A 230,686-nucleotide genomic window follows, 5' to 3' on the forward strand; every position below is an offset into this window, starting at 1 on the left:
ATCGGCTGGGCGGCGGTGGTTTGGTAGACGCCGTGCTCGTCAATCAAAGCTTTATCGATATGCACCGCCACCACTTCACCCAATACCAGCCAGCTTTCCAATTGCATACCCTCAGCGTCCAGCAGCCGGATGATTTGCGATAACCGGCATTCAAAATTCACCGGGCTTTCCGCCACCCTATGGGCGGCGACCCGAGTGCCTCGTACCGGCGTCAGCCCGGAAAAACCGAATTCATCCTCGCCGGCGGCCAGCGAGGCCGAACTTTCATTCATGGCCTGCGCCAGCGGGCGGGTCGCCAGGTTCCAGACAAATTCGCCGGTGGCGTTGATATTGGCCACGCTGTCTTTCCACCCCACGCTGCAAAAGCCGATGATGGGCGGATGATAGTTGAAACAGTTAAAAAAACTGTACGGCGCCAGGTTACGCTGCCCCTGGGGATTAACCGAGGCTATCCAGCCGATGGGGCGGGGGGCGATAATGGAATTGAGCGGATCGTGCGCCAGACCGTGTCCCTGGCTGGGTTCGTAATAATGATACTCTGGTTGATTCATCTTTACTCCAGGTGTGCTGCTTGTTAAGCGTTAGGGGCGGGGGGCGGCAGGCCATCATTGGCCGCTTCATGGACATTATTCCGCGTCGCGGCGGCGGAAATGATTTGCACCGCCTGATAGGGCGGCCGTATACCCGCTGCTTCAAAATGGTTTTTCACCAGACCGTCCAGAGTAAATCTCACCGTCCATTGTTTCAATGCTTGGGTGGTAAAAGATACCCGGACGGTAAAGGACTGATTGGTTAAACCCACCACACCGCCGAAATTGGGCTCGCCGATAACCATGGGACGAATATCCTCTTTGCTCATCAATTCAGTCACCGCGTCCCGCAGCGCCTGGTTGACGCGATCGATATCTTCATCGCGATTGACATCATAATTGGCCACGAATGAGCCGATGCCGCGCACAAAATTGGCGAAAGTGGTAATGGATGAAAAAGGAATGATGAAATAGGCGCCGGTATCCTGGCGTACGCCCACCGAACGGATGGTCATTCTTTCCACCACCCCGGTAATATCGCCGATGGTCACCAGATCGCCGGTATTCATGCCGTTTTCAAATTGGATAAACACACCGGTGATAACATCCTTCACCAGCGTCTGGGCGCCGAAGCTGATGGCCAGGCCCAGGGCGCCGGCGCCCGCCAGCAGCGGAGCGATATTCACGCCGATTTCGGAAAGGATGATCATGATGGTAATGGTGCTGATGATAACCGACAGGGCATTGCGAAACAGCGTCAACAACGTGCGGGTCCGGGCGCTGGGCTGGGGCCGGCCGTGGGCATCGGTGGCCAGCCGGTTTTCGATAATGCTGGCCAGCAAGGTCCAGCCGAGGGCTGAAAAAATCAGAATTATAAAAATCCGCAGCAGCGCGTCCACGATGCGGGCGCCAAAGTTGCCGGTAAGCCAGTTGCGCAGGTTGAACAAATGCCAGGCGTCCAGCAATAGCAGCATCACGGCAAATACCACCAGCACCCGGCAAATTTTCAGCGCGCTGGAGACATAAACGTTAAGACGCTGCTGCAGCTGCGGATAGTTGCGCCGGGCATCCGGCGAGAGGGTGATATGCCGCGAAATCCAGCGGGTCAATAATCCGGAGATCAGCGCCCCCACGCTGATGATCATCAGGCTTTTCACCGTGGCGGTAACCATGAATTTCAGACTATTGCCAGGGTCGAACTGGGTCAGTAAAAACAGCATGACAAAATACGCCACCGCCAGCCAATGCCAAATCAGGCTGAAGGCACGGATAAACACGCTGAAGAAAGCCAGCGAGCGGTTGGCAAACTGCTCCAGTTCCTTTTGAATATTGCGTTTATTGCGCACGATCAGCCAGAGTACATAGGCGGTGGTGGCGAGCATAATGATAAAATTCACCAGCGCCGCCGTTTGGGTATTGATTTGATTGGCAATGATCGGCACGATGACCATGGCGCTGTAGCCGATAAAGCCGCTCACCAGACTCAGCCGATGATTCCAATAACGGGCGCTTTTATCGGACATCGGCAAGCGCCGCAATTCGGGATAGCGCGGACAAAAAATCATTCGCAGCAAGGTCTTGAACAGCTCCATCACCGCAAAGGCATTGAGGAACAGACTTAACTGCCGGGCAATGGTCCGGCTGTCCGCGTTCAGATACTCCGTCAGAAACTGCCCGAGCATAACCGCCGCCAACAAAATGATCATTTCCACGGCAAACGCGCCGAATACCGCCGATATGCGTTTTACGCCGCTTTTATATTTATCATTGGCAGTATGACCCCACCGGCCCAGCCGGTGCAGCAGCGGGGTAACGAGCCACCGGCAGAAAAAATAAAAGGCGAAGGTGGCGACGGACAACAGAGCGAACCGGCTCAAGGCCAGCATAAACACCGCCCGGTTAAACGTATGCTGTGGCGCCGAGGTGATATTTTTGCTTAAGGTGTTCAGCTTCGCCGCCATGGCGTGGCTGTAAAAGCGCGTAATGTCGGTTACGCTGTCCAATAGCGTCGGGGTGTCCTTTTCTTCATCAGCGGGGGCCAGTAAGGGGGCGGCCTGGCTGGGCTGGCCTTGGGCGGCGGCACGCAGCTGTTTGATAAGCTCCGTTCGGGCGGCGTCGTTATTAAGGATATCCGCCAGGGCGGCGTAAGCAGCTTTTTCATCCGCCGGACTCGGCGGGTTGCCGTTGGCGGAGGGCGCGGCGGCGGTCGGTGCCGCTGGTGTCGCCGGAGCGGCGCCGGCGGTGAGTTTTGAAAGGTAGGGCAAAGAGGCCGCGTGAAGCGAAGGCATAACCAGTAAACAACCTAACAGCAGCAGCGCGCCCGCTTTCCGCCAATACGTTATGCGGCATGATAATGCCGACACGCGGGTAAAAACCGGCATGGGTTTCCCTCCTGGGCAAGCGACTTCAAATAACACCAATCGGCGTTCCGCAAAAAAGAGCTAAGTGTTTATTATAGCGATGCCCGGTGGCTGAACGGCTACTATATCGACCAAAATGTTTGAATGAGGAAAATCTGCTGACAGGATTTAACGCAGTTGACTGTCTTTACTGCCCCGGCGGTTATAGCCGGCGTGGGAAGACATCTTTTTATCCCGTTCCGCCTGACACGACAGGCAGAGCTGGACGCCGGGAAGGGCGAGACGTCTGGCTTCAGGTATGGGTTCGCCGCACTCTTGGCAGATGGCGGCGCTATTTCCCCGTGAGAGTGAATGGCGCGCTCGTTTTACCGCATCTTCAATGGTTGAGTCGATTTGGTCCTGTACCGCGCCGTCCGGCGCCCAGCCGCTTGCCATGGATCTGCCCCCCTTAATGCGTTTTTAGAAATGTCTGCATAACAAAAAGGCCGGCAACCTGCGTTGTCAGCCTTTGCGTTTATCTGCAAAACCAGCCGGCGAATGCAGCCGGGTCGGGTTTATTCAATATTGGATTCGATAAACCACAGGAATTTATCAAGATCCCGTGACGCAGCGGTAAAGATATCCGCCGTGTCATCATCATCGGCTTCGGTTATTGCTTTACGTGTATCGTTGGCCACGATGGCATAACGTTCCGCCAGGGCCTTCAGATGATCCTGCACGCTGTGGATATTGGTGGGATAGCTAATCAACGGCGTTTTGTCGTTGGTAACCTGAACCGTACCCAGAGCCACGCCGCCTAACTGGACGACACGTTCGGCAATGGTGTCCTGATGATCAAGGATAGCGGTACGGAAACCATCAAGCATTTCATGTACGGCTATGAAGTTGGAACCGCGCATGTTCCAGTGAGCTTGCTTGGTAATCAGCGCCAAATCAACAAATTCCACTACCAGGCGATTAAGCAAAGCAATAGTCGAGACTTTCAAATCTTCTTCAATGTTGTTACGAGTATAAATTAATTCGGAAGATTTCGTTTTAACCAGTTTAGCGGTACTCATCATCAATCATCCTCTAATATTGATCGTTATTAATTCGTTCAGGCTTAAAAGTATAGCATCATTTGCAGGGTTTGCTCCCTATCGCTCATATTGCTGATACCTGTCATCCTACCCCTGCCGGCCGCCATGAGCGCACCGGCCAAGTTCCACCGGCGTTAACATAATCTTTGCGCGCTCCCGTGCCTGCCGGAGCATCCAAATACAAATGGTTTTCATTTAAAATTAACGCCTTCTTCATATATTATAGTACAACAAAATTTGATAAACGGCATTGGCCAAGGAACGGTCACGGTCAAAAAAACCAGGCAGCGGGCTCGGTGCGAATTAATTCCGGGCATAAAGCCCTTGGCAAAATGTACCAAAAGGTACTAAAATAATTCCGCCGGGTGCGGTATCCTCTATTCTTGGCAATGTTTCCCCGGCAATGTTTCTCCATGGAGGAATGCATTTTACGTTCCATATTTTCGAATTTTCCTCATCAAATAATAAACGAAGCGGTAAAATACGAATCATCCTGAAATTTGCGACATGATATGTGAACAGAAAATTGAGGAAATATCGTTTTGATGGGCTATTTTTATTCATCCGCTTCGGAATTATCTCAATATCTTGTAAGTATACGTAAAGGTGGGTTTTGGCCCCGGAGAGGAAAACATAAGAAAAAGAATAGGATAGATGCAACAGAAAACTTATGTTACACGATACGTTCACTTGGACAACAATTATTAAGCAGAGTTTCGTGCTATTTTTGTTATATTTTCGTGGTTAGGACGTAAATTTCACATTTGAGGTGGGTATGAAAAAAATTGCATGTCTTTCAGCGTTAGCTTGTGTTTTGGCCGTAACAGCAGGTTCAGCGGTCGCAGGCGACAGTACCGTAACAGCAGGTTACGCGCAGGGTGATGCCCAGGGCATCGTCAACAAAGCCAGCGGTTTCAACTTGAAGTACCGCTACGAATGGGATAACACCAATCCCTGGAGCGCCATCGGCTCCTTTACTTATCTCGAAAAAAACCAGCTCAATGACGGCAACTACCAGAAAGGCCAATACTATGGCTTTACCGCCGGTCCGGCATTCCGTATCAACGATTGGGCCAGCATCTACGGTGTTGTAGGTATCGGCGCCGGCAAGTTTACCAATAATGCCACTGCAGTCCGTGATACCCATAGCAACGATGACGTGGGTGTTTCCTACGGCGCGGGTCTTCAGTTCAACCCGATGGATAACGTTGCTATAGACGTATCTTACGAACAAAGCCGTATCCGCAGTGTCGATGTCGGCACCTGGATCGCCGGTGTTGGTTATCGCTTCTAATAGCGATTACTCTGCGACATGAATTAACATGTTGGAGAATCGCTCATCGGCATGGTTGATAAGTCAGCCATGCCCTTATTCTTCAGGGTCTTCAGCCTTGATATGCTATTCAATCACCCGCCAGCGGTTACTCATTGTTGCCTGTAGCTGCATTTTTAGCTACATTCTGTAAATACATCCTGCCGAAACAATCTGCAATATGCAGACCATTACCTTAGCGGGTTACACCGACATATACAAACCTCGACATGACTTTATCGATGAATTTTTCATGACATGCCGTCACAGCGCTATAATTCCCCTCCGACGCATCGCCAAGATACATTGCCTTCCTTTAATCATTAAAAGGCTCGACCTTTTCCACTCCTGCAGCACCCGGCAGTGCTGGATAGGGGATTTAATGTTGATAAACAGGCCGAAATAAACGATGTCAAAAATTATCTGTCGCTAAAATGAAAATGGGTCTGTGAAAGATGGACGTCTTTTAATAAATAAACCTTATAAAAAATTATTTGCGCTCCACGGTTGGCTGTAAGGATATTTAATATCAACGTCAATTCCGCCATGAACGCGACGACTTCAGGCCGCCCAAATGATGCGTTTTTCTGCACGATGATAAAGATTCGTCATCCCGCAAGCGGCCCGGAAACGGATAGCGCGGGTATCTTTTGTGCTGTCATGGTATGCGGACATGGGAAGGAGTGTGCAGACAGGGGGCGCAATTCGGCAGCGGATTGTGGCATAATGTGCCCAGTGTCACATTTTAATGAAGAGTATCTCTTTTGCTAATCAGTAATAACATCACCATGCAATTCGGCAGCAAGCCGCTGTTTGAAAATATTTCTGTCAAGTTCGGCGGCGGCAACCGCTATGGCTTGATTGGGGCCAACGGCTGCGGGAAATCCACCCTGATGAAAATCCTCGGCGGAGATTTAGTCCCCAGTTCAGGCCATATCGCCCTCGATCCTAATGAACGGCTGGGCAAATTGCGCCAGGACCAGTTCGCCTTCGAGAACTTTACGGTGCTCGATACCGTCATCATGGGGCATGCCGAACTGTGGGCGGTGAAGGAAGAGCGCGACGGTATCTACGCCCTGGCGGAGATGACCGAGCAGCAGGGATACAGGGTCGCCGATCTGGAAGTGCTGTACGGCGAGATGGACGGTTACACCGCTGAGGCACGCGCCGGTGAACTGCTGCTGGGGGCGGGCATACCGCTGGAACAGCACTACGGTCCCATGAGTGAAGTGGCGCCCGGCTGGAAACTGCGGGTCTTGCTGGCGCAGGCCCTGTTTGCCAATCCGGACATCCTGCTGCTGGATGAGCCCACCAATAACCTGGATATCAATACCATCCGCTGGCTGGAGCAGGTCCTGAACGATCGCAACAGCACCATGGTTATCATTTCCCATGACCGGCATTTTCTGAATATGGTCTGTACCCATATGGCGGATTTGGATTATGGCGAGCTGCGGATTTATCCAGGCAATTACGACGATTATATGACCGCCTCCACCCAGGCCAGGGAACAGTTGGTGGCCGGCAATGCCAAGAAAAAGGCGCAGATTGCCGAATTGCAGTCTTTCGTCAGCCGTTTTAGCGCCAACGCGTCTAAATCCCGTCAGGCTACCTCCCGCGCTCGGCAAATCGAAAAAATTACGCTTGATGAAGTAAAGGTTTCCAGCCGCCAGAATCCGTTCATTCGTTTTGAGCAGGATAAAAAATTGTTCCGTAACGCGCTGACCATACAGCAGCTTACCCAGGGCTATGAAGGCCAGCCGCCGCTCATCAAGGATATGAACCTGATGCTGGAAGTGGGGAAAAGGTAGCGGTGCTTGGTGCCAACGGTATCGGTAAAACCACCTTGCTGAAGACCCTGGTGGGGAGCTGGCGCCGTCGGTGGGCGAAATCAAATGGTCGGAAAACGCCAAGCTTGGTTATTATGCCCAGGACCATGCCAGCGAGTTTACGGAAAATATCACGGTGTTCGACTGGATGAGCCTGTGGAAACAGCCGAGCGATGACGAGCAGGCGGTGCGCAGCATTCTTGGCCGGCTGCTGTTTAGCCAGGATGATATCAATAAACCGGTCGGGGTGTTATCCGGCGGGGAAAAGGGCCGTATGATGTTCGGTAAGCTCATGATGCAAAAGCCGAATATCTTGCTGATGGACGAGCCCACCAATCATCTCGATATGGAATCCATTGAATCGCTGAATATGGCTTTGGAACTGTACCAGGGTACACTGATTTTCGTTTCCCATGACCGTGAGTTCGTCAGTTCGCTGGCCACCCGTATTCTGGAGCTGACGCCGGACGGCCTGGCGGACTTTACCGGCAACTACGAGGATTATCTGCGCAGCCAGGGAGTGAACTAGCTAGCGGCCCGGCTATGCAATGGCCTCCCTTTAACACGCTCGGTTTAGGCTTCCGCGTTGGCGGGCCTAGCGTGCCATGTGGCGCTCGGGCGGGCGGTAAAACCACGCCCGCTTCGACCACATTGGCGCGCTCTCCCTTTAACATGCTCGGTTTAGGCTTCCGTGTTGTCGGGCCTAGCGTGCCATGTGGCGCTCGGGCGGGCGGTAAAACCACGCCCGCTTCGACCACATTGGCGCGCTCTCCCTTTAACATGCTCGGTTTAGGCTTCCGTGTTGTCGGGCCTAGCGTGCCATGTGGCGCTCGGGCGGGCGGTAAAACCACGCCCGCTTCGACCACATTGGCGCGCTCTCCCTTTAACATGCTCGGTTTAGGCTTCCGTGTTGTCGGGCCTAGCGTGCCATGTGGCGCTCGGGCGGGCGGTAAAACCACGCCCGCTTCGACCACATTGGCGCGCTCTCCCTTTAACACGCTCGGTTTAGGCTTCCGCGTTGTCGGGCCTAGCGTGCCATGTGGCGCTCGGGCGGGCGGTAAAACCACGCCCGCTTCGACCACATTGGCGCGCTCTCCCTTTAACATGCTCGGTTTAGGCTTCCGTGTTGTCGGGCCTAGCGTGCCATGTGGCGCTCGGGCGGGCGGTAAAACCACGCCCGCTTCGACCACATTGGCGCGCTCTCCCTTTAACACGCTCGGTTTAGGCTTCCGTGTTGTCGGGCCTAGCGTGCCATGTGGCGCTCGGGCGGGCGGTAAAACCACGCCCGCTTCGACCACATTGGCGCGCTCTCCCTTTAACACGCTCGGTTTAGGCTTCCGTGTTGTCGGGCCTAGCGTGCCATGTGGCGCTCGGGCGGGCGGTAAAACCACGCCCGCTTCGACCACATTGGCGCGCTCTCCCTTTAACGCGCCCGGTTTAAGCTTCCGCGTTACCGCAGATCTCGCAGTGGGGATCGCGATGCAGCGCCATTTCCCGGAACTGCATGGTCATGGCGTCGTACAGCAGCAGTTTGCCGCCGGAGGGTTTGCCGAAGGCGGTTAATGCCTTGATGGTCTCCATGGCCTGCAGCGAACCAATCACACCCACCAGGGGCGACATGACGCCTGATTCGGCGCAGGTTAGGGTTTCGCCGCCGAACAGGCGGCTCAGGCAACGGTAGCAGGGCTCATCGGCCTGATAGGTAAAGACGCTGACCTGCCCCTCCATACGAATGGCCGCGCCGGAAATCAGCGGTTTGCGCCGGCTGAAACAGAGCTGGTTCAACTGCTCCCTGGTGGCGACATTATCGCTGCAATCTACCACCGCATCGCTGCCGTCGATTAACGGGCCGAGGGCGTCATCATCCAATATGGCGTCATAGGCCGCAATGTGGACATGGGGATTGATTTGCGCCAGGGCCTCGGCGGCTGAATTCACTTTCGCCATGCCGATGCGCCGGTGGGTATGCAGAATCTGCCGCTGCAGGTTGGATAACGCCACCTGATCAAAATCCAGCAGTTTGAGGCGGCCGATGCCGGCGGCGGCCAGGTACATCGACGCGGCGCAGCCCAATCCTCCCAGGCCGACGATCAGCGCCCCGGACCCTTTGAGCTTTTCCTGGCCGTCGAAATCAAAGCCGCGCAAGGTGATTTGCCGGTTATAGCGCAGCATTTCCTCATGACTGAGTTCGTTTGCCATGGTTCGTTCCTGTTCTTGCGTGCACTACTTGCCTGCACTACTTGCCGGCACTAGGCCAGCAATAATTGATTGAAAGGCTCGATTTCCACCCATTCCCCGGCCTGCTGCGGCCCCTGCTCGGCGGGCAGCACGATAAAACAGTTGGCGGCGCTGAAAGAACTGAACACATGGGAGCCCTGGTCGCCGGTGCTGCTTACCTCGATCTCGCCCCGATCGTTGCTGTTAAAATAGCCGCGCTGGAAATCCATCCTGCCGGGAGACTTTTTCAACGGCGTCAGCAGCCGGGCACGTAGGCGGGCCGGTAACCGCCAGCCGACCCGGCCGGAAAGCCGGGCGATAACGGGCTGTACCAGCTGATAAAATGTGGCTGCCGCCGAAACCGGGTTGCCCGGCAGTCCGCAGAACCAGGCATGGTCCAGCCGGCCGAAGGCAAAAGGCTTGCCGGGTTTGATGGCCAGGCGCCAGAAATTGATATGGCCTAACTCTTCCAGCACGGTTTTGGTGTAATCAGCTTCCCCCACCGACACGCCGCCGCTGGTAATCAGCAGATCCGCCTGGTTATCCGCCTGGCGGAAGGCGTCGCGCAGGGCATCGGCGTTATCGGCCACGATACCCAAATCGATTACCTCGCAGCCCATTTGCCGCAGCATCAGGCGCACGGTAAACCGATTGGTATCATGAATTTGTCCGGCGGCCAGCGGCGCGCCGATGGGGCGTAATTCATCGCCAGTGGAGAACAGCGCCACTTTGAGCCGGCGCACTACTGCCACGTCGGCAATACCCAGGGAGGCCAGCAGCGGCAGTTCCGCCGCCCCGAGCATCCGGCCGGCCGGCAGCACTTCTTCTCCCCGTCGGATGTCGTCGCCGATACGCCGGATATTCTGTCCCGCCTTGACCGGGGCGGTAAAACGCACGCCATGGTCGGTCACCTCGGCCTGCTCTTGCATGACGACCGCTTGCGCCGCCGCCGGCGTCGGCGCGCCGGTCATGATGCGAACCGTCGTACCCGACGGCCATTCGCCGGTAAACGGGGCGCCGGCAAAGGCTTTACCGGCCACCGGCAACGGCAGTCCGCTTGCCAAATCCGCCAGGCGTACCGCATAACCATCCATGGCGGAGTTATCAAACGGCGGCACGTCGACCGGCGAGATAATCGGCCCGGCGGTCACCCGACCTGCGGCGTCGGTTAATGCCAGAACTTCACTGTCCGTCAGCGGCTGTACCACGGAGAACATTTTTACCAGGGCTTGCTCCAGCGTCAGCAAGGGAGAATGTGACTCGGCCATCTTGACTCCTGTGCCATCGGCCGGAAGAGTTGGCGGCCGGTAGGGGAATTAATCAGCCATTATGGCAGAAAACGCGTTCGGCGAGAATGAAAGCCTGCCGTTCGTTTTGCCGCGTTATGACTAACGAAATGCCGTTATCGCTTATACAATCAACACGGTGCATTTCTCCTTTACACCGGCGAGCAGGGTCAATATAGTCAAAAATGATAACCTAATCGTTATATGCCACACTTATTAAAATAATTTATCCACATAATTTTCAGTGACAGCAACAAGGGATGTCGGCATAGACCGGCGTAGCGATGGTTTTCACATTTAAAGCGCAGGCAAGGTAATTTATCCAGTGACAAGACCAGTGATAGTCATCCATGGCGGTGCCGGTGCTCTTGCGCGCCAAGCCATGAGTGGGGAACGGGAGCGGCAATATCGCGATGCCCTGGGCGTTATCGTCAGGCGCGGGCAGGAGATGCTGGCCCAAGGCGGCAGCGCCGTTGACGCCGTGACCGAAGCGGTGCGCCTGCTGGAAGAATGTCCGTTGTTCAACGCGGGCAAAGGGGCGGTATATACCCACCAGGGCGGGCATGAGCTGGACGCCGCCATCATGGACGGGAGCAACCGTGCCGCCGGCGCCGTCAGCGGCGTGTCTTGCATCCGCAATCCCATCCTGGCCGCCCGCGAGGTAATGGAACACAGTCCTCACGTCATGCTGATTGGCGCCGGCGCGGAATCTTTTGCTTTTGATCGGGGCCTTGAGCAGGTGGCGCCGGACTTCTTTGCTACGCCGGAGCGTTATGCCCAGTGGCAGCAGGCAGTGCAAAATGAAAGCGGTTCAGTGCTGGATCATGATTCGCCGGATCCTATCGATCCGGATCGCAAGCTCGGCACCGTGGGCGCGGTAGCCTGCGATGCATCCGGCCATGTCGCCGCCGCCACCTCCACCGGCGGTATGACCAACAAGCACGCCGGCCGGGTGGGCGACTCGCCGATTATCGGCGCCGGCTGCTATGCTGACGACGCTACCGCCGCGGTCTCCTGCACCGGGACGGGTGAAATCTTTATCCGCGGCGTGGCCGCCTATGATTTGGCGGCGCAGATGGCTTATGGCGGCCGTACGCTGATTGACGCGGCCCAGCGGGTCATTTTCGAAAAAATCCAGCCTATGGGCGGGACCGGCGGTCTTATCGCCGTGGATCGCGCCGGCAACGTAGCGTTGCCTTTTAACGCCGAAGGCATGTACCGGGCCATCGGTTATATCGACAGCGACATCCAGATCGGGATTTATCGCTGATGGCGCAGGACCTGGGGACGAGTCTCCAAGACAAGGCCACTGCCGATGCCGGTTTGGCGCTGGCCGGCCATCAGGTGCTGTCGGTGCGCGATCTCAGCGTGCATTTCAGCCATGAAAACCAGGTCATCGGCGCGGTGCGGGGCATCACTTTTGACGTTGGCCGGGGCGAAACGCTGGCGATTGTGGGGGAATCGGGCTCCGGCAAGTCGGTTACGGCGCTGTCGGTCATGCGGCTGGTGGAACTGGGGGGCGGTCGTATTGACAGCGGAACGCTGCTGTTTCGCCGCCGCAACGGCGAGGTGCTGGATCTGGCGCAGGCCAAGGCCTCCACGCTGCGGACCCTGCGGGGCGCCGACATGGCGATGATTTTTCAAGAACCGATGACCTCGCTGAACCCGGTTTTTCCGGTGGGGGAGCAAATCGCCGAATCCATCCGCCTGCATCAGGGCAAGGATCATCGCAGCGCGCGAGCCGAAGCGCTGCGCATGCTGGATCTGGTGCGCATTCCCAATGCCAGGAACATGCTCGACAGGTTTCCGCACCAGCTATCCGGCGGCATGCGCCAGCGGGTAATGATTGCCATCGCCCTATCATGCAAACCGGCGCTGCTTATCGCCGATGAACCCACCACCGCGCTGGACGTAACCATACAGGCGCAGATTCTGCAATTGATCCGCAGTCTGCAGCGGGAAATGCAGATGGGCGTAATCTTTATTACCCACGATATGGGGGTGGTTGCCGAAATGGCCGATCGGGTTTTGGTTATGTACCGGGGCAGCGATGTGGAATCGGCGTCGGTAAACCAGCTGTTCTCCGCGCCGCGCCACGCCTATACCCGGGCGCTGCTGGCGGCGGTGCCGAAGCTCGGCTCCATGGCCGGCCGCGATTTCCCGGCTAAATTTCCGCTGCTGAAAAGCTCGCCGGGGGCGGCGCCGGATGCTCAAGACGTGGGACCCGGCGAACCGGTCCGGTCCGCAAAATTCGCGCCGCTGCCCTTGCCGCCAGGCAGCCCATCACTGAGTGAAACAGGCCTGAATACTGGTGGCATTGAACACGCGATCGGGGATGAAAGGCCGCAGAATACGGTACCGCCGGGCTCCTCTCCAATCCTGCAGGTGAAGGATCTGGTAGCGGGATTTGATCTGCGCGGCGGCATTTTCAACCGGATCCGGCGGCGGGTGCACGCGGTGGAAAAGGTCAGCTTTTCCCTTTATCCCGGTGAAACCCTGGCTCTGGTGGGGGAATCCGGCTGCGGGAAATCCACCACCGGCCGCGCGTTGCTGCGCCTGGTGGAGAGCCAGAGCGGCGATATCATCTTTAACGGACAATCCATTATTTCAATGCAGGGTAACGCCCTGCAGCATCTGCGCCGGGATATCCAGTTTATCTTCCAGGACCCCTATGCCTCCCTCGATCCGCGGCTGACCGTAGGCTACTCCATCATGGAGCCGCTGCTGGTGCACGGCGTAGCGCAGGGAAAAGCGGCGCAGCAGCGGGTAGCAACCCTGCTGGAGCGGGTCGGCCTGCTGCCGGAACATGCCCAGCGCTATCCCCATGAATTTTCCGGCGGACAGCGCCAGCGCATCTGCATCGCCCGGGCGTTGGCCCTTAATCCCAAGGTGGTGATTGCCGATGAATCGGTTTCCGCCCTGGATGTGTCTATACAGGCGCAAATAATCAATCTGATGCTGGATTTGCAACGGGAATTCGGCATCGCGTTTTTATTTATTTCCCACGATATGGCGGTGGTGGAACGCATCAGCCACCGGGTCGCGGTGATGTACCTGGGACAAATCGTGGAAATTGGTCCGCGACGTGAGGTGTTTGCCCATCCGCAGCATCCCTACACCCGTAAATTGATGTCCGCGGTGCCGGTGCCCGATCCTTCGCGCCGCCGGCCTGAAAGTGCTTTATTGGTAGATGAAATTCCCAGCCCCGTCCGGGACCTGGGCGATGAACCCCTGGTTGCGCCGCTGGTCAAGGTGGGCGTCGGGCATTATGTTGCCCGTCACCCCGTTGGCGGCGCCTACTGACAAGGATCTTCATGGAGAACGAAACGTTATGACACAGCATAAAAACAAATGTCACTGGCTGGTGGCGGCGGCAGTATTGGCAGCCCTTTCTTCAGCGCCGGCATGGGCCGCCAAGGACGCGGTGATAGCGGTGGGATCCAATTTCACCAGCCTAGACCCCTATGACGCCAACGATACGTTGTCCCAGGCGGTGGCCAAATCCTTCTATGAAGGACTGTTCGGCTTCGATAAAGACATGAAGCAGGTGAATGTCCTGGCGGACAGTTATCAGGTCTCTCCCGACGGCCTGACCTATACCATCAAGCTGCGCACGGGCGTTAAATTCCAGGACGGCACCGACTTTAACGCCGCCGCGGTGAAGGCCAACCTGGACCGCGCCAGTAACCCGGATAATCATCTCAAGCGTTACAACCTGTTCAAGATGATTGATAAGACCGAGGCGGTTGATGCCGATACGGTAAAATCACTCTGAAAACGCCGTTCTCGCCATTTATCAATAACCTGTCCCATCCGGCCGCGGCCATGATCTCTCCGGCGGCGCTGCAAAAATACGGCAAGGAGATCGGCTTCCATCCGGTGGGTACCGGTCCCTACGAATTCGTGGTCTGGAACCCCACCGATTTCGTGAAGGTTAAACGTTTCGACGGCTACTGGCAGAAAGGGGAGGCGAAACTGGACAGCATTACCTGGCGGCCGGTGGTGGATAACAACACCCGCGCCGCCATGCTGCAAACCGGTGAAGCTACCTTCGCCTACCCGGTACCCTACGAACAGGCCGCCGTGCTGGCGAAAAACAGCAAGCTGGATCTGGTCTCGGCACCCTCCATCCTGCAGCGCTATATTAGCCTGAACGTGACGCAAAAGCCGTTTGACAACCTCAAGGTGCGCCAGGCCATCAACTATGCCATCAACAAAGATGCCCTGATCAAGGTCGCCTATGCCGGCTACGGCGTGCCGGCGCAAGGGCCGCTGCCGGCGGGGATAGATTATTCGGTGAAATACAAACCCTGGCCCTATGATCCGGCCAAGGCACGGGAACTGCTGAAAGAGGCGGGTTATCCCAACGGCTTCACCACCACCCTCTGGTCGTCCCATAATACCAGTACCTTTCAGAAAGCCCTGCAGTTCACGCAACAGCAGTTGGCCCAGGTGGGCATCAAAACCACGGTAACCGCCATGGATGCAGGCCAGCGCGCCGCCCAAGTGGAATCCAAAGGGGTTAATGAAACCGGCGTGCGCATGCTCTATACCGGCTGGTCGGCCTCCACCGGTGAGGCGGACTGGGCATTGACGCCGCTGTTCGCCACCCAGTCGGCTCCCCCGGCCATCTTTAATACCGCCTTTTACAGTAATCCCCAGGTGGATAAAGATCTGATCGATGCGTTGAAAACCACCGATCGCGGGGAAAAAACCCGTTTGTATAAAGACGCTCAGGATAAAATTTGGGCCGATGCCCCTTGGGTTTTCCTGCTCACTGAAAAGCTGCTTTACGCGCACAGTAAAAATCTCACCGGATTTTATGTGATGCCGGACAGCTCCTTTGATTTCACCCACGCCGACATGAAATAGCCCGCGCGCATGCTGAACTATTTTATCAAGCGTCTGCTGGGACTGGTGCCGACGCTGCTGATCGTGGCGGTGTTGGTGTTCCTGTTCGTCCACCTGCTGCCGGGGGATCCGGCCAGGCTGGTGGCGGGATCCAATGCCGACGCTTCGGTGGTGGCGCTGGTGCGGCAGGATTTGGGGCTGGACAGACCGTTGCCGGAGCAGTTTTTGCGGTTTTTCACCCAGTCATTACGCGGCGATTTCGGCCGGTCGCTGGTGTCGAAACGCCCGGTCAGCGAAGAGATCGCCTCCCGGTTTATGCCCACCTTCTGGCTGACGCTCACCAGCATGGTGTGGGCGGTGATTTTCGGCATGGCGCTGGGCATCGTTTCGGCGGTGTGGCGCAATCGCTGGCCGGATCGGATCGGCATGACATTGGCGGTATCGGGCATCTCATTTCCCGCCTTTGCGCTGGGCATCCTGCTGATGCAGGTATTTTCGGTCTACCTCGGCTGGCTGCCCACCGTGGGGGCTGACAGTCTTAAGCATTATATTCTGCCTTCCATCCCCCTGGGCGCGGCGGTGGCTTCCATTATGGCGCGTTTTACCCGCGCCTCCTTTGTGGAGGTTATGCAGGAAGATTATATGCGCACCGCCCGCGCCAAAGGGGTGGGGGAATTCTGGGTTATCGTTAAGCACGGTTTACGCAACGCCATGATTCCGGTTATCACCATGATGGGTCTGCAGTTTGGTTTCCTGCTGGGGGGGTCCATTGTGGTGGAAGCGGTTTTCAACTGGCCCGGCCTGGGCCGTTTATTGGTGGATTCGGTGGAAATGCGCGACTATCCGGTGATCCAGGCCGAAGTGTTGCTGTTTTCCCTGGAATTTATTTTGATTAATTTACTGGTGGACATGCTATATGCCGCAATCAATCCGTCTATCCGGTACCATTAAGGGCTTGGAATGAAATTCTGGCGACGCGAGGCCGCCCTCGCGGCTATGCCGGTGATGTCTTCCCATCCCGTGCGCACACCCTGGCATGAGTTCTGGCGCCGGTTTAAACAACAGCCGCTGGCGCTGGCGGCGGGGATTTTTGTCGTGCTGCTGGTAGTCGTGGCCCTGCTTGCCCCCTGGCTCACGCCCTACGATGCGGAAAATTATTTTGATTACGACCGGCTGGATCAAGGCCCGACGCTGGTTCACTGGCTGGGGGTGGATTCCCTGGGACGGGATATCTTCAGCCGTATTCTGATGGGCGCACGCATCTCCCTGGCGGCGGGATTCTTTTCGGTATTGCTGGGCATGGTGGTGGGCACCGCCCTCGGCCTGGTGGCCGGTTATTACGAGGGCTGGTACGATCGGCTGATTATGCGCATCTGCGACGTGCTGTTCGCGTTTCCCGGCATTTTGCTGGCCATTGCGGTGGTGGCTATCATGGGCAGCGGCATGACCAATGTGATTATTGCGGTGGCGATTTTTAGTATCCCGGCTTTCGCTCGCCTGGTGCGCGGCAATACGCTGGTATTAAAGCACCAGACCTTTATTGAATCCGCCCGCAGCATCGGCGCCCCGGATCGCACTATTATCCTGCGCCATATCCTGCCCGGCACGCTCTCGTCCATTGTGGTCTATTTCACCATGCGCATCGGCACCTCCATCATCACCGCCGCCAGCCTGTCGTTTCTCGGCCTCGGCGCACAGCCGCCGATGCCGGAGTGGGGCGCCATGCTCAACGAGGCGCGGGCGGATATGGTCACGGCGCCCCATATCGCCATCTTCCCCAGCCTGGCGATCTTCCTGACGGTATTGGCCTTTAATCTGTTGGGGGACGGACTGCGTGATGCGCTGGATCCGAAGCTGAAGAATTGATGGGGAATGTCCGCCCGGCAGGTGCGGATAATTATCCGCTGCCATGGGGCTGCCATCCGCCCAATGAACTGGCGAAACTCTTGGATACGGATTTGGCGAAAGCCAAAGCATCAAAAAGACTTCAATAAAATTAAGTGCAAGAAATGTCAATGAGCACAATGAGGTAATGTACAGCCAAGCCATCAAAACCGACGCCGATGTTTTTAAAGCGCTGATTTTAAGAATCAACAATGATATTGTTCAACAAAAGTAGCCAAAATATACTGAAGAATTGAAAAAACGAGGCGGCGGCCGCAAATTGAAGGGAGTGACTTCGATTTTATTACCCTTAAAACTCCTCAGATTATTTTAGTTGCGTTAATTCATTCTAGAAGTGCCGTTAGACATGCAATACAAATCAGCATTATCTGTATCATAATTGAAATTCTTTTCAATGAGTCTATTGCTATGGCATATGGAACGGCATCGGTCATTTAGCGTGCCATAATACTTTTTATCAGCATTACATGAACTTTTACCGGCTACACCGGACAATCATTCTTGTGCAGAATAATTGTAGCCCTCTTTTCAAGGAAAATGAATTTTCATTTCCAGCGTACCTTTTCAAAAGACACCGTGGAAAGTATTATATCTCTGATAACATCATGAATACGACCATTCTCAATCAGGCCAGATTCTTTTGCTTTATCGCCACTCACACCGAACATTGTGTGGTTACTGTTTTACATTTTTCAACAAGTTCATACATTGCAATTGGGCCGGCGTTTTTAAAAATTGACCCAGAATCATTGTGGTTATTTTATATGTTCCCTCAGGAACTTCTTTGCCGGATTTTAGCTTAATCATTGTCACTTTGCTTGATCCTGGCTCGCTGGATACCAGGCCAAGAGCACTTTGTCCGACCCGCGTTATTTGATTTGTATCTAACGCCGAAGAATTTGAGTTACGCTCTGTTGAATTTGCCGTGTTAGGAGGGGATCTGTCAGCGTTTGCTGTTGATTGAATGCTATACATAATGATTTACCATGATGTGAAAATGGAATATAAACTCTAACATAGAGTGTTATTGTAAACTATCAAAAAAAGCCGATTATAATAATGCTTACGCTGATTGCATTGAGAATTCTTCGTTTATCCTTGTAACTATAAACAATTAATTTGTTAAAATATTATTTACCATCCCAAGCATTAATCATCTGCTCGCGCATGTTCAGCTTGTCCTGGTTGGAGGCCTTCGAGTACGTTTTTGATAAACCGTTTTCCCAGTCGCCATAACTTGGATTGGGCAGCATAATATATTTATGGCCGAAATCGCCCTGGTGGCGATTCACAAAATCCCGGCGCTGGGTGTTTAATTGATGATAAGGTTCGCCGCTTAAGTCATTAAGGTTATCACCGACAAAACCGCGATATCATAGCCCTGTTTTTCCACCCGATTAAAACGCTCCACCTTATTGGTACTGCCGTCGGCCGATTTTAACAACAGCGTTTGCGGTGTGACATCGGCAAAGCCCAAGGCCTTGAGGTTATCCACCGTGGCGCTGTAATCCTTCTGGTCGCGATTGGAGACATAAAAAATTCGCCCGCCGTGCTCATTGACGTAGTGGGAAAACTCCACCGCTCCGGGCAGCGCCTTGGCTTTACGCGCCTGGGTCCAGCGACTCCAGCTGGCGTTGGTAAAGGGCTGGTGGTTTTTTATTTGCCAACCGGCGTAGGCGCTGTTGTCGATCATGGTTTCATCCAGATCCACCACCACGGCTTTTTTTAATCCTGGTTTGGGTCTCGCCTGATTAAAGGCCGTTTCGGCGGCATTGAATGCTTGGTATGACAATGCGCTGTATTCGCCGGATTGCTGCATCCAGTTGACGGCGAATACCGTTTGATCAGCCAGCCGCTGTTGCGCCGTGCCGGCAACGGTTGACGGCTGCCGGAAATGCATCCGCTGGCCGAAAGACTAAGGATAATAATGGCGAGGCCGGATTTTAAAGTATGCATTGCCACTCCTTATCTCACTCCTGCTGCAACGCCCCTCTTTATCCGGGCGGTTATGAGGGCTTTGAACCAGCCTTATTGGAGGACAAATGTGTCCCCCTCGTTGGGGTAGTCATAATGTTAATAATATTTATCATAATCATAAATTAATTAGCAATATGCAATTCATTAATTTTAAAGCAAAAAAATAACTGTCCGTGACGGCTTGGCTCAATTGCCATTCCCCTTATACCGATACAGCGGCAGAGAGCCCTCTATATCCAACCGCTTTGTCAGTTAATGTAAAACTGGCAAACCTTCATCGCGTAACCTCCGGGTCATTTCTAAGCTTAATCAGGAATCCTATGAGGGAGATAATCACATGCGAAGTATATTCGCCTGGCTGCTGTCGGTGGGACTGCTTTTGACGAGCGGGCAGGGAAGGACGGCCGAAACGCGGGTTACATCGATATTGACGGGCCTGGACCACCCCTGGTCGCTGGCTTTTTTGCCCCTGGATGAAGGACTATTGATCACGGAGCGGCCCGGCAGGCTCCGCTATTGGCTGCCCGGACAGCCCTTATCGGCGCCTATCGAAGGGATTCCCTCTGTCTATACCCATGGACAAGGAGGGCTGTTTGACGTATTGCCGGCCCCCGACTTCGCCCAAACGCGGCGTGTTTATCTAAGCTTTGCCGAGCAGGGAAAAAATGATGCCGGAACGGCGGTGGGGGATGGCCGTTTTTCGGAAGACCATCACAGGGTGACGGATTTCAAAGTCATCTTTCGCCAAAAGCCTAAGCTCTCCAGCGGCGAGCATTTCGGCGGTCGTCTGGTTTTTGATCGGGAGGGGTTTCTATTTATCAGCCTGGGGGAAAACAACCGTCGTCCTACCGCGCAGGATCTCACCAAGCATCAGGGCAAAATCGTGCGTTTGACCGGTGAAGGCGACATACCGCCGGACAATCCCTTCGTACATGATGAGAACGCCCGGCCGGAAATATGGTCGCTGGGGCATCGTAATCCCCAAGGGCTGGCGCTTAACCCTTGGACTGGCGTGGTATGGGAAAATGAGCACGGGCCAAAGGGAGGAGATGAAGTGAATATCATCTCCAAAGGGGCCAACTTCGGCTGGCCCATCGCTACCTATGGTATCAATTATTCCGGCTTGAAAATACCCGAAGCGCAGGGCGGGGCAGTGGCTGGAACCGTACAGCCCGTGTGGTATTGGCAAAAATCCCCGGCGGTGAGCGGCATGGCATTTTACGATGCGGACCGTTTCCCTTCCTGGCAGCATTCTTTGTTTATCGGGGCGCTGAAGCAGCAGGCATTGATACGGTTAACGCTGGATGGAGATAAGGTGGCGTCAGAGGAACGTTTGCTGGAGGCGCGGGGCAAACGTATTCGTGACGTGCGGGTCGGTCCGGACGGTTATGTCTATGTGCTGACGGATGAGCGCAAAGGGGAATTGCTTCGGTTGGAACTGGAATAATCTTGTCCCGGACGCCGGGGCGCCCGGTATAATGTCAGGTATGCGGTATCATGACTCGGGCTTGAAAGGCGGGCCTGGCCGAAACGGCGTCGTACCAATGCTGTAAATGCGTGCGCGGCTTGCGACGGATACTCATATTGAACCAATGATAGGCATAGCAGCCGATGGGGATATCGCCGATACCAAAACCGCTGCCGGAAAAATAAGGCTGTTTTTCCAGCGCGGTCTCGGCAATATCAAATAACAGCTCGCAGCGTTTGATGCCGGCAATTGAGAGCTTCTGATCACGAAGGTTCCCCTTTCCCGGGCCGGCATTGCTCAATAATGGCTCCAGTGCCGGCGCCAAACTGGATAGAACCCAATCCATCCATTTTTCGGCGGCGGCGCGTACCGATGCATCCGTCAGCAACCAGGTGCTCTGGCCGTATCGGGCCGCTAAGTAACGTACGATGGTATGGGATTCCCATAATACCAGGTCATTTTCATCGTCCTGCAGGCAAGGCACCAGGCCGTTAGGATTGAGGGAAAGAAAAATAGGATCGTTAACCTTGCCATGTACGCCTCCGGCGGGAATGGCAGTATAGGTAAGATCAAGTTCTGCGGCACACCATAACACTTTTTAACATTTATCGAGTTTTCATGTCCCCAGATCGTCAGCATCGCGCCCTCTCAGTATCAAACGTTATTGACGATAGTTCTTTGTGGTTAATGCCCCGTAAGACGTCCATAAAGGCAGCAACTGCTCGCTTAATCTTATATGTTCCATCGATTTTTGGTTAATTTTAGAATAACCGGTATGCGTTATCCCTCCATATGGTGTTATCGGCTGTTTTATGCATGATGTATGAATATTTACCTGAAAAATTAATTAATATAATAATGATATTTTATATAAAAGCTTCTTACTGGTATTTTGTATTAGAGCTGACCGCTAAGCAAAGAACAAGATAGGCCTTTATGATATTTAAGATTCAATCATCAGATGAAAGGCCGGGATCACATTTTCTTTATCCAGAAAAATCGTTTTCATGACCTTGATGAGAATGGTAAGTACGATATTGTTATTCTTTGGCATCATCCCCATCCGGCCGCAGTAGTGTATTTGATTCGGGAGAATTCCGCGCAAGCGAAGTGCTATTTATCTGATTTATGCCTTTCTTTTACTGCCGCTGCTGGTGAGAGATCTCCGATAGGGAGGACGGCCACGCTCTTTTCAATCATAGGCGGGCCGCCGTCGGGAATTCCGCCGGATATCATCCAACGGCATTTATGATGGCGAAATAGCGTGCTGCGCCGCATCGATACCGTGGTGAGAACCTCATCCGTTCCGTGCCGTTGGTTAACCTGCCGGTTGCGTTATTACCGTTGACGCAGTTTTGCTGGGGAATACCATTGGCCTCATTGCCACTGGGATGATGGCGATCGGCGTCACATCAGGACACAAAAATGCTGAAAATGAGTTCTTGATGCGGCAAAGTTAAGGGGTATTGAATAAACTCAACCAACTGGAACATGATTCCTACATCCTGAAAGCTGTTTATCAGGTTGCTACGCTCAATCCACTACCGTGAGTAACGCGGTAACCATTTTATTTTGAATGGATACTCTGGCCACGTCATGAAGAATTTCGCTCTCCCACATAAATGTCATGGGCTTACCCTCGGCGCCCTGTTGGTGTTCACCGTTCCGGCCGCCCAGGCGGAGACGGCGCCCGGTGTGCCGCAAATCAATGCCAAGGCCTATATCCTGATGGATTACCAAAGCGGCACCGTTTTGGCGGAATCCAATGCCGATCAGCGCCTTGATCCCGCCAGCCTGACCAAGATCATGGCGAGTTATGTCATCGGCCAGGCCATCAAGGCCGGGAAGATTACCCAGCAAGATAAAGTCACCATCGGCAAAGATGCCTGGGCCACCGGCAATCCGGAATTGCGCGGTTCCTCTTTAATGTTTCTAAAGCCCGGCGAACAGGTTTCGGTAGCCGATTTGAACAACGGGGTGGTTATTCAATCCGGTAATGACGCCAGCATCGCCTTGGCGGACTATGTCGCCGGCAGCCAGGATGCGTTTGTCAGCCTGATGAATAAATATGTCGATGCCCTTGGCCTGAAAAATACCCACTTTATGACCGTCCATGGTCTGGATGCCGGAGGACAATACAGCACCGCGCGGGATATGGCCTTGCTGAGCCAGGCGTTGATTCAGGACGCACCGGATGAGTATGCGCTGCATAAGCAGAAAGAATTCACCTACAATAAAATCAAGCAATTGAACCGTAATCGTCTTCTTTGGGACGGTAATCTGAATGTGGACGGTATCAAAACCGGCTATACCGACGGCGCGGGTCACAGTCTGGTGGCCTCGGCCACCGACAGCGGAATGCGGCTGATTTCAGTAGTGCTGGGCGCACCCACCGACAGCGTGCGCTTTCGCGAGAGCGAGAAGCTGCTGACCTGGGGATTCCGCTTTTATGAGACGGCGACGCCGATTACTGCGGCTCATGCCTTTACCCGCCAGCGGGTATGGTTCGGCGATCGCAGCGAAGTGGATCTCGGTGTCGCCAAGGATGCTTCCGTAACGCTGCCCAAGGGTCAGATGAAAGGTTTGAAAGCATCCTTCACGTTAAACTCACCCTATCTGGAAGCGCCGCTGTCGCGCCATCAGGTGGTGGGCACCATCGATTTCCAGTTAGACGGCAAAGTGATTGCGCAACGACCATTGGTGGTGATGGATGAGGTGCAGCGCGGCGGATTTTTCCGTAACATCTGGGATTGGTTCCTGCAAAACTGCACAGCTGGTTTGGGTTTGCCATGCACTGATCAATAAAAACCTCCCCAAGGGGAGGTTTCCGCCGGTTGACAGACGTTTTACAGCAGCTTATAAATAATCGCCGTCAAGGCAACAAATCCTACTCCCCAGACAAAATAATTGCTTGCCGCACCGCGGTAACGGGCCAATGCCGGAACTTTTTGAATAGCATACATCGGCAGCAGGAACAGCAGCATGGCTATGACGGGACCGCCCAGGGTTTCGATAATTCCCAGAATACTGGGATTGTAGGTTGCCGCCAGCCAGGCGGTGATAAGCATAAAACCGCCGGTCAGCCTATTCACCGTGTTCGGATGAACTGTTTTGCCGCACTTATGTATTGATTTGGCAAGCAGTCCGGAAAATCCCTCGCTGGCTCCCAGATAGTGGCCGAGAAAGGACTTGGCTATTGCCACGGATGCCACCAGTGGTGCCAATAACCCGATATAGGGATTATTGAAATGATTGGCCAGGAAAGTGAGTATTGAAATATTTTGCGCTTTGGCGTCGGCCATGTGCGCCGGTGTTAAGCTCAATACACAGCTAAAGACAAAAAATATGACGGTCAACACCATAAGAATATTGCTGAAGAACAATATCCTCGAGCATTTCTGCTCGGCGTGGTCGCCGTATTCGCCGCGTTTTGCCATGGCAAACGCAGAAATAATAGGTGAATGATTAAAGGAAAATACCAGTACGGGTATGGCCAGCCACAGGGTGTTGATTAAGCCGCCCTGGCCCGCGCCGGCGGTTAATAACGGCTGGTGGAATATATCGGCGTTCCAGTGAGGAACCAGGAATACCGCCAGAAACATCAATACCGCCACGAAGGGAAAGACCAGGATGCCCATTACCCTGACGATAATATCTTTGCCTAACCGGACAATGCTCATCAGACCCACGAGTAGAATGAGAGCCAATAATGCGCGTGGCGGAGCGGCAAGATGCAGTTGGTATGTGATGACATTTTCGACGGTATTGGTGATCGCCACGCTATACACCAGTAAAATGGGATAGATGGCAAAGAAATAAAGTAGTGTGATGATATTACCGGCAAGAGAACCAAAGTGTTGCTCAACGACGTCGATAATATTGTTGCATTCCGGCTTACCTGACAGGATGAGGCGGCACAAGCCCCGATGGGCATAAAACGTCATGGGAAAAGCGAGTATCGACATAATAAGTAAAGGTAATAAACCGCCGATGCCCGCATTGATTGGTAGAAACAGTACGCCGGCCCCGATTGCCGTGCCGTAAAGGCCCAGCATCCAGACCGAATCTGATTTGCGCCACTGCATGGCCGTTCTGTGACGGACCACCGTAACAGAAGTAGCTTGCGTTGTATCCATTAATTCTCCGAAAAAGACCAGGTAGTGGGGTTAACGGCTCACTTGAGCCAGTGCATATATCACCCTTCGTCCTATTATGGCGAAAGGATAAAGTTACAAATAAGCAATCATCAAAATCGGATTAAATTTGATATCCCGCCTGTATAATATATCCTTTAAGTCGGATATTCATGCATAAAAGTGTTTTTTGAGCCTGATCGGTTATTTTACGGCAATCACGAAGGCTGCTGTTTACTATTAATCAGAGGGATTTATCTGTATCTATAAGAGAATGTTGTTTTGTGATGGGGATTTAATCTGGTTATTATAAATTCATCATGCTTTATCTTATCACTTTATTCTGTAATTTCGCTGGGTTACCATTCGAGTCTATAAAAAATGATAATGGTATATTATTTAATTAATAATTATTTTCAATAAGCATTGATAAGAACTCGCTATACATAAAAGTCAATGCATCTTATACAGTAAACTATTTCACTATAGGTTCATAATTAGTTAGGTTATTAACTTATTACTTTAGAATAGACATTGGTTCAAATAAAAACCATTTTTGTCTCGGAACAGTATCCTCTTAATGGCATGATATGGTTTATTTTGCCGCCAAACATTTTGACACAGACGTTTCCCGCGCCGCGTATATGCACAAAGCCTTCCGAAAGAAGGCAAACCTGAAAAAACGTGACGGTCATCTGCGGTAAACCGGGGATGGGTGAAAATGTTGCGGACAATAAAAAACCCGAAAGTCTTGAACCTAAGAAGGCGGGACGATCGGGCTCCTCAATTTGGGGACATCAAAGAAAAGCAGTGGCACTAATTCAGACTCTATAAGGCAAAGAAAGTTCTTGATCACGGAAAATTTTTTTGTTCACAAAGTAAACATCTCTTACTCTTTGTCTCAACCAGCCATTATGACGGATAATCTATCCCGTGGCTGCAAGAGGTGTCCTGCCCGCAGAAGCGAAGCCGGAAAAGCGCCGGTATGGCGGGTGCGCAATCCCTTGCCGTTCGTCTCGGCGTGCCGGCAGGCGTGGTGATAGTTGACCATCGTTAATGTAACGGTTTACCGTCGACATCCTCCGGTAGTAAGAAAAACTGAATCTTTCTTTTCTGTGGCCCGTCCGGAGAAACCGGAAATGCATAATCCGCCTTTTAAACTCTATCATGTTCACGAAATGAGTAGGGCGGCGCACTAATTCTTTTATTGAAAAATATCTTTGGAATGACGCGTTTGTAGAAAATAACGGGGTTTTATTTATTCAGTCCGGGAGATTTACTTCCCATATTCACTAACAAAGTGTCTTCGCCTTTTAACATATCCGATACGTTAATATTCACGAATGATAACTATATTGTTACCAGCAACTATTTGATATTAATGAATTTATCCGGTATATTCATTTTTATAAAACAGGGGTCCATTTCATATATCTACAGCGGGTTATTAGCCGTGGCCCCACTAAGGACGTAGCGCCATCCATAAAGATCTCCTCCGCTGCATTTCGCCGGGAAGAACCGATCTTTTTCTGATTATGATTGTTTAGGCTAAATAGCTTTGCAAAATAGTAGATCACTTTGATGGAACTCAGCCCGAATTGAGCGATCTGATCAATCGCCAAATTCAACAAATCACCCACCGGACTGAGCGATGCCGATCATAGCATTTATCCCTGATGAAGAACGATATCTCATGAGAAAAGAGGCCCAACAAACTCGTGATAAAATCATGCTCGCCGACTGATGGCGATGCTCATGTTGCACCAGGGAATGACCGTTACCGAGGTCGCCAAAATACTGTGTGCGGCTCGTTCTTCAATAGGAAGGTGGATAAATTTGTTTACTTTATATGGAGTTAATGGGCTGAAAAGTCTCAAGCCAGGGCGTGAGCCTCGGTGGCCTGTCGCTGATATCTTGCCCATCCTGCCGCTTCTTGTGCAACGTTCACCGCAGGATTTTGGCTGGCTGCGTTCACGCTGGAGTACGGAGCTTCTGGCTTTGGCCGTTAATCGGCTTTTTAACATCTCGCTTCATCCCGCTACTTTATACCGCTACCTGAAACAGGCAGACCTTGTCTGGCGCAGGGCCGCGCCGACACTGAAAATAAAAGACCCTCACTATGAGGAAAAATGGACGATTATCGAGCAAGCTCTGGCGCAAAACTCCTTTGATAATCCAGTGTTTTATCAAGACGAAGTCGATATCGATTTAAACCCGAAAATCGGCTCGGACTGGTGTCTGAAAGGGCAGCAAAAACGCATCGCCACGCCGGGAATGAATCAGAAGCATTACCTGGCGGGCGCGTTGCATGCCGCGACAGGCCAAGTCCATTATGTTAGCGGCAGTAGTAAGAACTCTGAGTTATTTATCCATCTATTAAGGGTATTGAAACGGACTTATCGGCGGGCCAAAACGATAACGTTAGTTGTTGATAACTATGTTATTCATAAGAGCCGGAAGGTAGAAAATTGGCTGGCTAATAATAAGAAGTTCAGAGTACTGTTTTGCCAACCTATTCTCCATGGCTGAACCCAATAGAGCGGCTCTGGTTATCGTTACATGAAACGGTAACGCGTAATCATCAATGCCGATATATGTGGCAACTCCTGAACCGGGTTGCTCAGTTTATGAAAGCCGCATCACCGTTTCCGGGTAACCAGCATGGACTGGCACAAGTGGAGCGGTAATATGAAAAGCTATTTAGGCCGAAGATCATGATTTCTTTTTTTCGTTAAACAAAGGTATTCATGGATTCTCCTACTGGGGATAGGTAGCTGGATAAACGACGGGGAGGAAAATGGCGATGACACGGCTAAGGGTTGGAACCATAAGCAGTGCTGTACTATTTCTTGTGGTTTTTGCCAGTCAAGAGAGCGGGTTCATTGTATTGAATGAAAGACACCAGGGCGCGGCGCTGGGGTTTTTACTGTACTTGCTGCCGGGAATCGTCGGCGGTCTGCTGTCTCGCGGCAGTAAAATCACTTGTCCGCTGCTGGGCGCCTTACTGGTATCGCCGTTATGCCTGCTGCTTTTCAATGTAAGCAACCAGCTGCATTATTCCCTGTGGTACCAGGTGACGTATTTGTTAAGCGCGATTTTCTGGTGTGCCTGCGGCGCGCTGGTGTGTTTTTTTGCCAGCGAAATCTTCAAACGCCATACTCTGCTGTAAGCGGCATACATGGCTTTCAGAATGCTGATATACCCTAAATAATTCGTGTCGCAGGAAAGCCAAGACATTCGCAGCTTGAAATATGAGGGGGTATAAACGTCTTTGGAACCAAAGAGGCGGGGCGCGTGGACAACCAGTACGGGCCGGTTAAGGCCGGCCCGGGGAAGTGTCGTTTATTGCTGATATAAACTGAGGTTTTCTTTAGCGTAGGCTTCAAAATCCGTACAGCCGCCGATATGAACCTGATCGACGAAAATTTGCGGCACGGTTTCCACCGGTTTACCTACGGTTTTCGACAGGTCCGCTTTGGAAATGCCTTCGGCGTGGATATCGACGTAACGGTAAGAGAAGTCATCCCGTTCAACAGTCAGTTTTTCAGCCAACTCTTTAGCGCGCACACAATAAGGGCAGCCCGGACGTCCGAAAATGACAGCAAACATATTCACTCCTTAACGTATAAAATGACAATCGAAACGAATCAATGAAAGTTGTTACGCTTCTTGTTGCCGTTTACTATGCCTGTGACCGGCGTCAAAAAAAAGCAGTAATTACCTTTCAGTTTAATGCCCCGTTCCTATCTAAAATGCCGCGACGCTGTTTTTAGCTCCCAGGCAAAACATTGCTCGACCGAAACCTACCCGCGGATTATTATCAACCGGATTATGACCAGAAAGCAGGGTACTGTGTGAAAATAGCCATTTTATCCCGGGACGGTTCCCTTTTTTCATGCAAGCGGTTACGGGAAGCCGCCGAAGCCGGCCGCCATAGCGTGGATATCATCGATCCGCTCTCCTGCTACATGAATATCAATTGTGCCGCGCCGTCCGTTCACTACCAGGGCAGGCGCCTGGCGCCCTATGATGCCGTGATCCCCCGCATCGGTACCGCCATTACCTTTTACGGAACGGCGGTGCTGCGCCAGTTTGAAATGCTGGGCAGCTATGCCCTTAATAATTCCGCCGCCATTACCAGGGCGAGGGATAAGCTGCATTCACTGCAATTACTGGCGAAAGAAGGCATAGATTTACCGGTGACCGGCTTTGCCGATTCACCCGACGATACCGGAGATTTGATTGAAATGGTCGGCGGCGCCCGCTGGTGGTGAAATTGGTGGAAGGTACTCAGGGGATAGGCGTGGTCCTGGCGGAAACCCCTCAGGCCGCTAAAAGCGTGATCGATGCGTTTCGGGGTCTGAAAGCACAGTTCCTGGTACAGGAGTATGTGCATGAGGCGCAAGGACGCGATATCCGCTGCCTGGTCATCGGCAACCAGGTGGTGGCGGCTATCGAGCGCCAGGCTCAGCCGGGGGACTTCCGCTCCAATTTGCATCGGGGCGGTACGGCCCATAGGGTGGTCATAACCCCGGCAGAACGGGCCATTGCGATAAAAGCGGTTGCTACCCTGGGCCTGGAAATCGCCGGTGTGGATATTCTGCGCGCCGAGCGCGGCCCGCTGGTAATGGAAGTGAATGCGTCGCCGGGGCTGGAGGGGGTGGAAACCGCCACCGGCATCGATATCGCAGGCATGATGATCCGCCATATCGAACAGCATGGACAACGGCGGTTGCTGTCTGCGCCGTCACGTTGATTAGCACTGCCGGTATTTTAGGATTTTGCCCCGTTTGACTGCCGTTAAAAAAGAATTGGGGTCAAATAATGCCCGCTAATCATTCAAAATCAACGTGATGTTATTGCATTACCGGCCACCCGCTTAACCGCCGTAGTTCTCCTTTTGCCGGCGAGAGCGATATTTGATGTAAATTGCTGTGTTTGACCGTAGCGCCTTTGATTAATATTCCGTAAGCTATGCCCCGTTTCGGATTTATTAATTAGGGGTTAGCGTTATGGATTCACTTGTTATTCCGGACCTTGATATCCTTAGACGCTGGTTGGAAAAAATGAGTCTCTCATTTTTCGAGTGTGACTCCTGTCAGGCGTTGCATCTGCCGCATATGCAAAATTTCGATGGAATATTCGATGCCAAGGTCGATCTGATTGACAATGTCATCCTTTTCTCCGCGCTGGCGGAAGTTCGGCCGACGGCGCTGATCGCCCTGGTGGGTGATTTAAGCCAAATCAACGCCAGTTCCCTGACCGTTAAGGCCTTTATCGATATCCAGGATGATAATCTGCCAAAGCTGGTGGCCTGCCAGTCCTTGAGTACCGAGGTCGGCATCACCTTCGGTCAATTCCGCCATTTTATGCAGCAGGCGGAAGAACAGGTCTCCATGCTCATCCTTGAAGCCCGCGCCAACGATTTATTATTCATCGAAGAGGAAGATACGCCCGCCGAGGAGAAGCATACGGCGCCGGTTATCCATTGATACCTAGCTCCTGCTGCTGCGGTAAAACTCAACTCATTGTTTTCCATGGTTTCTGCTGCGTTTTTCCTCAATTCGCCCGATTTGCCTCTCCGGTTAAGCCATAAACACCCTATTTGATAGACAAAAAATGAATAATTAATCGATTAAAGCCATTTTTTTTGCAGAGCTCTGGCGTAGCTTTGTCGCTGCGGTTATGCTTGCGATACTGCTCTGGAATCAGGGAAACGGCATGGTGTTCTTCGTTATCCCCGCGAATCCGATGAATAAAAAATATTCACGGAGATTCCATCAGCCGCTGCACCTTATTGACGCGCTGTGTCTCGGTTGAGATGCATATATACATTTTTGTTGACTGGGATCTGGAGGAAGCAACGGATGTTCACCCAACGTAAGAAATGGCTGTCGGGTTTCGCTGTCGGCTTGTTGATGGCAGCATCCGCCACTGCAATAGCGGCGGAACAAAAAACATTGCATGTGTATAACTGGTCCGATTATATCGCGCCGAATACCGTACCGGATTTCGAGAAGCAGACAGGCATCAAGGTCGTCTATGATGTATTCGATTCCAATGAGGTGCTGGAAGGCAAACTGATGGCCGGCAGTACCGGTTTTGATATTGTCGTCCCTTCCGCCAGCTTCCTTGAGCGTCAATTAACCGCCGGCGTATTCCAGCCGCTGGATAAAAGCAAATTACCGAACTATAAAAACCTGGATCCGGATTTGCTGAAATTGATCAGCCGGAACGATCCCGGCAATAAATACGCCATTCCTTACATGTGGGCCACCACCGGCATTGCCTACAACGTCGACAAGGTGAAAGCCATATTGGGCAATGACGCGCCGCTCAACAGCTGGGATTTGGTGCTCAAGCCGGAAAATCTGGCGAAGCTGAAAAGCTGTGGTGTTTCCTTCCTGGATGCGCCGTCGGAAATTTTCGCCACCGTGCTTAATTATCTGGGCAAGGATCCCAACAGCGGCAACGCCGCCGATTATACCGGCCCGGCGACGGACCTGCTGTTAAAGCTGCGCCCGAGCGTCCGGTATTTCCATTCATCGCAATATATCAATGACCTGGCAAACGGTGATATCTGTGTGGCCATCGGCTGGGCAGGGGATGTGATGCAGGCGTCGAACCGCCCCAAGGAAGCCAAAAACGGCGTGAATATCGTTTACAGTTTCCAAAAAGGGGGAGCGCTGGCTTTTTTTCACGTCCCCCCCATCCCCGCCGATGCCAAAAATGTCGACGAGGCCTATCAATTCCTGAATTACCTGATGGATCCCAAGGTCATCGCGCAGGTGAGCAACCAGATTTTTTATGCCAACGGCAATCTGGCGTCTACACCTTTGGTGGACGAAGCGGTACGTAACAATCCCGGCATTTATCCGCCGCCGGATGTGCGGGCTAAGCTCTTTACCCTCAAGGTACAGCCGCCGGCCATTGATCGCGTGATAACCCGTGCCTGGACTAAAGTGAAAAGCGGCAAATAGTTCCGTGCAGCAACCAAAAAACTAAACCTAACCGACAGGCGGCTTAATCTCCCGCCTGTTATGCTTTTCAGAAACGGCAGGACAAAAACGCCTTGTCTGTTCCTTTTGTTCCGGAGAGCCATGTCAGTGAATGATGCACTACCCCGCCCACAGCCTAAAAGTCTGAAAATGGTTACGCCATTGCTGGAAATCCGCAATCTGTCCAAGGCCTTTGACGGCCAGTTGGCGGTGGATGACGTCAGTTTGACCATTTTCAAAGGGGAGATGTTCGCTTTACTTGGGGCGTCAGGCTGCGGCAAATCCACCCTGCTGCGGATGCTGGCGGGTTTTGAGCAGCCGACCCAGGGACAAATCGTCCTGGACGGCCAGGATCTTTCCCATATGCCGCCCTACCAGCGCCCGATAAATATGATGTTTCAATCCTATGCGCTGTTTCCCCATATGACGGTGGAGCAGAATATTGCTTTCGGGTTGAAACAGGACAAGCTGCCTCGCGGGGAGATTAAACAGCGGGTGGAAGAGATGCTTACCATGGTGCACATGCAGGAATTTATCGGCAGGAAACCCCATCAGCTTTCCGGCGGTCAGCGGCAGCGGGTGGCGCTGGCCCGCAGTCTGGCCAAGCGGCCGAAATTGCTGTTGCTGGATGAACCCATGGGGGCGCTGGATAAAAAGCTGCGGGATCGTATGCAGCTGGAAGTGGTGGATATCCTTGAGCGCGTTGGGGTTACCTGTGTCATGGTGACCCACGATCAGGAGGAAGCCATGACCATGGCGGGACGAATCGCCATCATGAATCGCGGTAAGTTCGTCCAGATTGGCGAGCCGGAAGAAATTTATGAGCATCCCAACAGCTGTTTCAGCGCCGAATTTATCGGCTCGGTGAACATGTTCGACGGATTGCTTAAAGAACGCCGCGACGATTCGCTCATTCTGCAAAGTCCGGCGCTGGTGCATCCGCTGCAGGTGAATACGGACGTGTCGGTAGTGGACGGCGTGCCGGTGCATGTGGCCTTGCGGCCGGAAAAAATCATGCTGTGCGATGAAGTGCCGGCGGATGGGTCCAATTTTGCCGTGGGGGAGGTGGTGAATATCGCCTATCTTGGCGATTTATCCATTTACCATGTGCGGCTGCAAGGCGGCCAGATAATCAGCGCTCAGCTGCAGAATGCCCATCGTTTCCGTAAAGGGACGCCCACCTGGGGCGATGAGGTCCGTCTCTGTTGGGATGCGGACAGTTGTGTCGTGTTGACGGTATAGGCCAAGGGGAAAACATGTCTGTTTCGGTTGAAAAAACGCCGCCCGGATCTGAACCGGGACAGTTGAATACCCCAGGCTACCTGACGCGGCTGCAGATGAAACACGGCCGCAAGGGGGTCATATTTTTGCCCTACCTCTGGCTGCTGCTGCTGTTTATGCTGCCGTTCCTCATTGTTTTCAAAATCAGCCTGGCGGATATGGCCCGTGCGATTCCACCCTATACCGATCTGGTCACCTGGGTGGACGGCAAGCTGGATATTTCGCTGAATCTGGCGAATTTTATGCAGCTGCTGGAGGATCCGCTTTATATCGAGGCGTATTTGCAGTCGCTGCAGGTCGCGGCCATCTCCACCTTTTTCTGCCTGCTGATTGGCTACCCCATGGCCTGGGCGGTGGCGCACAGTAAGCCTTCCACCCGCAATATCCTGCTGCTGCTGGTTATCCTGCCGTCCTGGACCTCGTTTTTGATTCGGGTCTATGCCTGGATGGGAATCTTGAAAAACAACGGCGTGCTGAATAATTTCCTGATGTGGCTCGGGGTTATCCATGAGCCTTTGGTGATCCTCCATACCAACCTGGCCGTTTACATCGGAATCGTTTACGCCTACCTGCCGTTTATGATACTGCCTGTCTACACCGCGTTGACCCGCCTGGATTATTCGCTGGTGGAAGCCTCGCTGGATCTTGGCGCGCGACCGCTCAAGACCTTTTTCCAGGTGATTGTGCCGCTGACCAAGGGCGGGATTATCGCCGGTTCGATGCTGGTATTCATTCCGGCGGTGGGGGAGTATGTCATCCCCGAACTGCTCGGCGGGCCGGACAGCATCATGATCGGCCGAATCCTGTGGCAGGAGTTCTTTAATAACCGCGATTGGCCGGTGGCGTCGGCAGTGGCGGTGGTGATGCTGTTGCTGCTTATCGTGCCGATTATGTGGTTCCATAAGCATCAAAACAAAGCCCTGGGGGAACACGCGTGAATACTCTTCCGGTAGTGCGTTCGCCCTGGCGCATCGTCATTTTGGTCCTGGTCTTTACGTTTTTGTATGCCCCGATGCTGATGCTGGTGATTTATTCGTTTAACAGCTCAAAACTGGTGACTGTCTGGGCCGGCTGGTCAACCCAATGGTACGGGGTTCTGATGCATGACGACGCCATGATAAACGCGGTCACCCTCAGCCTGACCCTTGCGGCGGCCACCGCCACCATGGCGATGATTCTCGGCACGCTGGCGGCGGTGGTGATTGTCCGCTTCGGTCGTTTTCGCGGATCCGATACGTTTGCCTTTATGCTCACCGCGCCCCTGGTGATGCCGGACGTGATAACCGGTCTGTCGCTGCTATTGCTGTTCGTGGCCCTGGGGCACGCCATCGGTTGGCCGGCTGAGCGGGGCATGTTCACCATCTGGCTGGCCCATGTGACCTTTTGCACCGCCTACGTCGCGGTGGTGGTTAACTCCCGGCTGCGGGAACTGGACCAATCCATCGAGGAAGCCGCGCTGGATTTGGGCGCTACGCCGATTAAGGTCTTTTTCATTATTACGCTGCCGATGATTGCCCCGGCGATTATTTCCGGCTGGCTACTGGCATTTACCCTTTCCCTGGATGATTTGGTCATCGCCAGTTTTGTCGCGGGTCCGGGGTCCACCACCTTGCCGATGCTGGTGTTCTCCAGCGTGCGGATGGGGGTGAATCCGGAGATCAATGCCCTGGCCACTATTATTTTGGGGGTGGTGGGCATCATCGGGATGATTGCCTGGTGGCTGATGTCGCGCTCTGAAAAACAGCGCCGGCTGGACCGGCAGCGGGCGGCTCGCGGCTGATTGTCGGCACAGATGCGGCGGCATTCGCAGCGGAATGCCGATATCACTGCTCCGGCAGCGGACGGTCCGTAGCTGATTTTTGTCAAAGCTGCTAGTCTTGTTGCGTGCGCCGCACCTGTGTGGCCTCATCTGCGCGGAGAAAATCCATGTCGGAGATCTTTAGAAACCGTTATTCAGACCGGGCGCGCTGGACCGGCCATGCCCCGGTGGCGGTGGTTACCGCCGCTGTCGCCATTATCGCCACCCGCTGTCTTGGGGTGGTGATGCTGGCCGGCAATCTGGGCCTGGAGGGAATACAAAGCTTCATCAGCACCAGCAGCGGTTCCTGGGATTTGACGCTGTTGTTCCTGGCCGCCCTGGTAATACTTTTTCTGGAATTGCATTGCGGATTCGCCCTGTTGCGGGGGCGGACCCGTGCGCGCTGGTGTTTTCTAGGGTGTCAACTCATTAGCGCCGGCTATCTGTTTGTCGCCACCTGGCACGGTTATTATCCCGAAATGTTCGTGCTGCCCGGCGACGGCGCAGCTGAAATCCTGTATCAGCTTTTAATGCATAAACTACCCGATATGCTGATGCTGAGTCTGCTGTTCGTGCCGAAAACCGGCCAGCGTTTTTTTACCGGCAAACAATGATTTTGTTGCCCCGGCGGTGATACAACGCGCGCCCGTTCCGCTTTCCTGTCTGCCCATGCACTGCGATTTATTTAACGCCGACCGTTGCCGCTCCTGCCAGTGGCTAGAGATGCCTTATCCGCAACAGTTAGCGGAGAAACAGGCGCGTCTTGCCGAACTTTTGTCCCCATTGCCGGTGGAGCAATGGCTGGCGCCGGTGGCTTCGCCAGAGTCGGCCTTCCGTTATAAGGCCAAAATGGTGGTGGGGGGCAGCGTTGAGCGACCCTTGCTGGGCATGCTGCCGCAGGGCAGGGAGCCTGTTGATCTGTGCGATTGCCCGCTGTATCCCGCTGATTTCGCCCCGACGTTCAGCGTGCTGAAAACCTTTATCGGCCGCGCCGGTCTGACGCCCTACAGCGTGGCGCTCAAGCGGGGGGAATTGAAATTCCTGCTGCTCACCGCCAGCAGCCACAGCGGGGACATGATGCTGCGTTTTGTGTTGCGCTCCGAGACGAAACTCGCGGCGCTGCGGGCGGCGCTGCCCTGGCTGCGGGCGCGGTTGCCACAGCTCAAGGTGATTTCAGCGAATATCCAGCCGGTGCATATGGCCATTCTGGAAGGCGACACCGAAATCGTGCTTACCGGGCAAACCGCCCTGGAGGAGCGCCTTAATGACATCCCGCTGTTTATCCGTCCCCGCAGCTTTTTCCAAACCAATCCGGCCATCGCTGCCCGCTTGTACGACACGGCCCGTGAGTGGGTAGCGGCGCTGAATATCATCAGCCTGTGGGATCTGTTTTGCGGAGTAGGGGGCTTTGGGCTGCATTGCGCGACAGCGGAAATGCGCTTGACAGGCATCGAAATCAGCCCTGAGGCCATCGCCAGCGCCCGGCAGTCGGCCAAGGCGCTGGGACTGCGCCGGGTGGATTTCCAGGCGCTGGATTCCACCCGCTTCGCCCTGGGGCATGATACCCCCGATCTGGTGCTGGTGAATCCGCCGCGGCGCGGCATCGGCGTCGAATTATGCGGCTATCTGGACCGCATGGCGCCGCCCTGGATACTCTATTCCAGCTGCCAGGCGCAGAGCCTGGCGAAAGATGTGCTGGCGCTGCCGTCTTACCGGCTTGTCAGCGTGCAGCTATTCGATATGTTCCCGCACACCGCCCATTACGAGACGCTGGTATTGCTTAAACGCCGGGATTAGCTGCGCCGTTCGAAGCGCAGCGCGCGATACTCCACCAGGCGCATCAGCAGCGTCAATATGCCGTTGACGCACAGATAGATAATCCCGGCGGCGCCGAACACCATTACATCATACGTCCTGCCGTACATCAGCTGCCCGTGCCCCATCACATCCATCAGCGTAATGGTATAGGCCAGCGACGTGCTTTTGAAAACCAGCACCACTTCATTGGAATAGGAGGAGAGGGCGCGTTTGATAGCGAACGGCATCAGCAGCCGCAATGACTGGGCTCGGCTCATCCCCAGCGCCGAGCATGACTGCCACTGGCCGGACGGAATGGCGCGCATGGCGCCGGTAAACAGCTGAGTACTGTAGGCCGCGCTGTTCAAGGCCAGGGCGATCATGGCGCACAGCCAAGGCTGGGATACCAGCGACCATAACCAGGGTATGGCGCGTAATGCGGCAAACTGTCCCGGGCCGTAATAAATCAGGAATATCTGCACCAGCAGCGGCGTGCCGGTAAACAAGGTGATATAGATTTTCACCAGCGGCGTCAGCACCGGGAGCTTCAGGCTGACGATCACCGTAAACAGCAGCGCCAGAAACAGGGCTATCAGGATGGCGCACAGCGTCAGCGACAGGCTTACGGGCAATCCTTTCATCAAATCCGGCAGATAGGCCAGCATCACGAAGCCCTCGTTTCAAAACGCGTTGAGCGGCGTTCAATGGCGCGGAGAATGACCTGGCTCAGCAGGGTAATGGCCAGATACACCGCCGCAGCAACCAGATACCAGGTAAACGGCTGCTGGGTAAAATTGACGATACTTTTGGTTTGCAGCATCAAGTCATTGACGCTTATCAGCGAGACCAGTGCGGTGTCCTTCAGCAGCACCAGCCATTGATTTCCCAGGCCCGGCAGCGCATGACGCCACATTTGCGGCAAAATCAGCCGGAAAAAAACGGCGCTGGTTTTCATGCCCAGCGACTGGCCGGACTCCCATTGTCCCTGCGGAATGGCTTTGATAGCGCCGCGCAGGGTTTGAGATGCGTAAGAGGCGTACAGCAGTGCCAGAGCCAGCACGCCGCAGATAAAGGGGCTGACGTTGACATCCGCCGGCAGGCTCAGGGGCAGATGATAGCCGGCCAGATTAAGGGTAAAACCGTCCGACAGCGTCAGCAGCAGCTGCGACGCGCCGAAATAGATAAACAGCACTACCAATATTTCCGGCAGGCCGCGCAGCACCGTGACCACGGCGGTGCCCAGCAGCCCCAGCCATTTCCAGCGCGCGGATTCCCAAGCGGCAAAACACATCGCCAGCACCAGGCCCACAACCAGCGCGCATAACGCCAGCCCCAGGGTAGTCCCTGCGGCGCCGGCGATAGGATAAAGTTCATTCATGAAAGCGGATTACTTCTTGAACCATTTCTGGTAAATGGCCTGGTAAGTCCCATCCTGCCTGACTTTGTTCAGCGCGGTATTGAATTGATCCACCAGGGCGGCGTTATTCTGGCGTACCGCGATACCCAGACCGGTGCCGAAATAGGCTTTATCGGTGATTTTATCCCCCACCGTCGCCAGGGAATTATCTTTCTTAAGCCACTCGTTCACCACCGCGCTGTCGCCGAATACCGCGTCCAAACGACCGTTCTTCAAGTCAAGCACGGCGTTCTGGTAGCTGTCATACGGAACCGCGGTTATTTCCGGGTGTTTATCCTGCAGGAATTTCTGATGGGTGGAGCCGTTTTGCATACCTACGCGTTTGCCCTTAAGGGAAGCCAAATCGGTAAACTTGTCTTTTTGCGCGATAAAAATCGCGGAGTTTTCATAATAGGGCTGGGAAAAAGAGACCTGCTGCAAGCGTTCCGGGGTGATATCCATTCCGGAAATCACCGCATCGAAACGGCGGAATTTCAGGCTGGGAATCAAACTGTCAAACGCCTGATTGGTAAAAGTGCATTGTGCCTGCATTTCCTTGCACAGGGCATTGGCCAGATCGATGTCAAAACCTTGGATGGTATTATTGGCATCGACGAATTCGAACGGAGAGTAAGAGGCCTCGGTGGCGAAACGAATGGTTTCGGCTGCGCCCGCTGAAGCGGTCATTCCGGCCAATACGGCGGCGATAATCAATTTTTTCATTTTTTGTCCAAATATTTAATGCGATAAGTAGTGAGCAAAGGCCTCGGTTTGCGGCCGGGCAAAATGCGTCGCATCCCCCTGTTCCACAATGCGGCCGTTTTCCATATAGACGATGCGACTGGCAGTCTTACGTGCTACCTCGACTTCATGGGTGACGATCACCTGTGTGATGCCGGTCTGGGCCAACTCGCGGATGATACTGACAATTTGCGCGGTGATTTCCGGATCCAGCGCCGCGGTGGGTTCGTCGAACAGTAAAACCTGCGGTTCCATCATCAGGGCGCGGGCGATAGCCACCCGCTGCTGCTGGCCGCCGGATAAATGCAGCGGGAAACGATCGCTGAAATCCGTCAGGCGCAGGCGATCCAGCAGCTTATCGGCCCGTTCATTGGCATGCGCCCGCGACAGGCCGAGCACCCGGCAGGGGGCTTCGATCAAATTCTGCCGCACGGTGAGATGCGGCCAGAGATTATATTGCTGGAAGACCATACCGACATTTTGCCGCAGTTCACGGATGTCCTTCTCGCCGGGCTCATGCCGGAAATCATAATGATTACCGGCAATGGCCAACTCGCCGGCGCGCGGCATCTCCAGCAGATTAAGCACCCGCAGCAACGAACTTTTGCCTGCGCCGCTGGGACCGAGAAGCACCAGCGTTTCCCCGGCCGGGCATTCAAGTGTGATATCAAACAGCGCTTGATAAGCGCCGTAAAAACAGTCGATATGGTTTAGTTGAATACTCATGCGTTGAAACTGAATAGCCATTGAGGCGGCAGATGTTAACGTTGACGGACGATTGATGCAATCCGCCATGATCAAAATTTACATTTAGGTGGGTAATAATATCATGGACAGCACAAAAGGTCTTTGTGCCGGGCAATTTCCCGGTTATATGCTCTGTTGACTCATTGTCCCGCTATGGACCGCTTGCCAGTGCACCACAACGAGGCGCGGGCAGTCTTAATTTTCCAGCGCTGCGCTTCAAATATGCAGAGTCGGGACAGGATGATGGAACGTAAACACGCCGTAAACCCGTCATCCCTGGCGCGGACGGTTTACTCTTCCAGCATCCTGTTCCTCCCTATGAACTCCATGCGCATTTGCTGAATCGAACCCGTGGCCGGCACGGTTGAACAATGGGAAACCACTGGCTTGCAGGTTCCGGGCCCGGATTTTACCGCTTTTCCAGGGTCTGCCGCAGCGTCCCGGCCGGGGCAGGGGACAGCATACCGAGATAGCGCACGTCATCCACAGCCCAGCATTGGCCTTCGCGGATCATCAGCACCTCATCCTGCCACTGGACGGATTGGCTGTTCGCGCCTTGCTGACGCGACATATCCACCCGTAACGGGATGTTCTTGGCATCGGTATTCAAGATGCGCGAAGCGCTGTGGACGCTGGCCGAGGCAGGGCCGGCGGCGTTGCTGCTGAAAATATCCCCGGCGGGTAATTTAGCCGCTTTACCGCTGTCCTGCAGGCTAGCGCTGAGCAACTGATACAGCCCGTCGCTCAGATAAGGCCGGTATTGCGCCAACTGGGCGCTACCGGGTCGGCTCTGCGCGCCTTGCTGTATGCGAAGGTTATAAAATTGCTGCGCGACATCATCCGGTCCGCCTTCGGCGCAAGGGCCGATGCGGGTACCGATATCTTTGTATGCCGGTTCAACCTGGGTACAGGCGCCCAACAGCAACGCCAAGGGGAACAGTACCAACAATCTTTTTTTCATTGTTAACCTTGTTAATAGCAAAGGAAAGAGGGGAAATTACCATTGAGTATAATGAAAAAACAGTCAGTTGTGGCGCAACGGCCACTTTTGTTCATCCCGCCCACCGGTCGAACCTCAAGAATATCCGCGCCGCGGCTTTTAAACCGGTTGCGGACAGAGCGTAACCTGGTGAGAATACCCGCGATTTGATCGGGATTTTTTCAAACGAGGTAGAGGGTGCTTGGACAGCGGAAAACGCCGTGGTAGACCGCGGGCAGCAAGGATCACCTGGGCGTTTCGGCTCATTGTCGTATTATGCCTGTGCTATATCGGCTATTTGCTGGTGGAAAAAGAGAAGGCGGCGCCGCTTTTTTACCATGTAGACAGCTCACAAAAGGCGGCGGGAGCGGATGAGCGTATTCAGTTTCTGGTGCTGCATTATACCGCGGAAGATTTTACCGGTTCCATGAAAACCCTCACCACCGGCCAGGTCAGCGCCCACTACTTGATACCGCTGCATCCTGATAATGCCGCCGGCATTCCTACCGCCCTGCGGCTGGTGGATGAATCGCGCCGGGCCTGGCATGCCGGGGAGAGTTATTGGCGCGGGCGTGAAAATCTTAACGATACTTCCATCGGCATCGAAATCGAAAACGGCGGCTATTACCGCACGCTGACGGGATATGACGCAGCGCCTTATCCCCCTCATCAGATAGCGCTGGTCATCGCCCTGAGCCGGGATATCATTAAACGTTATCATATTTCGCCGTTTAATGTGGTGGGGCACAGCGATATCGCCTGGCGGCGCAAGCAGGATCCCGGCCCGTTATTTCCCTGGCGGCAGTTGGCGGCGGCGGGAGTGGGCATTTGGCCCGATCAGAATCGGGTACATTTCTACCTGGGAAAACGGGATCCTCGCCAGCGGGTGGCGATGCCGGCTATTTTGCAGCGTATGGCCCGCTACGGTTATGACGTGACGCCGGGGATGCCTGTGGCGTTGCAGCAAAAAGCGGTGGCGGCTTTCCAGATGCACTTTCGCCCCACTGATTTCCGCGGCCTGCCGGACGCGGAAACCGAAGCGATACTTGATGCGTTACTGGAAGTAGACGCCCGTGAGGGCGGCGCCCGTTAGTTCGCCATGATGATGCAGGAATTCGCGCCAGATCCGGACCACCTTTTCAAGGTCCTGACGGCTGATATTCAGATGAGTCACCAAACGGGTCACGGTACCCGAGGCGATGTTGATATCATGCCCGAGCATCCATGGGCCAAGCTTAGCGGCCAGTTCCGGCGACTGCCGGATAAACAGCATATTGGTCTGGGCGCCCGGAGCCATGATTTCCACGCCCAGCGCGCCGAGCTGTTGCCCGAGCCACTGGGCATTGTCATGATCCTCCCGCAGACGCTGTACGTTATGCTCCAGCGCATAACGGCCGGCCGCCGCCAGGATGCCGGACTGGCGCATGCCGCCGCCCACCATTTTTCGCCAGCGCTTCGCCTGCCGGATATAGTCTTCGCCGCCGCACAGCAGCGATCCCACCGGCGCACCCAAACCTTTGGATAAACAAATGGTCAGGGTATCGCAATATTGGCTGATATCGGTAAGGGGAACATTCAATGCTACCGCCGCGTTAAAAACCCGTGCGCCGTCAATATGCAGCGACAGCTTGTGGTCACGGCTGAATTGCCAGGCCTGTTGCAGATAAGCCAGGGGAAGGACTTTGCCGTTATGGGTATCTTCCAGACATAACAGTCGGGTGCGGGCAAAATGAAAATCGTCCGGCTTAATGGCGGCGGCCACTTTATCCAGCGGCAGCGTGCCGTCGGCGTCCGCTTCCAGCGGCTGGGGCTGAATGCTGCCCAATACCGCGGCGCCGCCGGCTTCAAAGCGGTAGTTATGCGCATGCTGCCCGACGATATACTCTTCGCCGCGCTGGCAATGGGTCAGCAGCGCCACCAGATTCGCCTGGGTGCCGCTGGGAAAAAACAGCGCCGCCGCTTTACCGCTCAGGCGGGCGCCGTCCGCTTCCAGCGCCGCCACGGTGGGGTCATCCCCATAGACATCGTCGCCAACCTCGGCTTCAGCCATCTGCCTGCGCATTGCATCGCTCGGCAAGGTGACGGTATCACTGCGTAAATCGATCATGCTCACTCCGTTAGATTTTCAAGGCTACCCCGCGTATGGCATTACCGCCCGGAAACGGGACAACCTGAACCCGGGCGGAAGCCGTCAGCCTTAACGCAGCCAGTTGGTTTTTGCCAATTCCACTATTTCGTCGCCGCGCCCGTTGATGATGGCCCGCAGCATATAAAGACTGAATCCTTTTGCCTGTTCAAACTTGATTTGCGGCGGCATCGCCAGCTCTTCTTTCGCGGTAATCACATCCACCACCACCGGTCCGTCGGTGGCAAAGGCTTCTTGCAGCGCAGCGTCAAGGTCGGCGGATTTTTCCACCCGGATGCCCTTGATGCCGGCCGCCTGCGCGATGGCGGCAAAATTCGGGTTTTGCAAATCCGTGCCGTCGGTGAGGTAGCCGCCGGCTTTCATTTCCATAGCGACGAATCCCAGCACGCTATTATTAAAAATAACGATTTTCACCGGCAATTTCAGCTGAATCAGTGATAAAAAGTCGCCCATCAGCATGGCGAACCCGCCGTCTCCGCACAACGCCACTACCTGCCGGCCGGGAAACGCGGACTGCGCGCCCAGCGCCTGCGGCATGGCGTTGGCCATGGAACCGTGATTAAACGAGCCTAACAGGCGGCGGCGTCCGTTCATGGTCAGGTAGCGAGCCGCCCAAACCGTCGGCGTGCCCACATCGCAGGTAAAGATGGCGTCCGGCGCCGCCAGACGGCTGATTTCCTGCGCCACGTACTGGGGATGAATCGCTTTGTTGCCGCTGGGCTTGGCCAGCGTGTCGAGATCGCGCCGGGTTTCGTGATAATGCTGCAGAGCCGCATCGAGATGATTGCGGTTGGTTTTTTCCTTCAGCCGCGGCAGCAAAACCGCCAGCGTGGATTTGATATCGCCCACCAGGGCCATGTTCAGCGGGCAGTGCGCGCCGAGGCTGCCGGATTCGATATCGATTTGGATGATTTTTGCATCGGTAGGATAAAACGCCCGATAAGGAAAACGCGTGCCCAGCAGGACCAGGGTATCGGCGTTCATCATGGCATGGTAACCGGAAGAGAAACCTATCAGGCCGGTCATGCCAACATCGTAGGGATTGTCATACTCCAGGTATTCTTTGCCGCGCAGGGCATGCACTACCGGCGCTTTCAACAGCCCGGCCAACTGCACCACTTCATCGTGAGCCTGGGCGCAGCCGCTGCCGCACAGCAGGGTGATATTCTCCGACTGGTTCAGCAGGGCGGCCAGCTTTTCCAGTTCGCCCACCGGCGGAACCGCCAGCGGCTGCCGGGGGGTATACCAAAGGGGCGTGCCCTCTTCCGGGGCGGCTTTCAAGGCCACATCGCCGGGCAGGACGATAACCGATACCCCGCGGTCAAGCACCGCTTTACGGATGGCGATACCCAGTACCTGGGTAAGTTGTTCGGGATTGGATACTAATTCGCAATAATGGCTGCATTCACGAAATAACTCTTCCGGATGGGTTTCCTGAAAATAGCCGCTGCCGATTTCGCTGGAAGGGATATGCGCGGCAATAGCCAGCACCGGTACCCGGTTGCGGTGGCAGTCGTACAATCCGTTGATCAAATGCAGGTTGCCCGGACCGCAGGAGCCGGCGCATACCGCCAGTTCACCGGTGACATGGGCTTCGGCGCCGGCGGCGAACGCCGCCACTTCTTCATGACGGGTGCCCATCCATTTGATGGTGCCCATGCGGTTCAGACTGTCGCTTAAGCCGTTCAACGAGTCGCCGGTCACGCCCCAGATACGTTTGACGCCGGCTTGCTCGAGGGTTTTGGCAACCAATGATGCCACGGTTTGTTTCATAACGTTCCCCTTGGTCAATGATAAAGCTCATTTGGAGTCAACATTTTCGTGCCGCTAAAGCTTAGTCCTTTTGGCGGCGGAATGGCAGCGGTGGGCAGGTAATGGCTATCGATGCCGGGGCACAGGACGATGGCCCGGCATGGCCGCCGGGAATCGGTATAAGGAAATCTTCAGGCGCTGAACAGGGCGATGAGTATCGGCGCCAGCAGGCTCAGTAAAAAACCGTGGACGATAGCGGCCGGCACTACATCCAGTCCGCCGGTGCGCGTGAGCACCGGCAGGGTGAAATCCATCGACGTGGCGCCGCATAAACCCAATGCCATGCTGCGGCTGCGGCCCATCAAGCCGGGGATTAACATGATGGCCAGCAGTTCACGCGCCAGATCGTTGAAGAAGGCGGCGCTGCCCACTACCGGGCCGAAGGCGTCGGTCATCAGGATCCCCGAGAGGGAATACCAGCCGTAAGCCGAGGCCATTGCCAGACCGGTACGCAGGGGCAGCCCCAATATCATGGCCGCCAGCGCACCGCCGGCCAAGGCGCTTACCGCCACCACCAGCGCCACCGTGGCGCCGCGCCGGTTGAGCAAAATCTGCCGCAGGGTCATGCCGCCGTTACGTAACTGGATTCCCACCAGCAGCAGCAATATTACCAAGGCAAACTCACTGGCTTTGGAGGCCGCATTCAGCCATGTCCATTGTGTCAGGCCGATGGCGAATCCTCCCACCACCACCAGACAGAGTTTCAACGAGTCCAAGGCCATATGCAGCCGCGACGGCGCGGGCACGCCCTGGCGGTGCGCCCCCGGCCAGGGCCGGCGTTTTTCCAGCCACCAGAGGGCGGCGCCGTTGAACGCCATAATGCACAGCGCGCTCACCCCCGCATACCAGGCTATCAGGCGCAGGTTGACGGCAAGATTGTCCAGAAAGGCCAAACTTATGCCCATGAAAAACAGGATGATATACACCATGGCGCTGAGGATGCGATCCACCCGGTGCGCCCAGGCGCGGGATACCCGCGGCAACAGATAGCCCGCCACCAGCGGGATGAGGATTATTAACAGGCCGGAATACATTTGGGCGCCACATCCTTTTGAACGGCGGGGGGAAAATTCCGCCCTAAGCTAAACAAAATGGCGAGCGCTGTAAAGCCGATGCAGGACAGGTTTTCAATTCTTCCTGGCTTCCCCCCATGTCGTGGGGGGAAGCGCTGGCCGAAGGCGGCCGTCACCGCAGCTCAAAATGACCGGAGACCTGGGTCGCCAATTGATCCAGCAGCCCATAGCGGCGACGGTATTCGGCGCGTTTTTTACTGGGCACGGCGGTAAGGCATTTACGCGGAATACCCAGCGGCAGGCTGAAATATCCCTGCGCCTGCGGTTGTGCGTTCATCGACAGCCAGAAATTGTCATAATCCGCATGTAGGAATCGTTTACTTTTATAAAAATAGCGCCATTCCTGATGCATATGTGTTCGGTTGCCCACGGCCAGAATCTGGTTCACGCCCATTTCTCTTCCCAGCAGGATCGCCGTTTCCAGCACCAGTCGTTTGGGAAACAGCCCGTGGCAGGCTTTGGTGGCCGAATGGATCGTTTCATGGGACAGCTGGCGGCGGCCGCCCTGCAAACCGCCGATAAAGAGCGTAGCCCCCCGTTCGGGCGTAATGACGAACGTCATTTCCGCCAGCATGACATTGCCTTCGTCGCAAAACAGCAGGGTTGCCTCGCCCTCTCGGTTCAGCCGGTCAAGAGAGCAGAGGCGCAAATGGAAAATCCGGTCGTTTTTGGCCGTAAGCGTCGCCAGCGTAAAACCGTCCCGGCTCAGATGTCCTTCAAGCAGGGGGCGGGGCAGGCGCGCCTGGATATAGTCGTAATGATGCCCCAGGGCGGCCAGCTGCTTTTCAGCGCTCATATTGGCGGCCAGATAGGGGCGGTGCAGCTTGCAGGGCAGCCCGGGCTGGGAAGCCAGCATTTGTGTCAGCAGGGGGCATTTCGCCAGCTGTTCAAGCCAGGGACCGGAGTAGCTATGGGTGTAAAGATACCGCAGCATAAACTTGTAGCGATAGAAACGGCGTTGCCAGGCAATGCCCGGCACGAGGGTGCCGCGGAACAAGGACAGCGCGAGCTGCCAGCCGGATAATCCGTTGCGGGAGCGTTCCCGGTTGGATACAAGTTGTGACATGGGTATTCTGCCCTGGAAGCAAGAAAATACCTATTTCAGCAAAATCGGGCTAAACCGCGACATAATGGCGGCCTTCCGACGGCATGGGAAAAACAAGCGTTTAAATGCGGTTTATGATGATGGCAAAAATCATAAGCAAGATACTCTTTGTGACAGACATAATTATGCTTGCGTCTTAAAATAAAAATGTTATACCTTGAGTAAGCGGGATAAGCGGCATAGCAGAAAAAATGCCAGCGATACGCACTGGCATTTCATTAATATCATTATGCATTAATCGCGAGGCGTGTTATCAGGCGACAGTCTCGGTTTCAACAGGCACAATCAGACTCGCGTGGTTCCCCTTGGGGCCCTGATGAACATCGAATCTGACCACTTGCCCTGCTTTGAGCGTTCGATAACCGTCCATCTGGATTGTTGAGTAATGCGCAAAGATATCCTCGCCGCCGCTTTCAGGACAGATAAACCCAAAACCTTTGGCGTTATTGAACCATTTAACTTTACCCGTCTCCATGTTTGTACATCCCTCGCAACAGAATCTTATATGTGATGAGGATTGTTGACGTCGTAAGCTTTATCCGTCAAAACCACGACGGCTTACGCAAGTACACTCTAGAGGATAGGAACAATAGGTCAAGTGGATGCGGGGGCAGTTGGCGGATGACATTACCAAACTTTGAAGCAGGTAACGCTATTGACACTTTTTTGACAAAATCGTAATACCATTGCTGCGATCGAAATCCTATTACAGATATAGGTAACGGCAAGGGGCATTAAACAGCATCCGATGTTAAACTTGTAATAATGACGGAGATGGGGCGCTAAGGCTCTACGCCTGCCACAGCTAACTCTCCAGGCTTTAAAGACGTTTTGACGGAAAGACGATGGGTAAGACAAGCGATAGACCGGGTGAACAGCATCTTGCCGAAGAACTGGTGAAAGAGCTGGTAGTACCCCCGTCAATGTATAAAGTGATACTTATCAATGACGATTACACACCGATGGAATTTGTTATTGACGTACTGCAAAAGTTCTTTTCTTATGATGTTGAACGTGCAACGCAACTGATGCTTACGGTTCACTATCAGGGCAAGGCTATCTGCGGGGTCTATACCGCCGAAGTCGCTGAAACCAAAGTCGCCCATGTGAATCGTTATGCCAGGGAAAATGAGCATCCGTTGCTTTGTACGCTGGAAAAGGCCTGAACAGGCAATCTATTTGGGGAGGTGCCAATGCTCAATCAAGAACTGGAACTCAGTTTAAATATGGCTTTCGCCAGAGCGCGTGAGCACCGGCATGAGTTTATGACCGTTGAACATTTATTGCTGGCGTTGCTCAGTAACCCTTCAGCGCGAGAAGCGCTCGAGGCCTGCACGGTCGATCTGGTGGCGCTGCGCCAGGAACTCGAAGCTTTCATAGAACAAACCACGCCGACCTTACCGACCAGCGACGAAGAGCGCGACACGCAGCCTACGCTCAGCTTTCAGCGTGTACTGCAGCGTGCGGTTTTCCATGTTCAGTCCTCAGGACGCAGCGAGGTGTCAGGGGCCAATGTCCTGGTGGCCATCTTCAGCGAACAGGAATCCCAGGCGGCCTACCTGCTGCGTAAGCATGACGTCAGCCGCCTCGATGTGGTGAATTTCATTTCTCACGGTACTCGCAAAGATGAGACGCAGGCACCCGGTCCTGAAAATCCGGTTAATGAAGAGCAGGCAGGCGGGGAGGATCGTATGGAAAACTTCACTACCAATCTCAACCAGCTCGCCCGTGTAGGGGGGATCGATCCCCTGATAGGGCGGGAGCGCGAACTGGAACGCGCTATTCAGGTACTGTGCCGCCGCCGTAAAAACAATCCGCTGCTGGTGGGTGAATCAGGTGTGGGCAAAACCGCCATTGCCGAAGGGCTGGCATGGCGTATCGTGCAGGGGGACGTGCCCGAAGTCATTGCCGATTGCACCATCTATTCATTGGATATCGGTTCATTGCTGGCCGGCACCAAATACCGCGGTGATTTTGAGAAGCGTTTCAAAGGCCTGCTTAAACAGTTGGAGTCGGATCAGAACAGCATCCTGTTCATCGATGAGATCCATACTATTATCGGCGCCGGCGCTGCTTCCGGCGGACAGGTGGATGCGGCGAATCTGATCAAGCCCTTGCTCTCCAGCGGTAAAATCAGGGTGATGGGATCCACTACCTATCAGGAATTCAGCAATATCTTTGAAAAAGATCGCGCCTTGGCGCGTCGTTTCCAGAAAATTGATATCACCGAGCCGTCGGTGGAAGAAACGGTTCAGATCCTTACCGGCCTGAAAACCAAGTACGAGGCCCACCACGACGTGCGTTATACGGCTAAAGCCGTGCGCGCGGCGGTGGAGCTGGCGGTGAAATACATCAACGATCGTCATTTGCCCGATAAGGCCATTGATGTTATCGACGAGGCGGGTGCTCGCAGCCGGCTGATGCCGGTGAGCAAACGCAAAAAGACCGTTAATGTTTCCGATATCGAGTCGGTGGTGGCGCGCATTGCCCGTATTCCCGAGAAGACGGTTTCCGCCAGCGATCGGGATGTGCTGAGAAACCTCGGGGATCGCCTGAAGATGCTGGTGTTCGGCCAGGATAAGGCCATTGAAGCCTTGACCGAAGCCATCAAAATGAGCCGGGCCGGGTTGGGCCAGGATCATAAACCGGTGGGCTCATTCCTGTTCGCCGGTCCTACCGGGGTGGGTAAAACCGAGGTCACGGTGCAGTTGGCCAAAGCGCTGGATATCGAATTGCTGCGCTTCGATATGTCGGAATACATGGAACGGCATACGGTCAGCAGGCTTATCGGCGCGCCTCCGGGATATGTGGGCTACGATCAGGGCGGCCTGTTAACCGATGCGGTGCTCAAGCATCCCCATGCGGTGTTGCTGCTTGATGAAATCGAAAAGGCGCATCCGGATGTGTTCAATTTGCTCCTGCAGGTGATGGACAACGGTACGCTGACCGATAACAACGGGCGCAAAGCGGATTTCCGCAATGTGATCCTGGTGATGACCACCAATGCCGGCGTGCAGGAAACCCAGCGTCAGAGTATCGGTATGATCCAACAGGATAACAGCACCGATGCCTTGGGCGAGATCAAAAAAATCTTTACGCCGGAGTTCCGTAACCGCTTGGATAACGTTATATGGTTCAACCATCTGTCCCCAGAAATCATTCAGCTGGTGGTGGATAAATTCATCGTTGAACTGCAGGCCCAGCTGGATGCCAAGGGCGTTTCGCTGGAAGTCAGCGACGAAGCGCGCGACTGGCTTGCGGCCAAGGGTTATGACAAATCCATGGGTGCGCGGCCGATGGCCCGTGTCATGCAGGAAAACCTGAAGAAACCGCTGGCCAATGAGCTGCTGTTCGGCACTCTGGTGGATGGCGGGTCGGTGAAGGTTGAGCTGGATGCGGATAAAAAACAGCTTAAATATGATTTCCTGAGCGCGCAAAAACGCAAGACGGAAGGCGTGGTTCATTAAGCCGCCGCCGTTCGGCGGGAAAGAAAAAAAAGCGATGCCGGTTGGCATCGTTTTTTTTTGCATAAAAACTGGCCGCTGCAGCATTGAATGCTGCTGGTATAGCCTCCATGGGGCACTCCCTTTAACAGGCCCGGTTCACGCTACCGGTGATAGCGGGCCTAGCGTGCCATGCGGCGCTCCGGCGGGCGGTAAAACCACGCCCGCTTCGGCCACATTGGCGTGCTCTCCCTTTAACAGTCCCGGTTCACGCTACCGGTGATAGCGGGTCCTAGCGTGCCATGCGGCGCTCTAGCGGGCGGTAAAACCACGCCCGCTTCGGCCACATTGGCGCGCTCTCCCTTTAACAGTCCCGGTTCACGCTACCGGCGATAGCGGTCCTAGCGTGCCATGCGGCGCTCCGGCGGGCGGTAAAACCACGCCCGCTTCGGCCACATTGGCGCGCTCTCCCTTTAACAGTCCCGGTTCACGCTACCGGTGATAGCGGGCCTAGCGTGCCATGCGGCGCTCTGGCGGGCGGTAAAACCACGCCCGCTTCGGCCACATTGGCGCGCTCTCCCTTTAACAGTCCCGGTTCACGCTACCGGTGATAGCGGGCCTAGCGTGCCATGCGGCGCTCCGGCGGGCGGTAAAACCACGCCCGCTTCGGCCACATTGGCGCGCTCTCCCTTTAACAGTCCCGGTTCACGCTACCGGTGATAGCGGGCCTAGCGTGCCATGCGGCGCTCTGGCGGGCGGTAAAACCACGCCCGCTTCGGCCACATTGGCGCGCTCTCCCTTTAACAGGCTTGGTTCACGCTTCGGTGATAAGGGCTTGGGTCGCCCTTATTGCTTTGCGGGCACGGGTCATCATACCGGGCCGTTTAAGGGCGCCGGTATGAATGTTATGGTTTATTGCAATTGCTTGGGCGGGATACCGGCGCGCTACTGCGGGCGGATATCAGCGATAAAGAAGCCTATCAGCGGCTACGGAAGACAATGCGGCCTTTGCTCAGGTCGTACGGGGTCAGCTCAACTGTGACTTTGTCGCCCGTCAGGATGCGGATATAATTTTTACGCATTTTACCGGAGATATGTGCGGTTACCACGTGCCCGTTTTCCAATTCCACGCGGAACATGGTGTTAGGCAATGTATCCAGTACCGTGCCTTGCATTTCAATATTGTCTTCTTTGGCCATCGAATCCTCTAGGTTTGAATACCATAGTTTTTAACCGGCAAGATAATGCCGAAAAACCCTCATTATGTAAAGAAGTGATGAAGAACAACGCGTCATTCACCGGAATCCGGTTCACTGTTTAAGGTGACGACAGAGAGGGTTTGTGGTTGCCAGCAATGAGGTGCCAGCGTTAAAGGTTGTAACTGACCCAGCAGGGCGAGATAGTCGCGTCGGGGAATATCCCTCGCGCCTAACGAGGCCGTATGTGAGTTCAATACCTGACAGTCTATCAGTTTTCCGCCCTGTTGACTAAAGAAACGGCAAAAAGTCAGCAGGGCAATCTTCGAGGCGTTATCCCGGCGGCTGAACATGGATTCGCCGCAAAATAACGCTCCCTGAGCCACGCCATACATGCCCCCCACCAGGGTATCGCCGTCCCAGACTTCGATGGAGTGCGCCTGGCCGAGCAAGTGCAGCCGCTGATAGGCGATTTCCACTTCCGGACCGATCCAGGTGCCTTCCTGGCCTCGTTCGGCGCAGGACGCCATGACTTCGCCAAAAGCATGATTAAGAGTGATACGGTAGGGGCAGCGCTTCATGATGCGCCTGAGGCTACGGCTGACATGGAACTCTTCGGGGAACAGCACCGCGCGGGGGTCCGGCGACCACCATAATATGACGTCTCCAGGGGAATACCAGGGGAAAATCCCCTGTTGATAAGCGATGAGCAAACGTTCCGGGGATAAATCGCCGCCAAACGCCAGCAGCCCGTTGGGTTCATGCAGCGCTGATGTCGGGGCGGGAAACTGTAATGAATTGGGAGACAGCCGGTATAATCGCATATTACTTCTCGTCATATTCACCTATGCCGGTCAACAGGGCTACCGGGCAATTGTTTGCTGTGCCGCTGATTCGATTATACCCTTCATCTTTCAAGTTGCCGCCTTGCTGTAACTCGAAAGCTATTCGGTATAGACCTCTTCCGGGCGATGATAATGGTAATAGCGGCCCCTGCTTTCCATTAATTCCCCATGAGTGCCTTGTTCAGTAAAATTACCCTGGTCCATCACATAAATCCTGTCCATCAGCTCCAGGCCCTGCAGCCGGTGCGTGATGATAACCAGCGTTTTTTGCCGTCCCAGTTGCTGCAATAATGCCAGAATATGCCGCTCGGTGGCGGCGTCAAGCCCTTCCGTGGGTTCATCCAGCAGCAGCAGCGGCGCATCGTGGAGCAGCGCGCGGGCAATGCCGAGCCGGCGTTGCTCACCACCGGACAGTTGACGTCCGCCTTCGCCCAGCCAGGCATCCAGGCCCTCGGACCCCAGCAGCTTTTCCAGCCCCATGTGTTCCAGCATGGTCCTAAGCTTTGTGTCGTCCGCCGCGGGGGCGCCCAGCAGCAGGTTATCCCGCAGGGTGGCGCTGAAGACATGCACCCGCTGCGGCACCACCGCCATCATGGATCGCAGGGCCGGTTCGCTCCATTGCGAAAGTCCCTGTCCGTTCAGCCGAATTTCACCGGCCTGCGGATCCCAGGCACGGGTGAACAATTGCAGCAGCGTGGATTTGCCGCTGCCGGTATGGCCCAGTATGGCCACGTGTTCCCCGTGGGCGATGTGCAGCGACAGCCCGTTGAGGGCCGGTTGCTTTTGCCCGGGATAGGTGAAGCGGATATTGTCCGCCGACAGGGCGGCGCTGTCCGCAGCCTGCGGTCCGTCCGCGGGGAAAGTCACCGCCGGCTCGCGGCGGATGATATCGGTAATGCGCACGGCGGAAGCCATCACCTGACCGAGGTGCTGGAAGGCGCCGGCAACCGGGCCGAGGGCTTCAAAGGACGCAAGGGTGGTAAAGACTACCAGCGCAATCCATGCCCCGCCGACGTCGTCGGCCGCCAGCCACAGCAGCAGGGTAACCGCCAGTCCGGTAAGCAGGATAAGCAGGGCCTGGGACAGGGCGGCCAGCCCGGCCTGCCGCTGTTGCCGCCGCTGCCAATGACGTTCTGTTTCATCCAGCTGACGACGGTAGTCCCGGCGGCGCCGTAGACGGTGAGCTCGGCATTGCCTTGCAGCCAGGTGACCAGATGCAGCCGGTACGCCGCGCGCAGGCGGGTTAAGTCCCGGCCGATGGATTTACCTGCGTGATAGAACAGCGGCGGGAACACAACGAGCACCGCCAGCATCATAGCGCCCAGCGTCAACGCCAGCCTGACGTCCAGGGCGCATAAACCGAGGGTGACCACCAGGGAAACCACCAGCGCGCTCAGCAGCGGCGACAGCACACGCAAATACAGGTGATCGAGAGTATCCACGTCCGCCACCAGACGATTGAGCAATTCGGCCTGGCGGAAACCGGCAATCACGCCGGGGGAAAGGGGCAGGATTTTGGTAAAAATATCGATTCGCAGCTGCTGCAGCACGCGGAAGGTGGCGTCATGGCTTACCACCCGCTCCGCCCAGCGTCCCGCCGTGCGGGTGATTGCCGCGCCGCGGACGCCCGCCGCCGGCAGCATGTAATTGAACGTATATAACCCCGCCGTTCCCGCCAGGGCCGAGCCGGCCAGGAACCAGCCCGACAGGCTCAATAAGCCGATGCTGGCCAGCAGGGTGACGATGGCCAGCAGCATCCCCAAGGCAATGCGGCCGCCGTGACGGCGATATAACGCTAAAAAGGGCAGTAATACGCGCATAATCAGCATCCTCCGAGGCGATGGGCCAGCAGGCTGGCAAACGGACCGGGTTGGGCCGCCAACCCGCTGTAGCGCCCCTGCTGAAGGATTTGGCCGTTGCCCATCACCCAGATGGCATCGAACTCGCGGATATCCGCCAACTGATGGGTTACCATAACCGTGGTCTGCCGGCGGGTTGCGCTGTCCAACGCCTGCATCACCAATGCTTCGCTATGGGCATCCAGGCTGGCGGTGGGTTCGTCCAGCAACAGCAGTGCCGGCGTGCGCAACATGGCCCGCGCCAGGGCGACCCGCTGCGCTTGTCCCATTGACAGCTGCGCGGCGTTTTCCCCCACCGCGCTATGGATTCCCCGAGGCAGCAGCGGCAGGAATTCCCGCACATAGGCAGCGTCCACCGCCCGTTCCAGCTCCTCGCCGCTCGCGTCGGGCTTGCCGAGCAGGATATTGTCCCGCACGCTGTCGGCAGGCAAAAAAGGACTTTGGCTTACCCAGCCGATTTGCCTGCGCCAGTGCTGGGGCGATACGTCCCGTAGCTCATGGCCGTTCAGGCGCAATGAGCCCTCATAGGGCAGGAACCCCAACAAGACGTTCAATAGCGAGCTTTTACCGGCGCCGCTCTCCCCGACAATGGCCACCCGCCGGCCGGCCTCGAGGGTGAAATCCAGCGGACCGGCCAGCCGGCTGCCGTCCGGCGCCAGGATAACCAGCTGCTCCGCGGACAAGGTCAGGGAACCAAAGTCCGGCTCCAGTTCACCGCCCCCCTGTGCGCGGGTGTCGGACTGCAAAAAAGTGACCAGTGATTCCGCCGCGCCCACCGCCTGCGCCTTGGCATGATAAAACGTCCCCAGATCCCGCAGCGGCTGAAAAAATTCCGGCGCCAGGATCAGCACCAGGAAACCGGCAAACAGCGTAACGCCGGCGCCGTAGCTGCCGAAGTGCAGTTCCCCCAGGTAGGAGAAACCGAAATAAACCGCCACCACCGCGATGGAGATGGAGGCGAAAAACTCCAGCACGCCGGAGGAGAGGAACGCCAGGCGCAGCACTTCCATGGTGCGCAGGCGAAAATCGTCGCTGGCGCGGCTGATATGAGCCGTTTCCGCCTGCGCCCGGTTGAACAGCCTCAGCGTATCCAGCCCCCGCAGGCGATCAAGGAAATAGCCGCTCAGCCGGGTCAGCGCCACAAAGTTGCGCCGGTTGGCGTCGGCGGCGCCCATACCCACCAGGGCCATAAACAGCGGGATCAACGGCGCGGTGCAAAACAGGATCAGCGCCGCCGTCCAGTTGATGGGGAATAAAACCGCCAAAATCAGCAACGGCACCAGCCCGGCCAGGTACATCTGCGGCAGGTAGCGGGCGTAGTAATCCTGCATATCCTCGATCTGCTCCAGCAGCAGGCTGCTCCAGCTCCCGGCGGGTTTACCCTGTATCCAGGCCGGCCCCAGCAGCTCCAGGCGATCGAGCACCTGGCGGCGTATTTCCCGCCGCAGGATGCGGCCGGCGATAAAACCGGCGCGCTCCCGCAGCAGACCGATGACCGCCCGCAGGACAAACAGGGCGGCCAGGGCGAAAAATTCGTTGAGCAGGCCGGCGCGCGGCTGATGGTCCACGATCAGCGCCTGCAGAAGACGGGCCAGCACCCAGGCCTGGGCGACGATAACCACCCCGCTGAACAGGCCCAGCAGCAGCGAGAGGCGGAGCCAGCGCTTCACCAGCGCACTTTGCGATTTGAGCCAACGGACCAGCACGTATTGTCGGGTTTTATTCATTGGAAAACGATTTCAGCCGCTGTGGTATGCATTTAAGGCAAAAATCCCGCGTAGGGACGCGAAAGGCCGGGGCGGCTTTAGGCTACCCCGGCGAGACGACATATTACCCGGTTGGCGGTAAGGAGAAAATAAGAAGCGGCAATTTAGAGATGGATAGACCCGCATGCTCTCCCGCCACAGCGTTGGCGTTGGCGTTGGCGGGAGGTTGCCGTTAACGATCGTTGACCGCCGCCAGACCGTCCAGGTAGCGCTCGGCGTCCAGGGCCGCCATACAGCCGGTGCCGGCGGAGGTGATGGCCTGGCGGTAGATATGATCCATCACATCGCCGGCGGCGAACACGCCCGGGATGCTGGTCTGGGTTGCGTTGCCGTGAATACCCGACTGCACGCGGATATAGCCGTTCTCCAGCGCCAGCTGGTCACCGAAAATCGCGGTATTGGGGCTATGGCCGATGGCGATGAATACCCCCGCCACCTCAAGGGCGTCGCTATCGCCGCGAACAACGTGCTTGAGGCGCACGCCGGTCACGCCGCTCTCGTCTCCCAGCACTTCCTCCAGCGTCCGGTCGGGATGCAGAACGATATTGCCGTTTTTAACTTTCTCCATCAGCCGGTCGATGAGGATTTTTTCAGAACGGAACGTATCGCGGCGATGAATCAGGTGCACTTCGGCGGCAATATTCGACAGATACAGCGCCTCCTCCACCGCAGTATTCCCGCCGCCCACCACCGCCACTTTCTGGTTGCGATAGAAAAAGCCGTCGCAGGTGGCGCAGGCCGACACGCCTTTGCCCTTGAACGCCTCTTCAGAGGGCAGGCCCAGATAGCGCGCGGAGGCGCCGGTGGCGATAATCAACGCGTCGCAGGTATAAACGCCGTTATCGCCCGTCAGGCGAAACGGCCGCTCTTTAAGTTCCACCTGGCTGATATGGTCGAAGATGATTTCGGTGTTGAATTTGGCTGCGTGGGCGTACATGCGTTCCATCAGCAAGGGACCGGTCAGTCCTTCCGGATCCCCCGGCCAGTTTTCCACCTCGGTGGTGGTGGTCAATTGGCCGCCTTGCTCCATACCGGTGATAAGAACTGGGTTGAGGTTGGCCCGCGCGGCATAAACCGCAGCGGTATAACCCGCCGGGCCCGATCCCAGGATAAGTAATTTACTGTGTTTCACCGTTGACATGGTTTCCTCATTTTAGCCGCACTGATTTAGCTATCCGATTGTAAGAAAATTACCAGATTAAGAAAAGAATGCAAAAGCCATTAGCGATTATTATCATTGTTATGTCCTATCTCTACGGCGTTTTAATGCTCCATCAGGGCATGATCGGGTAAATAAAGCTTTTTACCCCTGCCAAGGGCCCTAGACCCGATTTTATCGGCATGTTGTTCTGATTTTTGTTGTTTTACTTTGACAATCCGCTGTGCTTTTGCGAAAACATCAGGTAAGAAGAAATTATTCGGTTGGTGTCGATTCGGTTAATCGCCATTCGGATGGTCGGCGGAGCCGCCGATAGGCCGCATGTTCAGCCGGTAAATTTCTTCCAGGCAGAATTCTCTTCTGCCGCTGTCGCGGTTTGGACAGACAGCGTGCGCGGCAGTGGAAATGGCAGACCTTAGAATAAAACAAACAGCAGGTCTTTAAAGCAAACCCTGAAACATTGAAGTCGGCAGGGGTATGGCAAGTGCAGGGAAGGAATGAAGAGAGACAATAATAATGGTAGACAATAAAAAACGCCCGGGAAAAGATCTCGACCGTATCGACCGCAACATCCTTAACGAACTGCAAAAGGATGGACGGATCTCGAACGTCGAACTTTCGAAACGGGTAGGACTATCACCGACCCCTTGTCTGGAACGGGTGCGTCGTCTCGAGCGTCAGGGTTTCATTCAGGGTTATACCGCTTTGCTTAATCCGCATTATCTGGATGCGTCTTTACTGGTTTTCGTTGAGATAACCCTTAATCGGGGCGCGCCCGATGTGTTTGAGCAATTCAATACCGCTGTACAAAAGCTGGAAGAAATTCAGGAATGCCATCTGGTGTCGGGGGATTTTGACTACCTGCTGAAAACGCGGGTGCCGGATATGTCGGCGTATCGCAAGCTGCTGGGTGAAACATTGCTGCGGTTGCCGGGGGTTAACGATACCCGGACCTATGTGGTGATGGAAGAAGTGAAACAAAGCAACAGATTGGTCATCAAAACGCGTTAAGAAACACCACAGGTGCAAAAGACTGCTTTTAAGGTTACACTCCTGTGGATTCATACAGTCTCGGCGCCGGCCAGCACGTCGGCGCTGTTGTTATACCGGTTGAGAAACCTGGAGAGCCTTTCTTGAGCCAGGAATATACAGAAGATAAAGACGTTACGTTAAAAAAAATGAGCAGCGGCCGCAGGTTACTCGAGGCCGTCCTCATAGTCATGGCTATTTTTGCCCTCTATTTGATGATTTCCCTGGTCAGCTTCGATCCGTCCGATCCCAGTTGGTCGCAAACGGCCTGGCATGGGCCTATCCATAATCTGGGGGGCGGCGTTGGGGCGTGGTTTGCCGATACGCTGTTTTTCACCTTCGGCGTGCTGGCGTACGCGCTGCCGCCGATTATGCTGATCTTCTGCTGGAACTCTTTCCGTCAGCGGGAGGTGCAGGACTATGTGGATTATTTTGCCTTGGCGCTGCGCCTTATCGGCACCCTGGCGCTGATACTGACCTCCTGCGGCCTGGCCGCGCTCAATGTGGACGATCTCTATTATTTCGCTTCTGGCGGGGTGATTGGCAGCCTGCTGGACAACGCCATGTCACCCTGGTTCAACGGTATCGGCGCCACGCTGACGCTGCTATGCGTCTGGGCCGCGGGGTTGACCTTGTTCACCGGCTGGTCCTGGCTGACGATCGCTGAAAAAATTGGCGGCGTGCTGCTGGGCAGCCTGACTTTTATGTCTAATCGTTCCCGCCGCGAGGAAGAGTATTACGATGAGGACTATGAGGACGAGGACGAGGATGAGGCGGGGGATAATCCCGCTACGGCATCGAGCAACCGGCCTGCGGAGGGTGAAGACGGCAGCGATCCGCTGTTCTCCCCGCGCGCCGTGACGGATGCCGGCAGCGCGGCGGCGGTGGCCATGCCGGCCGCCGGTGCGGATATCGCTGCGCCGGCGAACGCCGCGCTTGTAGCCCCTGATGTCTCTTTCGCCGCCGCACCGCTGGCGGGGCAGGCTGCTATTGCGCCAGGCGACCGGACGAGCGCCGCGCTTCAGACACCGGAGGCTATTGCTCCCGCCGCGCCGTCAACCGCAGCCCCCGTGACGGCGGCGCAAGAGGCCGTACCGCAATACCGCTTTGAGCTTCCGGGCGGCCAGTCCGTTCCTCCCACAGCGCAAAGTGATTTCGCCGATGACGACGACGGTCCCCGGATGGGCAACTGGCTGGCCGCCAGCCAGGATAGCGCCCATACCCCCTATGATTTCAGCGTGGGGCAGCAAAGCAGCGGACAATTGCCTGGCGAGGGCGCCGTGCCGGTGGATCACAGCGCCGCCTCGCTGACCTTTATGCCCGCCTTCAGCGCCATCAGCGATGGCAACCCGCAGGTCAAGCAAGGCATCGGCCCCGAGCTGCCGCGCCCGAACCCGGTGCGGATCCCGACGCGGCGCGAACTGGCGTCATACGGCATCAAATTGCCGTCGCAGCGGGCCGCGGACCACACCCATGGCCTGGCGCAAAGCGACGCGGCCAAATCCCATCCGGCGCTATCCGACGATGAACAGGCCCACCAGCAGGTGGAACTGCACCAGGCGTTCATGGCGCAGCAGGCCCAGCGCTACGGCAGTGACGGCGCCGAGGCGGACGAAGAGGCGGAATGGGAACAGCAGCGTCTGGCCGCCGAATTCAAACGCCAGCAGGATCAGCGCTACGCCGAGGAAAACGACGCACAATCGCCGGACCGGCCGGTGGCGGCCTCGCCGTTATCGCCCAAGGCGGATATCGATCTACAGCGTCATGGGGACTTCAATTTTTCACCCGTGGCGGATTCAACGGACGATGCTCAGGCTGCGCCGCTGTTCACCCTGCCGCCCCGTTATGCGGATCAACACGCGGCGGCACACCCCGACGAAGACGAGAACCTCCCGGCCCTCTATGCGGCTGATGACGACGAGATAGCGCCGGCGGGACACGGGCATACCGGCACGGCGGTTACCCCCCCGCCAGCGGGCACGCTCTTAGCCGCAACTGCCCCTCCGGCAATGGATAGCCTGATCCACCCGTTCCTGATGCGTAATGAACAGCCGGTGCAAAAGCCCACCACGCCGCTGCCGACGCTGGATTTGCTGACCTCGCCGCCGCTGGAGGATGAACCGGTGGATATGTTCGCCCTGGAGCAGACCGCGCGGCTGGTGGAAGCCAGGCTGGCTGATTATCGGGTGAAGGCCGACGTGGTGGGCATTTCCCCCGGGCCGGTGATTACCCGTTTTGAGTTGGATCTGGCGCCGGGGGTAAAAGCGGCGCGGATATCCAATTTGTCGCGGGATCTGGCGCGCTCGCTGTCCGCGGTGGCGGTGCGCGTGGTGGAAGTGATTCCCGGCAAGCCTTACGTCGGTCTCGAACTGCCGAATAAGCGTCGCCAGACGGTGTATCTGCGTGAAGTGCTGGACTGTGACAAGTTCCGCGAAACGGTGTCCCCGCTGGCCATCGTGCTGGGCAAGGACATTGCCGGCCAGCCGGTGATTGCCGATTTGGCGAAAATGCCGCATTTGCTGGTGGCGGGCACCACCGGCTCGGGTAAATCGGTGGGGGTCAACGCCATGATCCTCAGCATGCTGTTTAAAGCGACGCCGGAAGAAGTGCGCTTTATCATGATCGACCCGAAAATGCTGGAACTGTCGGTGTATGAAGGTATTCCGCACCTGCTGACGGAAGTGGTCACCGACATGAAGGACGCCGCCAACGCGCTGAGATGGTGCGTTGGTGAAATGGAGCGCCGCTACAAGCTGATGTCGGCGCTGGGGGTGCGTAACCTGGCCGGGTACAACGAGCGTATCGAGCAGGCGGCGGCTATGGGCCGGCCGGTGCCGGATCCGTTCTGGAAGCCCGGCGACGGCATGGCGATGTCGCCGCCCATGCTGGAAAAGCTGCCCTATATCGTGGTGCTGGTGGATGAGTTCGCCGACCTGATGATGGCGGTGGGCAAAAAAGTGGAAGAGCTGATTGCCCGCCTGGCGCAAAAGGCCCGGGCCGCCGGTATCCATTTGGTATTGGCTACCCAGCGCCCCTCGGTGGACGTTATTACCGGCTTGATAAAAGCCAATATCCCTACCCGCATCGCATTCACCGTGTCGAGTAAGATAGATTCGCGCACCATTCTCGACCAGTCCGGCGCGGAGTCCCTGCTGGGCATGGGGGATATGCTTTATATGGCCCCCAATTCATCCATACCGGTCCGCGTCCATGGCGCGTTCGTGCGCGACCAGGAAGTGCACGCGGTGGTCAGCGACTGGAAAGCGCGCGGCCGTCCGCAGTATATCGACAGCATTACCAGCGCGGGCGAAGAGGGTGAGGCCGGCGCCGGCGGCCTGGACGGCGATGAAGAGCTGGATCCGCTGTTCGATCAGGCGGTGCAGTTTGTATTGGATAAACGCCGGGCTTCGATTTCCGGCGTGCAGCGCCAGTTCCGCATCGGCTACAACCGCGCCGCCCGGATTATCGAGCAAATGGAGCTGCAGGGTATCGTCAGTTCGCCGGGGCATAACGGCAACCGCGAGGTCCTGGCGCAGCAGTCAGGGGAATAACGGTAACTGCTGTCTGCGGCCCCTGTGCAAAGATGCGTAAAACGGTGACGATTTCAGAGTATTATCCTATGCCTTATCATCGTTTCTCCGATAGAGTGAGTCGTAACAGGCGGGAGGGGCCGAGAAAGCCCTTGCCACGCCTTTCTTTTTTCAAGGGATATCTATAATGAAAATACGGTTGTTTGCCGCCTGTCTGTTGAGCGCCATGGTTTCGCTGCCGGCGTTGGCCGACGATGCCCAGACATTGCAAAGCCGCCTGAACCAGGTCAACAGCTTCCATGCCAGCTTTAACCAAACCGTCACCAGCGCCGAAGGCGGTTCGGTACAGCAAGGGGAAGGCGAACTGTGGGTCAAGCGGCCCAATTTGTTTAACTGGCATATGACCTCGCCGGCTGAAAGCGTACTGATTTCCGACGGCAAAACCTTATGGTTCTATAATCCGTTTGTCGAACAGGTCACCGCCACCTGGCTGAAAAACAGCACCGGGAATACTCCGTTTATGCTGATAACCCGCAACAGCCCGGATGACTGGCGTCAATACAACGTCAAACAGCGGGGCGATATGTTTGAGCTGACGCCCAAATCCGCTGCCGGAAATTTGAAGCAGTTTACTATCAATGTAAATACCGGCGGCACCATTAACGGTTTCACCGCCGTCGAGCAGGACGGGCAGCGCAGCGCCTATCAACTGAAAAGCCAGATAAACGGCCAGATAGACGCCGCTAAATTCCGCTTCACACCGCCCAAAGGCGTGACGGTGGACGATCAACGTCAATGAGGTGAGCATGAGCAATCTGTCCCTTGATTTTTCCCGCAACGAGTTCCAGCCGCTGGCCGCGCGCATGCGTCCCGCCACCCTGGAAGAGTATGTCGGTCAGCAGCACCTGCTGGCGCCCGGCAAGCCGTTGCCGAGAGCTATCAAGAACGGACAATTGCACTCCATGATCCTGTGGGGACCGCCGGGCACCGGTAAAACCACGCTGGCGGAACTCATCGGCCGCTACGGTAACGCGGACGTGGAGCGTGTCTCTGCGGTCACTTCCGGCATCAAGGAAATCCGCGAGGCCATCGAGCGCGCGCGCCTCAACCGGGACGCCGGACGCCGCACCATCCTGTTCGTGGACGAAGTGCATCGTTTCAATAAAAGCCAGCAGGATGCCTTCCTGCCCCATGTGGAAGAAGGCACCATCACTTTTATCGGCGCCACCACCGAAAATCCCTCGTTTGAATTGAACTCCGCGCTGTTATCACGCGCCAAGGTCTATCTGCTCAAGGCCCTCACCGCCGAAGATATCGAGACGGTACTGTCCCAGGCCATGACGGATCCCGAGCGGGGCTACGGCGGCCAGAATATCGTTTTGCCGGACGAAACCAGGCACATGCTGGCGGAGTGGGTGAATGGCGATGCCCGGCGGGCATTGAACAGCCTGGAAATGATGGTCGATATGGCCGAACCCGATGCCCTGGGCAACCGGATTTTAACTCCGGCGCTGCTCAAGGAGATTTCCGGCGAACGAAGCGCCCGCTTTGATAACAAAGGCGATCGCTATTACGATCTGATCTCCGCGCTGCATAAGTCCGTACGCGGTTCGGCTCCCGATGCGGCGCTTTACTGGTACGCGCGCATTATCACCGCCGGCGGCGATCCGCTTTACGTGGCGCGCCGCCTGCTGGCCATCGCTTCCGAAGATGTGGGCAACGCCGATCCCCGCGGCATGCAGGTGGCTCTTGCCGCCTGGGATTGCTTCACCCGGGTCGGCCCGGCGGAGGGCGAGCGTGCCATTGCCCAGGCCATCGTTTACCTGGCCTGCGCGCCGAAGAGCAATGCGGTATACACCGCCTTCAAGGCCGCCATGCAGGATGCTCGGGAAAACACCGATTTCGACGTGCCGGCGCATTTGCGCAACGCCCCCACCAAGCTGATGAAAGAGATGGGACTGGGGGCGGAGTATCGCTACGCCCATGACGAACCTAACGCCTACGCCGCCGGTGAGAACTATTTCCCGCCGGAAATGGCCGCCACGCGCTACTACCATCCCAGCACCCGCGGACTGGAGGCGAAGATTGCTGAAAAGCTTGCCTGGCTTGACGCGCAGGATCAAAATAGCCCAATAAAACGCTACCGATAAACAGCCTGTTGCGGTAAGGTGAGCGGGAATAAATGGGTTGCCGCGACAGCCCGAAAAGGCCGCGGGAAGTCTTAAACATCAATCTGATATAAATTTGACAACTCTCACTTTGACGGCTGTCAATTTAACAACAACAAGCACAGGACTAGCATGCTCGATCCTAATCTACTGCGTAATGAGCTGGACGCGGTTGCCGAGAAACTGGCTCGCAGAAGTTTCAAGCTGGATGTCGATACTCTGCGTAAATATGAAGAACGCCGTAAGGTGTTGCAGGTAGAAACCGAAACGCTGCAGGCCGAACGCAATTCCCGATCCAAATCGATCGGCGCGGCGAAAGCCCGTGGAGAAGATATCGAGCCTTTGCGTCAGGAGGTGAATCTTCTGGGTGAGCGCCTGGATGCCGCCAAGGCCGAACTGGATATATTGCAAAATAGTATCCGCGACATGGCGTTGTCCATACCCAACATTCCCGATGACGTGGTGCCCTTCGGCAAAGACGAAAATGATAACCAGGAAATCAGCCGCTGGGGCGAACCCAAGCAGTATGATTTTCCGGTGCGCGATCACGTGGCCTTGGGTGAAATGTCCGACGGGCTTGATTTTGCCGCCGCGGTGAAACTGACCGGCACGCGTTTTGTGGTCATGAAAGGGCAGATTGCCCATCTGCACCGGGCGTTGTCGCAGTTCATGCTGGACCTGCACACTGAGCAGCATGGCTATCTTGAAACCTACGTGCCCTATCTGGTGAACCATGCTTCACTGTACGGTACCAGCCAACTGCCGAAATTCGCCGAAGATTTGTTCCATACCCAGCCCCTCAGTGAAGAAGCCGAGACCAGCGCCTATGCGTTGATTCCCACGGCGGAAGTTCCCCTGACCAATCTGGTGCGGGACGAAATTCTCGACGAAGACGTTCTGCCGCTCAAGATGACCGCCCACACCCCGTGTTTTCGCTCCGAGGCGGGTTCCTACGGTCGCGACACCCGCGGTCTCATCCGCATGCACCAGTTCGACAAGGTTGAAATGGTGCAGGTGGTGAAACCCGAAAACTCCATGCAGGCGCTGGAAGAACTCACCGCCCATGCGGAGAAGGTCCTGCAGTTGCTGAACCTGCCGTACCGTAAAATATTGCTTTGTACCGGCGATATGGGCTTCGCATCCTGCAAAACCTACGACCTGGAAGTGTGGCTGCCGGCGCAGAATACCTACCGGGAAATTTCCTCCTGTTCCAATATCGGCGATTTCCAGGCCCGCCGCATGCAGGCCCGCTATCGCAGCAAAGAGGATAAAAAACCGCGTTTGGTACACACCCTCAACGGCTCCGGCCTGGCGGTGGGACGTACGCTGGTGGCGGTCATGGAAAACTACCAGATGGCGGACGGCCGGATCGAAATACCGGCGGTGCTGGTGCCCTATATGAAAGGATTGACCCATATCGGTTGATGCAGGCTAACGGCCATCGTGAACGATGGCCGTGATTAAGCTCTTACAGCCTATCCCCTGCCTGTTTCGACCGCCGTCGCTCTCTTTGTCCCCCGATATCCCGCGGTGCCGCAAGCACCATCCTTGCCGCTATTTATTCCTTTGCGACATGGCGCGCGGTTGCCGGAATAAAACGGCTATTGCAAAAAATGCTGACGCGAATTTAGCCGCATTGACTTTTAATACCGTAGTGGCATGATGCGCACAATTTCTGCATTTTGAGTCCGGTTTCCATCCTATGTCCGTCTATTCCCGCCCGGTGGTGATGTTGCTTACCGGGCTGTTGTCGTTGACCGTTTCCATCGCCGTGCTCAATACGCTGGTGCCCCTATGGCTGTCCCATGAGTCGCTGCCTACCTGGCAAATCGGGCTGGTGGGGTCGTCCTATTTCACCGGTAATCTGGTGGGAACCCTATTGGCCGGCACGCTGATTAAACGGGTCGGCTTTAACCGCAGCTATCACTTCTCCTGCGTACTCTTTGCCGTTGCCACCCTCGGGCTGGGCTTAACCATCGATTTCGGCAGCTGGCTGCTCTGCCGGTTTGTGGCCGGCGTCGCCTGTGCGCTGGTTTGGGTGGTGGTGGAAAGCGCCCTGATGCGCCGGGGTACGATACGCACCCGCGGACAACTGCTGGCCGCTTATATGATGGTCTATTACATGGGCACGGTCATCGGCCAACTGCTGCTGAGCGGCGTATCCACCGCCTTGATGTCGGTATTGCTCTGGGTAACCGCCCTGATGATCGTGGCGGTGCTGCCGCTGCTGTTCAACCGCATAGACGGACAGGGCACCGAGTCCCCCCGTGCCCCGGTCTGGCCGATGCTGCTGCGCCGCAATGCCCGCCTGGGCATCAATGGCTGCATCATCTCGGGCGTGGTGCTCGGTTCGCTTTACGGCCTGATGCCGCTCTATCTGTCACACCAGGGACTGAGCGACGGCAAGGTGGGATACTGGATGGCGCTGCTGGTGAGCGCCGGTATCGTCGGACAATGGCCGGTAGGTCGCCTGGCGGACCGTTTCGGGCGCTTGATGATATTGCGGGTGCAGGTATTTATGGTCATTATCGGCAGCTTGTCTATGCTGAGCGACGCCGCCATGGTTCCCGCGCTGTTCCTGCTAGGCTGCTCGGGATTCACCCTTTATCCGGTGGCCATGTCATGGGCCTGTGAAAAGGTGCCCACCCATGAACTGGTGGCAATGAACCAAGCCCTGCTGCTCAGCTACACCATCGGCAGCCTGGCTGGCCCGAGCATGACCGCCATACTGATGCAGCGCTATTCGGATCAGTGGCTGTTTGTTATCATCTCCGGGGTAGCCCTGATTTATCTGGTGATGCTGCTGCGCAAAGCGGACAGGCACCATACGCCGGTCACCACCGCCTGATAAAGTGACAAACGGCCTTGGCGTGCAGGCCCGCAATCGCTGAAGCTTAAACCAAGCGTGTTAAAGGGAGAGCGCGCCGATGTGGTCGAAGCGGGCGTGGTGTTCCCGCCCGCCCGATTAGGCGCTGGCGCTATGCCGCCGGCAATTCACTGCGATTAAGCACCGCGCAATCCTCAGCGTTCTGACGTTCAAAACGCAAGCAGCGCGTATGATAGCGGGCGACACTGTTACGATGGGCCACGCTAACCAGCGTCACGTCCGGCAAGGTTTCCGTCAGTAGCCGGTACATCAGCTGCTCATTCTCATCGTCCAGCGCGCTGGTGGCCTCATCCAGAAACAGAATATCCGGCTTGATCAACAGCGCCCTGGCAAATGCCAGCCTTTGCTGCTCGCCGGGAGACAACCAATGGCTCCAGTTCAATTCTTTATCCAGCATAGGCCGCAAATGGGCCAGCTGGCATTCATCCAGCATCGACAGCATCTGCTCCCGGCTGAAATGATCCGGCGCTTCCGGATAACACAGCGCCCCCAGCAAACTGCCGATGGGAATATAGCTGCGCTGGGGCAAAAACAGCACTTTCATACCGCTGTGCAAACCAATACCCCCTGAACCATAAGGCCATATACCGGCAATGGCGCGCAGCAGCGTAGACTTACCGCAGCCGGACGGACCCACTATCAACACCTTCTCACCCGGCGCAATGGACTGCGTCGCCCCGTGGAACAGCGCCCGCCCGGTGGGAATGGTGAGCGTCAAATCCGTCAATGCCAACGCCGCCCCCGCGGTTGGCTGACGCACTATGTCGGTGTTCTGGCTGCTGTGGCGTTCCACCGCAGCGTTGAACCCCGCCAGCCGGTTAATGCAGGCCTTCCAGCTAGCCAACTGGTTAAAGGCGTCGATAAACCAGGACAACGCCCCTTGAATCTCGCCAAACGCCGAGGAAATTTGCATCAGAGTACCGAGCTGGATGGCGCCGGAGAAATAACGCGGCGCCGCCACCAGAATCGGGAAGATAATGGCAAACTGACCGTAAAAATTACTGGCCACGTTCAGCCGCCGGCTGACGCGCATAATGGACCACCAGTTGGCGCGAATGGCTTCAAACCTGCCGTCCAACTGTTTAGCTTCCCGCGGCTCGCCCTGGTAAAGGGCGATGGCGTCATTGTTTTCACGGATACGGATCAGTCCGAAACGAAAATTCGCCTCAAATCTTTCCTGCTCAAAACCCAAACGTACCAGCGGCCGGCCGACCTTCCATATCAGCAGCGATCCCATTCCAGCATATAAAATGGCAAACCACACCATATAACCGGGCACCGTGAAAAGATGGCCGCTCAGGGTAACGGAGATGGGACCGCTTACCGACCAGAGAATGGAAATAAAAGAGACAAATGTCACGACGCTTGAAAGCAAACCCAGCGCCAGCGACAGCGTGCCGCTGGTAAGGGCATTCAAATCTTCAGCAATACGCTGGTCGGGGTTATCAACGGTCTGTTGCTGTTCGGTATGGTAATAGACGTGGTGCTGTAACCACTTATCCATATATTGCCGGGTCATCCAGCGCCGCCAATACATTTGCAGGCCCTGGGTCAGGTAGATTTTATAGATGGATATGACGATAAATATCAGCGCCAGCCAGGTAAAATAGATAAGCTGACTTTTGAACACCGGGAAATTTTTATTCTGCAGCGCATCGTAAAATACCCGGTTCCATTGGTTAAAAAGAACGCTGATATACACCGTGGTTAAAGAGAGGATAACAATCACCGCCAGCATTCCCCAGGCACGCCACTTTTCCTCGGAACGCCAAAAGGGCTTTATCAACTGCCACACTTCCCGCCAGTGCGCGGTTTTAATTTCTGCTGCTTTCATATGTTAGCGATCATTTCAATTGCCAAAGCCATCATAATACGTCATCACTGGAAACTTCTCTGGAAAAAATAGGCCAGTTTGGTAAGTAAACATGTAATGTACAGGCGCTTTATTGACAATAGGCAAGCGGGGAAGGGGCGGATAACCAGGCAGAACACCTGCCCTGCCGAAAATTGTCCCGGCAGGGCGGAGGAAGATACGGTCTGAAAATACGTTATTATACCCGTCATACTTCAAGTTGCAGGTACGTTGTTTTTCTGCAACTCGAATTATTTAGGGTATATCACGAGCAGCGGCGGGGCAGCAGTTAATACATCACTTTATGGCCGTACCCGGCCAAAATAGCTTTTACATGCTCCATGGTTTCCGTGGTGGGAGGATTCACTCCTTCGAGCTTATATTCTTCACCCATGGCTATCCATTTGTGTTTACCCAGCTCATGGTAGGGCAACAATTCGATTTTTTCGATATTGGCCATATCCTTGGTGAATTCACCCAGCATATGCACCGATTTATCATCATCCGACCAGCCGGGCACCACCACATACCGCAGCCAGGTGCGTTTGTTGATCTTTTGCAGATAGCGGGCAAAATCCAGCACGCGGTGGTTGGAAACACCCACCAGGTTTTGATGGATATCGTCGTTCATTTCCTTGATATCGAGCATCACCAGGTCGGTCACGTCCAGCAGTTCGTCAATGACCTCATCGTAACGCCGCACGTAGCCGTTGGTGTCAAGGCAGGTATTGATGCCTTCGGCATGGCAGGCGCGAAACCAGTCGCGCACGAATTCAGCCTGCAAAATCGCCTCGCCGCCGGACGCGGTGACGCCGCCGCCGGAAGCATTCATAAAGTGCCGGTAGGTGACCACCTCTTTCATGATCTCCTCAACGGATATTTCGCGGCCGGCGTGCAAATCCCAGGTGTCGCGGTTGTGGCAATAGAGGCAACGGAGCAGGCAGCCCTGGAAGAAAATGATAAAACGAATGCCCGGACCATCGACGGTACCGCAGGATTCAAACGAATGGATGCGACCAAGTACTGACATTGCGGGGTTTTCTCCATCTTTGCAGGAAGTGTGTTTTGGCTGAACGACTCTGTTTATCTGCTGCTTATCTGCTTAAAGTAGCGCTTTCAGCCAAAGCATATTCACCTGAACGTGCTGACAATCACCCGGTGCAGGTGATAAAAAGGCCCCACTTTCGTGGAGCCTTTATTTTACGCCTTTTCAGACGGTGAGGGAAATTACATCGACGCCGTGAAGGTACGGGTGATAACGTCCTTCTGCTGTTCTTTGGTCAATGAATTGAAGCGTACCGCATAACCGGACACACGGATGGTCAGGTTCGGGTAGTCTTCCGGATGTTCCATGGCCGCCAGCAGCATTTCACGGTTCATCACGTTGACGTTCAGATGCTGACCGCCTTCCACGCCGGCTTCATGATGGAAGTAACCGTCCATCAAGCCTGCCAGGTTGGCTTTACGTACGTCGTCATCCTTGCCCAGTGCTTTAGGCACGATGGAGAAGGTATAAGAAATACCGTCTTTCGCGTAGGCAAACGGCAGTTTGGCAACGGATGTCAGAGAAGCGACAGCGCCTTTCTGGTCACGACCGTGCATCGGGTTGGCACCCGGTCCAAACGGCGCGCCTGAACGACGTCCGTCAGGAGTGTTACCGGTCTTCTTACCGTAAACCACGTTAGAGGTAATGGTAAGAATGGACTGAGTCGGTACAGCGCCACGGTAGGTCGGCAGCTTCTGAATTTTCTTCATGAAACGTTCAACCAGGTCGCAAGCGATGTCATCGACGCGGGAGTCGTTGTTACCGAACTGCGGGTATTCGCCTTCGATGTCGAAATCAACGGCCATGCCATCAGCATCACGTACCGGTTTGACCTTGGCGTACTTGATGGCGGACAGGGAGTCGGCGGCGACGGACAGACCGGCGATGCCGCAAGCCATGGTGCGATAGACATCACGGTCATGCAGGGCCATCAGCGATGCTTCGTAGCTGTATTTATCATGCATATAGTGGATGATGTTCAGCGCGGTGACATACTGCTTGGCCAGCCAATCCATGAAGTGATCCATGCTGTTTAGCACGGTATCGTAATCCAGGACTGCGTCGGCAATCGGCGCGGTTTTCGGACCGACCTGGATTTTGGCTTTTTCGTCCATGCCGCCGTTGATTGCGTACAGAACCATTTTAGCCAGGTTGGCGCGGGCGCCGAAGAACTGCATTTGTTTGCCGACAACCATCGGGCTTACGCAACAGGCAATGGCGTAATCGTCATTGTTGAAATCGGGACGCATCAGGTCGTCGTTTTCATACTGTACGGAAGAGGTATCGATGGAAACCTTGGCGGTAAATTTCTTCCAGCTGATCGGCAATTTTTCCGACCACAGAATGGTCATGTTCGGTTCCGGAGCCGGCCCCATGGTGTACAGGGTGTTCAGGAAGCGGAAGCTGTTTTTGGTAACCAGGGTTCGGCCGTCAACGCCCATGCCGCCCAGTGATTCAGTGGCCCAAATCGGGTCGCCGGAGAACAGTTCGTCATATTCAGGAGTACGCAGGAAACGGACCATACGCAGTTTCATGACCAGATGGTCAATCAGTTCCTGAGCCTGTTCTTCAGTGATTTTGCCGGCTTTCAAATCGCGTTCGATGAAGATATCCAGGAACGTAGAAGTACGGCCGAAGGACATTGCAGCGCCGTTCTGGGATTTAACCGCGGCCAGGTAGCCGAAGTAGGTCCATTGAACAGCTTCTTGAGCGGTGGTGGCCGGGCCGGAAATATCGCAGCCGTATTTGGCGGCCATTTCTTTGATTTGACCCAAAGCGCGATGCTGGTCGGCGATTTCTTCACGCAGACGGATGGTGGCTTCCAGGTCTTCGCCGTTTTCCAGTTTGCTTTGCAAAGAGGTGAACTGGGCGAATTTGTCTTTCATCAGGTAGTCGATACCGTACAGCGCGATGCGACGGTAATCGCCAATGATGCGGCCACGGCCGTAGGCGTCGGGCAGGCCGGTCAACGCACCGGTCTTACGGCATTTCAGAATGTCGGGAGTATAGACATCGAATACGCCCTGGTTATGGGTTTTACGGTATTCGGTGAAGATTTTTTTCAGCTGCGGGTCCAGCTCGCGATCGTAGGCTTTGCAGGAGCTTTCAACCATCTTGATGCCGCCGAACGGGATAATAGCGCGTTTCAACGGTGCATCAGTTTGCAGGCCGACGATTTTTTCCTGGCTTTTATTGATATAGCCGGCGTCATGGGACGTAATGGTAGCCGCAACATCGGTATCGAAATCCACCGGCGCATGGGTGCGGTTTTCGGTTTTGATGCCTTCCATTACCTTCGCCCACAGGGCGGTAGTGGCGGGAGTCGCACCGGCCAGGAAGGCTTCGTTGCCTTCATAAGGAGTATAGTTTTTGGATAAAGTCACGAACATTGACTTCATTCTGCCAGTCGCCTTTGCTGAAACCTTCCCAAGCAGTGGCTAGTTTTGTGTTCAGATCGGTCATTTTATACCTACCTTCTAATGTGGATTTCTTAAAACCCGGCTTCACGGCGGACCAAATTAATGGTTATTTCCACCGCGCAGATAAATTACCCAATACGTTAACCCTACCAGTAACCCCCCGCCGATGATGTTGCCAATCGTTACCGGAATCAGGTTGTCGATAATAAAGTTACTTACGGTAAGATGTGAAAACTGGTCGGGCGCCATGTTAATGGCTTGCCAGAACTCCGGACCAGCAAAATTCTTGATCACAATACCCATTGGGATCATAAACATATTGGCGATGCTGTGTTCAAAACCGCTGGAAACAAACATCGCGACAGGGAATATCATGGCGAACATTTTGTCCATCAGGCTGCGGCCGGAATAACTCATCCATACCGCCAGACAGACCAGCAAATTCGCCAGAATCCCAAGACACACCGCCTCGATAAAAGTGTGATGCACTTTATGGTCGGCAGTCTGCAAAACGTTCAGGCCCCAGCCGCCGTTGGCGACCATATGCTCCCCGGAAAACCAGATAAGCGCCACGAAGAACAACGCGCCGATAAAGTTGCCGATGTAAACGTTGATCCAATTACGCGCCAACTGCCCCCATGTGATGCGTCCGCTGGCCTTGGCGACCATAATCAGCACTGTGGAAGTGAACAGGTCCGCGCCGCAAACCACCACCAGCATCAGGCCTAACGAGAAACATACCCCGCCCACCAGTTTGGCAATGCCGTAAGGCATTGCGGTGGTACCCGTGGTGGCGGTGATATAAAAAGCGAAAGCGATGGAGATGAACACGCCTGCGGTTATCGCCAGGAAAAACGTTTTTGCCGGTTGTTTGGTTGCTTTATAAACGCCGGCTTCTTCAGCGACTTTTGCCATGGCGGCAGGCAAGAGTAAATCAAATGGGTTGTCAGCTTTCACACTAACTCTCTCGGTGAATAATTAAACGTTGTAATTCTAACAAAGCAGTATAGTGCAAAAATTGACTTGGATCATAATGGGCCGAACTTAACGGCCTTTTGGGTAGGGGAAATGGGGTAAATTAATTATAAGATGTTGATTTTTAAGTTAAAAATAAAGTTTAATAATTACACAAAGATTTGAAAACGGCATTTTTTGCACTTTTATGAACGTTATGAAATGGCATCGCATATAGCCGCAATGTTTCATCAAGGCAATAAAACAGCCAAATTTCACTTCACGATAACAATAAACTATTTATTGGAACCTTGGCGAGCATTATATTTCGCCAAACGCCCGGCGATAATGCTCAATGTCATCGGAGCTAAATAAAGCCATGATTTATGTAGGGTTATTACTCCCGCTCGCCGTAACGACGGATAAATTTATTTTATCCTCCCCGCCGGGCCGTAACGGCGGGGAAAAGAGCGTAGCGCTTATCTTTCCGGCTCCGGGATCCTACCGCCAGTAGCGGCGTTTTGCCAACTGCAATTTTTCATAGGCGGCCAGTAGGGCGCGATGGGCCGGCAGCGCGTGTAGATCGCCGTCGATGGTAAACAGGCCGGCAAAGCACTGCTTGCCCCGCAGTGCGGCGGTAGCGCTGGCGAGCGTGGCGGCACCGTACATGCGTTCGAACGCGGTGTGGTACTGCGCCGGATCCCGGCCGGACTCCTGGGCGAGCAGAAGGAGGGTTTGCAAACAGCGGTAATAATTTTCACGCTGCGGCGAAAAAACCGAACTATTGAAATCCAGGGTCCATTCGGTCCAGATCAACGCCTGTTCGAGGTCGCCTCCCGCGAGCGCCAGCATGGCTTTCAACTCTCCCACCCGCAGGGTGAACCAACCGTTGTCCCGGCCGGTGGCCAGGCCCAGCAGCTCACGCACCCGGGTGAAATCGTCCAGCCCTTCATCATCAAGCCGCTCGATAAGTGCCAGATACCGCTCCGGGGGCCACTGGCTTTCCGGCAGGCTTAGCAGCTCGTCGCGCAAATGGGCGGCCATGGTGTTATTGGCGAACAATAAATCCTCCGCCGGATAGATATCGGACATGCCCGGCACCAGTATACGGCAGGCATAAACGCCCAAATGCTCGTAGTCCGCGATATAGACCTCTGCCTCCTTTCGCCGGAAAATCTCCATCATGGCGGCGAATTCCGCGCCGGTGGTGCCGCTGAAATTCCAATCCACAAAGGGATAATCGGCATCCTCTTTAAACAGATCCCAGGAGATAAGCCCGCTGGAGTCAATAAAATGCGTTTCCAGGTTGGTTTGCTCCGCCACTTCCTCGTCGTCAAAGGTAGGCGGGGTAAAGACATCCAGATCTTTCAGGCTGCGGCCCTGCAACAGCTCGGTCACGGTGCGCTCCAGCGCCACGCCGAAATCCGGATGCGCGCCGAAAGAAGCAAAACAGGTGCCGTTGGCGGGATTGAACAGCACGACGCAGATAACCGGGTATTCACCGCCAAGGGACGCGTCATAGGCGAAAATGGGAAAGCCTTCCTCTTCCAGCCGGCTAATGGCCGCCAAAACGCCGGGATAGCGGTCCAGTACCGTTTGGGGTATGAGCGGCAGACTGATGGATTCGGCGATGATGCGGTTTTTGATATGGCGTTCAAACACTTCGGACAACGCCTGTACCCGCGCTTCATTGGCGGTATTGCCCGCCGACATGCCATTGGATACATAGAGATTGCCGATGATATTCATCGGGATATAGATAACCGCCTGGTCCGATTGCCGGGTAAACGGCAGGGCGCAGATGCCGCGCTCTTTATTGCCGGATTGCAAATCCACCAGCGCGCCGGCCCGCAGCGCCCCGTCGGGATCGTAAAAATTCCGCAGCCGATCGTCCAGGATGCCGTGCGGCAACGTATCATCCGCCGTCAGGGGAAACCACTTTTCGTTGGGATAGTGCACAAAATCGCCCTGGGCGATGCTGTGGCCGAGATAAAAATCGGCAAAGAAATAATTGGTGGAAAGCCGCTCGAAATACTCCCCCAGAGCAGAGGCCAGCGCGGCCTTTTTGCTGGCGCCCTTGCCGTTGGTGAAACACAGGGGGCAGTCGCGATCGCGGATATGCACTGACCAGACATGGGGAACCGGGTTGAGCCAGGAGGCCTCTTCAATATTAAAACCCAGCGCCGACAATTGTTGATAAAATCGCTGGATGGAGTCTTCGAGGGCGGCGTCTTTACCGGGGATAAATGTCTGGGTCATAAGGCTCACTTTATTATCGTCGCTAAACCGGCATAATACGGTGTTTTGCCTTCAGGCTCCACGTATTCTCTGTAAAGACCGCCGCCGGACGTAACAGCCTCATGAATGGTATGGTTGATATTCCGGCCGCGAATGCGTCGATGGCTAAAATGCGCAAGAGAGTCAATAAACGTTGCGACGTCCGAATGCGAGTGATAAAAACGATGGCATCGGATGTTCAAACGGTTTTCGGTCAATGTGGTGAGGGGAAATGAATCAGGTCTTTAATTTTAGCGCCGGCCCGGCAATGATTCCGGCGGAAGTATTGCAGCGCGCGCAGCAGGAATTATGCGATTGGCATGGACTGGGTACGTCGGTCATGGAAATCAGCCACCGCAGCAAGGAATTTATCGAGGTGGCGAAGGAATCCGAACAGGATTTGCGCGAACTGTTGAGTATCCCCGATAACTATAAAGTGCTGTTCAGCCACGGCGGCGCCCGCGCGCAATTCGCCGCGGTGCCGTTGAATCTGCTGGGGGAAGGCGCCGGCGCCGATTATATCGACGGCGGCTATTGGGCCCACAGCGCCGTGGCCGAAGCCCGCAAGTATTGCGATCCCCGGGTTATTGACGTGAAGACCCGCCTTGACGGCATGCGTGCCATCAAGCCCATGGGCGAATGGACGCTCTCCACAGACAGCGCGTATGTGCATTACTGCCCCAATGAAACCATCGACGGGCTGGCCATCGACGAATTACCCGATTTCGGCGACAAGGTGGTGGTGGCGGACTATTCTTCCACCATTCTTTCCCGCCCGCTGGATGTCAGCCGGTTCGGCGTGATTTATGCCGGAGCGCAGAAAAACATCGGTCCGGCCGGGCTGACGCTGGTTATCGTGCGCGAAGATCTGCTGGGCAAGGCCCGGCGCGAAACCCCTTCGGTCCTGGATTACCAGGTGCTGGCGGAAAACGACTCCATGTTCAATACCCCGCCCACCTTTGCCTGGTATCTTTCCGGCCTGGTATTTAAATGGCTCAAAGCGCAGGGCGGCCTGGCGGCAATGGATCAGCGCAACCAGGCGAAAGCCGATCTGCTGTACCGGTTTATCGACCGCAGCGAATTTTACCGTAACGATGTGGCGCCGGCTAACCGTTCACGCATGAATGTTCCCTTCCTGCTGGCGGATGCGGAGTTGGACAAGCTGTTCCTGGAAGAATCCGTTGCCGCCGGTTTGCATGCCCTGAAAGGTCACCGCGTGGTGGGCGGAATGCGCGCGTCGCTCTATAATGCCATGCCGCTGGCGGGCGTTGAGGCCCTGGTGGCGTTCATGACCGAATTCGCCCGGCGGCACGGCTGATCTTTCGCGGCCTCCGCTGTACGAATAGAATGAAATAACCTGCGACCCCGACCTTACCGCCGGGGTCGCTGATTTTTTAATTGTTGGAGAACGTGTTTCACATGCAGGAATCCCTGACCCTACAACCGGTGGCGCACATCAACGGCATCGTTAACCTGCCCGGTTCGAAAAGCGTATCGAACCGTGCTTTGCTGTTGGCGGCACTGGCCCGCGGCACCACCCGGCTGACCAACCTGTTGGACAGCGACGATGTGCGTCATATGCTGGCGGCCCTGGCGGCGTTGGGCGTCACCTACCGCCTGAGCGCCGACCGTCGGCAGTGCGAGGTTGACGGGCAGGGGCATGCCCTGACCGCCGCCGCGCCCCTGGAGCTGTTCCTGGGTAACGCCGGCACCGCCATGCGGCCGCTGGCGGCCATGTTATGCCTGGGCCGGCATGACATCCTGCTCACCGGCGAACCGCGCATGAAAGAGCGCCCCATCGGGCATTTGGTGGATGCCCTGCGCCAGGGCGGCGCCGAGGTGGAATACCTGGAACAGGAAAATTACCCGCCGCTGCGCCTGCGGGGCGGTTTCCGCGGCGGCGAGATCGAGGTGGACGGCACTGTATCCAGCCAGTTTCTCACCGCCCTGCTGATGGCGGCGCCGCTGGCGGCGGAAGATACGGTAATCCGCATTAAAGGGGAACTGGTCTCCCGGCCCTATATAGACATCACCCTGACCCTCATGGAAACTTTCGGCATCCGGGTTCGCCACGAAAATTACCGGGTTTTTTACCTCAAAGGCAATGAATGCTATCGCTCACCGGGGCATTATCTGGTGGAAGGGGATGCCTCTTCGGCGTCCTATTTTCTGGCGGCGGCGGCTATTCGCGGCGGCACCGTCCGGGTGACCGGCATCGGTAAAAACAGCGTGCAGGGCGATATCCGCTTTGCCGATGTGCTGGAGCGCATGGGCGCGGTTATCCGCTGGGGCGATGATTTTATCGAATGTACCCGCGGCGAGCTGCATGCGGTGGATATGGACATGAATCATATTCCCGACGCCGCCATGACCATCGCCACCACAGCGCTGTTTGCCGGCGGCACCACCCGGCTGCGCAATATTTATAATTGGCGGGTGAAAGAGACCGACCGGCTGTCGGCAATGGCCGCCGAACTGCGCAAAGTGGGCGCAGAGGTAGTGGAAGGGGAGGATTTCATCGAGATAACCCCGCCCAAGACGCTGAAGTGCGCCGAAATCGGCACCTACAACGATCACCGGATGGCAATGTGTTTTTCATTGGTAGCCTTATCCGATACGCCGGTCACCATACTCGATCCCAAATGCACTCATAAGACTTTTCCGGATTATTTTCAGCAGCTGGCGGCCATCAGCACGCTGAAGTAGACGCCGGTCCGGCGGAAGGATGGCGGTCTTTTTTCGTCCCGGGGCTCTCCCGGACGCATTGGGCCGTTAGTCGTGGAACATAATGGAAGCGGGTAGGGAAATTGTCGGATTGCCCGCGAAGCCAATCCTGTCGCCGGCTTGGCCGCTTAAGGATATTCCTTGCCGCCAGTCCGCGCGGAAACGGCGCGGGCAGACTACAATCGAGCCAACGGACGGAAGATATTTCCTTATTGGATTAGCCGCGTGCAAGGGTAACCTATATTCCATAATGATGCGTATAATGCCCCACAAGACGTTTCGTTATTATGGAAATGAAGTTTCCCGCTGAGAGGAGAAAACAACAATGGCAGCAGTCGTCCCGGTGATCACCATCGACGGACCGAGCGGTGCAGGGAAAGGTACGTTGTGTAAAGCATTGGCGGAAGCATTGCAGTGGCATTTGCTCGATTCCGGTGCCATTTACCGGGTTTTGGCGTTGGCGGCATTACACCATCAAGTGGATATCAGTGCCGAAGACACCCTTGTTCCTCTGGCCGCGCACCTTGATGTGCATTTCAAGGTACTGGACGGGCAGTTGGAAATCGTGCTGGAAGGGGAAGATGTCGGCCAGGAAATCCGTACTGAAACCGTTGGCAATACCGCCTCGAAAATCGCCGCTTTTCCGCGGGTCCGCGAGGCATTGCTGCGCCGCCAGCGCGCTTTTCGCGAAGCGCCGGGGCTTATCGCCGACGGCCGGGATATGGGCACGGTGGTGTTCGCCGACGCGCCGGTGAAGATTTTTCTTGACGCGTCGCCGGAAGAAAGAGCGCACCGACGCATGCGGCAGTTGCAGGAAAAGGGCTTTAGTGTTAACTTTGAACGCCTTTTATCCGAGATAAAAGAACGGGACAGCCGCGACAGGAATCGTCCGGTGGCGCCGCTGATACCGGCGCCTGACGCGCTGGTACTGGATTCCACCAGTATGACTATCGAAGAAGTGATAGCCCAGGCGTTAAGCCATTCCCGACGGATCCTGGCGTTAGCATAGCTGTGCATGAATCAAATACCCTGTTGCAAGGACCGGCAACGGGGCGTGTAAAACAACCCCATCAAGCAGGATGCCGGATGGACGTTAATCAAAAACACCTGAAGATTATCAAATATGACAGAATCTTTTGCTCAACTCTTTGAAGAATCCCTGAAAGAAATCGAAACCCGCCCCGGTTCGATTGTACGCGGTACCGTTGTATCCATCGATAAAGATGTCGTTCTGGTTGACGCCGGACTGAAATCCGAATCCGCCATTCCCATTGAACAGTTCAAAAATGCCCAGGGCGAACTGGAAATCAAGGTCGGCGATCAGGTTGACGTTGCGCTTGACGCAGTGGAAGACGGTTTCGGCGAGACACTGCTGTCCCGTGAAAAGGCCAAGCGCCATGAAGCCTGGCTGATGCTGGAAAAAGCCTACGAAGAAGCCGCTACCGTTACCGGCATCATCAACGGCAAGGTCAAGGGCGGCTTCACCGTCGAACTGAACGGCATCCGTGCGTTTTTGCCGGGTTCGCTGGTGGACGTGCGTCCGGTACGCGATACCCTGCATCTGGAAGGCAAAGAGCTTGAGTTTAAAGTGATCAAGCTGGACCAGAAACGCAACAATGTCGTCGTTTCCCGTCGTGCGGTCATCGAATCCGAAAACAGCGCTGAACGTGACCAACTGCTGGAAAACCTGCAGGAAGGCATGGAAGTCAAGGGTATCGTCAAGAACCTTACCGACTACGGCGCCTTCGTTGATCTGGGCGGCGTGGACGGCCTGCTGCACATTACCGATATGGCCTGGAAACGCGTTAAGCATCCGAGCGAAATCGTCAATGTCGGCGATGAAATCACCGTCAAGGTTCTGAAATTCGATCGCGAACGCACCCGTGTTTCCCTGGGCCTGAAACAGCTTGGCGAAGATCCGTGGGTTGCTATTGCCAAACGTTATCCTGAAGGTACCCGCCTGACCGGCCGCGTCACCAATCTTACCGATTACGGCTGCTTCGTTGAAATCGAAGAAGGCGTTGAAGGTCTGGTGCACGTTTCGGAAATGGATTGGACCAACAAGAACATCCATCCGTCCAAGGTTGTCAACGTGGGCGACGTGGTTGAAGTGATGGTGCTGGATATCGACGAAGAACGCCGCCGCATTTCCCTGGGCCTGAAACAGTGCAAAGCCAACCCGTGGCAGCAGTTCGCCGAAACCCACAACAAGGGCGACCGCGTTGAGGGCAAGATCAAGTCCATTACCGATTTCGGTATCTTTATCGGCCTGGACGGCGGTATCGACGGTCTGGTCCATCTGTCCGATATTTCCTGGAACGTGGCCGGTGAAGAAGCCGTGCGCGAATACAAGAAAGGCGACGAAATTGCCGCCGTTGTGCTGCAGGTGGACGCAGAACGCGAACGTATTTCCCTCGGCGTGAAGCAGCTGGCTGAAGACCCGTTCAATAACTATTTGTCTTTGAACAAGAAAGGCACCATTGTTACCGGTAAAGTCACTGCAGTTGACGCGAAAGGTGCTACAGTTGAATTAGCAGGCGGCGTGGAAGGATATCTGCGCGCCTCTGAAGCCTCGCGTGACCGCATTGAAGACGCTACACTGGTTCTGAACGTGGGCGACGACGTTGAAGCAAAATTCACCGGCGTTGATCGTAAAAACCGCGTTGTGAGCCTGTCGGTACGTGCCAAGGACGAAGCTGACGAGAAAGAAGCTATCGCTACTGTGAATACCAAGCAGGAAGATACCGGCAACTTCTCCAGCGCTATGGCCGAAGCGTTCAAAGCAGCTAAAGGCGAATAATAAGGGGGAGCGGTTTTATCGCCGCTCCTGGACGGTAGCTAAGTGAGTCGCGCGCCGCTTTGATGATGGTGGGTGCGCGAACTTGGAGGAACTATGACCAAGTCTGAACTTATTGAAAGACTTGCTGGCCAGCACGCTCATATACCGGCTAAAGTTGTTGAGGATGCGGTGAAAGAGATGCTTGAACATATGGCGACTACCCTCGCCAGCGGTGAGCGCATCGAAATCCGTGGTTTCGGCAGTTTTTCGCTTCACTACCGTGCACCGCGAGTCGGACGTAACCCGAAAACCGGGGATAAAGTGGAATTGGAAGGCAAATACGTCCCCCATTTCAAACCCGGCAAGGAATTACGCGACCGCGCCAATATTTATGGTTCATAACGCAAAGATCATGCTATAAGCGCGTTTGAAAACCTCGCATATAAGACACCTTCGGGTGTCTTTTTTTTGTTTTCGCGGTAGGGATAACGTCCTAAGCGGTAAGAAAATGCACGTGAATACGCATCATTAGCTGTATCGCTGCAATCACAGCACTCTTTGCCGAACGGGCCGCGATAACTGATCATAGGGCGATGGCGCCGCCCGTCAGGCTATTCCACAATCGGTTGATACTCCCCTCCCGGGGCCTGCTGATTCATTTCCTGACGGATCATGGATGCCGATATCTCTTAATCACCTTGCCCTGTCCGCCATTCTCGGCGTGCTGCCGCTGACCTTGCTGCCGCAATTGCCCGGCACGGCGACGCTTTACGGCATTATGGCCGCAGCCTGGCTGCTGGTCATGAGCCGGGCATATTTCCCGCTGCTGGCGGCCGTTGCCTTGGCGAGCTTTGTCTGGGGATGCTGGTGCGCCGGGCATCTATTACAGCAAACCTCGCAACTGTCCAGGCCCATAATCACCGTACAGGCTACCATCGCCAGCATCTCTTATACTGAGCATCCCCGCTCAAGGGCGCTAATAAAAATTACCCACGCCGGCGTCCGGCGGGTCTTCCCGCCGGTTTATGCCTCGGTAGGCTGGGCGTCGTTGCCGTCGCCGTGGTGCGCCGGCCAGCAATGGCGGATGACCTTGAAACTGCGGCCACAGCACAGCCGCCTGAATGAGGGCGGTTTCGACAGCCAGCGCTGGGGCATCGCCAATCATCAGCCGCTGGTGGGACGAGTCATCAAGGCCAGGGTTATAGATGTCCGCTGCAACCTGCGCCAGCGGCTGATAGATAATTCATATCGGCATATCAAGGGGCTTGACTGGCCGTCAATCCTGCTGGCGCTGGCTTTCGGCGAGGGTAAAACCATGCCGGAGAATATCCGATTGGCACTGCAGCAAACCGGCACCGCCCATTTGATGGCCATCTCCGGCCTACACATCTCCCTTGCGGCCATGTTCGGCTGGCTGGTGGGGCGGGGCGGGCAGTTTTTCCTGCCGATGCGCTGGATAAGCCCGGCCATGCCTTTGGCGGTGAGCTGGCTGACCGCCGCGGGCTACGTCTGGATCTCCGGCGTCAATTTTCCGGCGGTCCGGGCCCTGATTGCGCTGTCCTTGTGGATCCTGCTGCGTATACGCGGAGCCCATTGCAGCGCCTGGCAAGTCTGGCTGTGGTGCGTCGCCCTGATACTGGTTACCGACCCTCTTAGCGTGCTGTCCACCAGTCTGTGGTTATCCTGCCTGGCGGTATCGGCACTCATTATCTGGTTTCAATGGGCGCCGCTGCCGGTTGGCTGCCAATCCGGCAAGCGATGGCTCGTCCTGCGCTGGCTGCATCTGCAAACCGGCATGACCCTGTTGCTGCTGCCGCTGCAATGGGGTCTGTTCCACGGCGCCAATCCCTGGTCCTTACCCGCCAATCTCTGGGCGGTGCCGCTGGTTTCATTCATCACCACCCCGCTGATTCTTTCGGCCCTGTGTTTTACCCTGCAGCCGCAGGTGGGCGCGTTATTATGGCGTTTGGCAGACTACTCCCTAGACTGGGTGTTCATGCCATTGCCCAGATTGCAGCGAGGCTGGTTTGAGCTGGCGGAAACCGGCATGGCTTTCAGTATCGGCGGCTGGCTGGCGGTGGTTATCTGGCGCTTCGGCTGGTGGAAAACCTATGGGTTGAACATGGCGGTGATAAGCGCTCTGCTGTTGCAGCCCAAGGAAAACCAGCGTCCACGCTGGCGGCTGGATATGCTGGATGTGGGCCACGGCCTGGCGGTGGCCGTGGAACGCAACGGCCGGGTGTTTTATACGATACCGGCGTCAGCTGGAAAGGCGGCGACATCGGCAAAGCTGAAATCGTGCCTTATTTCATCTGGCGCGGCCTGGCGCCGGAGGCCATCTGGCTGAGCCACAGCCATCAGGATCATATCGGCGGTTTGGATACCCTTAAGAAGGTCTATCCCCGTGTCCCGGTGGCCAGCTCCTATCGCGCCGACGATCACCGGCCCTGTCTCAAGGGACAGCGCTGGGTCTGGCAGGGGTTGCGCTTTGAGGTGCTGTGGCCGCCCAAGCAGGTGGCGAAAGCCAATAATAATGATTCGTGCGTGATTCGAATCGATGACGGCAAGTATCGGGTGCTGCTGACCGGCGATATCGAAGCGCCGGCTGAGCGAGCCCTTATCCGCGCCGGCCGCGGTTTATTGCGGGCGGATATTTTGCAAGTGCCGCACCATGGCAGCAAAACTTCGTCCACCAGACCGTTTTTGAGAGCGGTGCGGCCCAAGGCCGCCCTGGCATCGGCGGCGCGTTTCAACCAGTGGCGTCTGCCGGCGGAAAAGATCCGTCTTCGATACCGTCAAGAGGGCATTCCCTGGCACGATACCGGACGATCGGGACAGATCAGCGTGCGGTTTTACGATGATAAATGGGTGATAAAAGATTATCGGGAACAAATAATGCCCCGATGGTATCACCAGTGGTTTGGCGTCCAGGCGGATAATGGGTAGAATGGTCGGCTATTTAGTCTAAGCGCTGGTTAATTAAATGCTAAATGATAAAGATCTCTCCACGTGGCAGACGTTTCGTCGCCTCTGGCCGATGATCTCCCCTTTTAAGACCGGCTTGATCGCCGCGTCTATTGCGGTGATTCTTAATGCTGCCAGCGATACGTTAATGTTATCTCTGCTTAAGCCTCTTTTGGATGATGGCTTTGGTAAAACCAACAGCCGAATCCTGGTCTGGATGCCTCTGGTGGTCATCGGTTTGATGATAGTGCGCGGGGTGACCGGATTTGTCTCAAGCTACTGCGTGGCATGGGTATCCGGCAAGGTGGTGATGCAGATGCGCCGTCGGCTGTTCAGCCATATGATGGGCATGCCGGTATCCTTTTTCGATCAGCAATCCACCGGCACGCTCCTGTCGCGCATCACCTATGACTCGGAGCAGGTGGCTTCGTCGTCGTCCGGCGCGCTGATAACCGTCATCCGTGAAAGCGCCTCGATTATCGGCCTGTTTGTCATGATGTTCTATTACAGCTGGCAGCTCTCCTTGATCCTGGTGGTTATCGCGCCCATCGTCTCCGTGTCTATCCGTCAGGTGTCCAAGCGTTTTCGCAATATCAGTAAAACCATGCAGAATACCATGGGCCAGGTCACCACCAGCGCCGAACAAATGCTCAAGGGACACAAAGAAGTATTGATTTTCGGCGGCCAGAAGGTGGAAAGCGAACGCTTCGACCATGTCAGTAACCGGATGCGGCAGCAGGGCATGAAAATGGTGTCCGCCGCGTCGGTATCCGACCCGGTGATCCAGTTTATCGCTTCCCTGGCACTGGCCTTTGTGCTGTATGCCGCCAGTTTCCCAAGCGTTATGCAAAACCTGACCGCCGGGACCATCACGGTAGTGTTTTCATCCATGATTGCCCTGATGCGGCCGCTGAAATCCCTCACTAACGTCAACGCGCAGTTTCAGCGCGGCATGGCGGCCTGCCAGACCCTATTCGCCATTTTGGATATGGAAAAGGAAAAGGATGAAGGCACGCGGGTTGTCGAGCGCGCCGAAGGAAATATTGAATTCCGTCACGTGACCTTCTCTTACCCGGGCTCCGATGTACCCTCGCTGCGGGATATCAATCTGACCATCCCAGCGGGTAAAACCGTGGCGCTGGTGGGACGTTCGGGTTCCGGAAAATCCACTATCGCCAATCTGCTGACCCGTTTTTATGACGTGCAGGAAGGACAGGTGCTGCTGGACGGCTATGATCTGCGGGAATATACCCTGCCGTCGCTGCGGGATCAGGTGGCGCTGGTGTCACAAAATGTGCATCTTTTCAATGACACCATTGCCAATAATATTGCCTATGCCCGCAAGGACCGGTTCACCGCGGCGGAAATCGAGAATGCGGCCCGCATGGCTTACGCCATGGACTTTATTGAAAAAATGGAGCACGGGCTGGATACGGTAATCGGCGAGAACGGCGTATTGCTCTCGGGGGGACAGCGCCAGCGCATCGCGATTGCCCGTGCGCTGCTGCGCGACTGTCCGGTGTTGATTCTTGATGAAGCTACTTCGGCGCTGGATACCGAATCGGAACGCGCCATACAGAAAGCGCTGGACGAACTGCAGAAAAACCGCACCTCGCTGGTGATTGCCCATCGGCTGTCAACCATCGAAAAAGCGGATGAAATCCTGGTGGTGGAAGACGGCAGAATCGTTGAGCGCGGCTCGCACGGAGAGCTATTGGCTAAAAAAGGCGCCTATGCCCAACTCTACCGGCTGCAGTTCGGCAATGATTGATCGCATCTGGTTCGGCGGAACGCGGTGGTATTGGCTTTTACTGCCCTTTTCCTGGCTGTACGGACTGGTGAGCGCCCTGATTAAAGCCAGCTACCGGCGGGGCTGGCGCAAAACCTCGCGTTTCCCGTTGCCGGTGGTGGTGGTGGGAAATCTGACGGCGGGGGGCAATGGAAAAACGCCGGTGGTATTGTGGCTGGTGACGCATTTGCAGCAGAGGGGATGGCGGGTCGGCGTCGTTTCCCGCGGCTATGGCGGCCGGGCCGAACGGTATCCGCTGCTGCTGGACGACAAAACCCATCCCCGGCAGGCCGGGGATGAGCCGGTGCTGATTTTTCAGCGCACCGGCGCACCGGTGGCGGTCTCCCCCAGCCGCGTCGACGCGGTGAAGGCCTTGCTGAAACAGCAGCCCCTGGATGTGGTGATTACCGACGACGGATTGCAGCATTATGCGCTGGCCCGCGATATCGAATGGGTGGTGATAGACGGCGAGCGGCGGTTCGGCAACGGTTGGTGGCTGCCGGCCGGCCCGATGCGCGAGCGTGCCTATCGGCTAAAAAGCGTCAGCGCAATCATCACCAACGGCGGCTGTGCGCTGCCGGGGGAGGTGCCGATGCGGCTGCTGGCGGGGGAGGCCGTTAATCTTGTCAGCGGACAGACCCGGCAAGTGGAAAGCCTTTCCCAGGTGGTGGCAATGGCGGGCATCGGCCATCCGCCACGCTTTTTTGCCACGCGGCGCGCACAGGGCGTCGAGCCGGTACGGGAAGTCTCCTTCGCCGATCATCAGTCCTATCGGCGCGAACAGCTGTCTGTCCTGACCTCACCGGGACAGGTCCTGGTAATGACGGAGAAAGACGCGGTTAAATGCAGGGAGTTCGCGCAGGAGAACTGGTGGTATATCCCGGTAAATGCCCGATTGCCGGAGGGGGATGAAGAATCGTTGCTAGCACCCATTGAACAACTTATCCGGCGCTATCGCCAAGGAACCGCGCCTTCGAATTGACCAGCCCAAAAAAACAATCGGCCCGATGGGGATACCATCAGGCCGAGAGAGCGATGTATTTCTTGCTTAGCGGCTAAAATTAGCGAACATAGCAATGATTTTATTTACTGTTTTCATGGCAGGTTGTCTCTTAAATTCCGAAACTGTGATGTGGCTCACAAAAAATACTACGCTTTTAACAGCTCGAGATCAATCACCTTTGTACAAAATTTGATAGTTATGGCCTCCTGTTGCGATAGGCAGGGGGTGGCGATGTTCTCAGGCACTCTTCTGGCTCCTCACACACTATTGCGGCACTCTTCCATTCCCGCCCGGCAGCGCAATATGCTATCCTCAGGGCCATCAACCCATGGCGGGATATGTAGGCTGGAGGAAACATGGATCATCGTTTACTGGAAATCGTAGCGTGCCCGGTATGTAATGGGAAACTTTATTTTAACAAAGAAAAACAAGAGCTTATTTGCAAGTCAGACGCCTTGGCTTACCCGGTTCGCGACGGTATCCCGGTCCTGCTGGAAAGCGAGGCCCGCGCAATGACCCTGGACGAGACAAATCAATGAGTTTTGTTGCTATTATTCCCGCACGGTTCGCATCCAGCCGTTTGCCGGGCAAACCGCTGGCGGATATCAATGGTAAGCCGATGGTGGTGCATGTGATGGAGCGGGCCCGTGAGTCCGGGGCGGATCGTGTCATTGTGGCCACCGATCATGCCGGCGTGGTGGACGCGGTCAGGCAGGCGGGCGGTGAGGTCTGCCTCACGCGGGCCGACCATCACTCCGGTACCGAACGCCTGGCGGAAGTGATTGAACGCTATCAATTCAAAGATTCCCAAATCGTGGTGAATGTGCAGGGCGACGAGCCCCTTATCCCGCCGTCGATTATCCGTCAGGTCGCGGATAACCTGGCGAACTGCGAGGCGGGCATGGCTACCCTGGCGGTGCCGATCCGCACGGCGGAGGAAGCCTTTAACCCGAATGCGGTTAAGGTGGTCATGGATGCCAAAGGGTTCGCGCTCTACTTTTCACGGGCGCCGATTCCCTGGGATCGTGGGCGTTTTCCCCATCCCCGGGAACGGATTGGCGATCCCTTCCTGCGGCATATCGGCATATATCCCTATCGGGCCGGTTTTATCCGCCGCTACGTCGATTGGTCCCCCAGCCGCCTGGAGCAAATCGAAATGCTCGAACAGCTCAGAGTGCTCTGGTACGGTGAAAAAATCCACGTGGCGGTGGCCAGGGAAGTGCCGGGTCTCGGCGTGGATACTCAGGAAGAATTGAACCTGGTCCGCCAGCTGTTGCAACAGCCGTAATGCCAATACATTAAGATTGATACCGGATAAGCGGCGCTAATCCGGTATCATTGCCTCGATTACCGGTCTTTTCCGCTAAAGCTTGATCTGAAACGAGGAATTTTCCTGACGATGCCAGCATCATGACAAGTGTATATTATTCATTCTTTATTATTACTGGTTAAGGTTCTATCTGTCATGGAACAGTTGAAAGCGGAGTTAAGCGCTGTATTGGGCGAGCCTTTAAGCCGTCTCGAACGGATTAGCGAACAGCCCTACGCACACCTTTACGCCATGTACGATAAGGAAGGAAATCCGCTGTCTTTGCTGGCGAAAAGTTACGTCTGCCAGGGTATCGCCCAGCAGGAAGCCTACAAACTCTCCATGCTGGCCCGTGAGGGGGACGTGCGGTTGCCGACGGTATACGGACTGGTGGTCACCCAGCAAGCGCCTTATAAAGAGCTGTTGCTGATGGAACGCCTGCGCGGAGTTTCGGTGGAAGCGCCCACCCGGACGCCCCAGCGCTGGGCGCTGCTGAAAGATCATATCGTCGAATGCGTGCTGGCCTGGCATCGCATCGATAGCCATGGCTTAGTGGGCACGGTGGACAGTACCCAGGATAATACCTGGTCGAAATGGTACGCGCAGCGTATGGAAGTGATCTGGTCAACCCTGCTGAAAGTTTCGGCCCCGCTGTTGACCTATGAAGATCGAAGCTTATTGTTCCGCACCCGCCAAAGCAGGGAAAAGCTGTTCGCGGAAGACCCTGAAAACTGCGTGCTGGTGCACGGCAATCTTACCTTGCGCAGCATGCTGAAAGATTCCCGCACCGACCAGTTGCTGGCGATGCTCAACCCCGGCCCGATGTTATGGGCGCCAAGGGAATATGATCTGTTCCGGCTGTGCGAGGACGGCATGGCGAAAGAGCTATTGTACCATTACCTCAGCAAGGCGCCGGTATCGGAAGCCTTTCTTTACCGCCGCTGGATTTACGCTATCTGGGAGGCGGCGGCCCGCTATATCCACACCGGTTTTCTGGATCGCGGCGTGTTCCAACAGGCCGGTCCCGAGCTGCGGCCCTGGCTGGATTGACCCGCCCCTGAACTCAGGTGGCGGAATCGCCGGTCATCCTCTGCCAAAGTCCGCCGAGAGTCTCATACCAGGCGCGTTCCGTATGTCCCAGCCAGAGCGCCGAGGGATAGATCCGTTCCCAGAAATTCAACGCACTGGTCACTGCCAGCTGATTGGCCGGCACCGGAATCGGCGATAGGCCCGAGGCCTGGAAGAAACGCATTGCCCGCGGCAAATGATTGGCCGACGTCACCAGAAGAAACGGTGCCCGGCCCACCAGGGCTGCGACGCCGGCGGCTTCCTGCCCGGTATCGCGGGGCTTTTCCAGCTTGATGATATCCCCGGCCGGGACCCCGAGGCTTTCCGCTACCCGCGCGGCGGTTTCAGCGCTGCTGACCGGATTGTCCGCCGCCGCGCCGCCGGTGAAGACCATTTTGGACCCGGGATGGTTTCGGTACTGTCTGATACCTTCCACCACCCGCGGCAGGCTATTATTGACCAGGTTAGAGCTCGGCGCCCAATGGGGATTAAAGGTATACCCGCCCCCCAGCACCACCACATAAGCGATGCTGGTCCCGGTATCGTCATAAGTGGGATAGGCCGCTTCCAAGGGAGCGAGCAGCCTGTCCGCAATGGGTTGCAGGCTTAACAGCAGCAGGGTAAGCCAGCTTAGGGATACCAGGATTCTGCCGGTTATCTGCCGGCGGCTGAACCAAAGCAGAATAAGGCCCGCCGCCATCAGCAGCATAAGCAGCGGTAAAGGCGACAGCAGGCCGCCGACTATTTTTTTAAGCGCAAAAAGCATCAAAAAACGCTCCTATTGGGTGAAATCTAAGCAACCAGGCACGATCCGGCGCCATAAAGATCCATTCTAAGTCAGCCTGTGACAAAATAGTTTATTCACGGCGGGTTTATGGTAAAAACGCCTGTAGCGAACGCCATGCCCGGAGCATCTATCATGCAGGACCGCAATTTTGATGATATCGCCGAAAAATTCGTGGGTAATATTTACGGCACCACCAAGGGCCTGATCCGCCAGGCGGTGGTATGGCAGGATTTGCAGGAACTGTTGACCAGGTTGCCCTCGCGCCCGCTCTACATTCTCGACGCCGGCGGCGGAGAGGGGCGCATGGCCTGCCAACTGGCGGCCCTCGGTCATCGGGTATTGCTGTGCGATGTATCCGCCGACATGTTAGCGCGGGCGCGGCAACTGGCAAGTCTCCAAGGTGTGATGGATTACATGCAATTTGTACAAAGCGCCGCGCAGACCGTTGCCCCCCATTTGGAAAGGCCGGTTGATCTGATATTGTTGCATGCGGTCCTGGAGTGGGTAGCCGAGCCCAGGGAGCTATTGTACAAACTTTATGAATATCTGGCCCCGGCTGGCGCTCTGTCATTAATGTTTTACAATAAGCACGGTCTAGTTATGCGTAATATGATCCTGGGCAATATCGAATTTGTGAAATCAGGCATGCCGAAACGGAAAAAACGCTCGTTAATGCCGGATCATCCCTGCGATCCCGAACAGGTCTACGGCTGGCTGGCCGATATGGGGATGACCGTCAGCGGCAAAAGCGGTGTCCGGGTGTTTCATGACTACCTGCAAAACAAGCAGCAGCAACAGGATGATTTTCCGGCATTATTGGCGATGGAGCAGCGGTATTGCCGGCAGGAACCCTTTATCGGCATGGGACGCTACATCCACGTCATGGCGCATAAACTTCCCCTGAAGGATGGATTATGAGTGAATTTTCCCAGACTGTACCCGAACTGGTGGCCTGGGCGCGTAAGAATGATTTCTCTTTGTCGCTGCCCATTGAGCGACTGGCTTTTGTGTTGGCCATCGCCACCCTCAACAGCGAGCGGATGGACGGCGAAATGACCGAAGGGGAACTGGTGGACGCGTTCCGCCACGTCAGCAAGGGCTTTGAACAAACCCATGAAACGGTGACGCTGCGCGCCAATAATGCCATTAATGACCTGGTGCGCCAGCGATTGCTCAACCGCTTCATCAGCGAGCAGGTGGAAGGCAATGCCATCTACCGTCTGACGCCGCTGGGCATCGGCATCAGCGACTACTATATCCGCCAGCGCGAATTTTCCACCCTGCGCCTGTCTGTGCAATTGTCCATCGTCGCCCAGGAACTTCAGCGGGCGGCCGAAGCGGCCGAAGAAGACGGCGATGAATTTCACTGGCACCGCAATGTGTTCGCGCCCTTGAAATATTCGGTGGCGGAAATATTCGATAGTATCGATATGACGCAGCGCATCATGGATGAACAGCAGCAATCGGTGAAAGACGACATCGCCGAACTGTTGAACCAGGACTGGCGCGCCGCCATCGCCAGCTGCGAATCCCTGCTGTCGGAAACCTCAGGCACCCTGCGGGAACTGCAGGATACCCTGGAAGCGGCGGGGGACAAGCTGCAGGCCAACCTGCTGCGCATTCAGGATGCGACGCTGGGACACCAGCATCTCGTCTTTATCGATAAGCTGGTGCTTGACCTGCAGAACAAGCTGGATCGCATTACCAGCTGGGGCCAGCAGGCCATCGATCTCTGGATTGGTTATGACAGGCATGTGCACCGGTTTATCCGCACCGCCATCGATATGGATAAAAACCGGGTATTCGCCCAGCGTCTGCGGCAATCGGTACAGCACTATTTCGAACAGCCCTGGACGCTGACCTTTGCCAATGCCGATCGGTTGCTGGATATGCGCGATGAAGAATTGATGCTGCGTACCGAAGAAGTCACCGGCGAATTGCCGCCGGATATGGAGTACGAAGAATTCAATGAAATCCGCGAGCAGCTGGCCGCCATGGTGGAAAACGCCCTGGCGGTGTATAAGCAGCAGCGGTTGCCCCTGGATCTCGGCCGGGTGATGCGCGATTACCTGATACGCTTCCCGCGCGCGCGGCAGTTCGACGTTGCGCGCATTTTGGTTGATCAGGCCGTACGTCTGGGTGTGGCCGAATCAGATTTTTCCGGATTACCGCCGCAGTGGCAGGCAATCAACGATTACGGTGCTAAGGTACAGGCCCATGTCATCGATAAGTACTGAAGAAAACATGCCGGTTAAGCTGGCGAAAGCGCTGTGTAACGCGCTGTTCCCGGCGCTGGACAGCCAGCTGCGTTCCGGTCGGCATATCGGCGTCGAAGAGCTGGACAATCACGCTTTCCTGATGGATTTCCAGGAGGAGCTTGAGGGCTTCTATCGCCGCTATAACGTGGAACTGGTCCGCGCGCCGGAGGGCTTTTTCTATCTTCGCCCGCGGTCTACGACGCTTATTCCTCGTTCGGTATTGTCCGAGCTGGATATGATGGTGGGCAAGATACTCTGCTACCTCTATCTCAGTCCCGAGCGCCTGGCCCATGAAGGGATTTTCACCCAGCAGGAGCTTTACGACGAACTGCTCAGCCTGGCGGATGAAAACAAACTGCTTAAACTGGTGAATCAGCGTTCCACCGGCTCGGATTTCGACCGGCAAAAGCTGCAGGAAAAGGTCCGTACCTCCCTCAATCGTCTGCGGCGGTTAGGCATGGTGTGGTTTATGGGCAACGATGCCGCCAAATTCCGTATCACAGAAGCGGTGTTTCGTTTCGGTGCCGATGTGCGCAGCGGCGACGACCCGCGCGAGGCCCAGTTGCGTATGATACGCGATGGCGAAGCGATGCCTATCGAGCAGGCATTATCCCTGAATGACGAGCAGGACGATAATGACGCAAACGGCATGATGAATGACGGAGAGTCAGATAGCGCCGAGGATGAACAGGCATGATTGAACGTGGTAAATTTCGCTCATTGACACTGGTTAACTGGAACGGATTCTTCGCCCGTACTTTCGATCTGGACGGGTTGGTCACCACCCTGTCCGGCGGTAACGGCGCGGGAAAATCCACCACCATGGCCGCCTTTATCACCGCGCTTATTCCGGACTTGACCTTACTGCATTTTCGTAACACCACGGAAGCCGGGGCCACCAGCGGATCGCGGGACAAAGGCCTGCACGGGAAACTGCGCGCCGGGGTCTGCTATGCCGCCCTTGACGTGATCAACTCCCGCCATCAGCGGGTGCTGGTGGGTGTGCGGCTGCAGCAAATCGCCGGACGCGATCGCAAGGTGGATATCAAGCCCTTCATGATCCAGGGCCTGCCCGTCGCGGTGCAGCCCACGGAGATCCTGACGCAAATCGTCGGCGATCGCCAGGCGCGCGTGCTGAGCCTGCAGGAAGTCAAGGAACGGGTGGAAGAGCATGAAGAGGTGCAGTTTAAAATCTTCAATTCCATCACCGATTACCATTCCCTGATGTTCGACCTGGGGGTTATTCCCCGCCGTCTGCGCTCCGCCGCCGATCGCAGCAAGTATTACCGGCTGATTGAAGCGTCGCTGTACGGCGGCATCTCCAGCGCCATTACCCGATCCCTGCGGGATTACCTGCTGCCGGAAAACAGCGGCGTACGCAAGGCATTCCAGGATATGGAAGCCGCCCTGCGGGAAAACCGCATGACGCTGGAGGCCATTAGGGTCACCCAATCGGACCGCGATCTTTTCAAGCATCTGATTTCCGAGGCCACCTCTTATGTGGCGGCGGACTATATGCGCCACGCCAATGAGCGGCGCCTGCATCTTGATCAGGCGCTTTCCCTCCGGCGCGATCTCTTCAGCAGCCGCAAACAGCTGGCGGCCGAGCAGTACCGTCATGTGGACATGGCGCGTGAGCTGGCGGAAGTGATGGGCAGCGAGTCGGATCTGGAAACCGACTACCAGGCGGCCAGCGATCATTTGAATCTGGTGCAAACGGCCATGCGCCAGCAGGAGAAGGTTAACCGCTATCGCGACGACATCGATGAGCTGACCTTCCGCCTGGAAGAGCAGACCGAAGTGGTGGCGGAGGCCAGCGGGATCCAGCAGGATAATGAGGCCCGCCTGGAGGCCGCCGAGCTTGAGGTGGACGAACTTAAAAGCCAGCTCGCCGATTACCAGCAGGCCTTGGATGTGCAGCAAACCCGCGCCATTCAATACCAGCAGGCATTGCAAGCGCTGGAGCGCGCCCGCGAGCTCTGCCGGGCGCCGGATCTGACCGCCGACAGCGCCGAGCGTGAACTGGCGCTGTTCCAAGACAAGGAACAGGAAGCCACCGAAGCCCTGCTGCAACTGGAACAAAAGCTGAGCGTCGCCCAGGCGGCTCACAGCCAGTTTGAGCAAGCCTACGGGCTGGTGGAACGGATTGCCGGAGCTACGCCCCGCGGCGAAGCCTGGCAGGCGGCCCGTGAGCTGTTGCGCGACGCGGCCTCGCTGCGGCATCAGGCCGAACGGTTGCATCCGCTGCGCGGCCAGTTGAACGAACTGGAACAGCGTCTGCGTGAACAGCAGGACGCACAGCGTCTCCTGGCGGATTTCAGCAAACGTCTGGGGACCGATTACCAGCCGGAAGAGCTGGACGCGGCGCAGCAAGAGCTGGAGGCACAGGTTGAAACGCTGTCGGTTTCGGTGTCCGAGGCCGGCGAGCGCCGCATGGGGCTGCGGCAGGAATTTGACCAGCTTGCGCAGCGGCTGCAAATGCTGACCCAGCGTGCCCCGGCATGGCTGGCGGCGCAGGACGCGTTGACCGCGCTCGAAGAGCAGAGCGGCGAGCGCCTTGAAAGCGGCTCCCTGGTTACCGAGTATATGCAGCAACTGCTGGAACGCGAACGCGAGACCACGGTGGAGCGTGATGAAGTGGCCGGCGTCAAGCGGGGCATCGAGGAGCAAATTGAACGCCTGAGCCATCCGGGGGGCAGCGAGGACCTGCGTCTGGCTACCCTGGCGGAACGTTTCGGCGGCGTATTGCTCTCGGAAATCTACGATGATGTCACGTTTGACGATGCGCCATACTTCTCCGCACTGTACGGACCCTCGCGCCATGCCATCGTCGTGCCGGATTTATCCCGCATACGCGACCAGTTGGACGGCCTGGATGACTGCCCGGACGATCTCTATCTGATTGAGGGGGATCCGCAGTCCTTCGATGACAGCGTTTTCGGCATCGAAGAACTGGAAAAAGCGGTGCTGGTGAAAGTCGCCGATCGGCAATGGCGCTATTCCCGCTTCCCGGCGGTGCCGCTGTTCGGCCGCGCCGCCCGTGAAAACCGCTTGGAAAGCCTCAATGCCGAGCGCGACGCCCTGGCTGAACGTTATGCCACCCTCTCATTTGATGTGCAAAAGCTGCAGCGGCTGCATCAGGCTTTCGGCCGTTTTGTCGGCAGCCACCTAGGGGTAGCGTTCGAAAGCGATCCGGAAGCGGAGATCCGTGCGTTGACCAGCCGCCGCGGCGAGCTTGAACGGCTGCTGAGCGATCATGAAAACCAGCACCAGCAGCAGCGCCAGCAGTACGAATCGGCGCGGGAAGGACTCAGCCTGCTCAATCGGCTCATCCCCCGCATAAGTGTCCTGCTGGACGACACTCTGGCGGATCGACTCGAGACCATCCAGGGGGAGTGGGAAGAGGCACAGGATGCGGTGCGCTATCTGCAAACCCACGGCGCCGCCCTGGAGCAGTTGGAACCGCTGGCGGCGGTGCTGCAAAACGACCCCGAGCAGCATGAGCAGCTGCAGGCGGATTACCTGCAGGCGCAGCAAACGCAGCGCCTGGCCAAGCAACAGGCTTTCGCCTTGACGGAAGTGGTGCAGCGCCGCGCCCATTTCGGTTATTCCGATTCAGCCGGCATGCTGACGGAAAACTCGGACCTCAACGATAAGCTGCGCCAACGGCTGGAGCAGGCAGAAGCCGAACGCGGCCGGGCCCGGGACGCCTTGCGCCAGCATCAGGCCCGGCTCACCCAGCTGAATCAGGTGCTGGCGTCGCTGAAAAGCGCCTTCGACGCCAAACGGGACATGTACCAGGAGCTGACGCAGGAGTTGCAGGATATCGGAGTGCAGGCCGATGCCGAGGCGGAAGTGCGCGCCCGGGAGCGGCGTGATCAGCTGCATGCCTCCCTCGGCCAGAACCGCAGCCGCCGCAATCAGCTGGAAAAACAGATCACGTTCTGCGAGGCGGAAATGGACGGCCTGCAGAAAAAGCTGAACAAGCTGGAGCGGGATTACCACCAGATGCGCGAGCAGGTGGTGACGGCCAAGGCCGGCTGGTGCGCCGTGATGCGCCTGGTGAAGGACAACGGCGTCGAGCGGCGGCTGCATCGCCGTGAACTGGCGTACATGGAGGCGGACGATCTGCGTTCCATGTCCGACAAGGCCTTGGGCGCCCTGCGCCTGGCAGTGGCCGACAACGAGCATCTGCGGGATGTGCTGCGTTTATCGGAAGACCCGAAGCGGCCGGAGCGTAAAATCCAGTTCTTCATCGCCGTCTATCAGCATTTGCGCGAGCGTATCCGGCAGGATATCATCCGCACCGATGATCCGGTGGACGCCATTGAGCAAATGGAGATCGAACTGAGCCGGCTGACCGAAGAGCTCACCGCCCGCGAGCAAAAACTTGCCATCAGCTCCCGCAGCGTGGCCAATATCATCCGTAAAACCATTCAGCGCGAGCAAAACCGTATCCGTATGCTGAACCAGGGTTTGCAGGCGGTTAGCTTCGGCCAGGTGAAAAGCGTGCGGCTCAATGTCAACGTACGCGAGGCCCATGCCACCTTGCTGAGCGTGCTCAGCGAGCAGCAGGAGCAGCATCAGGATTTGTTCAGCAGTAACCGGCTGACCTTCTCCGAAGCCCTGGCGAAATTATACCAGCGGCTCAACCCGCAAATCGATATGGGGCAGCGGACGCCGCAGACCATCGGTGAAGAGCTGCTGGATTACCGCAACTACCTGGAAATGGAAGTGGAGGTCAACCGCGGTGCGGACGGCTGGCTGCGGGCGGAGAGCGGGGCGCTTTCCACCGGTGAGGCCATCGGTACCGGCATGTCGATATTGGTGATGGTGGTGCAAAGTTGGGAAGAGGAATCAAGCCGGCTGCGGGGTAAGGATATTTCGCCGTGCCGCCTGCTGTTCCTTGATGAAGCGGCGCGCCTGGACGCCAAATCCATCGCCACGCTGTTTGAGCTGTGCGACCGCCTGCAGATGCAGCTGATTATCGCCGCGCCGGAAAATATCAGCCCGGAAAAAGGCACCACCTATAAGCTGGTGAGAAAGGTCTTCAATAATCAGGAACACGTACATGTCGTGGGCCTGCGCGGCTTCGCCAACGAACTGCCCGCGCCGGCGCCCGTCGCGGCGCAGGAAGCATCCTAGCTTGGTCGGGACAGGCTGCCTGATCGTAAACACGCCGTGAACCCGTCCCTGGGGGCTCGATCCGCGCCGTCCCTGGCGCGGACGGTTTACTCTTCTGGCAGCCTGCCCCTCCCCATTAGCTCCGAGTATGCTTGTCAGCTGTGTGAGCCCCGCGAGGCGGCTTTTTTCCTCCTGTTTCGCTCCGTTGAAAAGTTTGTTAATTTCTTCGCAATTTCAGTAACGCATATTTGGCTTTCTGCTTATATACTAAGGAAAAGTCCCATGCGAAAATAGGACGATAATAATTAACAATTCAGCATACAGGGGACAAAGGATGTTACTGACAAGTACCGTGGTATGGCGACGTACGGTGACCGGCTGCCTGCTGGCTTCGTGCCTGTTTCCGCTGTTTGCTCCCAGGGCGCAGGTGGCCACCGCCCCGATATTGCCTGAGACCCATACCTTGGGTCACAGCGCTGCGGCGCTGGCGGCAGTGATGCCCGCCGGCATCAAACCCTTTTATGCCGGCCAGCTGGCGCTGATTTATTCCGCTCACCATAACCAGCCGCTGTGGCAAGATCGCGACGCGGTGCAGCAGTTCCAGCAGCAGCTGGCGGAGTTGGCGTTATCCGGCGTCCAGCCTCAGTTTATTGTCTGGACGCAGTGGTTAACCGATCCGCGCGTCAATGCGATGGCGCGGGATGTCATTCTCTCCGATGCGATGCTGGGATATTTGCAGTTTGTCTCCGGCGTCGATCAAAACGGCGAAAAATGGCTGTTCAACGATGGCCCGTACGTGCTTACCCCACCGCCGGAGCTGGCGGTTCAACACTGGCTGCATGCGGTGCATGACGGCAGCATCGGCCGGTTCGTCGCCGGCCTCGCGCCGCAGAACCCTCAATATCTGAAAATGCACCAGGCGTTGAAAACCATGTTGTCCGACACCCACCCCTGGCCGCGGCTGAACGGCCAGGAAAGCCTGCGGCCGGGGCAAATCAGCGATGATATTCCGGCCCTGAGGGAAATATTGCTGCGTAGCGGCATGCTGGCCGCGGCGCAGCCGGCGCCGGTGCCCACCGCGGATAATGCCCCCGCCGATGCCCGCGCGCCGGCGCCGGTGACCGACGCGCAGCAGTCGGTGGTGGTCAGCCCGGCCGCCGATTCCCCCAAACCCTCCGCTTCCACATCGGATCCTTCAGTCATCGCCACCGTCGATCCCCAGGACAAGGTTTTCACACCTGAGCTGGTGGATGGCGTCAAGCGTTTTCAAAGCTGGCAGGGACTGAACCCTGACGGGGTTATCGGCCGCCAGACCCGCGAATGGCTCAATGTCTCGCCTCAGGTCCGGGTCACCCTGCTGGCGCTGAATATCCAGCGCCTGCGGCTGCTGAATAAACAATTTAACACCTTCATCCAGGTGAATATTCCCAACTATTCGCTGGTGTACTATCACCAGGGCACCGAAGTGTTGTCATCAAGGGTCATCGTCGGCCGCCCAAGCCGCAAAACGCCGCTGATGCGCAGCGCGCTCAGCAGCGTGGTGCTGAATCCGCCGTGGAATGTTCCCACCTCGCTGGTTCAGAAAGATATCGTGCCGAAGGCTATGCGCGATCCGGGCTACCTGCAGCGCAACGGTTTTACCCTGCTATCCGGTTGGAGCAGCGATGCGGAAGTGGTGGATCCCGCCACTCTCGACTGGAATATGATATCGCCTGCCCATTTCCCTTACCGCCTGCGCCAGGTGCCGGGCGCCAATAACGCCCTGGGGCGCTACAAATTCAATATGCCCAGTTCCGATGCGATTTATCTGCATGATACGCCGAACCATAATCTGTTCCTGAGCGATATGCGCGCGCTCAGTTCAGGCTGTGTCAGGGTGAACAAGGCCTCGGATTTGGCCAACATGCTGCTGCAGGACGCAGGCTGGGGCGATGCGCGGGTCAGCGCCACGCTCAAACAGGGCAATACCACCTACGTCTCCATTCGCCATCAGATACCGGTAAATCTGTTTTACCTCACCGCGTGGGTGGCGGAAGATGGTAAACCGCAGTTCCGCACAGATATTTACAATTATGATAGCGCCGTTAAAATCGGTGTAAAAAGCCTGCCCAATGCGGAACGGCTACTGCAATAACCAGCTGAAGAAATGAGAATTGTTCTGGTCGGGGAGCGTTGGGCCCCGACCGGTCATTTTGTGAGCCTTTGCAAACCTTGACAAACCGTGGGTTGACTGCTTCATTTTCAGCGGTTATGGTTCCGGACGGTGCGCTAATGTGCTATTCGTCCGTTTCCTTATGCCAACTGGTTATTTTGCTCATGGATCCTATAAATCAACATCGCCGAAAATTATTGGCGCTAAGCTGCGCAACGATGGGCATCGCCCTCCTTCCCAATGCCTCGTTCGCCATGCTTTCCACACCTCGTCCACGTATCCTTCATCTCAATAATCTCAATACCGGTGAAATCTTAAAGACCGAATTTTTAACGGTAAAGGATATAATCAGGCGGAATTGTCCCGCTTGAATCATTTTTCCGGGATTACCGGGCCAATAAGATAACCAGCATTGACCCGCGCTTGTTCGATCATATCTATCGGCTGCAAATGATGCTGGACACCAGCAAGCCGGTACAATTGATTTCTGGTTATCGTTCCCGCGAACGAACAATGAGCTGCGCGAACACAGCTCGGGTGTGGCAAAACACAGCTATCATACCTTGGGTAAAGCCATGGACTTTCATATTGAGGGCGTTCAGCTCAGCAATATCCGAAAAGCGGCTATGAAAATGCGTATGGGCGGAGTAGGTTATTACCCAAGCAGTAACTTTGTGCATATTGATACCGGTCCGGTAAGAGCCTGGTAGGATGACAGCGCTGCTATTCGCCTATACCCTTGTCCGGGCCGTAACCCGTTGGCGGCGGGCGTTTAATCGCATTTTCGGAGAGTTATGAAATACCATATTGTACCGGTGACGGCGTTTAGCCAAAATTGTTCGCTGATCTGGTGTGAAAAAACCGGGGACGCGGCGCTGGTGGATCCCGGTGGCGAGGCGGCAAAGCTGATGGCGGAAGTTTCCGCCAGGGCCGTGGCGGTAAAACAGATTCTGCTGACCCACGGCCACTTGGATCATGTGGGCGCCGCGGCTGAGTTGGCGGCTCATTATGGCGTACCCATTGTCGGCCCGCAGAGCGAAGATCGCTTTCTGCTGGATGCGCTGCCGGAGCAAAGCCAGATGTTCGGTTTGGATGAGTGCCTGCCCCTCACCCCCGATCAATGGCTTGAGGAAGGGGAGGAAGTACGCGTTGGGGAAGAGCGGTTCGAGATATTGCACTGCCCCGGCCACACGCCCGGACATATCGTATTTTATAATCGCGACGCGCATATCATTCTGATGGGCGACGTGCTGTTCAAAGGCGGCGTGGGCCGCAGCGATTTTCCACGCGGCAGCCATCAGGCCTTGATTAATTCAATCCGCACCAAGCTGTTGCCGTTGGGGGACGATATTGCGTTTATTCCCGGCCATGGCGCCATGTCAACGCTGGGCCATGAGCGCCTGACCAACCCTTTTTTATAATGCCGGCCTAAAAGAGCTGCGCCCGACCCAAAAAAAACCGTCTTTAGCAAGACGGTTTCAGACTGCTGACAACGTACTCGGAGCTAATAAGAAGGGACAGGCTGCCAGAAGAGTAAACCGTCCGCGCCAGGGATGGCGCGGATCGAGCCTCCAGGGAGGGATTCACGGCGTGTTTACGATCTGGCAGCCTGTCCCGACCGGGCACTTTGTCAAAAGCTCAAACCGTCTTTAGCAAGACGGTATTCTTATTTTAGCGTGGGACCGGCTTACAGCACGGCAACAATGGCTTCGCACAGCTGCGCCATATTGTCCGTGGTCATGCCCGCCACATTCACCCGGCCGGAATTGACCGCGTAAACGCCGAACTCATCCCGCAGCCGCAGCACTTGCTCCTTGGTTAATCCGCTGAACGAGAACATGCCGTTTTGCTGATTGATAAACTCGAAATCCTGTTGCGCGCCTTTTTCCCGCAGCGTACTGACGAACAGCTGACGCATGCGTTTAATCCGTTCACGCATACCGGTCAATTCCTGCTCCCACAAGGTACGTAGCGCATCATTGCCCAGAATGGTCGCCACAATGGCGGCGCCATGGGACGGCGGGTTGGAATAGTTGGCGCGGATACAGGATTTCAGCTGGCTCAAAACGCGGTCTGCGGCTTCGGCATCCGCCGCCACCAGGGTGCATGCCCCCACCCGTTCGTTATACAGGCCGAAGTTCTTGGAATAGGAGCTGGCGATAATCATTTCGCTGTGGTTTTCAGTGAAAATCCGCAGGCCCTGGGCATCTTCTTCCAAACCGCGGGCAAAACCCTGGTAGGCAAAATCAAACAGCGGCAGCCAGCCCTTTTCACGGGATAAATCCGCCAGAATGCGCCACTGGGCCTCGGTAGGATCGATGCCGGTGGGATTATGGCAACAGCCGTGGAAAAGCACCACATCGCCGGCCTGGGCATTTTGCAGGCCCTGCAGCATGCCCTCAAAATCCAGCGTATGGTTTGCCGCGTCATAATAGGCATATTCAGCAGTGCCCAGGCCGGCGGAGGCGAACACGCCTTTATGGTTCGGCCAGGAGGGTTGGCTTATCCATACGCGCTTTACGGCGGTATTTTTCGCCAGGAAATCGGCGGCCACCCGCAGCCCGCCTGTGCCCCCCGGAGTTTGCGCGGTGCGGGCGCGTTTAGCGGCAATTATCGGACTGTCTGCGCCGAACAGCAGAACCTGGGTACATTGCCCGAAGGCGGCCAGGCCGTCGATGCCAAGATAGTTTTTGGTGATTTCGCTTTCCAGCAATATTTGTTCGGCTTTTTTTACGCTGGTGAGCACCGGGGTTTGGCCGGTTTCATCTTTATAGACGCCGATGCCCAGGTTGATTTTGTTCGGACGCGGGTCAGCACGGAAAAGATCAAGCAGGCCGAGAATGGGATCGGCAGGAGCTAACGGAATATTTTCAAACATTTTGAAGGGTTCCAGGGGAAAATGAACAGTGAGCACAACGTGCTTTCAGGTTACCCAGAAAACCCCTTTGCCAACAGTTTGGATAAAAAATCCCCCCGTTTATCCCCGGTATAGCGATTATATGATAAAAAAAGAAGGCAGGGGAAAACCCTGCCTTCAATATCTCAGCTCAGGACATCAAGTGCCCATGAGAAGTTGACGTCAACTTAGAACTGGTACACTACGCCCAGGGCAACGGTGTCGCCGGTGGAGTAGCCCAGTTTGTTGTTGTCATTAAGGTCATTAATGATGTAGTCAACATAAGTGGACATGTTTTTGTTGAAGTAGTAAGTCGCGCCGACTTCGTAGTATTTGATCAGATCAACGTCGCCGATACCTTCAACATCTTTCGCTTTGGACTGGCCGTAAGCGATGGACGGGCGCAGACCGAAATCAAACTGGTACTGGGCCACGATCAGGATGTCCTGGGTTTTGTTGGCAAAACCCGTATTGGTATTCAGATTGCTTGACATCCAGGTGGCATTACGGGTTTCGCCGTAAGTGGCAGCCAGATATACGTTGTTAGCATCATATTTCAGAGAGGTCGCCCACTGTTCGGCACGGTCGCCGCCACCGAAAGCAAGGTTTTGCTGCGCGTTGGTACGATCTGAGGAAGCATAAGCACCTACGATACCCACGCCGATGGGGGAAACGTAAGAGACTGAACCGCCGTAACCGTCGCCATTAGAGCGATGCGGGTCAGTTGAACGGTCGTTTTTACCCTGGTATTGCAGGGCAAAATCCAGGCCGTCAGCCAGACCGAAGAAGTTGGTGTTACGATAGGTAGCCACACCGGTGGTACGGCCGACCATGAAGTTATCGGTGTAAGCGGTATCCCCACCGAATTCCGGCAACATATCGGTCCAGCCCAGTGCGTCGTAAACAACACCGTAGTTACGGCCGTAATCGATTGAACCCGCGTCGGCAAATTTCAAACCGGCAAAGCCCAAACGAGTCTTGGTACCGTCATTGTGGTCAGCGCCGCCTTCAGTGTCGTTTGCAGCGATTTGGTATTCCCATTGGCCGTAACCGGTCAATTGGTCGTTAATTTGGGTTTCGCCTTTGAAGCCGAGACGAGCATAAGACTCATCGCCGTCGCCCGCGAAACCGCCATCGTTGTCGCTGGAGAAGTAATGCAGGCCGTCCAAACGTCCGTAAAGGTCCAGTTTGTTGCCATCTTTGTTATAGATTTCGGCCGCGTTTACAGCACCCGCAGCCAACAAGGCCGGAATTACAAATGCAAGAATAGTGCGCTTCATCATTATTACCCTCATTGGTTTTATTTGGACACCTGCCACTGCCGCTAATAATTTCTTACAGAAGTCATAGTTTCGACATGAACTATAAATTCTAATGAAACATTAATGAGAGTTTGGTGTCTTTCTGTGTCTGCACGCAGTGTTCCATTCACAGACATGTTAATCCACACAGAAAATGCTACAAAGGTCGCAATAATGTTTCAGAGGGAAACAGAGTATTGCAAAATGTAAATATGAGGGAACTTTGTGAGAGAACTCAAACTTTAAAATAATAAAGGCCAGCAATGCTGGCCTAAAGAGTTTATATATATGTTTTTCTTATATTTAATGAAGAATTTTAGAAGTTCGCATTGCGCGGACTGCGGGGGAAGGGGATCACATCACGAATATTTTGCATTCCTGTGACATAAACCACCAATCGTTCAAAACCTAACCCAAAACCAGAATGCGGAACGGTGCCGTAACGGCGGAGATCACGATACCACCAATAATCTTCTTTATTCAATCCCATTTCAGTCAAACGCTGGTCCAGACGATCAAGGCGCTCTTCGCGCTGCGAACCGCCGATAATTTCACCGATACCCGGTGCCAGCACATCCATGGCGGCTACCGTCTTGCCATCGTCGTTCATACGCATGTAAAAGGCTTTGATATCTTTGGGATAGTTCTTTACCACCACCGGCGCATGGAAATGTTTTTCCGCCAGATAGCGTTCATGTTCCGAGGAAAGATCGATGCCCCAGGAGACCGGGTTTTCAAAGTTCTGCCCGGAAGCCTGCAGGATGTTAACCGCCTCGGTATAATCTACCTGGGCAAAATCAGAGGCGATAAACTGTTCAAGACGGGTGATGGCTTCTTTGTCCACGCGCTCGGCGAAAAACTTCATATCGTCGGCCCTTTCGGTCAGCACAGCGTTGAAGACATATTTCAGCAGGTCTTCAGCCAACGCCGCGATATCATTGAGGTCAGCGAAGGCCACTTCCGGTTCCATCATCCAGAATTCTGCCAGGTGCCGGGTGGTATTGGAGTTTTCCGCCCGGAAAGTCGGACCAAAAGTGTAAACCTTGGATAATGCGCAGGCATAGGTTTCGGCATTCAATTGGCCGGAAACCGTCAGAAAGGCTTCTTTGCCAAAAAAATCCTCATCAAAATTGACTTTTCCCTGGGCATCCCGCGGCAGGTTTTCGACATCCAGAGTGGAAACGCGGAACATTTCCCCCGCGCCTTCAGCATCCGAGGCTGTGATAAGGGGAGTGGATACCCAGAAGAAGCCCCGCTCGTGCATAAAGCGGTGAATGGCTTGAGCCAGGGTATTGCGTACCCGGGCCACGGCCCCGATCATATTGGTGCGGGGACGCAGATGCGCCACTTCGCGCAGGTATTCAACGCTATGGCGTTTCGCCGCCATCGGATAGGTATCGGGATCATCCACCCAGCCCAGCACGTCGACTTTTTCCGCCTGGATTTCAAAACGCTGTCCGCCGCCCAGGGATTCAACCACCCGGCCGGTTACCGCCACCGAGCAGCCGGTGGTCAGACGCAAAACATCGTCTTTATAATTCGGCAAAGTATTATTTATGACCGCCTGTAATGGATCAAAGCAGGAACCGTCGTAGACGGCAAGAAAGGAGATACCGGCTTTTGAATCTCTCCGGGTACGCACCCAACCCTGTACAGTGACTTCACTGTCAGCTGGCATGCGCCCATGCAGTACGTCGACTACAGGCACTACGCTCATAAAATACTCTCTTAACTCAGGTTGATTTGAAATAGGGCTTTATCGCCGATGCGAAGGGTTAATATGTTACTTGGCGGGCGGAAGGACACAAGCAAAAAACACCGTTTTGCCCAGAGAATTTGAATCTCGGCATTCGGCTCGCGCCGGAAATAATTCCGGCGCAATCATTCAGCTGGCTTTTTTGACCTGGGGTAAATCGAACGCTTTGCGCAGCGCCCTGACAAAGGCTTTATCGTGGCACATGGTCTTGCCGGGGCTATCGGAGAGTTTTGCGACAGGTTTGCCGTTGCACTCCACCAGCTTGATCACGATATTCAATGGCTTGACGCCGGGGATGTCGCAGGTAAGACGGGTGCCGATACCAAACACCAAATTCACGCGCTGCCAGAAATGGCGGTATAACTTCAGCGCCTGATCAAAATCAAGGCTGTCGGAGAAGACCAGCGTTTTGGTCAGCGGATCGATGCCCAGCTTCTGGTAGTGAACGATGGCTTTTTCTCCCCATTCCACCGGATCGCCCGAGTCATGGCGAAGCCCTTGGTAGCGCTTGGCGAAGTCCGCGCCGAAATCGCGCAGAAATGCGTCCATGGTAATGCAATCGGTTAGCGCGATACCCAATTGGTCAGGATATTCATCCAGCCAGGCCTGCAATGCGGCGCGTTGACTGGTGGCCAGCTCCGGACTGATCTGCTGGTGGGCCTGGAACCATTCATGGGCCTGCGTTCCCACCGGCGTCAGGGAAAGCTCCCTGGCCATATCGTAATTGCTGGTGCCGATCAGATAGGGAAAATCTTGTTTCAGTTCGGCGACCACATCATATTGCACCTGGCGTGAAAAGCGCCGGCGGGTGCCGAAATCCATCAGCTTGAAATGGGAAATATCCACATCCCGGCTGGCTTCCCGGAAATGCTGGAGTTTTTGCCGCAGTTGCGCCAGCGCCATGTCGCGAAGATTGCAGGGGGAACGATGGTGGTGGACCACTTCGCTTATTACCGCCAGCAGCGGCACCTCCCATAAAATCACTTCCCGCCAGGGGCCGGTAATGCGGATATCCAGTTTGCCGTGATGATTGCGCACACTCACCTGCCGGGGATCGAAACGGAACGACCGCAGCCAAGTCAGGTAATCCTGCCGGAAGAACGGCAGTCCGGCCAGATAACCCATCTCCTGGTCGGTCAGGGCAAGATCGCGCATCATTTCAATCTGTGCGCTGATATCGCCGGCATACTCACCCAGTAAATCGTCGCCGCGGCAACGGAATTCAGCGGCGACGGTGACGTCGTGGTATCGGTGATATACCGCCTGCTGCATATGCAGCTTATAGGCATCGGTATCGAGTATCGACGATAAAATCGGCTTAGTGGCTAAATTCATGGCGCGTTACAGCATCCTCTTACGACGCAAAATCACAGTCGGCAAATGGCGAAACGACTGAAGTCTTTCCGGGCTTTCTTATAAGTGTAGTCACATCAAATCATAGATTGCGTAATAACGTCGAGGCTTAAACGTGCCGTTCTGCCGGATTAAGCCGGTATGAAAAACGCCAAAGCCCATGGTATTGCTTCATTTTTATCCGATCCGAAGCATTTTAAGAAATGCATTCGTTTACAATGGCAACATAGCCTTAACAGGAATAGACTTATTCCGAGAAATCTATGACGATGCCAAAAGGTTAATTATGACTCAGCAGCCGCAAGCAAAATACCGCCATGATTATCGTGCGCCGGATTATACCATCACCGATATCAGCCTGGAATTTGATCTCAATGCCGAAACCACCACGGTGACGGCGGTCAGCAAAGTAGTCCGCCACGGTCAGCCAGGGGCGCCTTTGTTGTTGAACGGAGAGGATCTCCAATTACTCGTGATCCGTGTCGATGGCCGGGAGTGGTCGCACTACCGCCAGGAAGCCCTGGGCTGGTCATTGAACAGTTGCCGGAGGCGTTTACATTGACCATTGTCAATGTGATTCATCCGGCGGAAAACTCCGCCCTGGAAGGGCTGTATCTCTCCGGCGATGCCTTGTGCACACAGTGCGAAGCGGAAGGTTTCCGCCATATTACCTATTATCTCGATCGTCCCGACGTCCTGGCGCGTTTTACCACGCGGATCACCGCGGACAAAGACCGCTATCCCTTTTTGTTGTCCAACGGCAACCTGATTGATAAAGGCGACAACGAGGATGGCCGCCATTGGGTGGTCTGGCAAGATCCTTTCCCCAAACCCTGCTATCTGTTTGCCCTGGTGGCCGGCGATTTTGACGTTTTGCGCGACTCTTTTACCATCCAATCGGGGCGGGAAGTGGCGCTGGAGCTGTTTGTGGACCGCGGCAACCTGGATCGCGCCGGCTGGGCCATGACCTCGCTGAAAAACGCCATGCGCTGGGACGAAACCCGCTTCGGCCTGGAATACGACCTTGACATCTATATGGTTGTGGCCGTGGATTTCTTCAATATGGGGGCGATGGAAAATAAAGGCCTGAACGTATTCAACTCCAAATATGTTCTGGCGAGGGCACAGACCGCTACCGATAACGATTATCTCAATATAGAACGGGTCATCGGCCACGAGTATTTTCATAACTGGACCGGCAATCGCATTACCTGTCGCGACTGGTTCCAGCTCAGCCTGAAAGAGGGACTGACCGTTTTTCGCGATCAGGAGTTCAGTGCCGATCTGGGTTCGCGCGCGGTGAATCGCATCGGCAATGTCCGGGTCATGCGCGGCTCCCAGTTTGCCGAGGACGCCAGCCCGATGGCTCATCCGATTCGTCCTGATATGGTTATCGAGATGAATAACTTCTATACCCTCACCGTATATGAGAAGGGTGCGGAAGTGATTCGCATGATGCATACGCTGCTGGGTGAGGAGAAATTCCAGGCGGGGATGCGGCTTTATGTCAAACGCCATGACGGCAGCGCCGCCACCTGCGATGATTTCGTCAATGCCATGGAGCAGGCATCCGGCGTTGATCTGACGTTGTTCCGCCGGTGGTACGGTCAATCCGGCACACCGGTACTTACGATCCGGGACGATTACAATCCCGAGCTGCGTCAATATCAACTGCACGTGAGCCAGATGACGCCGCCCACCGCTGGGCAAAAGGAGAAGCTGCCGTTACATATCCCCCTGAATATTGAATTGTATGATGTGGAAGGCCAGGTTATTCCGCTGCAGCGGGAGGGCAGGCCGGTGAATAATGTGCTGAACGTTACCGAAGCGGTGCAGACCTTTATTTTCGACGACGTGCCGTCATTGCCGATTCCTTCGCTGTTGCGCGGCTTTTCGGCGCCGGTGAAGCTTGATTACCCTTACGGCGATCAGCAACTGGTATCGCTGATGCGTTTTGCCACCGACGAGTTTTCCCGTTGGGACGCGGCGCAAAGCCTGCTTTCCATTTATATCCGCCTGAGCGTGGCGCGCTTTCGCCAAGGACAGCCCCTGACGCTGCCCCTGCATGTGGCCGATGCCTTCCGGGGCATATTGCTCGATCCCGGCCTTGATCCGGCCTTGGCCGCGCAAATCCTGACCCTGCCCGGTGAAAACGAAATGGCGGAGCTGTTTGAGAAAATTGATCCCGCCGCCATCCACGCGGTGCACGAGGCCTTGATTCGATGTCTGGCGACGGAGCTTGGGGATGAACTGCTGGCGGTTTACCATGCCAACAAAACGCCGCTATACCGGGTGGAGCAACAGGACATCGGCAAGCGCGCCTTGCGGAATATCTGCCTGTTCTATCTGGCGTTCGGCGAACACGATCAGGCGGTGGCGCTGACCACGCAACAGTATCACCAGGCGGATAATATGACCGACATGCTGGCTGCCCTCGGCGCCGCCGTAGCGGCTCAACTGCCTTGCCAGGCGACCCTGCTGGCGGATTTCGACGAGCATTGGCATCACGACGGACTGGTAATGGACAAGTGGTTTACCCTACAGGCCACCAGCCCGGCCACCGATGCCCTGAGCCAGGTCAAGATTCTTTTGACGCATCGTTCATTCAGCCTGAACAATCCCAATCGCATCCGCGCGTTAATCGGCGCCTTCACCGCCGGCAATCCCTCGGCGTTCCATGCCGCCGACGGCAGCGGTTACCGCTTCCTTGCGGAAATCCTCGTTGAGCTCAATACCCGCAATCCCCAGGTGGCTTCCCGGCTTATCGAACCGCTGATCCGTTTGCAGCGTTACGACGATTCGCGCCAGGCGCTAATGCGCCAGGCGCTGACAACGCTGCAGGCCTTGCCGAACTTGTCCGGCGATCTCTATGAGAAAATCACCAAGGCGCTGGCTACGGAACAATAAGACGCAGGCCAGCATAGGCCGGCCGCAGACTGCTGACAAACGCACTCGGAGTCAATAAGGTGGGACAGGCTGCCAGAAGAGTAAACCGTCCGCGCCATGGATGGCGCGGATCGAGCCTACAAGGATGTATTCACGGCGTGTTTACGATCTGGCAGCCTGTTCCGACCGGGCACTTTGTCAATAAGCTCAGGCCGGCATAGGCCGGCCGTTTTTTTTTGCGCGGCCTCTCTGATATTCCGCAACCCTTTTTGCCTCGCGGCGCTACTTTCCCCCATGATACAAAAACGGGGCCGGCCCGGTATGCATTTCGCTTATTGCACATGTTTGCGTGCATGAGCGGGGGAAAGTTTCATTGCGTAAATGGGGGGAAGCATGATGATCCCGGATCATTATGAACGACAGGCCATGCTCGAAATACAGCATTGGAAAAATCCGCGGGCCGGCGGTTCACTCAGGGCATTTAAAGTGATTAATAAGCCGCTGGACTCACTTGGGAACGCCATTTTACAGGCGCCAGGCATCGGCGGGATTTTGCAGGGCGTGATCATCGCCCTTACCGGTGTTTGCAATGATTTGGCGCAATTAAGCGTCAGGCCACAGGCCATCTTCGAGGAGTTCCGCCGTGACGGGTGGAGCGGCGTGGCGTCCCTTGGTGATATCGGCGCCTTGTCTCTGGCCGGCATCGATAAAACGGTAGGATCCCTGTCGGCCAAATATAAAGGACTGGCGCTGGCGGAAGGCATGGGGGCGGGGCTTACGGGCATCGCCGGGCTGGCGCTGGATATTCCGTCGCTGATTACGCTCAATTTGCGGGCCGTCGGCGAATATGCCACCTATTACGGCTTCGATATCAATAAACAGGAAGAAAAACTCTTTGCCCTACAAATTATGGGCCTGGTTTCTTCCCCCTCCGACGCCGCAAAAAATATCGCCATGGCGCAGTTGGCTGCCATAGCCCGGGATACGGCCAAAAAAAGAACTTGGCAACAATTGGAAAAACATGCCCTGGTGAAAATTATCCAGGAAATAGCTAAAACGCTGGGTATCCGTTTAACCAAGGCCAAACTGGCGCAAACCTTGCCGATTGTCGGGGCGGTAGTAGGCGGCGGTTACAACGTCTATTTCACCACTCAGGTGTGTGATGCCGCCTATTATTTATACCGGGAACGTTTTCTATCAATGAGATTCGGGCCGCAGGTAACCGCTGTCGCCGTCAGGCCGGCCTAAGCGACGCGCCGGTCCCGCACCGCGCCAGTGTGCAGGACCATAAAGTCGTAGGGCATATTATGCCGTTGGGCGCCGCGAAAGCTGATACCCTGCGTGGCGGAAAAGGAGCGGTCATCGGCAGCCGGTACCGGGGCTGTGCTAGGACGCCGCCAGGTTGCCGGTCATCAGCCCGACCATGTGGCCTTCGTCCAGCGACCGGCGCGGGATATCCGCCACCACGCCGCCCTGGTACATAACCAGGCACCTGTCTACCAGCACAAAGAGTTCGGCCAAATCGGTGGAGTACACCAGTACCGATCCGCCGGCGGCGGCGTAGGTATGGATAGCCTGATAAATGATCTCCTTGGTGCCGACATCCACGCCGCGGGTCGGATCGAACAGCAGCAGCGTTCTGGCCCCGGTTATCAGTGCGCGCGCAATAAGCGCCTTCTGTTGATTACCGCCGGAGAGACTGGTGATTTTAAAGTTAAGATAACGGTCGCTCAGCTCCACCTGCGGCGACACATTAGCGACGGCACGTCTTTCACCGCGGCGGTTTATGCCGCCCGCCACGCTGAACCGGCGCAAAATCGACTGGGTAATATTGGCGGCGGTGGACAGCGTGGGGAAAATGCCCTCGCTTTTACGATCCTCCGGCACAAAAGCGATGCCGCCGGATTTAAACAGCGCATCGCGGGGATTACGCAGCCTGACTTCCTGACCCTGCATCACGATTTGCCCGCCGCTGGGCGGCATCAGTCCGGCCAGGGTGCGGAATAGTTCGCGCTGGCCCTGTCCCTCCAGGCCGGCGACGCCGACGATTTCCCCGGCTCGCAGCTCAAAGGAGACCGAATCAAAATTTTGCCCGCACAGATCGTTAGCCATCAGCAACGGCTGGGAGTTTGCGCCTGGATCCGTGCCGGCCGGCGGCCGGTGTTCTCCCCGCGCTCGCCGGCCCACCATCATTTCAAAAATATCCCCATCGCCCACGTCCTCCAGACGGACGGTGGCGATGGAGCGGCCGCTGCGTAGCACTGTGGCATGAGAAGCGATTTCACGGATTTCGGCCAGACGATGGGAAATAAACAAGACCGACGCACCCTGCGCCGTCAGGCGACGGACCAGCGTAAACAGCCAGTCGACGTCCGCCAGGGCGCCGGTGGGTTCGTCCAGTATCAATAACCGGGGCCGGCGGTGCAGGGCGCGGACGATTTCCACCCGTTGGCGGGCGGCGATGGACAGGTCATCCACCATGGCCCAGGGGGAGATATCATGGACATCATGTTCGGCCAGGATGGCATCCGCCAGGCGGGCCATCTGCCGGGGGGCGATAAGGCCTCCGGCGCCTTTGGCTGAGCGCGGCAAAAAGAAATTTTGCGCCACCGACAGGTTGGGCAGCAGGCTCAGTTCCTGGAAAGCGGTGCAAACCCCCGCCTGGCGGGCATGTAAAGGTGAACGTGGGGCATAATCGTTTTCGTCCAGCGTCATCGTTCCGTTATTGGGCGCGACGACCCCCGACAGAATTTTCACCAGCGTGGATTTACCCGCGCCATTCTCCCCTAACAGTGCCTGTACCTGGCCGGGATTAAGCGTCATTGAGACGCTTTCCAGCGCCACGGTGGCACCGTAGGCTTTCGATACCGATGTCAGGGTCATGCCCTGGGATAGGTTTTGTACCATCATTTCGTTCGCCTTTTGAAAAGCCGCCGGCGCCAGAGCCCCGACGGCGCGCCGGTGGATTAAGGTTGAACCGTCGCCGTGACTTTGGTGAGCCTGTATTGGTCAACCGGCGGCTGGCAGTGTTCGCAATTGATACCCGGTTCGTCGGGGGCTTTCACAATCGCTGCCGGCAGCGGCTGGATGGTCATCCCCGGCGTTGGAGTGCCTTTGAGCGCCGAGTCCAGCGTCACTTCCGGTAACAATGTCGGGTTATAAATCTCGGTGGAGAATCCTTCGGGTACCAGATTACCGGCAAAAACGTTACAGCCGTCGGCAATGGTGCTGCCTTTGCACAGCTTAATCTGGTCTGCCGTCGCCCAGGGCAGCGGATATTCCACGTTGGTCGGTTCCAGTTTGCGTTTGCCGGTCAGCACTTCCATCATCAATTTAAAGGCGTAGCCCGCCGTTGCCGGCGGTGAACCGGCGGAAACCCCGGTCAGCCCGCGTTTGCGATAGTCGTCGTTGATAAATCCGAGACGGAATCCGTTCATATTTTCCCCGGTAATCGGCATCATTTTTCCTTTACGGTCGGCGACGGCGTTTAATACCCCGGCTTCACCCAATTCCGACCAAATACCGTCTACGTCCGGGTGTGCCGCCAGCGCCTTGGCAGTTTCACGCTGGCTGATACGATCGTCCCAATAGCCGTAATATTCAGAGACCACTTTGATATTCGGATATTGGGAAAATATATGCATTGCGCCGTCATAATGCCGTTTATCCACCGAGGTGCCGGGCACGCCGCGATTCATAAATATCTTTCCTTTACCGCCAAGCGTATTAACCAGAAATTGGGCCATATTCTCACCGGCGCCGGCGGTAATATAACTGATGTTATAAGCGCATTTTTCCGTTACGGTAGAATCAAACATAAAAAACTTCACGCCTTGGCTGCATCCGCGCCGGACTACCCGATTTAACGCCGTGGGAGAAATGGGAAAGCTGATAATGCCGTCGGCCTTGGTGGCAATCATGCTTTCATAAGCCGATATTTGCGCCTGCGGGTCGGTACCGGAGATTACCTCCTCCAAATCGACCATTTTGTCGTAGGGCGGTGTTTTTGCAAGCGATTTGATAATATTGGCTGTTTCGCTCATCCAGTTATTTCCGCTATAACTCAGGCTAAGAAATATTTTGTATTTTTTAGCAGGCGGCGGCGTATCGGCGGCAAGGGCGTAATTCATTACGCCGCATAATAACAACGCCGAGGCGGCAAGAGACGCATATCTCTTGAGATATCTATTTAAAGACATATTAACTCCTGAATAGTTATTGAAGGTTTATACCCTGCATCTTTCAATTTGCAGGTCTGACGGTTTTCTTACTCACCCGTTATTTCTTGAATAATTTGGCACAATTTTCCAGCCAGACGGCCAACGCATTATCCGAACCGGATTGAAATAATAGCGCCAGGGTTATTACGACACCTGATACTATTTGTCGCCAGCCCTGGCTCAGCCCGGTCGCGGCGATAACCGAATCGAGGGTGACCAAGAATAGACATCCGACAATGGTGCCGACAAAAGTGCCTTTACCGCCCAGGATAGATGAACCGCCCACCACCACGGCGGCAATCGACGGCAGCAGATAAGGATCGCCCATGCGCAACGTCGCCCCGTCGGAATAGCCGGTCAGAAGCGCCCCGCCGGCGGCGGCGCTCAGGCCGCTGAGCGCATAGGCGGCGATGGTGACGCTGGTGACGGGCAGGCCGCTGACGCGCGCCGCTCCAAGGCTACCGCCGATCGCATACAGATTGCGGCCGAACACCGTGCTCTTCTGGATAAATATCCCCAGCAGGCAAAACAGGATAAAGAACACCAGGATGCAAGGCATGCCGGCTATCGATCCTTTTACCAGCGCCGACAACAGCGGCGGCGACGCGCCCAGGGTACTGCCGCCGCTGGCGCCCAGCGCCAGCGAGGCGACGATAATGCCGGTGCCCATCGTCATGATAAAAGGCGGGATGCCGAGTAGGGCGATGCCGATGCCGCTAAAGGCGCCAATCGCCGCCGCACCCAGCAAAATCAGCGGCAGCATGTAGGCGACATTGCCGCCGTCTGCGCCGATGGCCCCGGCGGACATGACGCCGCCGAACATAAACAGCGAGGCGACCGACAGGTCCATACCGCCGCTCAGGATCACCAATCCCTGGCCGAACGACACCAACAGTAAAAATGTGCTCAGGGTTACTATCATCAGCATCTGAGACCATGAGCCTAGGGCCGGGCTGATCAACCGGGAAGCGAAAATCATCAGCACTGTCAGCAGGAGCAGCATCAGCGGCGCAATATACTCCCCATTGATGCGCGATCCTGTCCGTTGATCGCGCCGTGGGGAGGCGCTCGGGTTAACCGGTGTAGACGTATTCATCTGGCCGTACCTCCTGCGCGGGGGCGATTAATCACCCGGCCGCACACAATGGCTAAAATCAGTAATACCCCTTGGAAAAAACCGATATAAAACGACGCGACGCCCAGGGCAAACAGCATTTTCTGCATCAAGAGCAGCACCGCCGCGCCCACCATTGAGCCAAAGGCGCCGCCGTGCCCGCCGCTGAGGCTGGTGCCCCCGAGGGCGACCGCGGCGAACGACAGCAATAAGAAAGGCAGGCCTGCATTAGGGTCGCCGGTGGCGGTCTGGGCGCTCAGCATAAAACCCGCAGCGCCGTAAAAGCAGCCCGCCAGGATGAAGGCTTTGCAACGGGTCCATTTCACCGGTATGCCCGACAGGGCGGCGGCATTGTCATCCGCGCCGACGGCGTAAAAGGCAATACCGGTATCGGTATTTTTCAGCCCCAGCCACAGCAGGGCAAAAAAGCCGACGATCAACGCTGAAACGGGCACGGTGTTCCAGAGCATATCGGTCAGGGTATCGCTGACAAACGGGGCCACCGAACCGCCGGGCACCGGCAATAGCAGCAGCGCAATACCCTGGCTGATAATCATCGTGCCGAGCGTGGCCGCAATGGTCTGGATACCCCGATAGGCCACCAGATAACCGTTTACCGCCCCGACCACCGCCCCGGCCGCCATGGACAGCGCCAGGCTGAACAGCGCGCCCAGCGGCCCGTCGAAGGGAGCAATCGCTGTCAGCACATTGGCTATGGAAATAACCCCCGCCAGGGATAAATCGAATCCGCGGCTCAGGATCACCAACGTTTGGCCGGCGGCGGCCAGCGCCAGCGGCGCGGCGTTATTGAAAAGATTGGCTATGGAATACGCGCTGAACGCGTCCGGTTCGGCCAGCCCATACAGCACGTACATCACCAGATAGACCAAAATCGCCAACAGAGCGCCGCGAAACAGCGGTTTGCGACCGGCTTTAGGGCGTAAGCCGCCCGCGGTATGCGTATCTATACCGTGCGATAGATGACTCATGAGAAAATGTCCTGTGAAATTAGGGATTCATTAAGTGAACCAGGCCATGTCCTTCAACTTTGTTCAAACTTGACATCGATGTCGTCGAAATTGCGCAGGCGGTAGATCATCATCGAGATGCCCCAGCAGCCGATAAACAAGGCGATGACGATATAACCCAATAGATTGAAATGGGCGGTCAGGTTCTGGATAACGTCCCACGCGCTTCCTTGCAGGGACAGTTTGTCGGATAGCAGCGCCAGCACTTCGATACCGCCGATAAAAAACGCCACCATTACCGACAGCAAAGTGATGGTCATGTTGTAGTAGATTTTTCGGATGGGACGAACAAAGGCCCAGCGGTAAGCGCCGACCATCAGCATGCCGTCCAGGGTATCAATCAGCAGCATGCCGGCGGTGAACAATGCGGGCATTACCATGATGCTCAGCAAGGAGAGTCCGCCGTGGGCCTGGGTGGAAGACAGTCCGAACAGCGCCACCTCGGTGGCGGTATCAAAGCCGATTCCGAACAGAAAGCCAATGGGGAATAAATGCCAGCTTTTTGACACCAGCGCAAACAGCGGGCGAAAGATCCTGGCAAAAAATCCCCGGCGGCTGAGGAGTAAATCCAGGTCTTCTTCAATGATTTCCTCGCCCCGGCGCACGGCGCGGAACGATTTAAACACCGACAGGAAAATCAGAAAATTGATCGCGGCGAGAAACAGCAGGAAAGATGCGGAGGCGATGGTACTGATAATGCCGCCGATGGCCTTCATATTGCCCATGTAATTTTGGATAGCAACCGAGGCCGCCACCACGCCGGCACACACCAATATAACCACGGACGCGTGGCCGAGTGAGAAGAAAAAACCGGCGCTGCTGGCCGTTTTGCCTTCCTGCATCAGCTTTCGCGTGGCGTTATCAATGGCTGCGATATGATCGGCATCCACAGCGTGGCGCAGGCCGAAGGTGTAGGCCAGCAATGACGTACCCAGGAGTGTGGGTTGATCGTGGAATAATAACAGCGCCCATGCCCAGGCAACGACGTTAAGAATCACAATGGCCCAACGGAGAAAACGGGTGTGCTCGTCGCCTTTAATAAACTGTTGTAAAACATCTTTCATCGTATTCACCTGTCAATAGACTGCTTAACGTTAGGTCCGCCGGCCGCGGCCGGCGGATGCCGCGGGTAGATAAATCGGCGGCGTTATTTTTACCGTGTCGCTGCGCGGCCCGGCGATACCGCGATGGGCGTGGGTGCCGCCGGACCCTGGGCATGATGATGGTGATGATGAGCATGGGGCGCCGGCGTGAGAGACGCCCGCTCCAGCGCGGCGCAGGGATCGGCGATTTGCTCCACCTGGTTGAGCGAGACCGGCTGGCCGTGTGGAGTATGAAGATAAGCCAAGTGCCATAAGGCCTGCCGCGTGGTCACATCTTCTTCGCGCAGCACCGCCTTGTGCTCCAGCAACCGTTCCAGCGCCGCCAGCCATTGCCGGTAGTAGGCGTCGCCGATGCTTTCATCTGCCCGCTGCGGCTGTTCGCGGATAATGGCCGAGAAAGCCTGTACCCACTCCGTCCAGCTATACAGCCCTCCGTGGGATAGCTGCAACGCGGTGGCGAAGGCTTCCGCCTGCCAGGGTTCGCCAAACGACATCTCGGGTTCGTCCATAATGGGAATCGGCCGCTGTTCCTGTGTTGACGTGGTCATGTATTAGCCCTCCGCCGGTGCGGGGTCTATGTAGTCATCCCACAGATCGAGATAGACGGCTGACTTTCCTTCGGTCTGTGCGCCCCAAAGCGCCTGCGCCTCGAAACGCACGCTGTAGACATGCTGTGGCCGTTCCCCCTGCCCGTGGGCGGTGGTGTCGGGGAACACAAAGGCGCCCTGGTGGCGGAACACGGTGCCGGTTTTGCCGCGCACATAGCGGGGCAGGCGCGTGTGTCCCTTGGGATGAATATTTTTCGCCTGCACCCGATCCCCTGCGTTGAAACGCTGCGCACGGTCGGTAGGACGTACATATACCGGATTGGTTTTTACCGCCGCCAATACCTGATCTTTTTCCAATACCATCATGGCCGTGCCTCCTGGAGCTGTTTGATTTTGTCTGCAAGTTCTTCGGCGGTGAACAGGCCGTTATCCAGGCCCAGGGTTTCCATGGCATGGAACCAATGGACATAGTAAGGCGTGCTCAGGTACTCGGCGGGATCCATCACTTCTATGGCGTGGCGGAACTCGTCAATGGGGCACAGGCCGCCGGCAAAATAGAGGCCGATGGTGGAGAAAACCTGCTTTTCCCAGGCGGCTTTAAACACCGGTTCGTTGTGATCAGGATTGATCGGTCCCAGGTTGTGCATGCCGCCGACATCGTGAATTGAATTCATGGCAGATTCTCCAGTTTCAAGGGTGGGTGACCGGCGCCAGCAGGTCGGTTCCGATCATCGAGTCACGGCTCACCAGTGACGCCAATTGTTCTTCGCTCATGTCCTCGCTGCCCGCAGGACGCTGCGGCAGCACCAGATAGCGGATTTCGGCATTGCTGTCCCAGACCCGGACCTCGACGCTATCATCAAGGGTTACCCCGAATTCGGCCAGCACGGCGCGCGGCTCGATCACCGCACGCGAGCGATACTGCGGCGCTTTGTACCAGGTGGGCGGCAGGCCGAGTGTCGGCCAGGGATAGCATGAGCACAGGGTACAAACCACCATGTTGTGCACGGCGTCGGTGTTTTCCGCGACGTACATGTGCGCGCCTTCCAGGCCGGTAAACCCCAGTTCGGCAATGGCCGCGGTTGCATCTGCGAGCAGCCGCTGTTTATAAGCGGGATCCGCCCAGGCTTTTGCCACAACCTTGGCGCCGTTTTTTGGTGCGAAACGGTGCTCGAAGATATCGATGATTTCATCGATGGCTTCCGGTTTCAGATAGCCTTTCTCAATTAATAGCGATTGAATGGCCTTGATTCGCAATGTGGGAATCGACGGCGGCGTCGTAGGTTCAAAAACGTCTTTCATTACGATCTCCTGTGTTGTGACGTTATTTTTTACGCATGTGCTTTAAGAACATGGTGTCGCGGTTATGCGTAAAGCGATAAAAAAAGCCCCAGCGACTCAAACGAGTCGTTGGGGCATCTTTGCCGATTCTGCGCTGTTCAGCGACCGGTGATTTTATATTCCGGCCACATCTTTAATACCGTTAAGCATTACCCTTATCAGCCACTCATACGGCATTCTTTGCTATTAACTAAGCAATTAGGGTGCCAAAACGGCTTTTAATCAGAAATCTATATAAAACATGAGATTGTTTCAAAAATAATCAATTTTACGCTTGGCACCAGGAAAATATGATTCATCCAGGTGCAATTTATTTGTGAAATATCACCACTTTTGTGCATAATTATCCTTGTTAGTTGTAATGGCATCCTGCTCTGGCAAAATAATTAACACGCTAAGTTATTTTTATCAGGATCAAAACAGCTGCGGGATTTAATTTTCTGCAACCACTCATGGGGTCTGGCCAATAATTCAATGCTGAGTTCTTCCACGGTTGTTTGCCGCTCAGTGGCGAACCGGCGCAGTAAAATATAGGACTGCTGTTCGTCGCACTGTAATGTGTTCATTAACAAAATTTGTGCCGACAGTAAAACTTTCGCGACTTGACCCGGATCTCCAGCTTTGCGATGGTGGTTTTATCATCCTGCTTGCGCCGATATTGGTTCATCGCCAGCAGGATGGTGGAGAATATCCCTTCTGACTTCATGGGTTTACGCAAATAGCCGTCGATATCCTGGTTGATAATCCACAGCAGGCGGGACGGTGCTTCCGATCCCAGCAACGCGATTTTCGGGCATTCCGGCCAGGGCTGCGCTTCCAACTGCCGCAATAAGATATTATTGTCGCTGTCGAAAATAACCATGTCATGCCCGCTGTTCAGAGTAGCGGGTTCGGGTTCGGTAAAAGGAATGCCCATGATGCCCAGGCGGCGGAACTGCTGCAATAAATGCTGTTCATCACGCGCGTTGCAGCCTAACAGCGCAATTCGCAAGCCGCGCACCACCAATCGGTTATTTTTCACGTTATCCCTCATCGCGTCAGCGTTTCGCACCGGGTTCGGGCACTCCGACCCAGGTAAGATAGGGGTCGGGCTTTACCGGTTCGGGCGCCTGCCAAAAAATATGGAATTTGCCGTCCGCGCCGCAGCGCGCCAGTTTGGGCGTTAGCCAGGCATGATTGTTATCCGCATCGATCCGGGTTGCGCCGTTGGGAGCCATGAAAACATCCTCGTAGGCCGCCTGGCGAACCAGCGCCACATCATCGCTGCCGCAGCGCGTAATGGCATTCGCCAGCATATGGCCGCCAATCCATGCCGCCTCGGCATCTACCGACGGCGAACAGTCCTCGCCGAAACGCCGGCGATAGCGCGCCAGGAACTGTGCATTTTCCGGCGTATCTATCGATTGGAAATACACCGCGGAAACCAGGTAGCCTTCCACCGTTTCGGCGCCGACCATATTCACTTCCGCTTCACAAAGGGTCAGGCTAAGCCGCGCGATGGGGTGTGAGCGCAAAAAAGGGTGGTCGGCCGCCATGTCATGCCAGACGCGGTAAAAGCGGTAAGCGGAAATACCTACCAGGGTAACCAACACCACCGGCGGTTTTTTAACGATGATATCCTCTATAATCGCCGCAACCTCGGTTTCCCCCAGCGGCAACAGGCGGCTGGCGATCATGCGTCCACCCAGGGGCTCCACGGTTTCGCCCGTGATTCTGTCGATTTCCCAGGACCAGACATAATCGGAACCGATATGATAGATATCCGGCTGGTAGTGCTCAGCGACGTATCGAATCATCGGCAGGACATGCTGGTTGGGCGCCGCGCCGAGGTAGATCACATTATTGCTGCTTTCGAACCCCTCATAGCGCGCGGTATGCCATAGCAGGGCGTTGGCCCCCTCAACCAGCGGCAGGATCTGCTTGCGCGACGCCGACGTATAACATCCGACGATATGCCTGACGCCGTGCCGGTAAAGCAATTCATGGCAATAGTGATAATAGTTTTCCAGGTTGCAGGCCGGGTCGAAAATCACCGGCGCCAGGGTAAATGGCAAGGCGGGATTGGCGTTAACCTCTTCAATGGCCAACAGGATGCCGTTAAGCATTTCCCGTCCAATGACGCCGTACTGGCCCGAGACGGAATAAAGAATACCGACCGGAATCGGTGACTCCCGCCGGCCGCGGTATGGCCGCGGATGTATGGCCGTAGTGAGCATCGCGTCTCCTTTTATTATGCGGTTTCACCGGGCTGGCAACGGATTAAATCCGGATAAAAATGCGTTTGGCGCATGGCCACCAGGTCCTTGCGCCTTACGACATTGGTGGGATAAGTACTGTCGAGATTACGGGTGTCCACATCTTCAGTGACCACGTCGCCGGCTCCCACCACCAGGGATTCGCGCCGCGGCCAGAGGAAGGTGTCCGGTCCGAAGATACCGCTGGGCAGCACCGGCAGCGACTCGCTGCTATCCTGGGCGTTGGCGAACGCCAGATACACATTATTTTCCCCGGCCCGGACCCTGGGCAGTAGCCAATGATAGGGACTGGCGCCGGTGGCGATGGGGTAGTTATGCGGGATACGGGTGCCGGTATGCGCTCCGGCTGCCGGGGCGTTCAGCGCTGCGGGGCAGGCGATGATATCGCAGCCGCGCAGGGCCAGTATGCGGCCGGCCTCAGGGAAATTAAGATCGTGCCCCAACAGCAGTCCGACCCGGCCGCAGGGCAGGTCTATCGCAACCCACTCGTTGCCCGCGGCGGCCCAGGCGGCGTCTTTGGCGGTTAAATGGATCTTGCGATAGCTGCCGATGACGCCCTGCGGACCGACGGCCAGCGCGGTGTTGTAAAACGCCCCTCCTTGCGAGGCCTCCACCAGCCCGGCTACCAGGGTTAAACGGTGGCTAACCGCCAGACGCATTAGCGCGAGCACCGCTTCGCCGTCCAGCGTCAGGGCAGACTGCGGGCCTCGATATTCACCGCTCAGCGCCAGCTCGGGCAGTACCAGCAGTTCTGCCCCTTGCCGGCTGGCGCGGTCGGCCAGACGGGTGATAACGGCCAGATTGCCGGCCACGTCATCGCCAGGCGCGAATTGACCGACGGCAATACGCGAGCATTTACCGGCCGGCAGGGGGCGCATGCCGTACAGTCGGAAAAAGTCCAGCGGGTTCCAGGCATAGCTGTTGTTCATCAGCTCTTTGTACAGCGCCGGCCGGCGCTGCCGGATCAACGCGCCCGGACGGGATGCGCGCCTGATGGTGCCGCTGACCAGGCCGTCGCCGCAGTCGCGCCAAGCCTGTATATGACCGTCCGGCTCGATGATGCAGCTGCCGCCGCTGAATTGCACACCCCGTTCCAGGCCCCAGCGGTTGCTCTCGATGAGATAACAGCCGTTCTCATAGGCTCGGTTAATCCAGTAAGGTGCGGGGGTACGCTCGGCCAGCCAATTGCTGATATGGCAGATGACATCTGCGCCGTGGATTCCCGCCAAACGGGCGGTTTCAATAAAATGGATATCCATGCAGATCAGCAGCGCAATATTTCCGATCGGCGTACTGAATACCGAATGACCCAGATCGCCGTTGGCGGCCCACTTAGGTTCGGAAATATAAGGGTGAGTTTTTCGATGTTTGCCGATGACCCCTTCAGGACCGATAAGTACCGCTGTATTGTAATAAAGCCCGTTAACGGGGTCCTCTTCCGGTAATCCGATCACCAGATAACAATCGTAGCGCCGGGCCAGTTCGGCAAAAAGGCCGGTAGTGGCGCCGGGAACGGGTTCAACATAGGGCGCCACTTCTTCGCGATCCTGCCAGCAATAGCCGGTGGTGCCCATTTCCGGCATTACCACCAGACGCGCGCCCTGTCGTGCGGCCTGTTCCGCCAGGTCCAGCAGGCGGCGGATATTCTCTTCTTTATGGAATAACCTTGGCTCAAATTGAATGGCCGCGACGGGGATTGGTTCAGTGCTCATAGTAAAACTCCAGGATTATCTAAAAATACTCGGCGCGTGATGTCAGCGTCCAATGGCCCCGGCAATGCGTTCAATTCCGTCAGGATAAAAAAAAGCCCCGCTAACTCAGAGAGCTAGTGGGGCATCTTTGCCGGTTCTGTTTTTTGCATGAAAAGCACGCCGTCCGCTTAACGGCTGCCGTTGATAATGAGTTAAGCAGGAACTATGCCAAAAAAAATTATTGATATAAATCAATAAAATGTCATATGTCTATTTTGTCAATGGACCGGTATGGCGCCCTGAAAGCGCTTTTGCAGTGCAAAAATGGGCCTGTCCGCACCAAAAAAAGGCGAAGGACGCCGCCGTAATACAGCCAAGTATGGGTAAATTGCTTTTTTTTACTCCGTTCAATTTCTTTTCCGCAGGGGATGCCCGATAATACCGTCCCGGTTGCAACCGGGATATCAGGAGACCCTATGTTTTATCCCCTCGTTAAACAGGCGTTATTTCAGCTCGATCCGGAACGCGCCCATGAATTCACCTTTCAGCAGCTGCGCCGAATTACCGGCACACCCTTTATGGGGCTGGTTCGCCAGTCGGTACCCGTCAAAACGGTCAGCTGCATGGGCATAACTTTCAAGAACCCGCTGGGGCTGGCCGCCGGACTGGACAAAGACGGTGAGTGCATCGATGCCCTAGGCGCCATGGGCTTTGGGTTTATAGAAGTCGGCACGGTGACGCCGCGTCCGCAGCCCGGTAATGATAAACCGCGTCTGTTTCGTCTGGTGGCGGCCGAGGGGTTGATTAATCGGATGGGGTTTAACAATAAGGGTGTTGACTATCTGGTTGAAAACGTTAAAAAATCTCATTATGACGGCGTATTGGGCATTAATATCGGCAAAAATAAAGCCACGCCGGTAGAGCAGGGCAAGGATGATTATCTCTATTGCATGGAAAGAATATATCCCTACGCGGGATATATCGCGATAAATATTTCTTCACCCAACACTCCCGGGTTGCGGACGTTACAATTCGGCGAGGCGCTGGACTCACTATTGCTGGCCATAAAAAATAAACAGGCCGAATTGAACCAGTATCACCATAAATATGTCCCCGTTGCGGTGAAAATAGCCCCAGACCTGACGGATGAGGAGCTGTCCCAAGTGGCCGATAGCCTGGTGCGCCATAATATCGACGGTGTGATCGCCACCAATACCACCACCGGACGGGAGTTGGTCCAGGGTTTGGAACATTGCAATCAAACCGGCGGCTTGAGCGGTCGCCCGCTGCAATCACGCAGCACGGAGGTGATACGGCGTCTGTCCCTGGAATTAAACGGCAAATTACCCATCATTGGCGTGGGCGGCATTGACTCTTTGGTGGCGGCGCGGGAAAAAATAGCCGCGGGCGCATCGCTGATTCAAATATATTCCGGGTTCATTTTTCACGGTCCGCAGCTGATTAAAGATATTCTTACTCATATTTGACACTTTTTTGTAATTTAATGGCCTTTGGGGTTTATTTATCCCTTAGGCTCGTTTATCTTTTATCTGGTTGCTGTTCATGGTTTGGTGGATTTTATTTCCAGGCCCCAAAGGAAGACCAGATATTGCTTAAGCGATTGCGACGTGAAAGGATTAAATATGAAATTCACACCCGGCGATAATTGGCGTTGGTTCTTCGATGCCGAACACGATCGGATGATGCTGGATCTCGCCGACGGTATGTTATTCCGTTCTCGCTTCTGCGCTAAAATGCTGATTCCCGATGCTTTCAGCGAGTCGGTTTTTTGCGTGGATGACGCCGCCTTGTATTATACCTTCGCCGAAAAGTGCCGCGGGCTGCCGTTAAAAGAAGAGCAGCGCGCCGAATTGATTCTCAACGCGCTGACGGCGCTACGCTTCCTTAAGCCCGTCATGCCCAAGAGTTGGCATTTCCTGCCGCAGCCAACGTCGTCGGACTGGCAGCCGGTCACCGGTGATGATGTCCTGGTGCGCCTGCAGGAAAACGGCGAATACGCCCGTATGCTGGTGGCGGAAGCCGGGGATAACGCCAGTTTGTGCGTACTGGCGCAGCAGCAGCTGAGCGTTGCGTCGCGGCAGATGGTATTGGGCGATGTCATCAAGATCATGCATGACCGGCTGATGCCTTATCCCCAGCAGGATGAAATCCGCTATGCCGCGGCGGTTTAATCCGCCTGCGCCAAAGGGCTCTACCCCAAGCGGAGATCGGTTTTGGGCATGCAGCTGCAGGTCAGTATCTTGCCCGGTTCGCCGATCGCGCTGGCGGTCAAAGGGGTGACCTCTCCCGCCAACAGCCGGACCTTGCATGTGCCGCACAAACCGGCCCGGCAGGAATAGGGTATGCGTATGTTCTGCTGTTCCAATTGCTCCAGTAAAACCTGCCGATTGTTGCCGGTGAAGGTTTGGCCCCGATAGTCAATGGTCACGCTGTATTCATCACCCGCCGGCGCCGCGCCGGTTTCTTCCGCCGCCGGGCTGCCCCCGTAACGGCGGGGCGTCTGTTCGGTGAGTATCTCCACCTCGGCGCCCACCCGGATAATACCGCTGCCGCGTGCCAACAGATTCTGGCCGAAGTCCACATCGCCGTTCTCGGCGGTCCGGTAGTTTTTTAACGTGCGCAGCGGTTCGGCGGCAGGATGCCTGCGGCCCTGTTCGACGCTGACGGTAGTCAATACACAGCGTCCGCAGGGTTTTACCACCTCAAACGGCACTTCGCCGATCCTGAGGGTGCGCCACCGGTCTTCGGCATAGGGCTCGGCTCCGGCCACCACCAGGTTCGGCCGGAATTGCGTAAGTTTGATGCCGGCGGGACAGCGCCGCTGTAAATCACCGAAAGAGGCTTCGTTTATCAAGAGGTAAGGATAACCGTCGGCAAACGACAGCGGAACGCGGGGATGGGCTTTCACCCGGCGATGGCTTTGGGCGCCGGTCCAGCGTAGCTGTACCGGGTGGCCTATATAGCCGCTTAGCCAGTTATTGATGGCCTCGGGGGCGATATAGGCGGTAAAATGATTGCCCCAGACCTCCGTTGGATGCGCGTCGGCGGTAAAATCCTGATAGCAGGCCATGGCGCTTTGCCCGTCCGGTGCGCTAATATGCAACCCGTTTTGTACTATCACCGGTGTGAACAGGACCATTTGCGGATATTGCCGGGCGGTAATAAAGGTGCCGTCGGTTTCGGTCAGCATGAACGTCCGGTCCCCCGCCAGTCCTTCAGCGCGGGCCAATGCGTAAGAGAGTTGTAAACCACGCATAGATTTAACCGGATGAATATATAATCGCGATAAACTTACCATTTTTGCCTCCCTGCCGGACGACTCAGTTGGGCCAACTTTATGACAACGGGTCGGGATTAGCTATAATGCGCAACGAATTTCTTTTCAGATGATAAGCGACATGATGAATGCACTCTTTGCCAGTACGGCACAAGGTTTGGAAGAACTGTTAAAAAGCGAGCTGGAAGCACTGGGTGCCCTGGAATGCAAAATCGCCCTCGGGGGCGTGCATTTTCGCGCAGACCACCGGCTGCTTTATCGGAGCCTTCTTTGGAGCCGTCTGGCTTCGCGCATTCTATTGCCGCTTAATGAATTTGAAGTGAAAAGCGACAGCGACCTCTATAGGGGGGTACAAGAAATTGACTGGCCGGCGATTTTTCCGGTGGAGAAAAGCTTTGCGGTGCATTTCAGCGGCACCAACGACGCTATCCGCAACAGCCAGTACGGCACGTTGAAAGTCAAAGACGCCATCGTCGATCAATTCACCGACGCGGTGCAGCGCCGGCCGGATGTGGCCAAACAGCAGCCTGATATCCGGGTACAGGTTTACCTGCATCGGGATCGCGCCGTCGTATCGCTGGAGCTCAGCGGGGGGGGACTGCATCAGCGCGGTTATCGCGACAGCGCCGGGCAGGCGCCGCTGAAAGAGAATTTGGCCACCGCCATCGTCCTGCGTTCGGGCTGGCAAATCGGTACGCCGCTGGTGGATCCCATGTGTGGTTCCGGTACGTTGCTGATTGAGGCGGCCCTGATGGCGGCCGATCACGCGCCGGGGCTGCTGCGCCGGCAGTGGGGGTTCGACGCCTGGCTCGGCCACGATGAAATCCTCTGGCGGACGGTACTGGAGGAGGCTCGGGAACGCGCGCGTCTCGGCCTGGCACAGGCGGTCCCGTTATTTTTCGGATCGGACAATGATGGCCGGGTGCTTGAGAAGGCCCGCGCCAATGCCCGCCATGCCGGTATCGCCGGGCTGATTTCGTTTTCGGTCAACGACGTCGCCAATTTGGTGAACCCGCTGCCGGAAGGTCCGGTGGGTACCCTGGTGAGCAATCCGCCCTATGGCGAGCGGCTGGAGAGTGAGCCGGCGCTTATTGCCCTGTACAACCAGCTTGGCCGGGCGGCGAAAAGCCACTTCGGCGGCTGGCGCCTCTCGCTGTTCAGCGCCTCGCCGGCCTTGCTCAGCGCGCTGCAGTTACGCGCCGAGCGGACGTTTAAAGCCAGGAACGGGCCGCTGGAGTGCGAGCAGAAAAACTACCTGCTGGCTGAAGTCCCAAGCGTCATGGCTTCCCGCGGTATCGCGGAGGATTTTGCCAACCGGCTGCGTAAAAATATCCGCAGCCTGGAAAAATGGGCCGCCCGCGAGCATCTGGATTGCTATCGGCTGTACGACGCCGATCTGCCGGAATACAACGTGGCTATCGACCGCTACAGTTCCTGGGTGGTGATTCAGGAGTACGTGGCGCCGAAAACCATCGACCCGGAGCGCGCGCGGGCGCGGTTGTACGACGCCATCTCCGCTACCCTTGCGGTAACCGGGATTCCCGCGAGCCAGCTCGTGGTGAAAGCCCGCGAACGGCAAAAAGGCAAAAACCAGTATGAGAAGCTGGCGCAAAAAGGCGAGTTCCTGCTGGTGGATGAATATGACGCCAGGCTGTGGGTGAACCTTACCGACTATCTGGATACCGGCGTCTTTCTTGACCACCGCATCGCCCGTAAAATGCTCGGCGAAATGTGCCGCGGCAAGGATTTCCTCAACCTGTTCGCCTACACCGGCACCGCCAGCGTCCATGCCGGTATCGGCGGCGCCCGCAGCACCACCTCGGTGGATATGTCCCGCACCTATCTGGAGTGGGCGGAGAAAAATCTGCGCGGCAACGGCCTCACGGGCAAGCAGCATCGTCTGATCCAGGCGGATTGTCTTTCCTGGCTGCAGCTTTCCCAGGAAAGCTTCGATGTGATCTTTATCGATCCGCCGACATTTTCCAACTCAAAACGCATGTCGGAGAGCTTCGACGTGCAACGTGACCACCTGCTGCTGATGCAGGATCTGAAAAGATTGCTCAGGCCGGGCGGTACGATAATGTTTTCCAACAACAAACGCGGTTTCCAATTGGATACCGAGGGCTTACAGGCTTTGGGTCTGGCCGCGGAGTCCATTACCGAGCGTACGCGTTCGCCGGACTTTGCCCGGAATCGCCATATACATAATTGCTGGCTGATAAGCCATGCCGATCGGGATCAATAAACGCCATGTCATTAATCAGTCTTTCCGGCGCCTGGTTGTCCTTTAGCGACGCACCGCTGCTGGATAATACCGAGCTTCATATCGAACGCAACGAACGTGTCTGCCTGGTGGGGCGCAACGGCGCCGGCAAATCCACCCTGCTGAAAATCCTCAGCCGCGAAGTGCCGCTGGACGACGGACAGCTTATTTTCGAACAGGATACGGTGGTTGCCCGCTTGCAACAGGATCCGCCGCGCAATGTCACCGGCACCGTGTATGATTTCGTGGCCGAAGGGGTGCAGGCACAGGCGGAAATTCTCAAAGCCTATCACACCATTTCCCATCTGGTGGAGCAGGATCCCAGCGACAAAAATCTAATGGAGATGGGCCGGCTGCAAGAGATGCTGGATCATCAGAATCTGTGGCATCTGGACAAACGCATCACAGAGGTGCTCGAACAGCTGGGCCTGGTCGCCGATACCGAATTATCGGCGCTCTCCGGGGGCTGGCTGCGCAAAGCGGCGCTGGGCAGGGCCCTGGTGTGCGATCCGCAAATCCTGCTGCTGGATGAGCCCACCAACCATCTGGATATCGAAACCATCGATTGGCTGGAAACCTTTCTGAAAAGTTTCAACGGCAGCATTATCTTCATCTCCCATGACCGTTCCTTTATTCGCAGCATGGCGACGCGCATTGTCGATCTGGACCGCGGCAAGCTGGTGTCATGGCCGGGCAACTACGATAAGTATCTGGCGGGAAAAGAGGAAGAGCTGCGGGTGCAGGAACTGCAGAATGCTGAATTCGACCGCAAACTGGCGCAGGAAGAGGTCTGGATCCGCCAGGGCATCAAGGCACGCCGTACCCGCAACGAAGGCCGCGTCAGGGCGCTCAAGGCCCTGCGTCAGGAGAGGAACGAGCGTCGGGAAGTGCAGGGCACCGCGAAGATGCAGGTGGAAGAAGCCAACCGCTCCGGCAAGATCATCTTCGAGCTGGAAGATGTCAGCTACCGGCTGCAGGATAAAGTCCTGATCAGTCATTTCAGCACCCAGGTATTGCGGGGGGACAAGATTGCCCTGATCGGTCCGAACGGCTGCGGCAAAACCACCTTGCTCAAGCTGATGCTCGGCCAGCTGGAAGCTGACAGCGGCCGTATCCAGCGCGGCACCAAGCTTGAAGTGGCCTATTTCGACCAGCATCGCGCCGAGCTGGATCCCGAACGCACGGTCATGGACAATCTGGCGGAAGGTAAACAGGAAGTGATGGTTAACGGCCGTTCCCGCCACGTGCTGGGCTACCTGCAGGATTTCCTCTTTCATCCGAAACGCGCGATGACCCCGGTAAAAGCCTTGTCCGGGGGGGAGCGTAACCGCTTGTTACTGGCTAAACTCTTTTTGAACCCCAGCAATCTGCTGATTCTTGATGAACCTACCAATGACCTGGATGTGGAAACGCTTGAACTGCTGGAAGAAATGATTGACGGTTATCAGGGCACCGTTTTACTGGTGAGCCATGACAGGCAGTTTGTGGACAATTCGGTCACCGAGTGCTGGATTTTCGAAGGCGACGGCGTGATAAGCAGCTATGTCGGCGGCTATTTCGACGCGCAGGAACAGCGCCGCAACCGGCGCGCGCTGCGCACGGCTCCGGCGCCGGCGGTGGGGAAAACCCAGGCCTCGGCCCCGAAAAACCAGGGGCCGAAACGCGTAAGCAGGTTAAGTTACAACCTGCAGCGCGAACTTGAGGCGTTGCCGCAGCACATCGAGCGTTTGGAACAGGAAGTGAGCGATTTGCAGGCACAAATAGCCAGTCCGGATTTTTTCAGCCAATCCCATGAAACGACCCAGGCGGTACTGGCCGCCGTGGCCGCCGCTGAACAGGCGCAGGAGCAGGCATTTGCCCGTTGGGAAGAACTCGAGGCGCTGAAAAACAGCAAGGAGTAAGCGCCGCGAGCCGGGAGTGAAATCGAACAAGCCATCCAAGGGGTATGCATGTGTTCTGCCGTTCATAAAACGCGATACGTACTTTGCCCGCACTGTGATTTATTGACTACGCTGCCCGTCCTGAAGGATGGGCAGAAGGGCATTTGCCCGCGCTGTAAAAATACACTGATGAGCCGCTGGGACAATCCCCGGCTGCAACCGGTGGTATTTGCCATCAGCGCCTTGATTATGCTGGTACTGGCTAACCTGTTTCCGTTTGTGAACATGAAAGTCTCAGGCCTCGGCAACCAGATCTCCCTGCCGGTCATTCCCCAGGTCATGGTGGTGGATCACTTCTCCTTCCTGGCTTTTTGTTCCTGCTTTTGTCCAGGTTATCCCCGCCCTGTGCATGGCAAGCATTATTTTATTATGCCTGCAGGTCCATATGTCTTTCAGGACGCGGGCATTTTGGCGAAAACGCTTTTGCGCTGCGCGCCTGGGGCATGGCGGAAATTTTCCTGGCGGGGTACTGGTGAGCTTCGTCAAGCTGATGGCCTATGGCGATATCGGCGTCGGGCTCAGCTTTTGCCGTTCTGTTTATTCTGCATCCTGCAGCAGCGGGCATTTCAATGCATCGACCGGCGATGGTTATGGGACAATATCATGCCGATGGATTCGCCGGTCACCGCCTTCAAAATCGGCACCAGCGGCCTGTCGCAGAATATCCGCGCCTGTTCTTGCTGCACGCTCATTCTTCCGGCCGGACAGCCTGTCTGCCCGCGCTGCCGTACCCGCGGCCGTCCGCGCCGGCGCCACAGCCTGCAGTGGACCATGGCGCTGCTGATAACCTCGCTGCTGCTCTATATTCCCGCCAATATTCTGCCCATTATGATAACCGAAGGCTTAGGCAGCCGGCTGAATTCCACGATTATCGCCGGGGTCATATTGCTGTGGGACGACGGTTCCTATCCGGTGGCGCTGGTGATTTTCATCGCCAGCATCATGGTGCCGGTACTGAAAATGATTGCGCTTTGCTGGCTATGCTGGGAAACCAAGGGAAAAGGCAAGGCCGATAGCGAGCGGATGCATACGATTTACGAAATGGTTGAGTTTGTCGGACGCTGGTCAATGATTGACGTCTTTGTAATTGCGGTACTGTCGGGCCTGGTGAGAATGGGCCAGTTGATGAGTATCAGGCCGGGTATCGGGGTCGTGCTGTTTGCCATGGTGGTGATGATTACCATGGTGGCCGCCCATACCTTCGATCCGCGTCTGCTTTGGGACCGTGTGGAGAAAAACATGCAAAAGGAGTCTACCGTTGACTGAAAATAATTATAACGTCGCCGATATCGAAAAAATCAAACGATGGTCGCCGGTGTGGATTATCCCCATTGTGACCATCCTTATCGGTGCCTGGATCCTTTATTACCATTTCAGTCATCAAGGTAAGGTCATCACGCTTGTCACCACCAGCGCCGAAGGCATTGAAGCCGGCAAAACCGCCATCAAAAGCCGCAGCGTGGACGTGGGCATCGTGGAGAGCGTGGTGTTGAGCGATAATCTGCAGCAGGTTGAAATCAAAGCGCGCATTAACAACGGCATGGAAAAGCTGTTGCGCCGCGACTCCGCTTTCTGGGTGGTTAAACCCCAAATCGGGCGGGAAGGGGTTTCGGGGCTGGGGACGTTGTTATCAGGAGCCTATATCCAGTTGCAGCCCGGCAACGGCACGGAGAATGCCACAACCTTCACCCTGCTGGATGCTCCGCCGCTGGCCTCGCCGGATGCCAAAGGCATTCGGGTGGAATTGGACAGCCAGCAATCCGGACAGCTAAATGCCGGCGATCCGGTACTGTTCCGCGGTTTTCGCGTCGGCACGGTGCAAACCAGTTATTTTGATCCCCAAAGCCGCAAGATGCGCTATCAGCTGTTTATCGATGCGCCCTACGACAGCCTGGTGACGAATAATGTCCGTTTCTGGAAAGACAGCGGCGTGACGTTTGATATGTCGGCGCAGGGCATGCGGGTGGAAATGGGCTCCCTGACGACGCTGTTCAGCGGCGGCGTCAGTTTTGATGTGCCCACCGGCTGGGAGCTGGGCGAAAAAGCCCACGAATATCAGGCGTACCAGTTATTTGATAACAAAAACTCCATTGCGGATTCGTTATACACCATACATAAAGACTACGTGCTGTTCTTCAGCGATTCCATTCGCGGGCTGCAGCCGGGGGCGCCGGTTGAATTCCGCGGCCTGCGTTTGGGCACCGTAGCCCAAGTGCCGTTTTTCACCACCGCGGTTAATCAGACCATCAATGACAACTATCTGGTGCCGGTGATGATCCGCATCGAGCCGGAACGGTTCGCCAGCAAGCTGGGGGCGAGCTTTGATATCAACGCCCGGCTGATGCAGGCGGAAGGGCGCGGTTTGCGCGCCGCGCTCAAAAGCGCCAATCTGCTCACCGGCTCGCTCTACGTGGATCTGGATTTTTATCCACAGTCGAAATCCTGGGTAGGGCCTAAAGAAGTTGAAGGCTATCCGGTTTTACCCACCACCAGCGCCGGATTAGCGCAAATTCAGCAAAAACTGATGACCACCCTGGATAAAATCAACGGCCTGCCCCTCAATCCCATGATAAACGAGGCAACCAAAACCCTGGCGCAAAGCCAGTCCACCCTGCGTGAACTGCAGCAAACGTTGAAATCGGTCAATACCCTGACCCAAAGCCCGGCGATGCAGCAGCTGCCGCAGGATATGCAGCAGACGCTGCGTGAGCTGAATACCAGCATGAAGGGCTTCCAGCCCGGTTCCCCGGCCTATAACAAGATGGTGGATAATATGCAGCGCCTGGATCAGGTGCTGCGTGAGCTGCAGCCGGTGCTGCGTACGCTGGACAATAAAAGCAACGCCTTGGTCTTCGGGGCCGATAAAGGTAACGACCCAACGCCTAAGAGGGCTAAAAAATGAGAAAAGGTATTCTATTGGCGGCGCTGATGCTGCTGGTGGCCTGTAGCGGCGCCAGCGATAAACGCTATTATCAGTTGCCGGCAGCGGCGGATGCCCAGCCCCTCCAGTCGTCATCCCGCACGGCTACAGGCCATCTGTGGCTTTCACGGATCAACCTGTCGGATTTCCTGGCGGGCAACGGCGTGGTCTACCAAACCAGCGACGTTCAGTATGTTACCGCCGGCAATAATCTATGGGCCAGCCCCTTGCAGCAACAGTTGCAGCAAGCCATGGTGGCCAATTTGAGCAATGCCTTACCCGGCACGCTGGTCTCCGCCAGTCAGATTTCCGGTGAGCAGGATCAATTGGAAGTGGATATCACCGGCTTTCATGGCCGTTACGACGGCAAGGTGGTTATCCGCGGCGAATGGCGGCTTACCCATAACGGCACGGTGAGCCGGTTCCCCATCAATGTGGTCTTGAAACAGGATCAGGACGGCTATGACGCCCTGGTCAGGACCCTGGGGCAAGGGTGGCAACAGGTGTGTCAAAATATCGCAAAGCAAATATCCGCTGTGCGGTAATAACGAATCGTTCTAAAGCGCCGGCACCGTTGCCGCACCCGGTGGAAATGGGGTGAAAAGGGCGGTGCTTTAGTGGGTAATCAGTGGCTTACCCTGACGGCCGCCTCGCTTGGCGGACAAAAAATATCGTCATTATGCCTAATTGTCATGACGTTTATGTGAAATGTTGCATTGATCTCGAGCCGATTTATCGTTAAAGATAAAGTGTAATCACCACCCAGTGGTTACCGTTTTCTTACCATTTTCTTTCCACCAGACAAGATGAGGAAAACATGGCATGAAGAGACAAAAACGAGATCGCCTCGAACGTGCACATTCGCGTGGTTATCAGGCAGGATTATCCGGACGATCCAGCGAGTTATGTCCATATCAATCTCTGGATGCACGGTCTCACTGGTTGGGAGGTTGGCGAAAGGCCATGGAGGATAGATCGGTAACAGTATGATCGATCTGTCAGCAAAGGGATTGACCTCCGCATTCAGCGGAGGTTTAATTTCAGGGGTATCAAAATGACGTGGTGTCTTTAAACAGACCGACTTTCAGATCGCTGGCGGTATAGATAACATGTCCGTCGCACAGCACCTCGCCATCCGCCAAGCCCATCACCAAACGGCGGTTTACAACGCGGCGGAAATGGATGCGATAGGTCACTTTTTTTGCCGTAGGCAGGATTTGTCCGGTAAATTTCACTTCACCCACACCCAGCGCCCGGCCCTTGCCCTCTGCGCCAAGCCAGCCGAGATAGAAGCCCACCAGTTGCCACATGGCATCTAATCCCAGGCAGCCCGGCATCACCGGATCGCCGATAAAATGGCAACCGAAAAACCACATATCCGGATGAATGTCCAATTCGGCTTCCACATAGCCCTTATTATGGCTACCGCCGTCTTCGGTCATTTTAACCACCCGATCCATCATCAGCATATTCGGCGCGGGCAACTGCGGGCCCTCTTTACCGAACAGTTCTCCGCGACTTGAGGCAAGCAGGTCTTCTCTAGTATAGGATTCGCGTTTATCTACCATGTTTAATCAAACCTTTATTAATGAATCACGCACGTTAACTCACCGTTTTACCCGGCACAACCCCGTCTAACTCTGGTTAAACCAGTTCAGCCAGCGGAATCCCCAGGGTAAGCGTAGGCGTTCGTGCTGATTGATATAAGCGATACGCTCGCGTATTGAAGCAATCAAATTGGGTTTCTGCTCGTGATCGTAAGGTATCCCGGTCAGCAATTCCAACGCCTCATCAATAGTCTCCACCGGCCAGATATGGAATTGTTCATCCCGTACCGCGTCGACCAACTCTTCATGCAGGCATAAATGGCGCACATTGGCGGCAGGCATAATCACGCCCTGGGTTCCATCGAGCCCGCGGTTCCGGCACAGGGCGAAAAAGCCTTCGACCTTTTCGTTGACGCCGCCGATGGGCTGCACCCGGCCGAATTGATCCACCGACCCGGTAACCGCGATCCGCTGCACGATAGGCTTGCCGGACAGGGCGCTTATCAACGCGCTGAGTTCCGCCAGCGAAGCGCTGTCGCCATCCACTTCACCATAGGACTGCTCAAACACCAGCGACGCGGAGAAGGGTAGCTGTTGATCCAGCTCCAGCGACGCCATGAGAAATGCCTGCATGATCATCATGCCCTTAGCATGAAGATTTCCGCCCAGTTCAGCTTTACGTTCCACATCGTTAACTTCCCCGTCGCCCAAATGCACCACGCAGCTGATACGCGACGGCTCACCGAACGGCAAGGGGTGACCGGGGAAATCCATGACCGACAATGCATTCACCTGGCCTATCATCGCGCCGTCGGTTTCCACCATGATCTGCCCTTCGGCAATCTCATCCTGCATGCGCTCTGTCAGGTAGCTTTCACGCCAGATACGGGTACGATTGCTGTCGGACAGCGCCTGGGCATTAATGACACCCTGCTCGGCGTACTGGGCCGCCTCCCTGATGCGCCGGGTTAGCCATTGAGGGCACAAAGGCAGCTGATACTGATCGCCGCTATAGCGAACCGCCTGCCGGATCAACTCCGGCCAGGCTTCCGCGGCCAGGGGCGGCATCGATTGTGCTTGCAATAAACTGTTTACATAATCGCACCAGTTTTGCATGTCTTCCGTTTGGGTGACCTTCAGCTCCGACTCGAACTCGCCATACAGCGCCAGCTTGGTCAAACCGGGTTCCAGATCGTTCAAATCCGCCAGCGATTCACGATCGCCGATGACTATCAACCGCAGGTCCAGCGGCATCGACGGGATCGAAACCGGTAGCGGGCGGGTTTCATCCAGCGCCAGCCAGTCAAAACGCTGCTGCAAAATCATCTGTTTAAGACGCAGCCACATCAGCGGCTGGCTCACCAGGGCGCTGGCGCCCAGCATCAGCACTCCGCCATTGGCTTCGTGTATTTTACCCGGTTGCAAATCGATGACGTCGCGGTAATTCCTGACACAGCCGAACAGCTGCTCGTTCTCAATCCAGGGCTGGTAAATACATTTGCCGCGGCCGGCAAAATTATCCCCTGGCTCAACGGCGGCCTGAATTTTTATTTCATTGCCCGCGATGATATAACGACTGCCCGCCAGAGGCTTATCCTCGGGCAGGGCATTGTCCACCATGCGGGAAATGAGCCGCAAATACTCCTCGTCCTCCTGCGCGGTCAGCAACATAAAACGGCTGGGCGTCATAGGGTGGCAGAACTGAATAAGGCCGTCCATCAAACGCATCTGCAACGATTCCAGGGGTGCAGACAAGGGCTGGTAGGGCTGGGCAAATACCGCCGTAAAAGGCGTAAGATCTGGAACTAAATATTTCCATTCTAATTGTTTAATGGTCAAAGTATTCGGTAACGTCGCTATTCAGGGAAACGGTGATTATACAAGAATTTCACTCTACGAGCTTCATGCATCTTTCAATGAACGAATATTCTAAGGCTTCCGGGTTTAACTTGTCTGAAAATCAGTCAAAATATGACGTTCGTAGGGGAATTAGGCGGGGAAACTGTTATTATCTAGCTAACGTTACACGGTCACGGGTGCATGTACCATGAAATATCAGCAACTCGAAAATCTGGAAAGCGGGTGGAAGTGGACGTATCTTGTTAAAAAACACCGTGAAGGCGAGCGCATTACGCGGCATGAAGAAAACAGCGCCGCGGAGGAAGCGGTGGAAGCGCTTATGCTTTTCGAGCATCAAGCCGACAATATTCTTCTCTGGATCCGTGAGAATATGAATCCGGCTCTTGAAAACCGGATGAAACAAACCATCCGGGCACGCCGCAAGCGGCACTTCAACGCTGAACACCAGCATACCCGCAAGAAATCCATTGACCTTGAATATCTGGTTTGGCAGCGTCTGGCTGCTTTGGCGCAGCGGCGGGGCAATACCCTGTCGGAGACCATAGTAAACCTGCTGGAAGACGCCGAGCGTAAAGAAAAATACGCAACCCAGATGTCCTCTTTGAAACAGGATTTGAAAGCTATCCTCGGCGAGGATCGCTAAGCCGCCGCGGTTCAAGTCCGATGCCTTTGAGCAGGGCGGCGAAACGGTATCGGCAGGCAATTACAGTATAAAAAAAACCCCGCCATGGCGGGGTTTTTGCAATTTCATAAGAACTTAAGATTGCGGCTGTGTAACCACTTCTTTGTAGCCCTTCACTTCGATCTCTACGCGACGATCCGGTGCCAGGCAAGTAATCAAAGCAGCACGGCCCTTCACGTTATCACAGGTGTTGCCGGTGACAGGATTCGATTTACCCATGCCGCGAGCGGAAATCTTGTCGGACGGGATACCCTTGGAAATCAGGTAAGTCACGACGCTTTGCGCACGAGCCTGAGAAAGTTTCAGGTTATACTGTTCTGAACCGATACGGTCGGTATAGCCCAGGACTACAACGGAACCGTCTTTCGGATCCAAGGAGCTCAACTGGGAATACAGTTGATCCAGGGCCTGTTGACCTTCCGGCTTCAGAGTGGACTTGTTGAAGTTAAACAGTACGTCTGAACGCAGTGTGAAATGCTTGGTTTGTACAACCGGGGCCGGAGCCGGGGCCGCAGGAGTCACGACCGGAGCCGGAGTACCCTGACCGAAGCGGTAAGAAACGCCCACGCTCAGCAAGCCATTATCAGGACGCGCGCCGACAGTGCTGGCATCGCCGATATTGTTGACCCACTGGTAATCAAGACGGGTTGCCCAGTCCTGGGTGATAGCGTATTCAAGACCAATAGCGGCCAACGGGGAAACACCGGTATCGTGATCGCTCAGGCGACCGGCAGAACCGTTGTCGTAGTTGGCTTTCGAATCAGCACGCCAAACCATGCCACCCAAACGGGTGTAAATATCCAAATCGTCGGTAAGCGGATAGCTGAGTTTAGCTGCCAGCGAAATACCTTGGGCCTTAAACGCACCGTTGTCCACGCTGCCTTTGTAAGCCATGCGGCCTAGCCAGTCATAGCCCAGTTCAAACCCTAAATACGGATTTGCCTGATAACCGAGAAAAGCACCGGCACCTAACTGTTCGTTACGGGTAGGACCATTGCCGATACGGTTATCATAACCATTACCGTAAAAACCGGTATCATGGTAAGAGGACCAGCCCAATTTACCACCGGTGTACCAGGTGTTATCTTGGGGAGCGGCTTGCGCTACGGTTGCGAAACCCGCCAATGCCACTGCAAGTGCGATAGCTGTCTTTTTCATTCTTTGCGCCTCGTTATCATCCAAATAGGCAATGAGCTCTTAAAGCTAATTTAAAAATCCATTGCCAGAGTCAGTGCTCCGCGTTTAAACATCGCCATTCAACAGGCGTTATAGAGCAACCCTGGCGAATTAAAGTCTACAACGAAGTGGGAAACTTACAAGTAAGATGTAGTAAGCCGCTAATAAAAAACAGCGTTTCGTGTATGTTTCATTGACCGAAATCGTGACAAAGTGATAGCCGCTCACGGCACTGGAATGGCTGGCGACCCGCATATATACTGGAGTGAGGCAAATTTAAAGGGATTTTGTCTTCCGTGCTGACACCCTTATTGAGATAAATCTTAAAATTAGTCAATGATAGCGCGAAGAATGAATTTTTAGCCCTGAAAACTGTCCAGAGGACCGGTTAGTCTCGTTTTGAGGATACATAATGAACCCGTAAGACCCCCCTTGTTGCGCGGCATCGCGCAGTCGACGCTTCTCATTGTCCGTCAATTCTTCAGGAAACCAGCCCAGGATTACGCTGTAATTTCCCGTCAATAATGCTTTCTCCATCGCCGCAACGGTATCGAAAGCCGTAGGGTGACGCAATTGCACCATTTTTTCCAGCGGCAGGCCCGACTGCATCAGCCAGGGGCGGCTCAATTTGCGTGACGAGGTCAGCCACAGCAGCCAGCGTGACTGGGTTCCCAATTGCCGCAGCAACGGCAGGAGGATATGTCCCACCATGGGCTGATCTTCAAAATAAACCACTTCGCTGATAATACCTTTGGCCATGGAGAGCGAGGAATCCTCCGATACGTTTTCCTCCTGGATCGTTTGGCCGAAATGACGTGCGGCTTGAAGTTGAGTGTGCATGGAATGTACGCCCCTGGTTAACTGTATATAAATACAGTATCCGGGTTCGGGATGAAAATCAACCGGAATTTTAAGCAGCCTCGCAAAAATCCTCCTGACAGGGCGTCTCTGGCGGATTAAGTTGAAAACCACATGGAAAATACTGTATTTTTAAGTAGTTGCACGAATAAAGAGTAGGGACTCTCAACACAATAACACGGAGCATTTGATGGAAACGGCATATAAACAGCGGATTTCACAGGCAGTACCTTTCTTCGCGCCGCTGGGCGTTATCACCACCCGATCGCAATTCGGCGGCTACAGTATCTGCGCCGATAAGGTGATGTTCGGGCTGATACTGGATGGCGAGCTTTATCTTCGCGGCACCCGGCAAAGCGAACACGTTTATCTCGCCGAAGGCATGCAAAAACTCATCTATACCAAACGGGGCGTTCCGGTATCGTTGAATTATTATCATGTGAACGAAGAGCTGTGGCTAAAGGGCGATCGATTGCTGGTCCTGGCCGCCCAGGCCCTTGATGAGTCAAAACACGATCGGCGTGAAAAAACCTCCAGCCCCAGGCTGAAGGATTTGCCCAATATCGGCCAGGGTATCGAGCGGCTGTTATGGAAAGCCGGCATACAGGATATCGAATCCCTGCGCTGCTATGGCGCCAAGAGCAGCTACCTGAAACTGCGCGCAATTAAACAAAACCTGAGCGTCAAGGTGCTGTTCGCCCTGGAGGGCGCATTGTCCGGCCACCACTCAGCCGCATTGCCCCCGATGCAGCGCAGTGAATTGCTTGAATGGTTTGAGCGGCAATCCTGCCGCTAGCGCCGCCGTCCGCCGCCGTTCCGGCGGCGGCAGCTAAGCCGGTTTGAATCGGGTTTCAACATCCTGTTTGCGCGCTATCAGTTCAGGCAACAGTTCAAGCAACAGGCCGATTTGCTGTAGTACCAGCTGTTCCCTGGCTTCCGGCTCCGGCGCGATATGCTGGATGCGCTCAATCAATTGATCCCGTTCCTGATTCACCCGCAGGGACAATTTATCCTGATATTGCAAGGCGTCGTCCACATAACAAGCGGCATCGTCCAGCACCTTCAGCAGCGCCGCCGAGGACATTTTTTCGCGATGGGCTCCCAGGGTGGAAATATAGCTCAGGAAGGTATGATTCAGACAAAGCAGCCGGAACGCCAGGTCCATCACCGCACCGGGCGTTCTGGATTCCGCCGCCATATTTGACACCACCGAGGCCAGCTCGGCGTCCTTGTTATGGGCGTCTCGCCGGGCAATCCGGTAGTCCAGGCGATTATCCTTGCCCTGATGGTACTGCACCAGGATGGCATCCAGATAACGGCAATTGGCGAAAAGGCTGTTATTCATTACCGCGGGCAGACGGCGAAAACGCCAGTCCGGCCAGATAAAACTCACCGCCGCCCAGGCGATGGCGCAGCCGACAAAGGTATCGAATACCCTGGGCAGCGCCACGTCGAACCCTTCCCCCAGCAAATTGAAGCATAGCATCACCAGCAGGGTAATAAACATGGTGGCCTGGGCGTACTGCCTGTTGCGAAAGGCAAAGAATAACGTGCCGCTGAGCACGATGAGGACCAGTTGCCCTTCGGTTGAAGGAACAAAATAGAGGATGGGCAGGCTCAGCAGGATGCCGCCGAGGGTGCCGATAATCCTCAGCGCCAACCGTCTCCTGGTGGCCTGGTAGTTGGGCTGGCAGACAAACAGGCTGGTGAGCATGATCCAGTAGCCATAATGCAGTCCGCTTAGCTGGATAAACGCGTAACCGACGCACAGCACCAGGGACATTCGCACCGCATGGCGGAACAGCGCCGATTCCGGACTGAGATGGCTGCCGATACGCGATCGGATATCGCTGAACCCGGTCAGCTTATCGTCCGCGAGATTATTTTCTTCCGGGCTATTGCGCGCTATCGCCTGTTCAGATTCGATGGTGGCCAATTGAGCGTCGATGGCGCGCAGATTATTCAGCAGATTTTTAAGCCCATTGACCTGCCCCGGCCCGGCCCCGCGATCGATTGCCGCGTCCAGATGGCTGAAGGCGCGCTCGAAACGCTGGTCATGCTCATATTTCTGATGCAACAAAATAGATTGTGAAAGGGTGTCGCAGGCGCGGGCCTGCATAGCCAGCAGCCGCTGGAAACGAAACAGCACATCGCTGTAGCGCAGTTGTTCCCTCAGTTGCTGGTATTGCACATGGGATGAGCTGGCCCGTTCGTGAATATCCTGCGCGACAAAATAATAATGCAGCGCGCGTCGGGTGCCGCGTTGTCCGCGATCGCCGCGCAAACGGGTCAATAACGACGACTTGATCTGGTTCATCGCCTCCACGACGTCGCTGTTTGCCATGGCGACTTCAATCAGGGCGCGGTCATCGGCATCCTCCAGATCGGGATCGAACAGATTGGCCTTGGCGTCGAGGTAACGGGCCAGAGCGTGGTAACCATGGGCAAGGTTATCCTGCAGCGGACGGATGGGAAAAAGCATATGACCCAGCAGGGTAAGCACGTTGTACCAGATAGCCCCCGCCAGCAGCAGCGCCGGCTGCAGATACCAGGTTTGGTACATGGCGGCGCCCAGCATGGTATATACCGCTATCAGCAGTGCGCCGAAAGCGATGGTGGCGTATCGCTGGCCCAGCGCTCCCAGCAAAATGAAACCGCAGGTGGATACCGCCAGGCCGATGCCGAACAGCCATGGGTAAGGAAACAGCAGTTCGATGGATACCGCGGCAATGAAAAAACTCACCAAGGTGATCAGCAAATTGCGCAATCTGCCGCTCAGCCGATCGTCCAAATCCGTTAACGCCGCGGCCACCACCCCCAGCGTCAACGGTATGGTGAGGGTTGCCATATTGAACCACCAGGGCAAGAGCGCCGCGCCGGCCAAGGCGATAAAAATCCGTACGTTATAGCGCCAGCGGCTATCAAAAGCCAGGCGGCGAAATCCGGGTGCTACACTTCCCACTGCATGTCCTTATATTGGCGTTAACGATAGCGGCGTCGGTCGGGATTGATATGCAATTCTTCAGCCAGCTCCACCGGTACCACCCGCTGGCCCACCGGCCAGAGGGCGATGGCCGCCAGTTTGAAATGAGCGATGCCCGGCGGAATACCGATAATGGTCAGGCATTGGCCGATGCCGGTGACGATATGCGATAGACACAGCCACCAGCCGAAGAGCACCAGCCACAACAGATTCAATAGCGTGCCGCCGGATGACAAGACCACATTGCGGTTCTCAGGATAGAGTATGTCCACATGAACGGTGGTATTGCCAAAGGGTACCAGTGAGTATTTGGTTATCTCCCAGCATGAACGGGTGAAAGGCCAGGTGATGATGAGTATCAGGCTTACGACAGTGGCCAGCAGCCACCCCAGGGTGGTAAAAAAACCACCTAAGATAAAATTGAGCAAATTGAGTAAAGTACGCATTATTCCCATTGTCTGTTTTTGCAGGTGTGAAGGTTGTTTCGGTAGGCTACCACAGTAGAATGAAGACTATTCTACCCTGATTTCCAGGCCGGGGCAGAACAAGTTAATATGGGTAGCAGACCCCCTTGCGTCTTAACGAAAAGGAATCGCGGCAACCCTATGGAACTGAAATCGACTTCCCTCGGCAAGCATCTGGCACAGCATCCCTATAATCGGGTGCAATTGTTACACGCCGGCGTCGAGGTCAGCGGCGATAAGCACCATTACATTATTCCCTTTAATGAAATTCTGGCCATTCGCTGCAAGCGGGGAATTGTCTGGGGCGAGCTGGAGTTCGAATTGCCCGGGGCGAAGGTAGTTCGTCTTCACGGCACGGAGTGGCAGGAAACGCAGCGGTTTTATCACCACCTGCAAAAAAGCTGGCTCGATTGGAGCCGTGATATGAGCGATGTGTGCGCCGATGTGCTCCGCCAGCAGGTGATAGCCATTGAACAGGCCGCGGCCCGGGATCAATGGTTCCAGGCGAGCCGGCTGGCGGCGCTGCAAGACAGCATCCGCGAGGCGTTTGCGTCTTTGCCGTTGCCGCTGGCGCGCCTGGAGGAGTTTGAACACTGCCGCGACAACTACCGCCTGTGCCTGAAATGGCTCGAGCAGGGCCCGGCGATGGCGCTGCGCTGCAACCAGCAGTGGACGAATAACATGCTGGAACAGCATAAAGACTATTTTGATACCGTCGAAAGTTCTCCCCTTAATCTTTCTCAAAGCCGCGCGGTGGTTAACGGTGAAAACGCCCTGCTGGTGCTGGCGGGCGCCGGCAGCGGCAAAACCTCGGTGCTGGTGGCCCGCGCCGGCTGGCTGTTGAGACGCAGGGAAGCCGATCCGGAGCAAATACTGATGCTGGCCTTCGGACGGCAGGCGGCGGCGGAAATGGATGAGCGCATCCGGTTGCGCCTGCGGGTGGAGGGCATCCGATCCTGGACTTTCCATGCCCTGGCCCTGTTTATTATCCGGCAAGGCAGTAAAAAGGCGCCGGCCATAAGCGCTTTGGAGAGTGATGGCCCGGCGCGGCGAGCATTATTGATAACGCAATGGCGCCAGCAGTGTAGTGAGAAAAAACCCCAGGCAAAAGGCTGGCGGCAACTGATCGTCGAGGAACTGGGATGGGACGTCCCGGAAGGGGAGTATTGGCAGGACGAACGGCTGGCACAGCGTCTGGCGCCCCGTATCGAGCGATGGATCGGCTTGATGCGCATGCACGGCGGCACCCAGGCGGAAATGATCCAGCAGGCACCCGATGATTTACACGATGTCTTTCAAAAACGTATCCGCCTGCTGTCGCCATTGCTGAAAGCCTGGAAACAGGCCCTTAAAGAGGAAGGCGCGGTGGATTTTGCCGGACTGATGCACCAGGCGGTGGATATCTTGCAAAAAGGCCGGTTTATCAGCCCTTGGAAACATATCCTGGTGGATGAATACCAGGACATATCCCCCCAGCGCATAAAGTTATTGGAAGCGCTGTGCCGGCAGAATCGCCGAACGTCGCTGTTTGCCGTCGGCGACGATTGGCAGGCCATTTATCGTTTCAGCGGCGCCGAGCTCTCCCTGACCACCGGCTTTACCGAACGTTTCGACGCCGGAGCGCAGTGTGCCCTGGATACCACCTATCGTTTCAACCAGCGTATCGGTGAAATCGCCACGGCGTTTGTGCTGCAAAATCCCTATCAGCTCAAAAAAGACCTGAATAGTTTGACTAAAGGCACCAAAAAATCCGTTTTGATCCTGCCCGACTCTCAACTTGAGACGCTACTGAATAAGCTCAGCGGCTTCGCCCTGCCCGCGGAACGGATCCTGATACTGGCCCGCTACCATTATCTGCGGCCGTCCCTGCTGGATAAAGCGGTAACCCGCTGGCCAACCCTGAATATCGATTTTATGACCATGCACGGCAGCAAAGGGCAACAGGCGGATTACGTCATCATTATCGGCATGAATGAGGGCAAGGACGGCTTCCCCGCGGCGGCGCGTGAAACCGTGTTCGAACGGGTCTTGCTGCCGCAGCCGGAGGATTTCCCCGATGCCGAGGAGCGGCGTCTGCTGTATGTCGCCCTCACCAGGGCAAAGCAGCAGGTATGGTTGCTGCACGATTCCGGGCAGCCGTCGGTATTTATCGAGACATTAGCGCAGTTGGGCGTGCCTAAAGTACATAAACCTTGAGGAACCGGACGGTTGCAATCACCGTCCGGAGCCGGTTATCGCAAACGGTCGGTGAGATAACGCTGGTAATCGGGGATTTCGATTTGAATCTCGCCGCTGAATAATGCGGAGCTTATTAATAAATCTGCGGTTGAACGATTGGTGGCCACGGGAATATTCCACACGGTCGCCAGCCGCAGCAACGCTTTTACATCGGGATCGTGCGGTACGGCATTCAATGGGTCCCAGAAGAAAATCAATACATCGATTTTGCCTTCCGATATCAGTGCTCCCACCTGCTGATCGCCGCCCATCGGTCCGCTCAACATACTGTGCACCGGCAGTCCGGTACTCCTCTGCACCAGATTCCCGGTAGTCCCGGTGGCGTAAAGGGTATGCTCCGCCAGAACGGGCTTATTGATCTCGACCCAGTTGAGCAACGATTGTTTGCAGTGATCGTGAGCGACCAAGGCAATATGTTTGCGTATGGCGATGGTACGGGTGATTGACTCCATATACTTTCCTTTAATGAAATTTACGCTGTCTATAGACTATCGAAAGTCGATTTCACTGCAAACCATTTAATGCTGACTCTGGTAATGCCACGCGCTCAGTCCAGCCACTGGGGACGGGTACTTGACCCGGAGGGCAGAAACCAGAAACGCAACATTTGCTCGATATGGGCGGCGGTGCTGTTCTGAAGGGGAGACGCAATCCATGCATCCGCGGCCGGGCTCTCATTGGGAGCGGGAAGCCGAGGCGGCATTGGCAACGTGGCGCCATACTCTCTCTCGTGATGCCGCAGAGCCGCCATCACCCCCTCATTGCCCACCGGCAAGCGGCTGTAAGCCGCATTCACCGCCGCATCATGTTCATCCAAAAGTGTTAGCACCGGCAGGCTGATAAAATGATCAATCTCATCGCGGGTGGTGAGCGGCGGCAGCCGAAACCGCAAGCGATGTGCATTCCAGGTATCGAACAGCACAATCAGGTAGAACGGTCGATAAATTCCCAGCCTATCATAGTCATGGTAAGCCCTGCGATTCAGGGTGAATACCAGTTGGTGCCCGCCCTGGGCTAACTCAAGGCTGCCGGCGCCGCGTAACAGTATGCTATTCACTGGCGTACCGTCGACTATCAATAATTCCATGGCCTGCGGCAATTGCAGAGTCGTCGCTAACGCGGGCAGGCCCGTAAAGAGGCTTATCCCGATAACAATGACGCGCAAAAAATTCATTATGTTCCCTCGCCGGATATCATTGACTACTTATATATTTAGAATGTACATAATAATATTTTTGTAGCATTTATTCACAAATATTTTTATTTTGAAATTATTTGATTAACCTTAATTATCTTGCTTTTTTCACCGCTGGTATACACTTAATCAACAAGTATGAAACCGGAGAAACGTCATGACCGATACCGACATTGCCGACATTTTGACGTCCGTGAAGACGATTGCCCTGGTGGGGGCCAGTGAAAAGCCTGCGCGGGCCAGCCACGATGTCATGGCTTATTTACTTGAACAGGGCTATCAGGTTTTCCCGGTTAATCCCATACTGGCGGGGCGTGAGATCCTGGGTCAACGAGTCTACGCCGATCTGGCGAGTATACCGGTTAAGGTGGATATGGTGGATATCTTTCGGCGTTCAGAGGCGGTATATGACCTGACCCAGGAGGCCATTACCATTGATGCCAAGGTATTATGGACGCAGTTGGGCGTAGTGAACGAACAGGCGGCGGTGTTGGCGAAAAATGTCGGTATGAAGGTTGTGATGGATCGCTGCCCGAAAATCGAGATCAGGCGGCTGGGGCTGGCGAAATGAATATAGAGTTACGCGGGCGGGACCGCCCGCGTCATAGTTAATCAGTTTCTCAACCGTGGTGCCTGCAGTTGCTGGCGTATAGACTCCGCCAAATCGTCCAGGGTCGGTTGTTCCGGATGTACCGGCGCCGTTTCATAATTCAGCTGGACTTCGGCAAGATAGGTGTGCACCGGCTTGCCTTCGTCGTCTTCCATCACCACATGGTACCAAGGGGCGGCGCGAAGCTTGTCGTCAGCCGCAATCTCGTCAAGTGACGGCTTTTCCAGGGAGTATTCGGGGTCGACATCGATGATGACACCCAAATAGCCCAGTAGCTTGTGGCGGACCTGTTGTCCGATTCCAAATTTGCTGGCAATCATAAAGAGCTCCCGCGTACGTAATAGTGCCTTATCCTAAATATGGGGGATACGCGGACAATATCAAGGGAGGGCGGTCTTTTTAAATTACCCGGCAAGCGAAACCCTTTAGATAAAGGCCTTCCGGGTAGGGGGCCGACACGGGATGATCGGCCGCCTGGCGGAATTGCTCGATAAATTGTATGTCTCTGTGGGCATCAAGGGCGGCATCGGCAATGATCTTTTGGAACAGATCGGTGGTCATCAGCCCGGAGCATGAGAAAGTAAGCAAAATACCCTCCGGCGCCAGCAGTTGGAGCGCCAGCATATTAATATCTTTATAACCGCGGCAGGCGCTGGCCAGCTGGTTTTTGTTTTCCACAAATTTCGGCGGATCCATGACTATCATGTCGAACTGCCGGCCCTGTTCGCGGTATTGCCTCAGCAGTTGAAAAACGTCTTCTCGTACAAATTCGGCTTTGCCCACGTCCAGATGATTGCGTTCAACGTTTTGCCTGGCGATATCCAGCACATGCTGGGAGGTATCCACATTCGTCACCTGCAGGCAGTCCCCCATCAAGGCTGCCACGCTAAAGGCGCCTGTATAGGAAAAGCAGTTCAGGACACGGCGTCCGGCGGCATATTTACGCGCGGCCAGGCGGCTGTCCCGTTGATCCAGATAAAATCCGGTTTTGTGGCCCTGGGTGATATCCACCAGCAAAGACATATCGTGCTCGCGTATCGCCAGCAAATCCGGAGGGGTTTCGCCGGTTATTAATCCGCAGGTCAGCTCCAAGCCTTCCTTTTTTCGCACCGCGACGTCTGATCGGTCATAAATAGAACAGGCCGGGTAGCATTGCTGCAAAGCCAGAATCAGCGCGGCGCGATGGTATTCCGCACCGGCGGAGAGCAGTTGCAATACCAGGAAATTACCGTAGCGATCAATGGTAATGCCCGGCAAACCGTCCGATTCACCGGCAATCACCCGGTAGGCGTCCAGATTATCGCGTTTTGCCAACAAATCCCGTAAGCGTTGCGCGGTGGTCAACCGCCGGACAAAGAAGTCTGTATCAATGGATTCCTCGGCTTGGAAAGTCCAGACGCGGGCACGGATTTGCGACTGGGGAGAATAGGCGCCGCGGGCCAGCCAATTTCCCTTATCGTCGCAAATGTCGATGGTCTCACCGGATTGCGTTTTGCCGTCCACCCGCTGCACGGCGCCGGAAAAGACCCAGGGATGCCGGCGAAGCAAGGATTTTTCCCGGCCTTTGGCAAGAAATAAACGTTTTGTCATCTTGAATTATACTGATTAAGGGAAAGAGCGCCATTTTGCGAATAAGCGCGGACAATTGCAAACATTAGCCGTTAACCAGGGGGAATGATGAGCAAGGTATGTACCTCAATCTATATTTACGGCGTAGTGCAAGGGGTGGGGTTCCGTTATCACGCCCAGCATCGGGCTCAAGATTTGGGGTTGGTGGGCTACGTACGTAATCTCGACGATGGCGGCGTTGAAGTGGTGGCCTGCGGCGAGGGCGCTCAGCTGGACAAATTTCAAGACTGGCTAAAACAAGGGGGCCCGCAGCGCCCGTATTGAAAAATCCTAAGCGAACCAAAACCGGTTGTTGAAAGCGAATTCAACGGCTTTAAGGTCCGCTATTGAGATCAAATACATTTCACGGGTTTTGGCAAACCGGCGATTTTGGTGGCCTGTTTTGCCGGCCCTTGAGGAAATAACCGATAGAGGTAACTGCTGTTGCCTTTCTCCTCGCCGTATTTTTGCCCCATGGCCTTAACCAGCATACGGATGGCGGGAGAAGTATTGAACTGCAGGTAGAAATCCCGGACAAAATGAATCACCTGCCAATGCGCCTCCGTCAGTTTAATCTGTTCCTGTTCGGCAATGGCTTCTGCCAGCGCTTCGTGCCAATCATCGATATTTTTCAGATAACCCTGCGCATCGGTTTCAATGTCTTTGCCGTTAAATTCCATCCTGTTCCCCATAACTCGTCAACCTGGCGGGTTATGTTAGCAAATGTACCGATAAACGGCATACAGCAAAAAGGGCCTTCATAGCTGACGGCCCTCGATGCGTTTTGCGCAGCCTGAAAGCTCGCCAATCAATTGTTGCGCATAAAGCCCAGGATGCTCAGCAGGCTGACGAATATATTATACAGTGAAACGTAAAGACCCATGGTAGCGCGGATATAATTGGTTTCCCCGCCATGGATGATATTACTGGTTTCCCATAAAATGGCGCCCGACGAAAACAGGATAAACAAGACGCTTACCGCCATTGACAGGGCCGGTATATGCAGGAACAGATTGGCGATGACCGCCACCAGCAAAACGACGAACCCGGCCAACATCATACCCGACAGGAACGACATATCTTTACGGGTGGTGAGAACATAGGCGGAACAGCAGAAAAACACCAGAGCGGTTCCTCCCAGCGCCAGCATAATGATTTCACCGGCCCCGGAGGCCAGCAACATGCTCAGCAGCGGTCCAAGGCTGTATCCCAGAAAACCGGTGAATGCAAAGGCCGCCAGAATGCCCGCCGGCCTGTCGGCCAAACGGTATGTCAGGAACATCAGGCCGTAAAAGCCGGCCATCATGAGAATCAGTCCCGGCGCGGGCAGGTGCAGCAGGGTGCTGGCGGTGGCCGTTACTGCGGAAAAGCCCAGGGTCAGCGAGAGCAGAAAATAGGTATTGCGCAGCACTTTATGGGTGCTTAGCAATGAGCGCTCGCGGGTGGATGTCGCGACCAAACGATCCATAGGTTTTACCTCTTGGTGGAAAATAATCATCGGTATGTGGCTGTCAGATTAATGGCCGTATGACGCCCCACCTAATCGTTTTACCCTTCTTTACGCATAGAAAGGCTGGTTTATCGGCTTATAATGTATAGGGATCATCCATCAGCAGGACTAGCGGTGAAATTTCAAGCGATTAGAACATTTCTCCCTTTACAACAGAAACGACTCTGTTTATAGTTCGCCTCGTGGCGGAGGAGTGGCCGAGCGGTTGAAGGCCCCGGTCTTGAAACCCGGCGACGCGAAAGCGTTCGTGAGTTCGAATCTCCCCTCCTCCGCCACTCTCACTTCTACCAACCTCTCCTAAAGTCTACTAAATCCAGTCTCTACCTGTTGTTACTCAAGTTTTCAATATCCCAACGTCTACCTAAGTCGCTTGAAATCCACGCTTATGCGGGGTATATATGGGGTATAAAATTATCTCCTTTGAAAAGTACCCCAGATGACACTGAACGCTCGGCAAGTCGAAACGGCCAAACTACAGGAAAAAGCCTACAAGCTTGCCGATGGCGGCGGACTGTATCTTTGGTCAAACCCAATGGCTCTCGTTATTGGCGGCTCAAGTATCGGGTGGCTGGCAAGGAAAAACTTTTATCGATTGGCGTTTACCCGGATGTATCGTTGTCAGATGCCAGAGCAAGGCGCGAAGATGCCAGGAAACAGATCAAGGCCGGCGTTGACCCAAGCGAGAACAAGCAGCAGCAGAAACAAGCCCGTCAGGAAGAAACAGCAAATACCTTCGAAGCACTTGCCTGCGAGTGGTATGCCAAGCGGCAAGACCGCTGGTCCATCGGCTATCGAACTGACATGATGAGTGCCTTCGAAAATGACGTGTTTCCTTATATAGGCCACCGGCCAATAAAGGATATAAAGCCCCTTGAACTTTTGGCGGTGCTATCCAAGTTGGAGGAACGCGGAGCAACGGAAAAATTAAAGAAAGTCCGGCAGCGGTGCGGGGAAGTCTGGAAATATGCGATTGTCACTGGCCGGGCGGAATATAACCCTGCGCCGGATCTTGCCAGCGCCACCAAGCCCCATAAGCGAGAACATTACGCGCATTTATCCGCCACTGAATTACCGGAGTTTTTGCATTCACTTAGCGGTTATATGGGTAGTCAGCTTGTCAGAACGGCTATGCAATTGATGATCCTGACGGGTGTCAGGCCTGGCGAAATGCGCAATGCGGAATGGTCAGAAATTGACCTCGATAAAGCATTATGGGAAATCCCCGCGGGGAAGATGAAAATGCGCCGGCCCCATCTTGTGCCGCTGCCTATCCAGGCCGTAACGCTACTGCGAGAAATTCAGCCTATCAGTGGGCGATATCAATATGTTTTCCCTGGCCGGGTCCGGCATACAAACCCCATCAGTGAAATGACGCTTAATTTGCTCATTCGTCGCATAGGTTATGGCGGCAGGGCAACCGGGCACGGCTTCCGCCACACCATGAGCACCATACTCCATGAGCAGGGCTATAACACCGCCTGGATCGAGACGCAGCTGGCGCACGTCGATAAAAATTCAATTCGTGGCACCTATAACCATGCTCAATATCTCGATGGCCGGCGGGAAATGCTTCAGTAGTATGCAGATTATATGGATGCGCTGGAGAACGGGGGAAATGTGGTGCATGGGAAGTTTGGGAAAAGCGCGTAGCTGGACGTATAGACAGTACGGGTTAGATGGTAGTAAACTTCTGTAGACGAACAAAGAATAGGCTATGCCTAGGGTAGCTCACGAAAGATTTCTATTTTCAAGAGCGGGCAGAGCCATCAGAAGTTAGAGGGTGAGAGGTGGCTAATGCCTATAGTCAAAGATGTAGATTTAACTCATTGGAAGACAGTTCAAGAATTCAATATCGAACAAGCAGCATTGTTGTTAGCCGGTATTGACCCATATGATTTTCCTGGTGGACTTATTGAAGTCCGAAATGAACGGCATGAGCGCTGGAAGATGGCTTGGGGTTTTTCCTCTGGCTTAATTAGCGCAATTCGCAGAGGTACACTGACTCCAATAATTTGTATGGGCGAACTGAAAAAATGGAATGACTGGGAAAAAGAATTCTACTATGAACATGAAGTAATTAAGCAAACAGACAGAACAAAAGAAATAAGTAAAACGGAAACGATTTTAACAAGAGATTCATTGTTTTTTTGGGTTGAATCGGAAAAAGTTGACTTCGTTCGTAGATCAAACCCTAAAATAGCCATAGAAAGAGAAATTATTGATTATAATTTTGTTGAAAATTCCTCACTGGATGTAAACCAAAATAGTGCTGAAACACCTACAACGCTATTACTTCCAGAATATGAGCATCAAAGCGAAGGCCTCGAATTTATAAAAGATGCTATAAAACAATTTTGGTCAACCTATGATCCTGATGATAAATCGACGGCACCTAATCGTGATGATGTCAGAGATTATCTTGTTAGTATTGGCGCGACAGTTAATCTCGCTAAAGCTGTTGATGAAGTTCTTCGACCTTTTGAGTTGAAGAAAGGCGGGAGAAGACCATCAAAACATATAGTTAAACCGTATTACTGATGCCTATAAAACGGTAGTGCGGTTATGAAAATTGTCTTGATTTGATCTTGTTCTTGCAAATTTTCTTTATAAAACTGCTGTGCTGTTTCATCTGAAACGGTGAGGAGGAAAATAAAACCTACTTACTGTTTTATCTATTTTAACTCTGAGATGATTATTTCTGTTATCGCAACGTCTATTAAACGATTTTGACCTATACAGGAATGATTATGCATAATAACTTTATTCGCCTTCCGGAAGTTCAGCGCCGAACTGGTTACAGCAAGGCGTGGCTGTATCGCCTTATCAGCCAAGAACGCTTTCCCAAGCCCGTAAAATCGGTTCTCGCTCGATTGCTTTCGTTGAAAGTGAGGTAGACGAGTGGATTGATAGGCGTATCGCAGAATCGCGTGGGGAGGCCGCATAATGAAAAACCGCCCCATACAGCAGGCGGCTAATCAGAACTCGAACGGCTCTGATTTTACGCTCACCAGCACCATAAAGCCAACTCCTAAGAAGCACCGCGCCCGCCGGTACATGCTTTACAGCGGCGTGAACGGATTCACTGAGAATGAAATCCTGCGCTATTGTCGGCTTTCTTCTGGCCGGAATTACGCTACCGAAATTGAGCGCCAGCTTAATATTACCCTGGAACGCTTTGACGAGCCGAATACGGACGGAATCGGTAGCCACTTCCGCTATCGCATTAACACCCGCGCCAGTGCGCTTAAAATTATCGACCTGATGAGGTATCACGCCTTTGTTGGCGGTTATTCCGGTCTCAGCAGGGAAGATGTAATTGATATTCTCGATTTGTATCCGGACGAATTAAAAGCCGATTAACGGAGCCTGAAAAATGAAAATGAAAAATATGCCTATTCCTGGGCAGGGACAAACTCACCCCGCGGCTGACCAGGGAGATATTTCCAGCAATAACTTTGCGATAATTGTCCCCGTGTTTTCTGGACAGATTGGCGGGCGTGAAACCAATACACTAAGCGCCAAAGCGTTACACAAAGCGCTGGGTGTGCGGCGCGTATTCGCGAGCTGGTTTAAAGGCCGGATCGAGGAATACGGCTTTGCGGAGGGTGTGGATTATGCGGTTTTTGATTCCTTGGATTTCAGGAATCAAAGCGCAGAAAGTGACCAATTAACACCGGAATGGGTGTTTAATCCCAAACGCGGACGCCCTGAAAAAGATTACTTGCTGGCTATCGGCATGGGTAAAGAGCTGTCGATGCTGGAGAACAACGAGCAGGGCCGGGCCGTTCGCCGTTATTTCATCCAGTGCGAGGAAGCGTTACAGCGCAGTGCGCCGGAAATTGCGGCCCGGTTCCGCCGTCAACTCAAAGCCCGCATTGAAGCTGCGAACCACTTCCCGCAAATGTGCGCCTCCCTCGATGCCGCCCGCGCCGAGCAGGGCAAAGAAACCCAACAGCACCACTATACCAACGAAAGCAATATGCTCGCCCGTATTGTCCTTGGCGGACTAACAGCCAAGCAGTGGGCAAAGCTTAACGGCATTCAGGGTGAACCGAGGGACGGCATGAATGCTGTACAGCTTGAGCACCTTGGTTACCTGGAGAGCACCAATATCACGCTGATTGATATGGGTATGGATTATTACCAACGAAAGGCCGAGCTGACACGCCTTTCCCAACGCTGGTTAACCAAGCGCCTGGAGGCCTACAATGCTTAACCACGCCACCAGCCAGAAAGAAGCCCTTCTTTTGGCTGGCGCCCTGCTCTCTAAGGGGGCGGTGAATGTTCCCAAGACGCTGTTACGCAGTAACGTTGGATTGCGAAGCCGCTTATCGGGGTGGCAGGTGATTTGCGCATAGCTTTTAGCGACGCTCGAATTAGCTCCGGGCGGTTAGCGTACAGACCTTGCAACCCATTGTTTCTTCCGAAGACCTGCATCACAGGGAACCGGCATAACCCATTAATTGCGCCGAAATCCACCGCTGGTGGGCGTCGGCATAACTCATTGATAAAGCTTAATTCCGTCGAATCAGCGGAATCAGGCAAAAGTGAACAGTATTCGGCTTCGGGTGAGCTAAGGCAGGATTCCGCCTTAGGTTCAGCGATCATCCGGATCGGATGTAACAAGGAAAATCAGGAAATTACCTGCCCCAAAGGTAAAGATGGTTGGATTTTCAGCCATGAGGGGAATCAAGAGGGTACAAAGCGGTACGCTACCCGTAAGCCGTTTTTGGATTACGGTGATAATCAGCAGTTTATCCGCGTCGCTAAAGATACGTGCAAAGCTTACCCTCTTTAAGAGGGGAGCTTTTGCAAGTAACCGAAAGTTACCCACTAAACCACACCGGAATTTCCGGGAGGTTAACAGGGTTACGGGGAGTAACTCTGTTCAGTTTTCCGGTTCCGATCTGGCCTTCTTGCGCTGCCGTCGTTTGATCTCGCCTTTAACCGCCGTGACGAAAGAGAGTTGCAAATCTGCCGGTTAACCCAGCCGTTGGCGGAGTCAAATGCCCATCAGCCTTTTGGCTCAATACCCTCACGTTTTAACCGCTGGCGGCAAGCGTCTTTAACCCAAGAGCTGAAATTGCCATTACCGGCGATGGAATCGATTTGCTCCAGTAACGCATCCTCAAAGCGGATATTTTTCTTTGTGCTGCCCGAACGCTCGAAAGCAGGCTTATCATTTTTATCTTGCATTGGTACGTACCGTTGGAATAGGATTAATGATAATGGTACGTACCAAATTATTCTTACGCAACCATTAAAAGCAGCGAAGCCCGGACGTGCGCAAACCCAAGCCAGGCCTCATACCCAGCCGTTATACGAGGTAACGGTCATGGCTGCCGCTCAGCCTGCCCAAATTCGCCCAAAATTTAATTATCGGTTTAGGGCCCTGGCCCGCACCGACCACAACACTAAACTCTGCGGGCTATCCATTGAAGCCACCAGCGAACGGGAAGCCCGCCTTATCCTGGCGCCGCATTACATCCTGTCCTTTGCCGGACGCCTGCCGGTTCCGGAGGCATACCATGCCTAAATACCGCTATTACTTTGATGCGATATCCCGCAAGGACATGCGCCTACAGCGTCGGATTTTCGTTGATGCCGAAACTTTATGGCAAGCCCGCGCGGCCTTGAAAACCAGATTCATCACGTTTTTTGTTGGCCGCCGGCCGATTTCCGGGAGTGCGCAATGAACATTCAGCCGACTATCCCCACGATCACCGCACCCTTGCATTTATGCCCCGACTTCACCGGCAGGGTGCTGCTACATGTCGAAAACGGCACGGTGCTTAGTGAGCGGTGCTTAGCCGCTAATGAGCATGTGGCCACCTTGCGGGCTTTCGTGGAATTAGCGCGCTTAGCGGGCTGGCGCATCATGTTTGAACAGGAGGTGGATCATGCTTAAGGCCGGTGTTTTATACGATGCCATGGGGAAAATAGCTTCCCTGGCCGCTGCCGCTCAGTTCCTTACGGATTCTCGGGAAGAACAAGAAATACAGATTGAGCTGATTGGACTTATCGAAGATATCGCCCTGAAGGCGAAGGAACGCGCCAAGGAGTCGAGCCATGAATAACAGCAAAGTTACCCGGTGGGAGCTTATCAACATTGCTTCCAATGCGCAGGCTTACGCCAAACAACTGCACGGCATTATCTGTCTGATGATGGATAGCAGGGAACAAGACGACCAGGAAACGTGGCAAATCGCCGCGCTTACTACCCTCTCACACCTGGTATGCAAAGAACTCGAACCGGCGGTTAACGCATCGGTTAAAGAACCGGAGGCGGATCATGTCGCATGAACTCACCCTTGATGAAGCCGCAGAACGGGCCACGCAGGCGGAGATTGTCTGCCGGCTGCTGGAACATTACCCGTGCGCAATGGAGTCCAGCGATATTTCCGCAATAGCCACGTTGTTACGCCGGCTGACGGGCAACGTGGCCGCCTGGTTGATTGAAGAACAGGCACATCGGGAAGGCAAAGCATGAGCAACCTCATTCACTTCATGGCCGATACGAGCAAATCAGCGTCCCCGGCTCAAGCTACGCCATTCGGTATCAAAATTGGACACAAAGTGCTGGGGTATTCCGTTGCCATCCGCCAATTGGACGAAGGACGGTTTGATGAATGCCTTATCGATGGCATGCGCTTTTTGGTTGAGGTTTTCCAGGGTGAAAGGCGGGGCTGGTTTAAACCGACCATGGAACAAAGGGCTATCACCTGGCGGTGGGTGGTCGCCACCGTCTTTATCGGCGAGCAATGGGAGGAAAACGGTACGGTGGAAGTCCCCCAGAATGACGGCACAACAAAACATGCCGTTCGCTATGTCGGGCGGCATGGCGGCATTACCGTCTACCCCGCTACGGAACGCTTCTCCCTGGCGAATCACGTCGAGGAGGCCGCTTTAGAACGTTATCCGCGCGATAACCCCTACCTGAAGGCACTCCAGATTTATCAGAGCATGGTTGAGGTCAATCCTGATAATGGCGCGTGGCGTTTATCCCAATGGGGCCGTGAAGGGTTGGCCCTGATCCATGACGGCTTTATCGACATGCTCAACACCGAAGGGATGCCGGCGGCTCCCATAGCGCATTAGGGAGAAAAAAAATGTGTGAACCAAAAATCAATGATCGCTGGAAAGACCGCCGCGGCGAAATCGTGACGGTAACCGCCGCTGCTTTCAACCGCGTAACATTCGTCCGTGACGGCTATGAGTATCCCTGCTCCTACCCGCTGGTGCGCTTTGTAAAGGAATTCAGTTTAACCAGGGAGAATAACGCGGATGCAAAGTGATTTCGTCAATGAGGTGCGCCGGAAGGCTACCGGTCATTGGCAAACCATCCTTTCCCGGCTGGATATCCCCATTAACCGACATGAAGGTGAATGCCCGAGTTGTGGCGGCGAGACGCGCTACCGGTTCGATGACAAGGAGGGCAGGGGAACCTATTTTTGTTCCCATTGTGGCCCCGGTACTGGACTGGATTTGGTGATGAAGGTCAGGCAATGCGGGGCACGGGAAGCGGCCGAGCTGGTGGCTGAAGTTATGGCGCTGCCGCTGCCTGGACCCGTGCCGGCCAGAGCAAAGCCTCAAGCGGATATCACTATCGCCGTAAAGGTGGCGGCGCTGGCGGCCAAGGCATCCCCCGGCCAGTCGCCGTATCTCACCGCTAAAGGGCTGGAATGGCCCTTGCCGCTGCTGTTTGACGGTTCTCTGTTGCTGGCACTGAACAATGAAGACGGCGAGGTAAGCGGCGCCCAGGTGATTAAGCCGGACGGGAGTAAGCGGCTGCTGGCGGGGAGTGTGAAGAAGGGCGCATTTTACGCCGTGAATGCCCCGGAACGGCCCGAGAGCGTCTTGATAGCTGAAGGGCTGGCGACAGCCTTATCCGTTCACCTGATGCGCCCTGATGCCCTGTGCGTGGCCGCTATCGATGCGGGTAACCTACTGCTGGTGGGTAAGGTCATGCGATGGCGCTATCCCGCGGCACAAATCATCATCGCCGGCGATAACGATTGGCACGCACCGGGCGAATTAGACGAACACGGCAGGCTGAAAGTGAATACCGGCAAGCTGTCGGCAGAGAAAGCCGCCGCTGCCGTGTCTGGCTGGGTCGCCATACCGCCCACGGAGCATAAGGCGGATTGGGACGACTATCGGCAGGAAAACGGCTTAGAAGCCTCCACAGGCGCTTTTACTGAATTACTATACCAACCCAAGGGGGCGAACGTGCCAATCCAACTCAGGGCGATCGATGGCGGTAAAAAGGGGCGCAAAGGCACCGATCCGCTTAAACCGCATGTGGAGAGCCGAAAAGATGGGGTTTTCTGGATCACGCCGAAGGTCGATAAAGACAGCGGCGAAATTATTAACAATGAAAGCTGGTTAAGCGCACCGCTACAAGTGGCCGGTATCGGGGAAGATGATAACGAGCGCTACCTGATGTTGGGCTGGAAACCCGAGGGTAGCAAAATCGACCGGATAGAAGCGCTGCCTATGCGTGATATCGGCGAGCGTGAGGGCTGGGCGAAGCTCCGGTCCGGTGGCTTGTCTATCACGGCTAAAAGTGGCCTACGGGCTATCCTGGCCGATTATCTTCAGCGCAGCGGTAACCGCCAGATGTGGGCGATTGCCGGGGCTACCGGCTGGCAGCACGGCGCTTATATCATGCCGGACGGTTCGGTTATTGGCGAACCGGAGCACCCGGTATTGTTCAATGGCCGGTCAGCGGCCGCCAGGGGTTATACCACCAAAGGAACGGCGCAGAGCTGGCGCGACAGTGTGGCAATGCTGGCGCAGGGGAACCCCTCTATGATGCTAGGTATTGCCTGTGCGCTGGCCGCCCCTTTAATCGGCATTGCCGGCGCTGATGGATTTGGCGTCCACCTGTTCGGCGGTTCATCGGTAGGCAAGACCACTACCGGCAACGCGGCCAGCAGCGTGTACGGTGAACCGGAAGCGTTAAAGCTGACATGGTATTCCACGTCGCTTGGGCTGGTGAATGAGGCCGCCGCGCACAATGATGGCTTTATGCCCCTGGACGAAATAGGACAGGGCAGTAACCGCCGGGCCGTGGCCGAAGCCGCTTACGCGCTGTTTAACGGCGTGGGTAAAATCCAGGGGGCGAAGGAAGGCGGCAATCGTGACGTTAAACGCTGGCGGGCCATGGCGTTCAGCACCGGCGAAATTGATATGGAAAGTTATATCCGGGCCGATGGCGGTAAAGTCAACGCCGGTCAACTGGTGCGCCTGCTTAATGTGCCTATCAGCAAAGCCACGGTGTACCACGGTTATACGGACGGAAAGGCCCACGCTGACGCGTTGCGCGAGGCCAGCGCGGCACATTACGGCGCCGTGGGGCGCGAGTGGATAAAAAGCCTTGCCGGCCAGAAAGAAGCCTCGGTTCAAGCGGTCCAGGCGGCCGAGCGCCGTTGGTTGGGATTATTGCCCGCAGAAGCGAGCGAACAGGTGCGGCGGGTGGCATCGCGGTTCGCCATCCTTGAGGCCGCCTTAATCCTCTCGGCATTTGACCTGGTGGGCGGAGCAAGACAGCCGGGACGCGCTACAGCACAGCTTTAACGCCTGGGTTAATGAATTCGGCATGGGGAACCGCGAGGCTAAAGCCTGGGTTGAGCAGGCAGAGTCATTCCTGCAACGTTTCGGGTATAGCCGGTATTTACCTTATCCCAACGCTGACCCACGTGACCTGCCGATTAAGGACTTGGCCGGATACCGGGTCAAGAAGCATGGGGGTGAAATGCTGATATTCCATACCTTCCCGGCGGTGTTCCGCGATGAAATCGCCACCGGCGCAAATGTGACCGCTTTCGCCCAAGTGCTCGCCGAGGCGGGAATGCTGGATAAGCCCACCAAGGGGATCACCAAGAAGAATCTACGCATTGATGGCAAGCAGCTTCACCTTGTGGCCCTAATGCTGCCTGAAGATGAAGAGGAATAATTTCTCACATGGAGAAAAAACAGGTCGGGTCAGTCGGGTAAGTCGGGTCATCTATATAGTATATTGATTTAATTGAGTATTATTTTAGGTTTTGACCCGACTTTGACCCGACTTTACCCCATTTGACCCAACTTTGTTTTGAGGCTTCATTTCTGGCTGGTGGGGTGACCCGACTTTGAGGGTAATGACCCGACTTCTAAAACGGGCAAAGTCGGGTCATTTTATAAAAATATTATGTTTTAATTCATATGATTAAACGGGTTACCCGACTTACCCGACTGACCCGACCCACTTTTGCTTATATATACGAAAAGTTTTGGATGAAATATAATTAGATTAGGATTGTATTGTCTGACAGACCAACAACCGCTTTACTTCGCTGCCCCATGATCCCGCCATGCTGCCGATATATGACTTGGCCGAATAACGGCACGGCTAAATGGCGTCCATGATGCGGGTCCGATGACCCCTATACTTTTTCCGCCGCGTTTGAAAAGGAAATCGTCCAGTAGTGTAACGTCAGACTATTTGCAGAAATATTGCGAAATGCTGGTATGCGGATGCTCCTGAATAGCTGCGGGAGATATCAGCGCAAGTCACCGTGAATCAGTGGTAGGCAAATCAGCGTTTACGTGCTCCAATACTTGCCAGAGGACTCCCATCTAAATAACTGCGCCTATTACCGCTCCACTTTTGTTAGTCCAGGTTTGTTGCCTGGGAAAGGTGATGCGGTTTTCATAAATTGTCTGACATTTTTTAGTAACTCCCACATTGTTTTACAGTGATGATTGCGGGTCACCGTTTCGTGTAATGCTAACCATAAGAGCTCTATTTTGTTCACCCATGGCGAGTAAATCGGCTGATAAATAAGAATAAATTTTGGATTCTTCTTCAACCACTTCAATGTCTTTTTACTTTTGTGAATGATGTAATTATCGACAATAAGGGTGATCGTTTTGGCGCTGCGATACGTGCTTCTCAGCTGGCATAGCATATCGATGAACAAGCCTGAGTTTTTACGTGTTCCACTCACGTAATCCACTCTGCCCGTTCCAGCATGCAGCGCACCTGCAAGGTAATGTTTTCATTTTACCCGGCGTAGGGATGCGTTTCTGCTGACCTTTTTCTGCCAGTCCGCGCCGATTTTGGGTTGAGATCGATATCAACTTCATCCTCGTAAAACACGGGATGTTCAGCACTGTTCTTTGCCAATGCCTCATCAATTGCAGCCAGCTTTTCTTCCCTGTGAGGATCCCGAATATGCAAGGTCGGAGCCGCTCTGCGCCAGACAATGCCGGCTCCTGGCAACCAACGGCGAAGTGAGCCAGGATGCAACGTAGAGTTAAATAACTTATTAATTTCAATCGTTAACATCTCGGTACTCCAGCGTGAGCGCAGATAGCCAAAATCTTGCGGGGAGCGCTGAACAAGCAAATTGAGCATTCGCAGCATGGCGTCGACAGGCCATTTTTTGACGGCCCGGTGGCAGACTTTTCAGGCCTTCAATACCAAATAACGTGAACCAATTAATCCAGCGTCCGACGGAAGAACGGGCGGCACATAGGGTTTTAGCAACGCAAGTCAGCGATTCACCCCGGTGCAACATCAACATGGCGATAAGGCGTCTGGCATGATTCTTATCTGCCGTTTTCTGGACAATTTTTGCATCTGGCGTCGTTCATTTCTGGGTATGGGTGCTATGATCGGCATAACTCAGTCCGGTTGGTGATTTGTGATGTTTGGCGATTGATCAGATCGCTCAAACCGGATTGAGTTCCTTCGGTGATCTACTATTAGGCGCAGTTATTTAGATTGAATACATTCTTTCACGTGCATAGAAAGTATTTTGGTTCAGTATCGATATATTATTTTACTCGATTTAGACGAATTGAGGGATGAAATCGTGGGTCGGCATTTTTAAGAAAAAATAAATATAAATTCAGATATAAACGATAGCTAGTAATTCATATGAATCCTATCACCAAGGTAGTACAATCCGAAAAAGTTGAAACCAAAAGCTGCCAGCTTAAAAAGGAAAATAAATGAATAAATTATGTGAAAATAAGGCTTGGTTGAAACTATTAGAACAGGTGATATAAAAGCATTGAGCATCACTATCAAAATGCTTAGTGCGGTTAAGAAAGAAAAAGCATGCAAAGAAAAAGTCTTCTCGTTAGTTTTTCCTGAGAATTAATTGTTTTACCATTTTCTTTGACAACCTTAATTTCAATGAATGGGGTGCCCTTATCACTGATCAATGGATAATCTATTTGTTTTCGATTGAATGTGGCTATTGCGGCGAGAGCTGCAATATAAAACCCAGGTAGATTAGAAATAAATGATGATACGGATTTAATAAAACCCCATCTTTAATTAATTCATTGAATGGGATCTTAGTTAGGTAGAAATAGATTATCGATATAATAGTAAGGATTAGTGGTGCATACCAATCATAGGTTTTTTCCATTAATTCCTTTTATGTTTAGATAGCCAAACGGTTTAAGTAAATGAAAAATCAGATCAAACATACAAACCTCACATATTTGCAATCATTTTAGATACTATTTCTGATTCTATACTATCATAAGAATCCTTCAGTCGTGAAGAAAAATCAGTTAATATTGATTTTTAATAAATGTTCTTTCCAGACCATCCAATCTTATATTAGCAGTATCTAATTCTACTTGCCTAATAGCTTCGGTATCTGGTTCTTTAAATTTAATTTTAATAAGTTCATATCCTCCATTATCTTTGTTGTTGAAATATGAAGAGATATTCTTTATCCAGCCGATAACATCTTGCGAACCATGGTTAGGTAAGATTCTTAAGGTGCTTTCTTTAGGAATGATTGCCACATTGACGTCAGGGGCATTAATAGCCTGAAATTCATTTTTATTAAAATAACATCCGCCAAGCCTTCTCGATTTAACTTATTGAAAAGCTCTTGATCTAATTTTCCGTTCATGTCAAAAACTGGTTTGTAGAAAACCTTTATTGGCTTTTTGTGTTCGGCGAAATAATGTTTGTAGTGGTATTGCAAACAAAGAAATCTTCATTCTTTCTTGCTATCTCGAATAATATTCTATCAAGAAATCCATTCATGCGTGATGTGGAAATTTTAGGAATGGGAATGTAAACCATGTTATACGTTCTACTATTTCCATCTAAAGATATTATAACATGTGAAGATACTTCATAGCCCTCGCCTTCATGTTGTTTTGGGGCTATTTCTTGACGAGTTTTAGTTTTTGATTTTTAATAACCGTGACACTTCCGTTTTTATCAATAGAATTAATTAACAAAGCAATATGAGTTGGTTTTTATCTTCTCTATTAGTGAAAAGTTTTACATCCTGCAATATTAGTATTATTTCTCCATTCTGATATTGGTGTTCCAGCCCCTTTGCTCAAGTATCCACGGGGCAAGTTCTTCCATGGTCGGTACAGGGCAAGTACATTGAGTCTTATCTTTCGGGTTTAGTTGAGTCCGGTATTTTGTGTCAATGGTAACACTATGGTGAGTAATTAGACGTGTAAGTGCGTCCAGTGTAGACATTTTTGTTGTCCATTTTTATGTATGCTGTGTAATAAAACTTTACATTATCGCACATTGTTAAGTAAAGGTATTATATGCAATAAGTAAGATTGTAAGTGTTATTGTTCTCTTTTTGTACGACTCCTAAATCAATAAATATTAGGTACGCAGCGTCTTTAAAACCCTCAGAAAATCAAAATATTAGTCCCCTTTTAATCAACTCGTAATCCCTTCATGTGCAGCTTTTTCATGCTAAATGTTTCATATATTGCAATATTTATGTATATTGTTGCAATAAATGCAATTACTGTTTAAATGTACACTGAGGCAACCATGGCATATAACCCCAATTTTAAAACCGTTCTTTTGACTAAAGAGCAGATGGCGGCAGTACGGAACATTCAGGATGCTGAACGGCATAAGTCCCCATATGGAATAGCACCAACCCTGAACGCAATCGTTCGGGGACTGTTGGCCCAAGCGCTGGCGCAGCATGGTTCTAAGGCTTCGTGATGGATATTTTATCAGCTATCTTCAATCAGCCATCACGCAAAATCGGTACGCTGGTGCCGAGCGTGGTCATTTCTGAAAAACACAGCGATCAGTTAGAAATCACTGAACACCCGGTAGAGCGGCCCACCACAAAAGGTAGCAATGGAACGGGGGCCAGTGCGTCCGGCGCCGGTTTTGTCGCTGACCATGCCTACCGGCGGCCTTCTGAAGTCACCATGGAGCTTGGTTTTGCCGGGGGCGGCTCGCTGTTGGATTTTACCGATACCACATCCAACGGGCTAAGCCTGGGATTAAGCCCCAAGGAGACATACCAGAAAATCCTGAATATGCAATCCAACCGTGAACCAATCGACGTCATTACCGGCAAACGCACCTATAGCAACATGCTGATCCGCGCGATCGAGGTGACGACCGACAAAACCAGCGAAAACGTGCTGATGTGCGTTTTAACGCTGCGCGAGGTCATCATCACGCAAACGCAAAGTATACAGGTAGCGGACAAGAGCAATATGACCTTGGGAGTCACGACATCCGCCGTACAGAATACCGGCACCAAGACAGCTAAACCCGCTGATGAATCCTTGCTCCTTCAGGGAAAGAATTTTATCACCTCGCATTTTTAAGGGCTGAATATGGCAACCACTGAAATACCTCTCACGCCGGACAATCAGACATTCGGTATTACCCTGGCGGGCACGGCTTACCAAATGCGTTTAATTTGGCGCAGCACTTTATGGTATCTGGATTTAATGGATAGCACAGGTACACCATTAATTAACGGTATCCCGCTTGTTCCTGGCGTTGATTTACTCGCCCAATATGCATCTTTAAATTTCGGATATTCGTTGAACGTCATTTGCGATTTTCCCGACCAGGAATACCCGACCGAAACCGATCTTGGCATTAACAGCCACCTTTACGCAGAAACTCAGGAGTAATCATGTCTCAAAACTGGATGCGGCATTTTGAATTAATTCTCACTGACGATACGGGCAACGGGATATTGCTCAGTGAGCTAAAAGTCACCTTTGATATCGAATGGAACGATGTTAAATGGCCCAGCACAGCAATAGTAAAAGTTTACAATCTTTCCCATGAGACGCAGAACCGGATTATGCAGCGGGAATTCTCGATAATGAAAGTTATTGCCGGCTATGACGGCATTGCCCCGGACGTGTCGGCCAGCGAAGTAGGCAAGGTCAAAAATATCACAGCCGCCCAAGTAGGCCAGATAAACGGGGCAAATTATGGCGTCATTTATAGCGGGGATATTCGCTTCACTGTTACCGGAAAAGAAAATATCACCGACACGTATGTGATGATTTCTGCATCTGATGGGCTTGAAGCGTTTACCTCCGCTTTTATCAGTCAAACCATATCCAAAGGCTATACGGTAAAAGATATTTATAACGTGCTCATGAAGGCACTGGCGCCTTACGGTATAACTGCCGGGCTGGCTCCCGAATTTCCGACTACGGTATTTCCCCGCGGGAAAACCTTACATGGCATGGTTCGTGACTATCTTGATAACGTTGCTCAGCAATGCGGTGCCAGATGGCAGTTTGCCTATGGCAAGATTGATATGCTGACTAAAGACATGGTGTCGCATCAAGCCGTTGTGCTGAATGCCGATAACGGGTTGGTGGGTATGCCACAGCAGACCATAGGCGGAGGGGTGAACGTGAAGTGTTTCATCAATCCCAACATCCGGCTTAACGGGTTGATACAGTTAGACCAAGCATCGGTATATCGGGCGCAGCTATCACCAGACCTGGTAAACCGGTCAGGTGTCATCGCTGAAAACAACGTGAATGGCAACCTTGTAACTACTGGTCTGGCGCAAAGGGAAAATCCGGCCAGTATCGCCACTGACGGCGTTTATCTGGTCCGGTATATTTCCTACATGGGCGACACCCGCGGGCAAAATTGGTATATGGATATGGCGTGTGAAGCGCGCGGGGCGACGGATGTTCCTTCAAATTCATTTCTGCAAAGACAGGATGCATGATGAAGAGTTTTATTTTTTTACTCAGTATATTGATTCCCCTCACGAGTAATGCCCAATTAATTACAACGCATCGATACAATTGCGGAGTTTTTCGCTTGGAAATGATCGCTAACTCAATGTCCAAAGTTAACGGCGAATATGTTACCTCGCAAAAAATAGTAGCCATTGGAAACGGCGGCATGAAAATTGAAATGACGTTAATGCCGGCTCGTGACGGTAACATGTATGGTTTTGAATATATTCACCCGGACGAGAGTTATAAACGCTGGCTTAATGTTGAGTTGATCCGAACCAATATGGAACAGCCACGGATTATCGGGTCTTTTGATTGCAAACGAGTACCGGATTAAAAGGGGTAAAAAAATGGCAAATATTAGGCCAGCTGATGATAACGAAATTTTTGATATAATCAAACAGCAAGCCGTGGCAGGTTCCAGAACAGCATTACCCGGTGTTATCCAGTCATTTGATCCCGATGCCGTGACGTGTGTTGTGCAAATTTGCAGTAAAGATATCGGCCTTGGACCTTGGGGAAGTATCGCTAAACCATCATCCCTTGATTATCACTTGCTGGTGGATGTTCCCGTTATTTTCCCGCGGGGCGGCGGCGTCACCCTAACGTTCCCAATTGCCGCTGGTGATGAATGCCTGGTGATTTTTGCCGATCGCTGTATCGATTTCTGGTGGCAGTCCGGCGGCGTACAAGAGCATGTGGACTGGCGTAGCCATGACCTATCAGACGCATTTGTTATCCCAGGCCCGCAATCCCAGGCGCATAAAATCAGCGGCATCAGCACCAGCGCCGCCCAGCTTCGCAGCGACGATGGCGCCGCAGTTATCGAAATCAATCCGGCGTCCCATGCTGTGAACGTCACGACATCGGGTTCCGTCACAATGACAGCGCCGACCGTCACCATCAACGGCAATGTCACCATCAACGGCAACCTGTCGCAGGGCATGGGTGAAGATGGCGGCGGGGCTACCCTGTTCGGCCCGGTTACCGTCACGAACAACGTTACCGCCGGGCCTGGATACTCACACCCATACCGGCGTTCAGCCGGGCAACGGTTCAACAGGAGCACCACAATGAAACATGAAAATAAAGGCACACCAGCTAATCCTGGACAATTGGAGCAGGTTAAACACAGGAAAATAATCACCTGGATAATGGCGCGATTATTGATGACTCGGCCTTGCAAAGTGGATTTTACGGTGATGGACAGGCCGCAAAAAGGCAGCTCAGCAAAGAATCAATATTGCATGAGACCTTCAGCCACGAAGTGAAATAGCGCCGGAAGTACCGCCGTCTTCAATCAGAAAAATACGCCGTTGGCAGGACCGGGTAGTAACGCTGTCGGCGTTTCATGCTTCAAAGCAAAATAGGCGATTGCGGAAAAAGGCTACGCAAGTACGCAAAAAAAAACGCAGAAAATCCGCAGTGCAGATAATGCGGAACTGAATGAAATTTATCAGTAAAACAGCGCTGATAGTGCGGAAAATTCCGCAGCCGTTCCGCAATATTCCGCGCCCGAATTAAAATCACAGTGGGGAAAGCTTGTGCTGATTATGCCGGCACGAATTGCGCACAGATAAGCCCTGCCCCATGAGAGGTTAACATTTCTTAAGGTATTTGCGCAAAGTACGGCGGGGAATGGCAATAAAAGTTTAGGGGGTGCCGGTGGGCGACCGCACAGAAAAAATTAAGCGCCTGATGGCTTACGACAGGCGTGTAAAAGCGCTATTACGAGAATGGGAGCACACCGGCTTTGATTACCGGTTTACGCCTGACCTTGAGCCGTTCCCTGACGATTTGCTGGGCTTGACGTGTGGAGCGACAACCAGGTCGGGAAGACCATGCAGGCTTACCGATCTCTACAATGGGGGCCGCTGCAAATTCCATGGAGGGAAAAGCACCGGCGCCAGAACGCCAGAAGGCAAAGCACGGCAGTTAGAAGGGTATCGGCGATGGCTGGAGAGAAAGCGGCAGGCCACCTTCGAAAATGGTACGCAATCCGGTGCGTAAGTACGCAAAATCGGTACGCAAAAAGTACGCAGGAAAAGCGTGAATTATGGATGCGTACCGGCTTCACGGAGCCTAGCGATTGATGCGCAAATCAATCCCCAAACAGTGCGCAAAATGTCTTACTCCATGAGATAGTAACTTTTAGTAACGTTTTCTTCTGGCCGGCGAGAAAGGCAGCTCACGCAATTGCGACAAAATGCGACGTTTAAACCGACCGTGACACCCGACAGCCGGATGTTAAGTTTTGATAAGGTATCGCTCTTGGTAGTCGCCAGCAAAGCGAAGGGGGAAAACGTCTATCCTAAAGCCGCCACCATGGTAAGGAATGGTAAGGTTCAAACCTTCCTGCAGGCCATCAAGCGCTTGAGAGGCAGCGCACGAAAAAGCGACAAATATAGACGTTTGCGTGTTTCTAAAGCCTGTTGCGAATGGCCTGATTTATCGGCTAAAGTGCTTCCTGGTAAATATCGCAAGAGCCAGAATGCCACGGCAGCACCTAAGCGGGCGGAGAGAGGCCTGCAGCCGACCACTCCAACGCCAGCAGGATGTACAGAAATGCTAAGGTCAGTCGGGGTATCCGCCGCACCCATTGAGGTTGTCTTACAGTAAAAAGCACAATTGCCTAACCGATGAGGCTAGATGATGAAACGTGACCAACAATCAAGATCTGGATGGGGCGGAAAACGTCCTGGTGCCGGTGCGCCATTTGGCAATATGAATGCCGTAAAGCATGGCGAGCGAAGCAAACGGGCCTTCTTGCCCTTAGACAGTAATGCGGAACAGCTCACTCCGCTGGTAGCGCTGCGGGTCAGGAATCTGATGATGGCCGGGCGCTTTATTGAATTATCGAGAGCAAACTGCAAAGTTGGAACGGCCGCCTGGCGGGAACTGATGCTATTGGACGGTATCATGTGGCAGCACACCAAACGTATGATGATTTTGGAACGACGGCAGTCAAAAAGAAGCATTGACGAAGCAATGATAAACTTGCGTAGTGCTCGTAAAGATAGGCGCGAAGCTGAAGCTTTGCTCGTGGCCGCGAAAAAACAAAGGCGTGTAACTGCTTCAAAGAGCTGAAATCAGGTTAGTCAGTAACCCTTCTTTTGTTGCCACAATGATGGTTGCCAAACTGGTTGCCACCGGAAATAGCCATTTAAACTGGAAACTACAGGTCACTCGAAAGTTAACCGGCAAAGTTCGCAAACAGGTTCGCAGCAGAAAGCATGTTTTGCGGCATGAACCAGGCGCCGGCCAAAGTTGCCAAAGAGCCAGTATCCAAAACCAAGGTATCCACTCAGGTATCCACCAAAACGGTGATTCTCCTGGTTACCAAAGAGGGTTGCCAAACTGGTTGCCACGCAAAACAGTTAAAAATACGTCACACAAAATTATATGGGGTACATTTGGGGTATAAGTAAAATTTATTTTTAAATGTATTTTATTTCAATAAGATAGTTAACTTTTATGGCTCTCACCTCCGCCACTTGTTAAAGATTCAAAAGGTCTAATTCACGTAATTTCCAAATCTCCCATATCTCCCTATACCTCCCATATATCTCCCATGTAGTATCGCCTTATAGCATTAGTATCCTGAGCTCTGACACGGCATATCCTGCTGGAGTTCACTCCCTGTCCCTTTTCTTCCCGTTGGCCATTATTCAATATTTTTTTGTTTTCTCAGGACCGGCCTATATTTCATAGTTCATATCTGTCAAAGGATTTACGTTCGTTCACAAATCGTCCATGCAAATAAAAATTTGCTTCTCAGTTATTGTTTTCGGGCGATGGCCTGTTTATCAAACAGTATAGCGAGAACCCGATTGGCTATTGCCGCATGGCAGGGTGCGAGCCGATACTTGCTGGAATCATCAGGATCATGTTCTGGAGCAGCATGGCGATGATCGTGTCGTCCGGCTTCGGGGTCTTGTTCAGCTCCATGATGGGGCAATAGTCCCGGCACTTTCATAGTGCATTCGGTTCCTGCCGGCAGGCGGAATACCGTCGCGTTGCATGAAAATAAATGGCAGGTGATAACATCTTCTTATCATGGGGTGTTGAAAAAGATGTCTGTGGCGTCGCCAGCGCGACATCCAATATCACCACATAGGCCGGTTGCCGCAGCTTTTGCGCGATTGTGACGGATCGTTAAGGTCTTATTGCCATCGAGGTGCGTCTTAATGGTGCAGTTACTGCCCAAGGTATTGCACATATGTTGTTTATACCCTATGAGCCCGGGCGGGAAATAAGTCATAACTTATTCTTATTTAACTATAAAATTCATGATTTGTCACTATTGGGTAACGATTTCAATTTTTTGGTCTGCTTCTTGCATTCTCATTATCAATGATAATGGTGAAGCTGCGACGGAGGCAGAAATGAATTTAAGACGACTCAAATACTTTGTAAAATCGTCGATATCGGTAGCCTGACACAGGCGGCGGAAGTTCTGCATATTGCGCAACCGGCGTTAAGTCAGCAGGTTGCCACTCTGGAAAGTGAACTCGACCAAAAGTTATTGGTTAGAACCAAACGGGGGTTACACCCACTGAAGCAGGCAAAATTCTGTATTCCCATGCCCGTGCCATTCTACAACAGTGCGAACTTGCCCAAAAAGCCGTCTGCAATGTTGATCAAACCCTGGAAGGACAAGTCTCCATAGGCCTGGCTCCCGGAACCTCCTCCTGTCCGTTGATTATGCCGTTATTGCAATCCGTGAGGGATCAATATCCTCAATTAACGGTTTATTTGCACGAAAACAGTTCCGTTGCTTTAAATGAAAAAGTGAGCTGTGGCCATCTTGATATGGCGATACATTATGATCCAACCCTCTATGCGGGTATTAACTGTCTGCCGTTGCTGAAAGAGGATCTTTACCTCGTCGGGACAGAAAATAATCCCGGTAAAAATATTGAATTAAGCGATGTTGCTTCAAGACAACTGTTTTTGCCCTGTGATTTTTCCGCTATCCGCAAGAGAGTGGATGAAGCATTTTCCCTGCGTCGACTTAGCGCAAAAATCATCGGTGAAATCGACTCCCTTGCCACATTGACCGCCGCGGTGGCTAGCGGTATGGGGGCCGCGGTATTGCCGGAGTCCCCCGCTTCTGCCGTGGTTAATTCCGCTAATGCCTGGATGTCCCGCATCATCAGTCCCGGTCTTCCCTTGCCCCTAACGCTGAATATGTCTTCCCGCCTGCCGTTATCCCCTCAGCGACAGCAGTCAAAATGTTCTAACGGCGCTGGCGACATCGGCGCGGCCGGCGCATGAAAACAGGCGTTATTATTGGCAAGTTAACCTTTCCCGTCCTATCATTATCTACAAGGCGGCACCCAAGTAACCTGGGTGCCGCCTTTATGATATAAATCATGGTATTGAAGGTTTTTTCTTCATTTCTTTAATTAATGTTTATATCTTGATATTAATTATGTTTATCAATTATGATGCAGATCGTGTAGACAGGATCCTGGGATAGCCAGATCTTAAGGAATCGACCTTTTTTAGGAGGCCTTTATGAACAGCTTACTCTCACAGTTATTAATCAATCTGGCGCAAAAGAGGCTGCTGAAAAGGAACTGCATGCAATGGTTGAGTCGTTGGAAATTTTAGTGGCGGCGCTGATCGCATCGTTAAGCCATAAAAACCGATGAACTTGTTAAAAGCATAGAAGTGGCTTTGGATGAAATGCGTCAGCGGAACGATATAGAGTTTAAATCCGATATTGAGTTGCTAAGTAGTAATATCTCGCGTATTACAGCGGTCGCTAAAAGACGTTAATATGTCGCTTTCCGGCAGAAAGAAATTTCTTTCATTTAAATATAATTTATTGATTTTATTTATTATTTTTGTAATTTATGCGGACGCGCTAGTTACGAATTTCTTGAATGTTAAGCATAGCTAATTGATTTGAATACTTATCAATCACTTTTCAACAGCCCGTCTGTGATTGCCGAAATCTTATTCGATAAATTTTCATACAATAATTCCCTTTAAGTAACAAAAAAAATCTCATAGTGTTAGTTGCTTATAGCTATAAGTATTAAGACTATAATACATTGAACTATGGGCAGTATTAAATATTTATGACTATGGATTGGATTTTTTTTAGAGAGTTGTCATTAATTGCTTGGTTAAGCGAGCATTCGTTGCCCTAATGAATATACTCATTCTGAGTATAATTACTTTTTGAGGTCTCAATGACCGTTCTAGCTTTTCATTAGTAGGCGAATCATCATGAAAACACTAGGGTTTATCCTTGAAAGCGTCTTGGAAGAAATTGGTACTGGTAAGAAATTATTCACACCTGAATCAGGCACTCAGGAAGCATTGGATGAATTTCAAAAGATTGCAAAAGCTATCAGCTATGCGGACAGTGAAGGGTTGCTGGAACAATGCCAGTTTGGTATCGCCGATTTTACCGATAGATTGATTTTTTCCCGCGTTTTAGTGACCGGGGGCGTGACAGAAAAAGGCCAGGAATTTTTACGACTTCGATTTTCTGACCGCCACCAAAAGTAGGTTGAATGGCAAAGTCTGCCTTCCTGATAGCTGCCAACTCACGGGTAATTAATTGCACAAACATGGGTACAAAAGTTAACTGATCAATCTTTTGCTCGCTATTAGTTCATGTTTTATGTGTGAAATTTTGCCTAAGCATGCTATTTCTATTTGACAAATTGCCAGACGGTGGGAGGGACTTTGTCATAAAGCTTTCCCATGGTGAGTTCAGCCAAGCGATGATCCGCAGCTCCATAGAAGTCTGCCAATTCCGCTGCCGGCAATCTCTCTTTCATATGCTCAATCACTTTTTCCAGCGTATCGATTGTGCTGCATCGTCTTAATCGCATCAAAAATCCACTTTGCCCATATACTTACATTCATCCACTTTAAAGTAATAAAAACCATTAACTAGAGATTATAATTGCCTCAATGTCGGAGGAAACTCATCTTTCAAAATTATTACGATGCCAGGCGGAATAATAAAACAGAGTACCTCAGCTGAACTGATTGTATTAGCGCATCTCTTCAGTTTTTTTCTAACGCATCGGTAAACGTTGGGTTTCCTGCGTAAAATACATTCAAAATCAATTACACACCACAACGGATTAAGTAATGCATACGCTCGTTGATTCGGCACACCGATACCACAGGCTGTACAGCATACCATTTAGAAGGCGCATTTGAAAATGCTTAATGTCAAAATCTCATTTTTGCGAAGCTGGGCGGAAAATTGTATTATTCCTCTTCCTTTACGTGATAAGTCCTATCAACCCTTTAAAGTCATAAGCAAGTATCGTTTGGTTAGCGACCGCTTTCATCGTTATTTGAGAGTTTGATTTGCTTAGGTTGGTCCACTTACATAACCTGCTTTAATTACATGGCGTGAATAAACCTTACATGATTGCCTGAAAAGCTTACAAAATTTGATTAAATTTCCTGGCAGGCAAGTTCAAGGAAGTTGAGCTTCGGGAGGGTTACGCTAAGGCATGGTCCTATCAAATAGCCATGACAGCCTGAGGCTGCGAAGCTGCAAAAAAAATACTGTTTCACCCCGGAAGGATGCTTATAAACCGGGGATATTTTAAGGGATCGATTGATGCTAGACATTTTTACGTTCCACGGTCTCTTCACCCCAAAACAGCTTATTTTGATCTGTCTTGGCAAATGCGATTTCCAATGCTTCATCGCTGCCTTCTTCCCAGATTTTTTGTGCCATGACTTCATCGTTATCAGCGATTTCAACTATGGCTTCAGCAATTTCAATGAAAGTTTCACGAATCTCAGCCCAGGATTGTATATCTTTAGCCATGAATATCTCCTCGTAATGGGTTTTCAATTATACGCGTCAGTGATTTCATAAATATCTGATTGTCATTCTAGACCAAATATTGTGAACCTGCGCGGCCAACGAAAACCCTTGGTGTATAACGGCGCGCGATAATCCGCCGCCGTTATGAATCACGAGATACAGGTTTAATGATGCATTTTTAATGTGATACCGGCGACGTATTCTCCCTGATAGCGTGCAATATCCAATTCTTGATCCGAAGGTTGGCGTGAGCCATCGCCGCCAGCCAGCGTAGAGGCGCCATAAGGCGTTCCTCCCCGCACCTGGGAGATATCAAAAAGCTGCTTGGCACCGTAACCGATGGGTACCAAGATCAAGCCGTGATGCGCCAGAGTTGTCCAGGTTGAGAGAATAGTCTGTTCCTGCCCGCCCCCGGTTCCGGTGGAGGTAAATACGCTGCCGATTTTACCGTACAATGCTCCGGCAGCCCATAAGGCGCCGGTTTGATCGAGAAAGGTTCTCATCTGCCCGCTCATGTTACCGAAACGGGTCGGGGTTCCTATAATGATGGCGTCATAATCTGCCAATTCAGGAGGTTTGGCTTCGGGAACCGACAAGTCGGCTTTACCACCGGCCTGGGCAAATAGCGCCGGCGGCATTGTTTCCGGCACGCGTTTGACCGTCACTTCGGCACCGCTGACCTTGCGGGCGCCTTCGGCTACTGCCTGGGCCATGGTGGCGATATGTCCATACATTGAGTAATAGAGAACGAGAACCTTTGCCATAATGCTGTTCCTCTTTGTTGATAATCAGAAGGGCGGGATGATTTATCGTAAATCGAGGTCGGGATGTATTAACCATAATAGGTCACAACGGCTCTGCAGATTTATTGTAATCAAAATGACGTTGGTGAAGAAGGGCACTTTGTCGCAGACCAGAGCAAATGTTGTGGGATGAATGATTAAAAATATTTCATTATAAAAATACGCCTCATAGTTTATATTTTCTGCTGTAAAACAATGGCTTTCACTGCCAGCAGAAATCAAAAATTATCTTCCTCTCTGGAATTTGTATCAATATATTAATATTTTCCTACTGTGCCGTGAGTACGTTATAATTAAGATTATGACGTTGGCATTGGAAGTCGTTTATGAATTGACGCTAACGTCATGATGAAATCTGGCTGGTTAAAGCAGGTTTCAACAATATGATGATCTCTTAAACCTTACTCGGAGGTTAACAATGACCGAACATCGTGGCGGTACAGGTAACTTTGCGGAAGATCGTGAAAGAGCATCAGAAGCAGGTAGAAAAGGTGGTCAGCATAGCGGGGGTAATTTCAAAAACGACCCGCAGCGTGCGTCCAAAGCGGGCGAGAAGGGGGGCCGTAGCAGTAACAGCGGTCGCAGAAGCTCTTCTTAGCGCTGTAAAGGATGTAACCTTCCGACCCTTATATTCATATAGCGGATGATGTGGAGGTAAAGCTTCGCAAGCAAGTGGTTCGCTTGTGGATTCGGATGGATCATTATTCACGTTCGAAAGACAACTTCACTGTTGCCTATCAACGCTCGTTATCGGAAAGCTGGTAAGCAGTAAGCAGTAAGCAGTAAGCTTATCCGATTGACGTAGTGAATAATGATTGTTGTTACATCCTTACCGAGCCTGTACATAGATTTGTGTAATTGCCTGATTTTGATATCTTCTATCCAACATCAAAAACAGGTTAATTTATGGACGAAAAACAGTTGCAGGCTCTGGCTAACGAATTGGCCAAAAATCTTAAAACCCCGGAAGATCTCAACCAGTTTGATCGCTTACTGAAAAAAATCAGTGTCGAGGCGGCTCTAAACGCTGAAATGACACATCACCTCGGTTACGATAAAATCAGCCCAGGACCGGCTCCAATGCCCGCAACGGCTACTCGGCTAAGACAGTAACCACCGGCGATGGGCCACTGGAACTGCGTACTCCGCGCGATCGAGAGGGGTCCTTCGAACCGCAATTGGTGAAGAAAAACCAGACCCGGATCACCGGCATGGACAACCAGATCCTGTCGTTGTACGCCAAAGGCATGACCACCCGCGAGATCGCCGCCGCGTTTAAAGAATTGTATGACGCTGATGTTTCGCCGGCGCTGGTATCGAAGGTGACTGATGCCGTGATGGAGCAGGTTGTAGAATGGCAAAATCGGCCACTGGATACTGTCTATCCCATTGTTTACCTTGACTGTATCGTACTTAAAGTTCGGCAAGATAGCCGCGTCATCAACAAAACCGTGTTCCTGGCCCTGGGCATCAATATCGAAGGGCAGAAAGAGTTGCTGGGGATGTGGCTGGCCGAAAATGAAGGGGCAAAGTTCTGGCTGAACGTGCTGACGGAGCTGAAAACCGCGGTCTGAACGATATTCTCATCGCCTGCGTTGACGGTCTGAAAGGCTTCCCGGACGCCATCAATGCGGTCTACCCGCAGGCGCGTATCCAGCTGTGTATCGTGCATATGGTGCGCAACAGTCTGCGGTTCGTCTCCTGGAAGGACTACAAAGCCGTCACCCGGGACCTGAAGGCCATCTATCAGGCGCCTACGGAAGAGGCTGGCTTGCAAGCGCTGGAAGCGTTCGCCAGTGCCTGGGATAACCGCTATCCGCAGATAAGCCGCAGCTGGCAGGTAAACTGGGCGAATCTTGCCACGTTCTTTGGCTACCCACCGGACATCCGCAAGGTGATCTACACGACCAACGCCATCGAGTCGCTGAACAGCGTAATCCGCCACGCGATCAAAAAGCGTAAGGTGTTCCCGACAGACGACTCAGTGAAAAAGGTGGTGTGGCTGGCGATCCAGGCAGCATCACAGAAATGGACGATGCCGCTGAAGGACTGGCGTATGGCGATGAGCCGCTTTATTATCGAGTTCGGTGACCGCCTGGACGGTCACTTCTGAGGAAAGGCATTTACACAGAATCATGTACAGGGCCTCCTTACCACCTGGCCGTCGGATCAACATCCGGCGGCCTCATAATTACCTTTATCGCGATTCTGTAAATACTATCTGCGCTCTAGGCAATGGCTTCGATTATGCCGGTAAGTAGCTTACGGAGTGTTCCGGGCTTTCACTTTTGGCATCGATCACAACGCTCCATAATCCGCTGTACGGAACCCCCAGATAAGCGGTTGCCCGTCCACTGACACCCATGACATCGCCAAAACCTAACGATTTTTGAGCATCCTGTTGCTGATTTTCACACAGCAGATGAATATTGCATTTTTCCGAACAATGGACGACAACGGTGTCACCGCCGAACAACTTCAGTCGGGTGCGAATAACGGACATGGAACTGACTCCCCCAATCTCGATGATGAATTTTCTCGTGGTCGACAGAATGAACGTGAAGTGCATCACTGACAGGCCAGAAGAAGGTCTGTTGTTATAAAATCATTGGGAGGGATATGGATTTATGACTTTAATCAAATTTTATTGAGTTTAGAAAAAATAGTTGAAGATTTCAACAGCTCGTTTTCGCCATTAACCGTTGTAGATTTAAATAACTCATTGAAAATAATATTAATTTATAATCAATTTTCTAGACGGGCATACAATAGTTGCAGCGGTAGGGCCGAGTCGTAAAAAACCAATGATTACCCTTAACCTCTTTCAGCCGCACCTATGAGGGAATTCCCAGGGACCCAGGGTCTAGCGGAGTTGATGTGTGCTGCCATGTCAGATTCTGCCCCTACGGATAGTGGCGAAAAGCCATCGATCATTTAACGAGCCTTTTCTTCTGTACACATGAATGAATTGCCAGAACATGTATGCAAAGTCGCAGGTCCGGATAAAAACAGTCATGACGGATTAAATTATAGCTTATGTTTAGGAATTTTAAATGCATATTGATTCGATTATGCTGCGGTTGAATTGATCTAAGGTATGAATGAGTACAATATCATTGTAGAAAAAATTAGGATATGGTAATAATAATGAATATCTTACAATTCATTCTGTTTAAAAAACGGCACATTGAGCCTGGATGGAAAAATTCATGCTATACCACAAAACCATATTGTTGTATCTGATGAAAACGCGATACCGGTCAAGAAAAATAATGATGATTTTGTTTTTATTACCTGTTACCCCGTTAATCTATTACCGTTGCACCAAGATCTAATTTCTCAGGCTGCAATATTGTCATGTTGCAAGCCTTTCAAAAAATATTTACAAAACGGTCCCGGTCGATAATTCAGTTATAGAGAGTACTGAAAAATTGATGACCATGGAGAAAAGCCTACCTATCTGTTTTCTACCTTTATTGCTTGGGTATAGACAAATACTACTTCGCCAGCCTGTTGTGCCAGTTTGTTGGAGTCAATATAAACAACACGCTACTTGAGTTTTTGAGCAAAATTACATCAACCAATGGCCGGTGTCTCGATATGCCAAGGAGTTGGGGATATCCACTCACAAATTGAATGTGATCTTCTATCAAAAATACGGCATGCCGGTCAAACAGTGGCTCATGGAAAAGCGCCTGAAAAGGGTGGTGAGTTGCTTTAACCAGCACGATGCGTGTCGCTGATATTGCTCTTGAGTGCGGCTTTAGCAATCATGCGCATTTCACCGCTTTATTTCGCCGCCGCTTCCAGATTTGTCCGTCGCTATTCCGCGCTGCGGCTAAACGTAGCTAAAATGCACCGTTGACTTGCTCTAGCCTAAGCCGTAATCAATTATGTTAATGAAAAGTTAAAGCTGGTTAATATTCAATCAAATATAAAATCCGTGGGGCATGATCTTATTTTTTAGTAAAACGTCAGGGAGTATTGACATAAGGGTTCGATTAGAGAATAATTCACGGCGTTGGGTCGTTAGCTCAGTTGGTAGAGCAGTTGACTCTTAATCAATTGGTCGCAGGTTCGAACCCTGCACGACCCACCAACAACTTCTTCCGCTGCATTATTTTGTATTATCCCCCTTGCTAAAACAATTGCTAACAAAGCTCGATTGCAACATCTTTTTTGTATATATGAATTAGCACATATTTTCCACAATGCGTATATTTCATTCAGTTATGCTGCTGCGTAAATTATGAGCATTTTTTATCCTTAATGATATAATTGCTCAGAGATTTACTGGTCATTGAGGATTATTTTCAAGAGAGGGCCAGCGTTAATTCATTTAATCGACGAGTCAGTTCTGGAAAAATTGATACCAGCCGAAACCCTTCAGGATGTTGTCATTTGTGATGGCCTCCGTGACCGCTTTCCCAGGCGCCTTCCCCGCCATAGAAAATTTCGCTGTGCTTGCATTACCTCAGCGTTCGCCCTAAGGTTGCTGTTTCGCTGCGATGAACAGCGTGGGGTCAACGACGTTTTACATTATGTCATAGCGAAGATTTGGCATCCCATCAGGTTTCAGCACATGTTAAAAAGGAAAATAGGCAAAAATGGTTTATAACTCCAAATTAAAAGGAAAAATTGGATTATCTACTGATTTGGCATTAATGCGGTCCGATGAGGCTTTTGGTGTTGTAAGAAAAAGTATAAAATAATAATTATAATAAAATCAGTTGGTTATTTGTTATTTTAATGAAATGGAATCAGGAATATCCTAATTTAGATATATGTCATACAAGTTTAATTGTGCCGCCTTTATTATGGAGGATAGAACCTCTTTGGGACAATTTTGTAAACATATGACTAATAAAAGCGATCGTATCATTTATGACCAATCTTTGCCCGCTGAAGGTGTAACCTCCAAAGTAGAACGTTGGCGCTCCGGTGTGAATGCCGCCTTGCTGGAATCTGATTTTACGCGCACTGAAGCGGAGACTTTTAGCTGGAGCGTTGAAGCGCATCATTTTGATGTTTTTATTTGCGGGCATATTAGGTCTAGCGAGCAAAAATTGGTTAATTTGCCGCATAAATATGACAATCTAAACGATCATTTCATCATGATGATAATGATTGATGGAGGAATCGAAGGATTAGCAGGTCGATTAGCCATTCAACTTGAGCCGGGCGACATTATCATATTAGATTTGCTTCAACCGATTAAACTCGGATTTAAAACTGGACGGAAGTCAAGTTTTGTTGATGTTCTTTATGTGGCATTCCCGCGAGTATTATTATCTGAAATTGATAACAGCTGTGAGTTGCACGGTAAAATCATACGTCAGAAAGATTTTCTCAGTCGCCTGATCGCTTCGAATATTATTGCGCTTATGAATCACAGCGCTAATTTAAACAATAATGAAGTGAACAAAGTCGCCAGGCCGGTGATAGATTTTATTATCAGCGCCATCAGGACATCCCACGCACCTATTCAACCCATAATGATGGACGCAAGACTGCATGTTATCACGAGGGTTTGTGACTTTATTCAGGAAAACCTGCGTCTTCCCGCACTCTCCTCAGAGCTGATATGCCAGAAGTTCGGCCTTTCCCGGTCCTCTTTGTATCGGCTCTTTGAACCCTTTGGTGGTATTATTGCGCATATTCGCAAAAAACGAATCGTTGCGGCGACCCGAATGCTGCTCAGTCCACATTATCGTCAGTGGAAAATTGCCGAAATTGCCTATTATTGGCAGTTTGAACCAGCCACGTTCAACCGACTTTTTCTGTCTACCTACGGCATGACGCCTAACCACGCCAGAAAAGAACATCACGAATTATGGGCCTTGGAAAATATGAACGGATCGCAGGTGATCTGGCTGCGTTCATTATAATATAGCGATTGCTTTTCAGGCTCTCAACGGGAAGGCCGTTTGAATACTATTTGAGCGGAAATTGTTCGCGGTTAAGAGCGTTAGGTTAAGGCATTTTTATACCTGTAACTGAACACTCGCCCCCTGGCAGCGGCAAGCGTCATACCAAAAACCTATCGCTAACAAAGAATCAAGGTGCTGCGGTTGATCCGCAGGAGCAATTAATAAGCTTGTGCAGGTGCATCCCCACATTTTGAGGACTGCCCTGCGGGACCGGCGCTGAAGTATGCCGAGGTTCGACGCAGCCGGTAAGAAAAGAACTCGATAAGGCTAGACAGACGACAAATAATATCCTCTTCATAGTCTACTCCTGATGTTTTTTGATTATAGGTGATTTTGTCAACAAGCATAATTAATGATATCATTTAAATGATAGGAAAAATAAATATTTAGAGTGATAATTATTTAATTCAGGCCATACCAGCGTCGCCAAAAAAGGATGAGTATCCAGGCGGCGATGGACCAGCAGAGCACGGCGCTTATCAGGGCATAGGGCAACCGGAGTGACCCGATAAGAAAATACAGGGTAACAAGATAAGCCAAATAGGGAATCACGGCCCAAATGCCGAATAAGATCGTCGCCCTCAATGCTTCAACACCGCGCTCGGTGCCGACGATATAGTGGGCTATCAGGGCGAAGGTGGGGAAGAGGGGAAGAAGGCCGGCCAGGTAGTAATTTCGCGTTTTCGATAATAAAGCAATTAAAAGTACAACAATGGCGCCAGTTAACGCCTTAAGTATCAAGTTCATTATTTTTAGCCTATCGGTACATGCTGACGGGCAATGTAACATAGCCTATGTCAGGCTTACCATCCGCTTCGGGCATACCGTGACCTGGAGACACCCTATCAAGGCCACGGCATCCATGCCGGTAGCGTTACTGGCGGTAGGCGTATTTGATCTGCTTTATGGTATTATTGAATACTTCAGCTTGTGCGGGATCTTCAAGCTCCGCAATGTATTTTTCCATTTTAATGATGACCTTGCCCGCATCGGCCTGTCCCATCGCTTTCAATATCAATGTCAGCATGGCCTTTAGGCAGTTCACTTCCTGAGCCAAGGTGTTTGCATTGTTATCGGTTAAAAACTCAACGTTACCCATAGAGTCGCCTCGTTGCTATGTTGTCGGTATTGGATATGGCGCGAAATCCCCGGCCATCCTCCCTGATTTCAGCGGCGATTATAGCAGAATTTGTTTGGGAAATTTAACAAAACAGGATGCACTTACCAGCGAAACGGCAGCTTTTTTGAAAAGGCAATGTGGACCCTAATTCACATGGTTGATACGGGGGTATCGGGATCGGACAAATAAATTGTTTGGAAGATTATTTCATGATCAGATTAAAAGTAATAACTAATTAAAATGAGTTATTAAATTAACGGATAGGAGAAAACAAAATTTATAATAAACATCAAATTTTTATCATGCCAATAACCTATTGTATTAATTATATATTTTCTATTAATATTTTTGTCTTTCAACAAAAATTATTCTGCTTATTTAAGACGAACGTGTCTATGGCCGCCATGGTCGCGTAGTAAAGTACACCGGTTATCTGATTTTAACGAAATTCTCTTGCGGTGCGAGAACCTATCTGTCTAAAATGGGCGATAACAGACGTCGATGCTGAATTTTATAGTACAAGCGGATAAACTTTATTCATTATTTACTTAAAAAGTAGTAATATTAAGTCATAAATATTTGATTCGCTTTACATCACTCCCTCATTTTGGAGATTTTCTCTTTGATAAGCGTTTTTCTTGTTGATGACCACGAATTGGTGCGTGCAGGGATACGACGCATTCTTGAAGATATCAAAGGCTTTAAAGTCGTTGGCGAGGCCCAGTGTGGCGAAGACGCGGTGAAATGGTGCCGGGCCAACTGCGTGAACGTTGTGTTGATGGATATGAACATGCCCGGCATCGGCGGGCTTGAAGCGACCCGAAAAATTATACGCTTTTCTCCGGACATTAAAGTCATTATGCTTACCATTCACACCGAGAATCCGCTACCAGCCAAAGTCATGCAGGCTGGAGCAGCGGGTTACCTGAGCAAGGCTGCGGCACCTCAGGAAGTGATCTGTGCGATACGTTCCGTTAATGCGGGAAAGCGTTACATTGCTTCGGACATTGCACAGCAGATGGCATTGAGTCAGCTTGAGCCCCAGGCCGTGACGCCTTTCGAGTGTCTGTCGGAGCGTGAATTGCAAATCATGCTGATGATTACTAAAGGCCAGAAAGTAAATGAAATTTCCGAACAGCTCAATCTGAGTCCCAAAACGGTAAATAGCTACCGTTACAGGATGTTCAGTAAACTTAACATCGGTGGCGATGTTGAGTTAACGCACCTGGCGATTCGTCACGGGCTGTTCAACGCGGAGACATTGTCAAGTAGTGACTGATAGCTTCAACGCAAAAGAATTCCTCAAAACCGTCACCAGTCAGCCGGGTGTCTACCGTATGTATGATGCCGCTGAGACTGTCATCTATGTCGGCAAGGCCAAGGACCTGAAAAAACGTCTGACGAGTTACTTTCGTCTTCAGGTCGGCAGTCGCAAAACCGAAGCCCTGGTTAAAAGCATTGCGCAAATCGATGTCACCATTACCCATACCGAGACGGAAGCGTTGTTGCTCGAGCACAACTATATAAAGTTGTATCAGCCTCGCTATAATGTCCTGCTGCGGGACGATAAGTCTTATCCGCTGATTTTTCTCAGTAGCGATGCCCACCCCCGCCTGGGTTTCCACCGCGGCGCTAAACATGCCAAAGGCGAATATTTCGGTCCGTTTCCCAACGGTTATGCCGTCAGGGAAACATTGGCTTTGCTGCAAAAGCTTTTCCCCATTCGACAGTGCGAAGATAGCGTTTATCGCAACCGTTCCCGTCCTTGCCTGCAATATCAGATTGGTCGTTGCCTCGGGCCCTGTGTGAGGGGACTGGTGAGTGACGAGGAGTATCAGCAGCAGGTGGAGTACGTGCGCCTGTTTCTCTCCGGCAAGGACCAGCAGGTCATGAATCAGCTGGTGGAACGGATGGAGCTGGCGAGCCGGGCATTGAATTTTGAAGACGCCGCGCGTGCCCGCGATCAGATCCAAGCGGTTAGGCGTGTTACCGAAAAGCAGTTCGTTACCGGAGATCATGAGGATCTGGATGTTATCGGCGTGGCATTTGAGGCGGGGCTGGGCTGTGTGCATGTGCTATTTTTCCGGGAGGGCAAAGTGTTAGGCAGCCGCAGTTATTTTCCCAAGGTGCCGTTGGGTACCGAACTCTCAGAGGTGGTTCAGACCTTCGTCGGCCAGTTTTATTTGCAGGGGAGCCAGATGAGAACCTTGCCCGGTGAAATCCTATTGGATTTTTCCTTATCGGAAAGCGACTTGTTAGCCGAGTCCCTAAGCAGCCTGGCAGGGCGAAAAATTCATATCCAGGCGCATCCGCGGGGTGACCGCGCCCGGTATCTGAAACTGTCCCGGACCAACGCCGCCACCGCTTTGGTGACCAAGCTCTCCCAGCAGTCGACCATTCACCAGCGGCTGAAGGCCTTGGGGGAACTGCTGGGTGTAGAGTCTATTAACCGGATGGAGTGTTTTGACATCAGCCATACCATGGGCGAACAGACCATAGCTTCATGTGTGGTGTTTGACTCCAACGGGCCGGTGCGCGCCGAATACCGGCGATTCAATATCGAAGGCATAACGCCCGGTGACGACTACGCCGCCATGTCCCAGGTCCTGCGCCGGCGTTACGGCAAGGCGCTGGAGGAGAATAAAATCCCCGATGTGGTGATTATCGACGGCGGCAAAGGCCAATTGGGCATGGCCTTGGATGTCTTCAATGAACTGGACGTTCCCTGGGATAAATCACGCGTCATATTACTTGGCGTGGCGAAAGGGGCGGATCGGAAAGCAGGTCTGGAGACGTTATTTTGAAACCTCATGGCGAAGGATCTCCTTGTCGTCCGATTCCCCGCGCTGCATGTGATCCAGCATATCCGCGATGATTCGCATAATCATGCCATCACCGGCCATCGCAACAAACGTGCGAAAGTGAAAAATACCAGCGCATTAGAATTAATTGAAGGCGTCGGCCCCAAACGTCGCCAAACCCTGTTAAAATACATGGGCGGTTTACAGCCTTTAAGGAACGCCAGTCTTGAGGAAATTGCTAAGGTGCCCGGTATCTCTAATGCATTAGCAGAAAAAATTTTTAATGCATTGAAACACTAACCGCAATGTAGCAACATACTCATTAATCCACTCCAGCCAGATAGTTACCTATAGTGCTATGCAATTGAATATACCGACTTGGCTTACATTGTTACGTGTCGTAATGATACCGTTTTTTGTACTGGCGTTTTATTTGCCTTTTTATTGGGCGCCGCTGGTATGTGCTTTGATTTTTATTCTGGCGGCGGTAACCGATTGGTTTGACGGCTTTCTTGCCCGACGCTGGAAGCAGACCACCCGTTTTGGGGCGTTTCTGGATCCGGTGGCTGATAAAGTCATGGTGGCTATAGCGCTGGTATTGGTGGCCGAGCATTTTCATTCGTGGTGGATAACCTTGCCTGCCGCCACCATGATCGCTCGGGAAATCATCATTTCCGCGCTTCGCGAGTGGATGGCTGAAATAGGCAAACGCAGCAGCGTGGCGGTCTCCTGGATTGGTAAAGTCAAAACCACCGCTCAAATGCTGGCATTGGTGGCCCTTTTGTGGCGCCCCGATCAATGGGTAGCGGGTGTCGGTATTGCGGCACTGTACGTCGCCGCAGTGTTGACATTTTGGTCAATGTTCCAGTATTTGAACGCGGCTCGCCATGATTTGTTTGAACACTGATATAAGCGCCGTAAAAATCAACAAACGAGCATCACGGCGCGATAATTCTGTTGACTCGTAACGTCAGGTCAGTAGAATGCAACGCATCGAAAGCAACGAGTGATTGCTTAAAGATAATAGTAAAAACAGCGAGTTTGATAGCTGGTTTGTCAAGTGGTTTTCATCGATGCGGGAATAGCTCAGTGGTAGAGCACAACCTTGCCAAGGTTGGGGTCGCGAGTTCGAGCCTCGTTTCCCGCTCCAGATGTACAACGAAGCCTTGATATAAGGCAGTAAAGGCGCGTTGGCAGAGTGGCCATGCAGCGGATTGCAAATCCGCCTACCTCGGTTCGACTCCGGGACGCGCCTCCAAGTATTGAATTTCCCGACGCCCGGGTGGTGGAATCGGTAGACACAAGGGATTTAAAATCCCTCGGCTTTATGGCTGTACGGGTTCAAGTCCCGTCCCGGGTACCACACCGAATTCGTAATAAAAACAAAGTAGTATGAGTAACATTGATGCCGTCGAGAGACGGTTTTTTTATGTGTTTTTTTCGCCATTCCTAAGACAGCACCCTAAGATGTTTTCCGCGCCGCGCATAACCATTAATTTATTCTGACCGCCCACCACCGGTACAATCGCTATTTTGATCGTAGCGCGCAGTTTTTGAGGCATCATTATGGCCCGTTATTGCCGCTCTGCACCTTCATCATTACCTGCGCGGCCATAAGCGCGGGGGGCGATGGTTGAGTTGCGATCGTCAGGCAACTGCAACCAACCGGTGCAGCTTTGAGATATCAACTTCTTTTTGCGCCGCCCAAAGGCTGTAATTATCTTGAAGATTGAGCCAAAACTTTGCCGAACTACCAAGCACCGCCGAAAGTTTTAGGGCCATTTCTGGCGAAACCGCAGAATGACCGCTAACCAGACGTTGTACTGTAGAAGGGGCGACATGCAATGCTCGGGATAACTCACGAATGCCGATATTCAGATCGTCCAGGGTCTCTGCAATGATTTCACCGGGGTGCGGCGGATTGAACATAGTCATCAGTGATAATCCTCATAGTTAACGATATAGGCGTTGCCATCCATAAATTCAAACGTAATGCGCCAGTTGCCCGTGACGGTTATTGACCATTGGCCTTTCCTATCCCCGGTAAGCGTATGGAGGGAATATCCCGGTCGGTCAATATCCTTGATCTCTTCCGCTGCATCGAGGACCGCCAGACGTAGGCGGAGTTTACCGGACTGCTTCGCATCAATACCCGCAGTCGATCCTTTCTCGAAAAACAGGCGCAATCCTTTGTGCTTGAAACTTTGATCATGAAGTGGCTTTGTGTTGCGTATAGGGGAACAATATAATAATGTCCCCTATACGCAACACTATTTGTTTGCAAGTTGGCAGGATGCCGAGGCCCTTTAGTTGAATGGTAGTGACTACTTTAGCCGGTAAAACCCAAATCAACCCACCATCATGATTTGCAACCGGCTGATTTTACTTAACTCTTTGTTTTTGATATCATAGTCAGAGTTTTAAAATCCCTCGGCCTTATGGCTGTACGGGTTCAAGTCCCGTCCCGGTACCACACCGAATTCGTAATAAAACAAAGTAGTATGAGTAACATTGATGCCGTCGAGAGACGGTTTTTATGCCTGCGATTTGCCAAAATCTCCCGAAAGTGACTACATTCTGACTAAATTAATGAAATATGGTGTTTATTTGCTTAGCATATTAGCTATATACGCTGATTTTGCTTAAATGGAATGTCCGCATGCAATGCGGGAATGCCCGTATCCAGTGATATTCAAGCCACTTTTGCTTTTCTAGGCCTGCCGCCTAATTTTCCATTCGCCTTTGAAGCAGCGCTTTTTCTCGGAGGTTGCTGAACCGCCTTTGCGGCCCAGTTCGCGCGCCATCCATTTGCTGGTTCCGGTATAGCCATCCATTATCGCCGGGATAAAGACATCGGCGTCGATGGCGGGGAAGTAGAGCCCATTGCCAAGCGGCGTAATCTCTATGTCTTCCAGTTCCGCAGCACTAGCAGTGCTTAATCCCTGCACGATGGCTGGTGGTATGGCCAGCTCGATACCGGATGCCAACGTCACGATGACGCGTTGCGATTTGGCATCGTAGCGGGCCGCAATGGCCCGTAAAGGGCTATTCATCGTTTCCTGGCCGCGCTGTACAGCGGCATCAATTTGTAATTTAGTTGCCATGGATTTGCTCCCATGCTGACTGTAGTTGTGGCAGTTGGTTAAGAAGCTCCTTTTCGATCTCCGCCAGTTCCTTAGGTTTTACGCCAATCATTTCTCTGAGCTCAATGTTGTCTTTTAGCAAAACGAAAACAACCTGCCCGTTGGCACCGATAACATGTACATGCGGTGGTAAATGATCCATGGTGTAAATCATCACCCGCCATCCTTTAAATCTGAAAATTGTTGGCATGGGCAACCTAAACCTAAACGTTTAGGTTATTTTAGACGGCATTTTGTCAGATTGCAATGCGCTGGGTAAGCCATTGATAGAGTATAAGGTGATGACTACCGCAACCGCATAGGCACCCATTAACCCGCCATCATGATTTGTAAATGTCTGATTTTAAACAATTATTTTATTTTGTTATTGTGCTGAGGGTTTTTAAAATCCCTCGGCTTTATGGCTGTACGGGTTCAAGTCCCGTCCCGGTGCCAACCAATAATTAGTAATAAAAACAAAGTGGTAGGAGTAACATTGATGCCGTCGAGATACGGTTTTTATGCCAGTTTTTCGCCATTCCTAAGAAAGCATCCTAAGATGTTTTCCGCACCGCGCATAATCATTAATTTATTCTGACCGCCCACCAGACGTTGTACTGTAGAAGGGCGACATGCAATGCTCGGGATAACTCACGAATGCCGATATTCAGATCGTCCAGGGTCTCTGCAATGATTTCACCGGGGTGCGGCGGATTGAACATAGTCATCAGTGATAATCCTCATAGTTAACGATATAGGCGTTGCCATCCATAACTGACAGGCGTAAGCGAAGTTTACCAGAATGCTTCGCATCGATTTGTGCTTTAGTTGCCGGATGCACTCCTTGCTATTGTTATGGAGTTGTTCAACAAGTTCCTGTTCGATCTGCGCAAGTTACCGCACGTCTCCTCGACTGGGTGTTGATATGCCTCCAGACGCGGCCTAGACCATAAAATATTGCACCTAAACCGCCGACAAAAAAACCAACCGGCCAGTTTGTCAAATAGGAGAGGGCGATGGCGGTCCACACGGTGACCAGCGAAAGGACGACCGAGAGTAGTATTGCCAGCAACGGACTGTCCGTCAGGGTTCGCGCGACGGCAGCCGGACCGACCATCAGGCTGAATACCAATAGCGCACCCACTACCGGCAATGAGAGCGCCGTGGCAAGCGCCAAGATCGTCAGGAACCAGAGCTCCATGCGCCGTGAACTCACCCTTTGGACTTCCGCCAGCTCGGGGGATATAGAGCAGAGTAATAACGGGCGGAATAATACCGCGGCAATCGCAACCGAAAGGGAGCCAATGGCCGCAACGGGGAGTATCTCGGTTGTGCTGACGCCGAGGACTTCGCCGAACAGCAAGGCATAGACTTGCTGTGAATACTGTCTGCTCATGCTCAAAAAAAGCGTTCCAAGGGCGAGCAGCATCACCAGGGAAAGCGCCGTTGCGACCTCATGGCGACCCAGACGACCGAGCTGGCTTATCCCGATGACACCGAGTCCGGCAAATGCAATCAGGCCAAAGAGCGTATTCACCCCGAGCAGACTTGCCAGCGCGGCTCCGGGAAATGTACCCAAGGGCAAGGTATGAGCAGCGAAAGAGGAGCTTCGTATCACGACAAAAAAGCCGACAAAACCGGCCACTGCCGCCACAAGAGTGGCGACAATCCAGGTATTGATCATAATACTTGAGAACATGAGCCGGCCTCCCTTAGCCACTGAATCCACCCTGTTACGATATACAATACAAAAATGAGCGAAACGATAAAAAAGCTCACCGGCCAACCGTGGCCGGGGGTCCAATAAAAGCTGTCATATGCCAGGAAAATGCCGCCCCAGGTGGTTATAAGGCCTATCGATGCAGCGAGTATCAGTGCCTGGCCGGGTCTCTTCACCAGACGTAGGGCGATCGCCGCCGGACCGATCAATAGCGCGGTGGATAAAACCGCACCAACCGTCATAGCGGAAAGCGCCACTGCCAGCGCCAATATCAGAAGATGAAGCAAACCAATCAAACGCACCCGAATGCCGCTTACAAGCGCAAGTTCGCTATCCAGAGAACAAAGAAGTAACGGGCGATAAAGTAGCGCGACCATAAACAACGCGCCAAAACCGATGATCAGGGCAAGAGGGATAATCGATGGGGGAATAGTAAACATCGATCCGAACATGACGCTGACCGCCGCTCCGGTTGTGCTGTGGGTGATGACGTCAAAATAGAGAAATAGCGCTGATAGGCCAAGTCCCGCGCCTAATATGATTCCGGTTATAAGGTCCCGTTCCCGGGCACGGCGAATGCCGATAAATTCTATTCCTGCCGCCGCTAGCAGCGCCAAGCCAAGGAATCCGGCAAGCGGATTGATCCCCAGCAGAAAGGACAGCGATCCACCCGCGCTGCTGATGTCGGCAAGCGCATGGCCTGCGAACGACTGGCCGCGGATAACGGTAAATACGCCAATCACGCCTGACACCACGGCGGCGGCGCCGCCGATGATCGCCGCCGTACGGACGGGATCACTTGAAAAGATACCGGCTTCAACAACTGAATGTAAAAGAGAAGACATGATTGATTAGATGATCCCGGGGTTATGTATCAGATTCGATTCAACGGTACGTTGGCCGTCAGTAACGGCTGTGGCCGCGATGACCAAAATCCTTCCGCTCACCCGGATGACATCAATGTGGTAGCCATAGAGTTTACTTAACACCTCCGTTCGTACGACGTCTTCGGTATTCCCGCTTACGGCCCGTCCATTGGCCAGGTATACGATGCGATCCATGACTGAAAGCAAAGGATTCATGTCATGGGCGGAAAGTAAAAGCGTCACGTTATGCTCGACGGATAACCGGCGTAACAGCGACACAATTTCGGCAACGCTGCCCATATCGAGATTGGCCAGCGGTTCATCCAATAATAAAAGACGAGGCTGTCGTATCAACGCATGGGCAATCAGTACGCGTTGCTGTTGGCCGCCCGACAGGCTGCCGACACGTTTGTCGGCAAAACTCGCCGCACCGACCGCGTTGAGCATCTCATCCACTTTATTGCTGTGTTCTTTGGACGAAAAGGGGAAACCGAGCCGATGGCCATCAAGACCAAGAGCAATCAGATCTCTCGCACGCAGCGGAACTTCAGGGTCAAACAGGATTTTTTGCGGTACATAGCCCACCGAGGTATGACCGGAGCGACCGGAGGCGTCATTGATAATGATGCTTCCCTGGTTAAGCGCTTGAAAGCCCAGGATAGTCCGCAGCAGCGTGGTTTTACCGGAACCATTGGCGCCGATGAGTCCGCAAAATTCACCTGCTTTAAGGGAGAAGCACACCTGCTGAAGCACCGTACGCCCGAAAAATGAAACGCTCGCGTTATTCACCACGAGCAATTCGCCCTCTTTGCCCGCCATTTTATTGGCCCGCCTTCAGAGCCTCGGTTGAGACATTGTCGGTTACCGCTTTGTTCAAGGCGGTAATTTCGGCCAACATCCAGGATTGGTAGTGATATCCAGGCGTCGGCATGGTTTCGTAAACACCGACAACGGGGATACTATTTTGTTTGGCCAAAGAGAGGAACGATTGGGTTAACGGATCCGTAACCTGCTGATTATAAACGAATACCTTAACCTTGTGGCCGCTGAAAAGTGCGTTTTGCGCCGTGATGTCCTGAGGCGACGGATCGGTGCCATTCATGACAGCCGCCTCAAGATTGAACGGCGTCGCAATATTGGCGCCGGCCGCCTTGAGCAAATAATCGGCCACCGGCTCGGTAACGGCGACAGGGGTATTTCCATGGTCTTTTTTGAACGCGGCAATGGCGTTTGTCCATGGCGTAAGCGAAGCATCAAATTTTTTCAGATTGGCCTGGAAATAGGCAGCCTGCGTCGGCATCAGGGATGAGAGGTCGGCGGCGATTGCTTTAGCCACCGCCGGCATCGTCGTCGGGTTGTACCATAAATGGGGATTGGGGGTATTGTCTGGCAGGCCGAGAAGCTGCTGGACATCAATAACCTTTCTATCGGGATTTGGCGCGGCGGCGATGATTTTGTCAGTCCACGAATCATAGCCGATGCCGTTTTTGACGATCAAATCGGTATGGGCGATATTTGCCGCTATCTGGGGGCTGGCTTCAAAGGTATGGGGATCGGTATTGGGATCTGTTTCGATCGCCGTGACCTGAGCGTATTTGCCGCCAATCTGGGAAATGACATCGGCATATTCATTTTCAACGCCAATGGCCTTGACGGTCCCGGTTATCGCGGCAAAGGCGCCGCCGCTGGGTATCATGGACAAAAGCAACACGGTCCATAGCCCCTTTAACGCGGTTTTCCCGGTGTCTTTCTTAACCGAGCAGGCTCGTTGACTGTTTAAGGAAGCATTATGGACGCGGGACATGGAGCGCTGTGAAAAAAAATCTATTAATTTCATTATAGTAACCTATGCATGATTTATGGGGTAATGTTATGGGATTGGTTTAATTGATATGTTATAACATTACTTATTGGCTTATTATAGATTTTGTTATGTTTTTTTTTGCACCCATAAGCAGAGCAGCGACTGGAGTAGAGAGATAAGTGATTTGATATATTCAATGAAATGATATTTGAGGGGAGCCCCAGGTAAAAAGCGCCGTGGTTATCTTAGCTGGGGGAGCCCATACAGATTGCAGGTAAACAAGAGGGGAGGTTTGGTTATCATGTCGGCACTCCTTTGCCGGCGCGGTAGTGGATAGGCAAAAAACGTTTAAACGTAAATATCAATTTGATTGCTGCTGCTGTTGCCGTCATTGCTGTTGCTGCTGTTGCTGCTGTTGCTGCTGTTGCTGCTGTTTTGTACGGAGGCAGCAGGCTGAGCGGTGTTGCTCTGCTCCGCTTGCTGCTGCAGGGCGCTCACTTGGGCTTCCAGCATTTTGATTTGTCCCTCGATAAGCTGCGCCTGTTTCTGTTTTTGATCGGCGGGCAGACTGGATTCGGCCAACGTGGACAACTGCTTTGTTAGTTTGGCGATCTGTTTCTCGATATTTCTGATTTGGGAAGAGGCATTACTGCCGCCGCCTGAAGACACCGGTAGCACGGATGTGGAAATTGTATTGGACAAGGCCGCTCTCCTGTTTGAAGGTATTTACATGTTATCGGCAGGCTGATGTTTCGCTTCAGGGGGGGGAACGTAAAGTAATAGCAAAGGAATGGTAAAAAAAACGGGTGAATGGCACGGGCAATGCAGATAATCATTCGCTGCAAAAAGCGAGCACGGTAGCGATACAGGCAATGGACTTTTGGTGATGAGCGCGGGCATTAATTGCCATTTTACGAACATGGCGGAAATACCCCACGGCGACAACCAAGCCTGCATTACCAAGACGTTATGATCGTCCTTTCTAGCGTCTGATGGACGGCTATGTTAAATAAGAGTTAAATCCAGAGGTGTGAAGTCCATTATAAAAATCAAACGTTAAGCCTTAAATAATAATACATTACCAAAACATTTTGACTAATACGCAACCGAACACAATGCCGGCAAACGCTAACGCCCAGCAAAATTTCAACAACATCAAATCAGTTTTCGCTACATTTTCCATGATAATTCCCTCAACTATATTGTGATATTGGTCACTATTTTATGGGGAAATTGCCTCCATAAAGTGTGAGTTACATCACATTTAAATGATTTGTCATACAAAATTATGAGATGAACGCCTGTCTGTTCAAAAGACACTCAGGTACGCCTGTAAGCGATATAAAACGAGTACGCAGTCATTTGGAAAGAGTACGGGGTTTAATGATTGCTGGCACATTATTGCACTCGAATTATTTATTTCATCTGAGATTACCGATACATCAAAGATGTCTTGTTCAAGTTCTGCCGGTGGATAGCTGCCATGAAAGGGAAAATAAAACGTAGCTAACCCATTGCATAACGATCGGTTATAACGCCGTGATTAATTCAAACCCGTCATTCCGCTGATATATGCAAATGCAATCGACTTTACGGACCTTTACCGTTCCTGTTAAAAACAGACATTCAGTGGCTATATTTTTGATAAAAAAGCCGACACTTCTTCTGATTATCCTCATAGGATGGCATCAGTGAAATTAGAAAAATTCTACTCTATTCCCGGCAATCATGATGTTACCGCCAAGGTCACCATTTTTTACCGGTTTTATTTACATTGAATTAATCGGTTTGCATTGCCAGCTGCGGGCCCATGCCGATGAGCTTGAATGCCGGTTATTTACCGATGCGGATCGGCATAATGAAATGGAACTGAAGTGTTGCGCAAAAAAGCAGCGTGCCTTTGTGGACACTGCACCTGTTCCAGCAGGACGCAGCGGAATTGATGTCATTGATCCAGTGGCGGGAGCATACCCTTAATTATTTTAAACAGGAGGGTTAACGTTTGCCTGGGCTTGAAAATGATGAAAGTCAACAGCCCGTAAGGGCTGATGACTTGGAAAATCGACCGAAATAAGATGTCTGGGCTTGCTTACTCAGTAAAAACTCTACTTTCCCCGCGGCCAGATCATACATGGAACCGACAATTTTAGTTTGCCGTCGGATTCCAGTTTATTGAGAATATCGCTTTTCCTGATCTCATCCATGGTTAATTTGACATTGGTCCTGGCGACGGCGTCGACAAACTCGTCGTTACTGCTGGTCCTTTCTTTGGTATATTCCGTTTTATCAATGGCCGGCTTGATTTTATCCAGCAAGCCGGTTAGATGTCCCAGTTGAACGTTATCAATCGCTCCCTTGACAGCGCCGCAGGCCGTATGCCCCATAACCAGGATAACTTTGGCCCCCGCGGCGGCACAGGCGAACTCAAGGCTGCCGAGAATATCATCGTTGGCGATATTGCCGGCAATGCGGCTGTTAAAGGCCTCGCCTATGCCGGTATCGAGAATGATCTCCGCGGGCGCGCGGGAGTCGATGCAGCTCAGGATAACGGCGGAGGGAAATTGGCCTGCGGCGCTGCTGCGTTTTTGCGCCAGGTAGTTATGCTGATGAGCCTTGCCGCTATGAAAACGGATGTTTCCCTGCTTCAGTCCCTCGATGATTTCATCGGGCGTCAACTTGTCCCTGGCTTCTCTGGTCATCGCCGCCGCATAAGAAAGGGAAGGTATACCGACACTCATGACACCGGCGATGCCTAAAATGGAGAGTCCGGCTGCCCGCTTTATTAAAGTGCGCCGCGTAGGTTCTGATGATGGCAATGTGTCTTTATACATCATTTACTCCAGTGGTTAGAATAAATTCTAACAGATCGATGATATTAGAGTTGATGGTGGATTATTGTTTCGCTGCGTAAAATTTATAACGCTTCGGCATTCTAAGAGAAGAAGGGCGCGATAATGTGATAAATGTAGTTATTTCATCATAGCGTTTATATTTTTGGCTATTACTGGGGAGATAGTTTGATATTTGGAATCAGTATCACGCATATTGATTAATAAGGTTTATTCAATAGTGTGGTAATGTTTATCCCTCTGATGATGAAGATCATTTAACATTAAAAATATATTCTTTGCTAAAAAGTGTATCATGTAAAAATATTAAATATTGACGCGCAGGGTGGCTTATATAAGTCTTGTTGATGTTATAAATGAATATATGACTTATGTGAAGTATTGTATCTTTTGGCCCCTGTCAGGATATGTGGTTTTGTAGGCGTGATTCTTATGAATAAAGCTGATTATTATGAGTGTTATTTGAGCAGTTATTACCGTATTTATGGCTAATTGGGCCGGTGAAAATGGCGCATTGATTAACTTGGTGGGGTGCCGCGTCAGAAAAAGTAAAATGAAGGTTTGATCCGGTATCCGTTTACCCTTAATCTTATTAGGCATTCATTACGATAGCCGCTTTTTCGCCGGCGGGTGAAGAGATAGCGGGGCGTCCTAGCGGTTGCCCTTTCTTTAGCGGCTGGTCAGTTAATTCGAAAGGTCGAATCATGTCTCGTTTTGTCAAATACCTGCTTATCGCCATCACCTGTTTTTTAGGTTCGTTCCAAACGGCCATGGCGGCAACGCCGCTATACGGTCCGCAGCTTCAGGGATTTACCTATCCGTATCCGTTGCACCATTATTCTTTCACTTCCCAAGGTACCCCCTTGGCGATGGGGTATATGGACGTTGCGCCCCAGGGGGGCGCCAACGGTAAGACCGCGGTGCTGTTGCACGGAAAGAATTTTTGCGCGGCCACCTGGGAGGATACCATCAAGGCATTGACCCAGCAGGGCTACCGGGTGATTGCCCCGGATCAGATTGGCTTTTGTACCTCCAGCAAGCCCGATCATTATCAATACAGTTTTCAGCAGCTGGCCGCCAATACCAATGCCTTGCTGCGTAGCCTGGGTATTGCCAAGGCAATGGTGGTGGGGCACTCTACCGGCGGCATGCTGGCGACGCGCTATGCGTTGATGTACCCCGCCGAGGTGCAAAGATTGGTGCTGGTGAATCCAATCGGACTGGAGGATTGGAAAGCCCTGGGCGTTCCTTACCGTACCCCCGATCAATGGTATGAGCGTGAACTCAAGACCTCTGCCGCGGGCATTCGTCAATATGAACTTACCACATATTATGTCGGGCACTGGAAACCGGCCTATGACCGTTGGGTGGATATGCTGGCCGGCTTGAATCAGGGGCCGGGGCATAAACTTGTTGCCTGGAATTCGGCGCTGATTTACGACATGATTTTTACCCAGCCGGTGGTTTATGAATTCAAGGATTTGCAGGTGCCGACGACCTTGATAATCGGTACGGCGGATACTACCGCCATAGGCAGCGATATTGCGCCTGCGTCGGTAAAAGCGGCGCTGGGGCATTATGACCGGCTTGGCAAAGAGACGGTGAAACGAATTCCCGGCGGGGAATTAATAGAGTTCGCGGGATTGGGACATGCACCGCAGATGGAAGAGCCGGAGCGGTTCAATCAAACCCTTTTGCGGGTGCTGGACCGATAAGCAAGGGTTGCCGCGATAAAGGCGGAAACCCCTATGGGATTCCCGCCTTTGGGCATTATAGCTTAATTGGAGCTGCCGGAAGGCGCCTGTACCGGCTGCGCCCCGCCGTCGGTAGCCGGCGCCTGTGGTGCCGTCGGCTGCGCGGTGCCGTCGGCGGCTGGAGCCGGTTGTGGTACGTCGCCCGCGGGCTGGGGTGCGGTCTGCGTTGAATCCGGCGCGGCGGCCGGTGCATTGGCCGGAGCGCTTGCCGGCAAGACTGCCGGAGCGTTGCTGTCCGGCGCGGTGACATTTACCGGTATACCGGAGCGGTTCTGCAGCGCCATGTTAACCACATTCTGGTTAACCATCTGATCCACTAATACTTTGCTTACGCTAACCGGAAGCGTAATCGGTACCGGCTCGTTGGATGTGAATTGTTCTTCGGTGGAGGACAACGGGTTATGCACTTCCAGATAACGGGAACCGTCCGGCTCAATGGTGGCTTTAACCGGTTCGTCGATAAACTGTACCCGGGTGCCCACCGGAACGTGATCAAACAGATACTTGATATCGTCGGCGCGCAAACGGACGCAACCGTGGCTCACCCGTAAACCAATACCGAAATTGGCATTGGTGCCGTGAATGGCGAATAACCGGCCGACATACATCGCATACAGTCCCATCGGATTATCCGGGCCCGCCGGAAATACGCTTGGCAGGCTTTTGCCTTCAGCCGCATATTCCGCATGCATCGCCTTGGTGGGGGTCCAGGTCGGCCCGGCCTGTTTACGTTGTACCGTGGTCAGCCAGTTCACCGGGGTATCCTTGCCCAGTTGACCGATGCCGATGGGCAATACCACCACGGTCTTGGTTCCCTTCGGGTAATAGTACAGGCGCATCTCGGCGCTGTTTACCACAATGCCTTCATGGGGCGTATCGGGCAGGATCAGCTGATGGGGTATAATCAGCTTGCTGCCGGGAGTCGGCAGGTACGGATCGACCCCGGGGTTGGCCTCCAGCATATTGCTCAGGCCCATTTGATACTGTGCGGCAAAATGCTCCAGCGGCAATTTACTGTCCTGGGGAATTTCCACTTCCAGATTTTGCCCAATCAGCCGGCTGTTGTTGTCGGCAGGCAATGGGTATACCACGGCAAAAGCGGAGTGGCTGAACGCAGCCACGGCCAATATTGCCGTACAGATAGCACGCATATTCATTTTCATAGTTGTCAGATGTTATCGCCACACAAGCAGTAATTAGGTTTTCGATTCCAGATCGATGATGACCGGATGGGCATTATATGTGCACAGCGGCCAAAGTGGAAAATAATATGTGTAACTTAGGGTCTGACGCAATGGTTATATGTTTTTTCGGATGATAATTTGTCCCCATGGCGGGCGCGAAACAGCCGACATTGAAAATCCGCCGCCGGCAAGAGGATAATGGCAGGGCAAAGTGAAAGAGAATGACGGCGCGCTGAACCTGAAGGGTAGGGTGCAGGCCGGTTCGTAGCGCCCCTAAGGGAGCGGATTGTTCATGATGGAGAGTGAGGATAAATGAAACGAAGCCTGATTATTTTCTTGCACGGCGTCGGCAGCAACGGCGACAGTCTGGCGCCGCTGGGTGAGGTTTGGCGACACAGCCTGCCGGATACGCTATTTGCCGCCCCCAACGCGCCGATGCCGTTTGATATGGGACCCGGTTATCAATGGTTCAGCGTTTACGGCGTGACCCCGGAAAACCGGACGCAGCGGGTTTTGGCCGCCAGGCTGGCCTTCGACGGGCTCATTGCCCGGATAATGGCGGAGCAGGGCATGGCCGGCCATCCCGAACGGGTGGTATTGGTGGGGTTTTCCCAAGGTTCGATCATGGCTTTGGACGCCATCGCTTCGGGACGTTGGCCGGTTGCCGCCGTGGTGGCCTTTTCCGGGCGGTTATCATCGCCGCTGCCTTTGATGCCGGCCGCCGCCACGCCGGTACTGTTGATTCATGGCGCGGATGATCAGGTTATCCCTGCCTGGGAAACCGAGCATGCCGGGAAAGCCCTGCAAGAAACGGGCGTGGCGGCGACCACCTTCATCTTGCCCCGTGTAGGCCATGAAATTTCCGCTGAAGGCGTGGCGCTGGCGGGACAATTTATTTCCCGGACGTTTGCCGCAGTTGCAAAATGAAACGGTTAATAAGCTTGAAGACCGGCGCGGGTTGTGTCTTAGTAAGTCGAGGGAAGGAAACGTTGGGGGTAACAAATAATTAACAATTATCGGCAAGAATACTATTATAAGAAATATATCGCAGGCAGGAGGTAAATATGGGATTAGAGGAATGGGAAGCACGCTTCAAAGCTTATTTGGAACAGCATTTCCCCCAGGATGACAAAGCGCACGATCTCGCCCATTTCAGCCGTGTCTGGCATACCGCTCAAAAAATTATGCATTTGACCCGGGCCGATGAATTAACCGTGCTGACAGCCTGTTATTTTCATGACGTGGTCAACCTGCCGAAAAACCACCCCGAACGTCATTTGGCCTCCGCCAAGGCGGCAAAAAAGACACAGAGTATCCTGGCCGAGAGTTTTGCGGATTTTCCGGTGGCGAAATATCCCGCGGTGGCTCATGCCATTGAAGCGCACAGCTTCAGCGCCGGCATTCCGCCACGGACGCTGGAAGCGAAAATAGTCCAGGATGCCGACCGGCTGGAATCTTTAGGCGCCATAGGGCTGGCCAGGGTATTTCATGTTTCGGGACAACTGGGCCGAGGTCTGTTCAATGTGGAGGATCCCTTGGCTCTTCATCGGCCGCTGGATGATCTCAAATACACCTTTGATCATTTTCAAACCAAGCTTTTGACCCTTGCCGATACCATGCAAACCGAAATGGGTCGCCAGATGGCAGCCTATAATATCGATTATCTGGTGACTTTTATGAGCAAGCTTTGCGCTGAGCTCAAAGGGGAGTATTACCAGCTGGATACCGAAACCCTGGAGCGCTTTCAAATCAAACGTTAGCCTTTATTGACGCGCGTACCCGACGATAATAGGCTTAAAATAGCAACTGGCAGCGGGCCTATCCCGACGCGGAAATGGGGAGTAATTCATGACATTTGAAACCGGTGATGTGGTTCAGCCTTTGAAGGGCGGACCGGCAATGAGTGTGATAAAAGTTGAAAACGGTATCGTCTATTGCGGCATGATGGATTCCGGTGAGGAAAACGCGAAACAGTTCAAAGCCGAAGAACTCTCATTATACAAGGAAGATGGGGATTTCGGCGTCTGTTAGCCCACCTGGGGGGGGCCCCCTTGCAAAGCCCCCTCGATTCGCATATTTTATAAGCGGATTCTTTGCCTGCCGGCAGGAAGTTCTTTCGATGTATATCTTATAATCTGTTAATTCTTAAGTATATTAGTGATAAAAGCCGTCAATCCCGTCGCGAAAAGATTACCGTGAGGCCCTGAATGATGCGCAGTTTGCGATAGCGGTGCTTGCCATTGCCTCAGGGACGCTCATCAGTTTTATCATATTAGCGACACTGTGGTTTGTGTGATGATCACGTCGATAATAAGGAAGGATTGGACATGGAAAACAGCAAACTTGATGATACAAAACTGCTTGCAATAATCGGTTTGTTAATCTCAGTCTTGATAACCGTATCGGTGCTGTTCGGTATCGCCTATTTTTATGATATTCGGCACAGCAACAGCGTTGATACCGGTGCTTGTTATAGCAAAACCGGCGGGGTCCAGAATTTATAAATAAAGCAGTGAAGCCTGGACTTTCCGACTCTCCGGCAACGGGTGCCGGAGGGTCGGATGCTGTATCGGGCATTCTCGCAAAAGCCTTTCCCGTCTTTTCACGCCGGCATGGCGCGCTGGTCAGGGAGGGGATCCTCCAGCAGCCCTTTGAGCCGTATTTGTTGACTGTGTATTTCCAGCGCCAGAGGCTCGAATAATGAACGGCACCCATTGACGTCCTGCATGCCGAGCAGACCGAACGGCAAATGTTTATCGCCGCTCCAACTGCGATAATCCGCCACCGGATAGATACAAATGCCTTCAACGGCAATGTTTGTTTGCATTGCCAGAACGGTTTGCTCAAATATATAGCGCATCCAGGGAACCCGCATATCGTTTTCCGCACCGGTCTCGGCGATGAGGATCGGCCGCAGGTAACGCTTATGGACTTCCTCCAGGATAGCTGCGAAGGGCCGGTAATGGATGTCATCCACGGCGATGACTTCCCCTCTGAAGAACCACTGGTTGGCCGGACGGTAGCTGATTCCGACAATATCAAGATAATGAGGGCCGCCGCCAAGCTCGGGGCAAAGCCGGCCGCTTAGCATATCCCAGACTTCAAACTGCGCCATGCGGAGTTCTTCCGCGGCGGGCTCCAGCTCCGGTTTGTCTTCCGGTGCGTTGATATGCACCACGGGTTCGGGTTGCACGAACCGGGCGGTGTCGTCCACCGCGCGGATAGCGTCCATGGCGGCAAGGGTGGCGCGTACCAACTGCTGCTTGAGCACTTTGCCTTTATTTGAAGCCATGGGCTGGATATGCGCCATTTCGCCGCCGGCCCATGCCAGGAAGGAAATGGAATTTATCGGCGTATAACAGGGGCGGCGGATGCCCTCGTTACGTACCTTTGCGGCCACGGCGCCGGCGAAACGCGCAAAATGCTCCACGAAGGACGGTTGCCAGATATCGAGGTGATCCGGCCAGCCGTAATGGCAAAGATCCCAGATGACCTGGACATTATTGGCCTGGGCGGCATGCAGCGTGGGCAGGAAACTGGACCAGTCGTATTGGCCGGGGGTTTCCTCAATCAGATGCCAGCGCAGTCCGTCCCGCACGGTAACCATTTGTTGTTCCGCCAACTGGGCGTAATCCTTGCCCGCCAGCATTTCATGGCCGCTGGAGTGGATCAGATCAAGCCGGCGACCGTCGCCGCGCACTTCGGTGGAGCAGGCGAATCCGCCCTGGAAAAAGCTTTGAAATAGTGTCGGATGGTACATGGGCGATATCCCATGTTCGATTTGATCTTGCATTGGGCTTCCCCCTTCCCGAGACAGTTTTGCCTGACCGGGTCAATCTGCTTATCATGTAAGCTTAGACAGGTGACAGCTAAAACGTTTCCGGATATGGCGCGCTTTGCGATCTTTATTGCAAACTTAGCTCACCAGAGAACCGCAAAACGCCCGATGAGTCAACTTTTGTCCGCTGCCGGCGAAGTGTACAAATCCGTGCGGACAAACAGGGGGATAACGATGCCAGCAAGAATGGACGTTATGGTGGGGGATATTACCGAATTGTCCGCCGACGCTATCGTTAATGCCGCCAACAGCGCGCTGATGGGCGGCGGCGGGGTGGACGGGGCGATACATCGGGCGGCGGGGCCCGTGCTGGCGCAGGCCTGCGCCGAAATTCGCCGGCGGCAGGGAGGATGCCCGGTTGGCACCGCGGTACTGACCGTCGGGGGAAATTTACCCGCCGGGGCCGTGATCCATACCGTCGGACCGGTCTGGCACGGCGGCGGCAGTAATGAAGCGGAGCTGCTGCGGCAGGCCTATCGCAGCAGCCTGGCCATCGCCCGCGATAAACAAATGCACCTGGTGGCTTTCCCGAATATCAGTACCGGCGTCTACGGTTTCCCCAAAGAGCTGGCCGCCGATATCGCTATCGCCGCGGTGGGTGAATTCCTGGCGCGGTACAGCTGGCCGGAAAGGGTTATTTTTGTCTGCTTTGACCGGGAAAATGCCCGGCTCTACCAAGCCAGGTTGTGACGGTCCCACCGATGTAAATCGCCGCCGGGGATAATTGACAACCATGGTTTTTCCGGATGTCGGCGGCGCTATTTTTGAATCTGCGCTTATTTGCGCGCATACTCTTTTGCGCCTGAGATTATTATAAATCGGCCTGCCGACTGGAGGATGGGAACGATTATAATGTAATAAGATTTTTCCTATAATCGCCGTTAATTAATTTTGGCGCACGATTTGTTTCGGCCGTCCTGACGGGTCCGCCGGCCTGTGGCACGGCAAAATGGCCGTCGCGGGGTCTTTTAACCCGGCTTTTATAATAACTTCCTGCTTAATGTTAAAAATGATTAACCCCCCGTGGATGGCTCAGGTAAAATCAGCGGGCGGTTCTGATTGTTGGAATGTGCTGTTTTAGACTATCTTTTACCGGTAGATGCGCTTGTTTTCTGATCGTTGATTAAACACTGTGCCGGTAAGAATATTGTGAGGAACCATCGTTGTATCACGCTGTCGGAAAAGTGATTTATCAATTAAAATTGCTTTAAATGATCAAGAGCACACGCATAGGGGGGGATGTGCCAACTAATAAATTTTTCGTCAAGTTACCCAAAGCGAGTCTCCGTTTGCTGGGAGCGACGTTATTGTTATCGTTATACGCTTTGCCTTCATGGGCATTTTCTATTGACGATGTGGCTAAACAAGCGCAGGAACTGGCCGGTAAAGGTTACGAGGCGCCCAAAAGCAATTTGCCTTCGCAATTTCGCGAAATGAAATTTGCCGATTATCAGCAAATTCAATTCAATCATGATAAGGCATACTGGCACGATCAGCCTACCCCTTCAAACTGGAGTTCTATCATCAGGGGATGTATTTCGACACGCCGGTGAGAATCAATGAAGTCACCAGCTCCGCCGTGACTGAAATCAAATATTCGCCGGATCTGTTCACTTTTGGTTCGGTCAACCACGATCCCGATTTGGTCAAGAATCTCGGCTTCGCCGGTTTTAAAATCCTTTATCCCATCAATAAAGCTGATAAGAGCGACGAAATCGTCAGTATGCTGGGAGCCAGTTATTTTCGGGTGATTGGCAAGGGACAGGTATACGGCCTTTCCGCACGCGGTCTGGCTATTGATACCGCCTTGCCGTCCGGGGAAGAGTTCCCGCGTTTTCGCGAATTCTGGATTGAGCGGCCGCAGCAGAACGACAAGCATCTGGTGCTGTATGCGCTGCTCGACTCGCCGCGGGCCACCGGCGCTTATCGCTTTGTCATCTATCCGGGGCGTGATACCAGCGTGGACGTGCAGGCCAGGGTATTCCTGCGCGATAAAGTGGGCAAACTGGGTCTTGCGCCATTAACCAGCATGTATTTGTTCGGCCCTAACCAGCCTTCCACCACCATGAACTTCCGCCCGGCGCTGCATGATTCCGACGGACTTTCGATCCATGCCGGCAACGGCGAGTGGATTTGGCGTCCGCTGAATAATCCCAAGCATCTTTCCGTCAGTACCTTCCAGGTGGAAAACCCCCGCGGTTTCGGTTTGCTGCAGCGCGGCCGGTCGTTCTCCCAATACCAGGATCTGGACGACCGCTATGATTTGAGGCCCAGCGCCTGGATTGAACCCAAGGGCGATTGGGGTAAAGGCCATGTTGAACTGGTGGAGATACCCACCGCCGATGAAACCAACGACAATATCGTGGCGTTCTGGACGCCGGAAAAACTTCCGGATACCGGTAAACCTTTCGACCTCGCTTACCGGCTGCACTTTACCCGCGATGAAGACAAAATACATTCACCGGAATTTGCCTACGTTCAGCAGACATTGCGCTCCGCCGGAGATGTAAAGCAGTCCAATCTTATTCGCCAGCCGGACGGCACTACCGCCTTCGTGGTGGATTTCGTCGGACCGTCCCTGAAGGCGCTTGACGAGAATACGCCGGTGGCTTCCCAGTTGAGCGTTGGCAATAATGCCGACGTGGTGGAAAACAATGTCCGCTATAATCCGGTAACGCATGGCTGGCGTCTGACGCTGCGTTTGCGCGTGAAAGATGAAAAGCAGCCTACCGAAATGCGCGCCGCGCTGACCAGCGGCGACAAGACATTGACTGAAACCTGGAGCTATCTGCTACCTGCCAATGAATAAATCAACCGAACCCAGCCTCGATTATATCGAGGCTTTACCTCTCTCTCCCGAGCAGAAGAGTTCGCTGCGCGCCAAGTTGCCGGGGGAGGGCAGTTCGTCCCTTGCATCGTTGCATGCCGATATCGGCAGCATCACGCCCGGCACGACGCCCAATGAAGACAATGCCGCCTTGGATTCGGTGAAGTCGCGGTTGAACATGGCCTGGCCGGTCACCGAAACCTGCAAGGAGCTGCTGGTGGAGGATGGCCTCGGCCGTACAGCCATCAAGGCGATGCCCACCATTACCCGTACGCCGATGTTTCCGGAGCCCTGGCTGACCAACCCCGTTTCCCGTTACTGGAATGCGTTGCGCGGTCATACCCCCCCCCCGCGCCATAAGGGGGAAGCGGCCGCGGGGGAGGACGGCAACTGGCGTGGGGGGGGACCCATGCGCCGGTACGTTTTGTTGATTCTGACGCTGCTTAAAACCGCCGTTGCCACCTGGTATATGAAGACCATCCTGCCATACCAGGGCTGGGCGCTGATCGACCCGATGGATATGCTGCATCAGGACTGGCTGCAATCGGTTTTGCAACTCTTGCCCTATGTTTTGCAAAGCGGCATCCTGATTCTGTTCGCCATACTGTTTTGCTGGGTTTCGGCCGGGTTCTGGACGGCCCTGATGGGTTTTCTCCAGTTGCTTATCGGCCATGATAAATACAGCATCTCCGCCAGCACCACCGGTGATGAACCCCTGAATCCGCAGCACCGCATCGCGCTCATCATGCCCATATGCAATGAGGACGTTGAGCGGGTTTTCGCCGGACTGCGCGCCACCTATGAATCGGTGGAAGCCACGGGGCAAATTGAACATTTCGACTTTTACATCCTGAGCGACAGCTATAACGCCGATATCGCCGTGGCCGAGCAAAAGGCCTGGATGGAGATCTGCCAGGAAACCGGCGGATGCGGCAGAATTTTTTATCGCCGCCGCCGCCGCCGGGTAAAACGTAAAAGCGGCAATATCGATGATTTCTGCCGCCGCTGGGGTAAACAGTACAGTTATATGGTGATCCTGGATGCCGACAGCGTCATGAGCGGCTTTTGCCTCACCAACCTGGTCCGGCTCATGGAAGCCAACCCCACCGCCGGAATTATCCAGAGCGCGCCGAAGGCCTCCGGCATGGATACGCTTTATGCCCGCTGCCAACAGTTCGCCACCCGCGTCTACGGACCCCTGTTTACCGCCGGTCTGCATTACTGGCAATTGGGGGAATCCCATTACTGGGGTCATAACGCCATTATCCGGGTCGATCCCTTTATCAAACACTGCGCCCTGGCGCCGTTGCCCGGCGATGGTTCATTTGCCGGCTCGATTTTATCCCATGATTTCGTGGAGGCGGCATTAATGCGCCGGGCGGGATGGGGCGTGTGGATAGCCTATGATTTGCCGGGCAGTTACGAAGAGCTGCCCCCCAATCTGCTGGATGAGCTCAAGCGCGACCGGCGCTGGTGCCAGGGCAATTTAATGAACTTCCGGCTGTTTCTGGTCAAAGGCATGCATCCGGTGCATCGGGCGGTATTCCTGACGGGGGTCATGTCGTATTTGTCCGCGCCGCTGTGGTTTATGTTCCTGGCCCTGTCTACCGCACTGCAGGTAGTGCATACCCTGATGGAGCCGCAGTACTTCCTGCAGCCCCGCCAGCTCTTTCCCGTTTGGCCGCAATGGCGGCCGGAGCTGGCGGTGGCGCTGTTCTCCACCACCATGGTATTGCTGTTCTTGCCGAAGTTGCTCAGCGTGATCCTGATTTGTGCCAAAGGGGCGAAACAGTACGGCGGAGTCGTTATCCTGTTCTGCTCAATGCTGCTGGAGATGCTGTTTTCCGTGCTGCTGGCGCCGGTTCGCATGCTGTTTCATACAATCTTCGTGGTCAGCGCGTTTCTCGGCTGGTCGGTTCAATGGAATTCGCCGCAGCGGGATGACGACGCGACGCCCTGGGGCGAATCTTTCACGCGCCACGGTTCGCAAATGCTGCTGGGGCTGGTCTGGGCCGGCGGCATGGCCTGGCTGGATCTGCGTTTCCTGTGGTGGCTGTCGCCTATCGTCTTTTCGTTAATCCTTTCGCCGATGGTGTCGGTTTTCTCCAGTCGTGCCAATCTCGGGTTGGCCTGCAAACGCGTCAGCCTGTTCTTGATTCCTGAAGAGTACTCACCGCCGAAAGAGCTGGTGGATACGGAGAACTATTTGCAGCGCAATCGGGCGCGGGCGCTGTTGGACGGGTTCCGCCATGCGGTTATGGATCCGGCCTATAATGCCCTGGCCACCGGCATGGCCACCGCGCGCCACGGTGTCAGCCAGGCTATCGAGGTCAATCGCGAAGAGCACATTCAGGCGGCGCTGCAACGCGGCCCGCGTGGCCTGACTCCTCCTGACCGGCTATCTATTTTAAGCGATCCGGTTATCCTCTCCCGTCTGCACCTGCGGTTATGGTCTCAGCCGCAGGCCTGGCCGGCCTGGGATAAAAAATAGCCGATGGCTGTCTGAACCACCCGCAAAGGTGGTTTGAGCTTGTTGATAAAGTGTTCGGTCGGGGCAGGCTGCCAGATCGTAAACACGCCGTGAATACATCCCTGTAGGCTCGATCCGCGCCATCCATGGCGCGGACGGTTTACTCTTCTGGCAACCTGCCCAGCCTTATTGACTTCGAGTGCCTTTGTCAGCAGTCTGAACCACCCGCAAGGGTGGTTTTGTTTATTGGTGTGTATTGCGAGGCATCCCTCAGGATGCTCTCTTTTTGCGCGCCAGAAAACGCTGCGTCAGTATGGGCAGCGATATTACCGTGATAAGCATCGCGCCGACAATAATCGACATCACAATGCCCGGCACGTTCAGCAGGCTCAGTCCAAAGGTGACCAACCCCATCAGGAACGCCGCGATAATCACGCCGGTCATGCTGCCGGATCCCCCCAGGACATTCACCCCGCCTAAAACCACCATGGTTATCACGCTGAGTTCCCAGCCCAGCGCCAGGGTGGGACGGGTGCTGCCCAGGCGCGAGGTCAGCAATACCGCCGCCAGACCCGACATGACGCCCACCATAATGAACAAGATCAGGTTATGGCGTTTCACGTTGATGCCGGAATAATAGGCGGCGACGGGATTGTTGCCGATGGCGTAGGTCCGCCGGCCAAAATTGGTTTTATGCAGCAAAAAGTAAAACAGGACGGCCAATAGGATGAATAGGGCGAATTCGAACGACAGGGCGCCGAAGACATACCCTTGGCCGAAGAAGGCGAAGCTGGCCGGGTAATGGTTGATGGATTGATCCCCCAGCAGCACATAGGTGATGCCCCGGAACAGGCTCATGGTACCGATGGTGATCACGATGGAAGATAAATTCAACCGGGTCACCAGCAAGCCGTTGATCAGGCCGCACAGCAGGCCGACCCCCAGTCCGACGCAGACCAATACCGGGGTTCCCATCCCGGCCTGGGCGCAAAAGCCCATGATGGTTGAGCTCAGCGCCATGGTGGAAGCCACTGACAGGTCTATTTCCCGGGCGATAATCAGCATCGCCATCGGTAACACTATCATGGCCTTCTCGGTGAAATTAAAGGTCGCGTCCGACAGGTTCCAGAGATTTAAAAAATAGGGCGAAGCCGTGGCGTTAACGGCAAACACCACCACGGTCACCGCCAGTAAAAAACCTTCCCAGCACAGCAGGCGCCGAGGCCAGGGGATGTTATGCAGCGGAACCGGCTCCGGATGCGAGTGAGAAAGCAGTGTCTTGTTCATAGTGAATCTCTCACTTTTGTCGGGGCTGATTGGCAAGGACGGCATTATGCAGAATCAGGCGGCCCTTACGTTTGTTCGAGCGTTCGTTCAGGATGACGGCAATAACAATGACACCGCCGGATATCGCCATCTGCCAGAATGGCGATACTTCAATCACCGGCAGGGCATTATTGATAACCCCTAAAAACAACGCGCCCAGCAGGCAGCCGGACACCGATCCGATCCCGCCCATGGTACTGATGCCGCCTATCACGCAGGCAGCAATAATCTGCAATTCAAAACCATTGGCGACGTCGACGTAGGCTACCGCAAACCGCGAAATCCATAGATACCCGCAAAATCCCGCCAGCGTTCCGGACAGGCAGAAACTGATAAACTGCATCTTGCCGGCATTGATCCCGGTGTAATAAGCCGCGGTGGCATTGCCGCCGGCGGTAAAAAGCGCCCGGCCGGTGCGGCTGTAGCGCATGAAATAACCCCACCGCCAGTAGCGCCGCGATGGCGCTCCAGCCCAGCAGCGGTAAATGCAGAAACTCGCTGCGCGGCAAGCCGAGGAATGGCGCGCTCATCTGATGGGCGTTAATCCAGCCGCCGCGGGACAGCAAAAAGATGATGCCGCGATAAATGCTCATGGTGCCGAGGGTTACCACGATAGAAGGGATGCCCATCTTCCAGACCAGCAAACCGTTAATGGCGCCCATCAGCAACCCCATGACGGTGGCGATGACCACCAAAAGCCCGATGGAGAGATCGGGATGATGGAAATTCAACAGCGCCACTATCATGCCGGTCAGCGCCAGATTGGCGGCCATGGATAAATCAATGCCCTTGGTCAGCAACACCATCATTTGGCCCAGGGCCAGGATGATGAGAATCGAGGTATCATTAAAGGTTTCCAGCAGGTTTTCCACGCCTATAAATTCCGGCGAGCGGCTGCCGACCCCCAGCACCATCAGTATGATAACCAGCCCCAGCAGAATTTCGCGGTGTTTGAGTAAGGTTTTCATCTTTATGCCACCTCCGCGCCGGCGCCGCTGGCCGCGCTGACGATCATTTCCGCCGTTGCCGCGCCGGCGTTGAATTCCGCCGCCATCAACCCTTCATGCATAACGATAATGCGATGGGACATGCCCATCACTTCGGGCAGCTCGGATGACACCATAATCACCGCCAGTCCCTGTCCCACCAGTTCGGACATGAATTGGTGTACAGCCGCTTTGGAGCCGATATCGATGCCCTTGGTAGGTTCATCCAAAATAATGATCTGGGGTTGAGTCGCCAGCCATTTGCCGATGACCACCTTTTGCTGGTTGCCGCCGGACAATGTAGCCACCTGCTGGCGCCAGCTAAAGGCTTTTACCTGCAGGCGGTTGGCGTAATTATCCGCCAGGGCCCACTCCTTTTCCTCATTAAGGATGCCGTGCGGATTGAGATGGCTCAGCTGCGGCAGGCTGATATTCTGATAAATGGGCAAATCAATAATGGTGCCCTGGCTTTGGCGCTCTTCCGGCACGTAAACGATTCCGGCACGGATAGCTGCCGCGGGGTTGGCAAAATGCCGGGCCCTGCCGCCGACGATAATCTGCCCGCCGCTGGGTTGGGTTACGCCGAACAGGGCTTTCATCAGCTCCGTCCGTCCCGCCCCCACCAGACCGTAAAAACCGAGGATTTCTCCTTTGCGCAACGAGAAATCAATGCCGGAAAACTCGGTGGGATGGCTCAGATTTTTCACCGCAAGCACGGTATCACCGGGCAGGCCGGACTTTTTGGGATAAACCTGGCTGATTTCGCGGCCGACCATCATGGTGACCATCCTGGCCTCGGTGATATCGCCCATTTGGCCCGAACCCACGTAGCTGCCGTCGCGCAGTACCGTGTAATAATCCGCGATGGCAAAATCTCGTCGAACTTATGGGAAATAAACAGGATAGCTTTATTTTCCTGCTTCAAACGTTCGACTATCTGATAGAACTCGATAATTTCATGCTGGGATAACGCCGCGGTCGGCTCGTCGAGAATCACCACCTGTGCGTTGAACGATAGCGCCCGGGCGATTGCCACCATATGCCGCTGGGCGATGCTCAGCTCTTTCAAAACGGCGTAGGGATCGATCTGCACCTCCAGCCGCGCCAGAATTTCCCGTGATTGTTTGTGCATGGCGGGCCAGTTCAGGCGTTTAAGCCAACCGCTGTAAAGATAGTGCCCGGCAAAGATATTCTCCGTTACCGTCAGCTCGTCGAATAGCACGGTTTCCTGATGGATGGCGGTGATGCCGATTTTGTGGGCGGCCTCCGGATTCACCAGTTTGATGGGGATTTTTTTATATTCTATCGTGCCTTCTTCCGGCTGATAGATGCCGGTCATCACCTTGACCAGCGTTGATTTCCCGGCGCCATTCTCGCCTACCAGCGCCGTGACTTTGCCCGGATAGAGATCGATATGGACATTTTCCAGCGCCCGCACGCCGGGAAATACTTTCGTGATCCCTTTCAATGATAATAAAGGTATGGCGTCGGTCATCACAACCCTCCGCGTTCTATGGCAAATCATGAAGGCTCACTGTGGGCCGGTGAGCCTGATGAAAGAATCAGAACACTTTGGCGAATTTATCAATGTTAGTGGCGTCATAAATGAAGGGTTTGCCCATGGCGCCGTTGCCGTCCGCATCAAGCTGGACCTTTCCCAAACGGCCCATGCTGGCCTCTTTGGCGGTGGCCGTGCCTTTCACCAGATCATAGGCGATGTAGGTTGCCGCATAGCCCAGATCGATGGGATTCCAGATGGCGAAGCTTTTGCTGGCGCCGGACTTCACCGCGCCGGCCATTTCAGAAGGCAACCCCAGGCCGGTCACATAGACCTTGCCGATTTTGCCTTGGTCTTTGACCGCTTGTGCCGCGGCGACAATACCCACCGAGGAGGGAGAAATGATCACCTTCAGGTTCGGGTAGGATTTCAGCAGGCCGATGGTTTCGCGGTAGCTTTTATCGGAAAGGTCATCGCCGTAGGCAACCGCAACCAGATTCACCGACGGATATTTCGGCAGCACCTTTTTCATTTCCTCAATCCAGATGTTCTGGTTGGTGGACGTCGGCGTGGCGCTTAAAATGGCCGTATCGCCCTTTTGCAGTCCTAGGGCCTTGATGGCATCGGCGGCCAGCTGGACATTCATCTGGCCGATCAGGTCATTACTGGACGGATTAAGATGGATCTGGCGGCCCGCCTTGGCGACGCCGGAATCCCATGACACCACTTTGATGCCGCGCTGCATGGCTTTTTTCAGCACCGGCACCAAGGCATCGGGATCGTTCGCCGACACCGCGATGGCATCCACCCCCTGGGCAATCAGGCCGTTAAGGACTTCAATCTGCGCTTCGGCGGTGGTGGTGGTGGGGCCGGTATAAATAACCTTAACATCCCCCAATTCTTTGGCCGCCTGCTGCGCGCCGGTATTTGCCGCTTCGAAGAAACCGTTGCCCAACGATTTTGCCACCAGGGCAATTTTGACTTCGGCCGAGGCCGAGGCGGCCAGCGCCAGGCATGAAGCCATGAGGGTACAAGTCAGTAGTTGTTTTAATTTCATTGTTTGTACTCCACTTAATTAAAGTAATGACAACAAGATGTAGGGTTTTAAAAAAAAACTAAGCGTATCGGGAATGGGAGTATCGCCAAACACATTGTCCGGAAGAGCCCGGGTAATGGGAAATGATGTGTTGCAAGGACAAGGGGATAATCATAGTCAAAACCTTCATGGAAGGATGATCACGACTTTAAAACCTTGTTGTCCCAGCCGCCTTTATTATATTGCCAATTCCCGTGAGAAGCTGGCAGTCAGACGAAGGTGGGGATGAGAGATATCACAAATCAATAACATTTTTCAGAGGAGCGGATTTTAATCAACGGCTACCGGCCCGCTTTACCGAATCCCCATTGAATACGGCCCGAGCAATACGCCTTACCGGCTTTGGTGTCGCAAAATGCTGCACCTGTGGGCTAGTCCCGTAAATCAAACGGCGTTACATCAGCGTTTTTAATGTCATGACGCGGGGAAAAAGAGAAAATGGCGCCGTCAGCATTTAATGTCACTTCCTACAGAGTCGCTGCCGTTAATATTTTGAATCTTTTAGAGAACCATGGATTTTGCCGTGCAAGACGATTTACTGTTTGTGCTCAAAAAGGTGGGCTCTTTTTTGATTTTCGCCGCCATCGTTTCGGCGTTTCAATTATTGCTGTTTATAGATGTTCGCTTCCTGCATGACTCGGTCAACGAGATTTCACTCACGGAAATCAGCCAGGAAATCATTTTATTCGCTATTGTTGTATTACATCTCTGGTTGATTAGGGTGCCTGCACATCGGGCCGTCAATGTGCTGGTGGGGGGATTTTTTACCTGTTTGCTGGTGCGCGAGATGGATTTTGCCTTTGATGTCATCCAATACGGGTCCTGGTTTTGGGTGGCGATGGCGGTGTGTGTGCTATGTGTCGCGGTGGCGGCCCTGGATTACCGGCGTACGTTGGCGGGACTGGCGGATTATTTCAGGCATCCGGGTTATGGCCTGGTGTGCGCGGGATTGCTAACTGTGCTAGTGTTCTCCCGTCTGATGGGAATGGGCGGCCTGTGGCAAGCGTTATTACAGGATGCCTATGTCCGCACGGTGAAAAATGCCGTGGAAGAAGGCGGCGAGCTGTTCGGTTATGTTCTGTGCCTGCTGGGCACGCTGCTCTATATGCTGGATAAACGTAACATGAGCCGTCCGGACTGAGCCGATATGCCCGGCCGGAGGGCCGGCTGAATCTGGGATGCGAAGCAAGGTGAACAGGGTGCGAATACTGGTGGCGGCGTTATGCGTGCTGGGCCTGACCGGCTGCGGCAGCATTATCAGCCGTACGTTTCCCGGACAGGGGCACGGCAATCAATATTATCCGGGCGTAAAATGGGATTTACGCGACTCTCCCTGGCGATATATCACCGTGATAGATCTGCCGCTGTCGATGGTGGTGGATACGATTCTATTGCCGGTGGATATGCGGCACGGGCCGTATCGCTAGAGTATCAACCCGCTGGGGTTTATGTAGCTCCACGGGTTGATACTCCGGCGGATGCCTGGACAAGAGGGGCGCGTGCTTTAACCCGGACAGGGGCGTGGTCTGCCGGTTTTACAGTTCTTCCCACTCATCGGCCGCGGTCTGCCCCTCTTCGGTGTCCAGCGGCGGCTCATATTGATAGTCACCTTCGTCCCATTCATGCAAGGTGTTCTCCTCCTGCCATTCCAGACGCAGTTCGGTTTCATCAAAATCACCGTCAAAAATGGCCTGGGCGGCTTCTCCGGTTCGAAAAGGCAATGCATCCGCCGCCTCGTTCTCATCGGCCAGGAACTCCGCTTCCCACATGATTTCACCGTCCTGCATAATATATTTTTGTAAACTGAACTGACTCACTACCGGGTCCTGATCGTCATTGCCGCTGTCACGGGAGGCTTCAAGAAATTCCTCACGTGCGGTATCTATGGCTTCTTCCAGAGTTGCGTACATGCTCATTTTGGCTCTCCTGTGATCACTGCATCGATCTGACGTTACCGCGCCCTTGGCGGGCATCAATGTAATTGTTGTCGGAGTCTGAAAACTTTCAAGTATCATTAATAAAATGATTTCCAGCGGGGATAAAAATTCCCGGTCAGGTAAAAAAATATTTTTTTACCCGCATTCATCAATGCAAGGGGCAGGTGGTTATCTGGTAAAATTTCGCAAAGGAACCTTCGGCAGGGGAGAAGCGCTACAGTAAGCTAAGTGGACAACCTGGAGAACGTATCATGACCCTGTTTAAAAAATCACTGATAGTCATCACCTGCACGCTGGGTGCATTGAGTTTCACCGGCATGGCGGCAGCCCCTGCCGGTACTCCATCGGCAGCGCCCGCCGATACTTCGCCGGCCGCGCCGGCCGGTTGGCAGAATCAACCTCGGCCGGAGCCCGGACCGATGTTCTTTCACCATCCAGGCGGGCCCATGATGATGCGCCATGGTCCGGGCTTCTGCCACGGCGGCGAAGTTTTTTGCGCATCAGTGCAAAGCGATAATCCCGGCGAGACGATACAAAAGCTGAACACTATCCTGCCGGCTCCTGCCGCCGGCAGTCACTATGAAGTGCGGCTTTCAGTGGTAAAGGTCCCCAATCATTTCGGGGATAACGCGCCGGATGGCGGCGAGACGCCTCATCCGGCCAACGGCGGCTGATTTATTCATTCGGCAGCCTGATGCGGGACGGGCCGTGCTGCAAGCTCCACCAGGAATAGAACACATTAAACAGCACCACCAGCGCGGTAACGCCAAATACCGCGCGAAACCCATAGCTGGCGGAAACAAAGGCGCCGATCAGCGGGCCGCTGACATTGCCCACGTCGCGAAAAGATTGGTTATAGCTGAAAATCCGGCCGGCCACCTGATTGGTGCAGTTATAGATAAGCAAGGTCTGTACCGCCGGCAGCAGGGCGCCGTCGGCGGCACCCAGCAGAAAGCGCAGGGTACCCAGTTGCCAGGGGGTCTGGACAAAGGCCATGGGAATCAGCAGCAGCACCGAAACCGCCAGCATGCAGATCAATATCCGTTCCGGTCCGATCTTATCTCCCAGCCTGCCCAGCCGCGGAGCGCTTAACAACGCCGCCATACCGGGAACGGCGGCGATCATGCCGCTGACAAACGCCAGATTCTGTATGTTCCCGGCCAGCTCGCGCACATAAAGCGTCAATATCGGCGCAATCGAGCCGGTGGCGACCTGGATAATCATGGTGGTGATAAACAGGCTTAATACCAACCGGGGTTTGGTCAGCGAGGCGAAGACCTGCCGCGCGGAAAGCATGTCCTTTTTTTGCACCGGCTTGAAACGTTCTTCGACGAAAATATAGGTCATGATAAAACAGATCAACAGGACCAGGGCGGTAATGAAAAATACCAGGCGCAAGCCGTAATGGTCCGCCAGCAGCCCGCCGATAAGCGGCCCGATCAATGCGCCGCCCACCGCGCCCGTGGACAGGGTTCCCAGCGCCCAGCCGCTTTTGTTGCGGGGAACCTGGGTGGCTATCAAGGCATTGGCGTTGGGCACGAATCCCCCCAGCAGCCCCAGCAAGGCGCGCAGAACCAGGAACTGACCGATATTTTGCGCCAGGCCCATCAGCGCCATGACAATCGCCATGCCCAGGGCGGAGCGGAGCAGCATGATTTTACGGCCCCGGCGATCCGCCAGGCCGCCCCAAAAGGGCGAGGCTATGGCCGAAAACAGGAATGTGATGCTGAAAACCGCGCCCGACCACATATTCAGTTCGCGCGGGTCCGTGACGCCGAGCATTTCAACGTAAAGCGGCAGGAAGGGCATAATCAGGCTGAATGCCGCGCCGGTGAGAAAGCAACCGACCCAGGCAATGTAGAGATTACGTTTCCAGTTTATGGGTTCCGACACCGGCGTCATGACATCTCAGTAAAATTGGCAACGGCGGTCAAACAATGTGACAAGGCTCTAGGGCGTTATCGCCGAGGTTTCGCAGAAGGGGATAAGTATGCGCCTAAACGGGGCAACGGGCAATTTGCGGGGCATCAATTGCACCAAACCGCCATTATCCGGCGGCAGCGGACAGCGGCCCGCCGAATGGCGGGTTTATCGTTGATGATGTGGCGTCAATAGAGGGAGGGCTGTCCCGGCGGCCGGGTTTTGAACCGGCGGTGCAGCCACATATATTGATCCGGCGCCAGCAAAATGGCCTGTTCCAGCACTTTGTTCATGTAGGTGGCGGTAGCGACATCGCTCTCCAGCGGCAAATGCTCCTCATTGGGCATGATAATCAGTTCATAGCCTTTACCGCCGGGTAAACGGCGTGGGACGAAGGGGATTACCGCCGGTTTGCCCAGCCGCACCAGCATATGCGTGCCGGCGGTGGTGGCCGCCTGCTCCATGGCGAACAGCGGGGCGAAAACGCTGCTCTTCGGGCCGTAGTCGTGATCCGGCGCATACCAGATGATTTCACCGTTTTTGAGGGCGCGAATCATGCCTTTGATATCCGACCGGTCGATCATGGATTTATTGGAACGCAGCCGTCCCCAGGTTTGCAGCCAATCCAGCAGCTTGTTGTCATTAGGTCGATAGACTCCGATACCGGGGTTGTGGATACCGAAAATGCGCGCACCCAGCTCCAGGGATAAAAAATGCAGCCCTATCAGCAGCACGCCTTGCTTATTTGCATGCGCCAGACTGATGTTCTCCAAACCGGAGACCTTGAACAATCGTTTTACCCGCCAGTCGGGCCAGAACCAGCCCATACCGGTTTCAAACAGGCCCATGCCCACGGATTCGAAATTTTTGATAAGCAGCGCTTCTCTTTCAGCGCTGGACTTGTCGGGGAAACAGAGTTCAAGGTTGCGGCGGGCGATATGGACGCGTCGGGGCATAAAACGCATGGCCAGGCGCCCGAGCGAGGTGCCGAGCCGATACAGCAGCGGGTAGGGCAACAATACCATAAGGTATAGCAGGCCGATGCCGATCCAGGTGGGCCAATAGCGCGGGTGCAGCAAGGAACGGTTAAACGTTGGAATAGTTGTCATTTATTCTTGTCACCATAAGCGTCAAGGTAATACTCATTACATAATTTTTAGTCCACCCACTGAATTCAGTGTGGCATTTTTTTTCAAAAGGGAAAGCCGGCGGCGCGTGAAAGTATTTATTACCCTTTCACGCGCGTTTTGCCCGGCAAGGTTAATCTTTGTTGAAAAGATTTTTTACATTATGCGGCTCGCTGCGCCAATACTGCCTGGGGCCGTTGATTTTCGCACCCAGTTTTGCCGCGGCGTGCCAGGGCCAGCGCGGGTCGTAAAGCACGGCGCGCGCCAGCGCAATCATATCCGCGTCACCGGCGGCCACAATGGTCTCCGCCTGTTCGGCGTCGGTAATCAGGCCGACGGCGATGGTATTTAATCCGGTTTCGGCCTTGATACGCCGGGCGAATGACACCTGGTAACCGGGGCCCACCGGAATTTTTTGCTGGGTGGACAGCCCGCCGCTGGATACATGTATATAGTCACAATCAAGGGATTTCAATGCCTGGGCCAGTTTTACCGATTGTTCGATATCCCAGCCGCCTTCGACCCAGTCGGAGCCGGAGATGCGCACACCCACCGGAAAGCCGGGGGAAACCGCCTGCCGAACCGCCTGGACCACTTCAAGGGTCAGCCGCATGCGGTTTTCCAGGCTGCCGCCATATTGATCCTGCCGCTGGTTCGCCAGCGGCGAGAGGAACTGGTGCAGCAAGTAGCCATGGGCCGCGTGGATTTCAATGAGATTAAAGCCGATACGCTCAGCGCGTTTGGCCGCGGCGGCGAAATCCGCCTTCAATGCTTCAATTTGCGCCAGGGTCATGGCCTGGGGCCTTGAATCCGTTTGTGCAAAGGGAATGGCGGAAGGGGCTAATGTTTGCCATCCCCCCCGTTCGGGAGAGATATTACAGCCCCCGAACCAGGGCGCATGGGTAGAGGCTTTACGGCCCGCATGGGCGAGCTGGATGCCCAGGGCTATGGGGGAATGCGTCTTGACGGTAGCGACCACCGCCGCCAGCGCCTGTTCGGTAGCGTCATCCCATAACCCCAAATCCTGCGGCGAGATGCGGCCCTCCGGCGTCACCGCCGTTGCCTCGACGATGAGCAGGCCCGCACCGGACAAGGCCAGATGGCCCAGATGTATCTCATGCCAGGAGGTCGCCTTGCCTTCGTCGGCGGAGTACTGGCACATGGGCGCGATAACAATACGATTTGAGAGCGCCAGGTTTCCCAATGTATAGTTTGAAAACAATAGACTCATAGGTTGTGCCTCATAAGGGGGGATTGGCGTAGCGCTGAAGGCATCGATGTTAAAATTCATTCATCAAGCCGTTACGCCGTATCAGCCAACGTTAGCAATTTAATAAAATTTTGCCTCGGCGTTAAATGCTTTTTTACCCGGTTGGTATGGAAATTCAGGGCTGCCGGCCCGGAAGATTTATTGTATGATGCCGCCCTGCCCGTCGGTCAAAACCGGCTTTTCATGCACCGCTATTATATAAAATTGTCATCACGATATTCATAGCGAGCATTCATTACATTCATTAGTTACTACAGGAACGTACACCATGCCAGTGTTACACAACCAGGTAGCCAACGACGAACTGAAAAGGCGCATGCTGGCGGAATCCGCGCCGCGCACCACCTTGTCATTTTATAAATATTTCCGCATTGATAACCCGCAGGCGTTTCGCGACGAATTATACCTCTCCATGAGCGAACTGGCGGTTTTCGGCCGGGTGTATATCGCAGGGGAGGGGATTAACGCCCAAATCAGCGTACCGCAACATCGGTTCGAGGCATTCAGGACGCTGCTATATGCGGCACATCCGGCCCTGGACGGCGTGCGGCTGAACCTGGCGTTAGATGATGATGGTAAATCATTCTGGGTGTTACGGATGAAGGTCCGCGAGCGAATCGTGGCCGACGGCATTACCGACCCCACGTTTGATCCCACCCGTACCGGACATTACCTGCGGGCGGAGCAGGTTAACGCCATGGCCGACGATCCCGATACGGTATTCGTGGATATGCGCAATCATTATGAATATGAAGTCGGCCACTTTGAGCATGCCATAGAGATCCCCTCCGACACGTTTCGGGAGCAATTGCCGATGGCGGTGGAGATGCTGGCACCGGCAAAAAATAAGAATATCGTCATGTATTGCACCGGCGGAATCCGCTGTGAAAAAGCCAGTGCTTATATGCGGCATCATGGTTTTGAGCACGTCTATCATGTGGAGGGGGGGATCATTGAATATGCCCATCAGGCCAAGGCGCTGGGATTACCATTGAAATTCACCGGCAAAAACTTTGTCTTTGACGAGCGGCTTGGCGAGCGAATCACCCCGGATGTGATAGCCCATTGTCATCAATGCGGCGCGGCCTGCGATACCCATGTCAATTGCCTGAACCAGGGGTGTCATTTACTGTTTATCCAGTGTCCGGCCTGCGGGGAAAAATATCAGGGCTGTTGCAGCGAAATCTGTCGCGACGAAAAGGATTTGCCGGTCCAGGAGCAGCGTGCCCGCCGGGCGGGACGCGAAAACGGCCTGAAAATATTCAATAAATCCCGCCAGCGTCTAGCCATGGATTTACCGCGGCGCCTGCCCGGTAATCCGGAAGAATAAGGTAAACGGGCCAGGGCGCGCCTGCACCCGCTTTAGCCGAAACGGGCCAACGAGAAAGGAGTCAAATCAAACGCCGCCTCGCGTCCGGCGGCAAAACCGGCGGCTATTTCCCCCAATACGCTGGCGAATTTGAAACCATGGCCGCTTAGTCCGCTGACTATCAGCATATCCGAATTGCCCGGCAGGGTATCGATGATAAAGTCCTCGTCCGGCGAGAGATCATAACTGCAGGCTTCGCCGTTGAGGCAAACGCCGACGCCGGGCAGAAACTGCCGCAAGAAACGGAAAACCTCGCTGCCGTCAGTGCCATGGCTGCCGAAAGGCGTGCGCTGTTCCGGCTCGTCAATAGGCTGCCCGCCGTTATGCTTGCCCACTTTCAACTCATTGTTAATGGCGGGGAAAACGGTAATATTGCCCGCCGTCAGGCGTTTCCACGGTAAATGCCGGGAAATGATTATCTTCACTGAAGCGGCCGTCCGCCTGATGCCAGGCGAAGACTTTACGCACCGGGGTTATGGGCAGCATGGGGAGGAGTTTTTTCACCCAGGTTCCGGCACTTACCAGCAGCTTATGGCACTGGTATCGGCTTCCCTCTATGGTCACCACCTCGAATCCACGGGGCAATGCAATGATTTGTGTGACGCCGCAGTTAAATAGCTGCCCACAGCCGGCATTTTCCGCCAGCCGTATATAGGAGGCGATGGACAGCTCCGATTTAAGGTAGCCGGCCTGCGGTTCGTAAACGCCGAGATAATCGTCCGGCACGATAAATTCCGGCCAGCGGGCGGATATCTGGGCGGCATCCAGCGTTTCGCACGGCAAATGGAAGGCTTGAACGCTGGCGGCGGCGTTTTGAATAAATTCTGCCTGGCGCGGCCCCAGATTAAGCACGCCGCTGCGATGAAACAGGGTATTGCCGCTGCGCACCGCCAGTTCCTCCCACAGGGCCTGGGCCCGCAGGACCATTGGTACGTATTTTTCACCCTCCCCGTAAGCGTGCCGGATGATGCGGGTATCACCGTGATGGCTGCCGGCGTGATGAGGGGGAACGCCGCATCAATCATCAGGACATTCAAACCGGCTTCGGTTCCGTAGAAACCCGCCGCTGAACCCACCGAGCCGCTACCGACAATAATAAGATCATAAATCATGTGGTTAACTCCTTGAGTCAGGCAATCCGGGCTTTGCGTAGTATAGACTTTCGGCGAAGGATGGGTATATCGTCATTTGGCGGAAACAATCACGGGGGGATAATAAAAAAGCATCCGGTGCTAAGCAGCGGATGCCCGAGGGGCAACATCGAGATTAATGTTTTCGGTGGTCAAGATCCTGGTAGTCTGTCGATTCAATTTTTGCAATGCCGGCTTCAAGTATGGATATGAGTTGTTTAGCGACATCGGTGGTCAACCACAGGGTTCTGTCCACTTCTGCGTCTTCGGTAGCCTGGTTGGTTGAATTGATATAATGCAAGCGGATCATCATGGCATTATAGGCATCTACGGTGCTGATATCCCAGCCGACCAACGGATGGGTATGGATAATCTCGTTTTTTCTGTCCATAAATACCCCTTTTCTGACTCGTTTAAGAAAAAAGAGTATCGTCGAGGTTAAATGCGGCTCCATTTTAGCGAGCAATTTAAGTATACCCGTCTTTGTCACTTTTTTGCCATATAAGCGACTTTTTTTTATAGCGGCGTTTTGCCGGGACGCATTCGCATTCCCTGGTCTTGTGGTTTGTCATGGAAAGCGCTGACTCCATCGGGTCAGGAGGCGACGGGAGGAACTGCCGGGCGGATTCGTCTTGCCATTTCGTCGGCCAATTGAGAAAAATATTTCTGCATGACGGCATCGCGGTTCTGATTCTGCGCTTCCAGCAGCAGATTATTTATCAGCAGCTGATTGGCTTTTTCATCCAGGCTGAAAGAGAGATAAGAAAAGGCGATTTCCAGCACATTCAGCCGGCGTTGCTGCTCGCTGATTAACTCGAGCAGTTCGCCGAAGGTCATGGCTTCTTCTGGTTTATTGACATTCATGGTCACACTCCCCGAAAATTCCACAAAACGCATATATCCTGGCTGATTACAGACCAGAAATAGCTATTTGCCAAGAGTGGCGCGGATTATTTTCAGTAAGGGAAGACGGGTAAAAGGCGGGATGGGGAGAGAAGAGATCAACTGGCGGCAACTGCGGTGCCGGGGAGAGTATAGCCGGGAACATCTCCCGGCGAGGCACCGGCATACATGGCCTTTATTGCGGATCGAACCAGTCATCGGCGCTTTCCCACGTTTCTTGCAGGATGTCGGTGATTAACGCCTTATCTTCTTTACTGCCGCCCATGACGCTGATGCCGTTGGCCCCGGCATAACGTACCTGTACATGGGAATCGGTAAAATGTTTATCAATCCGGGTGGTAAATTCCTGGGTCAGGGCCTCAAGCGCGCCCGCGGGAAGCGGCGTTGCTTTAGCCAGAGTGATTTCAATACGCATATTTTTGTCTCATCGTATTAACGCCTGTTCATATATACAGTTCCCATAACGATAAAGCAAGAGGCATAAAAGATTTTTCGTTTCGCTCGCCACGGCGCGGGCACCGCCCGGCCGTGGAAAAAAAGATTTCAATACTTAACCGACCAGTTCAGGCTTTGGCCCGCAAGAAAAGGCACCAGCATGATATCCCCCAGGGAGATTTGTTCCGGCTGGGTTTCCGGCCTGCGGTGCAGTTCGATAAAATCACCATTGACGGGCAATCCGTAGAACCGCGGACCGTTCAGGGAACAAAACGCTTCAAAATGCTCCAGCGCGTCAATCTCTTCAAATACCGTGGCATATGCGGCCAGCGCGGCGGGGGCGTTGAATACGCCGGCACAGCCGCAGTCGTTTTCTTTTCGCTGACGCAGATGGGGCGCCGAGTCGGTACCGAGGAAAATGCGATCGCAACCGCTTGCCACCGCCTGGCGAAGCGCCTCCTGGTGCGTATTGCGTTTGAGGATCGGCAGGCAATAGAGGTGCGGACGGATTCCTCCCACCAGCATATGGTTGCGGTTAAACATCAGATGCTGCGGGGTGACGGTTGCCGCCAAAAAACGATCGCCGGCCAGTACATACTGGGCCGCTTCGCGGGTGGTGATATGCTCGCAGACTATTTTCAGCCTGGGAAAGCGGCGCCGTATCGGCTCCAATACCGTCTCGATGAACCGTGCTTCCCTATCGAATATATCGATTTCCGCCGCGGTGACTTCGCCGTGAATCAGCAGCGGCATGCCGTTTTCTTCCATGGCCTCGAACAGGGGATAGATGCCGGTGATTTTTGTCACGCCATGGCTTGAGTTGGTGGTGGCGTTGGCCGGATAGAGTTTGGCGGCGGTAAACACCCCCTGGCGGAACCCCGCTATCAATTCCTCCGGCGCCTGCGTATCAGTGAGATAGCAGGTCATTAACGGCTGGAAATGATGGCCATCGGGGACTGCCGCCAGAATCCGCTCACGGTAAGCGATGGCCTGGGAAACGGAGGTGACGGGGGGCGTCAGATTCGGCATGACGATGGCCCGGCCGAAGATACGGCTGGTATAGGGCAGCACCGTGCTCAGCATCTCGTCATCACGCAAATGCAGATGCCAGTCATCAGGGCGGCGGATATGGAGTATTGCGGGCTGTGCGGTCATGGGGAGAGACTCCGGCTATTGAAGTATGTGCATAAAAAATCAATGTCAGATTAAGGGGTACAAGAATAAGCGGAATAGACGGCAGATGCATTAATTAGTTGGCGTCGATGACGGTATAAAAAAAGACCCGCCGGAGCGGGTCTTGCAACGTTACGGTAAGGCGTTACTCTTTATCATCGGGCAGCGCAGGTTTTGCCGCGGGTGCGGCGGCATGCGTTACCGCGGCATGGCCGCCGGCCGCGCCCGGTCCTTCAAAGTGGTAATCCGGACGGTGCCACTCGCCGGGTTTTTCCGCCGGCGGCACATAAACCGGTGCGGGAGCCTTGGTCATAGGCGCGCTCACGTGATGTTTAAAACGCGGCTGTGCGTCGGCAATGGCAGCGGGCGAATCACTACCAGGCGTACCTTGGGTTTCCGCAGAGGCGTTCCCAGCGGCCGGTTCGGCCGGCAGGTCGGCCACCTTGCTTAACGCGGGCTCCGCCGATTCGGCCGCCGGGACCGGTGTCGCCGGATTCAGGTCCGGCTCCGTCGTTTTGCGGGAGAGCTGGCTGGCGACAATGGTATCGTCCGAAAGGTATTGCACAGCCACCGGCGGCTTCGCGGCGATAACATCCGCTGCGGGAGCGTTCCCTTCAGGTTGAGCGGGGGGCGTTGCAGCAGCCGGAATAGCGTTGCTTCTTTCAGGGATAACCGAACCGGTAACGATCGGCTGGTTGACCACCGGCACTGGCGCGGGCTGAGCCGATGTATCGGCGTCCGCTTCGGGGATAACCGAACCGGTGACAATCGGCTGGGTAACGGCGGGAGCCGGTTGGGCGGACGTGTTCGCGTCGGATTCACCGGATTCAGCCGCCGAAGCGGGCTGGGCAGAAGCATCCGAATTGCCGGTTTCGGCCGCCGGAGCGGACTGTGCGGGCGCATTGATATCAGCTTTGCCGGTTTCAGCCGCCGGAGCGGACTGTGCGGGCGCATCGATACCGGATTCACCGGTTTCCACCGCCGGAGCGGACTGTGCGGGCGCATTGATACCGGATTCGCCGGTTTCCACCGCCGGAGCGGACTGTGCGGGCGCAATGATATCAGCTTCGCCGGTTTCCACCGCCGGAGCGGACTGTACGGGCGCAATGATATCAGCTTCGCCGGTTTCCACCGCCGGAGCGGACTGTACGGGCGCATCGATATCGGCTTCGCCGGTTTCAGCCGCCGGAGCGGACTGTACGGGCGCATCGATATCGGCTTCGCCGGTTTCAGCCGCCGGAGCGGACCGGACCGAGGCAGTGATATCGGTATGCTCTGGCTCTTCGTCGTCAAAGGAGACCTCATCGGAACGATTCGCCGCGGACGAGACGGATTTTACGCTGCCGTAAGGTTCGTCGGTCATGATCTCAGCCGGCTTGGCGGCGGATAACATCGCCCATGATCCGGGATGATCCTCGTCTTTGATTACCGAGGGGACTTCATCGACGGCGGCTTGCTGTACCGGGGTGGCATGCTGCGGCACCACCGTTGTCGCGGGACGTTCCCGGGCCGACAGAGGTTCGGACAGCATTACGCCATTCCGGTCATCCCCGGTCAGGGGTTCCAGCTCTTCCAGCGGCGCAACGGGCGAAAGCTCGAAACGTTCGACGGGCGTTACCGGATAACTGATCCAGACTTTACCGGACGCCATTTCCGGCGACATCACCGCACTGCTCAGGGGGACCGGTGATTGAGCCAGATAGCGCTCGTCACGATAGCGGCGACGGCGTTGGCCGCTGACCCGCAAATGGCGGGGCGATCGGCGGGAGCGGCGGGGCAGGCCCGTTTCGTTATTGTTACGACCGTTATCGCTGTAATTTTCCGCGGATGAGTTGTCCTGAACATCCGCCAGAACGGGCAGCGGCGTCTCATGGCTTTCCTGCACCGGAGCGGCGTAGGACGCCTCGGTGACCTCTGGTGCGCTGCTTTCAGCGGCGGGATCGGTAACACGGATTTTTGCGTAAGGTTACGACGGGGCCGGCGCGGCATGACCGGCGTCGGCTGGTCGTCCTCATTCACCGTCTCGACGATGTCAGCGGGCTCTTCAACGGGCAGCGGCTTCGCTTCCTGCTGCGGCGCCTGGCGTTTATCATCCTGGCGTCGGCGCGGGCGATCGCTCCGGGGTTCGCGACGCGGCGCAGGCTGGGCCTCGGTTGGAATCTGCTCCCCGATTTCATCAATGATCTCCGTCTCGACGGGAGCATTCTGACGTTTGCCTTTGCGCGCTTCATCACGGCGATCCCGCGGTTCCCGCGACTCGCGAGGTTCGCGAGGCTGCCGTCCTTCCTGCGGCGCGCGGGCTTCGCGTTCGCCGTTACGGTCGCGGCGCACGTTCTGACGACGCTGCCCCCGGCCTCCCTGACGGCGCGGAGTCTCGGACTCTTCGGCGACGGCCTGTTCCACCGGCTCCGCGGGTTTTACTTCTTCTTCCGCCGGGGCGCTGAACCAGCCTTTAATCCGGCTGACGGCGCGGCTCAGCAAACCGGCGGAGGCCGGCGCGGCGGTCACGGCACGGGCGGGCGCGGCAACGATATCCGCCGCGGCCGGGGCCGGTTCCTTAATGGCCGTGTCGCTGGCGATGGGCGGGGAATCCGGCATGACGAATGCGGCCAGTGCCGGCTGCTCGGGCAGCTTGCGTTCGGCCGCGGGCTCTTCGGACGGCTGAGCCATTTCCGCTTCGTGCAGCTGCGGCAGCAGATAGCTTAACGTCGGCGCTTCTTCGCCCTTGCGGACGCGCAAAACGGCGTAATGCGGCGTCTGCATCTGATCGTGGGGAACAATCACGGCGCGTACGCCGCCCTGGCGCTTCTCGATGGCATTCACCGAATCGCGTTTCTCGTTGAGCAGGTAAGAGGCGATTTGCACCGGCACGATGGCGTGGACTTCGTGGGTATTCTCTTTTAGCGCCTCTTCTTCAATCAGGCGCAAAATGGAAAGCGACAGCGATTCGTTATCGCGGATGGTACCGGTGCCGCCGCAGCGCGGGCAGACGTGGTGACTGGATTCTCCCAATGAGGGGCTCAGTCGCTGGCGGGACAGCTCAAGTAAACCGAAGCGGGAGATGCGGCCGATTTGTATCCTGGCGCGATCCTGGCGCACTGATTCCCGCAGGCAGTTTTCGACTTCACGCTGATGGCGTACCGGCGTCATATCGATAAAATCGATGACGATCAGGCCGCCGAGATCCCGCAGGCGAAGCTGGCGGGCGATTTCATCCGCTGCCTCCAGATTGGTATTGAATGCGGTTTCCTCAATATCGCCGCCGCGAGTGGAGCGCGCGGAGTTGATATCGATGGCGGTCAGCGCCTCGGTGGAGTCAATAACAATCGAACCGCCCGAAGGCAGGCGTACTTCACGCTGGAAAGCGGATTCGATTTGCGATTCGATTTGATAATGGCTGAACAACGGAATCTCGCCGCTGTACAATTTGATCTTGCTGCTGAAATCCGGACGGCCCAGAGAGGCGATGTGTTCCTTCGCCTTTTCCAGCACGTTGGGATTATCAATCAGGATTTCACCGATATCGGGGCGCAGGTAATCGCGGAAAGCCCGGACGATCACGTTGCTCTCCTGATGAATCAGAAACGGCGCCGGCCTGCCTTCGGCGGCTTTTTTAATCGCTTCCCAATGCTTGAGGCGGAAAGCCAGATCCCATTGCAGCGCATCGGCGGATTTGCCCACCCCGGCGGTACGGACGATAAGCCCCATGCCTTCAGGCAGTTCCAGGGAAGATAGCGCCTCTTTTAGCTCGGTGCGGTCATCGCCTTCGATGCGGCGGGAGATCCCGCCGGCGCGAGGGTTGTTCGGCATCAGGACCAGATAGCTGCCGGCCAGGCTGATAAAGGTGGTCAAGGCCGCGCCTTTGTTACCGCGTTCCTCTTTATCAACCTGGACGATCACTTCCTGTCCTTCCCGCAGCACGTCCTTGATATTGGGCCGGCCGTGGGAGGAATATTGTGCGGGAAAATACTCGCGGGCGATTTCCTTCAGGGGAAGAAATCCGTGGCGTTCGGCGCCGTAATCCACAAACGCCGCTTCAAGACTGGGTTCGATACGGGTGATTTTACCCTTGTAAATATTGGCTTTTTTCTGCTCATGACCGGGGCTTTCAATATCCAGATCGTAGAGCCGCTGGCCGTCTACCAGGGCTACGCGCAACTCTTCCTGCTGAGTCGCGTTTATTAACATTCTCTTCATCTTCAACTTACTCTTTTTTATGCATTGGCATCAGAGCTGCGGGCAAAAAAAACGCAAGACCGGGTAATCACCGACGGCCCCGTGTCTTGTCGCAATACCGTCAACCTCACGGTTGTCGTCAGCAGAGGGGCGCATTATTTCGGTAGCCTGTTTTCCGAGAGAAAAACAGCGCTTTTATTGAGGGAATAACGTCTGAAGTCTGTCGCCAGAACGAATTCCTTTTGCCGGCCAAGCTGCAATCCGCAGCCCGCTAACTGCCTGAATAATCAATACGTCTTACGCCATTGCCGCGTGTATGGTTAATCAGGCAAATTTAAAAAATTCCACGTTTCTTCGCCTTTACGTAAGCAGCGTGGAAAGTAAAGACATTATTCCACCGCTGACACACATATAGCAAGGCGACTTTACCTCTCGGCAACAATATTCAGACTTACGGTTATACCCGTCATCTTTCAAGCCGAAGCCGAGTTGGCTGCAACGTGAAAGCTATTGGATAAATATTCCGCCGGCATGGGTCTGCCGAGAGCGCGAAAACAACCCGCAAAACTTTCTTACCGATTAAAGCACAGTTAAGCACAGAAAAAGGAGTGGCGCTATGCCGACGGTATATTTAGAATCGCCTCCCATGAATGAAAATAATACCGGCGTACAATTTATCACCATTTCCGCTGACCAGGCCGGCCAGCGAATCGACAATTTTTTGCGTACCCGATTAAAGGGCGTACCGAAAAGCATGATTTATCGCATCGTGCGTAAAGGGGAAGTGCGGGTCAATAAAAAAAGGGTCAAACCGGAATACAAACTGGAAGACGGCGATGAGCTGCGTATTCCGCCGGTACGCCAATCGGAGCCTGAACAGGCGCCGGTTTCCGTTCATCTGGACAAGGTGGCGGCCCTGGCGGATGCGGTGCTCTATGAAGACGATCATCTGCTGATTCTCAACAAGCCCTCGGGTACGGCGGTGCACGGCGGCAGCGGATTAAGCTTCGGCGTTATCGAGGGATTGAGGGCGCTGCGTCCGGCGGCCCATTTTCTTGAGTTGGTGCACCGGCTCGATCGCGATACCTCCGGGGTGCTGCTGATTGCCAAAAAACGCTCGGCCCTGAGGCTGCTCCATGAGCAATTGCGCCTCAAGGGCATGCAAAAAGATTATCTGGCGCTGGTGCGCGGCGAATGGCCGTCCCACAACAAAGCAGTGTCCGCGCCGCTGATTAAAAATATCCTGGCCAGCGGAGAGCGTATCGTACGGGTCGGCATCGAGGGTAAACCCTCCGAGACGCGCTTTAAAGTGGAAGAGCGGTTTACCCGCGCCACCCTGGTGAAGGCCAGTCCGGTTACCGGCCGCACCCACCAAATCCGTGTGCATGCGCAGTTTGCCGGCCATCCCATCGCCTTTGACGATCGGTATGGCGACGCCGAATTCGACCGGTTTCTGAAGGGAACCGGCCTGCACCGGTTATTTCTCCATGCCGCCGCCTTGCGCTTCGATCATCCCGCCACCGGCGAAACCATGCGTATCGAAGCGCCGCTGGACAATGAACTGCGCCAATGCCTAGCCTATATGCGGCTTAATCACAAATAGCGGGGGCATTGCGCTCCGTCAAGGGGATTAATCCCCTCGTTACGCAGCATGGCCGCCAGGGCGATGAGCGGCAGGCCTATCAAGCTGTTCGGGTCCCGGCCGTCAAGGGACTGGAACAGGGTGATGCCCAGTCCCTCGCATTTGAACGCACCCGCGCAGTTTAAAGGCTGCTCGGCGTCTACGTAACCCTCGATTTCCCGATCCGACAGGCCGCGAAACGTCACCTGGAACGTCTCCACCGTTTGCTGCAGCCGTCCGGTGGCGCTGTTGAGCAAAACCAGGCCGGTATAGAACGTCACCCTCTTACCGCTGGCGCGTCGAAGCTGTCTGACGGCGTTCTCCCTGCTAAGGGGCTTGCCGGTGATTTCGCCCCCCAGGACGCAGCACTGATCGGAGCCGATAATCAGGTGGCGCTCATATTTTATCCGCAGCGCGGCGGCCTTGCCGGCGGACAGGCGCAGTACCATATCCCGCGGCGATTCCCCGGACAGCGGGGCTTCATCTATATCCGGCGCACAGGTGAGAAACGGCAGCCGGAGTTTTTCCAATAGCGCCCGGCGAAAGGGCGAAGAAGAAGCGAGAACAATTTTGCACATAAATTTTAATCCGACCGTAGCGTATTTCCCTGACTCATTTTAAACTGTTCGCCGCTCTGGAAGCGAATATTGGTAAAAGGCGCTCATAATTAGCCTTTTTCTTTGACTCTATGCCGTTACAAAGTTAATATGCGCGCCCTATGCAAAAGGTAAAATTACCCCTGACCATTGATGCGGTACGCGCCGCTCAGAAACGCCTGGATTATGTTGGTGTCTATGGCTCTGAGCAGGTGAGTCGCGTTGCCGAATCCGTGGTAAGTGTGGATAGCGATGTTCAGGCGGCGTTATCGTTCGATATCGATGATCAACGCCTGGCGGTTATCAGGGGCAGCGCGGAGGTGGCGGTCACGCTCACATGCCAGCGCTGCAACCAGCCGTTTGCGCATCAGGTACACACGACATTTTGTTTTAGCCCGGTCGTTACCGACGAACAGGCTGAGGCATTGCCGGAAGCGTACGAGGCGGCCTATGTCACCGAATATGGCGAGGTAGACCTGCTGGCGATGATTGAAGATGAAATTATTCTTTCATTGCCCATCGCACCGGTGCATGATCCTGAACACTGTGAAGTGTCCGACACGGAACAGGTATTCGGCAAATTGCCGTCCGAGGTTGAAAAACCCAACCCGTTTTCCGTATTAGCCAGTTTAAAGCGTAAGTAATCAAGGAGTAAGGTCCATGGCCGTACAACAAACCAAGCCGTCCCGTTCCACCCGTGGTATGGGCCGTTCACACGACGCGCTGACCACATCCGCCGTCTCGGTGGATAAAGCCTCCGGTGAAACTCATCTGCGTCACCATATCACTGCCGACGGTTTCTACCGCGGTCGTAAAGTTATCGCCAAGTAATACAAAGGCGATACATTGATACGTCTAACCCTTGCGTTAGATGCAATGGGCGGTGATTTCGGTCCCGCCGTTACGGTGCCTGCTGCATTGCAGGCACTGGCTTATCATCCCCAATTAGAGCTGCTGCTGGTCGGCGATCCCGCCGCGATAAATCCTTTACTGTCAAAAACAGATTCCGTTCTGCGCGAGCGTCTGACGGTGGTTACCGCTGAATCCGTTATTGCCGGTGACGCTAAACCTTCCGTTGCCATCAGGGCCAGTCGCGGCACCTCCATGCGCGTCATGCTGGAACTGATCAAGGAAGGACGGGCGCAGGCCTGCGTCAGCGCCGGGAACACCGGTGCGCTGATGGGACTGGCCAAATTGCTGATCAAACCTCTGGAGGGCATCCAGCGCCCGGCGCTGATGACTATATTGCCCCACCAGCAGAAGGGAAAAACCGTGGTGCTGGATCTGGGCGCCAACGTGGAATGCGACGGGGAGATGCTGGCCCAATTCGCCATTATGGGCG

The 230,686-nt window shown here is 54.0% G+C and carries 181 protein-coding genes, 5 tRNA genes and 29 pseudogenes (2 of these 215 only partly in view); 115 read left to right on the forward strand and 100 right to left on the reverse strand.

The genetic code is table 11. The features are described from left to right. The 4 genes from GTU79_RS08155 to dps all read right to left on the reverse strand — a co-directional run. A protein-coding gene (locus tag GTU79_RS08155) for a flavin reductase family protein (protein WP_203522243.1) crosses the window boundary here: on the reverse strand, positions 1-551 show its 5' portion. 85 nt of this gene lie to the left of the window's left edge; the window shows 551 of its 636 coding nt (coding positions 1-551); it begins with the start codon at positions 549-551; the stop codon falls past the left edge of the window. A gap of 23 nt (positions 552-574) precedes the next feature. Further along, entirely contained in the window at positions 575-2,818 is a 2,244-nt protein-coding gene (gene ybiO, locus GTU79_RS08160) for a mechanosensitive channel protein (RefSeq protein WP_203523129.1), read from the reverse strand. 240 nt (positions 2,819-3,058) lie between these two features. Next, positions 3,059-3,325, reverse strand: coding sequence for a DksA/TraR family C4-type zinc finger protein (locus tag GTU79_RS08165; protein WP_203522242.1), 267 nt, complete (start codon positions 3,323-3,325; stop codon positions 3,059-3,061). A 119-nt stretch (positions 3,326-3,444) separates the two neighbouring features. Further along, positions 3,445-3,948 carry a DNA starvation/stationary phase protection protein Dps gene (dps, locus tag GTU79_RS08170; RefSeq protein WP_203523128.1) on the reverse strand — a complete coding sequence of 168 codons (504 nt, stop codon included), beginning with the start codon at positions 3,946-3,948 and terminating at the stop codon, positions 3,445-3,447. 796 nt (positions 3,949-4,744) lie between these two features. Here dps and ompX point away from each other — a divergent pair. Then, positions 4,745-5,263: an outer membrane protein OmpX gene (gene ompX / locus GTU79_RS08175; protein ID WP_132922697.1), complete on the forward strand. Its 519-nt coding sequence runs from the start codon at positions 4,745-4,747 to the stop codon at positions 5,261-5,263. Between the two features lie 782 nt (positions 5,264-6,045). Continuing rightward, positions 6,046-7,639, forward strand: a pseudogene (locus GTU79_RS08180) (ABC-F family ATPase). Positions 7,640-8,547: 908 nt separating this feature from the next. Here the strand turns inward: GTU79_RS08180 and moeB are convergent. Beyond that, positions 8,548-9,309: a molybdopterin-synthase adenylyltransferase MoeB gene (gene moeB, locus GTU79_RS08185; protein WP_203522241.1), complete on the reverse strand. Its 762-nt coding sequence runs from the start codon at positions 9,307-9,309 to the stop codon at positions 8,548-8,550. 50 nt (positions 9,310-9,359) lie between these two features. Continuing rightward, entirely contained in the window at positions 9,360-10,595 is a 1,236-nt protein-coding gene (gene moeA, locus GTU79_RS08190) for a molybdopterin molybdotransferase MoeA (protein ID WP_203522240.1), read from the reverse strand. Positions 10,596-10,938: 343 nt separating this feature from the next. Between moeA and GTU79_RS08195 the strand changes: the two genes are divergently transcribed. The 5 genes and pseudogenes from GTU79_RS08195 (at position 10,939) to gsiD (ending at position 17,330) form a co-directional block, all read left to right on the forward strand. Further along, positions 10,939-11,883, forward strand: a complete 945-nt coding sequence (locus GTU79_RS08195; RefSeq protein WP_203522239.1) for an isoaspartyl peptidase/L-asparaginase family protein — start codon at positions 10,939-10,941, stop codon at positions 11,881-11,883. After that, positions 11,883-13,916, forward strand: coding sequence for a dipeptide ABC transporter ATP-binding protein (locus tag GTU79_RS08200; RefSeq protein WP_203522238.1), 2,034 nt, complete (start codon positions 11,883-11,885; stop codon positions 13,914-13,916). Before GTU79_RS08195 ends, GTU79_RS08200 begins: the two co-directional genes overlap by 1 nt. Before the next feature lie 28 nt (positions 13,917-13,944). Beyond that, positions 13,945-15,485, forward strand: a pseudogene (gsiB, locus tag GTU79_RS08205) (glutathione ABC transporter substrate-binding protein GsiB). Between the two features lie 9 nt (positions 15,486-15,494). After that, a complete protein-coding gene (gene gsiC / locus GTU79_RS08210; protein ID WP_214513833.1) occupies positions 15,495-16,415 on the forward strand; it encodes a glutathione ABC transporter permease GsiC in 921 nt (306 codons plus the stop codon). Positions 16,416-16,424: 9 nt separating this feature from the next. Beyond that, positions 16,425-17,330, forward strand: a complete 906-nt coding sequence (gene gsiD / locus GTU79_RS08215) for a glutathione ABC transporter permease GsiD (protein ID WP_203522236.1) — start codon at positions 16,425-16,427, stop codon at positions 17,328-17,330. 714 nt (positions 17,331-18,044) lie between these two features. Here the strand turns inward: gsiD and GTU79_RS08220 are convergent. The 3 genes from GTU79_RS08220 to GTU79_RS08225 form a co-directional block, all read right to left on the reverse strand. After that, positions 18,045-18,344, reverse strand: a complete 300-nt coding sequence (locus GTU79_RS08220; protein WP_214513834.1) for a hypothetical protein — start codon at positions 18,342-18,344, stop codon at positions 18,045-18,047. Positions 18,345-18,499: 155 nt separating this feature from the next. Next, the gene (locus GTU79_RS30140) at positions 18,500-18,661 is read right to left on the reverse strand and encodes a hypothetical protein (protein ID WP_253073507.1); all 162 of its coding nucleotides are present in this window, start codon (positions 18,659-18,661) and stop codon (positions 18,500-18,502) included. A 44-nt stretch (positions 18,662-18,705) separates the two neighbouring features. Further along, positions 18,706-19,269, reverse strand: a complete 564-nt coding sequence (locus tag GTU79_RS08225; protein ID WP_253073508.1) for a 5'-nucleotidase, lipoprotein e(P4) family — start codon at positions 19,267-19,269, stop codon at positions 18,706-18,708. Between the two features lie 414 nt (positions 19,270-19,683). On the opposite strand from GTU79_RS08225, the gene GTU79_RS08230 reads away from it, so the two are divergent. Beyond that, positions 19,684-20,793: a PQQ-dependent sugar dehydrogenase gene (locus GTU79_RS08230; RefSeq protein WP_214513835.1), complete on the forward strand. Its 1,110-nt coding sequence runs from the start codon at positions 19,684-19,686 to the stop codon at positions 20,791-20,793. A 34-nt stretch (positions 20,794-20,827) separates the two neighbouring features. On the opposite strand, the pseudogene GTU79_RS08235 reads toward GTU79_RS08230, so the two are convergent. Beyond that, positions 20,828-21,453 (reverse strand): annotated as a pseudogene (locus tag GTU79_RS08235) (glutathione S-transferase family protein). Positions 21,454-22,410: 957 nt separating this feature from the next. On the opposite strand from GTU79_RS08235, the pseudogene GTU79_RS08240 reads away from it, so the two are divergent. Then, positions 22,411-23,612: pseudogene (locus tag GTU79_RS08240) on the forward strand (serine hydrolase). Positions 23,613-23,660: 48 nt separating this feature from the next. Here GTU79_RS08240 and GTU79_RS08245 read toward each other — a convergent pair. Then, positions 23,661-24,950, reverse strand: a complete 1,290-nt coding sequence (locus GTU79_RS08245; RefSeq protein ID WP_214513837.1) for an aromatic amino acid transport family protein — start codon at positions 24,948-24,950, stop codon at positions 23,661-23,663. A 1,648-nt stretch (positions 24,951-26,598) separates the two neighbouring features. On the opposite strand from GTU79_RS08245, the pseudogene GTU79_RS08250 reads away from it, so the two are divergent. Together GTU79_RS08250 and ybjM are read left to right on the forward strand one after the other, a co-directional pair. After that, a pseudogene (locus GTU79_RS08250) lies at positions 26,599-27,634 on the forward strand (IS630 family transposase). A 116-nt stretch (positions 27,635-27,750) separates the two neighbouring features. Next, positions 27,751-28,116 carry an inner membrane protein YbjM gene (gene ybjM, locus GTU79_RS08255; RefSeq protein WP_253073509.1) on the forward strand — a complete coding sequence of 122 codons (366 nt, stop codon included), beginning with the start codon at positions 27,751-27,753 and terminating at the stop codon, positions 28,114-28,116. Positions 28,117-28,289: 173 nt separating this feature from the next. On the opposite strand, the gene GTU79_RS08260 is transcribed toward ybjM, so the two are convergent. Then, positions 28,290-28,556, reverse strand: coding sequence for a GrxA family glutaredoxin (locus GTU79_RS08260; protein ID WP_132922682.1), 267 nt, complete (start codon positions 28,554-28,556; stop codon positions 28,290-28,292). A gap of 245 nt (positions 28,557-28,801) precedes the next feature. Here GTU79_RS08260 and rimK point away from each other — a divergent pair. The 8 genes and pseudogenes from rimK to rlmC all read left to right on the forward strand — a co-directional run bounded on the left by rimK (position 28,802) and on the right by rlmC (position 36,821). After that, positions 28,802-29,703, forward strand: a pseudogene (rimK, locus tag GTU79_RS08265) (30S ribosomal protein S6--L-glutamate ligase). 256 nt (positions 29,704-29,959) lie between these two features. Continuing rightward, positions 29,960-30,439 carry a type III secretion system chaperone family protein gene (locus GTU79_RS08270; protein WP_132922680.1) on the forward strand — a complete coding sequence of 160 codons (480 nt, stop codon included), beginning with the start codon at positions 29,960-29,962 and terminating at the stop codon, positions 30,437-30,439. 375 nt (positions 30,440-30,814) lie between these two features. After that, positions 30,815-31,927 carry a spermidine/putrescine ABC transporter substrate-binding protein PotF gene (gene potF, locus GTU79_RS08275; RefSeq protein WP_214513839.1) on the forward strand — a complete coding sequence of 371 codons (1,113 nt, stop codon included), beginning with the start codon at positions 30,815-30,817 and terminating at the stop codon, positions 31,925-31,927. Between the two features lie 126 nt (positions 31,928-32,053). Beyond that, positions 32,054-33,187, forward strand: coding sequence for a putrescine ABC transporter ATP-binding subunit PotG (potG, locus tag GTU79_RS08280; RefSeq protein ID WP_132927831.1), 1,134 nt, complete (start codon positions 32,054-32,056; stop codon positions 33,185-33,187). Positions 33,188-33,282: 95 nt separating this feature from the next. Then, positions 33,283-34,164, forward strand: a complete 882-nt coding sequence (gene potH, locus GTU79_RS08285) for a putrescine ABC transporter permease PotH (RefSeq protein WP_253073634.1) — start codon at positions 33,283-33,285, stop codon at positions 34,162-34,164. Next, on the forward strand, positions 34,161-35,006 hold the full coding sequence (potI, locus tag GTU79_RS08290; RefSeq protein WP_203522229.1) for a putrescine ABC transporter permease PotI: 846 nt from the start codon (positions 34,161-34,163) through the stop codon (positions 35,004-35,006). Before potH ends, potI begins: the two co-directional genes overlap by 4 nt. A gap of 146 nt (positions 35,007-35,152) precedes the next feature. Further along, complete coding sequence (locus GTU79_RS08295; protein WP_203522228.1) at positions 35,153-35,638, forward strand: YbjO family protein; 486 nt, start codon at positions 35,153-35,155, stop codon at positions 35,636-35,638. Positions 35,639-35,693: 55 nt separating this feature from the next. Then, positions 35,694-36,821: a 23S rRNA (uracil(747)-C(5))-methyltransferase RlmC gene (gene rlmC / locus GTU79_RS08300; RefSeq protein WP_203522227.1), complete on the forward strand. Its 1,128-nt coding sequence runs from the start codon at positions 35,694-35,696 to the stop codon at positions 36,819-36,821. Here the strand turns inward: rlmC and artM are convergent. From artM to GTU79_RS08325, 5 genes are all read right to left on the reverse strand, one after another. Further along, positions 36,818-37,486 (reverse strand): arginine ABC transporter permease ArtM, encoded by a 669-nt coding sequence (gene artM, locus GTU79_RS08305; RefSeq protein ID WP_132927830.1) that lies wholly within the window; start codon positions 37,484-37,486, stop codon positions 36,818-36,820. The genes rlmC and artM overlap by 4 nt on opposite strands. Next, complete coding sequence (artQ, locus tag GTU79_RS08310) at positions 37,486-38,199, reverse strand: arginine ABC transporter permease ArtQ (RefSeq protein ID WP_203522226.1); 714 nt, start codon at positions 38,197-38,199, stop codon at positions 37,486-37,488. Before artQ ends, artM begins: the two co-directional genes overlap by 1 nt. A 9-nt stretch (positions 38,200-38,208) precedes the next feature. Next, the gene (gene artJ / locus GTU79_RS08315) at positions 38,209-38,940 is read right to left on the reverse strand and encodes an arginine ABC transporter substrate-binding protein (RefSeq protein WP_132922673.1); all 732 of its coding nucleotides are present in this window, start codon (positions 38,938-38,940) and stop codon (positions 38,209-38,211) included. A 15-nt stretch (positions 38,941-38,955) separates the two neighbouring features. Further along, a complete protein-coding gene (gene artP, locus GTU79_RS08320) occupies positions 38,956-39,684 on the reverse strand; it encodes an arginine ABC transporter ATP-binding protein ArtP (RefSeq protein ID WP_203522225.1) in 729 nt (242 codons plus the stop codon). A 430-nt stretch (positions 39,685-40,114) separates the two neighbouring features. Next, positions 40,115-40,666 carry a lipoprotein gene (locus GTU79_RS08325; RefSeq protein WP_132922671.1) on the reverse strand — a complete coding sequence of 184 codons (552 nt, stop codon included), beginning with the start codon at positions 40,664-40,666 and terminating at the stop codon, positions 40,115-40,117. A 220-nt stretch (positions 40,667-40,886) separates the two neighbouring features. Here GTU79_RS08325 and GTU79_RS08330 point away from each other — a divergent pair, with 220 nt between their 5' ends. Then, a complete protein-coding gene (locus tag GTU79_RS08330) occupies positions 40,887-41,777 on the forward strand; it encodes an N-acetylmuramoyl-L-alanine amidase (RefSeq protein ID WP_253073510.1) in 891 nt (296 codons plus the stop codon). Here the strand turns inward: GTU79_RS08330 and ltaE are convergent. The 5 genes from ltaE to cspD all read right to left on the reverse strand — a co-directional run bounded on the left by ltaE (position 41,739) and on the right by cspD (position 47,295). Then, positions 41,739-42,791 (reverse strand): low-specificity L-threonine aldolase, encoded by a 1,053-nt coding sequence (gene ltaE / locus GTU79_RS08335; RefSeq protein WP_203522224.1) that lies wholly within the window; start codon positions 42,789-42,791, stop codon positions 41,739-41,741. The genes GTU79_RS08330 and ltaE overlap by 39 nt on opposite strands. Before the next feature lie 90 nt (positions 42,792-42,881). Then, complete coding sequence (poxB, locus tag GTU79_RS08340) at positions 42,882-44,603, reverse strand: ubiquinone-dependent pyruvate dehydrogenase (RefSeq protein WP_132922669.1); 1,722 nt, start codon at positions 44,601-44,603, stop codon at positions 42,882-42,884. Between the two features lie 170 nt (positions 44,604-44,773). Next, positions 44,774-45,676: a LysO family transporter gene (locus GTU79_RS08345; protein ID WP_203522223.1), complete on the reverse strand. Its 903-nt coding sequence runs from the start codon at positions 45,674-45,676 to the stop codon at positions 44,774-44,776. A 151-nt stretch (positions 45,677-45,827) separates the two neighbouring features. After that, a complete protein-coding gene (locus tag GTU79_RS08350; protein WP_203522222.1) occupies positions 45,828-46,781 on the reverse strand; it encodes a VirK/YbjX family protein in 954 nt (317 codons plus the stop codon). Between the two features lie 292 nt (positions 46,782-47,073). Continuing rightward, positions 47,074-47,295: a cold shock-like protein CspD gene (gene cspD, locus GTU79_RS08355; protein WP_132922666.1), complete on the reverse strand. Its 222-nt coding sequence runs from the start codon at positions 47,293-47,295 to the stop codon at positions 47,074-47,076. A 370-nt stretch (positions 47,296-47,665) separates the two neighbouring features. Here cspD and clpS point away from each other — a divergent pair, with 370 nt between their 5' ends. Continuing rightward, positions 47,666-47,986: an ATP-dependent Clp protease adapter ClpS gene (gene clpS / locus GTU79_RS08360; protein ID WP_132922665.1), complete on the forward strand. Its 321-nt coding sequence runs from the start codon at positions 47,666-47,668 to the stop codon at positions 47,984-47,986. A gap of 27 nt (positions 47,987-48,013) precedes the next feature. Then, positions 48,014-50,287, forward strand: coding sequence for an ATP-dependent Clp protease ATP-binding subunit ClpA (clpA, locus tag GTU79_RS08365; RefSeq protein ID WP_132922664.1), 2,274 nt, complete (start codon positions 48,014-48,016; stop codon positions 50,285-50,287). Between the two features lie 956 nt (positions 50,288-51,243). On the opposite strand, the gene infA is transcribed toward clpA, so the two are convergent. The 5 genes and pseudogenes from infA to trxB all read right to left on the reverse strand — a co-directional run bounded on the left by infA (position 51,244) and on the right by trxB (position 57,070). After that, positions 51,244-51,462, reverse strand: a complete 219-nt coding sequence (gene infA / locus GTU79_RS08370) for a translation initiation factor IF-1 (RefSeq protein WP_002211347.1) — start codon at positions 51,460-51,462, stop codon at positions 51,244-51,246. 92 nt (positions 51,463-51,554) lie between these two features. Beyond that, positions 51,555-52,283 carry a leucyl/phenylalanyl-tRNA--protein transferase gene (gene aat / locus GTU79_RS08375; protein ID WP_203523124.1) on the reverse strand — a complete coding sequence of 243 codons (729 nt, stop codon included), beginning with the start codon at positions 52,281-52,283 and terminating at the stop codon, positions 51,555-51,557. 120 nt (positions 52,284-52,403) lie between these two features. Next, positions 52,404-54,124: pseudogene (gene cydC, locus GTU79_RS08380) on the reverse strand (heme ABC transporter ATP-binding protein/permease CydC). Positions 54,125-54,126: 2 nt separating this feature from the next. Next, positions 54,127-55,890: a heme ABC transporter permease/ATP-binding protein CydD gene (gene cydD, locus GTU79_RS08385; protein ID WP_203522220.1), complete on the reverse strand. Its 1,764-nt coding sequence runs from the start codon at positions 55,888-55,890 to the stop codon at positions 54,127-54,129. Between the two features lie 211 nt (positions 55,891-56,101). After that, a complete protein-coding gene (trxB, locus tag GTU79_RS08390; RefSeq protein WP_203522219.1) occupies positions 56,102-57,070 on the reverse strand; it encodes a thioredoxin-disulfide reductase in 969 nt (322 codons plus the stop codon). A gap of 534 nt (positions 57,071-57,604) precedes the next feature. On the opposite strand from trxB, the gene lrp reads away from it, so the two are divergent. The 6 genes from lrp to GTU79_RS08420 all read left to right on the forward strand — a co-directional run bounded on the left by lrp (position 57,605) and on the right by GTU79_RS08420 (position 66,663). Continuing rightward, on the forward strand, positions 57,605-58,099 hold the full coding sequence (gene lrp / locus GTU79_RS08395; RefSeq protein ID WP_005287608.1) for a leucine-responsive transcriptional regulator Lrp: 495 nt from the start codon (positions 57,605-57,607) through the stop codon (positions 58,097-58,099). A 122-nt stretch (positions 58,100-58,221) separates the two neighbouring features. Then, entirely contained in the window at positions 58,222-61,668 is a 3,447-nt protein-coding gene (locus GTU79_RS08400) for a DNA translocase FtsK 4TM domain-containing protein (RefSeq protein WP_253073511.1), read from the forward strand. Positions 61,669-61,834: 166 nt separating this feature from the next. Next, positions 61,835-62,446: an outer membrane lipoprotein periplasmic chaperone LolA gene (lolA, locus tag GTU79_RS08405; protein WP_214513840.1), complete on the forward strand. Its 612-nt coding sequence runs from the start codon at positions 61,835-61,837 to the stop codon at positions 62,444-62,446. A 7-nt stretch (positions 62,447-62,453) separates the two neighbouring features. Next, positions 62,454-63,797, forward strand: a complete 1,344-nt coding sequence (locus tag GTU79_RS08410) for a replication-associated recombination protein A (RefSeq protein WP_203522217.1) — start codon at positions 62,454-62,456, stop codon at positions 63,795-63,797. Between the two features lie 150 nt (positions 63,798-63,947). Continuing rightward, positions 63,948-65,240 carry a serine--tRNA ligase gene (gene serS / locus GTU79_RS08415; RefSeq protein WP_203522216.1) on the forward strand — a complete coding sequence of 431 codons (1,293 nt, stop codon included), beginning with the start codon at positions 63,948-63,950 and terminating at the stop codon, positions 65,238-65,240. A gap of 277 nt (positions 65,241-65,517) precedes the next feature. Further along, positions 65,518-66,663: an MFS transporter gene (locus GTU79_RS08420; protein ID WP_203522215.1), complete on the forward strand. Its 1,146-nt coding sequence runs from the start codon at positions 65,518-65,520 to the stop codon at positions 66,661-66,663. A 130-nt stretch (positions 66,664-66,793) separates the two neighbouring features. Here GTU79_RS08420 and GTU79_RS08425 read toward each other — a convergent pair whose 3' ends face one another. The 5 genes and pseudogenes from GTU79_RS08425 to ycaO form a co-directional block, all read right to left on the reverse strand. After that, positions 66,794-68,536, reverse strand: coding sequence for an ABC transporter ATP-binding protein/permease (locus tag GTU79_RS08425; protein ID WP_203522214.1), 1,743 nt, complete (start codon positions 68,534-68,536; stop codon positions 66,794-66,796). A 307-nt stretch (positions 68,537-68,843) separates the two neighbouring features. After that, positions 68,844-69,584 (reverse strand): pyruvate formate lyase 1-activating protein, encoded by a 741-nt coding sequence (pflA, locus tag GTU79_RS08430; protein WP_132922654.1) that lies wholly within the window; start codon positions 69,582-69,584, stop codon positions 68,844-68,846. Between the two features lie 197 nt (positions 69,585-69,781). Continuing rightward, positions 69,782-72,062 (reverse strand): annotated as a pseudogene (gene pflB, locus GTU79_RS08435) (formate C-acetyltransferase). Between the two features lie 56 nt (positions 72,063-72,118). Beyond that, positions 72,119-72,976, reverse strand: a complete 858-nt coding sequence (focA, locus tag GTU79_RS08440; RefSeq protein ID WP_132922652.1) for a formate transporter FocA — start codon at positions 72,974-72,976, stop codon at positions 72,119-72,121. A gap of 498 nt (positions 72,977-73,474) precedes the next feature. Continuing rightward, the gene (ycaO, locus tag GTU79_RS08445) at positions 73,475-75,232 is read right to left on the reverse strand and encodes a 30S ribosomal protein S12 methylthiotransferase accessory factor YcaO (protein WP_203522213.1); all 1,758 of its coding nucleotides are present in this window, start codon (positions 75,230-75,232) and stop codon (positions 73,475-73,477) included. 250 nt (positions 75,233-75,482) lie between these two features. Between ycaO and serC the strand changes: the two genes are divergently transcribed. The 11 genes and pseudogenes from serC to GTU79_RS08500 all read left to right on the forward strand — a co-directional run bounded on the left by serC (position 75,483) and on the right by GTU79_RS08500 (position 88,868). Next, complete coding sequence (gene serC / locus GTU79_RS08450) at positions 75,483-76,568, forward strand: 3-phosphoserine/phosphohydroxythreonine transaminase (protein ID WP_203522212.1); 1,086 nt, start codon at positions 75,483-75,485, stop codon at positions 76,566-76,568. 101 nt (positions 76,569-76,669) lie between these two features. Continuing rightward, the gene (gene aroA / locus GTU79_RS08455) at positions 76,670-77,956 is read left to right on the forward strand and encodes a 3-phosphoshikimate 1-carboxyvinyltransferase (protein WP_203522211.1); all 1,287 of its coding nucleotides are present in this window, start codon (positions 76,670-76,672) and stop codon (positions 77,954-77,956) included. 343 nt (positions 77,957-78,299) lie between these two features. Then, positions 78,300-78,983, forward strand: coding sequence for a (d)CMP kinase (cmk, locus tag GTU79_RS08460; RefSeq protein WP_132922648.1), 684 nt, complete (start codon positions 78,300-78,302; stop codon positions 78,981-78,983). A 114-nt stretch (positions 78,984-79,097) separates the two neighbouring features. Then, positions 79,098-80,774, forward strand: a complete 1,677-nt coding sequence (rpsA, locus tag GTU79_RS08465) for a 30S ribosomal protein S1 (protein WP_132922647.1) — start codon at positions 79,098-79,100, stop codon at positions 80,772-80,774. A 93-nt stretch (positions 80,775-80,867) separates the two neighbouring features. Further along, complete coding sequence (ihfB, locus tag GTU79_RS08470) at positions 80,868-81,155, forward strand: integration host factor subunit beta (RefSeq protein WP_132922646.1); 288 nt, start codon at positions 80,868-80,870, stop codon at positions 81,153-81,155. Positions 81,156-81,555: 400 nt separating this feature from the next. Further along, positions 81,556-83,699, forward strand: a pseudogene (locus tag GTU79_RS08475) (ComEC family protein). Between the two features lie 37 nt (positions 83,700-83,736). Further along, a complete protein-coding gene (msbA, locus tag GTU79_RS08480) occupies positions 83,737-85,488 on the forward strand; it encodes a lipid A ABC transporter ATP-binding protein/permease MsbA (RefSeq protein WP_214513841.1) in 1,752 nt (583 codons plus the stop codon). Then, positions 85,481-86,488, forward strand: coding sequence for a tetraacyldisaccharide 4'-kinase (lpxK, locus tag GTU79_RS08485; RefSeq protein ID WP_214514130.1), 1,008 nt, complete (start codon positions 85,481-85,483; stop codon positions 86,486-86,488). The genes msbA and lpxK overlap by 8 nt, the downstream gene beginning before the upstream one ends. Before the next feature lie 377 nt (positions 86,489-86,865). Beyond that, positions 86,866-87,048, forward strand: coding sequence for a Trm112 family protein (locus tag GTU79_RS08490; RefSeq protein WP_132922640.1), 183 nt, complete (start codon positions 86,866-86,868; stop codon positions 87,046-87,048). Continuing rightward, on the forward strand, positions 87,045-87,797 hold the full coding sequence (gene kdsB / locus GTU79_RS08495) for a 3-deoxy-manno-octulosonate cytidylyltransferase (protein WP_214513842.1): 753 nt from the start codon (positions 87,045-87,047) through the stop codon (positions 87,795-87,797). The genes GTU79_RS08490 and kdsB overlap by 4 nt, the downstream gene beginning before the upstream one ends. A gap of 177 nt (positions 87,798-87,974) precedes the next feature. Further along, positions 87,975-88,868 carry a YcbJ family phosphotransferase gene (locus tag GTU79_RS08500; RefSeq protein ID WP_132922638.1) on the forward strand — a complete coding sequence of 298 codons (894 nt, stop codon included), beginning with the start codon at positions 87,975-87,977 and terminating at the stop codon, positions 88,866-88,868. Positions 88,869-88,881: 13 nt separating this feature from the next. On the opposite strand, the gene elyC is transcribed toward GTU79_RS08500, so the two are convergent. Continuing rightward, a complete protein-coding gene (gene elyC, locus GTU79_RS08505; protein ID WP_132922637.1) occupies positions 88,882-89,652 on the reverse strand; it encodes an envelope biogenesis factor ElyC in 771 nt (256 codons plus the stop codon). A gap of 153 nt (positions 89,653-89,805) precedes the next feature. Between elyC and cmoM the strand changes: the two genes are divergently transcribed. The 7 genes and pseudogenes from cmoM (at position 89,806) to GTU79_RS08540 (ending at position 100,628) form a co-directional block, all read left to right on the forward strand. Next, positions 89,806-90,591 carry a tRNA uridine 5-oxyacetic acid(34) methyltransferase CmoM gene (gene cmoM / locus GTU79_RS08510; RefSeq protein WP_203522209.1) on the forward strand — a complete coding sequence of 262 codons (786 nt, stop codon included), beginning with the start codon at positions 89,806-89,808 and terminating at the stop codon, positions 90,589-90,591. Continuing rightward, the gene (gene mukF / locus GTU79_RS08515) at positions 90,588-91,910 is read left to right on the forward strand and encodes a chromosome partition protein MukF (protein WP_132922635.1); all 1,323 of its coding nucleotides are present in this window, start codon (positions 90,588-90,590) and stop codon (positions 91,908-91,910) included. Before cmoM ends, mukF begins: the two co-directional genes overlap by 4 nt. Next, positions 91,891-92,628, forward strand: coding sequence for a chromosome partition protein MukE (gene mukE, locus GTU79_RS08520; protein ID WP_132922634.1), 738 nt, complete (start codon positions 91,891-91,893; stop codon positions 92,626-92,628). The genes mukF and mukE overlap by 20 nt, the downstream gene beginning before the upstream one ends. Further along, a complete protein-coding gene (gene mukB / locus GTU79_RS08525; protein ID WP_132922633.1) occupies positions 92,625-97,076 on the forward strand; it encodes a chromosome partition protein MukB in 4,452 nt (1,483 codons plus the stop codon). The genes mukE and mukB overlap by 4 nt, the downstream gene beginning before the upstream one ends. A 313-nt stretch (positions 97,077-97,389) precedes the next feature. Further along, on the forward strand, positions 97,390-99,189 hold the full coding sequence (gene ldtD, locus GTU79_RS08530; protein WP_203522208.1) for a L,D-transpeptidase: 1,800 nt from the start codon (positions 97,390-97,392) through the stop codon (positions 99,187-99,189). A 182-nt stretch (positions 99,190-99,371) separates the two neighbouring features. Next, positions 99,372-99,917 (forward strand): annotated as a pseudogene (gene mepK / locus GTU79_RS08535) (peptidoglycan L,D-endopeptidase MepK). 84 nt (positions 99,918-100,001) lie between these two features. Continuing rightward, positions 100,002-100,628: an MBL fold metallo-hydrolase gene (locus tag GTU79_RS08540; protein ID WP_132922630.1), complete on the forward strand. Its 627-nt coding sequence runs from the start codon at positions 100,002-100,004 to the stop codon at positions 100,626-100,628. Between the two features lie 266 nt (positions 100,629-100,894). On the opposite strand, the gene GTU79_RS08545 is transcribed toward GTU79_RS08540, so the two are convergent. The 4 genes from GTU79_RS08545 to pncB all read right to left on the reverse strand — a co-directional run bounded on the left by GTU79_RS08545 (position 100,895) and on the right by pncB (position 106,495). After that, complete coding sequence (locus tag GTU79_RS08545; protein WP_203522207.1) at positions 100,895-102,085, reverse strand: amino acid aminotransferase; 1,191 nt, start codon at positions 102,083-102,085, stop codon at positions 100,895-100,897. Between the two features lie 206 nt (positions 102,086-102,291). Further along, positions 102,292-103,386 carry a porin OmpF gene (gene ompF, locus GTU79_RS08550; protein WP_275956923.1) on the reverse strand — a complete coding sequence of 365 codons (1,095 nt, stop codon included), beginning with the start codon at positions 103,384-103,386 and terminating at the stop codon, positions 102,292-102,294. 334 nt (positions 103,387-103,720) lie between these two features. Beyond that, positions 103,721-105,121 (reverse strand): asparagine--tRNA ligase, encoded by a 1,401-nt coding sequence (gene asnS / locus GTU79_RS08555; protein WP_132922628.1) that lies wholly within the window; start codon positions 105,119-105,121, stop codon positions 103,721-103,723. 168 nt (positions 105,122-105,289) lie between these two features. Beyond that, positions 105,290-106,495 (reverse strand): nicotinate phosphoribosyltransferase, encoded by a 1,206-nt coding sequence (gene pncB, locus GTU79_RS08560; RefSeq protein WP_132922627.1) that lies wholly within the window; start codon positions 106,493-106,495, stop codon positions 105,290-105,292. Positions 106,496-106,799: 304 nt separating this feature from the next. Between pncB and pepN the strand changes: the two are divergent. Together pepN and GTU79_RS08570 are read left to right on the forward strand one after the other, a co-directional pair. Then, positions 106,800-109,420, forward strand: a pseudogene (gene pepN, locus GTU79_RS08565) (aminopeptidase N). Positions 109,421-109,792: 372 nt separating this feature from the next. Continuing rightward, positions 109,793-110,647, forward strand: coding sequence for an EcsC family protein (locus tag GTU79_RS08570; protein ID WP_253073512.1), 855 nt, complete (start codon positions 109,793-109,795; stop codon positions 110,645-110,647). 138 nt (positions 110,648-110,785) lie between these two features. On the opposite strand, the gene GTU79_RS08575 is transcribed toward GTU79_RS08570, so the two are convergent. The 12 genes from GTU79_RS08575 to GTU79_RS08625 form a co-directional block, all read right to left on the reverse strand. Further along, entirely contained in the window at positions 110,786-112,309 is a 1,524-nt protein-coding gene (locus GTU79_RS08575; protein WP_203522205.1) for a sugar ABC transporter ATP-binding protein, read from the reverse strand. 56 nt (positions 112,310-112,365) lie between these two features. Further along, entirely contained in the window at positions 112,366-113,598 is a 1,233-nt protein-coding gene (locus tag GTU79_RS08580) for a sugar ABC transporter substrate-binding protein (RefSeq protein WP_214513843.1), read from the reverse strand. Positions 113,599-113,677: 79 nt separating this feature from the next. Next, a complete protein-coding gene (locus GTU79_RS08585; RefSeq protein WP_203522203.1) occupies positions 113,678-114,715 on the reverse strand; it encodes an ABC transporter permease in 1,038 nt (345 codons plus the stop codon). Then, positions 114,712-115,722, reverse strand: a complete 1,011-nt coding sequence (locus GTU79_RS08590) for an ABC transporter permease (protein ID WP_203522202.1) — start codon at positions 115,720-115,722, stop codon at positions 114,712-114,714. Before GTU79_RS08590 ends, GTU79_RS08585 begins: the two co-directional genes overlap by 4 nt. Before the next feature lie 53 nt (positions 115,723-115,775). Next, positions 115,776-116,825 (reverse strand): HoxN/HupN/NixA family nickel/cobalt transporter, encoded by a 1,050-nt coding sequence (locus tag GTU79_RS08595; RefSeq protein WP_203522201.1) that lies wholly within the window; start codon positions 116,823-116,825, stop codon positions 115,776-115,778. Between the two features lie 89 nt (positions 116,826-116,914). Then, positions 116,915-117,412, reverse strand: coding sequence for a nitrile hydratase accessory protein (locus GTU79_RS08600; protein ID WP_203522200.1), 498 nt, complete (start codon positions 117,410-117,412; stop codon positions 116,915-116,917). Positions 117,413-117,415: 3 nt separating this feature from the next. Continuing rightward, on the reverse strand, positions 117,416-117,778 hold the full coding sequence (locus GTU79_RS31095) for an SH3-like domain-containing protein (RefSeq protein ID WP_338091464.1): 363 nt from the start codon (positions 117,776-117,778) through the stop codon (positions 117,416-117,418). Further along, complete coding sequence (locus GTU79_RS31100) at positions 117,775-118,086, reverse strand: hypothetical protein (RefSeq protein WP_338091465.1); 312 nt, start codon at positions 118,084-118,086, stop codon at positions 117,775-117,777. Before GTU79_RS31100 ends, GTU79_RS31095 begins: the two co-directional genes overlap by 4 nt. Before the next feature lie 16 nt (positions 118,087-118,102). Continuing rightward, the gene (gene nthA, locus GTU79_RS08610; protein ID WP_203522199.1) at positions 118,103-118,714 is read right to left on the reverse strand and encodes a nitrile hydratase subunit alpha; all 612 of its coding nucleotides are present in this window, start codon (positions 118,712-118,714) and stop codon (positions 118,103-118,105) included. A gap of 604 nt (positions 118,715-119,318) precedes the next feature. Further along, positions 119,319-119,774 (reverse strand): ANTAR domain-containing protein, encoded by a 456-nt coding sequence (locus tag GTU79_RS08615; protein ID WP_214513844.1) that lies wholly within the window; start codon positions 119,772-119,774, stop codon positions 119,319-119,321. 16 nt (positions 119,775-119,790) lie between these two features. Next, entirely contained in the window at positions 119,791-120,969 is a 1,179-nt protein-coding gene (locus tag GTU79_RS08620) for a transporter substrate-binding domain-containing protein (RefSeq protein WP_203522197.1), read from the reverse strand. A 14-nt stretch (positions 120,970-120,983) separates the two neighbouring features. Next, complete coding sequence (locus GTU79_RS08625) at positions 120,984-122,720, reverse strand: nitrilase-related carbon-nitrogen hydrolase (protein WP_203522196.1); 1,737 nt, start codon at positions 122,718-122,720, stop codon at positions 120,984-120,986. A 455-nt stretch (positions 122,721-123,175) separates the two neighbouring features. Between GTU79_RS08625 and pyrD the strand changes: the two genes are divergently transcribed. Together pyrD and GTU79_RS08635 are read left to right on the forward strand one after the other, a co-directional pair. Next, on the forward strand, positions 123,176-124,186 hold the full coding sequence (pyrD, locus tag GTU79_RS08630; protein ID WP_203522195.1) for a quinone-dependent dihydroorotate dehydrogenase: 1,011 nt from the start codon (positions 123,176-123,178) through the stop codon (positions 124,184-124,186). 156 nt (positions 124,187-124,342) lie between these two features. After that, on the forward strand, positions 124,343-124,891 hold the full coding sequence (locus GTU79_RS08635; RefSeq protein WP_132922614.1) for a cell division protein ZapC: 549 nt from the start codon (positions 124,343-124,345) through the stop codon (positions 124,889-124,891). Between the two features lie 20 nt (positions 124,892-124,911). On the opposite strand, the gene GTU79_RS08640 is transcribed toward GTU79_RS08635, so the two are convergent. Beyond that, positions 124,912-126,018, reverse strand: a complete 1,107-nt coding sequence (locus GTU79_RS08640) for a YcbX family protein (protein WP_203522194.1) — start codon at positions 126,016-126,018, stop codon at positions 124,912-124,914. 103 nt (positions 126,019-126,121) lie between these two features. On the opposite strand from GTU79_RS08640, the gene rlmKL reads away from it, so the two are divergent. From rlmKL to rmf, 6 genes and pseudogenes are all read left to right on the forward strand, one after another. Beyond that, the gene (gene rlmKL / locus GTU79_RS08645; protein ID WP_203523119.1) at positions 126,122-128,242 is read left to right on the forward strand and encodes a bifunctional 23S rRNA (guanine(2069)-N(7))-methyltransferase RlmK/23S rRNA (guanine(2445)-N(2))-methyltransferase RlmL; all 2,121 of its coding nucleotides are present in this window, start codon (positions 126,122-126,124) and stop codon (positions 128,240-128,242) included. 5 nt (positions 128,243-128,247) lie between these two features. Then, a complete protein-coding gene (locus GTU79_RS08650; RefSeq protein WP_203522193.1) occupies positions 128,248-130,161 on the forward strand; it encodes an ABC transporter ATP-binding protein in 1,914 nt (637 codons plus the stop codon). A gap of 48 nt (positions 130,162-130,209) precedes the next feature. Then, positions 130,210-131,466, forward strand: a pseudogene (pqiA, locus tag GTU79_RS08655) (membrane integrity-associated transporter subunit PqiA). Then, complete coding sequence (pqiB, locus tag GTU79_RS08660; RefSeq protein ID WP_203522191.1) at positions 131,459-133,102, forward strand: intermembrane transport protein PqiB; 1,644 nt, start codon at positions 131,459-131,461, stop codon at positions 133,100-133,102. Before pqiA ends, pqiB begins: the two are co-directional and overlap by 8 nt. Continuing rightward, on the forward strand, positions 133,099-133,665 hold the full coding sequence (gene pqiC / locus GTU79_RS08665) for a membrane integrity-associated transporter subunit PqiC (RefSeq protein WP_203522190.1): 567 nt from the start codon (positions 133,099-133,101) through the stop codon (positions 133,663-133,665). Before pqiB ends, pqiC begins: the two co-directional genes overlap by 4 nt. Positions 133,666-133,942: 277 nt before the next feature. Beyond that, positions 133,943-134,110, forward strand: coding sequence for a ribosome modulation factor (rmf, locus tag GTU79_RS08670; RefSeq protein ID WP_132922608.1), 168 nt, complete (start codon positions 133,943-133,945; stop codon positions 134,108-134,110). 59 nt (positions 134,111-134,169) lie between these two features. On the opposite strand, the gene fabA is transcribed toward rmf, so the two are convergent. Beyond that, a complete protein-coding gene (gene fabA / locus GTU79_RS08675) occupies positions 134,170-134,688 on the reverse strand; it encodes a bifunctional 3-hydroxydecanoyl-ACP dehydratase/trans-2-decenoyl-ACP isomerase (protein ID WP_132922607.1) in 519 nt (172 codons plus the stop codon). Between the two features lie 66 nt (positions 134,689-134,754). Continuing rightward, positions 134,755-136,506 carry an AAA family ATPase gene (locus GTU79_RS08680; RefSeq protein ID WP_203522189.1) on the reverse strand — a complete coding sequence of 584 codons (1,752 nt, stop codon included), beginning with the start codon at positions 136,504-136,506 and terminating at the stop codon, positions 134,755-134,757. Between the two features lie 208 nt (positions 136,507-136,714). On the opposite strand from GTU79_RS08680, the gene matP reads away from it, so the two are divergent. Beyond that, positions 136,715-137,170, forward strand: coding sequence for a macrodomain Ter protein MatP (matP, locus tag GTU79_RS08685; RefSeq protein WP_132922605.1), 456 nt, complete (start codon positions 136,715-136,717; stop codon positions 137,168-137,170). Between the two features lie 114 nt (positions 137,171-137,284). Here matP and ompA read toward each other — a convergent pair whose 3' ends face one another. Both ompA and sulA read right to left on the reverse strand, forming a co-directional pair. Then, on the reverse strand, positions 137,285-138,367 hold the full coding sequence (gene ompA, locus GTU79_RS08690) for a porin OmpA (RefSeq protein WP_132922604.1): 1,083 nt from the start codon (positions 138,365-138,367) through the stop codon (positions 137,285-137,287). A 351-nt stretch (positions 138,368-138,718) separates the two neighbouring features. After that, positions 138,719-139,225, reverse strand: coding sequence for an SOS-induced cell division inhibitor SulA (gene sulA, locus GTU79_RS08695; RefSeq protein WP_203522188.1), 507 nt, complete (start codon positions 139,223-139,225; stop codon positions 138,719-138,721). 208 nt (positions 139,226-139,433) lie between these two features. Between sulA and GTU79_RS08700 the strand changes: the two genes are divergently transcribed. Next, positions 139,434-140,039 carry a TfoX/Sxy family DNA transformation protein gene (locus GTU79_RS08700; protein WP_203522187.1) on the forward strand — a complete coding sequence of 202 codons (606 nt, stop codon included), beginning with the start codon at positions 139,434-139,436 and terminating at the stop codon, positions 140,037-140,039. A gap of 33 nt (positions 140,040-140,072) precedes the next feature. On the opposite strand, the gene yccS is transcribed toward GTU79_RS08700, so the two are convergent. Both yccS and GTU79_RS08710 read right to left on the reverse strand, forming a co-directional pair. After that, on the reverse strand, positions 140,073-142,205 hold the full coding sequence (yccS, locus tag GTU79_RS08705) for a YccS family putative transporter (protein ID WP_203522186.1): 2,133 nt from the start codon (positions 142,203-142,205) through the stop codon (positions 140,073-140,075). 20 nt (positions 142,206-142,225) lie between these two features. Further along, complete coding sequence (locus GTU79_RS08710; RefSeq protein WP_203522185.1) at positions 142,226-142,672, reverse strand: YccF domain-containing protein; 447 nt, start codon at positions 142,670-142,672, stop codon at positions 142,226-142,228. Between the two features lie 159 nt (positions 142,673-142,831). On the opposite strand from GTU79_RS08710, the gene helD reads away from it, so the two are divergent. After that, positions 142,832-144,886, forward strand: coding sequence for a DNA helicase IV (helD, locus tag GTU79_RS08715; RefSeq protein WP_203522184.1), 2,055 nt, complete (start codon positions 142,832-142,834; stop codon positions 144,884-144,886). A 35-nt stretch (positions 144,887-144,921) separates the two neighbouring features. On the opposite strand, the gene GTU79_RS08720 is transcribed toward helD, so the two are convergent. Together GTU79_RS08720 and GTU79_RS08725 are read right to left on the reverse strand one after the other, a co-directional pair. Continuing rightward, on the reverse strand, positions 144,922-145,380 hold the full coding sequence (locus GTU79_RS08720) for a methylglyoxal synthase (protein WP_203522183.1): 459 nt from the start codon (positions 145,378-145,380) through the stop codon (positions 144,922-144,924). Between the two features lie 95 nt (positions 145,381-145,475). After that, positions 145,476-146,102: a DUF2057 family protein gene (locus tag GTU79_RS08725; protein WP_203522182.1), complete on the reverse strand. Its 627-nt coding sequence runs from the start codon at positions 146,100-146,102 to the stop codon at positions 145,476-145,478. Between the two features lie 178 nt (positions 146,103-146,280). Between GTU79_RS08725 and GTU79_RS08730 the strand changes: the two genes are divergently transcribed. Further along, complete coding sequence (locus tag GTU79_RS08730) at positions 146,281-146,694, forward strand: CoA-binding protein (RefSeq protein WP_132922596.1); 414 nt, start codon at positions 146,281-146,283, stop codon at positions 146,692-146,694. A 41-nt stretch (positions 146,695-146,735) separates the two neighbouring features. Here the strand turns inward: GTU79_RS08730 and hspQ are convergent, their stop codons facing one another. Further along, positions 146,736-147,053, reverse strand: coding sequence for a heat shock protein HspQ (gene hspQ / locus GTU79_RS08735; RefSeq protein WP_132922595.1), 318 nt, complete (start codon positions 147,051-147,053; stop codon positions 146,736-146,738). Positions 147,054-147,132: 79 nt separating this feature from the next. Continuing rightward, a complete protein-coding gene (gene rlmI / locus GTU79_RS08740) occupies positions 147,133-148,323 on the reverse strand; it encodes a 23S rRNA (cytosine(1962)-C(5))-methyltransferase RlmI (protein WP_203522181.1) in 1,191 nt (396 codons plus the stop codon). Positions 148,324-148,410: 87 nt separating this feature from the next. Between rlmI and yccX the strand changes: the two are divergent. Beyond that, a pseudogene (gene yccX, locus GTU79_RS08745) lies at positions 148,411-148,692 on the forward strand (acylphosphatase). A gap of 2 nt (positions 148,693-148,694) precedes the next feature. Here yccX and tusE read toward each other — a convergent pair. Together tusE and yccA are read right to left on the reverse strand one after the other, a co-directional pair. Continuing rightward, complete coding sequence (tusE, locus tag GTU79_RS08750) at positions 148,695-149,021, reverse strand: sulfurtransferase TusE (protein ID WP_214513845.1); 327 nt, start codon at positions 149,019-149,021, stop codon at positions 148,695-148,697. A 128-nt stretch (positions 149,022-149,149) separates the two neighbouring features. Next, on the reverse strand, positions 149,150-149,809 hold the full coding sequence (gene yccA / locus GTU79_RS08755; RefSeq protein WP_214513846.1) for an FtsH protease modulator YccA: 660 nt from the start codon (positions 149,807-149,809) through the stop codon (positions 149,150-149,152). A 229-nt stretch (positions 149,810-150,038) separates the two neighbouring features. Between yccA and GTU79_RS08760 the strand changes: the two genes are divergently transcribed. From GTU79_RS08760 to GTU79_RS08785, 6 genes and pseudogenes are all read left to right on the forward strand, one after another. Beyond that, positions 150,039-150,126, forward strand: a tRNA-Ser gene (locus GTU79_RS08760). A gap of 161 nt (positions 150,127-150,287) precedes the next feature. Continuing rightward, positions 150,288-151,501 (forward strand): annotated as a pseudogene (locus GTU79_RS08765) (tyrosine-type recombinase/integrase). A gap of 144 nt (positions 151,502-151,645) precedes the next feature. Then, positions 151,646-152,389, forward strand: a complete 744-nt coding sequence (locus GTU79_RS08770; protein ID WP_214513847.1) for a hypothetical protein — start codon at positions 151,646-151,648, stop codon at positions 152,387-152,389. 209 nt (positions 152,390-152,598) lie between these two features. Continuing rightward, positions 152,599-152,795 (forward strand): annotated as a pseudogene (locus GTU79_RS08775) (helix-turn-helix transcriptional regulator). Then, positions 152,795-153,211 carry a hypothetical protein gene (locus tag GTU79_RS08780; RefSeq protein WP_203522177.1) on the forward strand — a complete coding sequence of 139 codons (417 nt, stop codon included), beginning with the start codon at positions 152,795-152,797 and terminating at the stop codon, positions 153,209-153,211. Before GTU79_RS08775 ends, GTU79_RS08780 begins: the two are co-directional and overlap by 1 nt. A 13-nt stretch (positions 153,212-153,224) precedes the next feature. Then, positions 153,225-154,067: an antA/AntB antirepressor family protein gene (locus GTU79_RS08785; protein ID WP_203522176.1), complete on the forward strand. Its 843-nt coding sequence runs from the start codon at positions 153,225-153,227 to the stop codon at positions 154,065-154,067. A 797-nt stretch (positions 154,068-154,864) separates the two neighbouring features. Here the strand turns inward: GTU79_RS08785 and GTU79_RS08790 are convergent. After that, a complete protein-coding gene (locus tag GTU79_RS08790) occupies positions 154,865-155,047 on the reverse strand; it encodes a YlcI/YnfO family protein (RefSeq protein WP_203522175.1) in 183 nt (60 codons plus the stop codon). A gap of 139 nt (positions 155,048-155,186) precedes the next feature. Between GTU79_RS08790 and GTU79_RS08795 the strand changes: the two genes are divergently transcribed. The 8 genes and pseudogenes from GTU79_RS08795 to GTU79_RS08830 all read left to right on the forward strand — a co-directional run bounded on the left by GTU79_RS08795 (position 155,187) and on the right by GTU79_RS08830 (position 159,809). Further along, positions 155,187-155,387 carry a host cell division inhibitor Icd-like protein gene (locus GTU79_RS08795; protein ID WP_214513848.1) on the forward strand — a complete coding sequence of 67 codons (201 nt, stop codon included), beginning with the start codon at positions 155,187-155,189 and terminating at the stop codon, positions 155,385-155,387. A 156-nt stretch (positions 155,388-155,543) separates the two neighbouring features. Beyond that, the gene (locus GTU79_RS08800) at positions 155,544-155,759 is read left to right on the forward strand and encodes a hypothetical protein (protein WP_203522172.1); all 216 of its coding nucleotides are present in this window, start codon (positions 155,544-155,546) and stop codon (positions 155,757-155,759) included. Continuing rightward, on the forward strand, positions 155,752-155,928 hold the full coding sequence (locus GTU79_RS08805) for a hypothetical protein (RefSeq protein ID WP_203522171.1): 177 nt from the start codon (positions 155,752-155,754) through the stop codon (positions 155,926-155,928). Before GTU79_RS08800 ends, GTU79_RS08805 begins: the two co-directional genes overlap by 8 nt. Then, complete coding sequence (locus tag GTU79_RS08810) at positions 155,921-156,154, forward strand: hypothetical protein (protein ID WP_203522170.1); 234 nt, start codon at positions 155,921-155,923, stop codon at positions 156,152-156,154. Before GTU79_RS08805 ends, GTU79_RS08810 begins: the two co-directional genes overlap by 8 nt. Beyond that, positions 156,144-156,341, forward strand: a complete 198-nt coding sequence (locus GTU79_RS08815) for a hypothetical protein (protein WP_203522169.1) — start codon at positions 156,144-156,146, stop codon at positions 156,339-156,341. Before GTU79_RS08810 ends, GTU79_RS08815 begins: the two co-directional genes overlap by 11 nt. Beyond that, positions 156,338-156,949, forward strand: a complete 612-nt coding sequence (locus GTU79_RS08820; RefSeq protein ID WP_203522168.1) for a hypothetical protein — start codon at positions 156,338-156,340, stop codon at positions 156,947-156,949. Before GTU79_RS08815 ends, GTU79_RS08820 begins: the two co-directional genes overlap by 4 nt. Before the next feature lie 11 nt (positions 156,950-156,960). Next, complete coding sequence (locus GTU79_RS08825; RefSeq protein WP_203522167.1) at positions 156,961-157,146, forward strand: DUF4222 domain-containing protein; 186 nt, start codon at positions 156,961-156,963, stop codon at positions 157,144-157,146. After that, positions 157,136-159,809 (forward strand): annotated as a pseudogene (locus GTU79_RS08830) (DUF927 domain-containing protein). Before GTU79_RS08825 ends, GTU79_RS08830 begins: the two are co-directional and overlap by 11 nt. Before the next feature lie 679 nt (positions 159,810-160,488). Here GTU79_RS08830 and GTU79_RS08835 read toward each other — a convergent pair. Together GTU79_RS08835 and GTU79_RS30145 are read right to left on the reverse strand one after the other, a co-directional pair. Beyond that, a pseudogene (locus GTU79_RS08835) lies at positions 160,489-161,519 on the reverse strand (IS630 family transposase). Positions 161,520-162,424: 905 nt separating this feature from the next. Further along, entirely contained in the window at positions 162,425-162,664 is a 240-nt protein-coding gene (locus GTU79_RS30145; protein ID WP_253073513.1) for a hypothetical protein, read from the reverse strand. Positions 162,665-163,855: 1,191 nt separating this feature from the next. Between GTU79_RS30145 and GTU79_RS08845 the strand changes: the two genes are divergently transcribed. The 12 genes and pseudogenes from GTU79_RS08845 (at position 163,856) to GTU79_RS08900 (ending at position 172,402) form a co-directional block, all read left to right on the forward strand. Next, entirely contained in the window at positions 163,856-164,479 is a 624-nt protein-coding gene (locus tag GTU79_RS08845; RefSeq protein WP_203522165.1) for a phage baseplate protein, read from the forward strand. A 9-nt stretch (positions 164,480-164,488) separates the two neighbouring features. Then, complete coding sequence (locus GTU79_RS08850) at positions 164,489-164,794, forward strand: phage baseplate plug family protein (RefSeq protein ID WP_203522164.1); 306 nt, start codon at positions 164,489-164,491, stop codon at positions 164,792-164,794. 2 nt (positions 164,795-164,796) lie between these two features. Continuing rightward, entirely contained in the window at positions 164,797-165,864 is a 1,068-nt protein-coding gene (locus tag GTU79_RS08855) for a hypothetical protein (RefSeq protein WP_214513849.1), read from the forward strand. Between the two features lie 101 nt (positions 165,865-165,965). Beyond that, entirely contained in the window at positions 165,966-166,214 is a 249-nt protein-coding gene (locus GTU79_RS08860; RefSeq protein ID WP_253073635.1) for a hypothetical protein, read from the forward strand. 13 nt (positions 166,215-166,227) lie between these two features. Beyond that, a pseudogene (locus GTU79_RS08865) lies at positions 166,228-166,954 on the forward strand (Gp138 family membrane-puncturing spike protein). After that, the gene (locus tag GTU79_RS08870; RefSeq protein WP_203522161.1) at positions 166,951-167,148 is read left to right on the forward strand and encodes a hypothetical protein; all 198 of its coding nucleotides are present in this window, start codon (positions 166,951-166,953) and stop codon (positions 167,146-167,148) included. Before GTU79_RS08865 ends, GTU79_RS08870 begins: the two are co-directional and overlap by 4 nt. A 427-nt stretch (positions 167,149-167,575) precedes the next feature. Next, positions 167,576-167,887, forward strand: coding sequence for an HGGxSTG domain-containing protein (locus GTU79_RS30980; protein ID WP_275956935.1), 312 nt, complete (start codon positions 167,576-167,578; stop codon positions 167,885-167,887). A gap of 234 nt (positions 167,888-168,121) precedes the next feature. Then, positions 168,122-168,496, forward strand: a complete 375-nt coding sequence (locus tag GTU79_RS08875) for a hypothetical protein (RefSeq protein WP_203522160.1) — start codon at positions 168,122-168,124, stop codon at positions 168,494-168,496. A gap of 30 nt (positions 168,497-168,526) precedes the next feature. After that, entirely contained in the window at positions 168,527-168,964 is a 438-nt protein-coding gene (locus GTU79_RS08880) for a hypothetical protein (RefSeq protein WP_253073515.1), read from the forward strand. Between the two features lie 1,298 nt (positions 168,965-170,262). Further along, positions 170,263-171,112, forward strand: a pseudogene (nac, locus tag GTU79_RS08885) (nitrogen assimilation transcriptional regulator NAC); the annotation flags it as partial. Positions 171,113-171,468: 356 nt separating this feature from the next. Continuing rightward, positions 171,469-171,661: pseudogene (locus GTU79_RS31325) on the forward strand (sigma-S stabilization anti-adapter protein IraP). Between the two features lie 456 nt (positions 171,662-172,117). Continuing rightward, complete coding sequence (locus GTU79_RS08900; RefSeq protein ID WP_214513851.1) at positions 172,118-172,402, forward strand: hypothetical protein; 285 nt, start codon at positions 172,118-172,120, stop codon at positions 172,400-172,402. A 146-nt stretch (positions 172,403-172,548) separates the two neighbouring features. On the opposite strand, the gene GTU79_RS08905 is transcribed toward GTU79_RS08900, so the two are convergent. The 3 genes from GTU79_RS08905 to wrbA form a co-directional block, all read right to left on the reverse strand. Beyond that, positions 172,549-172,731, reverse strand: a complete 183-nt coding sequence (locus tag GTU79_RS08905; protein WP_214513852.1) for an HHA domain-containing protein — start codon at positions 172,729-172,731, stop codon at positions 172,549-172,551. A gap of 752 nt (positions 172,732-173,483) precedes the next feature. After that, complete coding sequence (locus tag GTU79_RS08910; protein WP_214513853.1) at positions 173,484-173,693, reverse strand: YccJ family protein; 210 nt, start codon at positions 173,691-173,693, stop codon at positions 173,484-173,486. 164 nt (positions 173,694-173,857) lie between these two features. After that, the gene (gene wrbA / locus GTU79_RS08915; protein WP_132922581.1) at positions 173,858-174,457 is read right to left on the reverse strand and encodes an NAD(P)H:quinone oxidoreductase; all 600 of its coding nucleotides are present in this window, start codon (positions 174,455-174,457) and stop codon (positions 173,858-173,860) included. 457 nt (positions 174,458-174,914) lie between these two features. Between wrbA and GTU79_RS08920 the strand changes: the two genes are divergently transcribed. After that, positions 174,915-175,094 carry a con-10 family general stress protein gene (locus GTU79_RS08920; protein ID WP_132922580.1) on the forward strand — a complete coding sequence of 60 codons (180 nt, stop codon included), beginning with the start codon at positions 174,915-174,917 and terminating at the stop codon, positions 175,092-175,094. 308 nt (positions 175,095-175,402) lie between these two features. Continuing rightward, positions 175,403-176,609 (forward strand): annotated as a pseudogene (locus GTU79_RS08925) (IS256 family transposase). A 132-nt stretch (positions 176,610-176,741) separates the two neighbouring features. On the opposite strand, the gene GTU79_RS08930 reads toward GTU79_RS08925, so the two are convergent. Then, positions 176,742-176,999, reverse strand: coding sequence for a DUF1883 domain-containing protein (locus tag GTU79_RS08930; RefSeq protein WP_132922579.1), 258 nt, complete (start codon positions 176,997-176,999; stop codon positions 176,742-176,744). A 1,226-nt stretch (positions 177,000-178,225) separates the two neighbouring features. Between GTU79_RS08930 and GTU79_RS30155 the strand changes: the two genes are divergently transcribed. The 3 genes from GTU79_RS30155 (at position 178,226) to GTU79_RS08945 (ending at position 180,384) form a co-directional block, all read left to right on the forward strand. Then, on the forward strand, positions 178,226-178,348 hold the full coding sequence (locus GTU79_RS30155) for a helix-turn-helix domain-containing protein (RefSeq protein ID WP_253073516.1): 123 nt from the start codon (positions 178,226-178,228) through the stop codon (positions 178,346-178,348). Between the two features lie 171 nt (positions 178,349-178,519). Next, positions 178,520-178,595, forward strand: a tRNA-Lys gene (locus GTU79_RS08940). A 757-nt stretch (positions 178,596-179,352) separates the two neighbouring features. Next, positions 179,353-180,384, forward strand: a complete 1,032-nt coding sequence (locus GTU79_RS08945; RefSeq protein ID WP_165934145.1) for a helix-turn-helix domain-containing protein — start codon at positions 179,353-179,355, stop codon at positions 180,382-180,384. Positions 180,385-180,828: 444 nt separating this feature from the next. Here the strand turns inward: GTU79_RS08945 and GTU79_RS08950 are convergent, their stop codons facing one another. Further along, a complete protein-coding gene (locus GTU79_RS08950) occupies positions 180,829-181,173 on the reverse strand; it encodes a GlpM family protein (protein ID WP_132922576.1) in 345 nt (114 codons plus the stop codon). Between the two features lie 127 nt (positions 181,174-181,300). Then, complete coding sequence (locus GTU79_RS08955) at positions 181,301-181,525, reverse strand: DUF2594 family protein (RefSeq protein WP_214513854.1); 225 nt, start codon at positions 181,523-181,525, stop codon at positions 181,301-181,303. 643 nt (positions 181,526-182,168) lie between these two features. On the opposite strand from GTU79_RS08955, the gene uvrY reads away from it, so the two are divergent. The 6 genes and pseudogenes from uvrY to GTU79_RS08985 all read left to right on the forward strand — a co-directional run bounded on the left by uvrY (position 182,169) and on the right by GTU79_RS08985 (position 185,710). Continuing rightward, the gene (gene uvrY, locus GTU79_RS08960; RefSeq protein WP_203522154.1) at positions 182,169-182,825 is read left to right on the forward strand and encodes a UvrY/SirA/GacA family response regulator transcription factor; all 657 of its coding nucleotides are present in this window, start codon (positions 182,169-182,171) and stop codon (positions 182,823-182,825) included. Further along, positions 182,818-184,647: pseudogene (gene uvrC, locus GTU79_RS08965) on the forward strand (excinuclease ABC subunit UvrC). Before uvrY ends, uvrC begins: the two are co-directional and overlap by 8 nt. A gap of 58 nt (positions 184,648-184,705) precedes the next feature. After that, positions 184,706-185,254, forward strand: a complete 549-nt coding sequence (gene pgsA / locus GTU79_RS08970; RefSeq protein ID WP_132922572.1) for a CDP-diacylglycerol--glycerol-3-phosphate 3-phosphatidyltransferase — start codon at positions 184,706-184,708, stop codon at positions 185,252-185,254. Positions 185,255-185,422: 168 nt separating this feature from the next. Then, positions 185,423-185,497: transfer RNA gene (locus tag GTU79_RS08975), tRNA-Gly, on the forward strand. A gap of 34 nt (positions 185,498-185,531) precedes the next feature. Continuing rightward, positions 185,532-185,605, forward strand: a tRNA-Cys gene (locus GTU79_RS08980). An 18-nt stretch (positions 185,606-185,623) separates the two neighbouring features. Continuing rightward, positions 185,624-185,710, forward strand: a tRNA-Leu gene (locus GTU79_RS08985). A 284-nt stretch (positions 185,711-185,994) separates the two neighbouring features. On the opposite strand, the gene GTU79_RS08990 is transcribed toward GTU79_RS08985, so the two are convergent. The 10 genes and pseudogenes from GTU79_RS08990 to GTU79_RS09035 all read right to left on the reverse strand — a co-directional run bounded on the left by GTU79_RS08990 (position 185,995) and on the right by GTU79_RS09035 (position 192,561). Next, positions 185,995-186,282 carry a HigA family addiction module antitoxin gene (locus tag GTU79_RS08990; RefSeq protein ID WP_132922530.1) on the reverse strand — a complete coding sequence of 96 codons (288 nt, stop codon included), beginning with the start codon at positions 186,280-186,282 and terminating at the stop codon, positions 185,995-185,997. Then, positions 186,282-186,533 carry a type II toxin-antitoxin system RelE/ParE family toxin gene (locus GTU79_RS08995; protein ID WP_275956924.1) on the reverse strand — a complete coding sequence of 84 codons (252 nt, stop codon included), beginning with the start codon at positions 186,531-186,533 and terminating at the stop codon, positions 186,282-186,284. Before GTU79_RS08995 ends, GTU79_RS08990 begins: the two co-directional genes overlap by 1 nt. 525 nt (positions 186,534-187,058) lie before the next feature. Then, the gene (locus GTU79_RS09000) at positions 187,059-187,451 is read right to left on the reverse strand and encodes a DUF2442 domain-containing protein (protein WP_214513855.1); all 393 of its coding nucleotides are present in this window, start codon (positions 187,449-187,451) and stop codon (positions 187,059-187,061) included. Further along, a complete protein-coding gene (locus GTU79_RS09005) occupies positions 187,441-187,644 on the reverse strand; it encodes a DUF4160 domain-containing protein (protein ID WP_207917827.1) in 204 nt (67 codons plus the stop codon). Before GTU79_RS09005 ends, GTU79_RS09000 begins: the two co-directional genes overlap by 11 nt. Positions 187,645-188,066: 422 nt before the next feature. Continuing rightward, positions 188,067-188,197: pseudogene (locus tag GTU79_RS09010) on the reverse strand (helix-turn-helix transcriptional regulator); the annotation flags it as partial. 137 nt (positions 188,198-188,334) lie between these two features. After that, positions 188,335-189,168, reverse strand: coding sequence for a metal ABC transporter permease (locus GTU79_RS09015; RefSeq protein ID WP_203522152.1), 834 nt, complete (start codon positions 189,166-189,168; stop codon positions 188,335-188,337). Further along, entirely contained in the window at positions 189,150-190,034 is an 885-nt protein-coding gene (locus GTU79_RS09020) for a metal ABC transporter permease (RefSeq protein WP_203522151.1), read from the reverse strand. Before GTU79_RS09020 ends, GTU79_RS09015 begins: the two co-directional genes overlap by 19 nt. 6 nt (positions 190,035-190,040) lie before the next feature. Beyond that, positions 190,041-190,874, reverse strand: a complete 834-nt coding sequence (locus GTU79_RS09025; RefSeq protein WP_214513856.1) for a metal ABC transporter ATP-binding protein — start codon at positions 190,872-190,874, stop codon at positions 190,041-190,043. Between the two features lies 1 nt (position 190,875). Further along, positions 190,876-191,892: a metal ABC transporter solute-binding protein, Zn/Mn family gene (locus GTU79_RS09030; RefSeq protein ID WP_253073517.1), complete on the reverse strand. Its 1,017-nt coding sequence runs from the start codon at positions 191,890-191,892 to the stop codon at positions 190,876-190,878. Positions 191,893-192,207: 315 nt separating this feature from the next. After that, complete coding sequence (locus GTU79_RS09035) at positions 192,208-192,561, reverse strand: FlxA-like family protein (RefSeq protein ID WP_214513857.1); 354 nt, start codon at positions 192,559-192,561, stop codon at positions 192,208-192,210. A gap of 1,026 nt (positions 192,562-193,587) precedes the next feature. Here GTU79_RS09035 and GTU79_RS09040 point away from each other — a divergent pair. Further along, entirely contained in the window at positions 193,588-193,836 is a 249-nt protein-coding gene (locus tag GTU79_RS09040; RefSeq protein WP_214513858.1) for a hypothetical protein, read from the forward strand. A 117-nt stretch (positions 193,837-193,953) separates the two neighbouring features. Here GTU79_RS09040 and GTU79_RS09045 read toward each other — a convergent pair. Further along, positions 193,954-194,693, reverse strand: a pseudogene (locus GTU79_RS09045) (carbonic anhydrase family protein); the annotation flags it as partial. 785 nt (positions 194,694-195,478) lie between these two features. On the opposite strand from GTU79_RS09045, the gene GTU79_RS09050 reads away from it, so the two are divergent. Further along, entirely contained in the window at positions 195,479-196,423 is a 945-nt protein-coding gene (locus tag GTU79_RS09050; protein WP_253073636.1) for an alpha/beta fold hydrolase, read from the forward strand. 62 nt (positions 196,424-196,485) lie between these two features. Here the strand turns inward: GTU79_RS09050 and GTU79_RS09055 are convergent, their stop codons facing one another. Then, positions 196,486-197,625 carry a L,D-transpeptidase family protein gene (locus GTU79_RS09055; protein ID WP_132922518.1) on the reverse strand — a complete coding sequence of 380 codons (1,140 nt, stop codon included), beginning with the start codon at positions 197,623-197,625 and terminating at the stop codon, positions 196,486-196,488. Positions 197,626-197,958: 333 nt separating this feature from the next. On the opposite strand from GTU79_RS09055, the gene GTU79_RS09060 reads away from it, so the two are divergent. From GTU79_RS09060 to GTU79_RS09075, 4 genes are all read left to right on the forward strand, one after another. Beyond that, on the forward strand, positions 197,959-198,573 hold the full coding sequence (locus GTU79_RS09060; RefSeq protein ID WP_203522147.1) for an alpha/beta hydrolase: 615 nt from the start codon (positions 197,959-197,961) through the stop codon (positions 198,571-198,573). 137 nt (positions 198,574-198,710) lie between these two features. Then, positions 198,711-199,406, forward strand: a complete 696-nt coding sequence (locus GTU79_RS09065) for a phosphohydrolase (protein WP_132922516.1) — start codon at positions 198,711-198,713, stop codon at positions 199,404-199,406. A gap of 88 nt (positions 199,407-199,494) precedes the next feature. Beyond that, entirely contained in the window at positions 199,495-199,677 is a 183-nt protein-coding gene (locus GTU79_RS09070) for a YodC family protein (protein ID WP_132922515.1), read from the forward strand. A gap of 296 nt (positions 199,678-199,973) precedes the next feature. Continuing rightward, positions 199,974-200,150, forward strand: coding sequence for a hypothetical protein (locus tag GTU79_RS09075; RefSeq protein WP_165934143.1), 177 nt, complete (start codon positions 199,974-199,976; stop codon positions 200,148-200,150). Positions 200,151-200,248: 98 nt separating this feature from the next. Here the strand turns inward: GTU79_RS09075 and GTU79_RS09080 are convergent, their stop codons facing one another. Continuing rightward, a complete protein-coding gene (locus GTU79_RS09080) occupies positions 200,249-201,439 on the reverse strand; it encodes a beta-glucosidase (RefSeq protein WP_203522146.1) in 1,191 nt (396 codons plus the stop codon). Between the two features lie 219 nt (positions 201,440-201,658). On the opposite strand from GTU79_RS09080, the gene GTU79_RS09085 reads away from it, so the two are divergent. From GTU79_RS09085 to mdoH, 3 genes and pseudogenes are all read left to right on the forward strand, one after another. After that, positions 201,659-202,174 carry an O-acetyl-ADP-ribose deacetylase gene (locus GTU79_RS09085; RefSeq protein WP_203522145.1) on the forward strand — a complete coding sequence of 172 codons (516 nt, stop codon included), beginning with the start codon at positions 201,659-201,661 and terminating at the stop codon, positions 202,172-202,174. Between the two features lie 551 nt (positions 202,175-202,725). After that, positions 202,726-204,293: pseudogene (locus GTU79_RS09090) on the forward strand (glucan biosynthesis protein G). Then, positions 204,286-206,802 carry a glucans biosynthesis glucosyltransferase MdoH gene (gene mdoH / locus GTU79_RS09095; RefSeq protein ID WP_214513859.1) on the forward strand — a complete coding sequence of 839 codons (2,517 nt, stop codon included), beginning with the start codon at positions 204,286-204,288 and terminating at the stop codon, positions 206,800-206,802. The pseudogene GTU79_RS09090 and the gene mdoH overlap by 8 nt, the downstream one beginning before the upstream one ends. A gap of 249 nt (positions 206,803-207,051) precedes the next feature. Here mdoH and GTU79_RS09100 read toward each other — a convergent pair whose 3' ends face one another. From GTU79_RS09100 to rhaS, 4 genes and pseudogenes are all read right to left on the reverse strand, one after another. Beyond that, the gene (locus tag GTU79_RS09100; RefSeq protein WP_203522143.1) at positions 207,052-208,068 is read right to left on the reverse strand and encodes an ABC transporter permease; all 1,017 of its coding nucleotides are present in this window, start codon (positions 208,066-208,068) and stop codon (positions 207,052-207,054) included. Between the two features lie 10 nt (positions 208,069-208,078). Beyond that, positions 208,079-209,075, reverse strand: a pseudogene (locus tag GTU79_RS09105) (ABC transporter permease). 2 nt (positions 209,076-209,077) lie between these two features. After that, positions 209,078-210,588: pseudogene (locus GTU79_RS09110) on the reverse strand (sugar ABC transporter ATP-binding protein). 67 nt (positions 210,589-210,655) lie between these two features. Continuing rightward, entirely contained in the window at positions 210,656-211,615 is a 960-nt protein-coding gene (gene rhaS, locus GTU79_RS09115; protein WP_413726908.1) for a rhamnose ABC transporter substrate-binding protein, read from the reverse strand. A 595-nt stretch (positions 211,616-212,210) separates the two neighbouring features. Between rhaS and GTU79_RS09120 the strand changes: the two genes are divergently transcribed. Beyond that, the gene (locus GTU79_RS09120) at positions 212,211-212,828 is read left to right on the forward strand and encodes a hypothetical protein (RefSeq protein WP_132922507.1); all 618 of its coding nucleotides are present in this window, start codon (positions 212,211-212,213) and stop codon (positions 212,826-212,828) included. A 37-nt stretch (positions 212,829-212,865) separates the two neighbouring features. After that, entirely contained in the window at positions 212,866-213,114 is a 249-nt protein-coding gene (locus tag GTU79_RS09125) for a YceK/YidQ family lipoprotein (protein ID WP_132922506.1), read from the forward strand. A gap of 108 nt (positions 213,115-213,222) precedes the next feature. On the opposite strand, the gene GTU79_RS09130 is transcribed toward GTU79_RS09125, so the two are convergent. Beyond that, the gene (locus tag GTU79_RS09130) at positions 213,223-213,603 is read right to left on the reverse strand and encodes a MysB family protein (protein ID WP_132922505.1); all 381 of its coding nucleotides are present in this window, start codon (positions 213,601-213,603) and stop codon (positions 213,223-213,225) included. A 272-nt stretch (positions 213,604-213,875) separates the two neighbouring features. Between GTU79_RS09130 and GTU79_RS09135 the strand changes: the two genes are divergently transcribed. After that, on the forward strand, positions 213,876-214,298 hold the full coding sequence (locus GTU79_RS09135; protein WP_203522141.1) for a hypothetical protein: 423 nt from the start codon (positions 213,876-213,878) through the stop codon (positions 214,296-214,298). A 1-nt stretch (position 214,299) separates the two neighbouring features. On the opposite strand, the gene mdtG is transcribed toward GTU79_RS09135, so the two are convergent. The 3 genes from mdtG to GTU79_RS09150 form a co-directional block, all read right to left on the reverse strand. Next, positions 214,300-215,526: a multidrug efflux MFS transporter MdtG gene (gene mdtG / locus GTU79_RS09140; RefSeq protein ID WP_132922504.1), complete on the reverse strand. Its 1,227-nt coding sequence runs from the start codon at positions 215,524-215,526 to the stop codon at positions 214,300-214,302. A gap of 206 nt (positions 215,527-215,732) precedes the next feature. Continuing rightward, positions 215,733-216,653: a Kdo(2)-lipid IV(A) acyltransferase gene (locus tag GTU79_RS09145; RefSeq protein WP_203522140.1), complete on the reverse strand. Its 921-nt coding sequence runs from the start codon at positions 216,651-216,653 to the stop codon at positions 215,733-215,735. Positions 216,654-216,804: 151 nt separating this feature from the next. Further along, complete coding sequence (locus tag GTU79_RS09150; protein WP_203522139.1) at positions 216,805-217,902, reverse strand: NADH:flavin oxidoreductase/NADH oxidase; 1,098 nt, start codon at positions 217,900-217,902, stop codon at positions 216,805-216,807. A 307-nt stretch (positions 217,903-218,209) separates the two neighbouring features. On the opposite strand from GTU79_RS09150, the gene trhO reads away from it, so the two are divergent. After that, positions 218,210-219,271: an oxygen-dependent tRNA uridine(34) hydroxylase TrhO gene (gene trhO / locus GTU79_RS09155; protein ID WP_203522138.1), complete on the forward strand. Its 1,062-nt coding sequence runs from the start codon at positions 218,210-218,212 to the stop codon at positions 219,269-219,271. A gap of 32 nt (positions 219,272-219,303) precedes the next feature. Here the strand turns inward: trhO and solA are convergent. The 7 genes and pseudogenes from solA to rne form a co-directional block, all read right to left on the reverse strand. Continuing rightward, positions 219,304-220,422 (reverse strand): annotated as a pseudogene (solA, locus tag GTU79_RS09160) (N-methyl-L-tryptophan oxidase). A 154-nt stretch (positions 220,423-220,576) separates the two neighbouring features. Further along, the gene (bssS, locus tag GTU79_RS09165) at positions 220,577-220,831 is read right to left on the reverse strand and encodes a biofilm formation regulator BssS (RefSeq protein WP_132922499.1); all 255 of its coding nucleotides are present in this window, start codon (positions 220,829-220,831) and stop codon (positions 220,577-220,579) included. A 203-nt stretch (positions 220,832-221,034) separates the two neighbouring features. Then, entirely contained in the window at positions 221,035-221,304 is a 270-nt protein-coding gene (locus GTU79_RS09170) for a hypothetical protein (protein WP_132922498.1), read from the reverse strand. A gap of 214 nt (positions 221,305-221,518) precedes the next feature. Next, entirely contained in the window at positions 221,519-221,758 is a 240-nt protein-coding gene (gene dinI, locus GTU79_RS09175) for a DNA damage-inducible protein I (protein WP_132922497.1), read from the reverse strand. 128 nt (positions 221,759-221,886) lie between these two features. Beyond that, complete coding sequence (gene pyrC, locus GTU79_RS09180; RefSeq protein ID WP_203522136.1) at positions 221,887-222,933, reverse strand: dihydroorotase; 1,047 nt, start codon at positions 222,931-222,933, stop codon at positions 221,887-221,889. Between the two features lie 163 nt (positions 222,934-223,096). Continuing rightward, on the reverse strand, positions 223,097-223,264 hold the full coding sequence (locus tag GTU79_RS30160) for a hypothetical protein (RefSeq protein WP_253073637.1): 168 nt from the start codon (positions 223,262-223,264) through the stop codon (positions 223,097-223,099). 804 nt (positions 223,265-224,068) lie between these two features. Further along, positions 224,069-227,148 (reverse strand): annotated as a pseudogene (rne, locus tag GTU79_RS09185) (ribonuclease E); the annotation flags it as partial. Positions 227,149-227,773: 625 nt separating this feature from the next. Between rne and rluC the strand changes: the two are divergent. Then, positions 227,774-228,730, forward strand: a complete 957-nt coding sequence (gene rluC, locus GTU79_RS09190; RefSeq protein ID WP_132927816.1) for a 23S rRNA pseudouridine(955/2504/2580) synthase RluC — start codon at positions 227,774-227,776, stop codon at positions 228,728-228,730. On the opposite strand, the gene GTU79_RS09195 is transcribed toward rluC, so the two are convergent. Next, positions 228,721-229,326, reverse strand: a complete 606-nt coding sequence (locus GTU79_RS09195) for a Maf family protein (RefSeq protein WP_203522134.1) — start codon at positions 229,324-229,326, stop codon at positions 228,721-228,723. The genes rluC and GTU79_RS09195 overlap by 10 nt on opposite strands. 140 nt (positions 229,327-229,466) lie before the next feature. Between GTU79_RS09195 and yceD the strand changes: the two genes are divergently transcribed. The 3 genes in view from yceD to plsX are tightly spaced (at most 16 nt apart) and all read left to right on the forward strand, a layout consistent with a single transcriptional unit that may run on beyond the window. Further along, complete coding sequence (gene yceD / locus GTU79_RS09200; RefSeq protein ID WP_132922493.1) at positions 229,467-229,988, forward strand: 23S rRNA accumulation protein YceD; 522 nt, start codon at positions 229,467-229,469, stop codon at positions 229,986-229,988. A gap of 16 nt (positions 229,989-230,004) precedes the next feature. Continuing rightward, positions 230,005-230,175, forward strand: coding sequence for a 50S ribosomal protein L32 (gene rpmF / locus GTU79_RS09205; RefSeq protein ID WP_214513860.1), 171 nt, complete (start codon positions 230,005-230,007; stop codon positions 230,173-230,175). 15 nt (positions 230,176-230,190) lie between these two features. Next, a protein-coding gene (gene plsX / locus GTU79_RS09210; protein ID WP_132922491.1) for a phosphate acyltransferase PlsX crosses the window boundary here: on the forward strand, positions 230,191-230,686 show its start. It continues 539 nt past the right edge of the window; 496 of the gene's 1,035 nt are visible here — the first part of the coding sequence; its start codon is at positions 230,191-230,193; its stop codon lies off the right edge, out of view.

It is taken from the genome of Sodalis ligni (assembly GCF_016865525.2).
GTDB classification, from domain to species: Bacteria; Pseudomonadota; Gammaproteobacteria; order Enterobacterales; family Enterobacteriaceae; genus Acerihabitans; species Acerihabitans ligni.

What these genes read in the sequence shown, in the direction of transcription:
- ybiO (WP_203523129.1), bottom strand. Translation starts at nt 2,818, where the DNA reads ATGCCTTCGCTTCACGCGGCCTCTTTGCCCTACCTTTCAAAACTCACC.
- GTU79_RS08165 (WP_203522242.1), bottom strand. Translation starts at nt 3,325, where the DNA reads ATGGCAAGCGGCTGGGCGCCGGACGGCGCGGTACAGGACCAAATCGAC.
- dps (WP_203523128.1), bottom strand. Translation starts at nt 3,948, where the DNA reads ATGAGTACCGCTAAACTGGTTAAAACGAAATCTTCCGAATTAATTTAT.
- ompX (WP_132922697.1), top strand. Translation starts at nt 4,745, where the DNA reads ATGAAAAAAATTGCATGTCTTTCAGCGTTAGCTTGTGTTTTGGCCGTA.
- moeB (WP_203522241.1), bottom strand. Translation starts at nt 9,309, where the DNA reads ATGGCAAACGAACTCAGTCATGAGGAAATGCTGCGCTATAACCGGCAA.
- moeA (WP_203522240.1), bottom strand. Translation starts at nt 10,595, where the DNA reads ATGGCCGAGTCACATTCTCCCTTGCTGACGCTGGAGCAAGCCCTGGTA.
- GTU79_RS08200 (WP_203522238.1), top strand. Translation starts at nt 11,883, where the DNA reads ATGGCGCAGGACCTGGGGACGAGTCTCCAAGACAAGGCCACTGCCGAT.
- gsiC (WP_214513833.1), top strand. Translation starts at nt 15,495, where the DNA reads ATGCTGAACTATTTTATCAAGCGTCTGCTGGGACTGGTGCCGACGCTG.
- gsiD (WP_203522236.1), top strand. Translation starts at nt 16,425, where the DNA reads ATGAAATTCTGGCGACGCGAGGCCGCCCTCGCGGCTATGCCGGTGATG.
- GTU79_RS08220 (WP_214513834.1), bottom strand. Translation starts at nt 18,344, where the DNA reads ATGTATAGCATTCAATCAACAGCAAACGCTGACAGATCCCCTCCTAAC.
- GTU79_RS08225 (WP_253073508.1), bottom strand. Translation starts at nt 19,269, where the DNA reads ATGCATTTCCGGCAGCCGTCAACCGTTGCCGGCACGGCGCAACAGCGG.
- GTU79_RS08230 (WP_214513835.1), top strand. Translation starts at nt 19,684, where the DNA reads ATGCGAAGTATATTCGCCTGGCTGCTGTCGGTGGGACTGCTTTTGACG.
- GTU79_RS08245 (WP_214513837.1), bottom strand. Translation starts at nt 24,950, where the DNA reads ATGGATACAACGCAAGCTACTTCTGTTACGGTGGTCCGTCACAGAACG.
- ybjM (WP_253073509.1), top strand. Translation starts at nt 27,751, where the DNA reads ATGACACGGCTAAGGGTTGGAACCATAAGCAGTGCTGTACTATTTCTT.
- GTU79_RS08260 (WP_132922682.1), bottom strand. Translation starts at nt 28,556, where the DNA reads ATGTTTGCTGTCATTTTCGGACGTCCGGGCTGCCCTTATTGTGTGCGC.
- GTU79_RS08270 (WP_132922680.1), top strand. Translation starts at nt 29,960, where the DNA reads ATGGATTCACTTGTTATTCCGGACCTTGATATCCTTAGACGCTGGTTG.
- potF (WP_214513839.1), top strand. Translation starts at nt 30,815, where the DNA reads ATGTTCACCCAACGTAAGAAATGGCTGTCGGGTTTCGCTGTCGGCTTG.
- potH (WP_253073634.1), top strand. Translation starts at nt 33,283, where the DNA reads ATGAAACACGGCCGCAAGGGGGTCATATTTTTGCCCTACCTCTGGCTG.
- GTU79_RS08295 (WP_203522228.1), top strand. Translation starts at nt 35,153, where the DNA reads ATGTCGGAGATCTTTAGAAACCGTTATTCAGACCGGGCGCGCTGGACC.
- rlmC (WP_203522227.1), top strand. Translation starts at nt 35,694, where the DNA reads ATGCACTGCGATTTATTTAACGCCGACCGTTGCCGCTCCTGCCAGTGG.
- artM (WP_132927830.1), bottom strand. Translation starts at nt 37,486, where the DNA reads ATGCTGGCCTATCTGCCGGATTTGATGAAAGGATTGCCCGTAAGCCTG.
- artQ (WP_203522226.1), bottom strand. Translation starts at nt 38,199, where the DNA reads ATGAATGAACTTTATCCTATCGCCGGCGCCGCAGGGACTACCCTGGGG.
- artJ (WP_132922673.1), bottom strand. Translation starts at nt 38,940, where the DNA reads ATGAAAAAATTGATTATCGCCGCCGTATTGGCCGGAATGACCGCTTCA.
- artP (WP_203522225.1), bottom strand. Translation starts at nt 39,684, where the DNA reads ATGAGTATTCAACTAAACCATATCGACTGTTTTTACGGCGCTTATCAA.
- GTU79_RS08325 (WP_132922671.1), bottom strand. Translation starts at nt 40,666, where the DNA reads ATGAAAAAAAGATTGTTGGTACTGTTCCCCTTGGCGTTGCTGTTGGGC.
- ltaE (WP_203522224.1), bottom strand. Translation starts at nt 42,791, where the DNA reads ATGATCGATTTACGCAGTGATACCGTCACCTTGCCGAGCGATGCAATG.
- poxB (WP_132922669.1), bottom strand. Translation starts at nt 44,603, where the DNA reads ATGAAACAAACCGTGGCATCATTGGTTGCCAAAACCCTCGAGCAAGCC.
- GTU79_RS08345 (WP_203522223.1), bottom strand. Translation starts at nt 45,676, where the DNA reads ATGTATTCCGGCCTGTTAATAATCCTCATCCCGCTGGTGGCGGGCTAT.
- GTU79_RS08350 (WP_203522222.1), bottom strand. Translation starts at nt 46,781, where the DNA reads ATGTCACAACTTGTATCCAACCGGGAACGCTCCCGCAACGGATTATCC.
- cspD (WP_132922666.1), bottom strand. Translation starts at nt 47,295, where the DNA reads ATGGAGACGGGTAAAGTTAAATGGTTCAATAACGCCAAAGGTTTTGGG.
- clpS (WP_132922665.1), top strand. Translation starts at nt 47,666, where the DNA reads ATGGGTAAGACAAGCGATAGACCGGGTGAACAGCATCTTGCCGAAGAA.
- clpA (WP_132922664.1), top strand. Translation starts at nt 48,014, where the DNA reads ATGCTCAATCAAGAACTGGAACTCAGTTTAAATATGGCTTTCGCCAGA.
- infA (WP_002211347.1), bottom strand. Translation starts at nt 51,462, where the DNA reads ATGGCCAAAGAAGACAATATTGAAATGCAAGGCACGGTACTGGATACA.
- aat (WP_203523124.1), bottom strand. Translation starts at nt 52,283, where the DNA reads ATGCGATTATACCGGCTGTCTCCCAATTCATTACAGTTTCCCGCCCCG.
- cydD (WP_203522220.1), bottom strand. Translation starts at nt 55,890, where the DNA reads ATGAATAAAACCCGACAATACGTGCTGGTCCGTTGGCTCAAATCGCAA.
- trxB (WP_203522219.1), bottom strand. Translation starts at nt 57,070, where the DNA reads ATGTCAACGGTGAAACACAGTAAATTACTTATCCTGGGATCGGGCCCG.
- lrp (WP_005287608.1), top strand. Translation starts at nt 57,605, where the DNA reads ATGGTAGACAATAAAAAACGCCCGGGAAAAGATCTCGACCGTATCGAC.
- lolA (WP_214513840.1), top strand. Translation starts at nt 61,835, where the DNA reads ATGAAAATACGGTTGTTTGCCGCCTGTCTGTTGAGCGCCATGGTTTCG.
- GTU79_RS08410 (WP_203522217.1), top strand. Translation starts at nt 62,454, where the DNA reads ATGAGCAATCTGTCCCTTGATTTTTCCCGCAACGAGTTCCAGCCGCTG.
- serS (WP_203522216.1), top strand. Translation starts at nt 63,948, where the DNA reads ATGCTCGATCCTAATCTACTGCGTAATGAGCTGGACGCGGTTGCCGAG.
- GTU79_RS08420 (WP_203522215.1), top strand. Translation starts at nt 65,518, where the DNA reads ATGTCCGTCTATTCCCGCCCGGTGGTGATGTTGCTTACCGGGCTGTTG.
- GTU79_RS08425 (WP_203522214.1), bottom strand. Translation starts at nt 68,536, where the DNA reads ATGAAAGCAGCAGAAATTAAAACCGCGCACTGGCGGGAAGTGTGGCAG.
- pflA (WP_132922654.1), bottom strand. Translation starts at nt 69,584, where the DNA reads ATGTCAGTACTTGGTCGCATCCATTCGTTTGAATCCTGCGGTACCGTC.
- ycaO (WP_203522213.1), bottom strand. Translation starts at nt 75,232, where the DNA reads ATGACCCAGACATTTATCCCCGGTAAAGACGCCGCCCTCGAAGACTCC.
- serC (WP_203522212.1), top strand. Translation starts at nt 75,483, where the DNA reads ATGAATCAGGTCTTTAATTTTAGCGCCGGCCCGGCAATGATTCCGGCG.
- aroA (WP_203522211.1), top strand. Translation starts at nt 76,670, where the DNA reads ATGCAGGAATCCCTGACCCTACAACCGGTGGCGCACATCAACGGCATC.
- cmk (WP_132922648.1), top strand. Translation starts at nt 78,300, where the DNA reads ATGGCAGCAGTCGTCCCGGTGATCACCATCGACGGACCGAGCGGTGCA.
- rpsA (WP_132922647.1), top strand. Translation starts at nt 79,098, where the DNA reads ATGACAGAATCTTTTGCTCAACTCTTTGAAGAATCCCTGAAAGAAATC.
- ihfB (WP_132922646.1), top strand. Translation starts at nt 80,868, where the DNA reads ATGACCAAGTCTGAACTTATTGAAAGACTTGCTGGCCAGCACGCTCAT.
- msbA (WP_214513841.1), top strand. Translation starts at nt 83,737, where the DNA reads ATGCTAAATGATAAAGATCTCTCCACGTGGCAGACGTTTCGTCGCCTC.
- lpxK (WP_214514130.1), top strand. Translation starts at nt 85,481, where the DNA reads ATGATTGATCGCATCTGGTTCGGCGGAACGCGGTGGTATTGGCTTTTA.
- GTU79_RS08490 (WP_132922640.1), top strand. Translation starts at nt 86,866, where the DNA reads ATGGATCATCGTTTACTGGAAATCGTAGCGTGCCCGGTATGTAATGGG.
- kdsB (WP_214513842.1), top strand. Translation starts at nt 87,045, where the DNA reads ATGAGTTTTGTTGCTATTATTCCCGCACGGTTCGCATCCAGCCGTTTG.
- GTU79_RS08500 (WP_132922638.1), top strand. Translation starts at nt 87,975, where the DNA reads ATGGAACAGTTGAAAGCGGAGTTAAGCGCTGTATTGGGCGAGCCTTTA.
- elyC (WP_132922637.1), bottom strand. Translation starts at nt 89,652, where the DNA reads ATGCTTTTTGCGCTTAAAAAAATAGTCGGCGGCCTGCTGTCGCCTTTA.
- cmoM (WP_203522209.1), top strand. Translation starts at nt 89,806, where the DNA reads ATGCAGGACCGCAATTTTGATGATATCGCCGAAAAATTCGTGGGTAAT.
- mukF (WP_132922635.1), top strand. Translation starts at nt 90,588, where the DNA reads ATGAGTGAATTTTCCCAGACTGTACCCGAACTGGTGGCCTGGGCGCGT.
- mukE (WP_132922634.1), top strand. Translation starts at nt 91,891, where the DNA reads ATGTCATCGATAAGTACTGAAGAAAACATGCCGGTTAAGCTGGCGAAA.
- mukB (WP_132922633.1), top strand. Translation starts at nt 92,625, where the DNA reads ATGATTGAACGTGGTAAATTTCGCTCATTGACACTGGTTAACTGGAAC.
- ldtD (WP_203522208.1), top strand. Translation starts at nt 97,390, where the DNA reads ATGTTACTGACAAGTACCGTGGTATGGCGACGTACGGTGACCGGCTGC.
- GTU79_RS08540 (WP_132922630.1), top strand. Translation starts at nt 100,002, where the DNA reads ATGAAATACCATATTGTACCGGTGACGGCGTTTAGCCAAAATTGTTCG.
- GTU79_RS08545 (WP_203522207.1), bottom strand. Translation starts at nt 102,085, where the DNA reads ATGTTTGAAAATATTCCGTTAGCTCCTGCCGATCCCATTCTCGGCCTG.
- ompF (WP_275956923.1), bottom strand. Translation starts at nt 103,386, where the DNA reads ATGATGAAGCGCACTATTCTTGCATTTGTAATTCCGGCCTTGTTGGCT.
- asnS (WP_132922628.1), bottom strand. Translation starts at nt 105,121, where the DNA reads ATGAGCGTAGTGCCTGTAGTCGACGTACTGCATGGGCGCATGCCAGCT.
- pncB (WP_132922627.1), bottom strand. Translation starts at nt 106,495, where the DNA reads ATGAATTTAGCCACTAAGCCGATTTTATCGTCGATACTCGATACCGAT.
- GTU79_RS08570 (WP_253073512.1), top strand. Translation starts at nt 109,793, where the DNA reads ATGATGATCCCGGATCATTATGAACGACAGGCCATGCTCGAAATACAG.
- GTU79_RS08575 (WP_203522205.1), bottom strand. Translation starts at nt 112,309, where the DNA reads ATGATGGTACAAAACCTATCCCAGGGCATGACCCTGACATCGGTATCG.
- GTU79_RS08580 (WP_214513843.1), bottom strand. Translation starts at nt 113,598, where the DNA reads ATGTCTTTAAATAGATATCTCAAGAGATATGCGTCTCTTGCCGCCTCG.
- GTU79_RS08585 (WP_203522203.1), bottom strand. Translation starts at nt 114,715, where the DNA reads ATGAATACGTCTACACCGGTTAACCCGAGCGCCTCCCCACGGCGCGAT.
- GTU79_RS08590 (WP_203522202.1), bottom strand. Translation starts at nt 115,722, where the DNA reads ATGAGTCATCTATCGCACGGTATAGATACGCATACCGCGGGCGGCTTA.
- GTU79_RS08595 (WP_203522201.1), bottom strand. Translation starts at nt 116,825, where the DNA reads ATGAAAGATGTTTTACAACAGTTTATTAAAGGCGACGAGCACACCCGT.
- GTU79_RS08600 (WP_203522200.1), bottom strand. Translation starts at nt 117,412, where the DNA reads ATGACCACGTCAACACAGGAACAGCGGCCGATTCCCATTATGGACGAA.
- GTU79_RS31095 (WP_338091464.1), bottom strand. Translation starts at nt 117,778, where the DNA reads ATGATGGTATTGGAAAAAGATCAGGTATTGGCGGCGGTAAAAACCAAT.
- GTU79_RS31100 (WP_338091465.1), bottom strand. Translation starts at nt 118,086, where the DNA reads ATGAATTCAATTCACGATGTCGGCGGCATGCACAACCTGGGACCGATC.
- nthA (WP_203522199.1), bottom strand. Translation starts at nt 118,714, where the DNA reads ATGAAAGACGTTTTTGAACCTACGACGCCGCCGTCGATTCCCACATTG.
- GTU79_RS08620 (WP_203522197.1), bottom strand. Translation starts at nt 120,969, where the DNA reads ATGCTCACTACGGCCATACATCCGCGGCCATACCGCGGCCGGCGGGAG.
- GTU79_RS08625 (WP_203522196.1), bottom strand. Translation starts at nt 122,720, where the DNA reads ATGAGCACTGAACCAATCCCCGTCGCGGCCATTCAATTTGAGCCAAGG.
- pyrD (WP_203522195.1), top strand. Translation starts at nt 123,176, where the DNA reads ATGTTTTATCCCCTCGTTAAACAGGCGTTATTTCAGCTCGATCCGGAA.
- GTU79_RS08635 (WP_132922614.1), top strand. Translation starts at nt 124,343, where the DNA reads ATGAAATTCACACCCGGCGATAATTGGCGTTGGTTCTTCGATGCCGAA.
- GTU79_RS08640 (WP_203522194.1), bottom strand. Translation starts at nt 126,018, where the DNA reads ATGGTAAGTTTATCGCGATTATATATTCATCCGGTTAAATCTATGCGT.
- rlmKL (WP_203523119.1), top strand. Translation starts at nt 126,122, where the DNA reads ATGAATGCACTCTTTGCCAGTACGGCACAAGGTTTGGAAGAACTGTTA.
- GTU79_RS08650 (WP_203522193.1), top strand. Translation starts at nt 128,248, where the DNA reads ATGTCATTAATCAGTCTTTCCGGCGCCTGGTTGTCCTTTAGCGACGCA.
- pqiC (WP_203522190.1), top strand. Translation starts at nt 133,099, where the DNA reads ATGAGAAAAGGTATTCTATTGGCGGCGCTGATGCTGCTGGTGGCCTGT.
- rmf (WP_132922608.1), top strand. Translation starts at nt 133,943, where the DNA reads ATGAAGAGACAAAAACGAGATCGCCTCGAACGTGCACATTCGCGTGGT.
- fabA (WP_132922607.1), bottom strand. Translation starts at nt 134,688, where the DNA reads ATGGTAGATAAACGCGAATCCTATACTAGAGAAGACCTGCTTGCCTCA.
- matP (WP_132922605.1), top strand. Translation starts at nt 136,715, where the DNA reads ATGAAATATCAGCAACTCGAAAATCTGGAAAGCGGGTGGAAGTGGACG.
- ompA (WP_132922604.1), bottom strand. Translation starts at nt 138,367, where the DNA reads ATGAAAAAGACAGCTATCGCACTTGCAGTGGCATTGGCGGGTTTCGCA.
- sulA (WP_203522188.1), bottom strand. Translation starts at nt 139,225, where the DNA reads ATGCACACTCAACTTCAAGCCGCACGTCATTTCGGCCAAACGATCCAG.
- GTU79_RS08700 (WP_203522187.1), top strand. Translation starts at nt 139,434, where the DNA reads ATGGAAACGGCATATAAACAGCGGATTTCACAGGCAGTACCTTTCTTC.
- GTU79_RS08710 (WP_203522185.1), bottom strand. Translation starts at nt 142,672, where the DNA reads ATGCGTACTTTACTCAATTTGCTCAATTTTATCTTAGGTGGTTTTTTT.
- helD (WP_203522184.1), top strand. Translation starts at nt 142,832, where the DNA reads ATGGAACTGAAATCGACTTCCCTCGGCAAGCATCTGGCACAGCATCCC.
- GTU79_RS08720 (WP_203522183.1), bottom strand. Translation starts at nt 145,380, where the DNA reads ATGGAGTCAATCACCCGTACCATCGCCATACGCAAACATATTGCCTTG.
- GTU79_RS08725 (WP_203522182.1), bottom strand. Translation starts at nt 146,102, where the DNA reads ATGAATTTTTTGCGCGTCATTGTTATCGGGATAAGCCTCTTTACGGGC.
- GTU79_RS08730 (WP_132922596.1), top strand. Translation starts at nt 146,281, where the DNA reads ATGACCGATACCGACATTGCCGACATTTTGACGTCCGTGAAGACGATT.
- hspQ (WP_132922595.1), bottom strand. Translation starts at nt 147,053, where the DNA reads ATGATTGCCAGCAAATTTGGAATCGGACAACAGGTCCGCCACAAGCTA.
- rlmI (WP_203522181.1), bottom strand. Translation starts at nt 148,323, where the DNA reads ATGACAAAACGTTTATTTCTTGCCAAAGGCCGGGAAAAATCCTTGCTT.
- tusE (WP_214513845.1), bottom strand. Translation starts at nt 149,021, where the DNA reads ATGGAATTTAACGGCAAAGACATTGAAACCGATGCGCAGGGTTATCTG.
- yccA (WP_214513846.1), bottom strand. Translation starts at nt 149,809, where the DNA reads ATGGATCGTTTGGTCGCGACATCCACCCGCGAGCGCTCATTGCTAAGC.
- GTU79_RS08770 (WP_214513847.1), top strand. Translation starts at nt 151,646, where the DNA reads ATGCCTATAGTCAAAGATGTAGATTTAACTCATTGGAAGACAGTTCAA.
- GTU79_RS08780 (WP_203522177.1), top strand. Translation starts at nt 152,795, where the DNA reads ATGAAAAACCGCCCCATACAGCAGGCGGCTAATCAGAACTCGAACGGC.
- GTU79_RS08785 (WP_203522176.1), top strand. Translation starts at nt 153,225, where the DNA reads ATGAAAATGAAAAATATGCCTATTCCTGGGCAGGGACAAACTCACCCC.
- GTU79_RS08790 (WP_203522175.1), bottom strand. Translation starts at nt 155,047, where the DNA reads ATGCAAGATAAAAATGATAAGCCTGCTTTCGAGCGTTCGGGCAGCACA.
- GTU79_RS08795 (WP_214513848.1), top strand. Translation starts at nt 155,187, where the DNA reads ATGGCTGCCGCTCAGCCTGCCCAAATTCGCCCAAAATTTAATTATCGG.
- GTU79_RS08800 (WP_203522172.1), top strand. Translation starts at nt 155,544, where the DNA reads ATGAACATTCAGCCGACTATCCCCACGATCACCGCACCCTTGCATTTA.
- GTU79_RS08805 (WP_203522171.1), top strand. Translation starts at nt 155,752, where the DNA reads ATGCTTAAGGCCGGTGTTTTATACGATGCCATGGGGAAAATAGCTTCC.
- GTU79_RS08810 (WP_203522170.1), top strand. Translation starts at nt 155,921, where the DNA reads ATGAATAACAGCAAAGTTACCCGGTGGGAGCTTATCAACATTGCTTCC.
- GTU79_RS08815 (WP_203522169.1), top strand. Translation starts at nt 156,144, where the DNA reads ATGTCGCATGAACTCACCCTTGATGAAGCCGCAGAACGGGCCACGCAG.
- GTU79_RS08820 (WP_203522168.1), top strand. Translation starts at nt 156,338, where the DNA reads ATGAGCAACCTCATTCACTTCATGGCCGATACGAGCAAATCAGCGTCC.
- GTU79_RS08825 (WP_203522167.1), top strand. Translation starts at nt 156,961, where the DNA reads ATGTGTGAACCAAAAATCAATGATCGCTGGAAAGACCGCCGCGGCGAA.
- GTU79_RS08845 (WP_203522165.1), top strand. Translation starts at nt 163,856, where the DNA reads ATGGATATTTTATCAGCTATCTTCAATCAGCCATCACGCAAAATCGGT.
- GTU79_RS08850 (WP_203522164.1), top strand. Translation starts at nt 164,489, where the DNA reads ATGGCAACCACTGAAATACCTCTCACGCCGGACAATCAGACATTCGGT.
- GTU79_RS08855 (WP_214513849.1), top strand. Translation starts at nt 164,797, where the DNA reads ATGTCTCAAAACTGGATGCGGCATTTTGAATTAATTCTCACTGACGAT.
- GTU79_RS08860 (WP_253073635.1), top strand. Translation starts at nt 165,966, where the DNA reads ATGATCGCTAACTCAATGTCCAAAGTTAACGGCGAATATGTTACCTCG.
- GTU79_RS08870 (WP_203522161.1), top strand. Translation starts at nt 166,951, where the DNA reads ATGAAACATGAAAATAAAGGCACACCAGCTAATCCTGGACAATTGGAG.
- GTU79_RS30980 (WP_275956935.1), top strand. Translation starts at nt 167,576, where the DNA reads ATGGCTTACGACAGGCGTGTAAAAGCGCTATTACGAGAATGGGAGCAC.
- GTU79_RS08875 (WP_203522160.1), top strand. Translation starts at nt 168,122, where the DNA reads ATGTTAAGTTTTGATAAGGTATCGCTCTTGGTAGTCGCCAGCAAAGCG.
- GTU79_RS08880 (WP_253073515.1), top strand. Translation starts at nt 168,527, where the DNA reads ATGATGAAACGTGACCAACAATCAAGATCTGGATGGGGCGGAAAACGT.
- GTU79_RS08900 (WP_214513851.1), top strand. Translation starts at nt 172,118, where the DNA reads ATGAAAACACTAGGGTTTATCCTTGAAAGCGTCTTGGAAGAAATTGGT.
- GTU79_RS08905 (WP_214513852.1), bottom strand. Translation starts at nt 172,731, where the DNA reads ATGCGATTAAGACGATGCAGCACAATCGATACGCTGGAAAAAGTGATT.
- GTU79_RS08910 (WP_214513853.1), bottom strand. Translation starts at nt 173,693, where the DNA reads ATGGCTAAAGATATACAATCCTGGGCTGAGATTCGTGAAACTTTCATT.
- wrbA (WP_132922581.1), bottom strand. Translation starts at nt 174,457, where the DNA reads ATGGCAAAGGTTCTCGTTCTCTATTACTCAATGTATGGACATATCGCC.
- GTU79_RS08920 (WP_132922580.1), top strand. Translation starts at nt 174,915, where the DNA reads ATGACCGAACATCGTGGCGGTACAGGTAACTTTGCGGAAGATCGTGAA.
- GTU79_RS08930 (WP_132922579.1), bottom strand. Translation starts at nt 176,999, where the DNA reads ATGTCCGTTATTCGCACCCGACTGAAGTTGTTCGGCGGTGACACCGTT.
- GTU79_RS30155 (WP_253073516.1), top strand. Translation starts at nt 178,226, where the DNA reads ATGCGTGTCGCTGATATTGCTCTTGAGTGCGGCTTTAGCAATCATGCG.
- GTU79_RS08945 (WP_165934145.1), top strand. Translation starts at nt 179,353, where the DNA reads ATGACTAATAAAAGCGATCGTATCATTTATGACCAATCTTTGCCCGCT.
- GTU79_RS08950 (WP_132922576.1), bottom strand. Translation starts at nt 181,173, where the DNA reads ATGAACTTGATACTTAAGGCGTTAACTGGCGCCATTGTTGTACTTTTA.
- GTU79_RS08955 (WP_214513854.1), bottom strand. Translation starts at nt 181,525, where the DNA reads ATGGGTAACGTTGAGTTTTTAACCGATAACAATGCAAACACCTTGGCT.
- pgsA (WP_132922572.1), top strand. Translation starts at nt 184,706, where the DNA reads ATGCAATTGAATATACCGACTTGGCTTACATTGTTACGTGTCGTAATG.
- GTU79_RS08990 (WP_132922530.1), bottom strand. Translation starts at nt 186,282, where the DNA reads ATGACTATGTTCAATCCGCCGCACCCCGGTGAAATCATTGCAGAGACC.
- GTU79_RS09000 (WP_214513855.1), bottom strand. Translation starts at nt 187,451, where the DNA reads ATGGCAACTAAATTACAAATTGATGCCGCTGTACAGCGCGGCCAGGAA.
- GTU79_RS09005 (WP_207917827.1), bottom strand. Translation starts at nt 187,644, where the DNA reads ATGATTTACACCATGGATCATTTACCACCGCATGTACATGTTATCGGT.
- GTU79_RS09015 (WP_203522152.1), bottom strand. Translation starts at nt 189,168, where the DNA reads ATGTTCTCAAGTATTATGATCAATACCTGGATTGTCGCCACTCTTGTG.
- GTU79_RS09020 (WP_203522151.1), bottom strand. Translation starts at nt 190,034, where the DNA reads ATGTCTTCTCTTTTACATTCAGTTGTTGAAGCCGGTATCTTTTCAAGT.
- GTU79_RS09025 (WP_214513856.1), bottom strand. Translation starts at nt 190,874, where the DNA reads ATGGCGGGCAAAGAGGGCGAATTGCTCGTGGTGAATAACGCGAGCGTT.
- GTU79_RS09030 (WP_253073517.1), bottom strand. Translation starts at nt 191,892, where the DNA reads ATGAAATTAATAGATTTTTTTTCACAGCGCTCCATGTCCCGCGTCCAT.
- GTU79_RS09040 (WP_214513858.1), top strand. Translation starts at nt 193,588, where the DNA reads ATGATGTTACCGCCAAGGTCACCATTTTTTACCGGTTTTATTTACATT.
- GTU79_RS09050 (WP_253073636.1), top strand. Translation starts at nt 195,479, where the DNA reads ATGGCGGCAACGCCGCTATACGGTCCGCAGCTTCAGGGATTTACCTAT.
- GTU79_RS09055 (WP_132922518.1), bottom strand. Translation starts at nt 197,625, where the DNA reads ATGAAAATGAATATGCGTGCTATCTGTACGGCAATATTGGCCGTGGCT.
- GTU79_RS09060 (WP_203522147.1), top strand. Translation starts at nt 197,959, where the DNA reads ATGAAACGAAGCCTGATTATTTTCTTGCACGGCGTCGGCAGCAACGGC.
- GTU79_RS09065 (WP_132922516.1), top strand. Translation starts at nt 198,711, where the DNA reads ATGGGATTAGAGGAATGGGAAGCACGCTTCAAAGCTTATTTGGAACAG.
- GTU79_RS09070 (WP_132922515.1), top strand. Translation starts at nt 199,495, where the DNA reads ATGACATTTGAAACCGGTGATGTGGTTCAGCCTTTGAAGGGCGGACCG.
- GTU79_RS09075 (WP_165934143.1), top strand. Translation starts at nt 199,974, where the DNA reads ATGGAAAACAGCAAACTTGATGATACAAAACTGCTTGCAATAATCGGT.
- GTU79_RS09080 (WP_203522146.1), bottom strand. Translation starts at nt 201,439, where the DNA reads ATGCAAGATCAAATCGAACATGGGATATCGCCCATGTACCATCCGACA.
- GTU79_RS09085 (WP_203522145.1), top strand. Translation starts at nt 201,659, where the DNA reads ATGCCAGCAAGAATGGACGTTATGGTGGGGGATATTACCGAATTGTCC.
- mdoH (WP_214513859.1), top strand. Translation starts at nt 204,286, where the DNA reads ATGAATAAATCAACCGAACCCAGCCTCGATTATATCGAGGCTTTACCT.
- GTU79_RS09100 (WP_203522143.1), bottom strand. Translation starts at nt 208,068, where the DNA reads ATGAACAAGACACTGCTTTCTCACTCGCATCCGGAGCCGGTTCCGCTG.
- rhaS (WP_413726908.1), bottom strand. Translation starts at nt 211,615, where the DNA reads ATGGCTTCATGCCTGGCGCTGGCCGCCTCGGCCTCGGCCGAAGTCAAA.
- GTU79_RS09125 (WP_132922506.1), top strand. Translation starts at nt 212,866, where the DNA reads ATGCGAAGCAAGGTGAACAGGGTGCGAATACTGGTGGCGGCGTTATGC.
- GTU79_RS09130 (WP_132922505.1), bottom strand. Translation starts at nt 213,603, where the DNA reads ATGAGCATGTACGCAACTCTGGAAGAAGCCATAGATACCGCACGTGAG.
- GTU79_RS09135 (WP_203522141.1), top strand. Translation starts at nt 213,876, where the DNA reads ATGACCCTGTTTAAAAAATCACTGATAGTCATCACCTGCACGCTGGGT.
- mdtG (WP_132922504.1), bottom strand. Translation starts at nt 215,526, where the DNA reads ATGACGCCGGTGTCGGAACCCATAAACTGGAAACGTAATCTCTACATT.
- GTU79_RS09145 (WP_203522140.1), bottom strand. Translation starts at nt 216,653, where the DNA reads ATGACAACTATTCCAACGTTTAACCGTTCCTTGCTGCACCCGCGCTAT.
- GTU79_RS09150 (WP_203522139.1), bottom strand. Translation starts at nt 217,902, where the DNA reads ATGAGTCTATTGTTTTCAAACTATACATTGGGAAACCTGGCGCTCTCA.
- trhO (WP_203522138.1), top strand. Translation starts at nt 218,210, where the DNA reads ATGCCAGTGTTACACAACCAGGTAGCCAACGACGAACTGAAAAGGCGC.
- bssS (WP_132922499.1), bottom strand. Translation starts at nt 220,831, where the DNA reads ATGGACAGAAAAAACGAGATTATCCATACCCATCCGTTGGTCGGCTGG.
- GTU79_RS09170 (WP_132922498.1), bottom strand. Translation starts at nt 221,304, where the DNA reads ATGAATGTCAATAAACCAGAAGAAGCCATGACCTTCGGCGAACTGCTC.
- dinI (WP_132922497.1), bottom strand. Translation starts at nt 221,758, where the DNA reads ATGCGTATTGAAATCACTCTGGCTAAAGCAACGCCGCTTCCCGCGGGC.
- pyrC (WP_203522136.1), bottom strand. Translation starts at nt 222,933, where the DNA reads ATGACCGCACAGCCCGCAATACTCCATATCCGCCGCCCTGATGACTGG.
- GTU79_RS30160 (WP_253073637.1), bottom strand. Translation starts at nt 223,264, where the DNA reads ATGACCAAGGCTCCCGCACCGGTTTATGTGCCGCCGGCGGAAAAACCC.
- rluC (WP_132927816.1), top strand. Translation starts at nt 227,774, where the DNA reads ATGAATGAAAATAATACCGGCGTACAATTTATCACCATTTCCGCTGAC.
- GTU79_RS09195 (WP_203522134.1), bottom strand. Translation starts at nt 229,326, where the DNA reads ATGTGCAAAATTGTTCTCGCTTCTTCTTCGCCCTTTCGCCGGGCGCTA.
- yceD (WP_132922493.1), top strand. Translation starts at nt 229,467, where the DNA reads ATGCAAAAGGTAAAATTACCCCTGACCATTGATGCGGTACGCGCCGCT.
- rpmF (WP_214513860.1), top strand. Translation starts at nt 230,005, where the DNA reads ATGGCCGTACAACAAACCAAGCCGTCCCGTTCCACCCGTGGTATGGGC.